Below are 211307 nucleotides of genomic sequence, written 5' to 3'. Positions count from 1 at the left end.
GAGGATATCACGCAGTACCCGAGCCGAATAGAGAAAACGATTAACTTCGAAATTAATAATACGAGGAGAATATAATATGGACTTGAGAAGAGTGGCCGTTCCTGTAGCCACTGTCTGGACGGATCCTGCTTCGGTACGGCCGGTGGATGCCCAGGCGGTGTCTGAAACACCGGACATTTTAGGCTGGCTGGCCGCGATGACCCGTGAAGAAAATATTGCCTTGTGTGAGGAGAAGAGGCTTCAGACCCAGGTCTTATTCGGAGAGGAAGTCCTCATTGACGAAATACAGGGGGGATGGGCGAAAGTTGTTGTCCCCTCACAGGCATCGGCCAAAGATACACGCGGTTATCCGGGTTGGATGCCGCTCGGCCAGCTTGCCTCTGGCAGGGCTTTCGGCAATAACCGTGAAAGAGTTATGGTAGAAAGCAGGACAACTCCATTTATCCGAAGCGATGGACATCCGTTATTTGACTTAAGCTTCGGTACGTTCCTCCCGTTTCTGGGTGAGGATGAATCTGCGGTCGAAGTGGACAGTCCGATTGGAAAAGGCTTTCTTCGCCGCGAAGCCGTTATTTTTCCATCCCGGCAGCGCCCTGCTTCAGGTGATCAAATCGTGAAAAACGCGCAGCGCTTTATTGAGCTCCCTTACCTCTGGTCAGGCATGAGTGCCTATGGTTATGATTGTTCAGGTTTCAGCTTTTCAATGCTGCGGGCGGGGGGATACCTGATTCCTCGGGATGCGGATGATCAGTCGGCCAGTGGCAAAGAAGTCGATCCGCAATCGATGGAGCCAGGTGATTTACTCTTTTTCGCCTATGATGAAGGGAAAGGCTATGTCCATCATGTCGGTATCTGCGCGGGTGACGGGCAGATGATCCATTCTCCGACGCCGGGCAAAAAAGTCAGTCTTACTGCGCTTGCCGGAACTGTTTTTGAAAGAGAACTCTGTGCGGTCAGACGCTATTGGAGGGAGTGATGAATATGGCCGAAAATCCGCTTCTCGAAATCAAGCATGTCAAAAAGTATTTTGAAGTCGATCGTCATCGTTCTCTGAAAGCAGTCGATGATATCAGTTTTGCAATCCGTCCCGGAGAGACGTTGGGTATTGTCGGTGAATCCGGATGCGGAAAGTCGACACTCGGACGTACGATCATGGGTCTTTATGAAAAAACGGATGGTGAAATTTTTTTTGATGGAGAAAATGTGGATCAGATGGATCGCGATCAGCGTTTTCAGCTTCACCGCAAAATGCAGATGATTTTCCAGGACCCGTATGCATCGCTGAATCCCCGTTCGACTGTTCTGGATCTGATAGCTGAACCGATGGATATTCACCGGACATATAACAATCAGTATGAGCGCAGGGAAAGAGTTGAGGTTCTGCTGGAGAAAGTCGGTCTCAGCAGGACCTACCTGAACCGTTATCCTCACGAGTTCAGCGGCGGTCAGCGCCAGCGTATCGGCATCGCCAGAGCGCTTGCACTTGATCCGGATTTTATCATTGCCGACGAACCGATCTCTGCGCTCGACGTTTCTGTCCAGGCGCAGGTTGTGGTTCTGCTTAAAAAACTTCAAGAAGAAAAAGGCCTGACCATGATGTTTATCGCGCACGATCTGTCGATGGTTAAATACATCAGCAACAGAGTCGGTGTGATGTATCTCGGGCACCTTATCGAGCTGACCTCAAGCGAAGTGCTTTATGAACATCCGCTTCATCCTTACACAGAGGCGCTTCTTTCGGCTATTCCGATCCCAGACCCGGATATTGAGGAAACCCGAGAAAGAATTTTGCTGAAGGGAGACCCTCCGAGTCCGGTCAATCCGCCGAGCGGCTGTGTGTTTCGAACGCGCTGTCCTTTTGCAATGGAGATTTGTGCAAAAGAAACCCCCATGTTTCAAGAAGTGGAGCGGGGACATTTTGCCGCGTGCCATCTCCATCAGCCGAAGACGGAAGGTCCTAAAGTACATAACAGAAATAGGGGCGAGTGAGTGTGTCGGAATTAAATGAAAAACTGTCGGAGAAGATTGACGCTCTTTCCGCACCGTTCAGAAGCCATATTGGGATTAAGGCAGAGGGATCGGATGGTTTCCATTTCTCGCTGAATGAATCCATTCCGATGCTGTCGGCAAGTTTGATCAAGCTGCCGATTCTGTTGTATGTCTGCGATCAGGCTTCTTCAGAACCATCGATTATTGACCGTAAGGTCTCGCTCAGGAACAGTGAAATCGTCGGAGGGTCTGGCGTCCTGCAGGTATTAAGCGGTCGCGAATGGTCGGTTCGCGACCTTCTGGCATTGATGATCAGTGTCTCCGATAATACGGCGACCAATCTGATTATTGACACATTTGGATCTGAACGTATTCAGAAGTGGATTCACGATCACGGATACTCTGAAACGATCCTTGGACGTAAGCTGATGGATGAGGCGGCGGAGTCGGCCGGATTCAGGAATATAATCAGCGCTCGCGATGCCTGCCGAAGCATTCAGCGGATTTTTACCGGCGAATCCCCTTACCCGGAAGAGGTAAAAAGATGGTTTTTATGTCAGCAGTTCCGCTATAAATTGCCTGGGCTATTCGATGAAATGCCGAATCCGGTTTCCGTTTATAATAAAACCGGGGAGATAGAAAAAATGGACCACGATGCTGCCTTTTTCTCATATCGCGGTCATTACCTTGCTATAGCTGTTCTCACCCGTGATTTTGCAAACAGGCAGACGGCGCTGGCCGTTATTCAGAACATCGGGAAAAGCATCTCGGATTATTTGATTAAAGCCGCGGAATCCGATCATTCATCAAGTTCTTTATAAACGGCGCCATTCGCAAAAATAGATCGCCGGACAGCCGAAAATATCATCGCTGCAGATAATGCTTCCTGTCGTTGACAAACAAATTTGCCCGTTTTAGAATGAACATAATCAATTGTCACGCTCCCAGGGCGGTTTATGCGCCTGACACTTCAATAAACGGGTTCAAGCCTCTCTGAGTCTCGGGAGGCATTTTTTGTGAAGGATCCACACTTTGATCATTTATAAAAGGCAGGAAAATACGAAAAAAATTTTTCTGTATCGCTATTTCAGGAGGTTTCACCATGCTATCCAATCATTTCATTAGAGTAGCGGCGGCCTGTCCAGTGACGCAAGTGGCTGATGTCGACTATAACGTGCTTCATATTAAGGCGTGTATCGACCGGGCCATTCAGGAAAAGGCAAAGTTCATTGTATTTCCTGAACTTTGCGTGACATCTTATACGTGTGGCGATCTTTTTTTGCAGCAGCTGCTTCTTGATCAAGCTGAGCGGGGACTGCAGGAAATTTGCGCTTATTCATTAAATAAAGATGCCCTGATCGCGGTTGGTGCCCCGCTTAATCTGCATACCGCCGTTTATAACTGCGCCTATCTCATTTTTGATGGCAGGATTCTTGGTATTGTTCCGAAAAGCTACATTCCGAACTATGAGGAGTATTATGAGCGCCGCTGGTTTACGTCAGGAAGAGACATCGTTGATAAGACGGTGGACTTGTTCTTTCAGAAAGACATCCCATTCGGAGTCAATCTGCTGTTCGGAAGCGGGCTGTTTCAATTCGGTCTGGAGATCTGCGAGGACTTATGGAGTGTCGTGCCGCCAAGCAGTTATCTGAGCCTCGGAGGGGCCAACATTATCGGCAATCTGTCCGCCTCGAACGAAGTGGTCAGCAAATCGGATTATCGAAAACAGCTGGTTGTTTCTCAGAGCGCCAAGTGCATGTCTTCCTATATTTACGCAGGAACCGGAATTTACGAATCTTCAACGGATGTCGTCTTTGGAGGAGAACTGCTCATTTCCGAGAATGGTAATATGCTCCAGGCGAATGCTCGTTTTCAGCGCGATGACGAAGTAATCACGTCGATCATTGATATTGAGCGGCTGAATCTACAAAGACTGAAAAACATCAGTTTCCGCGAGGCTGTATCGGCCGTCCCGTGGAAGATGCGTCACATTCCTTTTTCATTCAATGACACGGATTTTGGCCGTTTTGATCGGAAAGTGGAAAAGCATCCGTTTGTTCCCACAGATGAAAAACAGAGAGAACAGAGATGTAAAGAAATATTTAATATTCAAACAGCGGCCCTGGCTAAACGTATCGAACATACCGGTCTTAAGCGGGTGGTGCTGGGTATATCCGGCGGACTGGATTCAACCCTGGCTCTTCTTGTCGCTGTCAAAACATTCGATTTACTGAAACTGCCCCGGAAGAATATCATCACAGTGACTCTGCCGGGATTTGGCACGACGGACAGGACGTATCATAACGCTGTTGAACTTTGCAAAAAACTGGAGACCGATTTTCGTGAGATTAACATTGTGGCCGCTTGCCTGCAGCATTTCAAGGATATCGGACATGATCCCGCTGTTCACGATGTAACCTATGAAAATGTTCAGGCTCGTGAACGCACACAGATTCTGATGGATATCGCCAACAAAGAAGGCGGACTTGTGGTCGGCACAGGCGATCTGTCTGAGCTCGCTCTCGGATGGAGCACATATAACGGCGATCACATGTCGATGTATGCAGTCAACTGTTCCGTACCGAAAACGCTGGTCCGCTATCTGGTCGATTATGTCGCCCATGACGAGACGACAGCAGAGATTGCGAAGATTCTTATGGACATTCTCGATACACCGGTCACTCCGGAACTGCTCCCGAAAGGCAGTGAGGGACAGATCACACAGAAGACCGAGGACATTGTCGGACCTTATGAGCTTCATGATTTCTTCCTCTATTATTTTGTCAGAAGCGAGTTTGCCCCGGATCGGATCCTGTTCCTTGCTAAAGCAGCCTTTGCGGACAGCTACGATGAAGAAGCCATCAGGAAATGGCTAAAGGTTTTTATTAAACGCTTTTTCACTCAGCAATTCAAACGCTCGGCGATTCCCGATGGCCCGAAAGTGGGCACGGTCAGCCTGTCGCCGCGCGGAGACTGGCGGATGCCCTCGGACGCGAGCTACAATCTTTGGATGAATCAACTGTAAAAAGGGCAAAACTGCCGGCAATTACTGTTTTCCTCAATGGAATTGGGTTTTGAGCCGAAAAAAGCCCAGCCTTATCCATTTGGACAAGGCTGAGCAAAAGGAAACAGGCTTTTTTACACTATAGGAAAGTATAAAAATTTTAAGGATTATAGTGTAAGCGACCGAACAGATCGCCGCGTCCTGCGGCATGTTCGGCATTAGGCCGTCCTGGCCCCCGCAACTAAGGCTCAGCCGGCCTTCTCACTATGCCGGGCCTGACAAGCTTTTTACAGGCGCATCATAATCTGTTCGGTGTTAACGAACCATCCCCGCTTGTGTCCATTGAGGCTGCCCTTGAGCGGGTGCATACATGTTGAGCATTTGCTGCATATCCTGCTGAGCCAGCAGGGGCACTTGATAATACTGATGTTTGTTCTGGTAAAGCGAAATCTCGTAGGCCATTTCAATGCAGTTTGGAACGGACGCTGCGAGCACGCGGCGAACAACCGGATTCGTCGATTCCAGCGCCGCTATGGTTTTCATCGATGCGGCGGATTTTGCGGCGCCCAGCAGAGAACCTGCAATGAATTCATCTGAAATTTCCGATGGGGATTGCCAGGGCTTTTTGGGCTGAGAAGCTTTCAGGCCGTATGTGAACTGGTTATCCTGTTTCATCATATAGCTTTCTGTCCGCTTCGATGGTTTCTGCCCTGTCTTAAAGCATTCACACGTCAGGTTGTATTCATCAAGAATAAACTGATAGTGACGATCCATCATATCCCGCAGTTCCGGATCCTTTACATGCTGGCGCAGCAGCATGTATAAGTTCAATGTGCCGATGGTTCCTGACAATACTTCATGAACATCGAAAACTTCGTGTCCGCCATGGTTCATCTGGCCGTGTACTTGTCCTGTGCTTAAATTCGGGTTTACTTGTGTGCCTTGCATCATTTACAATGCCTCCTGATTGTTGTAAATAGATTTTTAACATACGTTAGTATGCATTAAGGAAAATGAATGATGCATCATTGACGGACAATTTGTCCGTATTTCGTGAAAGATTTTATTGCACTCTCTGATGACAAGATCCAGTAAAAGAGACACTGACGATTACCTTTTATTTTTGTGATCATTTGAATCTTCTCCTTGCATTCGGTCTATCGAATCGCTTACACTAAAATTGTTTGGTGATTATTGGATGGAATAAGGACATGCGCAAAAACGTGTTTCTAATGACTGGACAACCAAAATAACAGGCTTGTGCTTTACTTTAGAAAGGAACGTGACAAAATGTCAAAACAGCAAATAGGACTGATCGGACTGGCGGTTATGGGCAAGAATCTGGCGCTGAACATTGAAAGCCGCGGTTATTCCGTAGCCGTGTTTAATCGGACGGCGAAACGCACGGAAGATTTTATGGAAGATGAAGCAAAGGGGAAGAATATCACTGCCGCGTACAGTCTTCAGGAACTCGTGGATTCTCTGGAATCGCCAAAGAAAATATGGTTGATGGTTAAGGCGGGAGCTCCGACTGATGCGACAATTGCTCAGCTCAAGCCTCTTTTGAAGAAAGGCGATATATTGATCGACGGCGGCAACACTTTTTTCAAAGATACGATTCGCCGTAATAAAGAGCTGAGCGAAGCCGGCATTCATTTTATCGGAACCGGGGTTTCCGGCGGTGAAGAGGGCGCACTCAAGGGACCGGCTATTATGCCCGGCGGACAGAAAGAAGCCTATGATCTCGTTGAACCGATTCTGACGGCCATTTCAGCGAAAGTGAACGGTGATCCATGCTGTACATATATTGGCGAAAACGGCGCGGGCCATTACGTCAAAATGGTGCACAACGGCATTGAATACGGCGATATGCAGCTGATTTCCGAAGCCTACTTTATTTTAAAACACGTGCTTAATCTCGATGCCGGAGAACTGCACAAAGTATTCTCCGAATGGAACAAAGGCGAACTTGATAGTTACCTGATCGATATTACGAAAGACATTTTTACAAAAACGGATGAAAAAACCGGTAAACCGCTTGTTGATGTGATTTTGGATACGGCAGGTCAAAAAGGGACGGGAAAATGGACGAGCGAAAATGCGCTTGATCTCGGTGTGCCACTGCCCCTGATTACCGAGTCGGTTTTCGCGCGTTTTATTTCGGCAATGAAAGAAGAGCGTGTGCACGCAAGCGAAGTGCTTAAGGGACCCGAGCTGAATCCATTTGACGGAGATAAAGAGAAATACATTGAAAGTGTCCGTCAGGCGCTCTACTTAAGCAAAATTATTTCATACGCTCAAGGATTTGCACAAATGCGCGCTGCGTCCCTTGAATACGGATGGGATCTCCAATATGGCAAGATCGCAAGTATTTTCCGTGGCGGCTGTATCATCCGCGCGCAATTTCTTCAGAAAATAACCGATGCCTTCAGCAGAAATGGCGAACTGACGAATCTGCTGCTGGATCCTTATTTCCGCAAGATCGCCGATGAGTATCAGCACGCACTGCGGAGAGTTGTCTCGATTGCCGTGACGGACGGCATTCCGGTTCCGGCATTCTCATCTGCGATTGCTTACTATGACAGCTATCGCCGCGCACAGCTGCCGGCAAACCTGATTCAGGCGCAGCGGGATTATTTTGGTGCTCATACCTATCAGCGTGTCGATGAGGAAGGCATTTTCCACACAGAGTGGCTCGAAAAATAATAAGTTTGGATAGGCAGTTCCGGTTGTTCTCATTGAGAGAGCAGCCGGGATTTTTTTTATTATTTGCCTATGTTCACAGTATTTTCAAAAAATCGTCACTAAAATTGCAAAATATAACAGTTCCCTGTAAAATTTTATAGTGAAAGCGCTTTAATTCATTTTTATTTTCTACCGGGAGGGATGTTTATTATGCATTGGATTCAAAACTACAATCCGTTTGGAAACATGCTTGTTTCGTTTGTCGTTGCCTGCGTTCCGATCATTTTTTTCTTTTGGAGCCTGGCAGTGAGAAAAATGAAGGGATACAAAGCGGGGCTCCTGACCGTTCTTGTTGCCGTTCTGGAAGCGGTTATCATCTATAGGATGCCGGTTTCTCTTGCACTTGAATCCACAATTTTCGGGGGATTGCAAGGTCTTTGGCCGATCGGCTGGATCATCATTACCGCTGTTTTTCTTTATAAATTGACGGTAGTTTCCGGCAAATTCAATATTATCCAGAGTTCTATTGCTTCCATTACGGAAGACAGGAGGCTGCAGGCTCTTCTGATTGCCTTTTCATTTGGCGCGTTTCTTGAAGGAACAGCAGGCTATGGAACACCCGTGGCCATCGCCGGCGCGCTTTTAGCCGGTCTGGGATTCAATCCTTTTTACGCGGCCGGCCTATGCCTGATTGCGAATACCGCACCCGTTGCCTTCGGCGGAGTCGGTATCCCGATCTTGACTGCCGGCCAGGTTTCAGGGATCGACGTTCATGCGCTAAGTCAGATGGTCGGCCGTCAGGTTCCGATTTTATCGATATTTGTTCCGTTCTGGCTTGTTTTTATAATGGCAGGCTGGAAGAAAACGATCGAAGTGCTGCCAGCCATTCTTGTTTGCGGCGTTTCTTTCGCACTGACTCAGTTTTTCACATCTAATTTTCTCGGACCGGAACTTCCCGATGTCACTTCTGCGCTTGTCAGCATGGTTGCATTAGCGGTTCTTTTGAGATTTTGGCAGCCAAAATCTGTTTTTCGTTTTAAGAGTGAGAAAGAGTGGAACGGCAGGGTTTCCGGAGCGGGCATTACCGAGCAGGCAGCGGCACTTTCTGAAAATCAAAACCGCTATTCGCTCCTTCAAATCACGAGAGCGTGGTCGCCTTTTATTTTACTGGTCGCTATTATTTGTCTCTGGGGCGCCTCAGCCAATATAAAAGATCTTCTCGGGAAAGCGACGATGTTAATTCCGATACCCGGTCTTCATCTTGCTATCGAAAAAATCCAGCCCATCGTCAGTCTGGCAACACCTTATCCGGCGATCTTTAAGTTTGATATTTTGGCTGCGACAGGGACCGCAATCCTGCTCGCCTGCGTGCTCAGCAAATTTCTGATCGGCATCAGCTGGAAGACTTGGATCCAAACGTTCGGGGATACATTAAAAGAATTGACTTTCCCGCTTATCATGGTCGTATCCGTCCTTGGTTTTGCCTATATTGAAAATTACTCGGGAATGAGCGCGACGCTCGGTCTGGGCCTTGCGTCAACGGGATCTGTTTTCCCTTTTGTATCGCCAATCATAGGTTGGTTGGGTGTCTTTCTTACCGGCTCGGATACCTCCTCAAATGCGCTCTTTTCAAATCTGCAAAAAGTTTCGGCCCATCAGATTGGCGTCGATCCGACATTGCTTATTGCGGCAAACTCGACCGGTGGGGTCGCTGCTAAAATGATTTCGCCGCAATCGATAGCCGTCGCAACGGCGGCGACAGGCCAAGTTGGCAAAGAAGGCAGCCTGTTCATGTTTACAATTAAACACAGCCTGCTGCTTGTTGCGATCATTGGGATTATAACTTTGCTTCAAGCCTACGTTTTCCACTGGATGATTCCATAAAGCTCTTTAGAATAAAGAATTTTTTTTCAAAATACGATTTTAATACGATAAAACCATCGCCCCTATCCTTACCTGGAGGGGGTTTTTTTTATAGGTATCCGGTTAAACTGTATTCATAACTTGGCGGGATAAAAAGTGATCATTTCCGGGCCAACTGAGGATGTATAAGTCATTCAATTGACAATGCCGGTGGCTCTGCCTGGGAGGAAGAACAGTTTGAAGCGCAAAAGGAAAAAAATTGTTATGATCATAGCCGGTTTCACGCTAAGTTCCTTGCTTGCTGGAATTGGGGCGGTCAATGCCGCTTCGTCGTTGATCGTCGGTCCGCAAGCCGATGGAACAGGTGTGACGCCCCACGGCTGGACGCTGACACCTGCCGGGAAGGGAGTGACTCTGAACCCGTTCCCCATTGGCGGCGCCATAAGTCCTGACCGCCGGTATCTTGTCGTATCGACCAGCGGATGGGGTACCCAATCGCTCCAGGTCGTCGGCCTTCCCAGTCAAAAAGTGATCCAGACTATTTCCTACAAGAGTCCGGAGTCCCTTTATCTCGGTCTTGTGTTCAGCCCGGATGGGCGGAAGCTATACGCCTCAGCTGCCGGAAATAATAAAATCCGAGTCTTTAATTTTAATCAGGGAATTTTGTCTGAACAGCAGTCTGTTAACATGAGTGATCCGAATCACTCCAATTTCTATCCACAGGGAATCTCCTTGTCTCCGGATGGAAAATATCTGTATACGGCCAACAATCTGGATAACACCGTCTCCTGTCTCGATTTGACAAACGGGAAAATAGTCGCGTCCGTGCCGGTTGGGAGATACCCCTATATGACCCTTCTTAGTCCGGACGGAAAAATGCTGTATGTCAGCAATTGGGAGGATCATTCCATTTCGGCTTTACGTACAGGGGATATGGCGGTGACGAAAGTCATTCCAGTCGGCATGCACCCGAACGCGCTGGCTTTAAATCCTAGAGACGGGAATCTATACGTTGCCGACTCGGACAGCGACAAGATTTCGGTTATCGATGGGAACAAGCTTTACGTCACTCAGAATATTTCACTGGCCCCATACGTTGATGCCCCTGCAGGCAGCATTCCGGACGCGCTGACGTTCAGTCGCGACGGAAACACGCTTTATGTAGCGAATGCGGGAAATAATGACATTGCTGTCATTGATCTGAGAGGGCGTTACGGCAAGGGGACCGTAAAAGGTCTTATCCCGACTGCTTGGTATCCGACAGGCGTGTTCCTGTCCGATGACGATAAACAGATTATGGTTCTCAGCGCAAAGGGGCTCGGTGCGGGCCCTGAATCCTCAAGGCAGAATATCGGCGATATGATGATGGGGACCCTGTCCTTTATCAATGCCCCCGATCAAGTGCAGCTGGAAGCATACACCCGGCAGGTTAAAGGCAACAATCAACTTTATGCGGCAGCCTCCGGAGGCTGGATCAACCGGATATTTGGCCGGACGAATGGAAAGGGCTCCCCGATTCCGCGTTTTTCCGGTGAACGTTCCCCGATTAAACATGTTATTTATGTGATTAAGGAGAATCAGACGTACGATCAAATCTTTGGCGATATCAAAAAAGGAAACGGGGACCCAAACTTGGCGATTTTCGGAGGCAAGATCACACCCAATCTTCATAAGCTGGCCAATCAGTTTGTACTTCTGGACAATTACTATTCAAATGCGGAAGTCAGCGAACAGGGACATGTCTGGGTCAGTCAGGCGGAAGCGAACGATTTTACAGAGAAAAGTTGGATGCAGCACTACTCGGGCCGCAGAAACGGCGGGGACTGGCATTATGGAGAAGCGACACGAGTCAGTCAGGGCTATATTTGGGATAACGCTTTGAGGTCCGGAGTGTCGATCCGCAATTATGGTGAATCCGTCAACTTTCACGCCGGTACCGGTCTTTCTTCGACCAATGTGCCGGGTCTTGGTCAATATACAGATGCACGCTATCCGGGATGGTCATTTAATGCTTCCGATATTGAACGGGTAAACGAGTGGGCAAGAGAGTACAGCCAATTTGAACAAAAAGGAAATCTTCCACAGTTTGAAACGGTTTATTTACCAAATGACCACACGGAAGGAACGCGTTCGGGACGTCCAACACCGCAGGCTTATCTTGCCCAGAACGATTACGCACTCGGGAAGCTGGTCGAAATCGTCAGCCATTCGAAAAACTGGAAGGATACCGCCATTTTTGTGACCGAGGATGATTCGGGCAACGGCGCCGATCATGTGGATTCGCACAGGGAGGAGGGTCTCGTAATCAGTCCGTATACCCAGGCACATCAGGTGGACAGCACGTTCTATGATCAGATGTCCATGTATCGCTCAATCGAGATGATCCTCGGGCTGAAACCGATGACGCAATATGATGCTTCAGCGATTCCCATGCTGAACGCATTCACAAATCAGCCGAATTTTTCGCCCTATACTGCCGAGAAACCGACTTATCCGCTTAATGCCACCAATGGAAAAAATGCCCCGATGAGCAGCAGTTCCGCAAAACTGGACTTTTCGCGGCCGGATGCAGCAGACGAGGAAACACTGAGCCACGCGCTCTGGGAGTCCGCCAAGAAAAATCAGCCTTACCCTTCTTTAAACCGGTGAAATTAAGCCGATTCTGCAAAGAAATACGCGAATGTGGAAAAACGCTCCTGTGCAACGGACAGGGGCGTTTCTTCATACTCTCTATATCGAATCACAGGTTTCAGGCGTGGCTGACACTTGCCAGCAAGTCTCTTGCATCTTTATAGTCAAGACCATGCGCTTCCGCAACAGCTTTGAAGGTTACATAACCGTCCAAAGTGTTCAAACCTTTCAAGAGCGCTTCATCTTCCAGGCAGGCCTTGACGTAGCCTTTGCTTGCGATCTTGGCAGCGTAAGGAATCGTGACATTGGTCAGGGCGAGGGTTGACGTTCTCGGAACGGCACCGGGCATGTTCGCAACTGCATAATGGATGACACCGTGCTTGATATAGGTCGGATCATCATGTGTGGTGCTGTGGTCGGAAGTTTCAACGATACCGCCCTGGTCGATAGCAACATCGACAATCACCGAATTCTCAGGCATCGAGGCAACCATTTCTTCGGTTACGAGTTTCGGAGCTTTTGCCCCGGGTATGAGCACACAGCCAACAACAAGATCGGCGTCTTTAACGGCTTCAGCAATGTTGTAAGGATTCGACATCATCGTGTTCAGCGAAGTGCCAAAGATGTCATCCAGTTCGCGAAGTCTGTCGGCACTGATGTCAAGAATGGTTACATCCGCGCCGAGACCGACGGCAATTTTAGCGGCGTTGGTTCCGACAATGCCGCCGCCGACAATCGTCACTTTGCCTCTCGAAACGCCGGGTACGCCGCCAAGTAAAATGCCTTTTCCTGCTCCGTCACTGAATTTTTCGAGATATTGGGCCCCGATCTGCACAGCCATTCTTCCGGCTACTTCACTCATTGGCTGAAGCAGCGGAAGTACGCGGTCCGCACGCTGAACGGTTTCATAGGCGATGGAAACCACTTTGCTGGCAACCAGCGCTTTGGTCAGTTCGGCGCCGGCAGCCGGTGCCAGATGAAGATAAGTAAACAGAATCAAACCTTCGTGGAAGAAATGATATTCCTCGGGTTCCGGTTCCTTAACCTTAATCACCATTTCCGCTGACCATGCCTTTTCGGCAGTGGTGATTGCGGCGCCCGCTTCTTCATATTCCTTATCAGTAAATCCCGCACCCGCACCGGACAGTGTTTCAACATACACCTGATGGCCTTCCTGGACTAAATGATACGTTCCCGCAGGGGTAATCGCCACACGACGCTCGTTGTTTTTCAATTCTTTTGGAATACCGATGATCATTTTCCATTCCTCCTAAAAATTTTATAAAATCCCTAATCATACCGAATAATCAAACACCACGGATTCGGTTCTGTCCGCGATCTGAGTGCCGTTTTAATGAATTCATCCACCTTATTCCGGAATTCACGCGGTCTTCATATCGTCCTATCATGACGCAGTGTATGTTATCCTTTATTAAGAATAGTACAAATAAAACGTCTTTATTTCATCATACGTTTTGTCTACTCTTTCTGGTAGTTTGCTTGACAAAACAAACGAATGTAACATAACATTACATTCGATGATATATGATGTGACTTTACGAGGTGACGGCTATGGTTGAGGAAATGTCATTTTGCATCAAAGACGTTCTAGAAAGACCACTTTTTCATCGTGCAAAACTGATTGCCGGCGGAAAAGGGATCTATCGGGAAGTTCGGTGGGTTCATATATTGGAAATTACACATGCTGCTCCTTATGTCAGTAAAAATGATCTGATTCTGACCACCGGCCTTTGGTTGAAACGGTCTGTGGAATCCGGACTTGATTACATGCTCCAGATCATTGACCATGAGACCGCCGGCCTCTGTATCGAGTTTGGAACGACAATTGATGAAATACCTGAAGAAATCATTAAGCTTTGCAATGAATATGACTTTCCGCTGATACTATTCAGACAACCGGTCCGTTTCGAGGAGATTACACAGGACATTCATTCCTTCCTGATCAATCAGCATTTTGAAGTCATGAAAAATCTTGAGCAGTTTTCACAGAAACAGCAGCAGATTATCCTGCGAAGCACGGATATTCCGGCTGTTCTTCGTCTGCTCCATAAATATACATCCGGTCAGATTGTTTATCTTTCTTCAACTGAGACGAACAAATTCTATCCTGAAATAGATAAGGAGACGGCCGAACAGTTCAGCGCCTTTTACAAGGAAAAAAAAGGGGACTTGATTTCCGTGCAGGAGGCAAATGTATTGAAGATGGACGAGCATCATTTTTTCCTGATCCAGCCCGTTATCTGTTTCGGACAGGTTTTTTCCCATGTCGGCATGATTCTTCATCAAAGCCATCCGACGGAATATATGATGCTGCTGACCGATTATACAGCAAAAGCCGTTGCGACCCTTTTGCTTCGAACGCAGTTCCTGGAAGAAAAAATATTAAGAAATCAGAATGAACTGATACAGGATATTTTAAGCAGGCAAATAGAAAGCGAAGAACAGGCGCAGATGCGCATGGGACTTCCCGCACCCAATGAAGGAAACTATCTCTTCATCGGAGGAGTCATTGAATTCGAACACAATGTGATCGAAGCGGGACCGGAACGCATGGAAGCGATGAATCAGGACATTCTGGTTCTCATCAGGTCTCTCCTGAAAAAGTACCAAATGCATCATCTGATCATGATGAAAGGCAACCAAATCTATCTCTTATGCGCTAAAGAAAAGGTAAACGATGCATCCGTGATTTTATTAAAGGACAACATTCAGGCACTGATCGAAGGCCTGAAAAAGTTTATCGAACAGGCACTAGGCGGTTTAGTTTTTCATGCCGGCTTTGGAAAAGCGAGGAATGAACTCCTTGAAACTTGGAGAAGTTTTAACGAAGCCTATCAGGTTATTGAGCTCTCGAAAACCGTTCCGTCCATGAAACGGTACTGTTTTTATGATAATATAGGTATCTATCAATTGCTGAAAGCCATTCCGCAGCAGGTTTTGACTACCTTTGTCAGCGATGAATTAGGCGATTTAATCACCTATGACAGCAAGCATCACTTAAATCTGATCGCAACGCTTGACGTTTACTTCAAAAACATGGGCTCAAAAGGTGAAACCGCTAAACAACTGTTTATACACAGACAAACTCTATACAACCGTCTGGAAAAACTGACCGATCTTTTGGGAGAAGATTTTTTTGAGCCGCAAAGGCGCTATTGTCTTGAAATGGCTTTGCTTGGCTATGAAATGCTGGGTTCCGGTCATTCGTAAAAAATACATGATCATGCCTCGGAAAAAAACTCAGCGTTATGCTATTCAGGATTGGAATCGTAAGGAGGGCATGAATGGACTATTTGAAAATCTATTGGAAAAGGTATCGTTTGAAATTTATGATCGCTATTGCTTTTCTGACAGGTGAGGCTTTGGCTGATCTGATGCAGCCTGCCATGATGTCCCGGATTGTCGACCAGGGTGTGGCCCGTTCGGATGTTTCATTCATTATCCATTACGGGATGCTGATGCTTCTGATTACTCTTGTCGGCGCCATCTGTGCCTGTGTGCGTAATGTCCTTTCAGTCGACGTTTCACAGAACTTTGCCATGGATTTGAGACAGGATTTGTACATGAAAATTCAGGGCTTTTCTCAGAACAACATTGACCGGTTCGGCAGCGCCACATTGATCACCCGGCTGACAAACGATGTAACCCGGGTGCAGACTTTTGCCAATGGGCTGATGCGGGTGATGATGAAGGCGCCGATTGTCGGCATCGGCAGCCTGCTGATGGCGATCCGGCTGAATCCGAGACTATCCGTCACTTTGATTGCGATCGCCCCGATCATCGCTCTCTTGATCTATCTGAACATGAAAATCAGCTACCCTTATTATCGAAAGGTGCAGTCCGCATTGGATCGTGTCAATATGTCCATGCAGGAGTATCTTTCCGGTATCCGGGTTGTCAAAGTGTTCAGCCGTTTTTCATATGAAGAGGAACGCTTCCGGAAAAACAATCGAAACCTCGGCAATCTGTCGACTTCGGCAGCCAAAGTCGGCAGTCTTTTCGGCCCGCTGGTCAACCTGTCTATTAATTCGGGAATCATTGCCATTATCTGGTTCGGCGGGATCGGCGTGAACAACGGAACGATGCAGGTCGGCTCAATCATCGCGTTTATCAGCTACATGATGCAGATCCTGTTCGCCGTCATGGTAGTCAACGGCGCTTTTAACATGTTTGTCAGAGCGAGGGCTTCTGCTGAGCGGATCGGCGAGGTGATACGGGAGGAAAATGACATGTTTTTTCCCGATTCGGATGACGAAGAACAGAGCAGATCAGTCGTTAAAGCGCAGAAAGGCAGGCTGACTTTCCGTCACGTCTCTTTTTCGTATGTTAAAAACGCAGAACATACGGAACCGTTCATCAAAGACATCAGTTTTGATGTCAATCCGGGAGAAACCGTGGGGATCATCGGTCCGATCGCATCAGGAAAAACAACGCTTGTGAACCTGCTCCTGCGTTTCTATGACCCGGACAAAGGCGAGATCATACTTGACGGAAGAAATATCAAAACGTTTAGCGAAGATCACCTGAGGAGAAAGCTGGCCGTTGTTCCGCAAAAATCCCTACTTTTTTCAGGATCCGTCAGGGAAAATATACGCTGGGGCGATGAAAAAGCAAGTGATGAAGCTATTCTGAAAGCTGCGGTTACTGCAGAAGCGGATGGTTTTATCCGAAGTACGCCGCATGGATTTGATGCGATGATCGGTCAGGGCGGTGTTAATTTTTCCGGCGGCCAGAAGCAGCGCATCGCGATCGCGCGGGCATTGATCCGCCGACCCGAGGTGCTTATTCTTGACGACGCCACCAGTGCGGTAGACGCACGCACGGACGGGAGAATCAGAAAAAAGCTGAAGAACCTTGATGACCGACTCACGTGCATCATCATCTCGCAAAGAATTTCCTCAATTATCGACGCAGATAAAATTATCGTGATGGACAACGGAAAGATTGAAGCCATAGGCACCCATGACCATCTTTTTAAAACCTCTTCTCTTTACCGGGAAATCTGCAGGACACAGTTTGAAGAAGAAGGTGATGAAAATGGCTGAAAATCGGCGGGACACGCCGGATCTGCGGCAGACGCTGTCAGGCAGAGACCGGCGAAGACGGGGGGCTGCGCGTTTTGCCCCCGTAGAAAAACCGAAAAATATGAGAAAGACTCTGAGCAGACTCTGGACCTATTTTGCCGCAGAAAAGAAGACACTGATTTTCGTTTTTATTTTGATCATTGCAGATACTCTGGTCACACTCATTGCCCCGTATGTCGTCGGTCTGGCCGTCAATCAAATCGGATTGCGTAACCATTCCGCTAATTTTACGATGCTGTTCATAATTCTGCTGGTCTTAGGATTGTCTTATCTTCTGGATGGTCTGCTGACCTTTTTTCAAGGATGGATTATGGCCTCCGCAGGACAGAACATTGTTATCATCCTGAGAAACGGCTTATTTCATAAACTGCAAAAACTGCCGATTGCCTTTTTCGATCGGAACCATAACGGCGAAATTATGAGCCGGCTGACCAATGATATTGAAAATGTGGACGTGACGATTTCGCAATCGACCGTCCAGCTGATGAACGATGTCATTACGATTGCCGGTTCGTTTATCCTGATGGTCTGGATCAGTCCGGTTCTGACGCTGGCAAGCCTCATTTCAGTGCCCCTGGTCTTTCTTCTGACCCGGACGATCGCATCGAGGACTTCCCGGCTGTTTGTAGGGCAGCAAAAGGAACTGGGTAAGCTGAACGGTCATATTGAAGAATCGATTTCGGGACTAAGCATTGTTAAAGCGTTCAGCCATGAAAAGGAGGAAACTCAAAAATTTACGGAGATTAACCGGCGGCTCACAGATGTCGGGATGAAGGCACAGGTCTGGTCGGGTTTTCTGATGCCGATGATGAATGTCATCAACAACCTGAGTTTTACCGCGGTCGCCTTCGTCGGCGGTCTCCTGGCAGTCAAAGGCATGATTACGGTCGGCATGATTGCCAGCTTTCTCACCTATTCCAGACAATTTTCCAGGCCGCTCAACGATATCGCCAGTATCTTCAATACGCTGCAATCCGCAGTTGCGGGCGCAGAGCGCGTATTTGACATTCTGGACGAGAAAGAGGAAAAACCGGATCGTGAAAACGCGAGGAAAATTGAGAATTTCAAAGGGGATATCGTATTCGATGATGTCTCTTTCCACTATGAACAAGATCACCCGATTCTGAAACAGGTGGATTTTCATGTCTTTCCCGGTGAAATGATTGCACTCGTCGGACCGACCGGGGCAGGGAAAACAACGATTATTAACCTGCTGACCCGATTCTATGACGTCAGCGATGGTGCAGTCCGGATCGATGGCGTGGATATCCGCGATTACAGGAGGTCGGAGTTCCGCCGATTGTTCGGCATCGTGCTTCAGGATACGTATCTGTTTAGGGGGAGCATCCTTGCAAACCTGCGCTACGGGAAACCTGATGCGACTTATGAGGAGGTCAGGCGGGCGGCGCGGACGGCAAATGCAGACAGCTTCATTATGAAAATGGAAAAGGGCTATGAAACCGTTCTTCAGGAAAACGGCGAGGAACTGAGCGAGGGGCAGAAACAATTGCTGACAGTTGCCCGGGCGATTCTGACAGATCCTGCGATACTGGTCATGGATGAGGCAACGAGTCATGTCGATACGCAGACCGAAAGGCGGATTCGGACGGCGATGTCGCGGTTGATGCGAGGGCGGACCAGTTTTATTATCGCCCACAGGCTGTCAACAATACGCAACGCCGATAAAATCCTTGTTGTCGATAACGGGCAAATCGTGGAACAGGGGACTCATCAGGAACTTTTGCGGAAACGGGGACTTTATCACGCTCTCTACACCGATCAGTTCCCTTTTGCGGCGGAATTATCTGAAAGACAGCCTAAGACGGATTTTTGATTACGATTCTGTATCTACGGGCGAGGCGATCCCGTCTTTAAAAAGATCAAAATATAATTGTCCGTTCGTTCCCCGTACACAATAGGAAACATTCACCGGATTCAAGCCGCGGTTATTCATTTCTGCATGCAACCAGCTTTTTGTCAGCTGGTTTTGTTTTAAATTTTTTTCCATAATCCTTCCGTCCATGATCAGTTCGACCGGAAAGGATGCGCGGACGGGAGCGAGGATTCCCAGATCTTTTCTTGTTACATTCCGATGCTGCGGTTTCTTCAGCACCGAAAGATGCCCGTCCGCTTCAATAATCGCGTGGTCAACTTGATCAATATCAAATGCATCCTTCTCTCTCAAGGCCTGATTCAAAGAATCCATAGTCATTTTTAATTTTTTTAAGTTGTTTTCGAGAATTTTTCCGTTTTGAATGACGACAGTAGGCTCCCCGTTGAAAATCGCTCTGGCGTATCTGTTTTTCAGCGACATAAGCGTTGTAAAGAAAATGATGGCGCTGAACAGGACTGCAGCAATAATGAAATTGCTGAAATGAATCGACGTATTGAACGTCAGATTTCCCGCAATCGACCCGAGTGTAATGGAAGCGATAAAATCGTGATAGGTCATTTGCGAGATAGCCTGTTTTCCCAGCAGGTGGGCGATACAGATAAAAAGAACGAATGCGGCAATTGTCCGGATAACAACTTCATACACGCTTCCCATTTCTCAAACCTGCTCCTTCTTCATAGATGCTTTCTATCTTTTTTTCCATATCCGCCCCGAGCTATACACTCATTCCTGTGAGAGCGGGTCTTTTATTCGCTCAAGAAGGAAAATCAAACGATACATTTCCATAAAATAGAAGGCCGCCGTCTGCGGGGGAGCCGGTTACCGCGTGGAGCGTCCGGAAGATCTTCTGCCCGCTTTCGAAGAGACCGCGGTACAAAAATGTCCGTGTATTATTGACATTGTTGTTGATGCGGATGAAGCTCCGATGCCGTCGAATATCACCTTTTCGCAGGCCTCAGGCTATGCGAGACACATGATTAAGGCATTATTCGAAGAAGGAAAAGTTGATCTGCCACCATTGTGAGTAAAGGAAGGGATGGGCGACAGGCAAATTACAGGTTGAAGACCCGGTCAGTCTTTTCTTTTCAAAAAATCTTCGACCTGTTTCACAAACTTGGTCCGGTCGTAATCTCGGTAAAGCGTGCCCGCCAGCCGGACCGGATCACCAAAGAAAAACCGTTCGTACAGCGTCTGCCTGCCGGCGAACGCACTCAAAGACAAATCCCAGGCGAGGCGGAACAGTCTTACTTTTTCGTATCCGTCACGGTCGGATGACTGCAGGTAGTTTTTTATATCAGCTCCTGACGCCGATTGAAAATCTTTTTCCATCGGAATGGAGACGAGCCCGCTGGCACCGATCAACTGCATGATCTCAATAAACCGCGGATAGATTCTCGGATACAGGTTCATGGCGGCCATCAGCGGCTTGCGATCCGGTGTCATCGTTCCCCATTGATCGATCGACGCGTGGACTTCTGAAGCCGTCAGCAGCGCCTTGAGCGTTTCGAGTCCGAGGATAACCTCCGTGATTTTTTCCTGAATATGCTGGTATTCTCCAATATTGATCGCATCGACCAGAGACTGCAGAACACCGAGGACAAACTCGGTTTTGACGACATTTTTCGATGTGACCTGGTGCACCTGCTGAGGCAGAAATCCGCTTTCCGTATAGAGTTTGCCTGCGATTTCCGTATTTCCATGCAGAAAGACTCTGTCCCACGGAACCGTGACATGATCGAAAATAACGATGGAGTCGATCTCTTCAAATCGCGCACTCAACGGATGATCGAAGATATTTTCTCCGTTATTAAAAGGCTCTCTGCAGAGAAACTTCAGGCCCGGTGTATTCGAAGGAATGGAAAAGGCATAGGCATAGTCCTCGTCAAAGTGAAAGGAGCCGGTGGGAAAAACAAGAATCTCATCCGTCATGCCGCCTTGTGTTGCAAGCAGCCGGGCGCCATGAATCATAATTCCCTGATCATTCTTCTCGATCACACGCGCGGCAATCGCGTCAGATGGGTTTTCAAAGTAGAGGGACGACCGGTTCACCTGCGGCTGAATGAACGTATGCGTCAGCGAAATATCGTTCTCCCGGCAGTATTCATAGAAACGGCGCATATTCCCGCTGCATTGTTCATCATTGAAAAGATCGGCGCAGGCGGCAAACGTCATGACGACGGTATTCATATAATCGGGAGACCGGCCCATCATTCCGGCGTTCTGCCTGGCCCATAGCTGAACAGCTCTTCTTCTTTTCGCCAGATCCTTTTTGTTTTTCGGTTCGAGATAAGTCGCTCCGACTCTTTGTCCGCTGCTCGGAGATCTATAAGTCAATATATTAGTGCACGTTTTCTCGTACTGCATATCATATAACTTGGCCTGGCTTTTCATCGCACCCTTAAATGCCGGATGTTCGGATATTTTCCCTGTTACTTTCGAACCGTTGATCCAGACATCTGATTGAAGCCGGTCGATTCGGTCGAGATATGTCTTTCCGTCGATGCAAGGCATAAACTCCGCTCCCATCCCTATAAATTGTTCTGTTTTACAAAATATGAGAGGGCGGCTCAGGTCATGCCAAGAGAAATTCTGGCGGAAGATGCCCTGTTCTTCAGCATATTTTTACCCCTGTTTTTTTGCGGATCCGGCGTCCGCCTCAGCATTCTGAGGCAGAGCCTGAAAGTGGATTTTTATTTGTATGGCACAGGGAGATAATCGAGTTTATGTGCATTCCACGGACTCGATTGGAGCATCTTATATCTGAGTCCCTGTTTAAGGATCAATTGGAGGAGACACGATGCCGTATATTGACACACCCAAGGGAGTCAGACTTTATTATGAGACATATGGGCAAGGACGTCCGATCGTTTTTATTCATCCGCCTTTGACGGGGCATGTTATTTTCAAATATCAAAAAAAGCTGGACAAGAACTTTCAGATCATCCTATACGATCTGAGAGGACATGGGAAGAGCGGCTATCTGCCCTCGCAGTCGGAAGACCGTGTATTTCCGGATCACTTAGATGACTTAAAAGCACTGATTGAGGGCCTGAAACTCGAAAATCCGGTCGTTGCCGGCTATTCTGCCGGGGGGCAGCTCGCACTGTCTTACGCGCTCGCTTACACAGAGAGAGTGAGCGCCCTTGTTTTATCGGGAGGCTATCCGGCGATCGATTCGCAGCTGCTGGCCTGGGAATATCAGATTGGCATAATCCTGATCCGTACGAAGAAAAAAAACGTACTGAGCAATATTTTGGCAAAAAGCCATAAAGTTACGGAAGCCGACATAAAAATGCTGTATACATATGCCATGAAAGCGAATGACGATGCCGTTCTGGATCTTTATGTGACAGGAAAGCGCTATAATGCGGTTGAGCAGCTCCCGAGGCTAAACCGTCTGCCGACGCTGATCCTTTACGGAACCCGGGACAAGTTTATCAGCAAGCATAAAAAGTATTTTGAAATATTGACAAAAACGAAAATCATTTTTATTGACCGGGCTTTTCATCAGCTGCCCACACATCAGCATGAAGAATTCAATCAGGCGCTCACTCAGTTTTTAAAGGAAATTTAAACAGTTGCTATGTACAAAAATTTTGGTAAATATTGCATGAGTCTATCTGCTCCTGTTTTTCTTGAGATAATGACATTAACATGAGTGCATGTTATAATAAGCATGTAAATCAAGTCTGTTCGCAATAAAAGGGTCCGTGGTGATGACACGGACCCTTTTGATACGTGAAGATATGTGCATCCATTCCTTCACGGTCGCCTAGAATAAACTGAGAAGCCATTTAAGAAGCACAGGCAGAACAACGATTAATAAAGGAATGATAACTTCCTTTAAAAGAAATCGCTGCCGTGCTTCTTTTTTCTTCTCGCGACGATCAAGTCTGTTACGCAACGTGTCTCACCTCCTCCACGATTAAACGCGCAAGGAAGTTTGATAGTTATCATAGACGACACTATCATTATAGCAAACATATGTTCGATTTGATAGTGATATCTCGAAGCATACCCATTTTTCTTAATGCAAAAGAAGATGTACGTTATCATGAATCTTGGGACCAATAAAAAAACTGAGATATCCTATCGTTGCAGGTCCTTTTAATGCCTTATTCTCGATATTTTGTCGAAATCATCGAACATGAACAGGAAAACATGGGAAATCATGACAATGACAACGAAGTCCGCAACGATTATATTAGTTATAGCGGACCTTCAACAATGCTTGAACACAAAAACAGAGCCGGGCAAAAGAACTTTGAAAGGAAACCTGAAGGTTGTGAAATTCTCTTTTGCCGTCAAACGGTGTTTATCCATCGTTTTTTTTGATTTGACTGTAAACGGCCGGTTTTATTCGAGCGGACAGGCCGTGTGGAAATTTTCGTGATTATGTCTCCTTGAAAAATAAATGTATAAATAGTTTCTGACAGGGAAAAGGATTTTCACTACCTTTTCCTATGTTTTTGCGTGAATTAAAAATAGCGAGGCCAATCCACATGCACGAGAAAGGTACGGTAGGCACATGAAGCAGGTTTTTGCCGAATCAGAAGAGAATGGCAGTCTGAATACATACGAAGTTGAAACGGGTAAGAAAAGGGACGGGCTGCCAGCGACGAGCAGGTTCAAAGCCCTGAATGAGAGACGAAGACGGCGGCGCTATATGCCGGGACTGGACGGACTGAGGGCTGTCGCCGTTCTGGCCGTGATTTTCTATCACCTTGGTATTCCATGGGTCAGCGGGGGACTGCTCGGTGTCAGTGCTTTTTTTGTTCTCTCAGGCTACCTGATTACCGATCTGCTTATTTCCGAATGGGAAAGATCGCAGACGATCAATCTTAAGAATTTCTGGCTGAGGCGGGCGAAACGCCTGCTTCCGGGGATGATTTCGACGGTTGTCCTGCTGCTCATCTGGACTTCGCTATTCAGGCCTCAGCTCCTCGGCACCTTAAAAGGGGACGCCTTTGCGGCTCTTTTCTACGTGAGTAACTGGTGGTACATTTTTCACCAACTTTCCTATTTTCAGAGCTATGAAAATCCATCGCTTCTGACCCACTTCTGGTCGCTTGCCGTCGAAGAACAGTTCTACCTGATCTGGCCGTTATTCATCTTTTTCGGTATCAGGCATAGGAAGACACGCAGACATTTGTTTTTCATTTCAATAGTCGGTGCTGCACTATCGGCAATGCTGATGGCCGTTCTGTATCATCCCGATACGGATCCGAGCAGAGTATACTATGGCACGGATACGCGGGCGTTCTCCATTTTGCTTGGTGCGGCACTTGCCTTTATATGGCCAAGTCAGAGACTTTCTGCCAGCCTTACAAGGTGGTCGCGAGTCTTTCTCGACTTAATGGGCGCTCTCGCCCTGGTGATGATTTTCATCATGATTACGATGGCTAATGAGTATGACCCGTTTCTTTATCGGGGCGGGCTCCTCGTGCTCTCCGTTGCGACCGTCATTGTCATCGCCGCCGTGTCCCATCCGTCAACCTGGCTGGGAAAGTTCTTTGGACTGGCTCCGTTTCGCTGGATCGGCGCCCGTTCATATGGAATGTACCTTTGGCACTATCCGGTTATCATGTTGATGAGCAGCAGCTTTGATTCGGGCGGAATGCAGATCGTTCATGATTTACTGGAGGTTGCCCTGGTTTTTCTGATTTCGTCGCTGTCTCTCAGGTATCTTGAAAACCCGATCAGACATGGCTCGTTCGCTCAGCTGCAGGAAAAAATACATAGAATAAGCAATCTGGAGTCGCGACGGAAAGTCATTGGAGGCGGTCTGCTCGGTATCATTTTATGTTTGGCAGTCATTGGCACCTTTGCCATCTTTAACGAGTCGAATGCAAATGATCGAAAGACGGCAATGACACGGAATGCCTCTGCCGTACAGCAGGTGAAAAAAGCAGCGCACGGCAGCAGCGAAAATGCTCAGTCAGGGGAAAAATCGGGTAAACGTGCAGATACTAATGAGGCGGCAAAGGCAACACCTGTCAAAAGTGAACCGGCAAAGACTGCTGCAGCAGTCAGCGATCAGCCCGTCACGGCAATCGGCGATTCGGTCATGGCCGATGTTGAACCGTTTCTGATGAAAAAATTTCCCAATGCGGCTGTAGACGCAAAAGTGGGGAGGCAATTTTACGAGGCCATGGGCATTATTCAACAGCTTAAAAACCAGGGAAAACTTGCTGACACGGTGATCATCGAACTCGGAACCAACGGTCCGTTCTCTATGGACCAGCTGGCGTCGATGATCCAGGAAATCGGTTCCACCCGTCGTGTGATTTTGGTGAATACGCGTGTGCCCAGACCTTGGCAGGCCATTGTCAACCAATCATTGCAAAATGCGGTATCCATGTATTCCAATGTAAGCCTTGTAAACTGGTATGCGGCGAGCGCGGGTCACGCCGATTATTTCGAGCCTGACGCCGTGCACTTGAACACTAGCGGTTCGCAGGCATACGCCGACTTGCTGGCGAAATCGGTTGAGACATGGAAGAAATAGATCGATTAACATTTCGTAAACGTCGGGTCGTTCTACCATTTATGTGTCTCAATTTTACCTTATCATGTCTTAAACCGATAAAGAAAACTTGGCGAAGCGGGGCCTTTGGCGCAGGCAGAGCCTTAGTTGCGGGGGCCAGGACGGCCTAATGCCGAACATGCCGCAGGACGCGGCGATCTGTTCGGTCCCTTATAGTTCTTAAAATTTTTTACTTATAGTAGAACAAAACATTGACATTTTTAAAAACATCGTATAAAGTATGAAATGTAAGTGATCACTTGCATTTTGATTGAAGGTTAAAATGGATGACTGAGCAAAAGAGTACGCAGGAACGCATTATTGAAGCATTTATCGAGCTGTTCCGCGATTACGGCTATAAAGGGACGACGACCCGGGCAATTGCTGAAAGGGCCGGTGTGAATGAAGTGACCGTCTTTCGCCATTTTGGCAACAAGAGAGCCATTATGGATGCAGCGATTCAATCCGTGTCCTACAGTCCTCGGTTGGAAAAACTGATACAGGAAAAAGTGACGTGGGATCTTGAAAAGGATCTCCGGATGATTGCGTCAGGCTATCTCGGATATATGGAAAACACGAGGGACTTACTGATGATCGGTTTTCGGGAGGCCGGGAACTTCCCGGAACTCAACAAAATGATTGTGAAAATACCGCTTGAACTGAAAAGAGTGCTGGTTAGGTATTTTTCAGAAATGCGGCAAAAGGGGAAGATCATTGACGCGGATATCGACTACCAGGCAATGAATTTTCTTTTGCTGAATTTCGGATACTTTTTGTCAAAGTCCCGTTTTGCTGATCAAGTCATTCCTGATTCACTCGATGACTTTCTCAACAGTAGTATTCAGCTTTTCGTAAGGGGATTGACCCCCTGATTTTTTTGGAAAATATGTAAGCAAGTACTTACTTAAATTGGAGGCTTACTATGAAAACATTAAAAGAGTTTTTAAAGTATTCGGAGACTTATCTAGGTATTGCCACTGCTCTCGTATTTATGCTCATTTTCTTTTGTGTCTGGATGACAGCCTATAATGGTGTAACCGATCGCACCAATCACCTGAAGATCGGTTTAGTCAATGAAGATAAACAGATAGGAGCAACCCTGGAAGAAAATCTTAAGAAAAATCTGCCTTTTGATGTAAAAACCTATCAGTCGATCCATGCGGCAAAACAAGAGATGAATCAGCGGAAGCTGGATATGGTCATGGAAATTCCCGAAAGTTTTTCAAAAGATCTGCAAAGTAAAGGAACCACAGATGTAAAATATTTTATTAATCAGGCGAACTCTTCGTTAGCGAAGCAGATTATGAATGGCACGGCCGGTAACATCACTCAGGCAATCAACGGCAATGTTTACAACTATAAACAGAACTTCATACTTTCACATTTATCCGGTCAAATGAACGCGGTCATTCCTTCTAAAAATCTATCACAGGCTATTTCGAATAATATCGCGCAAGCCTTAAAGTCATTAACGATCGATTCTGTTCACTCGTCGATTGTCAAAACCAATAACACAGATGGTTTTCCCGCGACGATGGTGCCGCTATTGGTTGTGCTCGCCTCATTTGTCGGATCGATGATTATGAGCCTGAATTTAAACGGTGCCGCGATAAAGATGAGGCAGACTTTTGACAAGTGGTCCATCTTCCTGGCAAGACAAATCATCAATATCGGCGCGTCGGTTCTTCTCGCCGCGGTGACGTTAACGTTTATGGCCATTTTCAACATCGATTTGAAGACATCGCTGCTTGAGACGGGGATGTTCCAGATGCTCGTCTATTTCTCTTTCTTAAGCCTGACACAGATGTTTGTGGTTCTGTTCGGTCCCGCCGGAATGCTGTTCAATATTCTGACCATGGCGCTTCAACTCGTCACATCCGGCGTCATTGTGCCGAAAGCGATGCTGTCCGATTTTTATCAGACCATCGCGGCTTATTTTCCAGCCACCTATGTTGCGGATGGCTATTATACGGTGATCTTTGGCGGTGTGCGTCTGTCCGGCGATCTGCTGCCGCTAGCGGCTATTTCAGGAGCGGCACTTCTTGTCGCGATGATCCGGGTCCTATTCCAGAAAAATAAATCGTTGGTAACGAATCCAATAGAGCAGAAAAAAGTTCAAACCGTACAATAAGATAAGTTGTGCGAACACCTGGATTCAGAACCTCTGAAGCTCTTCCTGCGATTGACAAAAAATCCGGAAGGAAGCATCGAACTGTCACGAAGTGCGGCTTAAGATGAATTTTACAACGATTCCGCAAACGACACCTATAAACATGGAGGCGAGGGTGCCTAATAGAAAATATTCCGCGAAATCGCGGTCATCCATCTGCTTGAACCGTGCGATCGATTTGGCCGCCGCGATGAAGGCGATGCCTGAATAGGCTCCTATGACAATCAGGACCATGACCAGCAGCCTCTCAAAATAACCGATAATAACGCCTCGCGTGCGATCGCTCTTTTTATTGATTAAATAAGTGTATTTTTCCTGTATAGAAGGCATGTTCCGAGTCGCGTCCGGTCCTGTTTTCTCGTTTGTCAGAACATATTTTCCTTCGGACAGGGATAAGCGGTCGGGAATCATGCCGACAAGAAATCTGATGAAATGACCGCTGACCGTTGTTGCAACGATCAGCATAATAATTAGAAAGAGAAGAACACTGACCGGCGATGCCTGAAGAGGGATTCCCTTCTCAACAACTGCAGTCAGCCGATTGAAATATGCCGGAAAGTCTACGTTCAGAAAAAACGCACAGACGAGCATGATTGTAGCAAGGTGCAGAAGCTGGTCGATCACAAACAAATAAAGCGAATATAAAGGTTGACCGGATTGTTTTTTAGAAACGATCATTTTTCCCTGATCGATGCCATAATGGAAAAGAACGATCGTGAGCGATGCGCAGGCGATTTGAAAGAATGAAAGATGCAGTTGATTGTTTCCGATCAACAGGAGCGTCAAAACGAAAAAGGTGAGGATCAGATGATGCGTTAAATGCCTGACAAGGTATTTGGATTTATGTGTGACCATTGTATTGGTTTGCAGATAAAAATCGACCGCTAAATGGGCCAGAATCAGGCCAGAAGAATCATTTCATTTTCCCTTCTTAATCTGTTCTTTATTATTAAAGAGAGGAAGCAAAGGCATCGATTTTTTCAATTGCACGCGGATGGCATCATTCAGGTCGTGAATCAGCAGCGGGATTCGATTATAATCCTGTACCCCGGCTCCTTCTTCAAGACCAAGCAGTTTCTGAACCTGAAGAAAATTTTTCTGCAGGAGTTCGCTTCGTCCTCTGGTAAAATGCGAAGATATCGTGGATGGCGTCTTGTTCAGGAGTCTGGCAATTATTTTTTGTTCATTAAAAATCGAATAGAGAGCATAAACCAGTCTTTGATTTTCCGATTGACTTTGCTGCAGAACGAGCTGATTTTCGATAAACGGATTCAGGACGTCCGCGGTTGAAGCCAAGAAGTGTAAATCGGATTCACCGGCAAAACGCATCGTTATTTTTCGGTCCCTATCCCGTTTAATTTTTTCATTCTGGGCCCTTGCCTGTTTAATCAGCGGATGATTCCAGACCTCGATATCAAGCCGGTCGATGTTTTCTGACACGGCACCATACGACAGTCCGAAATAAGGCCTCTGTTCCGCAAACTTCCAGAACAGGCTTATGTAATGGGCAATCGTGTAAGCGGAAAAGCAGTGATCGCCGACAAACAGGATTTCGTCGCCGCGGCGGTGCGACACCCTGGCCGTAATAATATGGTCGCACCAACTATTTATAACGTGCTCCCATTCCTGCAGATAATCGGTAATCTGGTTCCAATTGTCCTTAGAAGAAGAGCTGCTGACATCCATAATAAAGACTGAAATATATCGTTTCATCTGCTACCTCCATTTTACCATTAAAAACATTTGTTCGCATGTGTTTTTCAACTTTTTAATTATATTAATAAGGGCGCTGCTATTAGTATAAATTTATTCGACAAAATAGTCTAACTGATGTTTGATTAGATGTATTTATCGAATTTATAATGAGTTTGATAAACCAGTCTACATCAGTTAAATTATGATGTGCTGCGACAGCAGGTAATTCCTTTGATTGACAGTACTCCGGCTGAAGCAGTATCTTATAGTGAAGACATCATTTGTTCACAATATAACGAGGCTTAGGGTGATTGTTTTGACTGTCTCTTATGAAACAGAAGAGTATGACGAGCTGCTGGCTGCCGTTCAGAAGGCCAATAAACTGAGACGGAATATCTTATTCAGTCTGACGGAAAGAGTCGGCCGGACCGATCCGCTGTCGTTCTATTACAGGGGTCAGGCCCAATTTTCCGGAGCGCGGTTCTTTTGGCAGAACGAGACAGGGAATCAGATCATTGCCGGATTGGGACAAGCGGTTAAGATAGATGCAGATAAAGAAGGTTCACGCGTAAAAAACGTCAGGAACAGATGGCGGGAAATTCTGGATACGGCTGTCCTGTCCGGAGTTTCCGGCGGGGAAGGCACCGGACCGCTTCTCCTTGGCGGTTTCTCCTTTGATCCGAAAACAAAACCTTCAGGACTTTGGCACCGCTTTGGGGCCGGCTTGTTTTATATTCCAGCTTTATCGTTGACTGATTTTCACGGACAGACTTATCTGACGATAAATTTAGCCTGTTCAGCCGGCGATGATCCTGAGAAACTGATGGATCGGCTGCAGGAAATGAAAAAAAATATTCCCGGAAAACTCGGCACGATCCCGATTTCAAGAGAACGATTGATAGAAAAGAAAGAAAAAGAGCCGGATGAATGGAAGAGAACAGTTCAGAGGGCTGTTTATAGGATGACTGCGTCTGATCTCGACAAAATTGTTTTAGCGAGAGCATTGGAATTGGTTTTTGATGATCCGATCAATTCTGAGTCCGTCATGGGAAGGCTGCGTGAGCAGCAGAAAGGGAATTTCATTTTCAGTCTGGAATCATCCGGTGACTGCTTCCTTGGAGCGACTCCTGAACGTCTTGTCCGGAAAAGAGGCAACGAGTTGTTTTCAACATGTCTTGCCGGATCGATTATCCGGGGAAAAGACGAGGCAAGCGATAAACTGCTGGGGGACGAATTATTAAAGGATCCTAAAAACCGGCTTGAACATCAGTACGTTGTATCAGCGATTAAGGAGGCGCTCGAAAGGCTTTGCAAAAGTCTAAGCGTGCCCGATGAACCGATAGTGATGAAGAACAAACATATTCAGCATTTGTATACCCCTGTACAAGGAACCTGTGATCCGGACGTTTCTGTTTTCGATGTGATCGACAGGCTTCATCCCACACCGGCTCTCGGAGGGGTTCCGACAGACAAAGCCGTGATCTGGATACGCGAAAATGAGAAACTTGAACGGGGGCTGTATGCCTCTCCGATCGGCTGGGCGGACGCGTTCGGAAACGGCGAATTCGCGGTTGGGATTCGCTCGGCGCTCATCCATGGAAAAAAGGCGACACTTTTTGCCGGATGCGGCGTGCTTCAGGACTCTATACCGGAGAAAGAATATGAAGAAACAGCGGTCAAGTTCCGCCCAATGCTGAGCGCTTTCGGGGTGAAGTTATGAATCATATTGAATCGCTTACCGCCTATTTATCGTCTTTTGTTGATGAACTTGTTATTAATGGGGTCCGCGATGTCGTTGTGAGTCCCGGCTCAAGATCCACACCGCTCGCATTGCTTTTTGCGGAAAATCCGGAAATGCGAATTTATCTCGACATCGACGAGCGTTCCGCGGGCTTCTTGGCGCTTGGTCTTGCCAAAGCAAAGAAAAAACCGGTCGCTCTGCTTTGTACATCAGGCACGGCGACGGCAAACTATTACCCGGCTGTCGTTGAAGCGTTCTGTGCCCGGATTCCGCTTCTCGTGCTGACGGCGGATCGGCCACGCGAGCTCCAGAGTGTCGGTGCGCCGCAGACGATCGGCCAGTCGGAACTGTATGGCAGCCATGTCAAGCGTTTCATCGAAATGGAGATTCCGGAAAACAACACCTTCATGCTCCGGTACACCCGGACTGTCTGTGCCCGGGCCGTCTTCGCAGCTACTACCCGTCCTTTTGGTCCGGTACATCTTAATTTCCCGTTAAGAGAGCCCCTTCTGCCTGATATGAAGGAGGCCGTCAACTACCGTGCGCAGGAAAAAAAGGCCGTTTCCATAACAAGCGGGACGCTGGCCCTGTCTTCTTCAGCGAATCATTCGATTGCTGAAACGATTCGAAGAGCGCAAAAAGGTATCATCGTCTGCGGGCAGCTGGAATTCTCAGGAATGAAAGAAGCCATAACAACTTTTGCAGAGCGCCTTGGTTTTCCGGTACTCGCCGATCCTCTTTCTCAGCTCCGGCGCGGATCGTACACATTCTCAAATATTATCGAGTGCTACGATTCTTTTTTACGGGATGAACAGACGGCTTTGCTTCTTCAGCCGGATTTGGTCATCCGCTTCGGCCCGATGCCCGTTTCCAAAGCACTGATGCTTTGGCTGAAACAGCAAAAATCGCCTCACCTTGTGGTTGACGGCGGCCAGGGCTGGCGCGATCCTTCGGCAGCGGCAACGGAAATGGTTTATTGTGATGAAGAACGGTTTTGCTATGATCTGATTGATCTTCTTCCGGAGAATAAGCACCGGGACTGGCTGGCGCTTTGGAGAAAAATCAATGAAGCCGCCAAAACTGCGCTGCTCAGTATCCGTGATGAACAAGTCCTTAGCGAGGAGAAAGCAGTGGTTCTGACCAGTGATTTAATGCCTGATCACTCCTGCCTGTTTGTCGGAAACAGCATGCCGATCAGGGAACTGGATACGTTTCTCTTTACCGGCAGCCGGGATATAGCAGTCTATGCCAATCGGGGGGCAAATGGAATCGACGGGGTGGTTTCGACAGCTGTCGGCGTCAGTCTTGTCAGCAAGCACACCGTGCTTGTGATCGGTGATCTGAGCTTTTTCCATGATATGAACGGCCTCCTGGCGGCGAAACAGTATCAGGCTAATCTGACAATCGTTCTGATTAATAATGACGGAGGCGGAATCTTTTCCTTCCTCCCGCAGGCTTCGGAAAAAGAAAACTTTGAGACGCTGTTTGGCACACCGCACGGACTGGATTTTTCAAATACGGCAAGGCTCTATGGAGCCGATTATAAAAATGTCGGGAGTTGGAGCGAATTTGCGTCAGCTTTCACTCATTCATTTTCAAAACCGGGACTGAAAATCATTGAAATTAGGACAAACCGTGAGGAAAATGTCCGGAAGCGTCGTCAATTGAGACTTCTTGTTAACGAACAGATATCCGAGGTTTTGGGCAGGGACAGACAATGATTTTAACGATTCGCGGAATCACCTACCATATTGAAGTGCTTGGCAAAGGCGAACCGGTGCTGCTTCTTCATGGATTTACGGGCAGTCTCGGAACGTGGCAGTTTCTTGATAAAACACTAGGTGAATATTTCCAGCTGATAAAGGTCGATTTAATCGGACACGGCCGGACGGCGTGTCCGGCAGATCCGCGGCGATACGCAATGGGTGAAGCGCTGAATGACCTGGCAGCCTTGATGGATACGCTGAAGCTTGAGAAAGTACATATTTTGGGCTATTCGATGGGCGGCCGACTCGCACTCGGTTTTGCCTGTACACACCCTAACCGTGTTCAGAGCCTGATACTTGAAAGTACTTCCCCTGGACTTTCGGATGAAGAAAGCAGAAGGGCGCGCAGGAATCATGACCGGAAGCTTGCAGAACGGATCAGGAACTCGGGCCTTCAACGGTTTGTTGATTATTGGGAGAATATTCCTCTCTTTGAATCTCAAAAGAAGATGCCGCAAAATAAACGAGACACACTGAGGAACGAACGCCTTGCGGGCAGCGAAAACGGACTGGCAGGCAGCCTGCTTGGCATGGGCACCGGTTCCCAGCCGTCGTTTTGGAACGATCTCGAGTCGTTTTCTTTTCCGGTTTTTCTGATTACAGGTCAGCTTGATGAGAAATTTTGCAGAATTGCTGATCGGATGCGAAAACATTTTAAAAAAGCGGACTGGCAGGTTATTCACTCGGTTGGTCATGCGGTCCATCTTGAAAATAATTTAGTTTTTTCTCAGATAGTCATAAAGTTTCTGATGGCGCACGCCGAAGCAAAATAGGCCTTTTGCTGTGCCGATATATTTTTATTCAACTTAATTGGGGTGATGACATGAAGATTGATTCGATTACACTTCGATTAATTTCATCACCGCTGAAAACGCCTTTCATCACTCATCTTGAAACAGTTACAAAGCGGGAAGCCATTATTATTGAAGTAAAAGATCGAGAGGGAAGAATCGGCTACGGAGAAGCCGATCCCTTTTCAAGTCCCTGGTATACGGAGGAAACAATCGCCACGTGCTGGCTTATGCTTCGCGACTATTTAATTCCCATTACTCTTCAAAAGGAATTTTCCGAGCCTCAAGAGCTGGATTCACGATGGTCCGGAATCCGAAGGAACAACATGGCCAAATCAGGCTTAAGTCAGGCTATATGGGATTTGTACGCAAAGGAAAAAAATGTGTATATCGGCCGGTTATTTGGCGCGGTGAGAAAAAAAGTTGCCGCAGGTGCCGTGATCGCTGCGAGAAATAGCGAAGAGGCAGTGCGGCAGATTGAACATTATTCAGCATCTGGTTATCAGCGTTACAAAATAAAGATTTCCCGTGCGACAGACGTAGCATTGATCTCTTTGATCAGAAGCCGATTCCCAGATATATCATTGATGGCTGACGCCAATTCAGCCTATTCTTTGCAGGATTTGGAACATTTGAAAGAGTTAGACGCATTTAAGCTGCAAATGATTGAGCAACCGTTTTCATACAACGACCTGGCGGAGCATGCGATTTTACAGAATCAAATCAAAACACCGATCTGCCTGGATGAAAGTATATGCTCGATTAATGACGCACGTTCAGCTTTAAAACTCAGAAGTTGCAAGGTCGTTAATTTGAAAATGGCCCGAGTGGGCGGCTGGACCGAGGCCATTAAAATCCACAGTCTCTGCCTGAAGGAACAAGTCCCTCTTTGGTGCGGAGGAATGATTGAATTCGGTGTGGCCAAAGCTCACAATATTGCACTTTCGGCGCTTAAAGGCTTCACACTTCCTGGAGACTTGTTCGCTTCCTCGCGTTACTGGCCGCACGATATAATCGAACCTGAAATTAATGTCGAAAATGGTTTTATCCATGTTCCGAACGGTGCGGGGATTGGATTTAAGATTAATCAAAAACAGCTTGAATTAATGACACTCAATCACATAATGTTCAAAAAGTAATTTTTCTTCGATTTCATACCTCTACTTCCTAAAATGTTCAAACAAGAAAACGAACACGCTCATTTGTTTTGTCCCAATCATTCTATTATTTATGCTCAGGTAGAATGCCCCACATCCCGGTCTTCAGCCAACTTATATGTTTTCCCCTTTAGGCTTTCTCTCGTCAAACCCATCGAAACCGGCTCTAATCGGGCAGCTTATGTCAGCTGCGAAAAAGCGCTGCGTCTCAGCGGACTATTCAGAGATTCTATCTGAAGAATTGATTTGCCAGAATCAGCCTTATCTTTGATTCACAAATAGACTGGAAAAATAGATTATCGGAAAATTCCATTGAAGCATTTCGTGAGGAAGTGTTGCTTTTAGCCAGGCAATCCGTCAACTTTTCGATAAATAGGTGCTAGTACAATCAAAAATGCCTAAAAATTAATAACGTATAAAGTAATTGAGATATGAGGTGTTGAACTAATGAAAAAAGCCATAATTACCGGTATTACTGGGCAGGACGGATCCTATTTAGCCGAGCTTCTTCTCAGGAAGGGCTATGAAGTTCATGGCATTGTTCGACGAAGCAGTTCCCCGAACACTGAAAGAATCGATCACTTATTGAAAAACCAATCCAACGATCAACAAAGATTATTTCTCCACTATGGAGATTTAAGTGATTCAAATAGTTTAAGTAAATTAATTTACACGATTCAACCAGCTGAATTTTATAATCTGGGAGCCCAGAGCCATGTAAGGGTTTCATTTGATATTCCGGAATTCACATCGGACGTTAATGCATTAGGTACTTTGCGTATACTGGAATGCATTAAAGAAATAAATCCAAATATTAGATTTTATCAAGCTTCATCGAGTGAATTATATGGCATGGTTAGAGAGATCCCTCAGAACGAAAACACCCCCTTTTATCCGAGAAGCCCCTATGCAGCAGCGAAGCTCTATGCCTACTGGATAACGGTGAACTATAGGGAAGCGTATGGTTTGTTCGCCTGCAACGGAATCCTTTTTAATCACGAATCGCCAAGACGAGGCAAAACCTTCGTGACCAGAAAAATTACAACAGGGATCGCCAATATATTGAACGGAAAACAGGAAAAGCTCGTTTTAGGAAATTTAAATGCAAAAAGGGACTGGGGGTTTGCCGGTGATTATGTGGAAGCGATGTGGTTAATGCTTCAGCAGGATCGGCCTGACGACTATGTGATTGCTACGGGAGAGACACATACTGTGAGGGAATTTTGCGAACTTGCCTTTAGATTTGCCGGCATTAAATTGATTTGGACAGGTGAAGGTTTAGATGAGAAAGGTATCGATGCGGACACCGGCAAAGAATTGATATCGGTCAACAGCAAGTACTTCAGACCAAGTGAGGTTTATTTACTCTTAGGGGATCCTTCTAAAGCGAAGAACAAACTTGGCTGGGGGGAAAAAGTTTCCTTTGAACAACTCGTCGAAATGATGGTTAAAAGCGATCAAAATGGTTATTCAACAAATTATGAATAGCAAAAGGTGTTGACTGCGATGGAAAAAAACGGCCGAATATTTGTGGCAGGACATCAAGGACTTGTCGGTTCCGCTCTGGTAAGAAGTCTTAACAGAAAGGGTTATAAGACTATAATCGGAAGAACCCATGAAGAGCTTGATCTAACGAATCAGGCAGCAGTTGAAAATTTTTTTGCAGAAGAGAAAATTGACTATGTATTTTTGGCAGCAGCCAAAGTTGGGGGAATAGGAGCAAACCGGACTTTGCCATGGATAATCTGCTCATAGAGTGTAATGTGATAAAAAGCGCATTTAACTATAAAGTCAAGAAGCTTCTGTTTTTAGGCAGCTCTTGTATTTATCCCAAGCTGTGTCCTCAGCCGATTAAAGAAGAATATTTATTGACAGGACCGCTCGAGGCGACAAATGAAGCCTACGCTCTGGCAAAAATATCAGGACTCAAAATGTGCAGATATTATAGAGAACAGTATGGCATGAATTTTATCAGTGCGATGCCTACAAACCTTTACGGCCCAAATGACAAATTCAATCTTGATGATTCTCATGTGATTCCTGCCCTAATATCGAAAATGGAAGTTGCTAAAAGATTAAATAAACCGACTGTGGAATTGTGGGGTACGGGAACCCCTCTAAGAGAGTTTTTATTTGCAGAGGATTTGGCAGACGCATGCGTCTATCTGATGGAAAATTATGATGGCAGTGAACACATTAATATTGGCACAGGTCAAGAAATAAGCATTCAAGATCTTGCATCGCTTATTAAGAGAATAGTTGGTTACAAAGGCGGCATCATGTTTGATTCGAGTATGCCGGATGGAACACCCAGAAAATTATTAGATAATTCCAAAATAGAAAAATTAGGGTGGAAACCAAAGATCGGCTTAGAAGAAGGACTCAAAATGACTTATGATTCTTACATTCAAAGTCAGAAATCATAGTCTGTTTGAATTCTTAAATTCTGAGCAATCTACATTAAACCAACAGGAGTGCATGATATGGAAAAATACGCTGTCATTCTGGCAGGAGGTTCTGGGACAAGGCTGTGGCCTCTCTCCAGGGAAAGTAAACCTAAGCAGTTTATTAGTGTTGATGGCAACAAGTCATTTCTCGTTCAAACCATTGAACGTATATGTGAAGTGATTCCAGCAGAAAATTGCTTTGTCATTACAAGCAAAGTTTATCTTGATATGACAAAAGAAGCCGTTAAGGATTTAATTCCTATTTCAAATATAATCTCGGATCCCCTAAAAAAAAATACGGCAGCGTCCATCGCCTACGCAACCTTATATTTAGAAAAAATGTTTGGCCGCGGAGTGGTCTGTTTTATTCCGGCAGATAGTTATGTCAAGAATAAGACTGATTATCAAAATACCGTTAGACAGGCTTATCAGGCGGCTGAAAGCAGTGGAAAAATAATGATCATCGGTGTTAAACCGACTTATCCGTCCACAGGGTTCGGATATATTCAAATAGATTCCGAGGATCAAAAAGGGATATCAAAAGTCGTTCAATTTAAGGAGAAACCGAATAGAGAAACTGCAGAAGACTATGTCAAAGCGGATAAATATTTATGGAATAGCGGTATGGTTGCTGGGCAATTACACGTATTAGCAGTTGGGATCCGGCATCTCATGCCCGAACATTATGCAAGATTATCTGAGGCCTTAACTTATAAAGGGACTTCTGATTTTCTCTCCAGTATTGAAACCGCCTACAGCAGTCTGGAAGATATATCCTTTGACTATGCATTCCTTGAAAAAAGTCATAACTTGCTTGCGATAAAAGGCGATTTCGATTGGTACGACATAGGAAGCCTGGACGCTGTTTCCATCTTACTCGCCACAGACGATCATAATAATTCTATCTTTGGAAAACATTTGGGCATAGATACTGAGAATTCCACGATCTACAGTCTTGATAGTCTAATAACTACGATAGGACTTAGTGACATGATCATCATGGAAATCGATGGTATGGTTATTGTGTGTCCGAAAACAAGGGCACAGGACGTGAAAGCTCTTGTTAGAATGCTAAAGAAAAATGGATATGAAAAATATTTATAAACCGGGCCGCTCAGGTAAGATAACCATGATTCTTTTAGAATGGATTTCGTCAATAAATGGCATTCGATGATTAAAGAATAGAAGACTTTTAGAAGACGGCATATTTTGTTTTTGGAAGAAAATTTATAGGGAGAGGTGTTTTATGCAGTCGGATCAATTGAGTATCTTTCAAAAACATGAAAATTTCAGCTTTAGAGCCCTTCAGGATAGAGTGGAAAAAATTACAGAAAGCAAAACCGAACGAATCGATCAAGAGAATAATGAATTAAAAGATAGTGAAGGATCAAAGAACACGGAAAGTACAAAAAGTATATTGATCGCAACCTCTGTTACACCCAGCAGAATTGAAACACAGATCACAGCAATTGACACATGGTTGAAACTAGGTTTTAAAGTCGTTTCCTTAAATACTAAAGAAGAAGCTGATCGGCTTCAACACCATTTCCCTAATATGCAGTTCCATATCGTTGAAAGAAGCGCTAAAGAAAGATACGGGAAACCCTATGTTTATATTTATGATTTTATGCGCTATCTGGACAGCACGGATTATAACATTGTTGGCATTGTCAATTCCGATATCCACTTTAAAGGTGTTCAGGATGATTTTCTGGATTTTATTTGCCAAGAAGCAGCGGACAGTCTTGTTTACGGACATCGGCTTGATGTAAAGAATCTTAATGATTCCTACGGCACCCTTAGAAATGGAGTTGATTATTTCTTTTTTGATAAAAACGTCATTTCTATTTATCCGGATGATGGACTTTGTATAGGACAGCCCGCTTGGGACTGGTGGATGGTCTGTGTTGCGGCTTCAAAAAATATACCTACGAAGCGGGTGTTAAGCAAAATCGCCCTGCATCAAATCCACCCCAAGGAGTGGTATGAATCGCTTAACCAGTATCTCATCGAAAGTATCGTTTTCAAAAATTATCTTCAAAAATTGTATCCCGATGCAACAAAAGATGAACTAAATAGTAAAATGTGGGACATCGTTATTTCAAAAAGCGGGATTGAATATAAGATGGAAGATGCGGAATATGCTCTCGAAGATGATTCAAATGCGGGACTTGAAACGCAGAATAAAGAAACAGAAATTCCTGTCATTTCAAATCGAGAAAACCTTAAACCCATTTTAGTTGCCACTTCTATTGGACCTGATCGGATAGAGACACAAAAAAGGGCCATACAATCATGGTTATATGCGGGTTTTGACGTCGTTTCTTTGAATACCAAAGAAGAAGCAGACAATCTTCAATCGTATTTCCCTGATATCGAGTTCCATGTTGTAGAAAGAAGTGCTAAAGAAAAATACGGAAAACCCTATATTTACATCTATGATTTTATGCGTTACCTGGATAGCACGGATTATGATGTTGTCGGAATCATCAATTCTGATATCCAATTTAAAGATGTAAAGCAGGATTTCGTTAACGGTATTTACGAAGAAGCATTAGACAGTCTTGTTTATGGACATCGAATTGATGTCAACCATATTAGTGATTCCCATGGCACGCTCAGCAATGGCGTTGATTATTTCTTTTTTGATAAAAACTTAATTTCAATTTATCCAGATGACGGACTCTGTATGGGACAGCCCGCCTGGGACTGGTGGATGGTCTGTGTTCCGGCTTCAATAAATAAAACCACGAAACGACTATTAAATCCAATTGGATATCATGAAATTCATCCTCAGCAATGGGATCAAGGGCTTAATAATTATTTGATTGACAGCATTGTTATGGGAAAGTATCTGAGAAAATTGTATCCTGATGCGAGTTATTACGAATTAAACAGTAAAATGTGGGACATCGTCATTTCAAAAAGCGGTATTGAAATTAGATGATACATTTCATTTTTGCCCTAAAAGAGAAGAGTTGTAATAAGGATGATAAACTATTCCACCTTCCTTTCAATCCTTTAATCATTTCTCAGTGAGTGATGATCCTTTCCATTCAGAAAAGAGAGGTTTTACAAAGAGAAAAAGTTCGCAGTCATAAAATAAAGTCTTCCTTAAGAACCGATCGATGATTTATTCAAACGTACGGTTTTTATTTTTTTTTTTAAGGACCGCAAAAGATTAGTGTTTCCTGTATTCTTTAGGGTAAGATAAAAAAGAAATCCCGAAAAGAAAGAAGGTGGTTCTATGCCGACCAATAAGAAACCCAATCGATTAATCGCTGAAAAATCCCCATATCTGCTTCAACATGCATATAACCCGGTTGACTGGTATCCATGGGGAGAAGATGCATTTGACAAAGCGAAACGCGAAAATAAACCTGTTTTCGTATCTATTGGGTATTCCTGAGTTGGTATCGTAAAGCTACATGTCACTGGTGCCATGTCATGGCGCACGAGTCATTTGAAGATGAGGAGACAGCAAGGATATTAAATAAGTATTATGTATCCATCAAGGTGGACCGCGAGGAACGTCCGGATATTGACGCGGTGTACATGAAAGTATGTCAGGCACTCACCGGACAAGGCGGATGGCCTTTGAACGTGTTTCTGACACCGGATCAGAAACCCTTCTATGCAGGAACCTATTTCCCGAGACAAAGCATCTATGGGCGCCCGGGATTTAAAGATGTCCTCATTTCACTAAAACAGCAGTATGACGAGAACCCCGATAAAATTGAACGTTTAGGGAATCAGATTGTCGAAACACTTTCCGAGAAAACGAGGAGGCGTTTGCCCCTTGCCAAAGATATTGCGGACACGGCTTTCTCGCAGCTTTTACAAAACTTTGATCCGCAGCATGGCGGTTTTGGTCACGCGCCTAAGTTCCCGGCGCCGCATCAGCTGATGTTTTTACTCCGCTATGCCCGGTCGAGAAAAAATGGGCAGGCAACCGAAATAGTCAGAAAGACGCTTGATGCGATAAGGGCGGGCGGCATCCATGACCATATCGGCGGCGGATTTGCCCGCTATTCAACAGATGAAAAGTGGCTTGTTCCGCATTTTGAGAAAATGCTCTATGATCAGGCGCTCTTAGCGATGGCCTATACGGAAGCTTTTCAGGTCACCGGAAATTCATCTTATAAAAAAACCGTTGATGATATTTTCACTTACTGTGAACGGGAACTGCGTGATCCCGAGGGCGGGTTCTACTCTGCGGAGGACGCGGATTCAGAAGGGGTCGAAGGCAAGTACTATGTTTGGTCTCAGGATGAAGTGCGTAAAGTTCTTGGAGAAAAGCAGGCGGAGCTTTTCTGTGCCGCCTACCATGTGACTCCCGATGGAAATTTTGAAGGGAAGAGTATACCGAACTTGATTGGGACTGATCCGGCCGACCTGGCTAAGAAATTCTCCGTCAATGAACAGGAGCTCACGACAGCTTTAGATCAGGGGAGGAAGAAGTTACTTAAAGCACGAGACGACCGTATACATCCTCACAAAGACGATAAGATTCTGACTTCTTGGAACGCGCTCATGATCATTGCGCTGGCAAAAGCAGGTGCAGCGATACATAAAAAAAATTATGTAAACTTGGCGGAATCTGCTTTTACGTTTATTGAAACCTATTTGATCCGGGATGGAAAATTAATGGCGCGTTTTCGCGATGGTGAAGCGAAGTACTCCGCTTATCTGGATGACTATGCTTTTCTGTCGCTCGCCTGTGAGGCCCTCTATGAAGCAACGTTCAATCCCGCTTACCTGGAAAAAATGAAACGTTACGCTGATGAAATGATCGCACAGTTCAGGGATAAACAGGACGGGGCGTTCAGTTTTTACAGCAATGAGCAGAAAAAACTGATCATACGGCCAAAGGAAGCCTATGATGGTGCGATCCCCTCAGGAAACAGCACGGCTGCCTATCTGCTGCTCCGTCTCTCGGAGAGAACAGGAGACAGCCACTATGCGGAAGATGCAGAAAATGTACTTTCCGCTTTTGCGGAAGAAGTTTCGGCTTATCCGTCCGGCTACACGTTTATGCTGACGGCCTTGCTTTTCCACGCTTCCGTTCCGAAAGAACTGATTGTTTTGGAAGGCCTGACAGGGGATAACTTTGAAGAGGCGGTACGGACGCTTCGATCACTGTTTCTTCCGGAAGTGATTCTTTTTGCCGGTGATCAGGAAAATATGAAAACAATGAATGAAGGTTTAACGATCTACTCACCGATCGGCGGCCGGACGACTTATTTCCTATGCGAAGGTTTTGTCTGCCATCTGCCGGTGATTCATCTGAAACAGTTGCTCGGGCAGTTGAATGCGGGGGATCCTTCATAGAGGCTTCACCTTGTCTTTACAATGAACACTAAGACATTATGATATTACTATAGAGAGAAGTAAAGAGATCAGATATGGGGAGGAGATAAAATGAAATTCAGAACCGTACTTTTTGATTTTGACGGGACACTTGCGAATACGCTTCCTTTGACGATTTACGGTATGCAAGAAGCCTTTCAGAAATTCGACGGCCGGTTGTTTGATAAGGAAGGCATCGTTATGATGTTCGGTCCGACCGAAGACGGCATGATCGCCAAGAACTTCCGGCACAGGGAAAACATTCAGGAGGCCATCGACTTTTATTATCAGTTCTATGAAAATCGGCATCACGATTATGTTGAAGACAACGCGGATATTTTGAAACTGCTGCGGGAATTGAAAGAATACGATGTGAAGATCGGCGTGATTACGGGAAAAAGCCGCCGCGCCTACTTGTTGTCTGAAAAAGCACTCGGCTTTGAAGGCCTCTTCGAAAGTGTGATCACAGGTGACGATGTCAGCCGCCCGAAACCGGATCCGGAAGGCATAATAAAAACCTTGAAAAAGTTCGGCGCTGCGCCGGAGTCATCCATCTATATAGGGGACAGCAACAACGACATTCTGGCGGGAAAAGCCGCCGGAATTCAAACTGCAGCCGTTCAGTGGCTGCCCGTTTCACAGTCCAATTCTTTCCCGGCAAAACCTGATTATTATTGGACAAAAGTGCATGAGTTTATGGATTGGCTTAAAGCCGAGAAAGCCTTGTAAAAAGTGATCATTATATTTTGATTAAGCCTGAAATTAAAAATTTCTTTTGTCACTCGGCTGAAGAGAATCAGGATCAAAATGATTAAAATCCGCTTTGATAAAGTGGTCGATGCTTTCCGTTTGTTCGGCGGGCCGGTCGTTGACAAGCAAAACCGGAACGCCGTTCATAGCCGCGTAAACAGGAAGCAGGCTGGCAGGCGCCACGGTCAGCGATGTGCCGAGAATTAGCAGCCTGTCGGCAGTCCGGACGGCATTTTCGGCCCGATCAAAATCACGGACAGCTTCACCGAACAGTACAATATCGGGTTTCAGAATGGTTCCGCAAATGCCGCCTTTTAAATCTTTGGCCGTGCAATGCGGAACCTTTTTGTGCCGTATTGAATCGGTCGGGTAGACGGAACCGCATGTCGGACATACGGTGCGGTCGAAAGCGCCGTGTACCTCGATCACATGCCGGTTACCGGCTTTCGAATGCAAGCCGTCAATGTTTTGCGTGATCACAGTAACCTCTTTATTCCGCTCAAGGCTGCTCAGCCAGCGATGTACCGGATTGGGCCTCGCGCCAAGCAGGAGATCGGCGTCAAACAACGACCAGTAGAACGCCCAGAAGGCTTCCGGCCGGCTCTCGAAATAGTCAATTGAAAGATAGCGCTCAACATCAGCATGCCGATAGAGTCCGTTTATTCCCCGGAAAGGGGGAATTCCGGAGGGAACGCTGACACCTGCGCCTGTCAGAACGGCGATCCGCTTATCGCCTGCGATGATTTGATTTAAAGTTTTCATATGCCGAACACCCCTTTATGATATTAACATGCATGGCCGGCTCTCTCTTTTTATAGTAAAATAAATCATCCGCTTTATATAGCGAACACTCATTCGTTATGCTATAATTTAAGGCAAAAGTCGTTCTGGTAATCCAAATGGAACCTTGTGAAATAAGGAAAAGGAAGGTGTCTCAGGATGAAAGTACGTCAGTCGATGGCGGATCTGCTGGCTATGCTGAAAAAGGATCCGAATATTGTTCATTGGCACACCATTCCCGGAAGAGAGGCAGCCTCGGTCTCCTTTCCTGAAAAACTGGACTGGCGGCTGAGAAGGGCCTTAGTCGAGCGCGGCATAGAATCGCTTTATGTACATCAGGCGGAGGCTTTTCAGACCGTACTGGAGGGAAAAAATCTCGTTCTTGTCACACCGACGGCGTCCGGGAAGACACTTTGCTACAATCTTCCGGTGCTGCAAACTGTTCTTTCCGATCCCTCTTCTCGGGCACTTTATCTTTTTCCGACTAAAGCACTCGCCCAGGATCAGAAAAATGAGATGGAGGAACTGATCAACGAGATCGGGGTCCCTCTGAAAAGTTATACATACGATGGCGACACGGCGGGGGACATCAGGCAGAAGATCCGTCGGGCCGGACAGATCGTGATGACCAATCCGGACATGCTCCATTCGTCCATCCTGCCTCACCATACAAAATGGGTCTCACTGTTTGAAAATCTAAAATATATCGTCATTGATGAACTGCATACGTACCGGGGGGTTTTCGGAAGCCATGTGGCTAACGTGATCCGGCGTCTGGAGCGGATCTGCAGCTATTATGGCAGTCATCCTCAGTTCATCTGTACGTCGGCGACGATTGCCAACCCAAGGGCACATGCGGAGGCACTTACCGGACGGAAAATGTTTCTGATCGATCGCAACGGCGCGCCGAGTGTGCGAAAACACTTTTTGTTTTACAATCCGCCTGTTGTCAATAAACAATTGAATGTTCGCGAAGATGAAATGCTTGCTGTAAAGAATCTTGCGGCCCGGTTTTTAAAGAATGGCATACAGACCATTGTTTTCGCAAGAAGCCGTCTGAAAGTGGAGCTTCTTGTTAGCCACCTTCAGGAGATCAACAGCGGACGCGAGGAACGGGCGAAAATCTGCGCTTATCGGGGCGGGTACCTTCCGCTTGAAAGAAGAAGAATTGAAAAAGGTCTGAGAAACGGCGAGATTATGGGCGTGGTCAGCACGAATGCTCTGGAGCTCGGCGTCGACATCGGCCAGCTGCAGGTCTGTATCATGACCGGCTATCCAGGCAATATGGCCAGTGTCTGGCAGCAGGCCGGCCGCGCAGGAAGACGTAAGGAGGATGCGGTGATTATCATGGTGGCATCCTCCAATCCTCTTGATCAGTACATGGCCGGCAATCCGGACTATTTCTTCTCCAGAAAACCGGAGGAGGTGCGGATTAATCCCGATAATCTGATGATTCTTATCGATCATGTCAAATGTTCCGCCTATGAACTGCCCTTTAAAAAGGGTGACACTTTCGGCGGTCAGCAAGCAGATGAGCTGTGCGAATTTTTATCGGATGAAGACGTTCTCCATTATCAGGCCGGCAAATGGTATTGGATGAATGACGCGTTTCCGGCTAATGAGATTAGTCTCCGTTCGGCTGTCCAGGATTCTTTTGCTATTGTCGATATCACGGACAGGGGTCATGTCAAAGTGATTGGAGAGATGGACCGGTTCGGAGCTATGACCATGCTCTATGAGGATGCGATTTATATCCATCAGGGTAGGCAATATCATGTGGACGAGCTGGACCTGAAAGAACGGAAGGCGTATATCCGGCGTGTGAATGTCAATTATTACACGGATTCGGATCTCGCCGTTCAGCTCGATGTTCTGGAAACGGATGATCACGGACTCCTTCCTTTAGCTCATTCAGAGAAGGGCTACGGTGACGTTTCCGTGCGCGCCCTGCCGACCGTTTTCAAGAAAATACGGTTTGAAACACTTGAAAATATCGGATGGGGGCGAATCCACCTGCCCGAATTGGAAATGCATACCAACGCCGCGTGGATCAGTTTTTCCACGGACTGGCTCGATCGTTTCGGAAAGGACGTTTTCCAGGGAGCACTCGTCGGACTGAGTCATCTGCTTCGTCACGCCGCTCCGCTCTATGTCATGTGCGACCAGGCTGATCTTTCCGTTGTGCCGAAAATCAAGGCGCCGCACAATGAGCTGCCGACCGTGTTTGTTTATGACAAGTATCCGGGAGGAATCGGCCTCAGTAAAAAACTCTATGAAGCAATGCCTGAGCTGCTTGAAAGGGCGAAAGAGATGGCCGAGGGATGCGGATGTGAATCAGGCTGCCCTTCCTGCATCGGGTTCGTAAATGAAGGGAAAGCGGCCAAACAGGCATTGCTGCATCTGTTAAGGGAAAGATGAATGTGTCGTTAAAGCAAAAACTTCAGCTCTACAAAAAACAGCTCCATCAGGCGCAGGAGACAGAAAATCAAAATCGCCAAGAGAAATCCGAGCGCATGGATTCGGATGTTTATGAACGTGAAATTCGGCAGGCCGCACGAGACATGAGTGCAGAGATACGTCATTTTGACAATGAGTCTGTTTTTGTTCATACCGAGAAACTGGAACTGGAAACGCGGATCGGCCCCTATTCGGCTGGCGATCTTTTTGAGACTGTTTCAGACTGGCAGAAGGGATCGCAGGTTCATCCGCTTTCCGCATACGGACTGGACGCAGATGAACTGCTCTTTTTTGATACGGAGACTACCGGGCTGGCGTCCGGTACCGGGCAGATGATTTTTCTGATCGGCTTGGCACATGTGACTTCGGGCGGTGTGGAAATGAAACAATATTTTCTTCCGGGCCCTGGGCATGAGGCGGCATTTTTTAACGCTTTTCTGAGTGACAGTCACTCACTGAAGAACCTGGTGACGTTTAACGGTAAAGCATTTGATTGGCCGAGAGTGAGGACACGGCATCAGTTCGTCCGCGATCAGGTGCCCCGCCTTCCGGCCTTTGGCCATTTTGACTTGCTGCATGCATCACGACGCCTGTGGAAGAACCGTCTGGAATCCGTACGTTTACAGACGGTAGAAAGGGAAATCCTCGGCCTGGGGCGTGAGGAAGATGTTCCGGGCAAGATGGCCCCTTTTCTCTACTTTCAGTTTCTTAAACAACCGAACGCACAGCTTGTTAAAGGGATCATCGAACACAATCGGGAGGACGTGCTGTCTCTCATCGCTTTATATATTCATCTTTCAAATAAAGTTCTTGGAAAGGTCTCCAGTGATGAAGAAGAACGCTATGAGATCGCCAGATGGTATCTTCAGATCGGCGATGACGAAAGGGCACTCCCGCTCTTCAGGAGACTCGCCGTTCGCGATTCGATAACAGGCATTCGGTCCAGAGCCCAGATGGCTGCTTTATACAAACGGGAAGGCCATTACGAACATGCTTTGACCATGCTGCAGTCGGTCATTCGCGAAGACAAAAGTCCGAACGATCATATATACATCGAAGCTGCGAAACTGATGGAGCACCAGTTCAAAAAATATGAAAGCGCCATTAGCTATACGGAAAGCGCGCTTGAGTATCTCAGGAAGAAGCTGAAAGAATCAGCGGATGAGGCAGCAGGAAGAAAAGAGTCGGCGTACATCAAACGTATTAATCGGCTGGATGAAAAGTGGGAAAGAGAAAAAGAACGATCCCGCAATCGTGAATAACGGAAATATTGCGGAAATTTTATTACCCGGGTAAGCGCAAATAGCGCCCGCAATCGGCAATTCTCGAACATTTGCGAATACTTTTTCGGTAAATTCGACATGATTTGCAATTTGAGACCTCGAAGGAACCTGTTCCGTCGTTAATTTCCCAGGATCTTTCGATGGAAAAGCAAAGGGGGAAAATCATGGATTCTCCGGAAGCTATACTTGTAACAGGATACAAGCCCCATGAACTTGGTATTTTTACAGCTGATCACGATGGAATCACTGTTATACGCCATTGCCTGAAAAGGCAGATCCGGGAACTAGCCGTTCAAGGGACAAAATGGTTTGTGATCAGCGGGCAGGCAGGGATCGAACTTTGGGCAGGCGACGCATGTCTCGAAGTGAAAAAAGAAGACGGTCTCGATATTAACCTTGCCGTTCTGGTTCCTTTTCTCAATCAGGAAGAACGCTATAAGGACTGGCTTAAGGAGCAGTATCATCAAATTCTTGAAGCAGCAGATTTTACAGGAGCGATCAGCAAACGCCCATATGAAAGTCCGGTGCAGCTGAGGCAGAAGAACGATTATCTGGTCGCAAAAACCGATGGAGCCCTGATCCTTTATGATGAGGAGACTCCGGGTTCACCGAAATACTGTTTGGCTGCGGCTAAAAGAAAAGCCCGGTGCCAGGATTATCCGATCCGGATGATCGATCGTTACGATCTTTCATTTGCGGCAGAGGAGCTGCAGGAACAAAATCCGGATTATTGGTCTCAGATGTAATTGACATTGCAAGGCAAATTTGAAAAAATATAATGTAATCAGATTCGAACTTTGGGGTGATGATTCAGAATGGCAGATCAAAAAACGATCAGACTGACAAAGAATGATATTTTACACAAGGAATTCAAAACGGTATTTCATGGCTATCAGGCAGATGAGGTTGATCAATTCCTCGATATTGTAATCAATGACTATGATACATTTAATGGAGAAATTTTGCGCCTTCGCGAAGAAAACAAACGGCTGAAAAGCGAACTTCTTTCGGGAGGGGAATCACGGAGAGCCCCGTCGGCTCCGGAAAACCAGGGGCAGACCAACTACGATATCTTAAAGCGGCTTTCTAATCTAGAGAAGCATGTTTTCGGCAGTCGTCTTGATGAATAAAGTACGGAGACTGTCGAACAAGGGTTGACTCTTTTATAAAAATGAATTATAATGTGTATCTGTGACATTGTTTGTGTTCGGGTGATCGCTGTATTCCTTGAGAATATAGAGGAAAGTCCATGCTCGCACGATCTGTGATGATCGTAGTGTTCGTGCCTGGCGAAGTCATAAGCCAGGGTAGTCCGGAGCTATCTGGACTAACGGCAGATGAACCGGCCTGTGTCCCTTTCAGGGATATGGCTCAGTAATCTTGAAAGTGCCATAGTGACGATCTCTTTCGGAAACGAAAGAAGTGGAACGCGGTAAACCCCTCGAGCGGGAAACTCAAACTTGGTAGAGGAACCCTTTGGAAGGAATCAAACGGAAAAAGGGACAGATGATTCTGTAGATAGATGATTGCCGCTTTTGTACGAGGAGCGACTGCTCCGTTTGAGTGCGAAAGTACAGAACATGGCTTACAGAACATGAATAATGCATTTTTAAAAAGAAAAGCCCTTTACGGGCTTTTTTTGTTGGTGAAAAAATGTGTTAGGGCCAAGAGCACGCCAAAAATTTCAAGACAGAAAACCGCTTAGGAGGGCAAAGCGATGGCAAAAAGTTTGTCTCTGATCGCGACGACGGCTATGGGCCTCGAATCAATCGCCGCCGATGAGCTCAGAAAACTTGGCTATGAGGATCTGACTGTTGAGAACGGCAGGATTACTTTTTCGGCAGATCCGATTGATATTTGCAGAACAAACCTCTGGCTGAGAACCGCTGATCGGGTGAGAGTGAAAATAGGAGAATTTGAGGCGCTGACCTTCGACAGCCTCTTTGAACAGACGAAAGCTTTGCCGTGGGCAGATTTTCTTCCCAAAAATGCTGAATTTCCGGTAACCGGAAAATCGTATAAATCCCGGCTTCACAGCGTTCCCGATTGCCAGTCGATCGTGAAGAAAGCAGTTGTCGAGAACATGAAGGCACGTTACCACGAAGATTGGTTTACGGAAGACGGCCCGATTTATAAAATACAAGTCGCCATTAATAAGGATTGCGTCACTCTGTCCATTGACACGAGTGGTGAAGGTCTTCATAAGCGGGGTTATCGCCGGCTTCACAGCGCCGCCCCTTTAAAAGAAACGCTGGCAAGTGCGATGATTTATTTGAGCCGCTGGACGCCTGACCGTCCGTTTGCCGATCCTTTTTGCGGTTCCGGCACCCTTCCGATCGAGGCGGCCATGATCGGGCAGAATATTGCGCCCGGGTTTAACCGCTCGTTTGTTTCTGAAAGCTGGCCGATGTTCCGGGAAAACGAGTGGAAGGCTGTCCGTGATGAAGCCGAAGAGCTGGCAAATTATAATCAACCGCTGAATATATTGGGAAGCGATATTGACCATAATATGGTCGAGCTTTCGGAACATAATGCTTTGGAGGCAGGTTTTGGCGGTTTAATCACGTTTAAACAGATGCAGGTCGCCGATTTTACAGCAAAACAGGATTACGGATGCATGATCGGCAACCCTCCCTACGGAGAACGATTGGGCGATCAGGAACAAATTGAACAGATCTGCCGCGATCTCGGCCGGCTTTTCCAGAAAAATGAGACATGGTCTTTTTACCTCATTTCATCGTTTGAAGCGTTTGAAACGTTCTTCGGCCGGAAGGCAACAAAGAAACGAAAGTTGTATAATGGCCGTATCCGAACGGATTATTTTCAGTATTTCGGGCGTAAAAAGCCGAAAGAAAGTTGAAGATCCGTTCGATTAGGCGAATCCCTTAAAGTGCTTTTACGATGTTCATGCAGGACATTATCTTTTGGAAAGAGAAATAGACAACAGAGTTCTTCTCAATGAGCGAAGAGAAAAAGGTGGGGTTATGATGCCGGTTGAAGAAACAGTGAAGGCTTATTATCAATACGTTAAAAAAATTATGGATTTCAATGAGGCCATTGCTCTGGCGGAATGGGACATGCGTACAGGTGCTCCGAAAAAAGGCATTTCGCAACGTTCTGAGGTTGTCGGAACGCTCGCAGATGAAGTGTTCAAACGGTCTGTATCTGATGAGATGAAGCATTATATTGATGTGCTGACCGATCCGTCGGTACAGGATGAACTGAGTGAAGTGACCCAGCGGATGATTGAAAAATCAAAAAAAACATACGATCATTACGTGAAAATCCCTGCGGAAGAACATAAGGCGTATATCATTCTGCAGTCTGAAGCACAGAGTGTCTGGCAGGACGCCAAATCAAAGAGCGATTTTTCGCTGCTTCGTCCTTATCTTGAAAAAATAGTGGATTTTAAGCGGAATTTTATCAGATACTGGGGAGTTGGGACAAATAAATATGATGCGCTTCTGGATCTTTATGAACCGGGTCTGACTGTCGAAACGATCGACCGGGTATTTGGAAAACTGCGTCAGGGAATTATTCCGCTTGTACAGGTGGTCGGGGCTTCTGAGGAACAACCGGAGAGCAGTTTCCTATCTGTCCACTTTCCTGCCGAGAAACAGAAGGCGTTTTGCCTACATATTCTGCGTGAAAATGGTTATGACTTTGCGGCGGGCAGGCTTGACGAAACAGAGCATCCCTTTGAGACGACACTCAATCCAGGCGATGTGCGTGTCACAACAAATTATCGTGAAAACGATTTTATCGCTGCTGTGCTCGGAACGGTTCACGAAGGCGGACACGCCATCTATGAACAGCATATTTCCCGCGATCTGGTTGGAACGCCGCTGTGCGAGGGCACGTCAATGGGCATCCATGAATCGCAGTCGCTGTTCTTTGAGAATTTTATAGGCCGCAGCAAGGCTTTCTGGGAATATCATTATGACGAGCTGAAACGTTATGCTAGCGGACAGTTTGACCATGTACCGCTCGATGACTTCTACAGGGCGATTAATAAGTCCCATCCTTCTTTCATCCGCACACAGGCGGACGAGCTGACCTATCCGCTGCACGTCATGGTGCGCTATGATATTGAGAAGGCACTGTTCGACGGTAATCTGGAAGTCAGGGACCTTCCGGGGGTATGGAACGAAAAAATGAAAGAATATCTCGGCATTGAGCCGGGAACTGACCGCGAAGGCGTACTTCAGGATATCCACTGGCCGGCCGGTGATTTCGGCTATTTTCCGTCATATGCCCTTGGATATGTGTACGCGGCTCAGTTCAAGCATGCCATGCTTCGCGACCTTCCGGATTTTGACGGACACGTGCGCAGCGGGGATATTGCGGCCATTACGCAGTGGCTGAGCGAGCATATTCACCGGTTCGGAAGCCTGAAGAAACCGCTCGAAATCCTGAACGACACGACAGGCGAGGGACCTAATCCCGACTATCTGATCCGTTATTTAACAGAAAAATATAGCGAAATTTACAGGCTCAATTGTTAAAACGAGAAATACGTTATTAAGGAAGACTGGTCAGCCTTTTTACAAAGACAGAAATATACCGCCTATTTACGAAGCTAAGTCAGTCAGGCGGTGAAAGGGGTTTTTTATTTGGCAAGACAAGTATCGGCCTATGATGATGACACCATTCAAATTTTGGAAGGTCTGGAAGCGGTCAGAAAACGTCCCGGTATGTACATCGGATCAACAGATTCGAGGGGCCTGCATCATTTGGTCTACGAAATTGTCGACAATGCCGTTGACGAAGCTCTGGCCGGTTTTGGCAACGAAATCCTGGTCAGAATCCATAAGGACGGAAGTATCAGTGTCCGTGATTTCGGACGGGGCATGCCTACAGGTATCCACCGAACGGGTAAGCCGACAGTCGAAGTCATATTTACTGTCCTCCATGCCGGCGGAAAATTCGGACAGACCGGCGGCTATAAAACAAGCGGTGGTCTTCACGGGGTCGGATCGTCTGTAGTAAACGCTTTGTCCGAATGGCTTGAAGTCACGATCTGGCGGGACGGTTCCATTTTCAGACAGCGTTTTGAACAGGGCGGCCATCCGGTGTCGACACTTGAAAAAATAGGCACATCCAGAGAAAGCGGTTCGCTGATTCATTTTAAACCGGACGCCTCTGTTTTCAGCACGACAACTTTTCAGTTTGATGTCCTGAGCGAGCGGCTGCGCGAATCTGCTTTCCTGCAAAAAGGAATGAAGATTGTCCTCTCCGATGAACGTTCCGGAAAAGAGGAAGTTTATCAGTATGAGGAGGGATTAAAGGCTTTTGTTTCCTATCTGAATGAAGATAAGGACACCCTGCATCCCGTTGTTTCGTTTGAAGGAAAAGCAAACGATATGGAAGTCGACGTCGCTTTCCAGTTTAACGACGGTTATTCGGAGAACCTGATGTCGTTTGTCAACAACGTCCGGACGAAAGACGGCGGAACACATGAGTCCGGATTCCGCACGGCTTTGACACGCGTATTCAATGATTACGCAAGAAAGTCGGGACTGCTGAAAGAAAAGGATAAGAATCTTGACGGCAGCGATATCCGCGAGGGATTTATGGGTATTGTTTCCTTACGGATACCGGAACAGTTGCTTCAGTTCGAAGGCCAGACGAAGGAGAAGCTAGGGACGAACGAAGCTCGGTCGGCAGTCGATACCGTTGTTTCCGAGCAGTTGTCCTACTTTCTAGAAGAAAATCCACAGACGAGCGAAATGCTGATCAGGAAAGCGATCCGGGCCCAGCAGGCGCGCTTCGCCGCCCGCAAGGCGCGCGAAGAAGCCCGGAACGGCAAAAAGGCACGGCGGAAAGAGTCCCTTCTGAGCGGAAAACTTACACCCGCCTCATCAAAGAACGCGGACCGCAACGAGCTCTACCTGGTTGAGGGCGATTCGGCCGGCGGTTCTGCCAAGCAGGGCCGGGACCGGAAATTTCAGGCTGTTCTTCCGTTACGCGGAAAAGTCATCAATACACAAAAAGCGCGGCTCGAAGATATTTTAAAAAATGAAGAAATCAATACCATCATCTATGCGATCGGTGCAGGCGTCGGGGCTGATTTTTCGATCAAGGACAGCAATTACGATAAAATTGTCATCATGACCGATGCGGACAATGACGGGGCTCATATCCAGGTGCTGCTGCTGACCTTTTTCTACCGATACATGAGACCGCTGATTGATGCGGGTAAGGTTTATATTGCCCTGCCCCCTCTTTACAAGGTAAGTCGCGGGACGGGGGCAAAAGAAGTTCTTGAATATGCCTGGGACGAGAAAGGCCTGAAAGAAGCGATAAAAAAGATCGGCAAGGGGTACACCATCCAGCGGTACAAAGGTCTGGGCGAAATGAATGCGGATCAACTATGGGAGACAACGATGAACCCGGATTCCCGGACGCTGATCCGGGTAAAAATTGATGATCTTGCCTACGCTGAACGGCGAGTGACGACCCTGATGGGCGATAAGGTTGAACCGCGCCGCAAGTGGATCGAATCTCATGTCGCGTTCGGTCTTGACGAAGAAACAAACATCCTTGAAAATGAGAACCTGACAGTTGTGAAAGGTGTTGAATAAAGATGGTGAGCCGAGAGAAACTGCTCGATCTGCCGCTTGAAGAAGTCATCGGCGACCGTTTCGGCATATACAGCAAATATATTATTCAAGAGCGCGCGCTTCCGGATGTCCGGGATGGATTAAAGCCGGTACAGCGCCGTATTTTGTTTGCGATGCTCCGTGACGGAAACACGAGCGACAAACCCTTCCGTAAATCGGCGAAAACGGTGGGCAACGTTATAGGCAACTATCATCCGCATGGCGACGCGTCTGTCTACGAAGCTATGGTCCGTATGAGTCAGGACTGGAAGCTGCGAATGCCCCTTATTGAAATGCACGGAAACAACGGAAGCCTGGACGGCGACCCGCCGGCGGCCATGCGTTACACGGAGGCGCGCCTGTCCCGGATCTCTGAAGAACTGCTCCGCGACATTGACGCAAAGACCGTTGACTATGTCCCGAACTTCGATGATACACTGGAAGAACCGATTGTCTTTCCTTCGAAGTTTCCTAACTTGCTTGTGAATGGATCGACCGGAATTTCGTCAGGGTATGCGACAGAGATTCCGCCGCATTCTCTTGCCGAAATTATCGATGCGACCGTGATGCTGATGGAACATCCGAACTGTACGGTCGACGATCTGATGACCGTCGTGAAAGGGCCGGATTTTCCGAGCGGCGGCATTGTTCAGGGCATTGACGGAATTAAGAAGGCTTATCGAGCGGGTAAGGGCAAGATCGTGATCCGCGCGCGTGCGGAATTTGAAACTTTGCGTACCGGCAGGCAGCAGATTATCATCTCTGAGCTTCCCTATGAAGTCAATAAGGCGCAGCTCGTCAAAAAGATGGATGAGCTGCGATTGGATCACAAAGTGGAGGGCGTTACGGAAGTCCGCGATGAAACAGACCGCAGCGGAATGCGTGTCATTATCGAACTGAAAAAAGATGCGGATGCCCGCGGCGTGCTGAATTACTATTTTAAAAATACCGATCTTCAGATTGCCTATAATTTCAATATGGTCGCCATCGATCATAAGGCTCCGCGTCAACTGGGGCTCAAAGAGATTCTTGAGGCGTACATCGAACATCAGAAAGAAGTCGTTACACGACGCTCACAGTATGAACTGGATAAAAGCAAAGATCGCCAGCATATTGTCAGAGGCCTGATCAAAGCCGTTTCCATTCTTGATGATGTCATCCGCGTCATTCGCGCGTCCAAGGACAAAAAGAATGCGAAGCAGAATCTGTCGGAAGCGTTCGGTTTCAGCGAGGCTCAGGCTGAAGCGATTGTCAATCTGCAGCTCTATCGGTTGACGAACACCGATATTGTGACGTTGCAGAAAGAAGAAGGAGAACTCGCCAGGACGATTGAACGGCTGGAAAGCATTCTCGCATCTGAAAAAAAATTGATCGCGGTGATCAAAAAAGAACTGAATGAGGTCAGAAAAAAGTACGCCGACGCGAGGCGGACAACCATCGAGAATGAAATCGAGGAAATAAAAATCGATCTTGAAGTCATGGTCGCTGCCGAGGATGTCATTGTTTCCCTGACGAAGCATGGATACATTAAGCGGTCCAGTCTGCGGTCCTATTCCGCAAGCGGAGAGGATGCCGCGGCCATGAAAGACACGGACCGGGTTCTCTTTCAGCGTGAAATGAATACGACCGATACACTGCTCGTCTTTACCAACATGGGACGCTATCTCTACCTCCCGGTTCACGAAATTCCGGATAGGCGCTGGAAGGAATTGGGTCAGCACGTGGCCAGCCTGGTGGCCGTCGAAACGGATGAGCAAGTTATCGCGGCCGTTCCTGTTGCAGATTTTCAGACGAAAACCCTTTACATGACTTTTATAACAAAGCTTGGCATGGTGAAACGTACGGAACTGGCAGAATATCAGGCTCAGCGCTATTCCAAACCGCTGACTGCGCTAAAATTGAAAAAAGGGGATGAATGTCTTCATGCGTTCCTGACAAACGGAAAGATGGAGATCATTGTCGCTACTTGGCTCGGCTTTGGCCTGCGCTTTATTGAAGATGAAGCGGGTACCGTTGGTCTGAGGGCTGCCGGAGTCAAAGCGATCCAGCTTAAACCGGGGGACAGGGTCGTCGGCAGTGTTATATTTTCAGAGGGCTCGGAAGACGACCTGTTTATAGCCACCGATCGGGGCGCAATTAAAAAAATGCGGGTAGCCGGGCAGTTGGAAAAAAGTGCTCGTGCACGACGCGGTCTTGTGATGCTTCGTGAACTGAAAACGAAGCCTCATCATATTGCCGGCATTGAACTTGTATCTGCCAAAGACACGATTCAGCTGTTAACGGAAAAAGGTCAAACCGTTACCGTGGATAGTTCAGAAATACGTCCATCCGACCGTTACAGCAACGGTTCCTTTATCGTCGACCAGGATGAAGACGGTAATGTTTCTGAGATATGGAAAAATGTTTCAAATGAGAGTCAGGATGATATCGTTTAACTGTGACAGAGAAATTGAACGGTGAAGGAAGAAAGAAAGTGAACACACTTTTTGTTGGCGTGGGCGGTGCTTTGGGCGCCGTCATGCGTTATCTCATTGATTTAGCGGGAAACTGGATTTGGCCATTTTCCTTTCCGCTGGCAACGCTCGTGATCAATCTTTCCGGATGCTTCGCCCTGGGCTGGCTGAACGGTTATGTTTTCAAACACTTGCCGGTAAAATTTCAAGCCGGGATCGGCGCAGGGATCATTGGCGCCCTGACTACTTTTTCAACACTGAGCGTTGATGTGGTGCGGATGATTGAGAGCGGCGACCTGGGCGCTGCGCTGATTGATTTTTTGATCAGCAGTATCGGGGGTCTGATCTGTTCGGCATTAGGCTATCAATTCGGCAGTGGTATTGAAGAAAGGAAGAGAATGAGAAAATGACATTTCTGCTGGTAGCATCCGGAGGGTTTGCGGGGGCTGTTTCAAGGTATGCGATCAGTATCGTGCTGAACGGACGCACGGCTTCAGGATTTCCCCTGGGTACATTTTTTATAAATCTGACGGGAACTTTTCTTCTCGGCTGCCTGATCGGATCAGCAGCGGGCGTGACGTGGCAGCTTTTACTTGGAGTCGGCTTTGCCGGTGCATTTACAACGTTTTCAACGTTCAATTTCGAAGCCGTGCAGCTCTTTATCAACCGTAAGGGAACGACCGCCCTTTATTATTTGCTCGCAAGTTACGGCGCCGGGCTGATTTTAGCAAGCGTAGGGTATTGGCTTGGACATTTTTTTGCTTCAGCCTGATTCTTTAATAAACAGACGGTAATAGATCATCGTCACAGTCAATGCCAGAAGGTAGAACGGCAGCGAATAATACTGGCGGTAGCCGTTCAGATAATGGTAAACTCCGGCATGCCAGGCAAGAGCCTCGAGAAGAATCGCGCCCAAAGCCCAGACTGAAATGTAAAAAAAATAAGCTGTTCTGCTTTTTTTGACATTCGAGTATCCATATACAAAAAAATAAGCAAAAGGGCTAAACATGACATAAGTCAGCACATCCCATAGTTCCATGAACGAGGTATTGTTAATATCGTAATAGTTGAATGGACCGATTCCGAACGTTTCATCGAACGTGCAACCGAGATAGAAGCCGATCAGGAGCATAGTCAATGTCTGTACCCGGGTGAATCGCTTCGGCATGAGATACACTAACAGAAATACGACCGTTCCGGTGAGCAGGATAAACCATTCATTCAGATTAAAAGCAGTATGATAAAATTTCACCGTCATCCCCCTTTTCAATGCAGACGCGGCATTTCATCTTAAAGGTTCTGTTTCCGCTAAAAGTCGAAATCCTTTTAGAAGAAGAAGAATGAGTGCGAAATAAAGGAAAAAGAAAGAAATCCGGGATGGCAGAGAGACGTGGGATACAACAGTGTATCTTTCTTCAATATAGCTATAGAGAATAAACGTCAAGAATGAAATAAGTACTGTCACACCTTTTTGCCACTGTATACCATATTGCATCAGGTTAACAGCAATGATGGTCAGAAAAGGGAAGATAAGATTTCGGTTAACTAAAAAAGCGATGCCTTGTTCGGCGCTGTAGTGCAATCCAGGATCTCCGATGTACAGTCGTTTTGCGGGATTGATCAGCGCAAACATAATGAGGAGCGAACTTGTGAGAAAGAGAAACAGCGTTTCGTCTCTCGTAATTTTCTTAGGCAGCATGACAAAAAGATTGACCACGATCCAGAACAGGCACAAATTCGATGCAAGTACCATAATGTTTACCTACCCTGTTAGAATGGTTTATTATTTAGGATGAGCTGTTTCAGAGAAAATAATCCGCTCTTGCAGGAAAAACCTTCATACTTTCAGATTTTTTTCAGATAATGATGATACCTTATTTTTTAGAGGTGAGAACTTGCAAGTGAGAGGCTCGAAAAGAAGGAAGGAAAATTGTTCCAGTATAAGGTTGTGGCTAAATTTTTTAATCCTGCCAAAAACGGTATCTTCTTTTGATTGACGATAGAGTCGGCCGAATGAAAAACAGACATCGTTTTTTCATTCACGGCACGATTCAAAATTTTTCCAAAATGAATTCTGGAGGGATTGTTTTGACGGAAGATCAAGCTCTGTATGACGTAACGATTATTGGCGGAGGTCCGACAGGACTGTTTACCGCTTTTTACGCAGGACTGCGCCAAATGAAGGTAAAAATAATTGAAAGTCTCCCACAGCTGGGCGGTCAGCTGGGAACACTTTATCCGGAAAAAGACATCTTTGATGTTGCTGGTTTTCCGCGAGTGAAAGCGAAAGATCTCGTAAAGCGTCTTGTGGAACAGGCAGGGCAGTTTCATCCGACTATGCTGCTTGATGAAAGTGTCGCAGCACTGCAAAGACTGGAAGATGGCACGATTGTCCTGAATACAGAATCTGGTGCCAGCCACCGGACAAAAACGGTAATTATCACTGCGGGAGTCGGCGCTTTTTCACCCAGGCCATTGAAAGTAGAAGGCGCAGAGACATATGAGCGGACGAATCTTCATTACTATGTTGACGACGTGCAGAAATTCAAAGGCAGAAGGGTTGTTATATTGGGTGGCGGTGACTCGGCCGTCGACTGGGCCAATACGCTGGAACCGATAGCGGAAGAAGTAACGATCGTCCATCGCCGCAATGAATTCCGTGCGCATGAAACAACTGTTCAACAGATGAAGAACTCTTCGATTAACATATTGACTCCTTTCACTGCAAAAGCAATTGAAGGATCAGATGGGGTCATTGAACAGCTTATAGTATCAGAAGTCAAAGGAACCCGCGAGGAGAATCTGCCTCTCGATGATTTAATCGTTAATTATGGTTTCGTATCCGCCCTCGGGCCGATTAAGGACTGGGGTTTTGAACTGGACAAAAACTCGATCGTTGTCAATTCAAAAATGGAAACCGGCATTCCTGGTGTTTATGCGGCCGGCGATATAGCCACTTATCCCGGAAAAGTAAAACTGATTGCGACAGGATTCGGCGAAGCCCCGACTGCTGTCAACAACGCAAAACACTACATTGATCCGGATTCGCGGACACAGCCGATGCACAGCTCAAGTGCCGAAGAACTTTTTTCAAAATAAAATGCCCGTCGACTCTTTGCGAAAGAAAAAAACAAATGATTTGTTGATAAACCAGTCACTGAGCGGGAAGCGGTGACTGGTTTTATGCTAAAATTCAGCAAAACTGATCGTTTTTTCGCGGACATTACCCTTATAATAATGATAAGGTGCTAAGATCCGGATGAATATTAAGCTTTACAGTCCATTTGGGAGCACACGGTTCAAGCATCCATCGGCACGAATCCTGGGGTTCAAACAATACGAGGAGACATATGAATGAAAGATCATACATCAAAAGAAGAATGGATAAACGCCGTGATCACTGCGGTCAGTCTGATCGAACAGGCCGGCGTGCCTTATACGCTTGAAGGGCAGGGAGCACTCGCCGTTCAAGGTGTCGTGCCTGATCCGCCGGAAAAATCAGATACACGGATGTCCGTACAGTGGGATGCGATGGATGACATCCGCCTCCTGTTCCAATCCTATGGGGCGGGCGCCATGGAAAAACAGGGAAAAGAGGTCTCATTTCTCTTTCGGATTGACCGTTTTTCCTTCAAGATTGTCTGCAGGCACGGCGAAGTTATCCGGACGGATCCCGAACGTCTCATCGCAAATTGCGGCGGCTATTCGTTTTATGCGAAGTCCGTCGATTCCTTCTTGAACGTATTAAAAAAAGATGATCCACTTTATCTTGCGATAAAAAAATATCTGTACAGGCTGCAGGAGTCTGCCGCTAGTCAAAATGGCCGGGCCTGGAACGATGATGCGTACGAAGCGTGGATCAAGCGGTTCGGCACACCGAAGCAGGCCGCCGAAAAAATCAGAAACGATCCGGAAGGCAGACTTGCGCAGCTTGCTTCGTATATCGGTGATCCCAAAGGCAAAAAAGTCATCAATTTACTCGGTTCACACGGCGGCAAGGCGCTGGCTCTCGAAATGCTTGGAGCCCATGTTACAGTTGTTGATATCTCAGAGGAGAATGCGGCCTATGCAAGACAGACAGCAGCCGCACTCAATGTTGACTTGAACTTTGTCGTTTCCGATGTCTTACACCTTCCGGAAGAAATTAAAGTACCAGAAAACGACATTGTCCTGATGGAGCTTGGCGTGCTGCATTATTTCGTCGATCTCGAGCCCCTGGCCGCTCTGATTTATCAGTTGCTGAAACAGGGAGGGAAATTGGTGCTCCAGGAGTTTCATCCGGTATCGATGAAGCTTGTAACGACCCGGGGAAAGAAGCAGGTCGTTTTCGGCAACTATTTTGACAAGACACTGAAGGAACGGAATGTGGCCTACAGCAAACATCTGACGTCAGGAAGTGAGGATCTGCAGAATAAAGTTTATCTCAGAGAGTGGACACTCGGTGAAATTATAACGGCGTTTGCTCAAACCGGTTTACGTGTCGAGCGTCTGGATGAAACGCCAAATATGAAAATCAGCGACATAGGTATTCCCAAAATATTCACACTTATCTGTTCCAAATGAGCGGAACGGAGTCTTTGGAAGACCCAAGGAGTTGATCCGCTGTTTTGAGTAGATCTGCTATCCGCCTCCCTTTGTTAACCTGACTCTTGCTAAGCAGTCGCCGATCACCTCTATCTTAAAATCATTTGAATAGTTGGTTATCCGCCCCCCTAAAGTTAGATATTTTGTTGTCCAACTTCAGGGGGGTTAGTTTATCTTGAAACATATCCATTAATTAAACGTTTGTTTAGTGAATATATTCGTTTTAACAAGTAGCTCTGACAGATCTCCAGCATTGTTGAAATATTATAAACTTCATTTTGATGGCAAATGAAAATGGCGGTCCACATTTAGTTTACATAATTTCTATATCTTAAACTAGAAATTATCGATTTCAATGGAAGCTGGTATGGGTTTAAAAATTCGGCCCTATCAAGCACCTATGCCCATTAACCGTTAATGTACGCTAAGCATCAATAGATCATAGAGTAATTTTTGCAAATTGTTCAATATGCACACGTTATACATATAAACTGTGCATATATACGCATATAATGTACGTATGTTCTACTTTCATTATACGTATAAATCGTGTATATTTATATTTATAATCTGAATAGTCTCAATCCATATCCTAAATGAGAGGAAGTTGCTCCATGCCGAATAAAACGATTTACGTTCCGGATGCCGATCTCCAGGTTTTTGATCAGGCTCAGAAAGTCTCGGGGAATAATTTATCGGCAACTATTGTTCAGGCTCTGCGTTTCTTTATCAAAATTGGAGAGGGAAAGGGATTTGAACAAGTAGACGTCTCTGAAGGAGAAAGCGGTTTTTATAGAAGAAAGCGGTTCATTGGCCGGGAACTTGCATCGGCCGGCGTCTATGACGATGCTGCCGAACGCTCGACAAATTTTGTTGTTTACGAGACGGTGCATGGACGTTATGCTGTATTGATAACAGAGGAAAAAAAGATCCCTTTAGAGCAGTCAATTGAACGTGAACTCGAAAAAAGGATTATAGAGAGGCTCGCAGGCGAAGATAAGAGAAGCATTCAGATTTCTAAAGAAGAGGAAGTTCCGGATGTGCGCAGGCTGGAAGTTTATGACTCCATTGACATGCTTGCCGGACGTGTGCCGGACGATCTTTACCGCGCACTTCATGAGATAAAGGACAGTGAGTTTCTTGATATTTGATCCGTTGCTGCGGTATTGAAGGCCATTAAATTCACTTTATTAGAACAAATACTTGGTGCACACTCATAATTCAGATACAACTTTCGAGTAAATTGTTACAGGCAAAAAAAGGAATAAGCGTCTTTTGAGAAGCCTGAAAAAAGCTTTTCATTGAATACTGGAAAGCGTTATTATTAGTGTAGCGGCGGAAGTATGTGTCATTTTATCTGTATTTAGAAAAACGTGATTTATATTAACTTAATCGGAGGTTAATTGAATGTCTATTTTTAAAAGATTGCGGGATTTAGCAGTATCCAATGTGTATGCGTTAATCGAAAAGGCAGAAGATCCGGTCAAGATGACGGATCAGTATCTCCGTGACATGCAGGAAGACGTTCAGGACGCGGAAAAAAGCGTTGCAGCGCAAATTGCCCTCGAAAAAAAATTCAAAGCACTCTATGAAGAACAGTCCGAGCTCGTTGCCAAGCGTGAGAAACAGGCGCACCTTGCTGTTGAAGAGGGCAATCTTGATCTTGCGAAAAGAGTCATTGAAGACAAACAGAATGCAGAACAGAAAATGAATGAGTACAAAGAACGCTATGAGCAAAACAAGGCGGCTTCTGAAAACCTTCGCTCAAAACTTGATGAGATGCGCAAACAGGTCGCTGCACTAAAAGATAAAAGAGAAACACTTGTTGCGAGGGTTAATGCGGCAAAAGCGCAGAAAGATATTAATGAGAAAATGTCCGGTTTTGATTCGAATACGGCCATGGCCGGTCTGAAGCGTATGGAAGAAAAAACATTGCAGATGGAAGCCGAGGCGGAGGCGAGCGGCGAAGTCTACAAAAAAGAAAAATCCATTGATGAAGAGTTTGAGAACCTGGGCAAAGACAAGAAAGTGGAGGATGAGCTTGCCCGGCTTATCGAGCAGCACAAAAAGTAAGGATGTTTAAAGGGCAATAAAAAAAAGGGCAGTAGGCCGGCATGCCGAAAGATTTCAATAGACGGCTGCCGGCTTTATTATTGCTATAAAGTTTAAAATTTTTAAGAATTATAGTGTAAGTGTAACTAAGGCTTCATCTGCGCTAAAGGCTTGGCGGAACCAAGTTTTCTAATGCGGATTGAGAGGAGACAAAATATGTCAGTGTTTCGCCGAATCATCAACTTAGTCAAAAAACCGGAACCAGCTATCGTGGAAAAGACGCCTTACACGTTATCGGTGGGCGATATTGTCGATATCTCCTTTTCAAGCTATACAGTATCAGGCAGAACGTTTTTCCCGCAGCGCCAGGAGGTTTTTTTAACTTTAAAGGATGGAAGCACGATCAAATATATGCAGGTAGCCAAGAGAGAAAAACTGAATCTGGCACTCTATGAGGCCATTGACGGACGCCTGGAAGATATCAGTGAAGTTCCGACGACGATTGAAATGGACGGAACTCTGTACCACATGGGAGAACAAGCGATCGGCACGGCCCACTCGTCGGGGGACACTCCTTTTTCATCTTCAGACGAACGATACCTATGGGACTTTGAATCTGATGATCGAAAGCTGCTGCGTATTGAATGGCAGTCCGGTCAGATGATGTTGTATGAAGGGGAAGCTGTCCTGCCCATGGAAGTCAGAATCATTCAGTCATGAGAAGGAAGCGTTGAACATGTTCAAACAATTGTCGAACGCCTTGAAAATTGTTCTGGCCGCGGTGCTTAGTGTTTCCGTCTTAGCTGGATGTTCCGGACAATCCGCAGTAAGTGCAGACTATCCGCTGATTTCCGTTTCAAAAAATGGTAATCAGGAGTCGTACATCTATCAGGCCGACAAACAAACCGTTCCGGAAGTAGCAAAAAAACTAAGCGATCAGAGGAAACCGGAACAGATGTCTAAAACAGACAGTCAGCAAATGTTCCTGGTCTATCCTGATGAGCTTTATGATATTCAAAGGGATAGCAAAAACCCCGAAAACACTGTGATTGAAGTAAGCAATAAGGCATTCGTGGACAACAACTACAGTTCTTCATTCCTCAAGGGGTATCTGTCGGCTGTTCTGCTTGATCAGATATTCCAACTGGGTAAGCATGCTTTAGGGAATTACCGTGGTTATACGAATAGCAAAACTTACCCGTCCGCATCAAAGTACCGTTTGCCGACTGCGCAAGAAAAAAAGGTTATCCCGCCGATAACAAAGCAGACGACGGGGTCGATTATCCGGCGGAGTCATTCGGGTAATACCTCGAGCTCTCCTTCGAGTACTTTATCGAAAATAGAAAATAGCTTTTCAAAAGATGTGGGTCAGGCGATCAGTTCCGTTGAGAAGAGTACAGGGAAAATTTTCAAATCAGATAGTAGTTCCGGTTCAAATAGAGTGACTCCAAAGAATTCAACCATTTCAATACCGCGGAATAATTCTCCCCCAAAAGTGAATTCAGGCGGTTTTGGAAAGGTCATAAAAAGAAGCAAATAACTTTACTCATCGGTGATCGTTCCCGAAAATTCCCCTGTCCCGGTCATTTGAGCACTCCTCAACTGCCGGTTCAGGATCTACGTTTAATGTCTCCGCATAAACAAAATGGGGAATATGGACTTATTGCGAAACAGGAGCTGCATCATACCGGCTCCTTTTTTTCGCGAAATTCCACCCGTGTCCTCGAATTAACGTGAAAAGGAAAAATATGTCAAAAACTAGTCACTCAACAAAGACAAGTGTATACTTTTTTAAAAAGCAGTTTATTTTTGGGAATGTTGTTCTAGGAGGGATGGGGAACGAATGGAAGAGTTAAAGAAGCGGATACGTGAAGAGGGCAAGGTGATCGACGGCGATATTTTAAAGGTGGACCAATTCTTGAATCATCAGATTGATCCGATGCTGATGAAAAAAATAGGCGATCAATTTGCGGCTGTTTTCCGCCCGGCAGGTGTCAGCAAAGTTGTTACTATTGAATCGTCAGGTATTGCCCCGGCGCTAATGACAGGACTTGCTATCGGAGTACCTGTGATTTTTGCGCGTAAAAAGAAGCCTTTAACTCTGAACGGAGGAGCGTTGGTCACCGATATCTACTCATATACGAAAGAAGTCAGGAATCCTGTTTATCTTGAGAAGGACATGCTGTCACCGGAAGACCGGGTGCTCATCATTGATGACTTTCTTGCCAATGGTGAGGCTTCACTTGGGTTAACACGGCTGATCGAGATGGCCGGCGCTACAGTGGCCGGAATCGGCATTGTCATCGAGAAAGCTTTCCAGGATGGGCGGAAGAGGCTTGATCGATCCGGTTATTCTGTTTTTTCTCTGGCCCGAATTGCCTCGCTGGATCACAACCGTGTGAGTTTCCTGGATGATTAATCGGTAAAGCTGTTAGCATTCCCGCAAAATGATAAACGGGGAGGAGGATTCGTCATGGATTATGTTAAAGAACTGCGACAATTAATCGGACACCGTCCGCTAATTGTTGCGGGCTCAACGATTCTTGTTTCTAATGGCAAGAAAGAAATATTGCTTCAACTGCGGTCGGATACAAAAGAATGGGGGCTGCCTGGGGGTGCCATGGAACTCGGTGAATCATTTGAAAAAGCCGCGAAACGTGAACTATTTGAAGAGACCGGGCTGAAGGCAGAAAAGCTCGGATTTATCGATGTGTTTTCCGGGAATAAATTTTATTTTAAATATCCGAATGGTGATGAAGTCTTTAATGTGATTGCCATATATAAAACGGACAAAGTGACAGGTGAACTGGCAATGAACGACGGGGAGAGCCAGGAACTGAAGTTTTTTGATTATCGGCGTTTACCGGAAAATCTTGATGAAAGAACGAGAATTATTTTTGAGCGCGTTATTGTTCAAGAATTGAAATTAGAATGAGCGTAGAAACAACAAGTAAGTTGATACATAAATTTTATTATGTAAACTAAAAGGGGAGAGCTGCTGTATACATGGGGTCAGGTTAATACTATTCTTCAGGAAGCCGCTCCTGATCGTCAAAGTGATCATCCATCTGATCAACGGCTTTTTTCAGTTCGTCATTAGACAAATGTGTATAGATCATCGTCGTCTGAATGGATGAATGGCCCAATTGACGGCGCAGCTTCGGAATGTCATTATTCTCGGCCTGATAGCGTGTCGCAAAGGAATGGCGCAGTTTATGAACCGATAGCGACGGTTTGCCAAAAGCTGCCGCGTATTTTTTTACAAGGTTTTCAATGGCGCGCGGGCTGAGCCGCCGTGTCGTGTCTTTCGGTCCCATCGGCGCGGACACAAATAAGGCTTTATTTGATGGCGGCAAATTGTATTTTTTTGCGCGGACACCAAGGTAATCCTCAAGATCGAGGCCAGCCTGTTCGCTGAAAAAAACATACTGTTCCTTGTTTCCTTTGCGAATGACACGAACCATCCGCTTTTTAAAGTCAACGTCGCCGACATCAAGACCGACCACTTCGGAAAGGCGGAGTCCGGATCCCAGTATCAGGGAAACGATGGCCGTGTCGCGTTCAGCATTCTGGCTGTGGAAATGAAGCAGTTTCCGGTTATCCTTTACAACATCGCGATAGTCGTGTGCGACAAATCGGCGGAATTGTTCATATTCATCATTCCAAAGAATTTTTCCGGCCATTTTCTGGGCGACTGTTTCCTGATCCTCTTTTATTTTGTTAAAGGCAATTTTAGCCATGACATTGCGCAGCAGGTAGGGCTTGAGATCAGAAGTTTCGGCGACGTTCTGCAGATAGTTGAATAATGATTTCAGCGCGGAAAGTTTGCGATTGATTGTAAATTTGTCATTGTGCAGCCGGAATTGCAAGTAAGACAGGAAATTTTCCACAGATTGAGGCGTCAGCGACTCAAGACAGTCCAAAGGAATATCTGTGCGTTTGCCGGCGAATAAACCTTCGGCAAGCAGCCAGTCAAAGAAGATTAAAAAATCATGGCAGTAATTAAGCAGCGACTTTGGCGACATCGTCCGCATTTTCTTGTCGACATATTCACGGACATACCAAGGCAATTCAGCCGTTTTTTCATCAATTCGGTCATAAAGATGGTGGTCGCGTTCATCGGCCATTGAAAAAACCTCCAGAGATAGATGATACGTAAAAATGTAAATCTGCTGATCATGTATGAAAAACAAAAGAAAGGATGATTTTATTTTAACACCTGGACATTACTTCGTCAAAATTATATTTTACGTAGTAATCTTAAGCGATTAAAAGAACCCCTTTATTCTATTTTTGTCTTGTTGTCGGGCAACACAAACTTGGGGATTTTTGACACAAAGATTTTCAATTGCACATCTTAAAAGAAAAATGATAATCATCATTTGCTCTTTAAGTCACTTGGTTTCGTGCTGCTGCTTATAAATAACTTTAGAAAAATCATACACAGATCTTTGACGAGCGAAACTTGCTTCAAATTCCAAATGCTTTGCTGTGTGTTCTCTTTTCTTATCAAAATCTCTATTTGATGTTCTGATGATCATGCATTTGAATATTTAATTTCAATAATACTCTCCTCTTTGTTTTTATAAAGAACCCACATTTCAGGAATTGAATGCATCCCTTCCCTATTGATTGTTTCTTCAATAATGATTATATGAATTATAGTCAATATTTTCGGCTAAAAAATTCAATTTCCTCTCGTATCATGCACATTAATTGCACTTCATAGACAAAATCTAAAATACAATCAAATTACCTTTTTAGCTTTGCGTTGCAAAATAGTTTTTGTTTCCACCCTCTCCTTTTGAGGCTGCTTAAGCGTCCGTCAAGCTGAATCATGCGGTTCAAGTTTTGTCCGATCTGCTGAATGCGGTCAAACAGATTCGGCGATAAATTGGCGAAGACCGATAAACTTGAGCTGACGACCGATAAATCTCAGCTGATGACCGATAAATCGAGCCAAACGACTGATAAACTCGTATCAACGACTGATAAACCGAGCATAACGACCGATAAACTGCGCTGAAGTATCAAACATGTAAAATCACTGAGCTTGAAATTTGAACTATATATAATCTAATGTTAATATTTGTTTGTGATTATATAAGGGAGAGATTATATGAATGATATTAATCTGGAAGACATGTCCTTTTTGTTGAAGATTATCAGCGACAAAACAAGATTAACAATGCTGGCTTATTTAAAGAATGGTGAGATGTGTGTTTGTGAATTTGTTGATATGTTTGATCTGTCTCAACCAGCAATTAGCCAGCATTTAAAGAAATTACGTACTGCAGGTGTCATTCGTGAACGTAAACAGGGGACGTGGGTATATTATTGCTTAAGCCCGGATCTTCCAGTCTACATTTCAGATCTTATTCAGACACTCCCCACGTTAAAAACTAAGAAATGTAATTGTCAAACAAGCGAAAATCTAGTTCAGTTGGAGTCATCGAAATGAAAAAGTTGTCTTTTCTCGATCGTTATTTAACATTGTGGATCTTTTCAGCGATGGTTATCGGTATCTTGCTTGGCCGTCTCATCCCGTCTTTTGTTCATGCTCTGAATGCCTTTCAGGTAGGAACAACGTCCATTCCGATCGCCATTGGATTAATCATTATGTTATATCCACCTTTGGCTAAGGTACGCTATGAGGAGCTGGGAAAAGTTTTTAAGGATGTTAAAGTTCTCGGCTTATCCCTTGTGCAAAACTGGATTATTGGACCGGTTTTAATGTTTTTACTGGCGATTATTTTTTTACATGGGTATCCGGCTTACATGACAGGATTGATTATGATTGGCTTGGCACGGTGCATTGCTATGGTGATCATCTGGAATGATCTGGCTCAAGGAAACCGTGAATATACGGCAGGACTGGTGGCCTTTAATTCGATTTTTCAGATCCTCTTTTATTCTGTTTTGGCCTATTTCTTTGTGACCGTGCTGCCCGGATGGCTGGGTTTGGAAGGCCTTCAGATCCGTGTCACCATGTTGGAAATCGCCCAAAGCGTCTTCATTTACTTAGGGATACCCTTTTTGGCAGGCATCCTAACCCGTTTCATATTAGTTTCTGTGAAGGGAAAAGAGTGGTACGAAAAGGCCTTTTGTCCTCTGATTAGTCCCCTAGCCTTAATCGCACTCCTTTTCACCATTATTGTGATGTTTTCGATTAAAGGAGATATGATTATTCAGCTGCCTCTTGATGTAGTCCGAGTAGCCATACCGCTCATGATTTATTTCATCATCATGTTTTTTGTCTCCTTTTTTCTCTCTCGGAGAATTGGAGCCGATTATGGTAAGACATCGGCTCTGAGCTTTACGGCAGCCAGCAATAACTTTGAACTTGCCATCGCAACAGCCGTAGGGATATTCGGAATTCAATCCGGAGAAGCCTTCGCTGCCGTCATTGGTCCACTTGTGGAAGTCCCGGTTATGATCGGCTTGGTCAACGTCGCACTATTCTTCAGAAAAAAATTTAGCTATAAAACACCAACCACAAGCGTAAAGGATGGAATTTAACATGAATAAAAAAATCATTTACTTTCTCTGCACAGGGAATTCCTGCCGCAGTCAAATGGCTGAAGGCTTTGGGAAAAAATATTTGGGGGACAAATTTGATGTGCATTCGGCCGGCGTTGAAGCTCATGGATTAAACCCGAATGCAGTTAAAGTCATGAAAGAAGCCGGCGTTGATATTTCACAGCAAAAATCCAAGCTAATCGACATGAGTTTGTTGAATCAGGCTTACCTGGTCGTCACCCTTTGTGGGGATGCCGAAGAACGGTGCCCGATGACACCTCCAAAGGTTAGACGAGAACACTGGGGCTTCGATGATCCAGCAAAGGCACAAGGTACAGAAGCTGAAAAATGGGCCGTATTCCAACGTGTCCGTGATGGCATTGAAAAGCGGATGAAACAGTTTGCAGAGGAAGAACAAAGGACTAAATAAAAAGGAGTCGTTAATATGGCAATTTCGAATGACCAAATTAGACAAAACGTTCGGAACCGATATAAAAAGATCGCTCTTCAGGATGTTTCTACCCCATCCTGTGGCTGTTCCTCTGAAGTGGGATGCTGTGATACTCAAGCTGATCGTAACAGTGTGTCCGAAAAAATCGGCTACTCTGCAGAAGAATTAAATGCAGTTCCTGAAGGAGCCAATTTGGGTTTAGGATGTGGCAATCCACAGGCCATTGCCTCTTTAAAGTCTGGTGAAAGTGTCTTGGACCTTGGGAGTGGCGGAGGATTTGACTGCTTTCTTGCCGCTCGTCAGGTGGGTGAAACGGGTCAGGTTGTTGGCGTTGATATGACTCCCGAAATGATTAGCAGGGCACGTCAAAACGCTGTTAAGGGGCAAATCGACAATGTTGATTTTCGCTTGGGAGAAATTGAACATTTGCCGGTAGCCGATCGGTCCATTGATGTCATCCTGTCGAATTGCGTGATCAATCTTTCACCGGATAAACCTCAAGTATTTAAAGAGGCTTTTCGTGTACTGAAGAAAGGCGGACGGCTTGCGATTTCAGATGTTGTACTCACTGCTGAATTGCCTGCCGAAATAAAGAGTGACTTGGACGTTTCCTACTCAGGTTGTATTTCAGGAGCTTCTTCGATCGCTGATCTCCAAAACATGCTCGAACAAAATGGATTTTCGCAAATTGAGATCAGACCAAAAGACGAATCCAAAAAATTCATCAAGGAATGGATTCCAGGAGCAAATATCGAAAGGTATATTGTATCGTCGACAATTCAAGCCATTAAACCCTAATTTAATAGATAAAAAAACCGACTTAAAAAAGTCGGCTTTTTTATCTATATATTACTGTATCCGTATATTGCTTTTTAAAAAATCATCCGGTTTGTGTAAATAAACGATCATTTCATTGACCTGTCCTCTTCCCCCTGATGAGATCCTTCCGGAGATGTTCCATCTTAAACCCGTTTTATGTTACATTATAGTTACTGACACCATTGAAGATTAAACCAGGAGGAAGATTGGATTCATGCGCATCTCTGATATTAAGAAAAAAGCCAGAAAATCATTGAAAGATTATTGGGCGGTTGCCGCACTGCTTACTTTTCTATCGGCACTTATTGTTGTCGGTGCCCCTTATTTTTTTGAAATCACGCTCTGCGGCGGAGTGAGCAATTGGCTAAATAATTGGTTCCTGCCGAACCAGACACCTTCATCCGTTCAATTCATAGAATTGGTGTATTCCATCGTGCTTACTCCCTTAACATTCAGCATCTATTGGTTCTACCTCTCGCTCTCGAGATCTGAGAATCCGCAGTTATACGGCGTGTTTGCGGTCTACACCGATATGGATAAATCGCTGAAATTAATCTGGGCTTCTATTCTCGTGGAAATATATGTGATTCTGTGGTCCTTATTGCTTATTGTTCCCGGCATCATCAAAAGTTTAGCCTATTCTCAAACCATTTTTATTCTAAGAGACCACCCCGAATATTCCGTCTCAGAAGCGATTACGGAGAGCAGAAAAATGATGGACGGTTATAAATGGAAGTATTTTTTATTAAATTTAAGCTTTATCGGCTGGATTTTTCTTTCCGTATTCTTTACGGCGTTTATTGGTCTATTGTGGGTTATTCCCTATATTATCGCTTCCTTTGCCGAATTTTATAATGAACTGAACCAAAAGAAAGATAGTGCTTCAGACTTCTGAGTCAGAGGTTTCAGCAATAGAATTATTACCATAGATTGTTCGTAAATAAGAAACATCCGTCCGGCATGAAAAAACCAGGCGGATGTTTTTGTCAACCTTATTTTCACAAGTTCAACGGTGCGACAACTGCTAACAGCTTCCCTCTCACCCTCAATTCAGCGGATTTTCATCTCTACAAAGATAACGATTCTCGGAATCTGAATGCGGAAATGCCGGCGTTCGGGAATTAGACCGTTTTTCGTCTCACATGATGAATCACCATTCTGTCTTTAGGCAAAGTCGGGATTCGCGACAAGCTAATGCTCAAGTCCTGGACGGGTACGTCATAATCGATCTCGTTTGTTAGAAAATGCAGGCTGGCCTCCATCACATTGATGGTCAGCCACTCACCGGCACAGCGATGCCCACGGGCACGGTCTCCGCCTCCCTGCGGAATAAAGTCAAAGGGACTGCCTTCCCAATGATCAAATCGCTCCGGACGGAATTCATCAGGCTGATCCCAAATACGGGGATCATGATTCATTCCATAGACATCAAGCAATACCAATGTTCCATTTTCAAATTGATAATTTTTCCATGTAAAATCACGGCGTACCCTTGCGCCGACAAACGGAGTAAACGGGTAGAAACGCCGGATTTCCTGAACAAATTGCTGAACATACTGACCTTCGCCGGATTGCATCTTTTTTCGACATTCGGGATGTTCATGAAGGGCGTGAACGCCAAAGGCGACATACGTTGCAATGGCTACAATGGGTCTCAGAATATTCAGCAGCTCAACAGCGGCAACTTTGGTTTCCAGAAGCTTGTTATTCAAATCACGGTGCCGGGCGGTCATGCTGGCCGCAGTGCCCTCCGGAGGGTTCAGCTCTCCTTTTCGGATTTGTTCGATAACTGTTTCAATCCACTGCTCGGCTCTTTTGCGTGCCCCCTTTCCTTGCCAGTGTCGCGGCCCTACTGCTCCAAAGCCATCCACCATTTCACCAAAATCGTCGGCTCTTTTCCTGACTTCGGTTTCTTCCAATGGAACACCCGCCCACTCGCAGGCGACCCGGCACAGGATTTCCTGAACGTCATCAAACAGGATGATTCGATCCTTGCTTTCCCATTTTTTAATTGTTTTCTCCCATTGAGCACGGGTCAGATCAACGATGCCCTTTAACCGTTCGGGGGTCATTAAAGACATAAACAGGAGCTTGCGATGCTTATGCGCCGCTCCGTCAAGACCCTGGACACCATTTTGGCCGAACAACGTTTTCTGGACCCTTTTCGGTGCCGCCCCCTTCCTTATAAACCGTTCTTCATCGTAAAAAAGTTCGGCCGCCTCGGTTCCGGTCATGCAGATCACGTTTTGAGCAAGTAAACGTGTCTGGAAAACGTCGGTCTGCAGACGCCTGCATCGGTTCAGGATAAACAAATAGCCTTCTGACAGCAAGTCGAGACTGTTATCCAAGCCTTCGGAACGGGGAATCTGCACTTTCATGTTCATGTGGACCTTCTCCTTAATCGGGATGTGAAACATTATCTGTTTTTACCTGACCAGGAAAATCTATTCATAAAAAAAGAAAAATCTTCTGAGAAGCAAGGAGAATTGGATAAGAACGAATTTCAATACGGCAATGAAGCGCGTAATGATCAATGACAATAAAAAGTTTGTTCCTGAACAATATAGTTGTTTACGGGACAAAAACGTTGTTTCCTGAAGAGGCGTTTGCTGGGCATTAGGATACGTACCGCGAAGCGACTTTGACTTGATTCAACTTTTCGTAATTTTGGTTCGACTTTTTGGTGTTTCGGTTTGACTTTTACCGGATTCGGTTTAACTTTTCATTATTTCGGTTCGACGTTCTCCTGATTTGGTTCAGCTTTCTAAATTCGATCGGACTGTTGCGCATTGTCCGTCAATTGCGAAGTCGTTCATTTCTTTAATTACTTCTTATTTCAACGGAGAATGCGACTGGCCTTGATGTGAGTAAACAACTTTGTTTGTATTTCTCACGTAAAACAAAAAAGGACTGTTTGTCCTTTTTTGTTTAATCGCGGGCGGCAAATTTGCCGGTGTTTATGTTGGTTTGTTCACTTAAGTACGTCAATACTTCATTCCGGACCGGACAGATCCGGCCGCCTCCCCTTCTGTCCTTCTGAACAGAAGGGAATTCTACTCGCCTTCCGGAAACCAGCGGTAGAAGTGATGCGTCGGTCCGTGCCCGTGTCCCAGGGGCAAACTGTGTTCGATTGCCCCCTGAATATAAGTTTTGGCTTCTTGAATGGCGTCCGCGAGGCTCAGTCCTTTCGCAAGATAAGCGGCAATCGCCGACGACAAGGTACAGCCGGTTCCGTGTGTGTTGTTCGTATCGATCCGCTTGCCCGCAAACTGATGAAACTGAGTGCCGTCATAAAAAATATCAATCGGACCTTCCTCCAAGTGCCCGCCCTTGACGAGGACGCTTTCGGGTCCCATGTCGAAGATCTCTTTTGCAGCCTGGCGCATGGCTTCAAGTGTTTCCACTTTGCGGCCGACAAGCCGCTCCGTTTCAAAAAGATTCGGAGTCACGACCGTCGCAAGCGGCAGGAGTTCACGAATCAGCGTTTCCCTCGCTTCCGGTTTTAATAAGTCAAATCCGCTTTTGGACACCATGACTGGATCGAGTACAACATATTTCGGACGAAACTCCTTAAGTTTTTCAGCAATCGTCCGAATCGCGGCGCTATTAGAAACCATGCCGATTTTAACGGCACCGACCGGAATATCACGGAATATGGCGTTAATCTGCCCGCCGATAATTTTTGGCGAAAGATCCTCGACATCATCTACTCCCTGAGTATTCTGGGCGGTGACACTGACAATCGCGCTCATTCCATAAACGCCAAGAGCGGAAAAAGTTTTCAGATCCGCCTGAATACCTGCTCCTCCGCTTGAGTCCGATCCGGCAATCGTTAAAGCCGTTTTCATTTTCGATCACCCCTAAGAAGCCGGGCCATTTCCGGGTGAACGGCCATCATTTTCAGTAAAAGGTAAGCAATGAGACTGCCGCAAGTCGTCGCGAGCAGAAAAGGCACGACAAAAAAAGTGGCCGCCACGTTCTGACCGAGAATGAATTTCGCGATCGGGAACGAGATAAACGAACCGATCAATCCTGTTCCAACGATTTCACCAGCGACGGCAAAAACAGGCTTCTTAAGCCAAAGGTAGAGAACTCCGGCCAGGAAGGCGCCGATCATGCTTCCGGGAAAAGCAAAAACGGATCCTGTTCCAAACAGATTACGGACCAGCGAAATGGCAAAAGCCGTGCCAACAGCATATCCAGGACCGAAAAGGACAGCCGACAGAACATTGATGATATGCTGAACAGGAAAAATTTTTGTCACGCCCATAGGGATATACAATAAATTGCCGGCAATCACCCCGCTTGCAACGAACAAAGCTGAACAAGTGAGCTTGTACAGCGGTTTCATATTAAAACCTCCTCGTATGGAATAAATAAAAGATCGGAAAATCTCTTTTACCTGATCAGAGCATGCTGAATTCCGGCAAAGCGCCTTGTTTTTTTTTCTCATTAAAAAGCGCAGGCCCTGAGAATGCCTGCGCTTGAAAATAATCTTCGCTAGAACGCAACTTCCCTACGCTGGCATCATCCAGATCAGGTAAAAAGGGTCAAAGACAGTGAGTCTTACTCTCAGCCGGCCGCTCCGGCTCCCCCAGTGCTTTAATGTAATTGTCTTTTTATACTACATTTCTAAACTACCATAAGTTCAGCGGTGATTCAATTCATTCTTCTTTTTTGACTTCGAAAAAGCACCGAAGTGAAACAAAAATGTTTGCTTCATTTTTTTTGTTCGAGCACAATTTTAATATTTGACGGATCGCTGACAACAACCCGGCCGTTTTGCTCGCTGACCGGCGCTCCCATCGCCTTCAATCGTTCAATCGCGGCATCCCTATTGTCAGGACCTGTAAACACGAGAGTAAAATCTCTCATGCCTGCTTTTTCACCTTCCGTCACCGGAACACCCTTGCTTCTCCATGTATTAAGGCCGATGTGGTGATGGTAACCCCCCGTAGAAATAAAATCCGCCTGATCGCCAAAGTTTGCGACAAGATCAAAACCCAGTCCTTTGCAGTAAAAGCGTTCGGATGCCTTCAGATCGGCCACCTGCAAGTGGATATGCCCCATGATTGTTTGTTCGGGCATCCCTCTCCACTCTCGGCCGTCCAATTCATCCAGAATGTGATCATCGAGTGCTTCGGTGGTCATAAAGACTTTTCCATTGCTCCATTTCCACTGCTCGGATGGCCGGTCGTGATAGAGTTCGATTCCGTTCCCATCCGGATCGGCCAAGTATACTGCCTCACTGACTGCATGATCGGCTCCTCCCTGCAGCGGATATCCTTCCTTGAGCAGATGGGCCAGAATGAGTGCCAAATCGGTTCGGGAAGGAAGTAAAAGGGCGATGTGATAAAGTCCCGCGGTTCTGGGGCGCCTGGGGATGATCGAATCAGGCTGCTCAATTGTAACCAGAGGATCAGCGCCGTTTGCGGTAAAGACAATTATATTCTGCTCTTTTTTAAGAACACGCAATCCAAGTGTCTGCCTGTAGAAATCAAGAGATCGTTGCAAATTACTCACGTATAAAAAAACTTCGCTTGCGAAGGTGTTGGGATAATTGTGGAATGCCATAAGAAAAGCGCCTCTTTTTCTAAATAAAATTTATCTAATTACATTATGTAAGTAAAAGCGGCTGCTGTCCACAAATTGTTCTCGCTTCTTCACGATTTAAACTTGGCTATGAATGTCTTCTCTTAACGTTCGGGCGACATCTGAAAAAAACGGCATGATTACGCCGACATACATCATTGCTCATCCGCTGATTTGTAGTTAACGGACGCTGGTCGCGTCCGCTGAATGATTTATGGATTACGATACGGCTATTGATATGAAGTCAGGCCGTCATCAATGAGAAAGTCTGCCTCCGTTTTGTTCTGCACTTCATGAAGCGTGGCGCCCGGCTGAATTTCGACGAGCCTCATTTCATCATCCTTAAATTGAAAAACAGCAAGATCAGTGATCAGGCAATCGACAACTCCCTGTCCTGTCAGGGGAAGGGAACAGCGTTTTTTAACCTTGGATTCTCCATGCTTATTCACGTGGTCCATGATGACGATCGTCCGCCCGGCACCTTGCACAAGGTCCATAGCGCCGCCCATGCCTTTAATCATTTTCCCGGGGATCATCCAGTTTGCAAGATCCCCCTCTTCGGAAACTTCCATACCGCCCAGAATGGCAAGATCAATATGGCCTCCGCGGATCATAGCGAAAGATTCGGCACTGTCAAAATAGGACGCGCCGGGCACAACCGTTACCGTTTCTTTTCCAGCGTTGATCAAATCCGGGTCCGCCTCTCCCTCTTTTGGATAGGCACCAATACCAAGCAGACCGTTTTCAGATTGAAGCATCACGTGAACATCTTCCGGAATCCGGTCGGCGATTAATGTTGGCATACCGATGCCGAGATTGACATTCATCCCGTCCTTTATTTCCTTTAAGGCGCGTTCCAGAATAAAATGACGTTTTCCCGCCATTTAAGCCTCTCTCCTTTCTTATGCCTTTACGGTAGTCAGCTTTTCAATCCGTTTTTCATAATTTTTCCCTTCAAAAACGTACCGTACATAGACGCCCGGCGTGTGAATTCGATCCGGGTCCAGCTCGCCGATACCAACCAGCTGCTCAACTTCCGCGATGGTTGTTTTTCCTGCTCTTGCAGCCACAGGATTAAAATTACGGGCTGTTTTTCTATAGATCAGGTTACCATAAGGATCCGCCTTCCACGCCTTGACGAAAGCGAAATCTCCTGTAATCCCTTTCTCCATAATGTAGGTTCGCCCATTGAATACTTTATGCTCTTTGCCTCTGGCGATATCCGTTCCGACACCGGTTGCCGTGTAAAAGGCAGGTATTCCGGCCCCGCCTGCTCTTAAGCGTTCGGCAAGCGTTCCCTGAGGGACGAGCTCCACCTCCAGTTCCCCATTTAGGTACTGCTGCTCGAACAGCTTGTTCTCGCCGACATAAGAAGCGATCATTTTTTTTATCTGTTTTGTTTTGAGAAGCAGTCCGAGCCCCCAGTCGTCCACTCCGCAGTTGTTGCTGACGACGGTCAGATTTTTCACGCCGCTTTCGCGAAGAGCGAGAATCAGTTTTTCAGGAATACCGCATAGGCCGAACCCGCCGGCAATCAGTGTGGCGCCGTCATGGATTTCACTGACGGCATCCTCGACCGAAGAGATGACTTTGCTCATTTTTCCGTCTCCTTTTTCCATTAAATAAACAGCGAACTGCAGACAGCGATCAGAAACACAGTAACCGTTTTCAGAATCGTAATCATAAAAATGTCTTTATAGGACTGACGATGCGTCAGCCCGGTGATCGCCAGCAGCGTGATAACCGCCCCATTATGCGGCAGTGTGTCCATACCGCCCGATGCCATTGAGGCAATCCTGTGCAAGAGCTCCGGACTGATGCCCATGCTTGCGGCCGTGTGCAGATATTGTTTGCTCATGACTTCAAGAGCGATGGACAGCCCTCCTGAAGCGGATCCGGTAATACCGGAAAGCACGTTCACGGATACTGCCTCAGAAATAAGCGGGTTGCTGCTGGCGTTGAAAACATGATGCTGGATCGCGGAGAAACCGGGCAGTGTTTTGACAACATTGCCGAAACCGACTTCGGAAGCGGTGTTGAATATAGCGAGCAGCGCCCCGGAGGCTGCGAGGGTCAGACTGGCGGTCAGTTTCGTTCTTACCTGCTTCACATTCAGCAGCATCGCCGTCAGAATCCCAAGAGCAAGCGCAACAATCAGCGACCATGATGAAACCAGAGTGGCGATATTCACGATATTAAAGCTGTTCTTCAAGGTTGCGGGATCGTACCAGTTCTTGGCAGAAATCGCGGTGCGGCTGAACAGAAAGTTGCAGGTGATGACGACGATCAGCGGCAAGATGGCCAGCCAGAAATTCATCATCTTGGTTTTGTCGACTGCTTCGGGTTCATTGATATGGCCCTCTCCGTATCCTTCCCCGCTGGCAACCGCCTGCCGGCGCCGATGTTCCAGCCAGAGCATGCCACCGATAAAAACGATCAGCGCACCGATAATGCCGACAACAGGTGCCGCATAGGTGTCCGTCCCGAAATAATTGGTCGGAATAATATTCTGAATCTGAGGCGTTCCCGGCAGCGCGTCCATGGTGAATGTGAAAGCGCCAAGTGCGATCGTTCCGGGAATGAGGCGCTTCGGGATGTCCGCTTCTTTGAAAACGGCAGCGGCGAACGGATAGACGGCAAAAGCGACGACGAACAGGGAAACGCCCCCGTAAGTCAGAATGGCACAGGCCAGGACAACAGAAAGCATCGCGCGCTTTGAGCCGAGCGACCCGACAATCTTATGGGCTATGGAGGCCGCCGCTCCAGTCATTTCCATCACTTTTCCGAAGATAGCCCCGAGCAGGAAAATCGGGAAAAAGGATTTAACGTAATTGGCGGCGTTTGTCATATAAACTTCTGTGTAGCTGGGAAGCAGATGCCCACCCGACATAAGCACGGCAAGCAAGGTCACCGCTGGGGCAACAATGATAACCGGGAAGCCGCGATAAGCCAGAAAAATTAATAAACCAAGAGCAAATACGATAGCAAAGATCTGAAAAGCCATGATCATCTCCCCATTTCCGCAATTTTATAAGAGACAAAGAAAAGGAAACCGCTTACAATGTTGCGCATTCATTTTCAATGACCACTGCGAAGTGCTTGCGCAGCGACAACGCCTCTTTCTTATACAAACCTCCTCCTTATTCAAGTTTTTTTGTGAGACATTGGGACGATTTCATTTTATTTTTTTGATTTGACGATTATGTGACAATCTTGAAGGCATAATTCTTTTTATTTTTCTTATAAATTTATTAAACCGATCCGTACGTATGGATCGTTCACTGATTTCTTGACCATTAACATTTTGAGTCACATCTCTCATTTGTGCCGGGAGTGACCGATAAGGAGGATCCGGAGAGTGAAAAACAAAGTAGTGATGATTACGGGATCGGCCAGAGGAATTGGCTTTGAGATTGGCAAAGCTTTTGCGGAAAAAGGCGCGACGGTTGTTTTATCCGATATCAACGGTCCGGCAGCGGAAGAGGCGGCCCAGTCTTTACGCAGAAGAGGCTTATCCGTCAGCGCGCTAAAAGCTGATGTCACAAAAGAAGAAGATATCAGAGCCTTAATTGAACATTCGGAAAAAGCATACGGACACGTAGACACTTTCGTCAATAACGCTGGCCTTCAGCATGTTTCACCGATAGAGGAATTTCCTGTTGAAAAATTCGAACAGATGATCAAAATTATGCTGACTGCACCCTTCATTGCCATGAAATATCTCCTGCCTATCATGAAGGAGCAAAAATTCGGGAGAATCATTAATATCGCTTCGATCAACGGTTTGATCGGTTTTGCGAATAAAGCCGCTTACAATAGTGCCAAGCATGGAGTGATTGGACTTACAAAAGTGGCCGCTCTGGAAAGTGCCGCTTATGGCGTTACGGTTAACGCGCTCTGTCCGGGTTACGTTGATACAAAGCTTGTGCGCGGCCAGCTTGAAGATCTGGCAAAAATGAGAAATGTGCCGCTTGAAAGCGTCCTGGAGGAAGTCATTTATCCCCTCGTTCCGCAAAAAAGGCTTCTCGACGTAAAGGAAATTGCAAATTATGCGCTTTTTCTTGCCAGTGAAAGCGCCCGCGGTGTGACCGGACAGGCGGTTGTTTTAGACGGCGGTTATACAGCACAATAAATACGGCCCGAACCAAGTAGGTTCGGGCCGTATTTTCAAAAGTCGGACGATTGCTGTTCTTTACATTTTAAAACGTTTAATCAATTTATCCAGCTGTTGCGCGGCTTCACCCATCAATTCCGCGTCCTTGCGGAAGCTTGTCATGGTTTCGTTAACACCGTCCATTGATAGAGAAACCTCGCCGACACTCGCTGCCGATTCTTCGGAAACGGCAGCGATCGCCTCAATGGATTGCCTCATGTTCACTCCGATTTCGCTGACTTTCCGGAGACGTGTGGACATGATTTGCATTTTTTCACCGATTGTCTGCATCTGCTCGTCAATCTGGGTGAACTGACGGCCGGTCATGTCGATCTGTTCCGAGCCCTTTTCTACTTTTTCATAACTTATATTGAGCGCTTTATTGACTTCTGAAGAATCCGCCCGAATGCCGCTCATCATTCCCGAGATTTCTTTGGCCGATGCGGAAGTCTGATTGGAAAGTCGGCGAATCGATTCGGCAATCACCGAAAAGCCTTTCCCATCTTTCCCCGCTCTAACCGACTCAATTGAAGCATTAAGGGCAAGCAGGTTGGTTTGCCCCGCAATCTCTTCAATTAAACCGATCAATTTGGAGATGTTTTTCATCCGTTCTTCCAGGTGATTCATTTTTGCTAAACAATTTTGAACACTGCTATCTATAATCTTCATATTTTTGATCGATCCGTCAATCGATACTTTTCCTTTTTTTGTCACTTCAATTGCTGAGAGAGACAGATCATATATGGACACTGCCCGCGATACTTCAGCTGCCAGATCTTTCATGAAATCGCGTGTCATGTCCGAGATCCGGGAAGTATTCTCAGCCTGGCCTTCTATGCCGGCGGACAATTCCGACATCGTATGTTTGACATCCTTGCTGCTCTGTGAAACTTTGTAAGCTGAATGAATCAATTTATTGCTGTTATTTTTCGTAGTTTCAGAGAGTTTCGCCATTGACTCTGTCATCGTCAGCAGATTCGTTTTCATTTTAGTGATGGACCCGGCAATTAAGCCGAGCTCATCTCTTCCGGAAATAACCTCATCAGATTGTCTTAAATCACCTGAAGCAATCCGTTCAGTCATGTCCACGACGTGATCGAATGATTGCCTGAGCCTGCGTTGAATCAGAAAAGTTACTGTTCCGCCAAGCACAATGGAAAGGACGAGACTTGAGACAAGGAATCCGATGGCCCATTTAATCTGTGCCTGTGCATTCTCCACTGCGGTCTGCTCTTGTTTCACAACGGAGGCCCGCAGTTTCTGAAGAAGGTTCATGGTATTATCCTGAATCTTGTTTTGTTCGCTGCGGAGTTGCTTCGCTTTATTCATATCTTGCATAAGTACGGCAGGAACAAACTCATTTTGAAAATTATTATAAGTCATCGAATCGTTTCTCATAATCTGTGAAAAGATCTTCACTTGCTCCGGTGTCTTCATATAAGGTTCAATCTTCTTTTCTGCCTGAGTCAGTTTCTGCTGATCTTGTGAGTAGGCACTGACCGCCGCATCGCCGGGGTTCAGAAGATAGTCAACGACCCGAGTGTCTTTTGAAAGAAATAAAGAGCCGATCTCTGTAATCTGCACTACACGATTTCCCTGAGCCCCAGCGCTGTCCACTTTATATAGCGATAAGATAAGCAGTGCAGCCGAAGCGACGACTGAGGCAAACGTCAAAACGAGTACAACGCCAAGATTCACAAGATACTTCTGTCCGATCCTTAAATTACGCCACCGCAAGTTTTCCAATCGTTCATGATCCATGTCGATCCTCCCGTAATTCCAACAAATATCCAAAAATACATTAACAAGTATCAAACGAAACAATCACTCAATCAAGTCTAATCATGTAAAGTTATTGTAAATTCTTCTTAATTAATGATTGGGAAGAGCATTTTGATTTTGCGGATGTTCTTTTTTCCTGATCTCTCTCAAACTTTTTCGGAGAGTAAAAGTGTAAATGAAGTCTATCTTTCTCCTTTCCGATCATAGATTGTTAAAGACGGCACGTACACGCCTGATGATTGGAGGGACAAGCTTGAAACAAATCACACAGCAAAAATATCCATCACTCTTTCACGAAATCTTCTCTCGCTATCTCTTTCTCCTTGTCTTAGTTTATGGGCTCGCGGTTCTGATTGTTGCCGGACAAGTAAAAATCGGTTTTATTGATGATACGCTTCAGAAGGTCGATTTGCCTGCAGAAATTCTGCTTCCTGAGACATTCGGCAATGAAAATGCTTTATTCAGTCACGCCATCCTGCCCAAGGATCGCCCGAGAAGTATCTATCCTCTCATGCTGGAAGCCATGACAAACCTTCGTTTCGACGACATTCGCAGTCTTTTCGGTTCGGAACTGCCGGGGTTCACGATCTATAACGCAAAGATATTCAGCGCCGGAAAAGGGCTTAATTATATGAATCTGCCTCAGGATTCTCCTCCCCCTCCGCAAATGAATCTGCCAGCGCCGAAACCGGCTGCTCCGGCAAAAAAACAGGCGAATCCGAATCCTCAGACCAATCCGATGAAAAAAATGGTATTCCTTTATCATACGCACAGCTGGGAATCCTACAAACCGGCACTTGCCGGCCAGAGCAATGCGTCCGGCGCCGTCAGTGCCGATCCAGGCCTGGACGTTATCCATGACGGTACGGTGATCGGACAGGAACTTGCTGCGAACGGTATCGGATATGTCCATGACATGAGCAACAAAAATGTGATGCTTCAGCAGCGGGGCTGGAATTACAATGAGGCTTACCAATACTCGAGGATCATCACTCAGGCTGCCATGAAACAGAATCCGGGCATGACCTATCTAATCGATATTCACCGCGATTCATCCGCCGGGTCAATCACTACCTTGTCGTTGAACCATGTCTCCTATGCAAGAATCAGTTTCATCATTGGTGAAGACAATCCGAACTATTCCGCGAACCTGTATCTGGCGAAACAGATCAAATCTTTGCTGGACCAGCGTTACCCGGGCCTCGTCCTCGGTATTATCGGCAAGACCAAGTATTCCGGGGACGGTGTATACAATCAGGATCTGTCGAAAAATGCCCTGCTGATCGAAGTGGGCGGCGTCGATAATACACTTGCTGAAGTGGACTGCAGTTCAAAAGCGTTTGCTGACGCATTGAGCGCCTATATTAAAAAATCAAATCATTAAAAATGTAAAAAAAGTTGCTTTTTTTAGCACCTGGTATTAATATTTGGTTATATAAAACAACCTGTGCCTTCCGACCGGATTCGTCCGTTTGCCGAAAAACAGGCCATTGAACTAAGGAGAGGTGTGAGCCGTCTATGGAACTGAATGATTTGATTGCTCCGGAATTTTATAATCTGACAAGCGAAATTGATCGTTACGATTCTGATAAAATCGCCTTGCGCTGGGAAAACGAAACAGGTGAAAAGAAATCGGTGACTTATCACGAATTGATTGAGAAAGGAAAACGTTTTGCCAACGTTCTGACCGGCCTGGGCATCAACAAGGGAGACCGGGTGATGGCCATCGTCCCCCGGATCATCGATGCCTATGTGATCTATCTGGGTGCGCTCCGGGCCGGAATCGCCGTTATTCCCGGTTCGGAAATGCTGCGCGCGGCAGATATTGCCTACCGAATCAATCAGGGTGAGGCGAAAGCAATCATCGCCTACCGTGATTACACTGCTCAGGTTGAACAGATAAAGGAACCCATGCCGTCCCTTCAGCATAAAATTTGTGTCGGAGGCGCGGCTGAAGGCTGGCTGTCGATGAATGAACTGATTCGCGGAGCTTCTGAGGATTTTACAACTGTTGAAACGCGCAGAGACGACATCGCTTTTCTGACCTATACATCCGGAACAGCAGGCACGCCGAAAGGTGTCGTACACAATCACGGCTGGGCTTTCGCGCATCTGAGAATCGCACCCCATCGCTGGCTGGATATTCAAGAAGGGGATACCGTCTGGGCAACGGCGGGACCGGGGTGGCAAAAGTGGATCTGGAGCCCCTTCCTCTCCATTCTCGGGCTGGGTGTTACGGGAATTGTGTATCAGGGGCGCTTCCATCCCGCGAAACAGCTTCAGCTGCTTCAGGACTATAAGGTAAACGTACTCTGCTGCACGCCGACGGAATACCGCCTGATGGCAAAGGTGGATCATCTTGATCGTTACGATCTTTCCCATCTCCATACAGCTTGTTCGGCCGGTGAAGCGCTGAACAGCGGTGTCATCGACATTTTTAAAAAGACGTTCGGCATTGAGCTTAAAGACGGCTACGGACAGACAGAGAGCACACTTCTGATCGGGACAATGGTTGATACCGAAGTCCGCCAGGGCTCCATGGGCCAGCCGATTCTTGCCGATTTTATCACGATTGTGGATGAGGAAGGCCATCCGGTTCCTGAAGGGGTTGTCGGCAACATTGCCGTACGCCGGGATTTTCCGGCGCTGCTGCGGACCTACTACCATCAGCCGGATCGTTACAAGGCCGCTGTGATCGGCGATTATTTTCTGACCGGAGACCGGGCATCCAGAGACAAGGACAACTATTTCTGGTTCCATGGCCGGCGCGATGATGTCATTATCAGTTCCGGGTATACGATCGGACCGGTGGAAGTCGAAGACACGCTGCTTAAGCATGCCGCCGTCAAGGACTGTGCCGTCGTCGCAAGCCCTCATCCGATCCGCGGCAATATCGTTAAAGCGTTTGTCGTTCTGAAGGACGGATACACCGGAAGCCAATCTCTAGCCAAAGAACTTCAGGCCTTTGTCAAAAACGAAACAGCCCCTTACAAATATCCAAGGGAACTTGAATTCGTCACGGATCTTCCGAAAACCGTATCTGGCAAAATAAAGAGAGCCGCCCTCAGGGATCTTGAAATTCGCAGAGCACGCGAAAAAGGAATCAGAGTCTGAATCTCTGAAAGATGATTAAGCCGCCTCTTCACTTTTTGAAGAAGCGGCTTATTTGCGTCTTAAAAGGCAAAAAAGAATCTGTTATGGTGTTGGCTCTAATACATTTTTGCCAGTCGCCAGCAGGTTAAGGTGAACACTCGCGTTCAACGACCATGATCAGTTTTTTTAATTGGTCAATACTTTGAGTTAGGGACAGTGAATAATAACGCTGCGTTCCCTTCTGTTCGATCTTCACCAGCCGATGATCCGACAGGATTTTTAAATGATGGGATATGGCCGGCCGGGACAGAGACGACTGCCCCGCGATTTCATTGACGCTGAGCGGCTCTCTCTCAGCGAGCAGAATAATAATATCCTGCCGGACCGGGTCGCCCAAGGCTTGAAACAGCGGAATGCACTTTCGAAACACATTAATCGCGTGGTCGGACATGTCTTTCTTAATCCCCCTCTTCTGAAAAAGGAATTGGGAACGATCACTTTTCTTCTGTTACATATTTTGCCGCTTTTGCCGCCCAGCTGCTTGGTAAAAGTTTGGCTGCGATCGTACCAAAACGGTTCATTCCTCCGGCGACGACGATGCGCTTCCCGTTCATCAATGCCCTATATCCCATTCCGGCAACAACCCCGGGGTCCATAGTCCGGCTGAACATTCTTGTGCCTTCCGCTTTAGCAACCGCTCCGAAACGGGTTTGTGTCGGTCCCGGGCAAAGCGCTGTAACGGTCACTTCAGTCCCCCCCAGTTCTTCTGCGAGCGCTTCTGAAAGGGAAAGAACATAGGCCTTGGTGGCAAAATAAACGGCCATACACGGACCGGGCTGAAAAGCGGCTGTGCTGGCCACATTCAGAATCCGGCCGCCCTTTTGCCTCATTCCGGGCAGAACGTAATAGGTCAGTTCCGTCAGTGCGGCGACGTTCAATTGAATCATCTGCAATTGCTGCTGAATGTCCAATTTGTCGAAAGCGCCCAGCAAACCGAATCCCGCATTATTGACGAGAACATCGATATGAAGACCCTCTCTGCCGATTTCTTCAAAAATGTCTTTCGCCGCACCCGGAACACTAAGATCCTTTGCAATATAGTGAACGTCTGTACTTGTAAATGTTTCTTTTATTTCGTCAAGCTTCTTCGCATTTCTTGCAACGAGTACGAGGTTGTAGCCATCCGCTGCAAACAGTTTGACAAATTCATAGCCCAAACCGCTTGTAGCCCCGGTGATCAATGCTGTTTTTGTCATATGTATCCCCACTCTTTGTTTAAATGTTTAAACATATAATAATTAATGTTTCATCACCTGTCAATTTTTAAGGAAAAACTTGACGAAGCCAAGTTTCAGAAGCAGGCTGAGACTTATACTAAATTCCGCTAATCTGTTTATGCTTTCATATTTGTAAAATAGAGGCTGTCCGTAAAGATTATCCGCAAGTAACTTTCGATGCGATCCGGTTGCTCGCTTTCCGCGGGCGATCCGGGAGCCTTCTCGCTTGACACACATGCGCTGCGGGGTCTCCTCTGGCTGTTCCTGCAGGAGCCCGCGCACCTGCGCGCTTCATTCATAACTTACGCTTCAGATGCTTTATTAGTTTATTAAAAGGGTGTCTCACGTCAAATTGACTTTTGAGACACCCTCGGGAACTCAGGTTATTCATCCTGCACCTGCACTTAGAAGCAAGGCATTTTCCGTTAATTGTCGATTACATTTGTAAACGGGGTCAGCGGCATCCAGTTGGAAAGAAGAAAGCCAAAGGCGACCGTGCACAGGATCAGAGCCAGGAAATACAGATCATAACGGCTCCAGCCGATCTCGTAATAGTAGGTCCGAGTTTCGGTCATGGAGAAGCGTTTGGCCTCCATGGCAACAGCCGTCCGCTGAGCGCGGCGGATCGACTGAGCAAGCATCGTCAAGGCATAACGTTTTGTCCGATCGTACAGGGCGCGTACACCCTTTTTCCGGGTCATGCCGCGGACGACCATCGCCTGCCTGACATGTACGAACTCTTCCGACATCATCGGAAGCATCCGGAACGCCGCCAGACAGCCGTAAGCATATCTGACCGGAACCTTGAGCTGCTGCATGAGTGAATAGAAAAACGGAACAGGCAGAGTTGTTGAAGCCATGATCATTCCGATGATGCTGAAGATAAATGTTCTCAGACCAATCAGAATGCCCCGGGCAAGACCTTCCTCAGTAATCTCAATCAAATACCAGTGGAACAGGACATGCGTGCCCTGCCCGAACAGGATCATCGCTCCCGCGCTGAACATCGATACGATCAGGGTGAGCAGCACAATCCAGAAGGAAAACCGTCCCGAGAAACCATTCACGAGTAAAAAGAGGACGATGAAAAGAACAGTGGCCCAAATCATGCTGTTTAAGTTATGCACAACCAGGTAAACAACGAAAAGAGAAACACTGATTAAGAATTTAAAGGAAGGATTGATTTTGAAAAACAGCCTGTCCGTGTTCGTCCAAAGCGTGACCATTCACTCCCCCCTTTCCGTCATTGTCCGGCACCTGCAGGAAGTCCTCGACAAGCCGCCCTTTTTCGATTCGCAGAACACGCGTCGCAAAATGGCGGACAACTTCCATTTCATGGGTAATCATCAGTACGGTGGTCCCCTTCTGTCTCAGCTTCTGGAATAAATCCAACAAGGCAAATGTGTTGCGAGCATCCTGCCCGAAGGTCGGTTCGTCCAGAATAACTGCTTTTGGATTATCAATCAAAGAGGAGGCGACACTCAGTCTCCTTTTCTGACCGACGGAGAGCTGAAAAGGGTGCTGCAGCCGCTGGTTCGAAAGCGAAAACTGGGTAAGCGTCTGATCCACGCGTTCGTTGATTTCGTCCCTGTTTCTTTTTTTCAGAACGAGATTGAACCCCAGTTCATCATCCACCCGGTCGGTCACAAATTGATATTCCGGATTTTGGAACACAAAAGCGACCTCATCGGCAGGATTTTTGAGATGCCAGTGTACTTTTCCGCGATGGCGGACCAGTCCCATGATGCCTTCGACCATTGTACTTTTTCCTGCGCCGTTTTCTCCGATAATCGCGACCCACTCGCCCTCGTGAATGATCAGGTGGGAAAGTGAAAATTTAACTTGCCTGTCGCGGAAGACATGAAAATCGTCCAATTCAAGCAGCGGTTTTGCGGCCATGGAATTTTTCGAATGATTGCCGGGATTTTTTTTTTCGAAAGCGTGCCAGACCCCCGGATACCAAATGCCATAATCATCCAGTTCCTTTTTGTGATGATGAAGCACGTCGGATTTTGGCCCGTCCGCAATGATCCGTCCGCTGTCATCAAAAAGCACGATCCGTTCAACAAAGTCAAGCACCTGATCGATCTTGTGTTCAACAATCAGAACCGTACGGTCCTTGCCGATGCGCTGCACCGTCTGCCAAAGCTGCTCAGTTCCCGCTGGATCCAGCAATGCCGTCGGTTCGTCAAGAAAAAGGATATCAGGCTCTAGGGCCAGTATACTGGCTGTCGCAAGCCGCTGTTTCATCCCTCCAGAGAGCGAGCTGATCAGCTGATGGGGATTTGCGAACGAGAGACCGGCCATTTGCAGATAATGACGAATCAGTCGGGCCATGTCTTCTCTTGGAATACGCCTGTTCTCAAGAACGAATGCGATTTCCTCATCGGCATAGGGCATACAGAACTGCGTATCCGGATCCTGAAAAATAAACCCCCAGCTTTCCGGAACGGACAGCTTGTCAGTTTTCATCGGCAGCTCAATACTTTTCGGAACGAGTCCCGACAATACCTGAAGAAGCGTTGATTTCCCGCTTCCGGACGGACCAAGCAGTAAAATTTTTTCTCCTTTTTGATAGTGAAACGTCAAATCCTTGAAAAACATGTTTTGTTTTTTGGGGAAAGCCAGACGCAGGTTCGTGACCCCCCACCGATCCGGATTACTTTTTAAGGACATCATAGTCATCCTTCGTTACCGGACGAACGAGATTGGTCACACCCATCTTCTCCAGGGCCTTAACGAGCACATCGGAAAATGCTCCGCCCAGCAAGGCGCCCCCAATGAGACGGAAAATGATGCTCAAAGTCAGGTTCCATCCGGCAAGATCCGCCAGATAGCCATAGAACAGATCGATAATAAATGAACCGAGTGCTGCCGCGACGCCGGAAAGCACCGAAACAGTGATTGTGAATTTCTGGTAGCGCCAGGCGGCAAAAATGGCTTCAGAGAACAGTCCCTGAACGATTCCATAATAAAAATTAATGATTCCGCCGCTTCCTCCGAAAAGCACTTCGGCCATTGAGGCGGCAACTTCGGCAAGCAGTGCCACACCTGGTTTCCGTATCAGCAGGGCTGCAAAAGGACCGGCGATAAACCAGATGCCGTAAAGGAGTGCGTCGAGATGCAGACCGAGCGGCTGCAATACATTATACACAGGCTCCAAGACCCGGAAAACCAGTCCGAATACCAAGGCAACTACAATCGTGACCAGAATATCCGTCAAATTCAGTTTGCTATTCTTACTTTTTTTCATGTAACTCTCCCCTGTCTGCGTTCATCCCCTATTTTCTAAAAGAGCGTATCCTCGGGCCGGAAGAATTCAAAAGCACAAAAAACCGCTTTCTCGTATACAAAAGAAAGCGGCAGCTGCCTGAAGAACTTCAAAACCACTTTCCTACGCTGGTATTATCCAGATCAGGTCCAAGGGTCAGGGCCATGCCCTTCTCAGCGAAATGCTCCCCTAGTGGACAAACGCTATTCATTTAACACTTTAACCATACTACGCCTCCAAATAATGGTCAAGATAGAACGTTCAATTAATCGTCATAAAGTGTTGTTTCATGAGCGGGAATGAAAATATTTTTCACTATTTTAGAAAAACAGGTTTAGCGGCCATACAAATCGGGAATAGAAAACCATACCGTCATTGACATAAAGCAGTGAAAGGAGGGAAAAAATTTTTCGAATGCCGCGAACCGTCCTTCGTTTAAGTCGAAAAACCAGAAAATAAAATTTGAGGTGATGTGAGTGAAAACGATTCGATTAAATGAAACGATCCGTTTCGGAGAAAATGAGCCTTTCGTTCTGATTGCCGGTCCCTGCGTGATCGAAAGCGAAGATCTCGTCCTGAAAACAGCGGACGCAATCAAAAAAGTTACCGATCATCTCGGTATCCCCTTCGTATTTAAAGCCTCATATGACAAAGCCAACCGTTCGTCGATCTATTCCAGGCGCGGTCCGGGTCTGGAAAAGGGACTCGAAATTCTGAGCAAAGTCAAAGAAAAAATCGGAGTTCCTCTTACATCGGATATTCATGAAGCCAATCAGGCGTCTCCCGCAGGTGACGTGCTCGATATATTACAAATTCCCGCGTTTCTCTGTCGCCAGACCGATTTACTGGTCGCTGCAGCGCAAACCGGGAAAATCATCAATGTAAAAAAAGGCCAGTTCCTCGCGCCATGGGACATGAAAAATGTCATTACAAAACTTGAGGAAGCCGGTAATACGAACATCATGCTGACCGAGCGCGGTGCATCGTTCGGTTACAATAATCTCGTCGTCGATATGCGCTCGCTTCCGACGATGCGTTCGTATGGTTACCCGGTGATCTTTGACGCCACGCATAGTGTTCAGATTCCCGGCGGAAACGGCACATCGACGGGTGGAAAACGCGAATTTGTCCCCTATCTATCACGTGCCGCCGTGGCGGCTGGAGTGGATGCCGTTTTTATGGAAGTGCATCCGGATCCGGATCAGGCATGGTCTGACGGACCGAACATGGTGAAACTTGAAAATCTGGAAGAAACGTTGAAACCGCTCCGGGAAATCGATGCCATCGTCCGCAACCTTAACGCAGTGGAACACGTTTAATACAAGGGGAGGTTTGTCTATGAACCCGAACACTGAGAGAGGCAGAATCAACTATGTCATTGAAACGCGTCTGAAAAATACCGAAGCGTACATGGATTCGTTCAAGAGGACATTTGATACGGAAATCCGCGAAGTGCTGAAACTGAAAAAAAGGATTGACCCGAAGACGATTCAGGAAGTGATCAGTCTGATCCTGAATTGCAGAGGCCGCGTTGTGATTACCGGGATGGGCAAGTCCGGAATCATCGGGAGGAAAATATCTTCGACGCTTGCCAGCACGGGCACACCTTCGTTCTTTCTTCATCCCGCGGAAGGACTGCACGGAGATCTGGGCAGGATTACGAGAAACGATATCGTTTTTGCGATTTCCAACAGCGGTGAGACGCAGGAAGTGCTGCGGATTCTTCCATCGGTCCGGCGCATCGGTGCAAAACTCATCTCTATTACAGGGAATGCCCGCTCCACTCTTGCCAGGCTTTCCAATGTGTCCATTGATACCGGAGCTATTGAAGAAGCATGTCCGCTCGGTCTCGCACCGACATCGACAACAACGGCGACGCTCATACTGGGTGATGCCCTAGCTGTCGCTTTGCTGGACGTCCGCGATTTCAAGCCTGAAGATTTTGCCGTTTTCCATCCTGGAGGCTCTCTTGGCCAAAAGCTGCTGTTGACGGTCAAGGGCGTCATTCGCACCATCAGCAGAACACATCCGGTCGCTCATCAAAACGCCAAGGTAAAGGAAGTGCTGTTCCGAATGACCGACAGCGGGATCGGCGCGGTCTCCATTGTTGATGAAGAAAATCGGCTGATCGGCATCCTGACCGATGGCGACATTCGGAAAGCCTTGTCGAACGGCAACATTTCATGGGATCAGACCATCAGTGAGATTTACACAACCGATCCGTATTATGTGACGACAGACCAGTTGGCCGCTGAAGCCCTGCATTTAATGGAAGAAAAGGATATCAACGTCCTTCCTGTCGTGAGCTCCGGAGAGAGCGAGCCGATCGCCATCATCCGAATTCAGGATCTGACACGGATCGGCCTTTAATCGTCAAGCATCTTAGTCGATCATTTCGCAGAATGAATCGAAGAGAGGTTCGGTCCGCGAGACAATCGACACAGCCGTCTTAAGGCTATGGATTAAAAGTCAGTGCCGCTGCATGCATTCCGGTATTCAGATTGCCCCGGGCGAAAGCCGCGGGGTTATTTTGCGTCCTGAATGACGGATAATATTTGCGACTCCCGCCAATTCTAATAGAAAGCCACTTCATGGAAACGGAGAATCACCAATGACTGTTTCTTCGCGCTTGTTGCAAATCTCTATTCTGACCGGATTAGTCCTGGTTTCCTGTCTCTCGATATCAAACGAGGTTACGGCCCAACCCTTTCCAACGAAAATCATCGTAACGGAGCGGAATCCGGACTTCCGATCACTGGTCGCAACCTCGGATCTTATTGTTTATGCGCACCTTGATGTCAGGATCAACAAATGGGAGACGGGAAGAACCCTGCCTCCAAACCGGAGACTGGTCAATTCGAGACAGGAGATTCACATTCTGAACACGTACAGAGGAACGGCTCCCTCTCCCGCCTATCTTCTGACAACGGGTGTCGAGCCGCTTCCACGGCCCGACGATCCAATGAATGCGCTCTATACAGGTCCTCTTGCAGACGGGGACTACGTCCTCTTTCTGAAAGAATACGGTGATAAGCGCTATTATACACTGAATGGCGGATTCAGCGCCGTCTACCCCGTCTATGGCGGGAAAATCATCGCTCTTTATGAAGGGTTTAAAGAACTGGATGGTCAATCGCTTGAGGAACTGAAAAGTACTATCCGTCGCTAGCGTCGATGGCCGCAGGCCGCACTTTACTTTTTGGTCGTTATATTGTCTCCCCCGTCCTTCACTAGGAAGGAATAAAAAAGAGAGACAAGCCATAAATTGATAGAAAACAAAGCCGCGAGGAGGGCAAATTATGGAGAAGATGACCACAACACCGATTCATGAAAAACAGAGGGAATGGTCCGGACGCTTAAAACAGTTTGCCGGAAGGATGGAATGGCTGCCTGCAGAAAGATCTTTTGAAACGATTGCTTCTATTATGTACTGGATCATGATCCTTTTTGGTGTTCCCTATTTCTTGTTCGTGCTGGGGTCTTTCATTCATATGAATGGCTGATCAGAATCCGGAAAAATCCCTGTCTTGCTCAATTTGTCCGAGGATATTTTCCAAAACGTAATCAACAGCTTTAATCGTTTCAATAAAGCGGCGCCTGCGTGTATCTGTCTGAAATGCAGTAACGCAGACAATCGCCAGGTTATCGTACGTATCTTTTATTTGTATTGGAAAGACGTATTTCGGTTTTTTGCTGCTCACCCAGTCCTCAGCAAGAGGCCGCCAAGCATCGATCAGCAGCTGTACACGGTCGGCGAACGGCTTCACTTCGCCGTAGAAATCGTTTTTGTAACCCGGCCGGCTCGTCCGACTCACAAATTGCTCATACGCTTCCCGGTTTTTTTCTTTCAATTCGGCGGTCAGCTGCTTCAGCCGGCTGCTCTCTTCTTCTCTCATTTTACGTCACCTCTAAAAAAATCCGCCCCTATCAGTGTACCATGGGTTCTGAAGAAAAACATTTCCCGTGCATCATTAACCTTGGCTGCCGTTTATTCTCTTTAAGGAGCTGCCATTTGCGACTCCGGCAGCGCCGTCTTGGCTGTTGCTTTAAAGAAGGCATCCAAATTTTTTTCGAGACTTTCAACCGAACGATTCATACACGCCATTTCACTGCCGATCCGGAGCAGTTTCCCGCGGCAATTGCTGAACTGTTCTCCGATCATTTCCTCGGTTTTTCGAACCAATTTATTGTCCAACTGCTCCAGTTCCATTAACAGGAAGTCCATTTTATAATCAAACACCTGTGCCGACAACCCTTTTCGTGTATCAACCACTCTAAACCTGCTCATTGGTTAACCTTCTTTCCCGCTGTATTGCTTAGATTTTCTAGAGGAGATTATGGAAACCCTGCTTGTCCGACAGAACTCGAACAACTCCGGCAAAACTAGTGAAGATCTGTCCGGATATTATAAATTTGTCAAAATATCCGGCCAATCATGGGGAATACATGTTTGTTTGTGCACAAATCATCACACGACCGGCGTTCATTTTGGTATACTGTGGTAAAGATATTACAATTTGTTATCAAGAAATATTGGAAAAGTTTCACGAGTTTTTGGAAAGGAGTCTTTATCATTTGACATTATTTTATCCGAACGGACAGCCATATAGAGAATCGGGGAACCGTGCGGAGCATATGCCGCCGGGATCAGTCGTCTATGGCCATCGCGGTATGACCCTTGAAGAGGATCTGAATGCGACCAATCAGTACTACAGAGACGCAGACCGGGCCATCATCTATAAAAAACCGACACCTGTTCAGATCGTTCATGTCGACTATCCCAAACGCAGCGCCGCAAAAATAACCGAAGCCTATTTTCGCAAAGCCTCGACAACGGACTATAATGGAGTCTACAAAGGAAAATACATCGATTTTGAAGCAAAAGAAACCACACACGCCAATTATATTCCTTTAAAGAACTTTCACAGCCATCAGGTCGAGCATATGGAGCGGATCAAGCGGCACGGAGGAATCGGTTTTATTATCGTCAGGTTCACTCAGACCGATGAAGTATACTTATTGGACGCGGGAAATCTGGCTGAAAGCTGGAACGCCTCGCAGCGTAAAGGCGGCCGCAAGTCGATGCCGAAAACGCTGTTTCAAAAAAAAGGATTTCTCATTCCGCAAAATTATTTGCCGCGAATTGATTACCTTCGCGTCGTTAATGATGTATACTTTTAAGCTGGTCATAATCTCCCGGTTCGCTCGAATAATATGAAGCGTAATACCCATGGGACAGGCTTTCCGGAAAGGTAGGATTTTTAACATGGTTGAATATCACTCGCGCATGGAGAGACGGCGGTCAGCTGAAATGGAAAAGCTGAAGGCAAATGAGTCTCAAACACAAAATAGGAAAAAATCTTCGAAGGGAGGAGGCAAAAAAAGACGATGGTTTAAGCGCATCCTGCTCATTTTGTCTCTTGTTTTCTTATTTTTACTTTTGGCCGGTGCGGTTACCGTGCTTGCGGTAATCAAAAATGCTCCGCCGCTGAATGCAGATGCACTCCGCAATCAGGTATCATCCGTCATTTATGATCAGAACGGCAATAAAGCAACAAATGTGGATACCGGCCAGAACAGGATGTACACGAGTATCAATTCGATTCCGCTTGTGGTACAGGATGCCTTTATCTCTACAGAAGATGTCCGCTTCTACCAGCATTTCGGGATCGATCCGATCCGTATTCTTGGGGCGACTGTTGCCCAGTTTACCAACGGCTATAAATCGGAGGGCGGAAGCACAATCACGCAACAAGTTGTGCGCAATGCCCTGCTCACTCAGAATAAAACATTTACAAGAAAGATTCAGGAAGCTTATCTGGCGGTTCAGCTGGAAAAAAAATATACTAAAAAGCAAATTCTTGAAATGTACTTGAACAACATTTATTTGGGCGAGGGCCCTACTTACGGTGTGGCGGCTGCATCAGAAAGATTCTTCGGGCGCCCCATTCAGAATGTCACCCTGGAGCAGGCCGCAATGCTCGCAGGAATGACGCAGAATCCGGGCTACTATGATCCGATTCTTCATCCTGTTCAGGCAAAAGCGCGACGCGACCTGGTTCTCGACCTCATGGCCAAGTACAACGCCATTACACCGGCTCAGGCCGCAAAAGCCAAGAGCGTTCCAATGAAAGAAATGACTAAAGATCATCATGACATTCCGGTCAGCAACAGACAATACAGTTCTTTTGTGGACTATGTCCGTAAAGCGCTTGTCAACGACCAAAAGATCGTCACCGATAAACAATTTGATTCGGGCGGTCTTAAAATTTACACGACACTCGATCCCGCCATTCAGCAGCAGACGGAAGATATCCTAAACAACAGCAATAACTTTCCCAATGTCCAGAAAAATTTTCAAGCCGGTGTGGCCGTGATCGATACTCAGACGGGGGCAATCCGTGCGCTCGGCGGCGGGCGAAACTATCAATATCTCAATACAAACTGGTCATATATTAATACTGGCAGTATCGGCTCAACCGCTAAACCCATTATGGATTATGGCCCCGCGATTGAATATCTGAACTGGGCGACCGATCATCAGGTGGATGATACAAAAACCTATTACACACAAGCAGGCTCGCAGGGAGTCTCCGTCTCCGACTGGGACGGACAATACATGGGCAAAATGACAATGCGCCGGGCGCTGGCTTTATCCCGGAATGCTCCTGCAGTTCAGACGATGCAGACTTTGCTCAACATGCCAAACGGTGTTTCGAATGTCCGCTCGTTTGCGAACAATCTGGGATTTAATTTTAAAAGTATTTATCAATCTTACGCGATCGGGCCGTTCTTCTCCTCGCCTCTGCAGATGTCGGGAGCTTACGCTGCGTTTGGAAACAGCGGTGTCTATAACCAGCCCTACGCCGTAACAAAAGTTGTCTTTCCGGACGGTGAAGTCATTAATCTTGATCATACACGGCATGTGGCGATGCACGATTATACAGCTTATATGGTTACCGATATGCTGAAGAGCGTTATGACTTCCGGAACCGGAACAACTGCGAATATACCGGGCGTTCCGCTCGCAGGTAAGACAGGGACACAAAACATCGACGACAAATACGCACAGCAGTACCAGATTTCACCGTATAACCAGAGTCACGGCGCGCTTGATGCGTGGTTTGTCGGCTATACAAGCAGGCTGACTGCGGCCGTCTGGACCGGATACGACGTCAATCAGAACAAGCCAAGCGATCCAAATTACGGAACTTATCTTGGTCCCAATGAACAACGGTACGCTCAGATTATTTTCCGTGACATTATGAGCGGCTTTATGCCGGGAACGCCGGACTTTACACGGCCGAGTTCCGTTGTTAATATCGGTGGCGAACTTGCGATCAAAAATTCAAGCGAGGCTTTGAACTATCTGACACGGCAGCAGCAGAATCAGCCGCCCCAAAATACAAATAATAATAGTTCGAGCAGCTCAAGCAGTTCATCCAGCTCAAGCAGCTCGGTAAGTTCGAGCAGTTCCAGCAGCTCGAACAGTTCAAGCAGCCAGGGCGGATCGGACGGGTCTTCCCCTTCAGGTTCTCAAGGCGGAGCTCCGATCACTCCGGTACCCGGGAATCCGAATCAAGGAAATCCACCAAAAACTAATCAAAATCAGAACAATGGTCCTTCTCAGAACGGACAATAAAACCGCAGAGGCTGTCCAAGAGTTGTTATTCAAGGATCAGCTGGATTCTCAAATTTTAATTGATCATTGTTGATGAAATAAAAAGAAGGCGTCTCATAGTCGAAATATCTATGAGACGCCTTCTTTATTCTTTTTTCTTAGAAAAATAAACGGCAAGTTTTTTCTTCAGCTCTTCTTCCAACTGATTCAGCTGTATGAACGAAAGATAATGATCGGGCTGTTTTATGATATAGGAAAGCCTTCCCTCAATGTTAAGCGGGGCATACGGCAGGCTTTTTATTTTTGCCATCAGATGACTCGGCGACAAGGTCTCCACCGGTTTCCCGGATGACCAAATGGCCAGATCGATAAAAAGTGCCAGCGACTGAATCATCGGTTTCCCGGCCCGTTTTCGGTCGCGCTTTCGGAACGCCTCGGCGATTTCACTGCGCCTGTCGGAACAGTTATTATTGAATTCCTGAGGGGATTGCTCCCACGGCCATGAAGAAAGTGCTGAAGGCTTTTCGATAAACAAGATGTCATAAAAGAAAGGCAGCTCCGTTCCGGCCATAACGATGTCGGAGAATGTGATTTGATCCTGTTTTCTATAAAACGGAGGAAAGCAAAAAGCTGCGGGTACTTCAAGCATCGTTTCGCTCCTGTGCAACAGCAAGATCTCCTCCCTTCATTCGCTTCCGTCCTTCCCTGCAGAGATCAAGCAGTGGACATTCCGGACATTTAGGAGCCTGTGCTTTACAGTGATAACGGCCGAAAAAGATCAGGCGATGATGCGTTTCCGACCACTTCTCACGCGGTACCCGTCGCATCAGCGTTTTTTCAACTTCAAGAACGCTGTCTTTCCAGCGGCAGATGCCAAGCCGTTTCGTCACGCGTTCGACGTGCGTATCGACGGCAAGCGCCGGCTCTCCAAACGCGACGGACACAATCACATTGGCCGTCTTGCGGCCGATTCCGGGAAGCTTGATCAGTTCCTCACGATTTCGGGGAAGCTCCCCGTCATAATCCTCAATCAACCGTTCGCACATCTGCCGGATGTGTTTCGCTTTATTGCGATAAAGCCCGATCGACCGTATATCATTTTGCAGTTCTTCCAACGGGACGGAAAGATAGTCTTCCGGTGTATGATACTTCTCAAAAAGACCCGGCGTGACACGATTGACCAAGGCGTCGGTGCACTGGGCCGACAGCATGACGGCGATCGCCAGTTCAAAGGGATTCCGGTGATTCAACTCGCAATGCGCATTCGGGAACATCTCCCCGATGGTCTCAAGCGCGAAGTCAATCTGGCTCTGATTCAGAATGGACTCCACCCCCTCTCAGCCTTTATCCAGCCAGTCATAGGCAGGCATTTTCGGTTTTTTTGGATTCTCATTTCCTCTTCCTTGCCTCGGCAGCTGTTGATGGCGTCTGATATTCTCGCCATGCTCCTTCGCCTGAGTCAGCGTTTTTATTCCATTCTTCTTCCAGTCAAACAGGATCCGATCGATATAACGGAAATTCAGTTTGCCTGAAACAACGGCTTCACGGAGCGCGGCTTTGATCAGCTGCGGTGAATGGTGATCTTCATCCATCCACATGGCCAGAGATTCACACTCAATCGGCGAGAGCGGACGGCCGAATTCATGTTCAAAAATTGTATAAAGCGCTTTTTCACTCTCCTTTTCTGAAGCCTCGCTCTCCTTTCCATAGGCATAGTTCAGCAGCTTGTCCCAGAGCGGCAGAAGAGAATAGGCTTCAGAGTAAATCTGATTTTCCGTTTTCTGAACAATGGACAGGAACCCATGCTGGATTAGCCGGCGAAGCATGTCGGCACACGCCGTCTCATCAAGAGTCATCCTTTGGGCCAAGTCATCAAAAGTGGGAAAATCATCACCTTTTATAATAAAAGAATGAACCTGAATCAGTATCATGCATTCCTGTTCATCCAGTCCGATCGCGTGATAATGCTCAATAAGCAAAGCCGGAATATTGATATCGCCTTTCATCAGAAGATTCAGCATGAACTTTTTATCCATATTCGACACCTCACGGACCATTATATCATGATTAAAATGAAAAAAAATGAATCCGGCACAGCTTTGACAGGACAATGGTAAGTCCGCCCGGTGTTAGAGACTCATCTTAGCAAAAAAAAAAACGGTGAAAAAATCGTCTGTGATTTTTCCACCGGTCCGTCTGTCATTAGGCTGTCTGATCACGGGTAAATTCGGTTAAGCAATCTCGGGAACGGGATCGCCTCGCGGATGTGTTCAAGTCCGCAAATCCAGGCAATCGCCCGCTCCAATCCCAACCCGAAACCTGAATGCGGTACGGAGCCGTATTTACGAAGTTCCAGATACCATTCATAGGACGGATCCGTCAGATGGAACTGTCTGTAACGCTCCTCCATCAGTTCGAGGTCGTCGATACGCTGGCTGCCTCCGATGATTTCCCCGTAGCCTTCCGGAGCGAGAAGATCGGCACACAGAACGACTTCCTCGCGGCCGGGGACAGGCTTCATATAAAACGCTTTAACCTCTGTCGGATATTCCGTAACGAAAACCGGAACTTCAAAACGCTCGGCAATCGCCGTTTCATGCGGAGAGCCGAAGTCATCGCCCCATTCGATATCGTCAAAACCTTGTTCTTTTAAAAATTCAATCGCCTGATCATACGTGATTCTCGGGAATGGCGCCTTGATTTTTTCGAGTTTCGATGTGTCTCGGCCGATTGTCTTTAGTTCGGGCTGACAATTTTTCAGCACTTCCTGAACAATGTATGCGACGTAATTTTCCTGAACCTTCAGATTTTCTTCATGATCAACGAAGGCCATTTCCGGTTCAATCATCCAGAATTCGATCAGATGGCGTCGTGTCTTGGATTTTTCCGCCCGGAAAGCCGGTCCGAAAGAAAACACTTTTCCGAAGGCCATCGCCGCGGCTTCCATATAAAGCTGGCCGCTCTGCGACAGATAGGCATCACGGTCAAAATATTTCGTATGGAACAGATCGGTTGTCCCCTCAGCAGAGCTGCCGGTCAATATTGGCGGATCAACTTTGATAAAGCCGTGATCATTAAAAAAGTCATACGTCGCTTTAATGACCATGTTGCGGATTCTTAGAATCGCATGCTGGCGGCTTGATCTTAGCCAAAGATGGCGATGATCCATCAGAAATTCGACACCATGTTCCTTCGGCGTAATCGGGTAATCATTCGCAATCTGAATGGGTTCAACAGAGGAGACGGTGAGCTCAAATCCTGAAGGAGCGCGCTTGTCTTCGCGAACCGTTCCTGTGACGTACAATGAACTTTCCTGGGTCAGCTCTCTGGCTTCTTCCCAATCTTTTTCACTCACCTCATTTTTCAGGATGACACCCTGAATGTACCCAGTTCCGTCCCGAAGTTCGAGAAATTGAATTTTCCCGCTGGACCGTTTATTTGCAAGCCATGCTCCGATTGTAACCTCCCGGCCAACATAATTTTTTACTTCAGCAATCGTTGCTTTCATTTTCTTAAAGACCCCCATGGTTTAACCTTGTACAAATACAAATAAGAAAGTATAAAGAAGATTAGCGGAATTTAGCATAAGAAAAACTAAGGCTCAGCTGTCTTCTGAACCTTGACTTCCCCAAGTTTTCCTTTACCTGATTTATTTCTGATGCGTTTTAATAAAATGTTCTATTCTGTCCAAGGCTTTTTCGAATTTTTCGAGCGAGGTCGCATAGGACAGGCGGATGTGTTCCGGTGCGCCAAATCCTTCGCCGGGTACGACCGCCACCTTTTCTTCCTCGAGCAGGGCCGAGACCCAGTCCGAAACCCGATCGAAACCGCAGGCATGGCTTGCTTCCTGAATATTCGGGAACAGATAAAAGGCTCCCTGCGGTTTGACGCAAGTGACTCCCGGCATAGAAGTCAATCGGTCGTAAACCGCGTTCAGGCGCTTCTCAAATGCTTGACGCATCTCCTCAACGCTCTCCTGAGAACCATTATATGCCGCAATCGCCGCATACTGAGACACGGATGCGGGATTGGACGTACTGTGGCTCGCAATATTCGTCATCGCCTTTATCAGTCTTGAGTCTCCGGCGGCATAACCGATCCGCCAGCCCGTCATCGCATGCGATTTGGAGACGCCGTTGATGACGATCGTCTGCGCCTTGACCTGATCGGAAATTTGCGCAATAGAGTTGAAGGAATTTCCGTTATAGATCAGTTTTTCATAGATTTCGTCCGAAATGATCAGGATGTCGTGATCCAGGCAATATCCGGCGATCGGCTCAAGTTCGTCACGTGTATAAATCATCCCTGTCGGATTGCTCGGCGAATTGATGATGACCGCTTTCGTTCTCTCCGTGACGGCTTTCTCAAGATCGTCAACCGTTATTTTAAAGTGCTGCTCCTGGGTTGCGGGAATGGACACCGGCACGCCGCCTGCCAGCTTCACCTGTTCGGGATAGCTCACCCAGTAAGGGGCGGGGATGATGACCTCATCACCGGGATTAAGAAGCGCCTGAAACAGCAGGTAAAGGACATGCTTCGCGCCATTTCCGACAATGATCTCAGTAGGTTGGTAGTCAAATCCCTGATCGCGTTTCAGTTTACCGATGATCGCTTCTTTAAGCGCAGGCAGGCCTGCCGTTGGTGTATATTTCGTGTGTCCGGCTTTCACCGCGTCCATGGCTGCGTCGATGATAAAATTCGGCGTGTTGAAATCAGGCTGACCGGCCCCGAGACCGATCACGTCATAGCCCCTGGCGGCGAGTTCGCCCGCTTTCGCCGTTATCGCCAGCGTACTCGAAGGCGTGATGGTCTCCACCCTTTTTGCCAGCTGCATCGTTTATTCCTCCCTTTTTGCTGTTATATTTCTTCCTATTTTGCATGAATATCAAAAGTTAAATATTCAGGATACGCTGTGCCTCTTTGCCGTTGTCAAAATTGATTGAAACATAATTGTAATTACCGCGGCTGTTCAGGAATGTAATTTCCCAGATCGGAGTGGTCTGAATCGCACCTAGCCGAACAGCGAGGACTGTTTTAACATCCAGATGCATCCCTGCCAGAATCTGAAGAGCCTGACGGCTCGTGATCCCGTTTTTTACAACTCGCGTAAAATAGACGCCTTTCTTGCTGTCCGGCACCCAGAAATACATCTGTACGCCATTTCTCTTTCCCTTAATGACCTGATAAGATTCCGTGCCATTATAATAGGTGACCGATTCAATCTTATCCGGGTGCGACTGTTGATCCGCTTTGGCAACGGCTTTACCGGACAGCCCGTTTTTATAGTTCATATTGCTGTTGTATAACTGCAGGGAGCCCCAGCCAGCGAACAATACCACGGCAGGAAGGCCAATGATTATCCAATTTTTCATCTGATCACCTTTATTTATGTATCTGCGGAACCGCTCTTTGTTGTTCAAACAAAGAACGGAAATCCCGCAAATGAGGGAAATAAGAATTCTAAACCTTTGATTCAGTCTGTTAGACTAAACCAAATTAATCGTAAACATTATAAATAAGAAATGCAAGACGGGCAATGTAAATTCCATTTCCGGGATCATAGTTTAAAGGATCTGCATGGGTTTCTCGCCTTTAAGAAGCTGCTTCACTTGGTTATGCTCATCCAAAAGAACGACGACCGGATCATTTTCTGACAGCTCTTCTTCATTCATCAGAGCGTACGCCATTATAATGACAATATCACCCTTTTGTGCGAGTCTTGCAGCCGCACCGTTCAGGCAGACGACTCCTGATCCGGGCTGCCCGGAAATGATATAGGTTTCAAGCCGTGCGCCGTTATTATTGTTGACCACCTGAACTTTCTCATTGGGGAGAAGACCTGCGGCTTTCAGAATCGTTTCATCGATCGTAATACTGCCGGTATAATTCAGATCCGCGTCAGTCACCGTCGCACGGTGAATCTTGCATCTCAGAAAAGGTCTCAGCATCAGTCAGACCTCCCCTTCTTTTTCTGAAAAAAGTGCCGCAGTACTGCCGGTTATGTTGTCAATAAGTCGCGCGCGCCCGTAGCGGACGGCGCAGGCAATGATAAAGCGTCCCGACAGCACGGTACCGTTTCTTTTCAGGTCCGGATAATTCAGGACGTCGACGTAATCGATTTTACCGAGTTTCAGATGGCCGCGATAGTACGACCGGACGGCGTCCGCTATTTTTTCAAAATCCCGTTCTCCCTGTTTCAAAGTCTTCATGCCTTGCTCAAGCCCCTTGCGGAGTTCCGCGGCTTCCTTTCTTTCATCGGCATTGAGCCGGACGTTGCGCGAACTCCTGGCGAGGCCGTCCGGTTCGCGGACAATCGGACACGGGATCATTTTTACCGGGAAATGAAATGCCTGTATCAAGCTGCTGACGACCGCCACTTGCTGCGCGTCCTTCATCCCGAAATAAACGTGATCCGGTTGCACGATCGTGAATAATTTGGTCAAAACGGTTGCCACACCATCGAAATGTCCCGGCCGGCTCCTGCCGCATAGCACATCGGTTTTTTCATTGACTTTCACGGTCACTGCCGTGCCGTTTGGATAGACCGCGGACTCATCAGGAAGAAAGAGTGCATCTACGCCAGCCTCTTCCGCAAGCCGGGCATCACGCTCCGTATCTTGCGGATAGTTGATATAATCCTCACGTTCGCCAAATTGTGTCGGGTTGACAAAGACACTGGCTATGACACAATCTGATGTTTCCACCGCTTTTTGAAAAAGTGACAGGTGTCCTTCATGCAGAAACCCCATGGTCGGAACAAAGCCAACGGTCCTGCCTGCTTTTTTCTGTTCCTTTACAAATCGCGCCATGTCTTCAGGCGATTTGATGCGGAGCATCCTTTTTTTCTGAACTGATTCCATCGTTCTGTTTTCCTCCTCTTGTCCTGAGGAGGTCCGGTCCGGCGCACAGCCTCAACCTAAAATCAGGCGGCAAAGGCATTACCCGGCTTCGCCGGCCCTCCGTCCACGTCCGTAACCGGATCATGGCAGACTTTATTCTGTTTTTGCATCAAGTCCTCCCCCCAAGTACCGCTATCCTACGGACATGCAGCCCTAAAATAAAGGGTTCGGGTTGTTGACACAATCTCATTATAGCAAAACCGCCGTTTTTTTTCGCCGGCAGTGCCTTCCTGTTCCCGAACACTTTAGATCAGACGGGCGGAATCGTCATGACCATTCAATATCGGCGGAATAGACACGGGTGATCTCTTTATCCGCATCTTCAAGAAGCAGCACACCCTCGTCGTTGATCCCGAGAGCGACGCCTTCGATCGTTGTTCCGCCTGGCTGCCTGACCTTGATTTTCTTTCCAAGACTTATGGCCCGCTTTTCCCACTTCGGCTTGATCGCCGAAAAACCTTCCCGAAGAAAAAGCCGATAGAGTTCCTCAAATTTTTGCAAGAAGGCCTGGACAAAGGCGACAAGATCATAGCTCTTGCCAGTGATCGCTTTAAGAGATGCCGCCTGCCGCCTGACATCGCCCGGCAAAGCACTAGGATCTGTATTGACATTGATGCCGATGCCGATCACCACCGCTTTGACAAATGTCGCTTCCGCCTGCAGTTCGGTCAGAATGCCGACCAGCTTCCTGCCCTCATAAATGATATCGTTCGGCCACTTGATTCCGCATGAGACACCGGTTTGCTCTTCGATCACCTCCACCGCCGCAACAGCGGTTACGAGGGTCAGCTGGGGGGTACGATCAATTGGAAGATCCGGCCGGAGAATCAGGCTCATGGCGATGTTCGTTCCCCGTGAAGACTGCCATGTATGCCCGAGACGCCCGCGTCCCGCCGACTGTTCATTGGTAATCACCACGGTGCCGTCCGCGGCGCCTTCATCGGCAAGCGCCAGAGCTTCCTTCTGCGTCGACCCGATTGTTTCAAAGAAACAAATCGAGCGTCCGATCGTTTCTGTTTTCAGTCCAGCCGACAAGGCGGCTTCATTTAATCCCTCGGGAGCCGCGACCAGCTTATAGCCGCTTTTCTGAATGGCCTGAATCCGGTATCCGTCATTTTCGAGTTCTTTTATATGTTTCCAGACTGCTGTACGTGAACAGCCGATAGACTCAGATATCTTCTGCCCCGACAGAAACCGGTCCTGATTTTCATAAAGCATTTTCAGGACGGCTTTCTTTGTTTTTGCCATGCTTTGAACCACGATTCGATCTCCTCCATTTCGTTCGCAACGGATCCTGTAATCACCTGTTTTTCAAGCATTGCCAGTGCCTCGGACAGCCAGGGTCCGGGATGCTCGGAAGACCATTTTAGAAGATCGTTCCCGGTCACTGCCAGTTCCCCGCGCTGGTGTATCCGGCAGGTTTTCCAGAGACTGTCGATGTCCCGCTCCATTCCTGCGAGAGAGGCGGTATCCGCTCTACCAAAGGCTACCTGGAGCCGCTCAACCGATTTGGCAAGTTCAGTGCCGGCATAATAGACACGTACCGGATTCCAGCCGTCTCTTTTTCTGACCGCGTCGTATTTCTGCAGCGCGGACACAGTCTTCTCTCTTGACCGCGACCAGTTCCACACCCGGGCAAAAGCGTGTAAATCAAAAATTCGAAGGGCTGTCAGAAAAGCCGTCCAGCGCTCGGCGTCCGTCTTCAGAATCGAAAAACGCACCCTCTCAAGAGCCCTCCTGTCTGCAGCTTGTTCAGGAAACGGCAGCGCATCGAAACACTTTGTCTCAAAAAGCAGCCCGATGGCCTTGTTCACCGAGCGGCCGGCCAGGAGTTTCGTCATTTCCTGATCAATCCGTTCCACGGAAATCTTTTTCAGAAGCAGCGAACGGTCCTTGAAGGCAGCCAGTTCCGCTTGTCCAAGTGTGAAACTAAGTTCAGAAGTGAAACGTATCCCGCGCATCATTCGCAGCGGATCTTCGGAGATCCGCTCTTCAGGCCTGCCCACTGTTCGGATCAGTCCGCGCGCCAGATCATCCCGGCCTCCGAAGAGATCAATGACCCTTCCAGAACGGTCCATCGCTAAAGCATTGATCGTAAAATCGCGCCGCATCAGATCTTTTTCCAGTGTCGTTTCAAAAACAACCTGATTTGGGTGGCGATAATCGTCATATCCGCTCTCTGAACGGTATGTCGTCACCTCAAAGTTAGTTCCGCTGCTGAGAACGACGACCGTCCCGTGTTCAATGCCTACAGGAATGGTCCGTTTAAATAAAGCGACAACGTCAGCAGGATGCGCCGACGTTGCAATATCAATATCATGTACCGGCCGGTCAAGCAGATAATCGCGGACTGCACCGCCGACGACATAGGCTTCGAAGCCGTGCGCCGTCAGCGTATCCAGAATACCGGCCGCTTTTGCAAAGGGAAATGACAAGGAAGACACCTCATTTTTCTGTTCTCTGCAGGCCGTAAAGTGCCGGCAAAGCCAATCATTTCTGTTTATTTTTCAAGTGTTCCAGTTCACGCCAGTGAAATTCACCACGCGTCAGTGCGTGCATCAGAATTTCAGCGGAGGCCATATTTGTTGCGAGCGGAATCCTGTACACATCGCTTAGTCGAAGAAGCGCATTAACATCCGGTTCATGGGGCTGGGCCGTCAGCGGATCCCGCATAAAGATCACCATGTCCATTTCATTTGAAGCGATCATCGCGCCGATCTGCTGATCGCCGCCGAGCGGCCCGGACTGGAACCGGTGCACTTTCAGACCCGTCGCCTCCATGACTTTTTGACCGGTTGTCCCGGTCGCATAAAGTTCATGCTTTTCCAGAATGTACTTGTAAGCAATCGCAAACTCGATCATTTCAGGCTTTTTCTTGTCATGAGCAATGAGCGCTATTTTCATCACGCAATCCCTCTCCTCTTTTTGCGGATGTTCGAAAAGTCAAAGAAAAATTGCATTCTCAGCTTTTTTGGTCCTCCTTTTCGAACAGACTCTTTATGAATGATCTAGAACTGCAGACTTATGTTTATTCTGTAGCGGAGCAGCTTAATTCAGTATATTTTCCAGCCCGTAAACCAGCGAATCCAGAGACATGACCTCTTTAATCGCGAAGCCAACGCCGGTCATGAAGGACGCCCGGTCCATCGAGTCATGGCGCAGCGTCAGCAGCTCGCCTTTTCCGCCGAACAGCACTTCCTGATGAGCGATCAGTCCGGGAAGGCGGACACTGTGGATCCTCATGCCATCAATATCCGCACCGCGTGCGCCTTTTAATGTCTCTCTCTCATCAGGAGCACCCTGTTTTTTCGGCTGCCTTGTTTTTTCAATCAGTTCAGCTGTCTTGACAGCCGTCCCGGACGGAGCGTCTTTCTTTTTGTCGTGATGCAGCTCGATAATTTCAACATCCGGAAAATACTTTGCGGCCATTTGGCTGAACTTCATGACCAGAACGGCCCCGATCGCAAAATTGGGCGCGATGATCCCGCCGAGTTTCTTATCAGCCATCTGTTTCTGATAATCGGCAACATCCTCATTGGAAAAACCCGATGTCCCGATTACGGGGCGCACACCGAACTCAATGGCCGACTGCAGATTCCGCTTTCCTGCCTCCGGATTGGTAAAATCAATCAGCACGTCCGGCTCTTCCACTGAAAAACAGTCTGCAATATCGGCATAAATACGCGCATCAAGCTCCGGAAGTCCCGGAAGGCTGCCGACCCGCTCCCCGTCATGGCCGTGATCAACTGCCGCAGCCAATATAAACTCCGGTGCCGAAGCAATCATTCGGATCGTCTCCGAACCCATTCTTCCCCTTGGACCGGCAACGGCCACACGGATTGGTCTTTCTTCCGCCATCTTCATTTCGCCCCTTCGTCTGTTTTCTTTGTCCAGCGACCTTTGTCGCGCGTCCGGAACTTGTCCAGATCTTTTTCAAGTGCGGCGCCAAGATCGATATGTAAACTGTTCGCCATGCAGATCACAACGAACAGCAGATCACCCAGTTCTTCTTCAACCGTTCTTTCAGCCTCAGTCGTTTTCTTCTTTTTCTCCCCATAATAATGATTGACTTCCCGGGCGAGTTCGCCCAGTTCTTCCGTAAGACGGGCCATGAGCGCGAGCGGGGAAAAATAGCCTTCCTTAAACTGGCTGATGTAACCATCAACTTCTTGCTGAAGTGCCTCAATCGTTTTTTTCTCCAAGTCCGATTCCTCCAGATTTTTCTCTCTTCTATTGTAGCGAAAAAGAGGAGCGTTGCCAAAAACGCGGCAATAAAGCCGCTGCCCCTTCTTGTATCGAACACAATCCGGCATTTGCAAAAAGATTCGGCAAAGCTATCATACCACTGTTTTCAATTGATGAAAACGGTGTTATTGCTTCTCAATTTCCGTCTGAATAATGATGCGTGTTGAACGTTTTAGCACGAACGCTTATGATTAGAGTTGCGAACTTGTCTTGAAGGGTTGTGCACGCATGAAACTGAATCTGAAAACGAAGGATATCCTTTTTATTTTGCTGGGCGCTGCAATCTACGCCTTCGGACTCATCAACTTCAATCTGAAAAATCAGCTGGCCGAAGGAGGCGTGACCGGACTGGCTCTGATTTTTTATAATCTCTTTTCTATTGATCCGGCATGGAGCAATATTGTATTGAACATTCCGCTCTTTTTCGCTGGCTGGAAATTTTTCAGAAGAAACGAATTCATTTACACACTGATTGGCACTTTTTCCCTATCCTTTTTCCTTTTTATCTTTCAGCACGTGATTACATTCAACTTTCTGCTGAATCGCGATCTGCTGCTCGCCGCTCTGTTCGCGGGCGTCTTTATAGGGGGAGGCCTCGGGATTATCTTTCGCTACGGCGGAACAACAGGCGGTTCGGATATTGTCGCACGCATTACGCACAAAAAATTCGGCTGGGCAATGAGCAAGACCATGCTGGTTACCGATGCGTCCGTCATCGTTCTCTCGATTGTCTACCTGGATTACCGGCAGATGATGTATACGCTCGTCGGTGTCTTTGTCGGTTCAAGAATGATCGATGTCATTCAGAAAGGCGCTTATGCTGGGAAAGCCGTGATGATCTTTTCCAAAAAAAGCGACGAGATCGCCCGAAGCATTATTGCTTCGCTTGACCGGAGCGTGACACTGATCGACGGAAAAGGGGGTTATACACGCCGCGAGATGAATGTGCTCTATTGTGTCGTCAGCATGAATGAAGTCTTCCGTCTGAAGAATCTGATCCAGGAAATCGATCCGGACGCTTTTGTCACCGTCAATGATGTTCATGAAGTCTTTGGCGAGGGCTTTACCTATGACAAAGCAAAAACAGAATAGTATCAAGCTTATCCAAGATTAAAACGGAGGACACAGGTACCCATTTTCCCCTCCAATTCTTTCGGTCCCGATTGACTTGCACCCCTCGGAAGTTCATACTTTTCATCTTTAACCGGATCATCTACAATGCTGCTGTCGCTGCGTTTTTCACATTGAAAAAGATCGGCGGCAAAAAAAGAAAGGATGTAACGATTTGGCAAACGAACCGCATTTGAGGGGCGAAAATGCTGCAAAGGCCAAAAAAAAACAAAGAGCCGGAGCTGCTTATGCCATTCTCGCGTATTTACTTTGGGGCCTTTTCCCCCTGTACTGGAAACTGATCAGTCAGGTACCGGCATTTGAAATTCTCGCGCACCGTATTTTCTGGGCTTTTATCTTTATGATCGCACTCTTAATTTTTCTCGGAAGGCTCGGCGAATTTTTCCGCAATTTCAGGACTCTTCTTTCTCATCCGACAAGCTTTCTGCTGATTGTTTCCGCCTCAATGCTGATCAGCATAAACTGGCTCGTCTACATATGGGCTGTAAATAACGGACATATCGTCGAGTCGAGCATGGGATACTATATCAATCCACTCATCAGCATCCTCTTGGGCATCATCTTTTTAAAAGAGAAATTGAACCTCTGGCAGGTCGTTGCTTTCGTGCTGGCGGTTGCCGGAGTTCTTATTCAAACCATCGAGTTCGGACAAGTCCCGTGGATCGCGATTTCACTTGCCCTGTCGTTCGGATTCTATGGCCTGACAAAAAAGTTCATCAGGCTGGATACAGTACTCGGGTTGACTTTTGAAACACTGATGGTCACACCGATCGCGTTCATTTATCTGATTTATGTACAGATTCAGGGGACGGCAGCTTTTGGCAGCAGCTCATTTTTGACCACGGTTCTTCTGATCGGGACGGGCATTGTAACGGCCCTGCCGCTGCTCTGTTTTGCTGAAGGCGCGCGGAACATATCATTGACCATGATCGGTTTTTTTCAGTATATTTCACCGACACTGACACTGATTCTTGGTATCACGCTTTACAGGGAGGCATTCTCGCAAACTCAGCTGATCTCATTTTCCTTCATCTGGCTTGGACTCCTTGTCTTCTCTGTATCCGGAACGCCATTCATGAAGCGCCTGCTTCCGGTCCACCGCCGTTCTTTTGAGACACACCAGCATTAACGACAATAAAGGGACACGTTCGCAATGAGCGATGTCCCTTTATTGTTCTTAAATTTGGTTCACAGTCAGAACTTGTTCAGTGTATAAAAGTAAAGAAACCAGACCGCATGCTGCTGCTCGTCTTTCGCAATTCTGTAATAAATCGACCGTACATGCGGATTATGTGCTTCATCCCCAGATTCAAGGTAAAAATCCACCGCGTTTTGTTCACTTTCGATGGCATGACGCAATCCTTCGGGATACGTATTCGGACACATTTCCGTCTGATGCGCTGAATACGTCCGACCGGTCAGCTGATGATACAAAGCTGAAAAAGTGTGGTAATGGCGGACCTCATCGTTCCGAATCTCTGCAATCTGTCTCTTTTCCGTTTCAGTTCTTGCCTCATTCATCAAAACCTCATAGCAATGAATCGCATTATACTCACTGGTGATTGATGTGCCGAGCCGCTCAATCATCTGTCCTTCCGCACTTTGTTCAGGTGTCTGCCTGAATTCCGCCTGTCCGAAATCCATCATATTCTGTGCCTCCTAAGTCATTCTGCCTTAGCAGTCTATTCGAATATGCAGATAATTGTGCCTAGTCAGGCCGGCGGCGTGCATGGACACCGAGGCACATGCGAGTTCATGACAATTCCGGTGCCTTGCGGTTTTTCGTCACCTGTTCATAGCTGTATGCCAGCTCGATCAGTTTCGGTTCACTGAAGGCCATTCCTGTAAACGTCACCCCGACCGGTTCACCTTCATTTGTATAACCAGCAGGGACGGTAATTGAGGGATAACCCGCTTTTGCCGCAATATCGCAGCCCGCCGAATTCGCAAAAATCAGTGCGTCGAGACGATAATTCTTCATTACCGCATCAATGCCTTCTTTTCGTGATAGTCGGATGTCGTCCGCCCTGTCGACCAGATATTGCTGTTCGCCAAGATCGCCGCTCATGCTCTCCGACTTTTCCAGAACGGTTTGTCCATATTTTAAAGCGGCATCGGCGTGATCCTTGTTGTAGGCAATCACTTCTTTGAGACTATGGACCGGAACACGAGCAGGCAGCTGTTCAAGGTACCGGTTGAGGTCCCATTTGAATTCCTGATACATCACGCAGGACTCCCTGCCCTCCAGCGCATCGGAAGAAGGAATAGCCACGGGATCGATCACAACGGCGCCTTTCGATTTCATCACCTCAAGCGCCCGGTTAATGATTTTCACCTTGTTATCGCCCAGTGATTCCATATAGTGCCGGTCAATACCGATCCGCGCACCTTTCAGGCCGCCGTGCTTAAGAAAAACCGAGTAATCTTTCGGGATGTCTCCCCGGCTCCAGACGGTTTCCTCGTCTTCTTCATCCACTCCTGTGATTGCATTCAGCAGCAGAACCGCGTCCCGGACTGTTCTGGCCATGGGACCCGCAGTATCCTGGCTGTGCGCGATCGGGATGATGCCGCTGCGGCTGACGACACCGATCGTCGGCTTGATTCCGACAAGCGAATTGGAAGAAGCCGGGCTCAGGATGGAACCGGACGTCTCCGTTCCGATTGCAGCCGCTGCGAAATTTGCGGCGATGGCCGCGCCCGGACCGGAACTTGAACCGCCGACATCGAAGGAAGCGCCATAAGGATTCATAACCTGGCCGCCGAGCGAACTGTATCCGTTCGGCATTTTGTCTGTCATAAAATTAGCAAACTCCGTCAGATTCGCCTTACCAAGAATAATCGCTCCCGCTTTCCGAAGCTGCCGCACGACAAAGGAATCCTCTTGGGCGATATGATCGGCGAGAGCTACCGAACCGGCAGTCGTGTGCATTTTGCCTGCCGTGTTCAGATTGTCTTTAACAAGAACGGGAATTCCGAATAGGGGACCGACATTTGCCGTCACTGTTCGTTTCACATCGCACGCCTCTGCATCGTGCAGCGCATCCGGATTCAATTCAAGGATCGAGTTCAGCTTCAGGCCATCCCGGTCAAAACGTTCAATCCGGTCCAGATACATCTGAACCAGATCCTTAGACGTTGTCTGACCGAGCTTCAGCGCTCTCTGCATGTCGCTGATCGTGGCTTCCTCGATCTCGAACGGCCTCCGTTTAACAACTTCCCTGCGGACAAACATGCCCGCCGTCAATACGGCTGCTGTCGCACCGGTCAGTGCGGCGGCGAGCGCAAATTGTTTCTTTTTAGACATCGTGCTTCACTCCATTAATCAAAAAGTCTCTACCTTATAAATTTTACAATCAGTCCATAAAATTAACTATAATCTTACAATTATCCCTGAAAACATGCAAATACGAATTTCACATCCGAAACTGTTTTTATATGTAGCAGTCGCCACGTTTTCAACAAAAAAAGAACCTAAGGGGAGTCCCTTAAGTTCCTGAAAAGTGCATGAGGTAAGCGGCGTAACAGTATCGGCTTTGAATTTGAATCACTAAATGGGTTTTTACAGAACATTCATGGCTTGGTTTCCAGGCCTGAGCCTATTGGATTCCGTCAGTCATTATCGTCCATTTTGAAACCAAATGATTTGATCGCTACGATGTCATCCAGACAAATATCTGTGGTCGATACTCTATGCGACAAGTCTTCACAGTCGAACAGAACCAGCACATTCCCCGACACTCCGGCAAAAAAGCCTTTAACCGGTCTTGAGCTTTTCAGAAAAACCTTAATAAAGTCGTTTTTCTTGATGCCCCTTAACAAATCACGACCGTCGCATTTTCTGCGGAAATGGAGGTCATGCACCAGCAACCGCCGCATGCTCCATTTCCGCCAAAGAGGGATGTAAAATCGTCCCATCGCTCTTTATCCAGCGAATAAGCCGTGAGGCCCATCTCTCTGTTTTCATAAACGAGCAAGTTTTTTCTCCCCTTCAGCATATCTCATACCTGCCGGTTCTTTTTCAAAGAATAAGGTTATTATAGACACCGATCTTCCGGTAGGCAAGTTACCGAGTTTCATGAATAGAAAGCCGCCGGCAAAAAGCAAAAAACCGCACAAGAAAAGCGGGGAAGCCGGTTCTCCCAGCCAATGACTATTCGTTTTCAAAGGCGCAGTAAGTATGTTTATTTTACGATGGCCGTTCTGTTCAGTTTTCTTCTCGCACTCTTCCCGACCATCCATTTTCTGAATTCCTCAAGAACCATGATCACCGCCGGACACAGGGGGAGCAGCAATAAGTGGCTGAACTGCGGCGTTGCTGTACCGAACAACAGTTGTAAAAAGGGAACATAGGCGATCAGCAGGTAAAGGGTGATTTCAATCAGAATCCCCAGAGCCATTAATCTGTTTCTCTTGTGAAGCATGGAAAAGAACGATAGATGCGGAGAACGGCATTCCAGAAGATTGCCGATCTGACAGAAAATCACAGCTCCGAAGGCCATCGTTACTGCGTACTGGTAGACGTACCCGATATGCGCGCTCGCCGTATTATTTGCGAGCACTGATGTGAAGGACCGCACATCGGCCGGTGAATAGCCGAACTGGCTCCAAGCCAGGAAAAACATGACGAACAGTACGCCTGATTCAGCCAGTCCGATAAAAGCGTAAGAGCGAAGCAGAACGCTTTTATTCAGAATGTTTTCACTCGGTCTTCTTGGCGGATAGTCCAGTACATCCTCGTCAGGCAGTTCTTCCCCGAGAGAGATAGCCGGAACGAGGTCGGTGCCGATGGAAATAGCCAGCACCATCAGCACAGTCAGCGCCAGAGGAATATGGAAAACAGCCATGACGATGAAGGGAACGACTTCCGGCACGTTGGAAGCCAGTATATAAGTGATAAATTTTCTTATATTGTCATAGATTGCGCGGCCCTCCTTGACCGCTTCCACAATCGTCGCGAAGTGATCATCCAGAAGGACGACATCCGATGATTCAATGGCGGCATCCGATCCGTTTTTCCCCATTGAAATCCCGATATCCGCTTTCCGCAGCGCGAGAACGTCGTTCAGACCGTCACCGGTTGAGGCGACCACATGCCCGAGACTCTGATAGGTTTCGACAATCTTCAGTTTGTCTTTCGGCGTGGTGCGGGCGAAGATCACCGGCAGATCCGTGTCAATTTTCTCAGCCAGTTCCCGCTTGCTCATATGTTCAAGTTCCGCCCCCGTGATGGCCACGTACCGGTCTTTGACGATGCCGATCTGTCTGGCGATCGCGGCGGCTGTCAGAATGTAATCTCCGGTTACCACCGTGACCTTGATACCCGCTTTGTAGCAATCGGCAATCGCCTCCCGGACGCCGTCCTTCGGCGGATCGTACATGATCGTCAGACCGAGCAGAATCAGGCTGTTATCCGCCTTCTCTCCCTGTTCCGACGGATCCGAATAAGCAACAGCCAGAACGCGAAACCCATCATTAGCCATCTGATCGTTGACCGCACGAACCTTGTTTTTTTCTTCGGCCGTAGCCTTGATAATTCCCCCCTTTTTGTAAAGAAATTTACAGTGGTCAAGAACTTTGGAGGGATCTCCTTTTGTGAACTGAATCACATGATGCAGTGGAAACAGCGGATTGTCCTGATTGACGGCCGACACAGTCATCGTTTTCGTATTTGAACTGAACGGGATCACGTTCATACGTGAAAATTGTTTTTTGAGCTTTTCAGAGTCCAGCCCGTATTTTTGCGAAGCGATCAAAATAGCGGCTTCAGTTGGGCTGCCGATAATCTTCCATGTATCCTTCTGATCCTTATCGCTGCGCAGCACCGTATCCGAGCAAATCGTCGAAGCGGTAAAAAGCCGTTCAAGCGCAGGTCGGTTTTTTTCGGTGACTCCGATGAGTGCCCCCTTCTTTCCGTAGCCTTCCCCACTGATGTCCACGACCCCGTCGGGTGTCCAGATCTTCCGGGTAAAAATCGCATTCTGTGTCAGCGTCCCCGTTTTATCCGTACAGATGACCGATGTCGTGCTCAAAGTTTCCACGGCGGACTGCTTCCGGACGAGCGCATTCTTCTTTGCCATTCTCTGGACACCGAGCGCCAGCGACAGACTGACGGTCGGCATCAGGCCTTCCGGTATGTTCGCCACAAGGATACCGATCGCGAAAATCAGCGCCGCGTTTCCTGACAAGCCCGAGACGAGCGTCGCCGCAAGATAGGCCATGATACCGATAACGACAGCAAGAACAGCCAGTGTTTTGGTAATCTTTTGAATCTGGGTATCAAGCGTGCTTTTCTGCCGGACGATCTGAGCGGTTGTCTGCGTGATGTTGCCGATCTGGGTATTTTTCCCTGTCGCATAAACCACCCCAGACCCGTGTCCGTCGGTGACCGATGTTCCTGCGAACAGAACGTTGCGGCTGTTGACCAGCGACTGCCCGTCAAGCGGATCAGCCGCCGCATCACGATCCACTGGTACAGACTCTCCCGTCAGCATTGAATTATCGACGAACAGTCCTTCCGAGACAACGAGCCGTATATCCGCGGGCACGTGGTCGCCCGCGGATAAAGATACGACATCCCCGGGCACCAGCTTCTCGGCGGGAAGCACGATCATGCCACCGCACCTGTAAACCTTTACATTGTTGGGCATCATCCTTGCCAATGCCTGAAGTGCATGGTCCGCTTTTCGCTCCTGCACTAATGAGAAAAATGCATTCAGAATAATAATCGACCATATGGCAACAGCAATTACCGGGGTCCCTGAGAAAAAAGCCAGAGCCCCCGCTGCCCAGAGCATAAGAGCCAGCAAGTTGACCAGCTGCATGGCAATACGGCGCAACGGATGAAAGGAACGCTTGCTTTTAATTGAATTCTCGCCGCAGATTTCGGCACGCTGCTGCGCGATATCTTCAGACAAACCGCTTTCCGCAGTACCAAGATAGTCATACACAAGACTTGGCTCGAGTGCGGATATTCTTTGTAGATTAATGTTGATCCACGTATCCTTGTCTCTATTGTTTTTTACCGTGTCAGGCATGTCCGACATCCCCTTTACGTAAAAAAAACATTTTCATCCTTAGCTTCATCTTAGCACAATCTGTTTCTCATGCGTATAAACGAGCTGAAAAAAGCTACCGACTCAGACGGAATCCAATCAAAAATAGTGGATCATTTTAAAATGAATGATTCAAGAGGATCTGCAAAGATAATAATAGCGTTTTCATTACAAATTCTGTTCTTTCATGTAAAATAATAAGTGGTGAGTTTCTGCGCGAAACAGGATAAAGCCGGCCCCTTTCACGTAAAATTACAGATTATTGACGAGTGAAATTCTGATCGTTGAAACGGGTTATGAATCGCTTGCGTAGGCTGCTTCCTATCATGTCGCTCGACGATTAATCAGGAAATGGAGATGAAAGCATGGAGATTAAAGAGGGTAAAAACAGATTTTATGTAACGGACGCAACAGGAAATGAGATCGGCGAAGTCACCTACTCTGACGTCAGAGATTCGATTCTGAGCATCGATCATACCTTTGTGGACCCGCAATATCGCGGGCAGAAAATCGCTCAGCAGCTGATTAAGGCGGTTGTTGATAAGGCCGTCATCGACCACAAAAAAATCATTCCGGCCTGCTCCTATGCCAAAGCCCAGTTCGCCAGAGTCAAAGACTATCAGCAGGTTGAGTTTAAAGGCTGAAAGATAGATTGATGCATGGATTAATGGATACTTTTACCGTGAACCTGGTACTTGCTTATCATCGAAACACAGGCCAGCTTCTTGTAGAATTCTTAAAAAAACCTGTTGCCAAAACGAATCCAATTGATGATCACACCTCTGCCCCTTCCGGATAAGATTCTTATGAAGAACAAACATAAAAAAGAAAGCGAGGGAAAAAGTTGAAAATCAGAGCAGCCGTTATTACAGAAATGGGAAAGATTCGCCCTTATAGAGAAAGCCGCCCTTTGATCATCCGAGAACTGGAACTCGAAGAGCCTCAGCTGGGGGAAGTTCTTGTCCGTATCAAGGCCGCCGGGCTCTGTCATTCCGATTTGTCGGTCATTAACGGCAGCCGGCCGTGGCCGATGCCGATGGTTCTCGGTCACGAAGCGGCAGGAGTGGTTGAAAAGGTCGGTGAAGGTGTCGATGATCTCGCGCCAGGCGATCACGTCGCCTGCGTCTTCAAGCCCAGCTGCGGGCGCTGCCTGCCCTGCCGTGAAGGCAGGCCCGGGCTCTGCGTGGAGGGCACAAAAGCCAACAACGCCGGGACGCTGCTCAGCGGAGCAATCCGTCTGCACGACGGAGACGATAAGATTTTTCACCATCTGGGCGTTTCCGCATTTTCCGATCATATCGTTGCATCAAGACGTTCACTGGTTAAAATCGATCCAAGCGTTCCCTTCGACAAAGCGGCGCTTTTCGGATGCGCCATTCTTACCGGTGTCGGGGAAGTCGTGAACACGGCGCACATTGAAATGGGCGCGAGTGCAGCTGTTATCGGACTTGGCGGCGTCGGGCTCAGCGCGTTGATGGCTCTGGTCGCATCCGGTGCAGGTGAAATCCTGGCCCTGGACATTAACGACGCTAAACTGGAATTTGCCAGAAAGCTGGGCGCCACACACGTATTCAACACCAGAAAAACCGGCATAACCGAGGAAGTGAAACAGCTGACCGGCGGCGGTGTCGACTACGCCTTCGAAACGGCTGGCGCCGTCCCGGCCATGAAAATCGCCTATCAGCTCACCCGCCCCGGCGGCGAAACGATCACCTCCGGTCTTCCCCGCCCGGAAGCAGCCTTCTCATTCCCGCAAGTCACACTGGCCGCCGAAGAACGGACAATCAAGGGCTCCTATATGGGCAGCTGTGTGCCGGATCGCGACATCCCGCGCTACATTAATCTGTTCAAACAGGACCGGCTGCCCGTCGATCAGCTGCTCAGCAAGATCATCCCGCTTGAGGACATCAACGAAGGCTTTGACCAGCTCGCATCCGGTGAGGTCAACCGTATTGTCGTTATCCCGTGACAGGCGGTTGTCACTTTATGTGAAAGCGATTTAATCAAGGATTTTCTAAAGAACTGTAAATTTAGAATGAGAAATTCGTTAAAACAGAACGCCGATTCCGTGGTTTTCGGAACCGGCGTTTTTTCAGTTCAATCCTTATCGGCCAAGTTGGGAGTTCTACCGGTCTAAATCAGACGTCTACCAGAGTTAGTCTAAATGCGTTCACATCCGGACTCTAGCAAAAAAAACGACTCCTTTTGTCGGCTTTTTCAAATTCATTTCCATGATAATTCTGGACCTTAACGCCAGCCAAACAGCCGGGATACCAATCCTTTTTTATTTCTTCCTCTTGCCCCATCCCCGACTTCTCTCAGACGGCTGACCAGTTCCTTATCTCTCAGCTCAATTCTGCGCTGCATACTTCGGTCATATTTCTCAATGACTTTGTTGGCCGTTTTCTCCGCTGTCGTCACGGCCACCTGTTCCACCATCAGGCGAAGCTGGTCGGCTGTGAGATGCAGTCTGACATCCGGGCTCACCTGAGTACTTGTCGAACGCTGGTTTACACTGCCCACGTCGGTCGGTTCCCTAGTCGCGCCGATGCTTAATTCTCCGCATACCTCTTCTGCCGCATCCTCGATTTTCCTGCCAGCCCTCATTTTTCTCAATAATCGGTGAATGGCCTCAATATCCTTATCAAAATAGATGCGCTGTTCCCTGTCGTTCCGTGTCATCTCGTAGCCATGCTTTTCCAATGCCGTCGTCAATCGTCTGAGCTTACTCCGGGTCACATCCAGCTTTTCAGAGACACTCTGCGTAAAGTAACCGATCTCTCCGTTTTCCGGCGCCATGTGATCACGCTCCGTTCAGATGGTGTTTACTAATACTAATTAGACATCGGATCTCTCAAATCCTACCTGAATGAGTTTGAAGAATATTAAATTGTCTTAACAAGTTCTGAAGTTAGGTCATTCATTACCAACCATACTTCTTGAAAAAAAGATTGGTTTTCTTAATCATGGGCAATGAATACCCGCGCATAAACGCATTTGTGAACGTACACAACATTCGATCTTTAATGATCCCGCTGGCCGGTCACCAGACGTTATATACCCTTTTTCACAAAATCAGATATTGTACGGCAAGCGAAGTGACCGATAAAACGCCCCAGCAGATCAATCCGAGAAAAATCGGTTTCCCGCCGTTTTTTACAAGTTTTACTACATTTGTATTCAGTCCGATTGAGACCATAGCCATAACAATCATAAACTTCCCAAGCTGCACAAGAAAATTAACGATGTCGACCGGTATCGGCAAAAATGTGCTTAATACTGAGGTCGCGACAAAGCCAACGACAAACCAAGGAAAGACTTTCGAAAAGTGATACCCGTTTTCGCTTTTTTGAACCGTCTTCCTGGAAAAATAAAAGGACAGTGCCAGCGTCACGGGCACGATCATCAATGTCCGAGTCAGCTTGACGATAACCGCCAGATTTCCGGCGGCGTTACTGTACGTATAACCCGCAGCCACAACCGACGAGGTATCGTTGACAGCGCTGCCCGTCCACAGTCCGAAATTGTGATCGCTCATTCCTAGGACATGCCCGAAAAAAGGAAACAGAAACGCGGCAAGAACATTAAAAAGGAAAATGGTGGAAATAGAGTGCGCCACTTCTTTTTCATCGGCTTGAATGACCGGCGCAGCCGCGGCGATCGCCGACCCTCCGCAAATTGCGGTCCCCACTCCGATCAGTGTCAGCGTTTTACCTTCAATTTTCAAAAGTCTTCCAGCAATAAATGCGGTCAGAAACGCTGCCGTCAATGTAAAAACCATGAGTTCCACTGTCTGGCCGCCGACTTTGACGATATTGAACAGATTCAGTCCGAAGCCCATCAGTATAATCGAATATTGCAGCATTTTCTTCGAAGTCCATTTGATTCCGTTATTCAGCAGGGCCGGCCTCTTACAAAAGGACAGTACCATCCCTAAAAGGATGCCCAGGACCGGACTGCCGACAATGGGAAAAAAAGTTCCAAGCAGCCAGGCCGGGACTGCTGCCAAGCCTGAGACAGCAATACCCGGCATTATATTTGTGATTTTTTTCACGTTATCCCCCCTCATGTCGTTCATTATATAACTTGCCTATCGATAATCAAAATATTATTATTTAATTATAATCATAATCAAACAGTTATAGTTGGAGGAAATGAACATGACATTCAGGCATCTTCGGATATTCGTTACAGTCTGCGATACGCTGAACATGACCGCGGCGGCCGAAATTCTTTTTATGTCCCAACCCGCGGTCAGCCAGGCCATTTCAGAACTTGAAAAACATTACGGAGTCCGGCTTTTTGAAAGGCTGTCAAAGAAGCTCTACCTGACCCGTGCCGGAGAAAAACTGCTCGGCTATGGGCGCCACATCATCCGAATGAGCGGTGATGCTGAGAAAGCATTGCGGATGTTGAATAACCAAGGGTTTATCCGTATCGGCGCGAGCGTTACGGTCGGTGCGCACGTGCTTCCTAAATTTGTCTGCAGCTTCAGAAAATCAAACCCTGAAATCAATGTGGAAGTTATTGAAGAAAATACAGCGCAAATTGAAAGATTCCTGTTGATGGATGAAATTGACCTAGCGCTTGTCGAGGGAGAGACAACATCCGCGGATCTTATTCAGCGACCTTTTATGGAAGACGAACTCGTACTGATCTGCGGCAGCCGCCACCGCTTTGCTCCTCTCTCCGAAGTCGATCCTCAGGAGCTTGAAAAGGAAGCTTTTATAATCCGGGAGAAAGGAAGCGGAACCCGAAAAACATTTGAAGCGGTGATGGCTGCTGGAAAAATACCTTGGAAAGCGAGCTGGACGTGCAATAACGCCGATACGATTAAAATGGCCGTCGCTGAAGGGCTCGGCGTTTCCGTAATTTCGAAACGCTCCGTAGAAAATGAGGCAGCAGCCGGTCTGTTACTTGTCAAAAAAATAGCCGGCCTGCATTTCCATCGTCAATTCAAACTCATTTATCACAAAGATAAATACTTGACCGAACCGATGAAACAGTTCATCGAACAGTGCTTTTCGTGAAACATTCGACTTCAATGACCTGTTTAAATTAATGACCTGTTTAAATTGCCGGGTTTATGCGGTTCGCGAAGTAATTCCGCCGATTTTCTACTGGTTTGTTTAAAAATGTGCAGCCGCCAGTCCGTTCTTCTGTATGTGTTCATCTGCGTACCACGGCTTGCGCTTTATGGCATTTCATTTTGAAAAAAATTTTTTTACTCGTCCTTTTTTTCCATGTTCTCTTTTTCATTGAGGAGCTTTTTAATCGCTGCGATTTCCCTTTCCAAACGATGCAGGTGCCCTTGTATGTCGTCGACTTCCTGCCCGGCCTTATAGTTAATCGCAAAATCTATAATCGACTCGTGTTTGTCCCGGGCCGCGGACCGGTTCTGGCTCATCATAATGAACGGCGCCTGAAAGGCAGCGATGAACGAAAGGCAAAGATTGAGCAGAATGAAAGGCGGTTTATCAAACTGCAGGCTACTGGTCAGGACAATTGTGTTCCAGATAATCCACACGGTTAAAAAGGCGGCAAACATAATAATAAAGCTCCAACTGCCGCCGAACCGGGCAATAAAGTCGGCAATGCGGTCACTGCGCTTCGTCTTTTTCACATATTCCGAATTCAGCTGCCTGACAATTTCCGATTCATAACGGTCGACAAGCCGGTCAATCCGCTTCAAATTTTCATTATTCAGATCGATGTCAAACCCTTCAATCGTCTTTTCCTGATCGTCTATTTTCGCTTTGTCATTATCTTTGGACTTCCAAATCATCATTCTACCTCCCGAAGGTTTCTTAAGATCAAGAATAAGTACAAACTATTTTAACGTAACTGAAAATCTAAAGGATGGTTCTATAAACCGATTAGCTGAATCCTACTTCATCAATGTTTTCCTGATAAAAGGCGTTTTTTTTTTTAAATCCCGGCTTCCTCTGCGGATTGATGAAGTACGCGGCGACACCGGCCAGGGTGATGAAGCCGCCGATCATCTGCCACAAGTCAATCGATTCGCCCAGCAGAAAGAGAGCCGATCATCGTAAATACAGGCTGCAGCGTTAAAATGACTGTAGAACTAGCGACCGACGTTAATTTCAGGGATTCCATCCAAAATAAAAAATGGAGTGCAAGAAACAGTCCCGAAGAAACCAGACGGATCAAGTCTCTCCTGTTCAACTTTACAGATCCGAAAAGATGGGCACTCATCCCTGCCTGGTCTCGTATACTGTAACGGTCTGTAAAATACGGAAGGGATTGGGAACTGCGATGAGTCTGATTTATCCTTATTATGGTACAAAAATGGAGTGCAAGGAAATTCCGCTGACTTTTCCGCCACATCGATATTCTGATCAACAATGCTGGCGTCCAGTTCCCATGTGCCTCGCTTCTTGATATCTCCGAAGAACAGCTTCATACGACTTTTGAAATCAATATAAAATCATTCATCCGATTAACCAAGGCCGTCCTTAAAAGAGATTGCCTAATAATCTAACTTAACGCTCTAGGCAAATGAACCGTAAAGGTACTGCCTTCTCCCAACCTGCTTTGAACCGTTATGTTTCCGCCAAGTGTTTTGGCAATTTCCTGTGAAATATAAAGTCCCAGGCCATTGCCGCCAAATTTTTGATTGCGCGATTTCTCCACTCGATAAAGACGTTCAAAGATGTGCTTCTGCTCTTCTTCTGGAATACCCATTCCTGAGTCCCGGATGGACATCTGAATCGCATCATCTTTTGCGGTTCCCTTAATCTCTATCGGTGTCCCCGGAGGAGAGTACTTCAGGGCATTCGCAATCAGATTGTGCAGGATTCGATTAACTCCTTCTTCGTCAGAGTAGATAAAAGACATTTTCTCATCCAGATCGATGGTGATACCCCGATTTTCCGCCTTCAATTGAACCTGAAAACTATTCAATGCGGCGACTAATAGTTTATCAATCCAGACCTTTTTTATTGTCGGTTTCTGTTTTTTATTCTCCTGCGTAATAGTGAGCTCGAATAATTTATCAGTCAGCTCGCTTAAACGCATGGCCTGATTTTGAATGGATTCTAAATAAAGAGGCCTTTCTTCTTCACTGACCATTTGATCCAAAATCGCTTCGATTTGAGAACGAATGGATGTCACCGGTGTCTTAATATCATGGGATAATTGAGAAATCATCGTCCTTTTTTCATCTTCAGATTTTTTTATCTGATTGAAGGATTCTTCCAATTGTCCGGTCATATAATTAAAGTCTTCCGAGAGCTCAGCTAATTCCTTTGGCGACCGGATGTCTGTTATTTTTTCAAACCGGCCTTCAGCCAGCTTATGGCTGTGGCTGCTTAGTTTTCTGATTGAGCGAAAAGTCGGCAGAAACAGTAAGTAACTTAATATAAAGCCAAATGTGCAGGCCGTCACCATAATCACTGTGACGATATAAGCGATATCAGTCTGAAAGATCATATATTTTACGCTGAAAAAAACGATGATCATGACGAATAACAAGGCTGATCCATAAGATAAGAGGATTAAATGGCGTAATTTCAAATTCAGTCTCCCTCCAACTTATAACCAAGACCCCAAATGGTTTTAATAATAGGATGCGGCCTGCCGCCCGATGCACGTTCAAGCTTTTCTCGCAGATGATGAATATGAACGTTCATCGTATTGGCGTCTTCAAAGTAATCCGAGCCCCAGACTTTTTCAAAGAGCTCCGATTTTGAATAGACTCTTTCCTTATCGAGAGCAAGCACCCATAGCAAATCAAATTCCTTGATTTTTAAATCAAGCGGGATATCATAAAGCGTAGCTACCCGCTTCTCATAGTCGATTTTTAGAACACTCCTTTCGATCGTCGTTCTCTTATTTTTGTTAACGCGCCGTAAAATGTTTTTCACTCTCAGGACGAGTTCGCGCGGACTGAAAGGCTTGGTGATATAATCGTCGGCACCGAGCGTTAATGAGTATAACCGATCTTGTTCCTGTGTCTTAGCACTGATGAACAGGAACGGAATCTCTTTATCTAAGTCAAGCATTTGCAGGATAAAATCGTATCCATCGACTTCAGGCATCATGATATCGGTCACAATTAAGCTCATTTGATTGTGCTGGCAGATTTCCAGAGCTTCTTTACCGTCTGAGGCGGTGAGCACTTTAAAGTTTTCTCTTTCAAGATAACGCTTGGAAATATCTAAAATGGTCGGCTCGTCATCGACGATGAGAATCGTTTCATCCATCTCGCTTTCACCTCTTTTTTATAACATAATAACATACTCGTGATGATTCTTTGATTCAAGTCAGAACAGACCCATTCTGAAAAATGGGCCTGTTCGATCATTTCTATCGCTGCTGGATGGATCGGATACTTTCTTTTTTTCTTTTCATCCGATCCGATAAGTAAAAATACAGGTTCGTTAAACTGAAAGAGGAGGCGTATTTCATCGTCATCAGCAGGATAACCGCGATCAGCAGCTGCAACGGATAAATATAGATCATATTGGAGAGCCAATAATTTATGTTCATGAAGAGAGCGCCTGAAAGAGCCGGCAAAGTCAGAATACCTGTTATTAATCCTATTCCCGCAAGGATCTCTCCCCAAGGAATCAAAATATTGAACAAGGCTGTATTGGGCTGGACAAAGTATACCATAAACGTTTTATACCAATCCGGAGTCACGGTGTTGCTCGCGATGGCTTCGGTAAGACCGGACATGGTAAAATTCGCCTGCAGTTTGAAAATGCCTTGTTCCAGCCAGCTGATCCCAAGCCCTATTCGGATCAGTGAAAAGAGAACGTTGCCCACCTGAGTCAAAATTTTCATGACCTCTCTCCTTCCTGAAAATTTACATGAGATTTGCTTCTCCGAATTTGACATGAGCTTTGTTGCAGTAAATGACCACAGTATTGTAATCTTTTGGATTAACCCCGTTTAAAGAGAAAGTTTGTTCCGGGTTCTTCAAATCAATTTTTGCAATCGACTTGCCGGTCGCAACGTCTCCATCCTTAGTGAAATAAACATAAAGATCTGGACCCTCATCCGTTTTAAAGCTGCTTAACATCAATTTGCCGTCACTGATCTTAACCATACCTGAAACCATTTTTCCATTTTTACCCCTGAAGTTTCCTGTTGAAGAAGCCATGGATTCACTCTTTGGCATACTCATGGACGAGCCCGTTGAAGAACTGGCAGTTGAACTATATCCTGAACTTTGGCTGCTGCTATAACCTTTCCCACAAGCCGCCAGGACAAGCATCATCATGAGCAAGAGTAAAAAAGAAGCAAAACCGGCTTTTTTCTTCATAAAAAAATCACTCCCAAAGTTTATTTATTACAGACATAACTGTAACAAACAGAAGTGATCGGATACTTGCCTGATTCTTAACTGTTTATTAATCGTTGAGTAACTCTTTACGACTGAAAATCCCGAAAACCGATTTCTGATATTTGGTGACTTTTTGAGTTGAAAACGCCTTTATAAGCTGTCAGATGGCGGCAAACAAAAAGAATAACTCCAACTTGTAAGAAGCAAAAAGACATTCGCTCACTGCTGATTGGACAACTGAATCCAAGGACGTTCGATTCTCCTAACTATGATCAAGTAGGCCGCAGCCCCGGAAAACATTGTTAATGAGAATCATTCTTTACATATCTTTTGATTTGATTTTACATTGGCTAAAACAAATTTGAAAACTTCTTATATAAAATAAAGATGTCAAACAAATTTATTTTCAATATAGGGGTTGCAGATGTTGTCAAGATCAGAAAATGAGCTTAGCCGGTTTGAGTACGATTTCAAGAGACTTACCCGTTTGATTACTAATTCTGAACGAGCGCCATTTTAATAATCGGAGGGACTTCCATGAGAATTGCTATTTTTACAGACACCTTTACACCCCAGGTAAATGGCGTAGCGAAAACCCTGGAACGTCTGACTCGGTACTTGAACAGAAAAGGAATCGAGTATACTTTATTCGCCCCGCAAAATATCAAAGAAGAAAATGAACGCATGAATATCCAAAAAGTCAAAAGTATTCCCTTTGCTGTTTATCCGGAATGCCGACTTGCCGTACCCAATCCCTATTTGCTCAGGAAAAAGCTCCTCAATTTTCAACCGGATCTGATCCACGTTGCCACACCTTTCAATATGGGATTATTAGGGAAATATTATGCCAGAAAATTCGGTATCCCCTTGGTCGGTTCGTACCATACGGATTTTGACGCTTACCTGGCTTATTATAAAATGGAAATTATTTCCCCCATTCTATGGAATTATCTGCGTTGGTTTCACAATTCCCTCAAAAAAACATTCGTGCCATCACACGAAACCTTACAACAACTGAAGAACAAAGGATTTCACAACCTGGGTATTTGGAGCCGGGGCGTTGACTGCAGCCTGTTTCATCCTGATGATGCCGATAACGCGATCCGGCGGAAATACGCGATCAAAGCGAAACACATCCTTTCCTTTGCAGGGCGGCTCGCGCCGGAAAAAGACATTGAAACTTTGCAAAAAGTGATGAAAAATGTGAATGAAAAGATGGGAGACGACGTTCACTGGCTGATCGTCGGGGACGGGCCGCTTTCTTCAGATTTCAAGGCGAATTTCGGCGAGCACGTCACGTTCACCGGTTATTTAAATGCTCCAAAAGTGGCACAGGTCTTCGCCGCTTCAGACCTGATGGTGTTCCCTTCTTCAACAGAAACTTTCGGCAATGTTGTGCTCGAATCATTGGCGTGCGGAACGCCGGTCATCGGCGCGAACGCGGGAGGAGTCAAAAACATTATCGTCAATGACAAAACAGGCATACTCTGCACACCGAAATGCGTAGACGAATTTACTTCGGCTATTTTTAAGTTACTGGATAATGAATCAAAGTGGCGGGAAATGAGCACCGCCGCCCGTCGCTATGCGCTGACACAGAGCTGGGATCAGATATTCGGGAAATTGCTTGACGATTACGCGGATGTCTTGAACATTCCGAGCGGGGCTCTGCTGAAAGACGGGCTGCCCTCTTGAACAACTGGCGCAAGCTGCCGGAATGCAGTATAGTTAGTCATTAGGAACGCCGATATAACCCATTCATGATGTTCCTAAACTTTTTATGGTAAAATATTGTCATGCAGGTATTCAGCGTGGGAGAACGAAAAAACGGGCGAACGATCCATTTACGGAAAAGTAAGCTTTGTAACGGTTTCTCTGGAAGCAGCGATTCCATACAATATGACAGCTTGAACGTTTTGTCCCTTACGAGATCATCGATTGGCTGAACCTGTCTTGACCGTTTCAATCTTATTCTTTGATATGCTCTTCATTTCCCTTGTGGATTTAAAGAAATCTTATTATGTAATATAATGGTTGTGCCGATTAAATTCATTATTGAGGTGTAACATGTTTTCTAAATCAGTAGATGAACTCTACCAGATTGAATGTCGAATATTCAAACGAATTAACAATAGTTATGAAAAAAGAATGCTGAATTTCTATTTCCGCTGGATAACCAACGTAGGGGGTGCAGTCGCCGAGATCCTGGCCGTTCTGATACTCCTTCTCCGTTCTCACGGCCGCCTGCATCAGACAGCATTCGCCAGCGCGATTTCGCTGACCGTCAGTCACATCATCGTCCAGCTCCTTAAGCGATACGTACCCAGACAGCGGCCTTATCTGACGCTGGAAGGCACAAAGTTTCCGGAGAACCCGATCGCCGACCAATCCTTCCCGTCCGGGCATTCGACGGCTGTTTTTTCAGTCATTGTTCCATTAATTTTGTTTAAGCCGTCGCTGGCCATCCTGCTTATCCCCGTTGGATTAAGTGTCGCGGTATCCAGGATCTTTCTCGGACTCCATTATCCAAGTGACGTACTCGCAGGGATATGCTTAGGTTCTCTCACCGGTCTGATCACTTACGTTCAGCTGTCTCCGTTTTAATACTGGAAAATTTTGAGCATCCCTATGCGTCAGGTGGCGATGGACATCTGGACGGAAGGGGCACAATTGCTGTAGCTGATGTCCAGAGCCCCCCCATTGCTGTCGGAAATTTTTTTCTGACCCAAGCAATTTCGTGTAATACGTATCCATTCCAATCTTTCCGAGAAACTGATAAAAACGCTGGCCCAAAACAACGCATCTCAAGGATTAGCGTGATTTGTCCCATCATATTAAAAATAAATAGCTTAAGAAAACGAGGCTGTCCCAAACCTTCCGGGACAGCCTGTGTTTATTTCAACTGATATGCGGCAATGGGTTGGCCGGACTCCGCATATCTTATTTTTCCTTATGATCATTATCGTTCGTTTTGCCGGATTGCTTAAAGAAGATGTTATTTAAGAAAAATTTACTTTGCTTAATGGGTATCTCATACATTTCTTCCCATTTTTTGGCCACTTCTTCTGGGCTGCTATCCATCAAACTCTTCTTCTCTTTCTCGCTTAGCTGACTGATGATTTCTCTGAATTCATTATTCTTATCCATTATTCTTCATCGTCCTTATTGAGAATTCACAAGTAAATGGGAAATGAACAGCATCCTATTCGAACGCAAATATGGTTATCTTTGTTTCATCTGATTCCTGACTTTTTATGCAAGGTCCCCCATGCCTTAATTTAAATATATCACGCAACCGCATTCAAGTATATTGCCACTGCTCAGTCTTTCATTAACAAAATGCTGTTCATCAGTAACTTTTTATATTTCCGCTTTTTATTTCCTAAGCTTGCTCGAGCATGCACTCATCAAAGATGCACTTTCTTTGCAGATTTTGTTTCTGATCACTACACTTAAGATAAGTCAAAATCAGAAAGAAGGGTGAACGGTGTCAGTCTATGATTTCTCTTTCCCGAAGTTGACGGGCAGTGATAACACTTCTCTTGCCGATTACAAAAATCAGGTGCTGTTGATCGTGAACACCGCCAGCAAATGCGGTTTCACGCCGCAATATGAAGGACTGCAGAAGCTCTATGAAACGTACCGGGATCAAGGCTTCTCGGTGCTCGGTTTTCCAAGCGACAGCTTTCTGAAACAGGAATTTGCAGATAGCGAAAAGACGGCTGAATTCTGTAAGCTGAATTACGGTGTCACCTTCCCCCTCTTCAAGAAATCCAAAATGAAGGGAAGCGACATCAATCCGCTCTTCCAATACTTGGTGAACGAGACAGGCACGAAAAAGATCACCTGGAACTTCAATAAATTCCTGGTCAACCGTGACGGAAAAGTCATTCAATACTACGGATCACGAACCAAACCTGAAGAAATTGAAAGTGATATTCAAACGCTGTTGAAAGAAGAAGTAAACGCATAACATCTTTAGCCTGCGGTTTCCACAATGCTTAGGTCTATCGATCACTCCCTCGGTTTTTTTCGCAATTTTTTTAGTCAGTTTAATCAAAATCCGCTCATTCATGTAAAATTCGCCTATTCAGACAAAAACAAACTTATCTCCCATTTCGGAGATAAGCCTTTTTCATTTTATTATGTATTTGAAAACCCTAGGCTATGCCTAGGGTTCCGGAAAGCTTTTAGCGATGTATCAAAAAAGCCTCTCTTCAGCTAAGATAAATTTTGGTTCGCCAACCAAATTAATAAGCCAAGGAGAGACTTTTTTATGCCATCGGATGTAAATAGTTTAGCCTCACACTTGCCCGCAGGGGGCGCTGTTCTTTAGAACGGCGTTCCCTGCCACACGGCGAGTGGGGAGAGTTCCAGAGGGGGAACGCCTCTAAAAAGCCCGTGGACAAAAATGAGCCGGTAACTGTGAGTAATCTCACATGTTATCGGCTCTGCGTCTTAGCGTCTGGCTCTTTGATAACTGATATATTCAGTTGTTTTGCATTGATTAGCGTTTCATGTTTACACTTAGGACAAAATAGCGGGAAGTTTACAAGCAGTGTATCACCGCATATCTTAACCCGTGTTTTGGTGCCGTAAACAGGGCATAATATCCACTTATATTTACACACGGTACATCCCTTTTCTTTTGTTTTTGATACATACCAGACTAATGCCTGCAAACATTAAACTGCTTTACGTTTATAGGCCAGCATGGCGAAAATATACGCGACAATAAGAATGCCAAGGCACCATGCGAGCGAAATCCAAATGTCGTTGCCGACAGGCTTCCGCGCGAGCAGGGAGCGGATCGCATTAACGATCGAGGTCACTGGCTGGTTTTCGGCAAAGGCGCGCACAGGCCCAGGCATAGAAGTTGTCGGTACGAACGCCGAGCTGATAAATGGAAGGAAGATAAGCGGGTAGGAAAAGGTGCTTGCGCCGTCCACCGACCTTGCGGTCAGTCCAGGAATCACCGCGATCCAGGTCAGGGCCAGCGTAAACAATGCGAGTATTCCGGCCACGGCAAGCCATGATAAAACTCCTGCCGATGAGCGAAAGCCCATAATCAGCGCTACGAGAATGATGACGACAACCGAAATCGCATTGGATACCAGCGAGGTCAGTACGTGCCCCCACAACGTAGCCGAACGCGCAATCGGCATGGAATGGAACCGCTCGAATATGCCCTTTTGCACATCGTAGAAAAGGCGGACAGCCGTATAGGCTATACCACTTGCAATAGCCATCAGCAGGATACCGGGCAATAGGTAATTCACATAGTTATCCGTGCCGACTTGAATGGCACCGCCAAGTACATAGACGAACAACAGCATCATCGCGATCGGCGTGAGGGTGACCGTGATGATGGTGTCCATGCTGCGGAAAATATGACGCATGGAACGTCCAAGCATCACGCCCATGTCGCTGAAAAAGTAGCTCTTTGTCGTTTTCATTTACTTTTCCTCCTTCTTGCCGACGATTGCGAGGAATATCTCCTCCAGTGTCGGCTGTTTTTCAACATACTCCACCTTTGCTGGCGGAAACAGATTTTTCAGCTCTGCGAGCGTGCCACTTACGATAATCCTGCCCTCATGTAGAATGGCAATCCGGTCGGCGAGCTGCTCGGCTTCATCCAGCATCTGTGTGGTCAAGAATACCGTTGTTCCGCCGTCGGCAAGCTCTTTGACCGTCTTCCAAACCTCGATGCGCGCCTCGGGATCAAGCCCGGTGGTCGGTTCGTCGAGAAAAATAACCTGCGGCTTTCCGATCAGGCTCATGGCGATGTCGAGCCTGCGGCGCATCCCGCCCGAATAAGTCGAAACCCTGCGGTCGGCGGCCTCCGTCAGGCCGAAACGTTTCAGTAAATCGTCAGCGACCTGACGCGGATTTTGGAGGTGACGCAGCTTGGCGATCATGATAAGGTTTTCCCGCCCGGTCAATATCTCATCCACGGCGGCGAACTGCCCGGTCAGGCTGATCGACTGCCTTACAAAGTCGGGCTTTGATGTAACATCAAAGCCGTTTACGGCGGCGGTTCCGCCGTCCTGTTTCAGCAGTGTGGTTAGGATTTTAACGATTGTCGTCTTGCCCGCGCCGTTGGAACCGAGCAGGGCGAAGATACTGCCTTTTTCCACCTCGAAATCCACGCCCTTCAGGACTTCCGTGGTCTTGAAAGACTTGCGCAGACCTTTCACTTCAATGGCTTTTTCCATCCCGCTCCCCTCCTTTACTTTGTTTTTCCGTAACCTTTTTCATGGCCTTGTTCATTTCTTGGCCAACAGATTCCTGATAGATGTCAGCGTAAGTTTTTGAATCTTTGATTAAATCGTCACAGAAAGCCGCTACATCACGGCCCGTCACTTCGAGTACGCCTTTCCCCGAGGCCGCGCCCTCTTCAAAAAGATCGACAATCCCCGAGAGCAGACCCATCCCTTCGGTCAGCTCAACAGGGCCGACCTTAAAGAGATATTTTTGCATCTCTTTATAAACGATCTGATAATCTTGCGGGAGTGCTTTGACACGCGCCATGTGCAACCGCCACTCTTTTTTGCCTTCGATGATATCTTGTATGCTCATTTTATCCTCCTATTTACCTAATTTTTTAGCAATATTCTTGTTGAGTTGCTCGCGCCACTTATCGCGATAAGACTTTGCCCCTTCTTCACCCGCCAGCGCTGAACAGAAGCCTTTGATATCGTCACCCAAAACCTCCCCGACACTCTGACCGTCCGCCGCCGATTCTTCAAGCAGGCCAAGCACACCGTCAAGAATTGGCATGAGGTTGCGACCGGTGAAATCCGAGTGCGTCCAAAGATTGGCATTGATTTTTTCCCATGCCGCTTGATAATCAGACGGCAGCTTTTTGACTCGCGAATTAAAAGCTTTAAATTCTTTAGTCATGTCGCTGCCCGTAATTTTTTCCCAAAAATTCATTGCTTTTTCTCCTTTAGCTCACTAATTTTTGATGATACGAACTCCCATTTTTCCCAGAACTTCCTCAGTTCCTCGCGCCCCGCATCGTTGAGCGCGAAAAATTTTCGCGGCGGCCCCATGTCGGAGGGCTTTTTGGTGACCTCTACCAGCTTACTTTTTTCAAGTCGGATCAGAATGGTGTACACCGTCCCATCCACAACATCTGTGAAGCCGAGGGCATTTAGCCGCCGCGTAATTTCGTAGCCATAGGTTTCTTTGCGGCTTATAATTTCAAGGACGCAGCCCTCAAGCACGCCTTTGAGCATTTCCGTTAGGTTTTCCAGCATAACTCCTCCTTTGCTATTTTGTATGACTTGTATGATGTATAACTTACTACCGCTATATAGTAACACATAATAGATGGTTTATCAATAGAGATTAAGTTTCCTATCAAGTTCCAAACTCGTGCAACATCGGGCCAAGCCGCCCCGATGTTGGGGCGGAATAAAACACGATAAGCGATCTAATGGAAACCTTCTCTCGTATTATCATAGAAAACATCATCAACTTTGTTTAAGACATTCGCATATCTGGCAGCCGCAAAAAAATAATCCGATAATCGATTAACATATTTTAAAACAACCTCATTTATTGATGAATACTTTTGTAAAGCGACAATTTGACGCTCCAGCCGTCTGGTAACCGTTCGTGCAACATGTAATACCGCAGCTGTCCGGCTTCCGCCCGGAAGAATAAATTGTTTGATTTGAGGGGAGTGGTCACTATAGAAATCAATCCTCTTTTCGAGCCAGTCAATGTTCTTTTCATGAAATATATAGACCGGATGATCAGAAACGGTTGCCAAGTCACGCCCGGCGTCAAATAAACATTGCTGAATCTCCTGCAATTCCTCGACAAAAACAACCGCCGGACCCTCGCAAAAAGTGATCGAATACCCAAGCCATGAATTCAATTCGTCCATCGTTCCATAGGCTCTGACCCGTTCACTATCTTTGGAGACCTTGGTACCGCCGATGAGCTGAGTCATCCCCAGGTCGCCTTTTTTCGTATACAATTTCATAATCCTGCACCCTCTTGCTTTTATCAGACATCCGGCATCTTGTATTCCATCGATTGATTAAAAATTTTCATTTTCTATGGCTTTCAGATCAAGCCCGGACTTTTTATATTTCAGCATTTTATAGAGCAGTTTACTAATATACGCCCCTGCTTCTACGGCAGGAATATCTTGCGAATGGATGTTCTCCGCGTGGCGAAGGTCCTGAAGTAAGGAAAGCTTAAAAAAGGATTTTAAATGCAGGTTAAAATTTTGAATAGTACCAGATGACCGTGTCATGAGGTTTGACGGGCGTAGCGCCCGCACCGACGTTCGGCACTTTTCCGTTCACTGAAAACATCCAACCGCTCTTGCCGCCGGCCTTAACATTTTCAAGACTGACAACATAGGCCATATTCCCTGATCCGGTAATCGCAATCTCAATATGATGAGCGGAAGTATACGATTTCAGCTGCTGCAGGGCCGTCTCCCCTTTCGTTACCGGTATCTGATCTTTAACGACTTTGTTTCCATTCTTTAATTCAATAGTGGCGGATGCGGCCACTATTTTGCTTGTCTGCTCTTTATGAGAGACAGGGTGGGAGGAAACGATTCGATAAAAAAACATGCCATTCACAACAATCAGTGCAGCAACAACAAAATAAATTAACTTCTTATTATTCAACGCAACAGCCTCCTTTTAAAATAGTATAAGAAAATCCCGCATCCCAAAGTGATGCAGGAATAGATCACCAGTTGTCGACCGCAAGAGGGGAATGTTTAAAGAAACCAAGAAAAAAAGATCGGACTTTAACCGTTACGGGATAGCTCAGAAGTTCCACCTGATTCCATTTTTCAAGGCCATTATTTAATTTTTAGTGCTTGTTGTTCTTTCTGAAACACTTTAAACAGCAAAGGAGACAATAGCCCGAACATTAAATTTCCAACCGCATGATATGTGTCAAAAATCAAGCCGCTCAGGTACATCGCCATTACTGTCCAGACATTTGACGACATCAAAAAATACGAAAAAGCCATAATGAACCCAAAAACATAACCGGAAACGGCCAGCCAGCCGATATAAAGAGCCCTTTTTTTCGGAATGAAATGGGAGATCAGCCCAATTAACCCCCACGCTGCCATTTGAAAAGGTGTCCAGTAGCCCAGGCCCAAAATCAGATCGGTGACAAGACCGACCATGATCCCTTCTGCCAGACCCGCTTTCCAGCCCAAAAACCAGCCCGTCAGAATAATGATCAGTGTTGCGGGCTGGATGTTCACACCATGAATGAGCAGCCGGCCGACAACAGCGATTGCAGTCAGCAATGAAACAACGGCTAATTTGCGAAGCTTTAACAAGGAAACCCCTTCTTGCTAAAAAACGTTTGCCATGCTACAGCAAGAGTCATAAAAAACATAGATATATTGTACATTTGAAAAGTACTTAGCTCAATAGATTGAAATCAAAAATAAAATTCTTCTCCGTTGACACAACAGCAAGGTTATGTTTTAAATAAGCGGTCTTACTTAAAGTAATTTGAAAATGATTTAAATAATCAAAGCTTCCTAAGTGTCTGCCTTGATACTCCGTCAGTAAATCTTACACATCCAATTAGTGCTTGAATATTCTTCGTACCTGCGTAGGTCTCGAAAACCATTTCGGTTTTCCTTTGCCAAATGGTACAGGCTTAAAGCATTCATGCCGATTTTGTTTAATCTTTTAATGAATCGAAGACCTTTACACTTTTTATTGAAGTCAGCATTATAGCTGTAAAACCCACAATAAGCACGATAAGCATGGAATAAAGGAGCCGTTCATCTCTCAGGATGAAAGCACCTGATAAAATAATGGCGGAATCCATGATCAGCAATGAAATACCCACATTAATGGAGAACATTTTGGAAATCATCAGAGCCAGTAAATCAATTCCGCCCGGACTGATGCGCTGTCTTAACAATAAACCGACGCCCAGCCCAATGGCCGCACCCCCAAGGACGGCACTGGAGAGCGTCGATAAGTGCATCATGTGCTGAATCGGGCTTAACAGGGCAACCACGCTGCTGGAAATCATGATGCCTATGACCCCATTCACAAAATAATCCCTGTCGTACATACCCGCGAAGAGAAAAACAGGAAGATTTAAAAAGGCAAAGGTCAGGGCAATTTTGAAACCCAGTAGATAATGGAGGATGAGACTTACACCCCATAAGCCGCCGTTTATCAGATGGATGGGAATAATAAATCCATTGATTCCTACACCGATCAGTGTGCTTGCGAACAGTATTGTCCCTATTTTCCTAACCATTCCATCATTCCTGTCCGAACTTATTTGTCTATGTATATGGTTTAGAGTAATTTATAGACCCGTAACGGTGTCCTTCAGAACAGTCTCTGAGAAATGCGTGCTGTTCAAAGTCTCAAGGCCATGAGTTCTGTATTTCTCTGGAAAAACGAGATGAGTGAAATCTTTTAGCGGAATGAAAAAGATTCCCGTATTCAGGAATCTTCGTTCGTCGCTTTTTTTAAAGGATTTCATCAAAATCATTCCAGCTGCCAACTATTTCTTCAGGTTTTCTCTATTCAGCTTTATTTTTCAATCAAAAAGGGAATTTCCTGTGCATCGAAACACCGCATCATCCGTTCCTTAAAAGATTCTAACGTGATCTTTCGTTTGGCTTCATCAATCGTAAAGTAACCGGCGTCCTTCGTTTCGCTGGAAATGGACAGCTTTCCGCTCACCGGGTTTGCTTTTAATAAGAATACGATCGTTGATTTCATAACGATTTGTTCAACTCCCAGTAGGTGAAGATGATCAATGTTGATTCCTGATTCTTCCTTTACTTCCCGGATCCCTGCGGCTTTAATGGATTCATCTTTTCGGACAAATCCTCCGGGAAACTCCCAGCCCCTCGTATAGCCATTCACTAAAAGAATTTTATTTCCATGATTGACCACCATCACCGCAACGGCTAATTTAGGACTTGAAATTTGATTCCCCTCCTTTTAATCCCTTAAGATACTGCTCTAAGAGATAAACAAATTGTTCCATATCTTTATAGGTTATAGCCCCCATGTTCGCTACACGAAAGGTTTTTTTGTCGTCAAGTTTCCCGGGGTAAATGGTAAAGCCTTTAGAGTAAAAAAAGTCATGCATTTTTGTAAAGTCATAGTTTGGGTCAGAGGGTTCCACTACCGAAGTTATGAGTCTGGAATGGTTGTTTTTATGAACTAAATAGTTTAAACCAAGATGTGTTAATCCTTGAATCAATGTCTCCCACGATCGCGTATAACGACTGTACCTGTTTTGAATGCCTTCCCATTGCGTTTCGATAATGGCCTGCTTCAAGGCATACAGAGTCTGAACGGGTGGTGTAAACCGCATTTGTTTTGTGCTTTTAAAATGATGGTATTGATCATAGAGATGGAGGTAAAGATTCCGCGGTTTAATGGCCCGCAATTTTTCGAGCTGCTCAATGTCCGCAATCACAAACGACACGCCTGCCATCCCTTGAAGGTTTTTATTTGAGCTGGCCGCAAGATAACAAATATTCATTTCCTTCATCCGAATAGGAACCGCAGCATAGGAACTCATCGCGTCGACAATCATTAAGATGCGATACTTTTTACATAACTGCCCGATCGCTTCGATGTTGTTCAGAAGGCCAGTCGTTGTTTCACTATGGACAACGGAAAGAAAACGAATCTTGTCGGAAGCATTTTGAATATAGGTTTCAAGATCATCGAGATTAATGGCTTCATCAGGTTCGCTTTTGTATTCGAGAAAATGTAATCGATACACTTCCGCGATTTGAACCATTCGTTTTCCATAGGCGCCATTGTTGATGATTAAGACAGTTTCCTGATCGATGACTGAACTCAATACGGACTCTACCGCAGCGGTTCCGGATCCGCCAAATAAGACCGTTGTATAGTCTTTTGGATTTCCGACAAACTTTGTGAGTTCCGTTGCAATAAATTCCATGACCTGACCAAATTCTTTTTCTCTCGGACAGATATCAGGTACAACCTGGGCGTATTTCACCGAATCCGTCGTCGCCGCCGGTCCTGGATTCAATAAGATGCTGCGTTTGATTGGAACGGGGGCATTTTCCCTAGCCAGGATCATTGGATAAACGGTACTCATCGCCCGCGTCCAATGCTGCTCGTTATCCACCTCGCACCATACCAAATCATCCTGTTTATCCACGTAAAAATCTATCCGCTCAGCAATCCCAACGAGACCGTCCTCGTAATCCAGACCCAGTCCTGCAGGGAAGAGCTTTTCTGCGTATGCACATAGCTTTTTATAGGTTTGAAAGGACAATTTCGTGATCCCGACCAGTTCGGCATCAATACGATTCAGTTTTTCTTGTTTTTTTGACATCGTGACAAGAAAATGGTTTTTGTCAGTCTCTATATAAACCTCGTCTCCAGTATCCGTTAGCCTGCTTGCCAATATCACATCCGGTCTCTCAGACGCTTTGATGATCTTCACAGCAGCCTTTTCATAGATTAAATCAGATTCTAGTAATAAGAAGTCCTCTTTTATTATGTCCTTAAACTGGAAGAGGGTGAACAGACTCCCTGTTGATTCATAGTTTGGATTATAGACGCAAGTAATCTGTGAATAGTTTTCCGTTAATTTTTCATAGACTTCTTTCTTGTATCCCGTCCCTATATAAATGTTAGTAAAGCCTTCTTCAATTAAAATGGAGAGGGATCTTTCAATCATAGTCATTTCATTCATTGCTAAAAAGCCTTTCGGCAGCTTTCCTGTTCGTTCCCGAATGCGGCTTCCAAGACCTGCCGCCAGGATAACGGCTGTGTTAACCATTGATAAACACCTGCAATCTTTGTTTAACCTGGTAAGGCTTTGTTTTCGGACGGCCCAGCTCTTTTTTAGAACCTTTGGCGATCTTCATATATAAAAATGTCAGTTTGGGTTCCAGTTTCCATCTTTTGATTGCGTTCTCTAATTCTTCAAGTGTATGAATATAGACGGCATTGACGTAGCCGCACGCGGCAGCTACCTCTACGAAACGCACATTATGTGAAACTGTTTGTTGTCCTCCGGTAGAATCATGTGTGTTATTATCGAGAAGAATGTGAAGTAAATTCGGCGGAGAATAGGTTCCGTTCGTCGCCAGATTTCCCATCCGCATGAGTAAAGCTCCGTCTCCGTCCAAAGCGATAATCGACTTTTCCGGCCGGGTTAAAGCAAGACCTAAACCGAGCGAACTCACACACCCCATCGATCCAACCATGTACAAATTATTTTCCGCATCTTCCAGTTCATAGAGTTCCCGGCCTGTTTTTCCTGTTGTCGCCAGCTGCACAGTCTGTCTGTCTTTCAGTGAATTAATGATTTCAAGCGCCCGGTATCTTGCCGGCAGCTGATCAGCCCTCTCTTTTTCACAAATAAACGCGTTTTGAGCAGGCTGCAGCTTTTGTTTCCGAAGGACAACCGGTTCGAATGTCCCTCTTTTTACAATAAAAAAGTAAGGCTCATTTTTCTCAATGCACTGATTAGCCTGCTGAAGCTGTTTTCTGACTTCTTCGATATCAGAGGATAAATAGCCCCATTTTATATTCATGATGCTTAGCATTTCCGCTGTAATTCGCCCCATTAATTCATGTTGAGGTTCATCGGGCCGACCCGGTTCGCCCCGAAGGCTAACAAAGCCTAAAACAGGAATTTGAAAAGGATGAATCAGGGAAACCAAAGGAGAAACCGCATTGGTTAACCCCGAATTCTGCATCAATACAACAGATTTCCTGCCTCCAATAAAGGCACCGGCTGCGATGGCAACTGCCTCTCCCTCATTTGCGGCCATCACAAATTCAGATTCATTAATCGCATAATTAATTAAATCCTTGAGATAGGAACAGGGGACTCCGCTGTAAAAGGTAAATCCCAAGCCTTTTAGTTCATCTCCAAATAACGAAGTGTTAATCATTGATGTCACCGTCTTTTTGGATTTTAGTGAACGTCTTCCTGTCGAGCCATGATCCGTTCGTATATTTTATGGAAATGGGATGGACAGACTGGATCGCGGTAAAAAGATCAATCAAAGAAAGCTGTTTAAAATCTTTTCTACGCGCAAGTTTCTCTAAAACATTTTTAAAAACTCCGGCTCCTTTGCCGGAAACGCTCCATAATCCGATAAATTCTCCGTGAGTTTGGTCCCTTACCGGTTTATCCGTCATTTCAATAAAATCGGACGTCTGGTCATACAGCCATTTTGAATAAGGAATCTTTCCTTTAACAAAGTATTGGGGGCTGTCCTTCCATTCATAATCCGGGTCGACAAGGATCGTGATCTTGTTATTTTCCTTTGTTAATTCTTCGATAATATACTCCTTGTAGGTTATCTCACTATTACTGATTATCGTATTTTCCCCGATTTGATCTCTGGCCGAATAAAGGGCATAAACATCACCATTCTTCGGATTTTGCCGGTTTCCCTCTGAAACTTCAATCTTATGAATCTCTCTGATTCCGAAGGTGTTCAGTTGATGGATCTGGTCTTTTAAAATGGGATGATAACCTGATTTTGTAACAAGAATAATAGCATTCATGTTCTTTTCTGAAGCAGCCAGATAGGTTTTTTCGGCTGCCGCGAGTTCTTCCATCCCTTGAAGACGAAACACGTCTTCCAATGGCGTAACCGTACGCTCAACGTTGATCAGACTTTCTTCCAAGTAAATTTGATTGGATGTCTCCCGCATGGCTTTGATGGATGACCGTAAATTATGATTCGCCCATATGGCCAGACTGATGGACAGTTTACGAAAACGTTCGGTTGGAACGGAATAATATTTTGTCGGAACAATCACTAACGGATGCCTTCCGCCCCATTCTTTGACGAACGCTTCAATTTCTGATATATCTGATCGCTTGCTGTGGATGAGAATGGCATCTGCGCCCGCTTTTCTATACGCTTCCGCCCGCTGCAGCGCCTCCTTCAAACCCCTGCCGGCGATAAGAGCCTCAACTCGGGCGATAACGACAAAGTCTTCATCGCTCTGACTGTCCTTCATCGCTTTTATTTTCCCGCAAAATTCATCAATATTGGCTAACGGCTGTTCTTCGCCTTTTATAAATGAATTCGATTTTGGAAAGACTTTGTCTTCGATACAAACCCCGGCGATACTGCGCTGTTCCAGCTTTTTCACTAATCTTCTTGCATTGTTAAAATTGCCGTAGCCCGTATCACCGTCCACGAGTATGGGTATTGATGTCGCGTCGCTCATAAACTCCAGGACTTCGAGTACCTGCGTCCATGAAGCCTCATTGTTATCCCGGACACCCAGTGCGGCCGAGATGGATAAACCGCTTGCCCAAATCCCTTTAAAACCGGCCTCCTCCACAATTTTTGCAGACAAGGCATTATGAGCTTCCATAATGAATTCCAGCTGCTTACTCGCAATTAAGTTTCTGAATTGTGTCGTTTTCTTCACTGCAATTCTCCTTGTCTATTACTCATGATCTTTTACAATCATTTTCTTTCTTAACGCTTTAAAAGTCGGTTTTTTCATCACGCGGTGTGTAACCTTCAAGAGAATGATCGTCTGATCATTTAAATAGGGATGCAGAACCTCATAGACTTCATCACCCGTCTGACAGAAATGTACGCGGTTCGGATCCATTCCTATCTTCAAGGCGGCTTTTCCTATACCCTCTGCTTCTTCTCCTACTGCAACAAGCACGTCAACACCCGTTTCCGCTGCCTTTTTCCCCATTTCTTCATATTGCTGAGAGGCGTGAGGCCCTTCTCCTAATTGGGGCATATAACCTAATAAAGCAATTGTTGTTTTTCCATTGGAAAGTTCTTTAAGAACCTGAAGAGCCGCAGCCATAGAGAGCGGAGAAGAATTCCATGAATCATCGAGCACGATGCATCCGTTCGTTCCCTGCTTCATTTCTAGATGTTCTTCCACCTGTTCAAATAAAGCGAGCCGCTGGATTGAAGTCGGAATATCAATACCCAGTAACGATACTGCAGCGATGGCTGCCAGCGCATTGTAGATATTGTGCGCACCATAGCCCGGGACAAAGGCCCCGTAAGATTCCCCTTTATACTCTAAGGTAAAATTCATGCCCCCCTCCGTATACCGGGAATTCTTTGCCCGAAAATGAGAACGTTCGCTCATGCCAAAATAGACAACATTTTGGTATTTCCTTTCATCAATCACTTTTTTTATATTTTCATCATCTGCATTTAAAATGAGGGTTCCGTTAATGGGATCTAATCCCTCGACAATTTCTCCCTTTGCTTTCATATACTCCTCGGGAGATTCACAATCCGCCAGATGATGGACTCCGATATTGAGCAAAAGTCGAATTTGGGGTTGAAAACACCTGCAAGCGACTCTTAAATAGCCCGGATAAGCGACCGGCATTTCAAAAACGGCTACTTCTGTTTGATCATCAATACCGGTTAAATAATGCAAATTTACAGACATCGAGTTCATGCTCATCCAAGTCGCCTTCACTTTGTAATCCTTTCGGAGAATTTGGCGGATCATTTCTTTTGTTGTTGTTTTTCCGCAAGTCCCTATAATACCAATAATTGGGATGTCGAAAAGTTTCCGGTAGTAGCCAATAAACTTCCAATAGGCGTCTTCTAAATCGTCAGTTCTGATTAAAATAACTTGATCGCCGAGCCCGGTACAGAGATCAGGACGATCGGTTATGATAACAATCGATTTATTGTATTTCCAATATTTACCTCTAATTCGTTCTCGATCCATGTGAATGACCAGAGTATGATCCTCAATATCCTTTGCGGAATAATCCATCACATGCTTGATGATCGGGTTGCCTGATCCGTGAAGGACATCACCGCCGGTTTGGGTCAGGATTTCCTCTAACGCTAAATCTCTCATATTGAATCACCTCCAATTAAATTTGATGATCCTCGTAGTCATAACCAGCAAGTGAAGCCGCGTAATTGAGTAATCGAATACCGGCCAAATTCCGAAGCCGGTACGCCCTGATCTGCGCAAATAAGTTATCCGGCTTTGAATTGATTTCCAAGAGTTTGATCGCATTGTACTGGTCGATGCACAAGTCAACGGCCAGCTCGCCAAATGGACCGACTTCGTTTTCGATCGTCGTGACGATATTTCTTGAGATTACGGCCAATTGAGTCAGGATGTAGTGGCGTTCGGCCGGATCGGCATACAAGTGTTTCAAAACCTTGCTTATACGAAGGTTCGTTTCTGTTTCTTCTGTAAGCACATCCTCGCTTGTCAGCCGGGTGACCATTCCGGTTCTGAACCATTTTTGCTGACCACTTTTTTGCATATAGACGCGTATTTCTAAATTCATTCCGTTGAACTGTTTCCTTCTGATTCCTTCCTGAATAAGATAAGTATTTTTACTCAGCAAAGGAGTTACGATGGTAAACAATTCATCCATATTCGTCAGCTGCCGAAGAAATTTTTGTTTCATGTCCATTAAAAAGATTCCTGTCGGTCGGCGTATGACCCGAATAACACCTGTGCCTAAGGCACCGCCAACCGGTTTTAAAAAGATTTCTCCATAGCGATCGAGCATTTCAGTAATGTCTGAAGCGTTTTGCAGCAACCGGGTTTCAGGGAGAATTTCTTCATGGTTTTTTAATAGAACCTGATGGCAATCCCACTTGTTTCCTGTCAAATAAAATAAGGTCATCGAATTGATAAAGGGGATATGGTAAACGGATTGAAGCTTTGCGCGGACCTGATCGATGTCTGCTTTTTTCTCTCCGCCGAGAAAAAATCGATCATAAATAACGGCTGGGAAAGGGAACAATCCGTCCCCATTTATCGCTGTTCCTTTTATGACCTGTTGATCCCAGTCAATGTCATGAGGTTCGAATATATAGACGAGCATTTGCTTTTCATTGGCAAGCCTGCATAGATGCTGAAAATATGTTTTTTGCCTGTCAAAAGGCCGGGCGGCAAGGATGCCGATAATGGGTCCGAGCGTGATCACCCCTTTTTCAGCCGTTACCTTTGGATTCCACTCCTTCGGCAGCACGAGTTTCTCGCGCAAAGCTTTCGAGAGCTGAACCATGTTTGAATAACGAAATGAAAAGGGATACGCACGGACAACGGCAGGTGAAATTCGTTTCCCTGCACAAACATAGGTTGTCACTCCATCTTTAAGTTTGTATCTTTCCCGTGTTTTTTTCGGAATTTGGATCGTCAATCCGGGTTCATATAATTGTTTTGTTGGCGTAATCCCCCAATTCCAACGAATATCACTCGACTCAGGATATGAATATCCTTTTTCAATGGCTTCAAAAAGATAAGAAAGTTCACTTTTGTAAAGGGGATAACTTGCGGTTTTTATAAGCGTTGCTTTTATTTCGCTCCATAGCTGTTTGAGTAAAATATGGTTCCCTTGGTAGTAAGCCCGCTGAACAAGAGGATGAAATAAAACTTGACTTTCTAATTCAACGTGATGGGTTGCAACAAGGGAGGCGAGACATAATATGGCGAGGGTCAGTTCTGGATCAATGACCCAAGAGCTCAAGGATATATATTCAAACCCATATGGCTTTTTGCGGAAACGTCCCAATCCTCCGTGCTTTGTTTTCCGTCTAAGTCGTGCCGTTCGCGGGTTCTCGATCATCGCGACAGGAATAGCAAGAAAATAGTCAAGCGCTCTTAGAAGCGATAATGAAATGGGAATTCCAAAATGGATGTGTCCCCCGCATTGATAACCTGAAAAAGGCATACTGCCGGCCAATAATTCCACATTTTCATAAGGCGCCAGTTCTGATGCTTCTATGATTAACGCTTTAATATGCTTAAACAACTCTTGAGGTGTTTTTGCCTCTTTCGGTCTTATTTCGGCAAGCGCATATTCGCCGCTGTCTTGTTCGATTTGCCTTTCATCACATCCCACGCTTCCTTTAAGCGGAAAAAACGTTGATGCTGGTAAAAGCTCATGATCACAACTGAGCATCAACTCAACATCGGCCCCCATGGTAAAAGGAACATTGGGTTTCGTGACCGAATCTTTATAAAGAGTGTTTGCGTCGTTTATATCTGTTACAATAACGGATTCACCCGACAACATGCCCATTTTTACAAAGCCATTCGCAAGCCCTGTAACATAAAGTGCTCGAATCGCAATATCCAACCAATCCGTTGGTATACTGCTCACCTCTATTTTCTGCCAGTTCCAGCCGAATACTTCCGTTCGAATCGGAACTTCATAGAATATCACCTGTTGACCTGCAGCGATTCGAACACTTTTTACAGCTAATCCTTCAACTTCTAAACAGTATTCTTTTTCAAATGCGTATAATTTGGTAAAAAAATCAAATTCTTCATCAATTGCCTGCTCCTCTGTATGGACAATGCTAAGGTCTTTCCCGCTATGATGACCGTATTTTCTTCCTATGATAGGATATGTGCTTGTTTTAGGATCGACCAGTTCAACAGATGGAACATGATTCAATTGAAGGGTTTGCAGCGTTTGTTCTTTGTCTGAAACCATACAGAATTGCTTTCCCGACAGTTCCACAGAAAAACCTCCAGTTAAAATGATCTCAAAAAGACTTGTATTCCTCTGGCTGCAATAGCTTTAGTCCTTGCATTTCCTGAGATTGCGAGTATTGAATTTTTTAAAACAAAAGGCTATGTTCAAAATCTAATGTTGTTATTTCGACGAAAATGCAATGCGCGAGACGCCTGCGGGAACAGCGTGCCGGCGAGACTCCGCAGCCCCCAGCCTGTTCGAGGAGGTTCGCGATGCGCCCGCGGCAAGCGAGCGCATGAAGCATATTTATAAAAATGAAACACTACTTTTAAAAGGAGCAGATCTATGCCACTACCATTTATTCAGCAGAATTTCTTAAAATATAATAAGGGTAAAGGATTCATATCCGGTCATGTCGAAGCCTTACATGCGATGCCGCCTTCCGCAGATAAATTTACTGATAAAATTGTGGAACAATTAATTGTAAAAACCGGATGTGCAGGAATCGTCAGTATCGTTTCGAGAACAGAATGTGACTTAAATAGAAGCCCTAATAAACACCCTAATAAACACAATGATGAAGGGATAAAAGAATATAGAAAAACCATCCAGGATATTCTTGATTTCTTACATCTCCTGGATCCTTCCAAAACCCGGTTAATGAAACCTTATCTCCATTTATCTTTTCACGGCATGAAGGATATTCATTACGGTCCGTTTGCGATGGAGATCGGAACGCTCAAAGGAGATTCGTGTTCACCTGCAGTCAAAATGTGGCTTGCTAACCTATTATCGAAGAAAGCGAAACAAATTTCGCCTGAAATAAAAGTTGTATGGGATCAAAAATTTATTGGCGACAAATCGATTGGTTATCATAGACTCGGGGATGAAAATGGCTATCCAGGCTACGGAAATCACTTTCATACTTTTCAGATTGAGTTATCTCAGACGATGCGCAGAAAGCATTTACTCCAAATGATCGATTTATTTTCGGAAGTCATTTCAGATTTTCAAACCAGGTTTGTCGCGTTTGAACCGTAGAATGAGTTTCTCTTTAGCTCGCTCATCGACGAGACATCTTTCATCGAAAAATCCGGATGATGTCATGGTGTCTCTTCTTCAAGAATTTCTTTAACATATTTTGGTAAAACAAACGAGGCTGAAATCACTTCCGGTGTAATGTATTTGGTATCGTCCTGTTTTAATCTGCTGAAGTCTGCCTGAAGCGGATCCCACTTCTTTGAGGCAAGGGTAAAGCTCCAAATACCGCATGGAAAAACCGGAATAGAAACCAAATAAGTGCGTACAATCGGAAACAGCTTCTGCAAGTTGTGTACAGTCCGTCTTAGAATTGAGGTATTATAATAAGGTGATCCTGACTGAAAGGCAACGACTCCTTCTTCCGTAAGGCAATCATAGACATACTGGTAGAATTCCTGCTGGTATAATTTTTTCCCGGGTCCGATTGGGTCGGGCCGGTCAATCATCAGGACATCATAATTTCCTTTATTTTCCCGAATCCAATCCAAGCCATCACGATGGATTATTTGCACTCTTTTATCTGTTTCAAGGGCAGATCCGGGTGTTAACCATTTTCGGCATACTGCCGTGACCCGTTTATCAATTTCCACCACATCTATTTGTTCTATTCCCGCATATTTTATGGCTTCTCGTGCATGACCGCAGTCCCCCCCTCCAATCATCGCTACTTTCTTCGGATTCGGATGGGTAACAATCGGAACGTGGCTAATCATTTCATTATAGATAAAACCATCCAATGTTGATACTTGCGGGAATCCATCAAGAACAAGCATTCTCCCAAAGCCTTTGGTATCGACGATTCCGATTTGCTGGTACTCTGATTCTTCATAATGCAATAAAGACTGGACTTTATATCCGACTTTTAACTTGGCATTGACTACATAATTCCATATCCACAGACCGTCATCATCTTTTCTATAACAAAAAAGCGAATTACGATCCCCCATCTTCTCACCCTCTTTACAGAACATAATATTAACGTATGAAAAAAGTTAGTTCATTGTACTGCTTAAAAAAAACAAATTCTCTGCAGAACAAGGCCTCATCTGCCCGATTGGCAAAAAGCTGCTATTTTATTGAAGCTGTTTTGGTTTTAGCGATCGAGCAGAGATTATTTCAGAAAATTTTTGCTATTGTGCAGAGGGGCAGAAGATTAAAACGAATCGGCGGCGCTGACGGTAAATTCAGGCTGGAGAGATATATGAAGACGCACGCCGGTTACCTTGAAACCTCAAAAATGACTTCTTATTTTAGTGATGTATATAAAAAATACAAAATCCCGGAACGGCAAAACAACCGTTTCGGGATTTTTATGTGCATCTGTAATAAATGGGAACAACCAAATAATTTCATCTGAACGATATGATTCACTATAGCCTGAATGTCGACGATAAGGTCCTATTATTGCGGTCCAAAGAATAACGCATTTAAGAAGACCTAATTCCTGATTTTTGAAAAGCATCCATAGGCATATGCCTGTAATGTTTTAATGAGTTCCTTACACACTCGCTTTTGGATAAGGGCCATAAACGTTCTCTTTGTCCTGGCTATCTGTGCAATCATAAATCAGCAGAACAATCCATCCGAGGATAGGAATCAGTGCGAGAAGTATCCACCACCCCGTCCGGCCGATATCGTGAAGCCGCCGTATTGACACCGCGAGAGAAGGCAGAAAAACAGCTAACGTATACAAATAATAGATCAGCTTCCCGCTCCCGAGCAAATAATCAAGCTGTATTGCAACATATGACACAATAACATTAATCAGTGTGAACACCCAGAATTCAGTCCGTGTCGCCCTACCGCTAAAGCCGACATAGTTCTTGATAACATCAAGATACCAATGCATGGAATACCCCTCCTTTAGATGATTATGGCATGATACAATATTTAGTCTATTATTCTTACAAAATTAATCAATAAATAATTGGCAATTTTCCCAAAAAATAAATCGACATAATATGCTAATGCAGCCTTCCCAAACATCAGGTTTTGTCAGATTAACCCTATTCCTCAATCAACACAAAATTGACAAGCAATTTTTCAAAAGCTTTTATCTTTTCTGCGCCCACCTGCCAAGCTGGCGATAAAACTTGGTGCGTATATTCAACTGATTTTGACAAAAACAAGCACGAAAAAGAAGGGACTTTTATCCTAAATATGATCCATGTGTATTCCTCGAATGGAGGGTTAAATAAGCTATCTGAACGCTCATTCAGTTTCTGAATCAATTGTTTTAGAAGTATTACTGACCTATTTTTCTAAAAGAACTGCAATTATATTACTCGATTTCAACATCGTCACCGAGTATTGTTTTGATGTGATCTGCAAAATTTCTGTGTATCTTCTTAAACTTTTCATCAAACTCTTCCTGACTGATTATTCCTTTATCCATCAATAAATAGAACAACGCGGTAATCCGTTCATAATTCAGCACAGCCTCAGTGCCTAATTCAGTAATGATCTCATCGTTTGTCTTTGACATCGAAGTCAGCTCCTTCACGGTTATAATGACCAACTCCAGTCATAAATATCAAAATACCGCCAATTTAAGACATTGACGGGTTCGATTTTTAATCTCAGTATTCTTTTACAACAGTTTCCCTCTTGACTGCTTTCAGCTATGATAAAAGTAATTAATCGTTCTCCGTACACGTGAGAACCCGGAGAAATATGCTGCAGGAGGCAAATCGTCCATTGAGCGATCTGAATAAGATTATTCAAAAGCGTTATGATCGGGTGTCAGGAATCTATAATTTGATGGATCGAATGATTAAAAGTGAATGGCGTAAGGATCTGCTGTCTTCTTTGAGCGGAAATGTGCTGGAAGTCGGCGTGGGAACGGGTGCCAACCTGCCGTTTTATTCGAATGACGTGCAGGTGACCGGCATCGATTTCAGCCGAGGCATGCTTGAAAAAGCGCGGACGAGATTGCACCAACTGCATGCCGAGAGCCATATCCGCCTGATGGAAATGGATGCACAGGATCTGAATTTTCCAGATCACTCCTTCGACTTCATTGTGTCGACCTGTGTGTTCTGCTCTGTCCCTGATCCTGTTAGAGGGTTTCACGAACTCGGCCGTGTCTGTAAACCGGACGGCAAAATCCTGATGCTGGAACATATGCGCAGCGAAAACCGGATTGCCGGTTCGATTATGGACATCCTAAATCCACTGGCGGTCAAACTATGGGGTGCCAATATTAACCGGAGAACACTGGACAATATTCAACTCGCGGGATTGAGAATCGAAGAAAACGATTTGCTGTTTGGAACCGTTTTAAGAAAATTAGCTGTCAGACCTGTAAAATAAACTGTTGAACTGAATCACTGCTCCTTTACAAAATCCGATACAGTTCATCAAGCTGACGTATTTGGTGAGTTGGAACAAATTCAGTGTTATTGGGGATCATTCCGGGGTTGAACCAGCATGTGTCCAGTCCAGCGAGCTGCCCGCCTTTAATATCCGAACTGATAGAGTCCCCGATAACCAGTCCTTGATCAGCAGAAAAACCAGGGATTCGTGCAAAAACATAATCGAAATATTCCTTCATCGGCTTTTGAAAGCCAGTGGCCTCTGAAACAAAAATATCCTTAAATAGTGGAAATAAACCCGAATCACGCAAGCGTCTCTCCTGAGTTTCAGAAACACCATTCGTGACGATATATAAGTCATAATGATTTTGCAGATTTGTAATCAATTCGAGGGCCCCTTGAATGAGCTGGTGTCCCTTTTCTAAATAGCGGCGATAGTTCTTTTCCATTAAAACCCCGTCAACCTCTTGACCGTATGCGTTGAACAAACGTGAAAAGCGTGTATAGACGACCTCATCCCGATCCATTTTCCCTTCTTCATAGGATCTCCAGAGATCTTGATTTAATTTTTTGTATCGAGCTTCGATATCTGAAGTTAAGGGGATTTTTTGACTCGCGAAAAGCAGCTTCAACGCTTGGTTTTCTGCTGCCCCGAAGTCTAACAGGGTATCATCGACATCAAATAATAAGGTTTGGTATTTTTTCAACTCGTGTCTCTCCGTTTATTCTGTTCTGTTTTATGCCGTTTCTTTTTAATTTCTGGGCGTTACCATTTAATTCCAGGCAAGCGTTTTATTGTTGAAAACAGGTTAACTATCAGTCAATGAGACGGGGATAAGCGCAAGACATCACTCCGAATCCGGTTGCTTCCTCTCTCATTAACCGTTTTTTTTCGGGCTATGTCAAGTCATGCAAAGTTTCACCGTGCTCGTGTTGTCAATCGACCTTACCGGTCTAACCGAAGTTGAAAAAAAGGAGGAACTCCGGTGATGGATTCCTCCTTTTTTTAAAGCAAAGACCCCGCCCCTTTGTAAATGGGCGGGGTCTTTGCTTTAATGATTTAAGCCATCAGTTTGCAGATGTCATTTGTGAAGGCCACCGGATCCTGAACCGGCAGGCCTTCAACAAGAAGCGCCTGATTGTACAGCAGATTTGTGTACAGATTGAATTTTTCTTTGTCATCCAATGTATAGGCCGCTTTAAGGGCTTTGAAAACGTCATGATGTGTGTTGATTTCAAGAATCTTGTCCGCTTTCACATTTTCGTTGTTCGGCATGGCATTGAGCACTTTTTCCATCTCAATGGAGACTTCGCCTTCGGTCGCGAAGCAGACCGGATGGGTTTTCAGACGTTTGGAAGCGCGGACACCTTTCACCTGATCCGACAGCACGTCTTTCATCTTATCGAACAGTGCTCTATCTTCTTTCTCTTCCGCTTCATCCTGCTTTTTGTCTTTATCGTCCTCGATACCGAGATCGCTGCTGGATACGGATTTGAATGATTTTTCTTTGTAGGAGATCAGCATCTTGATTGAGAATTCATCGACATCATCAGTGAAGTAGAGAATTTCGTAACCTTTGTCCGCTACTAGCTCCGTCTGCGGCAGCCTCGCGATTTTCTCGTTCGACTCGCCCACAGCATAGTAAATATATTTCTGTTCCTCAGGCATGCGCGACACATATTCGTTCAGAGTGACCATTTTCTTTTCCTTTGACGAATAGAACATCAGCAGATCCTGCAGGTCTTCTTTGTTGCTGCCGTAATCCATATACACACCGTACTTCAGCTGACGGCCGAAAGATTTATAGAAGGTTTCATACTTCTCGCGATCTTCTTTCAGCAGCTTTTCCAGCTCTTTCTGGATTTTATGCTTGATGTTTTTAGCGATCAGCTGCAGCTGCTTATCCTGCTGAAGGATTTCTCTTGAAATGTTCAGAGACAGGTCTTCCGAATCAACCAGCCCTTTCACAAAGCTGAAATAGTCGGGCAGGAGATCCGCGCATTTCTCCATGATCAGCACACCGTTCGAATACAACTCCAGACCCTTTTCATATTCCTTTGAATAATAATCGAACGGAATATTTTCGGGAATATAGAGAATTGCATGATAACGGACAACTCCGTCAGCCTGAATATTGATATATTTAAGCGGCTTGTCATAACCGTAATGCTTTTCGTTATAGAAATTCTCGTAATCTTCATCTTTAAGTTCATTTTTATTCTTGCGCCAGATCGGCACCATGCTGTTGATCGTTTGTTCTTCTTTAACTTCCTCGAATTCCTTGTCGTTGTCTTTCTTCGGCCTGCTCTCCGTAACTTCCATCTTGATCGGATAGCGGATAAAATCGGAATATTTCTTGATAATGGACCTCAGGCGATATTCCTCAAGGAACTCGTCATAATTTTCGTCTTCGGTATTTTCTTTTAACTTCAGGATGATGTCCGTTCCAACAGTATCTTTTTCACAAGGTTCAATGGAATAGCCATCCGCGCCTTTGGATTCCCACTTATACGCCTGATCGCTGCCGAGCGCTTTAGTGATCACGGTCACGACGTCAGCTACCATAAATGATGAGTAGAATCCGACACCAAACTGGCCGATAATATCATGCCCGTCTTTTGCTTCATTATCATTCTTGAAAGTTAATGAACCGCTCTGTGCAATAGTCCCGAGATTGTTCTCCAATTCTTCCTCAGTCATGCCGATCCCGGTATCGGAAACCGTTAGCGTCCGATTATCTTTATCCGGTGTAATGTGGATATAATAGCTGTCTTTTTCAAAGTTCAGTGAATCATCAGTCAGCGCCTTGTAATAGATTTTATCGATCGCGTCACTTGCGTTCGAGATGATTTCTCTTAAAAAAATCTCTTTCTGCGAATAAATCGAATGAATCATCATATCCAGCAGCTTTTTCGATTCCGCTTTAAATGCCTTCGTTGCCAAGAAAATCTCCTCCTTCAATAATATCTTATCTTTTATGTAACTTTTGTACAATTCGCAGACTAAGATTAGCACTCGAACAATGTGAGTGCTAACAATATTTTTATATCTCATTACAACGGATTTGTCAAATCAGTGAAGACACGAATCTCATCAGGCGATTGCATAGATTAGCAAAAATGCGTGTAATATTGTAAAAAAGGATTAAATTTATAAGATGATTAAGAAGAAAAAATCGGAAGCAGCCTGGTCTTTTTTGATGATGAAAGGGTTAGCACAAAAGAGCTGAAAACTCTTTATCCAGCGTGGCTATTCTTTTAAAAAGCAGTTAAGTAGGTAAAAAAAAGCACTCCGAAGAATACTGAAATCGCTCCAAAGTGTATCCATAATGGTGGCTTTCCGATATCCAGACTCTAAATAGTCGCGTGCTTAAGGTTTCACTTTTTTATTGATTGTTCGTTCAAACGCTCAACTTCTTCTTCAATTTGCTTAGCGTCTATTGGGTCGAATAGCGGCGCCATCGTCTCCGGAAGACTTGCGGGACAGACCACTGGCTTCCAATTAAATGGTCCCATATGAAGACTTTTACCCAGCTTTTTGCTGGAAAAAGGGAGAAATGGCGACAGCAGTTGTGCCAGATTGGCCAGACTGTACAGGCAAGTATTTAATGTTCCGTAGGCGGAGGATTTATCCTCACGTACGGCACGCCAAGGCTGCTTTTCATCAAAAAATTTATTCATCCGGCGAATAAATGCAAAAAGATTTGTGAGGGCAGTTTTCATATGCGCCGCTTCAATTAAACGTCCGGTTTCATTGTACAAATCATCAATTCTCTGACGAATGCCGGGATCGATGCCGCTGTCATCCACTTGAAAGTCGGAGAGTTTCTCAATAAATTTCAATGTTCGGTTAACAAAGTTTCCATACGCTCCAAGTAGTTCACCATTGTGGCTTTCGATGAATGAACGCCATGAAAAGTCCGCATCACGTGATTCCGGAGCGTTAATCAGCATAAAGTAGCGAATGCTGTCCGGATCGTAACGGGCGAGAATATCGGGAACCCAGACCGCCCAGTTGCGGCTTGTCGACAGCTTCTTTCGCTCCAGCGTCACATATTCATTAGAGACAAGATGTGTCGGGAGTGCTTTTTTCCCAATGCCCAGAAGTATGGCCGGCCAGATGATCGTGTGAAACGGCACGTTATCCTTTCCTTGAACATAGTAAGACACGGTTTGTTCATTCCAAAATATAGACGCATCACGGCCCGTCTCCTGCTCCCACTGTTTGCTCGCTGAATAATAACCGGACACCGCTTCGATCCAGACATATACTTTTTTATCTTCAAATCCCTTGATCGGGACAGGTACCCCGATGGGCAAGTCCCTTGTCACCGCCCGATCTTGCAGACCCTCGTCCAAATAACGTCTGGTCAGTTGGATGGCGTTGTCACGCCAAGCCCGGGTGTTCTCCGCTCTGGTGAGCAGCCGACTGATTTCGTATTGAAACCGGCTGAGAGCAAAATACAAATGGTCCACATTGCGCAGCCCAGGCGTGCGGCCGCACAGTTTACAGGAAGGATTCAGAAGATCGGCGGGATCCAGTATGGTCGAGCACGCATCACACTGATCGCCGCGGGCATGCGCGCCGCAATGAGGGCATTCGCCTTCAACGTAACGATCAGGTAAAAACTGGCGGCAGTGCGCACAATACATTTGTTTCGACTCACGATGGTAAATGAATTGATGATCATACAGTGTTTTAAAAATCTGCTGCACAACCTGGTGATGCAAAGATGTGTCTGTACGTGTATAACAATCGTAAGTAAATCCAAGTCTTTCAAAACACGCTTTGAATGATTTGTGGTAACGATCAGCAATCGTCCTGGGTGAAACGTTTTCCTGCTTCGCCCGAATCGTAATGGGTGTTCCATTGCAGTCGCTGCCTGACACATACAGAACCTGCTCCCCTTTCAGTCGAAAATAGCGAGCAAGACAATCTCCAGGAAGCAAGCTCGACAAATGTCCTAAATGGAGCTCTCCGTTTGCGTACGGCCAGGCTCCTGCAATTAATACTGCCATTTTCATTCCTCCTGTCTATCATATAAAAAGCAAAAAGCCCCCGTCCCTGTGCATGATGTATGCATAAGGACGGGGGCATTGCCTGCGTGGTACCACCTTGTGTTTACCGACGATTCACATCATCGGCCTCTATAGGTACAGAGCTAAATCGCTCGATACTTTGGTTTTGATAACAAGAATCCATCTTGTCACAGCCTAAACGCAACTCGTTTGCGGCGCGCATCGGTGTAAACGCTTGGAGGCCATTTTTCAGCAGCAAACCGTTGCTTCTCTCACCTGCTCGCGAAGCTCTCTGTGGAACGCCTTGCTGCTTACTTCTTCTCTTCATCGCGTGTCTTTTTTAAAGTTGTATTTATTATAATATTCCGGAAACCCGTTGACAAGAAAATGGCCGTTTTTATCTTTATTCCTATAAAGAAAGCCTCGCAAAAACAAATCCGTTTTTGCGAGGGCTGGATCAGTCTATTCATTTTAATTCGATACCGCTAAAGATTTTCCATGAATCGGCGTATCCGCGTCATCGCTTCCTGGAGCTGCGCCATAGACGTAGCGTATGAACATCGGACATAGCCTTCACCGACGGAGCCGAATGCATCTCCAGGTACAACGACAACTCTTTCAGCCTGGAGCAGTTTTTTCGCAAACTGTTCGGAGTTGAGGCCGGTAGACTCGATCGAAGGAAAAGTATAAAACGCCCCTTCAGGATTGTGACAAGCGAGGCCCATTTCGTTCAGTGACCGGACAATAAAATTACGGCGCTGCCTGTAGCTCTTTCTCATCTCGGCAACATCTGTTCTGCCGTTTTTCAATCCTTCAATGCCGGCATGCTGCGCCATGGTGGAAGCACACATGATGGCATACTGATGGATTTTCAGCATGCCTTCCGTAATCTCCGCCGGTGCGCAGACAAAGCCGAGCCGCCATCCTGTCATGGCCAAATCTTTGGAGAAACCGCTAACCAGAATCGTGTGTTCGCGCATCCCTTCGATTGCAGCAAAACTTGTGTAGAGTTCGTCATAAACCAGTTCGGCATAGATTTCGTCGGAAAGGACCAGCAAATCGTGCTTTTTGACGACATCTGCGATCTTCCCCATTTCCGCTTTACTAAGCATGGCCCCGGTTGGATTGTTCGGAGAACAGATCATGATCGCTTTCGTTCTCTCCGTGACGGCGTTCTCCAACTGCCAGGCACGGACTTTAAAATCGTTCTCCTTTAGAGCCTGCACGATGACCGGAACACCTCCGGCAAGAGTCACGAGGGGCGCATAGGATACAAAGCAAGGTTCAACGACCAGCACCTCATCGCCAGGATCCAGAATCGCTCTCAGTGCGATGTCGATCGCTTCACTGGCACCGACCGTAACAGTAATCTCGGACTCAGGATGATAAGTCACACAGAAATCTCTTTCCATGTATTTCGCAATTTCTTCCCGTAGCTCCGGCAATCCGGCGTTAGCCGTGTAAGAAGTATAACCGTCTTCAAGCGATAGAATAGCCGCTTCCCTGACATTCCAAGGTGTCACAAAATCGGGCTCGCCGACACCAAGCGAAATGACGTCCTTCATACCCGCTGTGGCATCAAAAAACTTGCGGATACCGGAAGGTTTCAAGTCTCTTACATGCTTAGCCAGATAAGTGGTTTTCAGTTCCATTACGGTGACACCACAATTCTATTATCTTTATCATCCTGATTGTAGACCGTACCGTCATGTTTGTATTTTTTCAGGACAAAATGCGTCGTTGTTGAAATGACACCATCAATCGTTGAGAGCTTCTGAGAGACAAAATGAGCCACTTCATTCACCGATTGCCCCTCGACAACGACGGAGAGATCATAGGTTCCAGACATGAGATAGACCGATTTGACTTCTCTATGCCGATAGATCCTTTCTGCTACGTTGTTGAATCCGACATCCCGTTTTGGCGTCACCTTGACATCAATCATTGCGGTAACCCCCTGATGGCCGTCAATCTTCGTCCAGTCCACAAGCGATACATAGCGGACGATGACGTTCTCTTCTTCGAGTTTTTTTACGATGGCACTGGTTTGATCTATACTCAGATTGGTCATTTTAGCAAGATCTTCATTAGTCAGACGGGCATCTTTTTCCAGAATTTCTGCAATCTCGATCTCGGTTGCCGTCAGTTTCATTCGAATCTCTCCTCTCGCTTCACATCTTTAATTTACAGGAACATCACAATTATTATATAACTTCGGGCTTTCAGTGAAAACTGTAACCGGAGAAATTTAATCTTCAATCAACATTGCCCGATGAGCATAAAATCCAGTTGCTCCGTACGGTTCAACAGCGTGCCTACTTTCGTTCGCCGTGACGTCAATCATTGGAAAAAATTTTTCAATGAAGTATGCTTGACAGCATAAAGTTTTTTTAATTTGCTGGATGCTGCGTTTCAAAAATGTCGGCAGACACATGCATGCGGAGGGATCACATGATGAAACTTGTCGTCGTCAGACATGGTGAAAGCGAATATAATGAATCCAATCTGTTCTCCGGCTGGGAGGACGTTGCGCTGACTGAGAAGGGTATACGCGAGGCTAAGGCTGCCGGCCGGATTATAAAAAAAATGGATATTTCTTTCGATGTCGCATACACATCGGTTTTAAAACGTTCGATCAAATCACTCCAGTATATTCTGGATGAGATCGGACAGGAATGGCTTCCTATCCATAAGACATGGCGTCTGAATGAGCGCAGCTACGGAGCACTCCAGCGACTGAACAAAGCGGAGACTGCGGAGCGGTGCGGTAAAGAACTGGTCGACGGCTGGCGCAAAAGTTACGCTATCCTGCCTCCATTACTCGACGTCAGCGATCCTCGCCATCCGTGCCATGACCCCCGTTACCGTCACGTCGACCCGCATCTTCTTCCTGCCGGCGAGAGTTTAAAAACAACCCTCGATCGTGTGCTTCCCTGTTGGACAGATCGGATTGCTCCGCATCTGATAAACGGTGAGAACGTTCTGATCGTCAGCCACAGGAATACATTACGTGCACTCCTCAAATATCTGGATCATCTTTCTGATGAAGCCATCGTTCATGTAGACGTCCCAACCGGAACGCCAATTATTTACGAATTCGATCATGAACTGAATATCCTCTCAAAGAAAGAACTGGCAAAAGAACCGTCAGCCGGTGAGTGAGAAGGATTCTGTCCGTGCGGTTAAGATGCGCGACTACAAATGATTGAAACCTCTTGAGGAGAGAAAAGCCGGGTTGTAATAACCCCGGCTTTTCCTGTTCTTCGACGAGTCCCCCATCGTCCGACGATCCTTTCAGTCGTTTTTAATAACCTTTTCGTGCTAAAACCAGACCACTGAGACCGCCGATCAATGCAAAAATGATCAAATAGGAAAATCCGACAGTGAACGATATCCCCAAAATAAATGTCCCAACGGCTGAAATAATGTTTTCGAGTCCGTTCAGCATGCCCGCTCCCGCTCCGACACTTTTGCTTGGGAACATGCGCTGCAGTGAGCTCCAGACCGTCGGAAGAATGACGCCGTTCATCGCGCTCGATATCGAAATCAGCGTCATCGCCAGGACAATATTGCCAACGTGCGTGCCGATCAAAAGGCCAAGTCCCGCGATCAGCGTTCCGATCGCTGAAAAAATGGCGCGCTTCATGATTTTATCGCTGAGAAAAGATGTGGCGATAATACAGAGCGTCATCAGAATATAGGGCATCATATACCAGAATCCGGTCATGCTTACAGATAAATGGCGTACGTTAATCAAATACGAAGGCAGCCAGAACAGGATGCCGTAAAAGATAGTTGCCATGCCGGACCAGTTGATCAGCAGGAGCCAAAAATCCGATTTCCGGAACACCTGAGACATTTTCACCGTTTCGGCAACCTCCTCCGTTTTATCCGACTGGATATAAGTCAGCTCATCCTTGGATACAAACCTGCTTTCTTCCGGTCGGTCCTTAGCAACGATCAAGATCAGTGGAACCATAATAATGAGCCCAAGAAGTGCAAAAACGATAAAAGGTGTGCTCCACGTTCCGGACGCGAGAATCATCCAGGTCACGAGCGGACCTGTAATAATCGGTCCCATTGACAATCCGAAGTTCCAAAACATGTTGGCGCGGGCACGTTCATGGGCCGGGAACCACGCCTTCACCCATTTCGAATTGAGCGGCCAGTGCATTCCTTCACCCAGACCGAGAAGGACGCGGGAGAATACGAGAGACAGTGAGCTCCAGACAAATCCGCAGAACAACGTCATCAAGGACCACCAGGTCAGTGCGATAAGAGCAATTTTCTGCGGTCCGTATTTGTCACTCAGATAGCCGCCGAAAATATTGGACAAGCCGTACATGATCAGAAAAAGGCTGTTCCCCAGAGCAAGTGCAGCAACCGTTACAACCCCGTGGCTGACCATGACCGGACCGGCAATTGAAATATTCGTCCGGTCAATATAGGAGATCAGAAGCAAAAACCAGAGAGCAACCGCAAACCACCAGCGAAAATTTGTTGAAGAAGCGATTGTTTTCAGACGGTTGTCATAGACGGACCCTGATTTTTCAATCTTGGACACTCTTCATTCCCTCTTTCCTTTTCAAATAATTGCAAACGCTTACACTAAAATACACAAAATGTTCACAGATCGTACTCCTTTATCATAAAATAATCATTTTCAATGATCAATTTTTTCGTAATGTTTTTTTTGTTGATTTTTTCTTTTGCCAATTTTATAATTTATCGTACAAATTAAACGTTGTAATCGTTCCCAAATTTATAAAGAAAGAGATGAAAGGTCTATGTTTGATTACTTGATTATCGGCGGCGGCATAGTCGGCCTTTCCACCGCCTACGCCCTCAGTATAAACTATCCGCATGCCAGAATTGCCATTCTCGAAAAAGAAAAGACGCTCGCTTACCATCAGACCGGCCACAACAGCGGGGTCATCCACTCAGGAATTTATTACCGTCCGGGCAGTCAGAAAGCGCGGTTTGCCAAGGAAGGAGGAGCAAAGCTGCGTGCTTTTTGCGACGCCCAGGGCATTCCTTATGAAAACTGCGGCAAAGTCATTGTTGCGGTTACAGCTGAAGAACTGCCGCTGCTGGACAATCTTTATCATCGCGGTCTGGAAAATGGGCTTGACCTCGCTTTGCTTGATCCTGAACAGCTTCACGAAATTGAACCGCACGCTCAATGCTTAAAAGCGATTCAAGTAAAAGCCACGGGCATCGTCGACTACAGGAAAGTTGCAGAGGGGCTGGCGAACGTGATCAGGCAGCGGGGAGGCGAGATTCTTCTGAATTGTGAAGCGCTAACCATTCATGAGCAAAAAGACGGCGTTATCGTTGAATGTGCCCGGAGCACCTATTCCTCTCATTTTCTCGTAAACTGTGCAGGATTGTATTGCGACCGGGTTGCAGTTAAAGAGGGCGTCAAACCGGAAATGCGCATCGTTCCGTTCCGCGGTGAATACTACGAATTGAAACCTGAAAAACGCAACCTCGTGAAAAATCTGATCTATCCCGTTCCCAATCCGAAATTCCCGTTTCTCGGTGTTCATTTCACGAGAATGATCGATGGCCGCGTCCTCGCCGGACCCAATGCTGTTCTTGGTTTCAAAAGAGAAGGCTATCGAAAGCGCGATTTTAATCTCGGCGAATTCTTTGATGCCGTCGCATACCCCGCTTTCTGGAAAATTGCGGCAAAAAACATGGGCTACGGAATCGGGGAAATGGTGCGTTCATTCAGCAAGAAGCGGTTCGTTGCCGGCATGAGACAAATGATTCCGGAAATCCAGGAAGAGGACGTTTTTCGTTCTCAGGCGGGCGTCCGTGCCCAGGCTTTAACCCGTGACGGAGAACTTGCCGATGACTTTATTATGATCGGCCACCGCCATTCGCTGCACATTCTGAACGCCCCCTCTCCGGCCGCCACTGCTTCTCTGTCAATCGGAGAAGCAATTTGTAAAAAAATTCCTGAGCCGGAGCGCTTCATCCAATTTTCATAAGTTTCCGGCTGTCGTCAGCATTTTGAAGGACAGACACAAACAGCGAAAGAAAATTTAAAACTAATTGTTGCAAGCGCTTTGCTTTGGCAGTACAATCTTTAGTGTAAGCGTATACATTATGTTGTCTTAAACTGGGTTCACTGTCATACACTCTTAATAAATCTCTTATCAGAACAACAGCACGCAAAAGAAATTCAGAAAACCTCGGGAGGGGTGATGCCGAACGGGTTGTAGTTACTGCTTTTGAGCTTTCAAAATTAAGATTGGATGAGGCGCAAAAACCCGTTTCAATTTTCCGGATCAACCAATCACAGACTTACTCCATCCATTACCAAGCAATCAGTAAACAAACAGGCGATTCGAGAAAGTCATTCTTTTGGCGAACTGTTTTGTAAGCGTTTAAAAAAAAGATTGTTTTGCCCGGTTGGTTGATGTCATCTACCAAACTGCCGGTTTATCCTTCGTAATGATAACTTATGTGTTCTTAAAAAAGCGCTGTCAAACTTGTATTCAAGTCGACATGTAATCAGGAGGGGAATAAAATGCCAATATTTATTGTCGCACTAGGTGTACTGCTTCTTTTGCTGCTGATCGTTAAGTTTAAAGTGAATACCTTTATTTCACTCATTATTGTTTCGGCCCTCGTTGCCATGGGACTGGGAATGAACATCACAAAGATCTTCACTTCGATTGAAAATGGTGTTGGTGGTCAGCTCGGCCACTTAGCTCTCGTTTTCGGATTTGGTGCAATGCTGGGTAAACTTGTCTCCGATGCTGGAGGCGCGCACCGCATCGCGATTACACTGATCAATAAATTTGGAAAGAAAAAAATTCAGATTGCCGTTGTTATTGCGTCTTTTATCATCGGTATCGCCCTCTTTTTTGAGGTCGGGCTCGTCCTGTTGATTCCAATCATTTTCGCGATCGCTTCCGAGCTCGGTATTTCTATACTTTATCTGGGTATTCCAATGGCCGCAGCGCTGTCTGTCACTCATGGGTTTCTGCCGCCTCACCCGGCGCCTACGGCCATCAGCGCGGCTTATAATGCCAATATCGGCCAGGTACTGCTGATCGGCTTCATCATCGCCATTCCGACAGTCATTGTAGCGGGTCCTCTCTTCAGTAAGTTTGCCAAAAAAATTATGCCGGACGCCTTTAACCGCGTTGGAAATATCAAAGCTTTGGGTGAACAGAAGACATTCAAACTTGAGGAGACTCCGGGATTCGGCATCAGCACGCTGACCTCGCTCTTCCCGGTTATTCTGATGGCTCTGGCAACCATTTTCTCACTGGCAATAAAAGGAAGTTCGCCGCTAAAGAATGTCATCGAATTTATCGGCGCTCCCGACACGGCTATGCTCATTTCACTGCTTCTCGCAATCTATACAATGGGCATTGCACGGAAAATTCCAATGAAATCGATCATGCAGTCGGTTGAAACCTCGGTCACGCAGATCGCAATGATGCTCCTCATTATCGGCGGCGGCGGGGCGTTCAAGCAAGTACTGATTGACGGCGGTGTTGGCAGTTACGTCGCAAAACTGTTTGCTGGCTCGCATATGTCGCCACTCTTGCTCGCCTGGCTGATCGCTGCTATCCTGCGTGTTTGTCTCGGCTCGGCAACTGTTGCCGCGCTCACGACGGCTGGACTCGTCACTCCGCTGATGACAGCCGGGGCCGTTAGTCCCGCCTTAATGGTACTTGCCACAGGTTCTGGGAGCCTGATCGCTTCCCACGTAAACGACGCGGGGTTCTGGATGTTCAAAGAATATTTCAATCTGAGCCTGAAAGAAACATTCGGCACGTGGACGCTGCTGGAAACAGTTATATCGATTATGGGCCTGATCTGTGTGCTCGTTCTCGGATTGTTCATTTAAGTAAGGTGAAGCAATTGCCTGTCATAAAACAGTGACCCGCAATCGATCTTGAACACTATTCAAAGGGTTGATAAAAGTCCCGATAGCAGCCGAAATATGGCTCTATCAGGACTTTTTTGTATGGCTTATTCCCTGTTTGTCCCAATGTTCAAGGGTTCTTTCAGAAAGGACCTTCCGATATTGATGCAAAATGGCCAATAGTATTACTTATTTCAATTTATGAAATAAATTTCAAAAATGTATGCAATTCGTTCAAATAATAGTTATAATGTATTTATAATTTTTTGTTATGGTATTCATTAATAGTGGTAATGAATTTCGAACAAGAGGGGGATTCTATGAATCAGCCGAGTAAGTTCACGACTCCGCTCAATTCTAATGTAGCAAACCGTTTGGACCGACTGCCGATTTCACGCCTGCACATTTATGTCCTCGCAGCCTTAGGCGTTGTTTATTTCTTTGATCTTGCCGATTTGTTTACATTAAGCAATGTGGCTCCGGCTCTTATCGAGCACTGGGGTATCAGTCTGAAGACGGTCGGCAACATCACGGCCTTCTCATTTCTCGGCATGTTTATCGGTGCCACGGCAGGAGGCTGGCTTTCCGACCGAATCGGACGAAAAAAAGCATTATCCTGGTATGTCCTGCTCTTTTCACTGGCATCCATATTAAACGGGTTTTCATGGGACGTTCAGTCTTTGATTGTTTTCCGCTTTTTCACCGGACTCGGGCTTGCAGCGGCAATGATCGTTACGAACAGCTATCTGGCGGAATTTTTCCCATCGAAAGTGCGCGGAAAATATACGACGCTTTGCGCGATGATCGGACTGATCGGCGTGCCGATCACTAATCTCGTTTCAGCATTTGTTATTCCGCTCGGCTCGTGGGGCTGGCGCCTTGTCTTTGTCTGGGGAGCGGTCGGCATCGTTTTTTTCTTTTTATCGCATAAAATTGAAGAATCCCCGCGCTGGTATGAAAATCGCGGCGACCATGATCAGGCCGACGCAATCATGAACCGTATTGAGGCGCGTATCGAGCAGGAGAAAGGTCCGCTTCCTAAGCCTGACAAACCGGTCCATATACATACTGTAAAACATGCCGGATATTCGGGGTTATTTAAAGGGAAAAATCTGAAGATTACGCTAGTGTTGTCCGGGGTCTGGATCTGCGAAACATTCGGGTTCTACGGTTTTGCATCCTGGGTCCCAAGTCTTCTGAAAAACAGCGGAATCAACATTGAGCAAGCACTCTGGTACAACGTTTTACAATCTATCGGCGCTCCGCTGGGCGCCTTTATCGGCTCCATCGTTTCCGAGCGTTTTCAAAGAAGATCCATTTTGGCTGTCAGTGCTCTGTTCACTGCTTTTGCCGGTTTGCTTTATGGGATGACGCTGATTCCACTCATGATTATTAGCTTCGGCCTGATTGTGAATATGACCGAACGTGTCTTTACCTCGAATCTTTACGCCTATACGTCCGAACCTTACCCGACGGAATACCGTTCCTCCGGCAGCGGGCTTGCTTACGGTCTCGGACGCTTTTCCAATATTTTCGGTTCGCTGATTATCGGATTTATCGCCGTCAACCTTGGTTACGTCAGCGTGTTTCTCTTTATAGGCGGGTGTTGGCTGATTTGTACTGTTCTGCTTCTCTTTTTTGGTCCGAAAACCAATCAGCAACAGATTTAGTATGCAAGGTGCCGCGCCGGTCTGCTGATTAAGAGCAAGTCATTCTGATATAGCTGAACGCTGTTAACGATTTATGATACACGACAGAAGTCACTATTTGGTCGCTTCAGGACAAAAATTGCGCTTTTTTCCTCTTTCACGCGCTATCCATCGTCCTATACTGGAGTTAAACAATTAACTTGAGGCGAGCGCTTATGCAGATAAATCCTGTTATCCGTACCGTGATTACAACCGGACAATTTTCAGATACGTATACCCAATTAAGAGCGCTTCTGCAGGAAAAACATTCACTCCAAGACAATTTACAGCAACTTCAGTCGGCAGACAAAACAAAATCGGTTGCGGACGCACTTTTTCAAACTCAGACAAATATTAACCGCATTGACCAGCAAATTCGCCAAATTCAGTCTGAAGAGGATTATAAACAGAAACCGGCGAGCATCAGGCTTCAGACGGAGATTATTTAACGATAGTAAAAAAAGCTTACTTGTACAATAAAGTAAAAGCCGGCTCATCCTCAGTCGAGTGATGAGCCGGCTTTTTTCAGACCTTACTTTGGAAAATAACCAATCATCTTATTTACAAAATTATCGAGCCAGCGATAGTCATCGTCTGTTCCGTGAAAATTTGTGCTGAAAGTCATGGCCTTCCGGAAGGTCGTCACGGCAATTTGAAAATAGGGAGCATATTTGATCGATCCGGAAATCAATGCATCCTCAACACGAAGGCCGTTAAAATACAATTGCTTATCGTCCAGTATACCAATGTTGGTCATTCCATTAAAGGGTATGCTGTAGATTTGCGGAAAGCGTTTCTTGGCTTCTGACAAAGGCAGCGTCTGATAAACCTCCTCCAGATCCCAGTAAACTTTGAGCGGCTCCAGATTGCCTTTTTGCTGATCCATTACTTTTTTGACACTCATTAAGGCTTCATCAAATGATTCACCGGCGTGACTTGGAACAGCACAAATGATATTCGAGGTCAGGTTGCAGATGCCTGGCTGATGGCCTTTTGGAAGATAAGCACGAATGTTGACGGGACAGTCAAGCACAATCCAATCGGTTTTGAGAGCGTCGGAGAGAGCGCAGACGTAAGCCGCAAACAGTGCATCGTTAACGGTTGCCCCCCTCGTTTTTGCATAATCTTTGATCAGGTCGAATTGCGCAGCCGGAACTTGATGCGTAATAATGAAAGGGTGCTGTGCGTCTCCCGTCAGCGGCAGATGATCCTTTTCCGACTGGGGGTACGATTGAAGTTCGGCATTACGGATCCTGCCCATCTGCTCGGGGCTCATGCTGCCGAAAACCTGATGAATACTGCGCAATCCCGGATCGGGCATGTCAACAATCGCATGATCCGGATCGACTGCAAATGCGGAGTAGCACTTACTCAGCAAATACAGATAGTCCCTTATTCCTCCCCCATCGCAAATCATATGGTTCAGAATGATTGCGAGTGTGTCCGCTTCTTCATCCCTGATCACCGTGATGCGCAGCTGCGGACCGACCTTCTCATCCGGTTTGATCACCAGATTGTCCTGTACGTCCCTTTCACGGTCTGGCGATTTAATAAGAAAGACCATGTCATCGGCTGTCCATCCTGCCTCCTCCCAGAAAGCTTTCCTGTCACTTTCAACAAACCGGCATGTCAGCAGAGGAACAGCTTTAAACGTTGCTTGAACCGCCTTTTTAAGCAGGTCGATATCAACATTCCAGTCAAATCGAATGACGGCATGCAGATAATGATCGTTTCTTTTTTTTTCTCCTGAAATGAAATGTTTGACATCAGCACTTTCGGCAGGATAAATATTCTTTTGACACGTCGTCATTCTACCCATCTCCCTTTTCTGTTGTGTCGTAACGCTCAGCCGTTAATTGGTTTACATAATATATTTATTGTGTTTTTTATGCTTTTCGAAACGCTCTCCGTTCGGCATAATCCAAGCACTGGGGGCAAACGTAAATGACTTCGTCCTCGTCACTTTTATATTTTCTCATACCTGCCTTTTTCCGATGGCAGAAATAGCATCTTTTTTGAAAAGGCAAAGACTTGAATCTGCCTCCTGCCAGTTTCCTGAACCAATTCACTCAATGTCACCATCCTTGCCGGTAAAGTTGGTTTTTATGAGTTCATTATAATTGTTTCGAAAGCCTCTGGGCAAATGATCCATCCGGAAGACAGTCTCTGTTCAGATAAACGGTCAATTTAAGCCGAATCTTAAGAAACCAGAGACATTATAAAAAAAACGGCAAAGTGTCTTTTCTGCAAAGATTCCTTGCCGCTCATTAGTATGATTATTTTGGGTGAGACTCTGAACTTAATTGATATTTCTCCTAATAACTCTATAAATCAGGCGAGATAAGCTTCCCTGACCTGCTCGTTGGTCATTAATTCACTGCCTTTTCCTTCGAGCACGATGCTGCCGGTCTGAATAACGTACCCTCGATTTGCAATTTGAAGGGCCTGAAACGCGTTTTGTTCAACAAGGAGAATGGTCATGCCTTCTTTATTCATTTCCTTGACAATATCAAATATCTGTTCGACGATAATCGGAGCAAGACCCATTGACGGTTCATCGAGCATCAGAAGTTTAGGCTTCATCATCAGCGCGCGGCCAATAGCAAGCATCTGTTGTTCGCCGCCGCTCATCGTTCCGCCTTTTTGTTCCAGCCGCTCTTTCAGCCTTGGAAAATAACCGAAAACACGTTCCATTCTTTCTGAAACGACTTTTTTGTCTTTTACCGAAAAAGCACCTATCTGAAGATTCTCCCTGACCGTCAGTCTTGGAAAAATACGCCGTCCTTCGGGAACCTGAGCAATACCTGATAGGGCCGTTTGGTGCGGTGCATTTTTGGTGATATCCGTTCCATCAAACAGGATCGTTCCGGTTTTGGGTTGAACCTGGCCGCTGATCGATTTAAGTGTCGTCGATTTACCGGCTCCGTTGCTGCCAATTAGCGTGACGATCTCGCCTTCATTAATATAAAGGTCAATTCCGTTTAACGCCTGAATTTTGCCATAAAAGGACTCAACCTGTTTTAATTCTAGAAAATGCGTACCGTTTTCGTTAGCCATTCAACACCGCCCCTTTGCCGAGGTATGCTTCAATTACGCGCTTGTTATTTCTGATCTCCTCAGGTACTCCGGAAGCGATAAGTTCTCCATGATCAAGAACATAAATAAAATCCGAAATTTTCATAACCAATTTCATATCGTGTTCAATGAGTATAATCGTCACGTCCAGTCTTGTCCGCATATCATGAATGAGATCGGTAAGCTTCTGCGTTTCCTTTGGATTCATTCCGGCCGCCGGTTCATCAAGAAGCAGCACTTTTGGCTTTGCCGCAATGGCACGGGCAATTTCAAGGCGCCTCTGCGCACCGTAAGCCAGGTTCCCTGCATTTTCATTCACATATTCTTCGAGACCGACATATTCCAGTATTTTGTAAGCTTCGATTTTAGCGTTCTCTTCTTCCCTTTTCACATTGGGGAAATGAAGCAAAGTACCGACCCAGTGACCTTTCAGGCGCTGATGCATGCCGACGAGAACATTGTCGAGCACCGTCTGTTCATTGAAAAGCCTGATGTTCTGAAATGTTCTTGTAATACCGAACTTCGATACTTGGTGCGGTTTAAGCCCCACCAAAGACTTTCCGTTCAGCAAAATATCGCCGGATGTCGGTCTATAAACCGCGGTGATCATGTTGAAAAATGTCGTCTTGCCAGCTCCGTTAGGACCGATTACGGCGGTTATTGAATTCTTTTCGACACCCATGCTGATGTCAGAAGTGGCTGTCAGCCCGCCGAATTGTTTTGTCAGATTCTTCACTTCAAGGATACTCATCAGTCCGTACCTCCTGTTTCAGCTCTCTCTTTCGACAGCAGAGCTCCCCCGGGTGCCTCAGATGCTTCCTTTTTCAGCTTTTCCACATTTATTTTTCTATTCTTATGCGGAATCAGCCCCTGCGTTCGGTACAAGGCGAATACGACCAAAAGGATTCCAAAAATCAAGCGCTGCATTTTCGCCGGTGAGAGTGCGTCCGGTATGGATATCACGCCGTTTGTGCTTAATTGGGTCAGCCAGTTGGATAAATCGGTCAGAACCTGCGTATTGAGAATGGTCACTACCGCGGCGCCTAAAATGACACCGGGAACGCTTCCCATTCCACCCAAGATGACCATAACCAGAATCATTGTCGATTCAAGGTAGGTAAAACTCGTAGCGTCTACATACATCTGTTTTGCGGCAAAAACGGCACCCATCATACCAGAGAACGAAGCCCCGATGGCGAAAGCCGCCAGTTTCGTTTTTACAAGCGGAATACCACTCGCCTGCGCAGCAATTTCATTATCCCTGACGGCCTTCCAGGCACGCCCGAGTTTTGAGTGTTCCAGTCTGGTAACAATGTAAATGACGACCAAAAAAATCCCTAGAACAATAAAATAAAACTGACTGGAGTTTCCGATTGGAATTCCCAAAAAATTTGGAGGTGTAATAGAAGAAATCCCTAGCGCTCCATTTGTAATATTGATCGGATGATCCATATTGTTGAGAACGATACGAATGATTTCCCCGAATCCTAAAGTCACAATGGCCAGATAGTCACCCCTGACTCTGAGAACAGGAATACCGAGCAAAATGCCAAATATCGATGCAATGATTGCTCCAATTAAGATAAACAGCCAGAAGGTGTCTCCTGGTAACGGATAATGACCGAACGGCATAAAGTGGGAAGCTTGTGTACTGGCAAATATGGCATATGTATATGCACCTACCGCAAAAAATGCGATAAAGCCAAGATCAAGCAGGCCGGCAAAACCGACAACGACGTTCAGTCCTAGTGACATCGCCGCATAAATACCGACAAGCGTCCCAACTTCCATGTATGATTGAAACGATGGACCCTGGCTTGCAACAAGAGGTACCACAACCGCTATAATAAAGAGCCCGATCAGCCATTTAGTTCTCGTTTTCAATTTCAAATAGTACAATATCAGAATTGAAAACAACAGCAGCAGAAAAGCAATGACCGAAGTTTGCATTAAATATAATCCAAGAGCAGTCACAATGACATAGGCCGCAAAAAAAATGGCTTGAGCTTTCGGGCTTTGTGAAAACTTACTTATCTGTTCTCTCATCTTAATCACCTACACTTTCTCAACAACGGCTTTGCCAAATAAGCCTTCCGGTTTGAAGATCAGAACCAGAATTAGGATAATAAAGGCAAAAACGTCTTTATATTCGGCACCCATTGCACCGTGAGTAATTGTCGAGAGATTGGCCGCCGCAAACATTTCCATCAGACCTAGCAAAATACCGCCCAACATAGCACCGCGGATGTTTCCGATTCCTCCGAGGACCGCAGCTGTGAATGCTTTAATCCCCAAAATAAATCCGATATAAGGATCAATCGTTCCGTACTGGATCATAAACAGTACACCTGTTGCCCCGCCCAGAGCTGAACCGATGAAGAAAGTCACTGAAATGACACGGTTCACATTGATCGACATCAGAGATGCTGTTTCACGGTCCTGGGCGACAGCTCGCATGGCCATCCCCCATTTAGTTCGATTAACAAAAATGTCCAGAGAGATCAGCATGACAACCGTCACAACAAGCACGACGAGAAAAGAGGCCTGGAAAGTCACGTTATGAAAGAACGGCATGATAGAGTGAATGTTTAGATGATACTGAGTCTTGAATAGCGAAGGTGCCGTTATAATATAGTTTCCGGTCTTTAATTCAGCAATAAAACGGACCACGTCTTCCAAAATAAAAGATATGCCAATTGACGTAATTAAAGCAATCAATTTCGGAGCATTACGCCTCCGCAATGGCCGATAAGCAACGCGTTCAATGCCCACCCCAAGAAATCCTGTCGCTAACGCTGCGATGAGAATGACGATAATAAATACGATAAGGGAAGGTACAGAGGATAAGAAGCCTATGCTCATCAAAAAGAAAAGCACACCTGCCCCAATAAAAGAACCGGTCATAAATACATCGCCGTGGGCAAAGTTGATTAACTCAAGAATACCGTATACTAGTGTGTAGCCAATGGCAACAACAGCATAGATAAAACCCAGAGTCAACCCATCAACGAGAACCTGAGGTAGAATCTGAATAATTTGCTGGAGCATCTTTTCACCACTTTCCACTGGATTAAAACGTAATTTTCAATTAGCAAGGGCAAGACTTTACTTGTACTTTGTTATACAAAATTTCTAAAAGGGTATAGTTCGACGTCCATACCCTTTTAGATTTTGCCAAAATACTGAGAGCTGAACACAAGAACATTTCCTGTACTTTTCTTTAATTTTGAGCTCAGTCAGATTTTGAATAATTTAGTTGTACCATTATTTTTTTGTGATTTCAGATACCTGTGTTGCCGGATAAGCGGCTTTGTTGAATTTATAGATGTAAATCTTTGCAAAGTTGTTATCGCCCTTTGAATCAAAACCTACTTTAGTTGCAATTCCATCAAAGTTCGTGATTGCGCGGACAGCTTGGGCGACTGCCTGGCGAGTCGGAAGTTTTCCGCCGTTCTTGTCGATGGCATTCATCAAACCTTGGAGGAGAACAGATGCACTGTCATAACCGTATGCAGAGTAAGACTCAATGTTCTTTCCAAACTTCGCCTTGTAATCATCAGCAAACTTCTTGCCTTTTGCTGTTTTTGTTACATCGCCGACAACGGTTGAAAAATAAAAGTTCTTAACAGAATCTCCGGCAATCTGAACCGTCGCGGAAGAATCCATACCGTCGCCGCCCATAATCGGAATATTCAATCCCTGCTGGCGTGCTTGTTTGATAATCAGCCCGCCTTCAGCATAAACACCACCGAAATAGATCAGATCAGGTTTCTGTGCCACTGCCTGACTGATAACACCACTGAAGTCTTTTTCACCAACAGTAATGCCTTCATAGCCGACGATCTGGGCACCAAGTTTCGCCGCCTGGTCTCTGAAAGCCTGAGCCAAACCTGAACCGTAAGCTGTTTTATCCTGTATAACGAAAATTTTCTTAGCTTTCAGAGTATTTACAGCGTAGTTTGCACCAGCCGGACCTTGAAAATCGTCACGAGCGCAAATACGATTGACTGTTTTCAGTCCTCTGTCCGTCACTGCGGTAGCCGTGTTGGCAGGCGACACCATAACGATATTGTTTTTGTCATATACTTCAGAAGATGGGATTGCAACACCTGAGTTCAAGTGGCCGACAACGCCGAGAATCGAACTGTCCGAAGCAATCAATTGAGCATTGGCAACACCTTTTTTAGGATCGGCCTGGTCGTCATAGGGTGCGATCTGTAGATCAAAACCCTTCTTTGCAAAAGCAGCTTTCTGATCATCAATAGCGAGTTCAGCTCCTAACTTAAGCGCATCGCCGATTGTAGCTTCAGGACCGGAGAGAGGTGTCTGAGTAGCGATTTTGATTACTGTCTTCGCTTTTGATCCCCCTCCCGCTGAACCTGAAGCGCACCCGCTGATAACTCCTAAAATAAGTACGATAATTGAAAATAGTGGAATGAGTCTTTTAATATTCATTTTAAGCCTCCTTTTTTTAAAAAACGGTATAACTCATAATAATCTGATAATTTTATGTATACCTCACCCCCTGCTCTCTGCTCTTTTTAAAGTAAGGCTGAACAACTATTTAAAATCATGTCCTTAAAAAACATAATAACGGCTTATGCTTCTAAAGTCATTATGAATGTCAGATATTCTTACATAAAAAATGTAACAATTTTATAATTTTTGCGCATAGTTGTTGCAAATTCTGTATTTATCATGCTTTCAAATCCATGCGTAGTACTTTCGAATGATTTATTTCATCCGATGAAACATGCCATCGCCAAGCAAAATTTTCATCAGCCCTGTTGGGGAGCCGGATAGGTGATTCCAGTCATTTGTTCGGCGATAGTCCATAATTTCTGTGCAACGGCTGCATCATAAAGACGCTCAATCAGCGGTTCTTTAAACGGATAACCCTTCCGGCCGCCCTTTCCATCCGGTCCGATGTACTCTCCTCCCGATATCTTGCCTGATGTCGCAGCAAATAATGTGGGAAGAGCGCCCATCGATGCCGGCTGGCTGATCAATTTTGAAATAAGAAGGAACAAGCGATTGGCTTTCTTTCCCGAGTTTCGCGAAGATAAGTTGGTATGCGAAATACCGGGATGAGCAGCCACGCTCAGGGAAGAAATTTTTAATTCGTCAAATTTATACTGAAGCTGCCGCGCGAAAAGCAAATCGGCCAATTTACTCTGGCTGTAAAATTTCATGGGTCTGTATCCTTTCGACCCGTCTAGATTGTCAAAATCGATGGATGCATGATGCGCCGCAAGACTGCTCAGCGTGACCACCCTCGAATTGGCCGCAGACGTCAGTTTGTGAAAAAGCAGACCTGTTAACGCAAAGTGGCCCAAAAAATTGATACCGAACTGCAGTTCAAAACCATCTTCCGTTTTTCCGTACGGAGGCATCATGACGCCTGCATTGTTTATCAGAAGAGACAATGAGCGATGAATCTGCGAAAAAGAGTCTGCAAACTGATGAATGCTGTTCAGGTCGCCAAGATCAAGTTTTCCCAGGCTCACCTTCGCATCGGGGGCGATCTTTTTAATTTGTTCTTCGGCCTGCCTCCCCTTTTCCAAATTGCGGACAGCCAAGACCACTTCCGCTCCATGGATCGCCAGAGCGCGGGCCGTTTCGTACCCCAGTCCGCTGCTTGCGCCTGTAACAATTGCCGTTTTCCGTGTCAAATCAGGTATCTCTTGTTCTGTCCACGGTTTGTCCATTTAACTTTCTCCTCTTCTTCAGTTTTTACCCGCTGTATTTCCTGAACCCCATAAACGGTCCAGAAAAGTGAGAGGCAGAGTTCCATTCAATCGAGAGTCACACCTAATAAAAGGCAATCTTCACCTGTAATTCTTTGATCGGCCCTCAGGTATAAGCCGCTCGGTCTTCCCCCCAGCAAATACGATCCGTACATTACCTTCCCATTTACCGTCCCACCCCACGTTTTAACTTGATGGGACGGCAGTTCCTGAAATTGCTGAATAATGCACGGCTGATTTATATACCATTTATCCGCCTTAACCGGATATTCTTCCACTTTGTCACTGATAATTTTTACACCCTTGCCTTCCCTACCGAAGACAGGTTTCAAAACAACCGTACTTCCCATCTTTTTTTGATAATCTGAAATACTTTTTCGACTATCAAAAGCGTAAGCAGGCAAAAAGTAGCGATCAATATCCTCGTGCTCCTGCGCTGTAAACACATCTGAATGTGTTTCATGCAGCCTCCATATCATGGCTAAAATCATTTTTGATTGCATAATCGTCGCCGATAGCGGATTGATCAAATGAATCCGATTATTTGCTATATGATCGAGCAACAAAATCCCGATCTCTTTTCCGTGACTATCTTTATCAAAAGGTAAAAATTCTAAGGGATACAGCATATACAGCAAATGAATGGGATTCTTATCTTCGTCATATACCCCTGTTTCGCCGACCCTGATCTTTTCAAGCGGAATAAATCGGATTTCTCTGCCATCTCTGCAGCAGCCGCCGATAAAAGTAGCGGTATTATAATCTTCTGAAAACCATTTGTATGTTGTGCAATACAAAGGTTCCGAATCTGAAATCCCCTGATGTTCAGATAAGTAATCACTCCACATGAGCTCCAAGTGTTCTTTAATTTGATTTGGAGAAGTAAATCCATAATGCTCACATAGTATGTTATTTGCTATATGTGATTCGGGAAGTCCCTGGGGCGTCGCCGTATTTGCTTCACACAATTTAATCTGCTGGTCATTGACTATAAAATCAAAGCGCGTAATCAAACTGAAATAACCTGGATCTGCAGATTGAGCACAAGCCCGGCTTAAAACAGCCGGCATACCCAATAAGCCGATCAGCTTGCGATGCTTGCAAATATGGTGATAAAACTTGTTGAACAGATGTCCCGTCCTTACGGTGGCCCGATTGATGGCTTTCCATTGCTTCCTGTTCAAACGAACAATGGAAGTGGTCATGTATTGCTTGAAACAGTCTTTTTCAGGAACCATACCCCAGCTAAACCCCATACGGGCCATTCGGTAATGCAGTTTGTACCACTCGCCAAGATATTTATCAGATTCTGTCGTCATTTCGATAAATTAACCACCCACAGCCCCATCGGCGTGTCCCGCGCCGATGCCTGTCGTTCCCCGGTCTCCTCCGCCTGGATGAGCCGTCGGAATGAATGTTGAATGATATCCCGATGATTGTTCGCACTGTTTTTTGTTTTTCGAATTCTGCGTACACTTTTGATTACCTTGATCCGTACTACCTGGTGTGCATCCCCCAACAACCAGTACTAATCCTAACGACGCGGCAACCATACTCATCTTATTTCTGGATATTTTCATTCTTTATCCTCTTTATCCCTTAATTATTTTCATCATAGCACCACCGACCCTCTTAAGCTACTTTATCAAAGAAAAATTCTACAATTAACCATTTGTTTCGGCGATCATTAAAATGTATCTTCCGTCAGTCGAAAAAATCCGACGAATTCGACATTCGCATATGGATTTTCAGAAAACAAACCGTTAATCATTCAACTCAGGTGCTTGAAACGATACTTCCCGAAGAGGATTCAACAACGAAAAAGCCCCTGCCTTTGAGAAAAAAAACAAGGAAGGGCGTTGTATAAAAGAGCTTGTTGTATAAAAGAGTTTATTGGAACACTTAATTTGGAATCATACAATGAGCGGCCAAGAGGGCTCATTCGGCCAGGCTCTGCCGGATAAAAGCATCCACATCCGCCAGCACGCTCTGCTGCCGCAGGCCGTCACGGTACATTGGGTCAAGCAGCTTTCTCAAGCACGCCGCTCTTTCACTCTGACTGAGTGATTTCTTTTTAAGCCCTTCTCGCAGCCTGGACAAAAAGTCGAGGTAATCTTCAATTCCATCATCAAGCCGGTCCGCGATTTTATCACGTAGTCTGACCGAAAACAAAGGGCTTGCGCCGCCCGTGGATACGGCGATTGTCAGTCTTCCGCGGTGCAGCACTGCCGGCAAATAGAAATTACCGAGTTCAGGCTGACCGGCAACATTCACGAGCTGATTTGCATCGGCATTTTCGGCAATTTCACGATTTATTTTAGGATTATTTGTTGCGGCAACGATTAAAAAAGCTTTTCCTGTGTCCTTTTTTCTCCATAACCGTTGGTTCCAGGTGATCTGTCCCGCTTCCGCCCATTTTTTCACAGGTTCCGATGCTTGATCAGTGATGACGGTTATTGAGGCACCTGCTGCTAAAAGCGAACGGATTTTTCGAACTGCGACTTTACCGCCGCCAATGACAATTACCTTTCTTCCTTTAATCTCAAGCGTAATTGGGTAGCACATTTTTGAGCGACTCCCTGATACGTTTTTTCATCAGCTGCACCAAAAAAGGATGGTAGCCGAGAGGCCTGCATAAAACAAATGAGGCGCCTGAATCATTTCTAGTATCTACTGATTTTTTTATTGTCTCCATTAAAATACCTGTAAACAGCAGATAAGGAATGACAAAGGTCTGTTCCCAGCCTTTTTTTAATGCAAGATCAAGACCTTCATTAAATGAGGGAGAAGCAGCTGCCATATAGCAGGATTCAACACGATTCACCCCTTTCTTATTCAAAAAGCGGCAAATTGAAGCGAAATCGCGTTTCGTATCCGGATCACTCGAACCTCTTCCGACAAGCAGGATACCGGAATGCTCAGAAATGGTTTTCTGCTTTTCATAGACTCTCTCGATCAAGATATCGACAATTTTTTGATCAACACCAAACGGTCGGCCATATACGAAATTGACTTCAGGGTAAAGCGGCTTTGCTTTTTCGATTTCCCTGGGGATGTCACGTTTGTCATGTCCTGCGGATAACAGAAGAAGCGGCTGGATGAGAATGAAGCTCGCCCCTTTCTCAACGCAGCGGCGGATTCCTTCCTGAATGTCGGGCTGTATAAGTTCAAGATAACAGATTTGCTGAATCGGGGCCGAAATACTTTTCATGCATGAGTAAAGAAATTGGTTGGCCTGCCTGACGCCATCGATCACACGCGTTCCGTGACTGACATAAAGAACGGCGAACACGTCAGAATGCCTCCCTTACAACGCTGAACGGACCTTCCATGTTCTCAAACCATTTCAGTTCCTGTCTCAGCCGCACAACCTCGCCGACAATAATCATTGCCGGACTCTGAATGTGATGCTTCGCTGCTTCTTCAACGATGCCGCTGAGGGTGGACGCAACGGTCCGTTGATGAACAGTCGTTCCCCACTCTATGAGCGCGACGGGCGTTGAAGGAGTGCGGCCATGACTGACGAGTTCAGATACAATATTCGGAAGACCGGCGACACCCATATAGATGGCCAGGGTGTCAACCCCTGTAGCGAGTTTGTCCCATTGTATTTTTTCGGCTCCCCCCGATTTCGGGTGTCCTGCGACAAAAGCGATCGAACTTGCGAATTTGCGATGCGTCGCCGGAATACCTGCATAAGCCGGAGCCGCAATACCCGCTGTAATGCCCGGTACAATTTCAAAGGCGATGCCCTCCTTTGCTAAGAAAGCAGCTTCTTCACCCCCGCGTCCGAAAATGAACGGATCTCCTCCCTTCAACCGTACAACTGTCCGGTTTTTACGTGCGTTTAGCACTAACAGATGGTTGATGGCTTCCTGTTTCAGGGGATGCGAATGAGGCAATTTTCCACAATAAATCAGTTCGGCAGAATGTTTCGCTTCACTCAGCAGTGCTTCATTGACGAGCCTGTCATAGAGAATAACGTCAGCAGAACGGATCAGCCGCAGCCCTTTAACCGTGATCAGGCCGGGATCGCCGGGACCCGCCCCTACGAGGTATACTTTTCCCATCTTATGTTCCCCTTTACTCATACGCTTTTCGCGTCTGGATTACGAAACCCGCACCGTTTTTGTGTATCTTTTTCTTTTCCACCAGAGCGATACCGTCGACTTTTAATCGCTTCAGAAAGGTTCGCTGCACTTCTGCGTCGACGACCCGGAAAGCTGTCTCCTCATCTTCCGCAACAGCCACAACTGGAATTTCATTTTCGCCGGACGCCACGATAAAACGGAATAGTTCCATTTTCTCACCTCATCCGACACTTTCCACACGATTTTTCAAAATGTCATCCAGCACCTCTTGCAGTACATCTGTCCCAACCCGACTCTTAAATGCAAAGAATGTCTCACCTTTTCTCTTGTTTTCCTTGAAATATAATAAAAAATATTTAAGAACTTCGGGTAAGATAAAGTCTGCGATTCTTCCTTTTAGGCGTTCATTAAAATGTCCGCTGTTCAAAAGTGTACCGCCGACAAAGATTTCATAGGCATCGACTAATTGCTTATCTTTGGTTCGCAGTTTCAGCCCCTGGATGCCAATGTCGGCAATGTGACGCTGCCCGCACGAATTTGTACAACCGACCATATTAATCCGGACCGGTACGTCGATGTCTACTTCTTGATCAAGGTAGGCAGCGATCTCCCTCATCCTGTCCTTAGTATTCGTAAGCGCCAGATTGCAAAATTCGTTCCCGGTGCATGCCATCGCGTAACCCGTGAAAAAGGTCGGGTGGATCGGAAATTTCCTGAACAGGTCGTTTTCCAGCAATTCACCGGTTTTTTCAGTCGGGATATACGGAATGATTAAATTTTGAGAATTAACTGTCCGCAATTCACCTGTTCCATATACTTTTGCGAGCCGGGCAAATTCGTAGAAATCAGACGCCTTCATCCGGCCCACGGGTACACTGACACCTACATAACTGTACCCAAGCTGCTTTTGCAGGTGCGCCCCGTAGAAATAGCCCCCGTTCCAGCCCGAGGTTTCATCATGGCCGGCCGTCAGCAAGGGTCCAGTTAGTTCCAGCACCTTTTCCTGGAATTTTTCAATTCCCCAATCTGCGACAAGGTACTTGAGACGGGCTCTTGCGCGACTTTTTCTGTAGCCGTAATCCCGGTATATGGCTGTCACAGCCGCAGCCACATCCTTCGTCTGTTCCGGACGAACAAATATGTCCAGCTGCTCTGCAAGATACGGCTTCGCCGCCAGGCCGCCGCCCACTTTGACATGGAACCCTTTCACCTCTTCGCCGTCAATGACTTTCGTCGCCGGAGTAAAAGCGAGATCATTAATTTCCGCATGACCCGCATTATGAATATTGGCGTTGATCGAGATCTTGAATTTGCGCGGGAGGTTTGAAAAGTCAGGGTTATCCTGAAAAAAATGAAAAACTTCATCCACGACCGGACGCGTGTCAAAAAGTTCGTCGGGATCGATTCCGGCAAGCGGATTGCCCATTATATTCCTCGGCGCGTCGCCTTCTGCCTCGCTCGTTGTCAGCCCCGCCTGTTTCAGCCGTCCGAAAATTTCCGGCAGTTTCTCAAGCGGTACCCAGTGATACTGGATCGCCTGCCGAGTCGTGATGTCAAGCACATTCCGCGCATAAATCCTGCCAACATCGGCGAGAGTCACCGCCTGCTCGTTCGTCATGACCCCGGACGGCACTTTCACCCGCATCATAAAGAGCCCTTTATCCTGCGGCTGCTGAACTGTCAGCCCGGCATATTTAAAATACATGTATTGATCTTTCGGGATGGATTCAAATCCGTTTTTCGCATACTTCGGAATGTCATCAAAAATGGACAAACCGTCTTTTGTCAGTTTATTGATTTCATTTTTATTGAGCCTTTCGTCCTTTGCCCAAACTTTTTCATAAGCCATTTCCGCCGTTTCCTCCTTTTGCCGGATCCTGCTGTCCGATGTTCTCTTTGATAATGCCGGATTTTTCGAGCAAACGAATCACTTTTTGCGCGCTTTCTTCAACCGTTTCTTCAGACGTATCAATAACAAGCTCGGGCGACTCAGGCGCTTCATATGCTGATCCGATTCCTGTAAAATTCTTTATTTCTCCTTTGCGTGCCTTCTTATACAGCCCCTTTGGGTCGCGCGACTCACACACACTGAGTGGACACTTTACATATATTTCAAAAAATTCGTGGTTTCCAACCCGAGTCCTTGCCGCTGCACGATCCTCTTTAAAGGGCGAAATAAAGGCGGTCAGAACAATAGCGTTGCTGTCGACGAACAATCCGGCGACCTCGCTGATTCTGCGGATATTCTCTTTCCGATCCGCCTCGGAAAATCCAAGATCACGATTCAGGCCGCTCCGAATGTTGTCACCGTCAAGCAGATAGGTACGTATCCCGCTGGCAAACAGGAGGGACTCCACTCGGTTGGCCAAGGTGGATTTCCCCGAACCAGATAAGCCGGTGAACCAGATAACGGCGCCTTTATGACCGTTTCTCGCTTCCCTGTCCGCTTTTGTAATCGTCGTTTTATGCCAAACAATGTTGGCCGGATCTGCCATTTGATTACCCCCCTTTATTCCGCCAGATGCGCTTCTTGTTCGCTCTTTGTTCCATCAATTAATACCTGGACGACTTCAGGCCGGCTGAATGTCTCGGGGGGACGAATGCCGTCGCGCAGCATGCCCCTTACTTTCGTGCCGGATAAAGACACATGGAAAGATGAATCATGCGGGCACGTTTTATTGGAAGCCATACTCCCGCATTTCGTGCAATAATAACTGTTTTCAAAAAACATCGTTTCAATATCGAGCTCTTCACGGGTAAAATTGGAAAATATCTTTTGCGCATCATAGGGGCCATAATAATCTTTGACCCCGGCGTGATCCCGGCCGACGATAAAATGCGTGCAGCCGAAATTTTTACGACAGATCGCATGGAATACCGCCTCCCGCGGTCCGGCATAACGCATCGCCGCCGGAAAAACAGCCAGCGCCGTCCTTTCTTTCACATAGTAATGGTCAATCAGAACATGATAGCTGCGCATCCTTATATCAGCGGGAATATCGTCCTTCTTTGTTTCTCCGACAAGGGGATTGATGAAAAGTCCGTCAACCGTTTCAAGTGCAGTCTTTTGAATATGTTCGTGTGCCCGGTGGATCGGATTCCGCGTCTGGAAACCGACAATCGTTCGCCAGCCGCGTTCTTCAAACAGTCTTCGCGTCTCCGCCGGATCGAGGAAATCATTCACATATTCAGCCGGACGTGCCGATCGCCTGAGAAGTTCGATCGGTCCCGAAAGATACACGTCGCCGCGCTCAGTAAGCCGCCGGACGCCGGGATGCGCCCGGTCCGTCGTCAAATAAACTTTTTCCGCTTCTATCCTTTTATCCGGCCGAAACTTGCCGGTCACCTCAAGCGTTCCGTACACATCGCCTTCATAGATCAGTTTAACTTTGTCACCGACCGATACACTGTCAGCGGTACGTTCCGTTACAGGAAGTGTAATCGGTATGGTCCAGGCCAATCCATTCACGAGACGCATTTTTTCAACGACAGAGTAATAATTCTCTTCGTCGAGAAATCCGGTCAGCGGGCTGTAAGTCCCGTTGGCAATGAGTTCTAGATCACTCAGCGCCACCCGGTCGATCATTATTCCGTGCTTCAGATCACTTGCATTTTCATTGAAATGCTGGCGGTTAATCAGTACCCCGCCATGCGGCCGACTTGTCATTTCATATCCGCTCCTTTTTTTGGCCGACTTCCGCTTCTATACATCTCGAAACATCTGAACGCCAATCCTGCTCAAAAAGATAAACTTTTTCCTTTTCTATCCGCCTCAGTCTTTCACGTGAAGACCGCATTCTGTCTTATCAAAAGCGCTCCATCTTCCCGCTCTCATGTCTTCCCCGTCCCTGACCGGAAGCGTGCAATATTCGCAGCCGATACTTGGGTAGTGGCGGTCATGAAGCGGGTTGTACGGCAAGTCGTGCTCACGTACATAAGTCCATACTTCCTGCCACGTCCAATGAATGAGCGGGCAGATTTTGATCGACCTGAACTTCTCATCCTTGTTGACAAATTCGACAAAGCGCCGTGTCGCCGACTGATCGCGCCTCAGTCCGGAGATCCATGCGTCGTATTGTTTCAGCCGACCGGCGAGCGGGTTGATTTTTCGTAGTTTACAGCACAAATCGGGACGTTTGGCCCAAAGCGACTCCCCGTATTTTTCTGCCTGCTCTTCAGGCGATAATTCCGGTTTCAGTCGGATAATCTTCAATTTCGGATAGTTTACCTGCACCCGGTCGATCAGTTCATAAGTTTCTTTGAAATGAAAATCAGTGTCCAGAAAAATCACTGCGGCGTCGCTCTTTATGTGACCGATCAGATCGATCAGCACCATTCCCTCGACGCCGAAGCTGCAGGAATAAGCAACTTTATCGCCATATGCGCCATACGCCCAGCGAAGCACCTCTTCCGCCCCTTTCAGCGGATCCCCTGATTGAAACTTCGGCAGACCTTCTCTCGCCCAGTTGCTGTAGGTCAATGTATCCCCCATGATTCACACCTCTTTTCTACTCCTGCCGGAAGAATCTTACTTTCAGCCGCACACCCTTGAGACTTTCCCGTCATTTTTGCCTGAAAAAATCTCTGTTCAGCTGAATATACGTTCGTTCGCTCCCCGGCACCTCATCCTCCGGATAAATTGCTTCAACCGGACAAACGGCTTCGCAGGCGCCGCAGTCGATACAAATATCCGGATCAATAAAGAACATTTCATTGCCTTCCGAGATACAATCCACCGGGCAGGTTTCCACGCATTCCCCGGACTTTTCACCGATACAGGCAGATGTAATCACAAAAGCCATCTTTTCACCTCCTTAAATCTTCTGACCGCTTATGACGAAGTCTCTGTTTTCTCTAAACTCACATATAATTCAAACAATAAAAAAGACCTCTCCACTCTGAAAGAAGGGAAAGGTTTCACTGAAAAACGCTGCCTATCTTCCAAAATGGAACACCATTTTGCTGGAATTGGCACCTTGGAGGACATATGTCCTGCAGGTTGCCGGATGTCATCGGGCCAGTCCCTCAATCGCTCTGGATAGATTTTGTAGTGTTCATTCTAGTCTGAATAAAAATCATTGTCAATAATTCAGATGTTTTTTATCAGGAATCAATTTCGCTCGTCATTACTGAGTCATGATCATTAAGTCGCTGTAAAGCGAACAGTCAAAAAAATAATATTTTTTTTAATATTTGTGTTGCACAAATCATACTGACATGGTAGGATTAACCCAACTTAATTGACTCTTATCAAGAGAGACGGAGGGAATTGGCCCGATGAAGTCCGGCAACCACTTTTCATAAAGTAAAGGTGCCAAGTCCAACAGGTTTTCCTGAAAGATAAGGATGTGCGGAGACACTCTGTACGTATCGACAGTCCTCATTCTTTCAGAATGGGGATTTTATTTTGAAAAAGGCGAGGTGGAATTCATGTTGAACATACAAAATTGTTGCAGTCAAATGTAAAGTAATCTTATGTGAATAATTATTTTATGAGAGTCCTATAGTTGCTGTTGATCTAATAACCGCTGTCAAAGCTTGAGAATGCTTATATCAGCATGGTGGGATTAATTTATGTCTGTCGATTTAACATCATCCGGAAATTCGGAAACAATCAAAAAGAGCGGCTGGTTTGAACTCGTTCGAAAAGAAGATTGGCGGGCGGTCTGGATTGGTCTTTTCCTTGTTTTTCTGGGCGTCTTCTTCTGGCTGTCAGGGAGTTCGATTAAAGTTCTTACCGCTCAGATTCCTAAATGGAATGATCTTCCAACTTTGGCCGGTGCATTATCGGCACGCCTTGGTTCCATTTTTCTTTTGTATTTAACCTTTTTAATCTTCAGGGGGAACCTATCTTGAAAAAAATCAATCTGTTTATTGTATCCATTCTGATTGTCGGCCTCCTCAGCGCGTGCGGGAGCAGCAGCGCGGCATCGGGTTCCGGAAACAGCAGCAAGTCCGTCCATTTATTAAATGTTTCCTATGATCCGACCCGAGAGCTCTACAAAGAGTTCAACCAGGCGTTCGCCACCTATTGGAAAGGAAAAACCGGGCAAACCGTGACCGTTCAGCAATCGCACGGCGGTTCAGGGGCACAGTCCCGTTCCGTGATTGACGGCCTTAAAGCGGATGTTGTGACTTTGGCGCTGTCCGGTGATATCGACGCCATTGCGAACAAGACAGGACGCCTCCCGAAAAACTGGCAGCAAAAGCTGCCTGATCATTCAACGCCTTACACATCAACCATCGTCTTTCTTGTTCGGGCGGGTAACCCGAAACACATCAACGATTGGAGCGATCTGACAAGAAAAGATGTCTCCATCGTGACCCCTAATCCGAAAACATCCGGAGGCGCAAGATGGAATTACCTGGCGGCATGGGCCTACGCCGATCAGAAGTATCATCATAACCAAACACAAATCAAAGCTTTTATGAAGCAGCTCTATTCAAACGTAAAAGTGCTTGATTCCGGAGCACGCGGGGCAACCACGACCTTCACGCAAAGAGGAATCGGCGACGTCCTGATTGCCTGGGAAAATGAAGCCTATTTGAGCCTCAATGAGCTGGGCAAGAACAAGTTCCAGATCGTCTATCCTTCAATAAGCATCCTGACTGAACCGCCCGTTGCCGTCGTCGATCAGAATGCGAAGAGCAACGGAACGGAAAAAGTGGCTAATGCCTATTTGAACTACCTTTATACGGATCAGGGCCAGGAAATTATCGCGAAGAATTACTACCGGCCGCGTAACAAATCCATTTTACAAAAATACGGCAAGCAATTTCCAAATATTAAACTTGTGACGATTGACGGCTATTTTGGCGGCTGGGCAAAAGCTCAGAAAGAACATTTTGATGACGGCGGTACTTTCGATCAGATTTATCAGCCGAAAAACTGATCGCTGTCCGTCTCAGTTTTCCTGTATTAATTTTATGGAGATGATCAGAACTTGAATGTGATCAAGAAATCGCGGAGAAAGAGAGTCATTCCGGGATTTGGTCTGACTCTGGGCCTGTCTACACTTTACCTGTCATTAATTGTTCTCATCCCGCTTTCCATGCTGTTTGTGTATTCAGCGAGAATGGGCTGGCATGCTTTCTGGTCAGATGTCCTCGATCCAAGGGTGGTTGCTTCGTATATGCTCAGCTTCAGAACATCGCTCCTGGCGGGCCTTGTCAATCTTATTTTCGGGGTACTGATTGCCTGGGTGCTGACCCGCTATACATTCCCGTGGAAAAGGCTGATCGACGGCTTCGTCGATCTTCCTTTTGCGTTGCCCACATCCGTCGCCGGAATTACGCTTACAACGCTCTATTCCGCGAATGGATGGATCGGCCGCTTGCTCCCTTTTCAGGTGTCCTTTACTCCTTTAGGTATCACAGTCGCTTTAATCTTTGTCGGGCTCCCTTTTGTTGTGCGGATGGTCCAGCCTGTCCTCCAAGACTTTGAACACGAAGTGGAAGAGGCGTCGGTATCCCTTGGCGCCTCCCCTTTTCAAACGTTTCGAAAAGTGATTTTTCCGCAATTGCTGCCTGCCGCATTGTCGGGATTCGCGCTTGCGTTCGCCCGTTCGCTTGGCGAGTATGGATCCGTCGTTTTTATTTCCGGAAATATGCCGTTCAAAACGGAGATCGCCCCTCTGATGATTGTTACAAAGCTTGAACAATTTGACTATTCGGCGGCGACGGCCATTGCTGTGGTCATGCTTCTTTTATCATTTGCTTTGCTTCTCGTCATCAATGTCTTGCAATGGTGGTACGGTCGCCGCTTTGCAAATAATTAATCCTGTAAAAAAAGGTGTTTTAAATGGAGAACATGATACAATCCGATGTTTCAAAACAAACTTTGTCCGTCCGATCGTCTTTGAAATCAGCAATCGTTCGCCGGCTGTTCATTTCGCTTGTTTTCCTGTTTCTTTTTTGTTTTCTGGTCGTTCCTCTGATTTCGATCTTTTTTGAAGCCTTGAGGCAGGGAGCAGGAGTCTATTTCTCGTCCTTTGCGGATCCAAACACATTGTCTTCTATTCGCCTGACACTGATCGTTACGCTCGCTGTTGTTCCAATAAATACCGTATTTGGCATTCTGATCGCCTGGACGGTTACGAAATATGCTTTTAAAGGAAAAAACATGCTGGTCACATTAGTGGATCTCCCCTTTTCCGTTTCCCCGGTCATTGGCGGCCTGATTTTTGTCCTGTTGTTCGGGGAGCACAGCGAACTCGGACGCTGGCTGATTGCGCATAATATCAATATTGTCTTTAACGTGCCGGGCATTGTTATTGCCACCCTTTTTGTCACTTTTCCTTTTGTCGCTCGCGAGCTGATTTCATTGATGAACCATCAGGGAACGGCGTTGGAGGAGGCTTCGCTTGTTCTTGGGGCCGGCGCCTGGCAGACCTTTTTTCGGGTCACGCTTCCCAATATCAAGTGGGGGCTCCTGTATGGCATTATTTTGTGTAACGCGCGCGCCATCGGCGAATTCGGAGCGGTTTCGGTCGTTTCCGGACATATCAGCGGAATGACGAACACCATGCCGCTGCAAATTGAAAATCTGTATAACGAATATCAGCTTGACCCCGCTTTCGCACTGGCTTCGATTATGTCGCTGTTTGCGATTATCACGATGATCCTTAAAATGATTCTGGAAAAAAATGTTCAAAAGGCAGCGAACGGCAGACCCTGATCACATGCCCGAAGTGGATTTATTATGGGGAGGAATTGTTCATGAGCATCGAGATAAATCATGTCTCTAAATCATATGGCTCTTTTCAAATTCTGAAAAATATTAATTTTACGATTCAGACGGGTGAACTTATCGCTTTATTGGGTCCTTCAGGATCGGGAAAAACATCATTGCTTCGAATCGTGGCCGGTCTGGAACAGGCGGATGAAGGACAAATCGTCTTTAATGGTCAGGATTTGACCAACGCTCGCATCAAGGACCGGAAGGTAGGCTTTGTTTTTCAGCACTATGCCTTATTTCAAAATATGACTGTGTTTCATAATATCGCTTACGGTCTTAATGTACTGCCAAGAAAATACAGACCCAGTAAAAAAGAAATCAAAGAGAAAGTAGAAAAATTACTCTCACTTATCCGCCTTGAACCCTACGGGAAACGCTATCCTTCACAGTTATCCGGGGGTCAAAGACAGCGGGTGGCCCTCGCCCGTGCTCTGGCCATCGAACCCAAAATTCTTCTGCTAGATGAACCATTTGGCGCTCTCGATGCTAAAGTCCGGAAGGAACTGAGGGATTGGCTGAGGCATCTGCACGAATCAGTCGGAATAACCAGTATTTTTGTCACCCATGATCAGGAAGAAGCTTTTGAAGTGGCTGATCGGGTCGTGATTATGCACGATGGGAAAATTGAACAAATCGGTACACCGGAACACGTTTATGATCATCCGGCTAATCCATTTATTTACGATTTTATCGGAAGTGCCAATCGATTCGAAGGAAAGATCGCCGGGGGAAAATTTGTTGACGGCGACTTTGAAACCGATGCTCCGGAGTATCCGGGCGAAGTCACGCAAGGCCTGGGATTTGTCAGGCCTTATCACTTTATCATTGAAAAACAGAAATCCGGAAATCAATCCCTGAAGGCAAAGATTAAACATGTCCAACCCGTTGGCCCAATAGTCCGTCTGAATCTCGAACGTTCAGATACACATGATTTGCTTCATGTCGAAATGAATAGAGAGGAATTCAGCCGCCTTGATTTACACGCTGACGAACTCGTTCATCTTAAAGTCAAAAAAGTGCAGATTTTTTCTACTGGCCAATAACAGCTAAACTTACTGAAAGATTAAAGACACCCCTTTTTATTTAAAAGAGGTGTCTTATTGATATTGCTGTAGTTTTTAAAAAAGTTTGATCAAAACTCACATCGAAGTTTTAAATCGAAAAGGGAGAAAATGGTACAACAATCTTTACTTCACTTTTTAATACAACCATTCGTTAGTTTATATACTAATAATATAATATTTTAACCCAATAATCCGAATATCTAAAACTCTATTTCAGTATTCTATGCACATAGGATGTTCTTTTCCTCAGACAGTTTTAAAAGAAGAAACCATGTTCTGCATGTTGGACGATACATAGTCAAGACTGTCGGTAATCTGTTTCAGGCGCGCGATTTCCTCCAATACCGATTTCAGTAAATCAATTGAGGCTTCGCTGCTGCTCGCATCCTGTGCCGTCCTCTCATTGATTTCGTCCGCCGACTGGTTGATGCTGATAACGACTTCATTCAAATCTTTGCTTTCTTTATTTGTGATGTCGAGGAGGGCCTCCATCTTTTCCGCGATTTCACGGACGTTAGCGGAAATATAATTAAATGTGCTGATCGTATCCTTGATTTTCGATGTCGAATCATTGACTTTTTCACCGGTTTTCTGAATTTCTTCAAGTGTCCGGTTCGTTTCACTCTGAATATTGTCAACGAGTTTTCCGACCGATCGTGTGGCCTCTTCTGTCCGTTCAGCAAGTTTCGAGACTTCTTTTGCCACGACGGCAAATCCCTTTCCGGCGTCTCCTGCCCGCGCTGCTTCGATCGTCGCGTTTAGCGCAAGCATTTGTGTCTGCTCGCTGATCGCAGAAATCGTCGTCACGGCCTTGGTTATGGCTCCTGAATGCTGATGAAGGGATTCAATTCTGTTCAGCGTCGCCTTCATTGTTTTTTCAAGATCGCTAATCAAAGTGAGTACAACAGATGAAGTTTCATTCGCCCGGGTTGTCCGGCTGCTCGTGTCCTCCGTTTTACCGGTCACCTGATGAATCAGCGCCCCCATCTCCTGTATCGCTGCTGACAGGTTGTTGAAATGTTCGCGGGCATTTTGGAAAACTTCATTCTGCTTTTTTGCGGTCTCTACAAGATCTTCTACAGTCCCGGCAACTGTTTTCATACTTCCGGAAATGTTGTTCGTCATGCCCGACACTGTTGTAGCAGCACTTTGGGATGCCTTTGCCGAAGAACCGACCCGTTTAATCATCGTCATCTGATTATTAATAAATTTATTAAACCATCTGGAGAGTTCACCGATCTCGTCATTGGACTTTTTGTCTACTCTTGTCGTCAGATCCCCCTCTCCTTCGGCGATCTGATGGAGAATACCGACCGTTCGATTGAGTGGGCGAACAACCATGCCTTTTGCGGCAAAGTAAACAGAGAACGTCAGAAACAGCCAAGTGGCGGCTGAACACCAGATCCCGGCAGCAGCCGATACATGAAAGGCGAATCCGTTAGCGGTTCCGGCAATAGCCGTCCAGATTGAAAAATAGAGCGGGAGACGCAGATTAAGACTTTTAAAATTATAGATTTCATCTATATCCCCTTCGCACATCATGCCCCAGACCTCGTCAGAGTATGGCGGCCGGATCAATGTTCCTTTCCCGCCGACCATGATATGCCTGTAATCAGGATAGCCGGGCCAAACGTCCAGATTACTGCTCTTGTCAATCGTGTTCTGAACGCCCTGGTGCAAATTTCCGGTTTTCGGATCGGTGAAGCGGATTTCAAACTCAGTATGTTTCTGAATTTTGACCATACCCCATTTTGCCGTCCGGACCCCGTCCTTTAAGTTGTCCCCCAGTGTAAAGGCATCGTCCTCAAACCGGCTTCGGGAAATCGCCGTACCGGGGAGGATCGGGCGGTCTGTTTTGACCATGAACAAATAATTATCGCCCGATTCTTTGTAGACATGCGTATCCTCGTCCTGTATCACATTGCTCATATCGTCATTAAGGACACGTCCCAAGAGTACCCTTCTCATTCCCGCAGCGTTTTCCAACGGAATGGAAAACATCAGCGTGACCTCATCCGCAAACTTTTTCCTTGTCAAGTCGAGATCCAGCGTCTTCGGATCTTCGTAAGGTCCGTACATCAGACGCTCGTTAGTCAGTGCCTTTTTAAAGTTGGGACAGTCGGCTATCGACAGACCAAAGTGATTTTCGAAGGTAGTGGCGATAATGGTGCCTCGCTCGTCAAGAAGCATGAACTCAATAAAGTCCTGGCTCTGGTTCAGCCGACCGGCCATTGCGCTGACGATTTCCGTTTCCCGTCCATCAGAACTGAGAACCATTTGACTCACATTTTCAAGTTCCACCCAGCGATCCCGGAACCAGTTGTCCAGCGCTTTCTTTCTTCCCTTCGAAATGCCGTCGAAGACTTGCTCCGACTGTTTTTTTATTTTTCTGTTTAATGTGTACATGAATGTTGATTTCAGCATTGTCGCCTCTCCCCAGACTCCCAAAAAGTGAAAAATGTAAAAAAGTATGTAAATTTCAAATCTATATTTAAGTTTTATTATAATCTATATTTCTTTAAAGTGTCCCATTTTTCTACAAACCATCAATAAAAATGAATCGAAACGCATCAAATGTTCTTTCCTGTTCAAGTGATTGAAGTTTGTTAAATTCCGTTCAGCTGCTCAGAATTAATGCTGGCTGTAAGGTAAAAACTGAGCTATAATTGAAATAATCCAGCTCAAAGCAGTTAAAACAAGCTATCGTTTTATAAAGCAGAATTTTATAAAGGCTATTAAACCAAGTTAACCGTGAGGAGAACTGATATTATGCCGATTAAAATACCTGAATTGCTTCCCGCAAGAGAAGTCCTTGAAAAAGAAAATATTTTTGTGATGAACGAAGACCGGGCGGCAAGTCAGGACATCCGTCCGCTTAATATATTGATTCTCAACCTGATGCCTGAAAAGCAGAAGGAAGAAGCCCAGCTTCTTCGTCTGCTTGGCAACACTCCACTTCAGGTGAATGTCTCTTTCATGAGGACGGCCACTCATGAATCAAAGCATACAAGTCATTTGCATCTGGAGCAATTTTATACGGTTTTCAGTAAAATCAGACATAAAAAGTATGACGGATTGATTATTACCGGGGCACCTGTTGAGCAGCTCCCGTTTGAAGAGGTTGATTATTGGAATGAACTGAAGGAGATTATGGAGTGGTCCAAGACCTCCGTAACCTCGACAATGCATATTTGCTGGGGTGCCCAGGCAGCACTTTACTACCACTTCGGCATTAATAAGGTACTGCTTCCGCATAAGCTTTCCGGCATATTCGGCCACACGCTGGGTGATCGGACGGAAAAACTGTTGCGCGGATTTGACGATGTCTATTTTGCGCCCCATTCCCGTTACACGGATATTGACCGGGCTGAACTCGCGCACCATCCGGAAATCAAGCTTCTCTCTTCGTCCGAAGAAGCAGGACCGTTTATCATGCTTGCAAACAACGGAAGACAAATTATGGTCACCGGTCATCTCGAATATGATACCGGGACACTTGCGTTGGAATATGAGCGGGATACAAAGAAAAACATTGATCCGGATATACCGGAACACTATTTTCCCGCTGACGATCCTGAACGGCCACCGGTTAACCGGTGGCGCTCGCACGCCCATCTCCTCTTCTCAAACTGGCTGAACTATTATGTCTATCAGGAAACACCGTATCGCTGGGAATGAAGCGGGGCTCTGCGGTTCACGCGCATTTCCCAGGACATTCAAATTAATCACACTCTTATCTTTACCGCTAAAAAACCTCGGGTAAAAAAACATACCCGAGGTTTTCTTCAATTTATGTTATTCTTTTCAGGCTTTGCTGTTCAGCCACGTGTGCTGGCTGTCGTTGATCGTCTCGCCAATGATCTCAACCACATGTTCTTCCACAACCGCTTTGGCCTGTTTGATCGCGGTGAACACCGCATCGCTTTTTGCCGCGCCGTGGACTTTGATAATCGGAGCGGACAAGCCGAACAGCAAGGCTCCGCCGTATGCCGAATAGTCCATGCGCTGTTTGATCCCCTTCAGCTTTCCATACATAAGCCCTGTCAGAACTTTGGTATACAGCGAACCGCCCAATGTTTCTTTCAGCAGCCCAATGAGCGACATGGCCGTTCCCTCAATACTTTTCAAGACCAGATTACCGGAAAAACCGTCCGCAACAATGACATCGGCCGGGCCCTGAAGCAGTTCGCGCGGCTCCACGTTGCCAATGAAGTTGATTGGCGCTTCACTCAGAAGCTGATAGGCTTTTTTCGTCAACTCATTCCCTTTGCCCGGCTCTTCGCCAATATTCAGCAAACCGATACGCGGGTTGGAGCGATGCAACACTTTTTCAGCGTAAATGGAACCCATCGTTGCATACTGAAGCATATTTTCGGGTTTTGTTTCGGCATTGGCACCGACATCAAGAAAGAGAAAGCCTTTATTTTCATGAATGGTTGGCAGAGTCGGAGCGAGTGCCGGGCGATCGATTCCTTTAATTCGGCCGACTCCGAAAAGGCCGGATGCCATCAGGGCACCGGTGTTTCCCGCAGAGATAGCAGCCTCACAGCGTCCTTCTCGGACTTCCTGCACGGCGAGAACCATTGATGCCTGTTTCTTGCGGCGTACGGCCTGCACCGGGGCGTCTGTTCCCTCAATTTTTTCAGTCGTATGCAGGATTTCTATTTTGCTTTGTTGACCGACCAGCGGTTCCAGCTTTTCTCTGTCACCAATGAGAACGAAGTGCAAATCCGGGAATGTCTGCGCCGCTCTGATTGTTCCTTCAACAATTGCTTCCGGTGCGTGATCTCCGCCCATTGCATCAATTGCTAATCTCATTCTTGTAGTCTCTCCTTTTTTAATGACGAACCAGCTTGTTCCGTCATCGGACCGTCCGGCCCTTTTTCACCGCATACCCTCTGCAGGTGTGCCCAACAATTTGTACAAGCGGAGACATTACCGCCTTGCTTCAATACTTTAACACTAAATACGTTTACTGTTCAAGGTAGGTTTCAGGACTTTTTCATATTCATTGTTCCGACTGCCCTTTTTCCCGGACAATAAACAAAATAGAAGATAGAAAGAGGCCACCAGGCAACGAGAAAAACCGGGTAGATCGCCCAGATTGTTTCCGGGGTCGTCATTTCGTTCAGCACGCTGAAAAACAGAATGATAAGTCCCGATCCGACCGACGCAAACGTCAGCGGTTTTCTAGCCAGAAACAGGCTGAGCGGCCACCACAAAAAAGCAAAGGTTGTAAAAATAGCCCAGGGATATCCGGATTCAAAGAAAATGTTGAGAGCCAGGTAATAACTTATCAATCCTGATGCGGCGGCTGATGCAAACTTTCTTGTCAGACTGCGTCTCCCGAGAAACACCATCAGGGGGCCAAGTACGGCCGGTGCTAGAACATAAAGTATCCAGGGATATCCGGGCGTTTCCATAAAATTTTGAAATGCACACAATCCGGTAAAAACCAGACTGATTATCAAAGAAAAAAACTTTAGACCCTTGTCATGATAAAACAGCAGAACAAAAGGACACATAAGAAAAGCAGAAGGGTAAATCGCCCAAAAGTGAGAAAATCCGGTAACCAGATTAACAGCGATCAGGAATACTGCCGTCATCATTGAGCCAAGGGCAATAAAACCAAGAAGACCGTTATTCTTCACTTGTCGTCCACCTTTTTTCTATACCAGTTATAGAACATCGAGAGCGGCCACCAGGCAATAGCAAAAGTCGGATAGATAAACCAGATGATACCGGGTGTGTAATAAAAGTTAATGAAGATTAATAACGCAATGATTAATCCGCTCCCCCACAGAGAGAACCCGAGATTAAGCCGGGCCATTTCACGTCCCCTCCTGGCCGAGTTATCCGGGAGATCCAGTTCCCTTTTGATTTCATCAATATCGCCAAACTCAACGATCACTTTATTAACCGCATCTTCCTCCGATTTTCCTTCGTCCATAAGATCGGCTACTTTCTCCTCCAGGTCTCTAATGATTTCTTCTTTCACGCGATCCTTCTGCTCACCCGCAGGTATCCCGTCAAAAAGATGATTAATGTATGCGTTCAGCCGTTTCAATCGTCCATCCCCTCCATAAAGCGATCCATGATTTCTTTGATTTCCAGCCATTCCCTGACCATTTCGTGCAGATAGGCTCTTCCCAATGAAGTGATCGTATAGTATTTTCGTTTTCCCCCATGGGAACGTTCCCCGTAATAGGACTCAATCAACTGTTTTTTCTCTAACCGCTGAAACACGGCATAGAGCGTCGCTTCTTTAATCTCAAAACGCCCGTTCGTCCAATTGCTGATGGTTTTCGAGAGTTCATAGCCATAAGAATCGCCATCACGCAGCAGGCGCAATATAATCGAATCCAGATGGCCTCTCAGAATATCGCTGCGTATAATAAAACCACCTCCAAGGCTCCTATTGTCTCCTTTTTTCCTTAAGCACTTGCAGACACAAAGCTGTTACTTTTGCATGAAAACTTGAGCGTCCATTTGGCCAAACAGAAATCAAACAAATAAGTACTCTATCTGTTAAAGTAATATTAACATGTATTGCTCTATCTGTCAAAGTACTTTCATTCATTTTTTCCGCTTGTACTCAAGCAGAAATTAAGGGAAGCCGTTTTCGGCTTCCCTCAGCATTTGCGTTGTCGTGTATTGCCACCGTGTTCTTTTCTAAATCGGGATTTTTAAAATCACCGTTTTTCGTTTCATTTACGGTTGGACCGATTCTCCGTTCCACTTGATTATCCCGCTCGTCGGAATAAGCAGATTCAGAATCATGCGAAGGGTTGTCGTCTTCCTCGCCCCATTCTGCCCGATCAGTCCGAAAATTTCACCGCTTTCGGCTTTAAAACTGAGATTGTCTACTGCAATGAAGTCTTGAAATCTTTTTGTCAGATGATCAGCCTCAAGTGTCATTTTCTTCCTCTCTTCCTATAAGCTGATTATTAATATAAACTCATGCCGGCTGCTAAAGATTTCCAAATGAGCGCTAATAAAATTTTATCATAGTTTTTTCAATTTTTAGGTTAATGTTTCGTGAAAAGAGCTGAACAGTCTCTTTTGACACCTTCTTGTTTGCAGCGGTACGCCCTTCAATAAAGTCACCCTTATCGTGCAGCACTTTTTTTAGGACGATTGAAGCGCAAAAAAGACCGGAACGAAGGTATTGCGCCCCTCCGTCCCGGTCTTTCTGCAACCAGTAAATTTATTTTTCGTAAACCGGTGTGCAGGATTCGGTATATTTCGGATTCCGGCCGGTTGTCAGTCCAAAGAAAAGTTTTTTGATCTGTTTGCAGACTTCGCCTTCGTGACCGTTCCCGATCGTTCTGTGATCCACTTCGACGATCGGAGTCACTTCCATTGCAGTCCCGCTGAAGAAAACCTCATCTGCGACATAGAGTTCAGATCTTGAAATGCTCCGTTCAAGTACTTCCAGTCCCATTTCTTCTCTGGCCAGTTTCATAACCAGCTCACGTGTAATGCCTTCAAGGATGTTGTCGGACGGCGGAGGGGTGATCAGCTTGCCCTTTTTAAAGATGAAGATGTTTTCACCGGATCCTTCACAGACATTGTCGCCATTCGTCAGAAAAATAGCTTCATCAAATCCGGCGCGCTTTGTTTCAAGAGCTGCGAGCGCGGAATTCATATACGCTGCAGTTGCCTTTGTACGCGGAGGCAGCTGGTTGTTCGAGAGACGCCGCCACGAGGTGACCCCGACGCTGAGTTCAGGTTTGCCGGCATACTTATTCAGCGGCTGGGTATAAATAACGACTTTGACGTCCTTGACGTCCAGTGTTGGTCCGATGTCCTGGGCATCGTTGTAGACAATCGGCCGGATGTAGGTCGTCTGGCGACAGTTATTCTTTTTCAGCAGTTCAACCGTGCCGCGACAGAGATCGTCGACTGTAAGATCAAAGTTCAGATTGACGGTCTTTGCCGATTGTTTCAGCCTTTCATAATGTTCCTTAAGTTTAAAGCCGTACAGCTGTTCTTCCTCGTCATCCCAGTACGCCCGAATGCCTTCAAAAACGCCCAGGCCATAGTTGAATGCTTTGCTGCGGACGCTGATTTTCACATCGTCCTCTTTAACTAACTCGCCTTGATAGTAAACATAGTTCTCTGACATGTAAACTCCTCCTCGTTTTCTGATTATTGCAGATGAGCCCGGCCGGTCTTAGGGAATAGAAACCTCATTTGGACCATTCACAGAAAAAAGGTTCATTCTATCGTGTCTTTCGGTTTTTATGTAGTCACCATTCTAGGCGCATCTGCTTCTTTTTTTTGTAATTCCTATAATAGCATAAAATTACAGTTTATTTCCTGAAATTCAAAAATTAACAGATAATCTGATTGAGAGATCCGAATCGGACCCTCGTAAAACCCAATTAATCGTTTGGGTGGGACGCGCCTTCATCATGATTCACGGGGTCAACGGGTCATTCAGGATTTAATCAGTCCGCCAATTTTCATCGTCCCTCTAATGCTGTCAGCCGTGGCACGCAGTTTACCAAGTTCATCCTCATCAAGCGGAACCGCAAGACGTTTCTCGACACCTTGACGCCCGATGACACACGGAAGGCTTAGCGCTACTTCGCTGAGCCCATACTCGCCATTCAGAGTTGTTGATACGGGAAAAATGCTGTGTTCATCGAGCATGACGGCTTTTGCGAGCGTGCAAGCGGCCATGGCAACGCCTGAATTGGTCCATCCTTTTAGGTGAAGAATGTCGAACCCGGTTTCAACAACATTTTGCGCAATCTGTTCTTTGTCAAGCGGTGTATCGAGAGAAAAATAGTCGTCCAGCCGGTTGATGCCGATTCCTTCGATGTTCAGCAGACTCCAGACTGGAAAAGCTGTACTCCCGTGTTCACCAAGCATATAGCCGTGAACGCTTTTCGGATCGACACCGTATTTATTAGCAACAATTTTTCTGAAGCGTGCTGAATCCAGGCATGTTCCGGTACCGAAAATACGGTTTTTCGGATAATCAAAAAAGTTTCCGGCGAGGTAGACCATTGAATCAAGCGGATTCGTGATAAAAATGATGATGGCATCCTTTGTATAGTTGCTGATGCCCGCCATCACTTCGCGGATAACGGAAACATTTTTTCCAATCAGAGTGCCCCGGTCCTGAAATTGTGCATCTTTTTGTACGCTGGGTCCGGCCGCGACGATAATCACATCGGCATCCTTGCACGTATCGTAATCAGCCGCATACAATTCCGTGTTCGGACAGTATGTAAATGGCGTAATATGACTTCCGTCCAGGGCCTCTCCTTCCGCTTTTTCTCTGTCCTGATCAATGACGGCAATCTCGGCAAAGAGATTAAGTGCCAGCGCATCGGTAAGAACTTGTGAACCCACGTGCCCCACACCGACAATGACCAACTTATTGTTCTTCATCTTTTTTCGCCTCTAATCTCTATTATTAGATTAATCATAACATAAAAAATGGAAGGGTTTCACACTAGTTCAGCAATTTATTATAGTCAAACAATGCGATAAAAAATTTTGCTTCACAGATTGATCACCTGGATCCCGTTCGTTTTTTTCTTATCCACCCGTTTGTGATAAAATGAGGGAATGATAGAAAGAGATAGCGAATTTTCTTGAATCAAAGTTGTGCATAGAAAGGATTTATCAACGATGCTGATTGATTACCGAACAGATTCCGGCACCCTGCCGACGGAAGAAATGAGACGGGCGATGAGCGAAGCCAAATTGGGAGACGACTATTACGGAGAGGATCCGAGTGTCAATCTGCTTGAAAAAACGGCTTCGGAAATGCTTGGAAAAGAGGCCGCCATTCTGACAACAACGGCGACACTTGGCAACCAGCTGGCGCTGCTGAGTCTGAGTCACAAAGGATCAGAAATCTGGGTTGAAAAATTTTCGCACATTGCGGCGCATGACTATACCGCGTTTCTATTGCCAGATAGAAAGTTTCGCGTTTATGAAGCCATTAAAGGCCGCGAGATCGCCGATGATGATCTCGCGGAGGCTGGGGAGGGCGCGCATTCTGTATTCTGCATTGAGAATACCCATAATCGGCACGGTGGTACGATTCTTCCAATTTCCGAGATGAAGAGAGTTTATCGTCAGATCAGGCAGGCGGGCGGCTATGTACATCTCGACGGTTCACGGCTGTTCAATGCATCCGTCGCTTCCGGCGTCCCCCTGAATGAATTTGCCGCTTGCGCCGATACAGTGGTCCTCTGTCTCTGCAAAGGGCTCTGCGCCCCAGCTGGTGCGATACTTGCGGGTTCGCGCGAAACGATACGCCGCGCACGGAAATGGCGTACAAAAATGGGTTCAGCCATGCCACAGGCCGGCGTTATTGCGGCACCCGCATATATCGGTTTGAAAAAAATGATTCCAAGACTCGCGCAGGATCACCTGCTTGCCCAAAAACTGGCTTCCGGACTCGCCGTACTCACGGGTCTGTCCGTGGACCTGTCCCTGGTCGAAACCAATATTGTTCTTGTTCATCCGAAACACCCCTTAAAAACGGCAGAACAAATCCAGAACGAGCTCAGACAGGCCGGAATTCTCGTTTTGCTGCTTGACAGCAAAACCATTCGATTTGTTGTCGACAGGAATATTCATCCTGAAGATATACCGGCAACAGTAGGGATCATGCAATCGATTTTATAAAATACGCGCTGTGATTGATACGTTTATCAGGAGCCATCCTTCGGGTACCCCTGAACGTACTGTCACAGTGCTTTTTCCTGTCTGAACATTGGAAAATTATGTCAGGGCTGTTTTTCTTTTAACAGGAAATTGTACGGAGAGAGAGTCATACCGTTTTCAAACAAGCTGCCGACAAGCGCCGCCATTTTACCTTCACCAGTCTGATCATTGAACGCCTCAAGATCGATCGCCTGCTGGTCAGGAGTGACATTGAAAACAATCGCGGTATAAGCATTTTCCGAACGGAAACGAACGAAGCCGAATAACTCTCCGATTGAAAAAGGGAGATAGTCGCCCGACTGAAGATTCTCATCATTCCTGCGGCACCGGATGGCTGATCGGAATATTTCCTGAATTTTCACGTTTTCCCGTCCCCACGGAAAAAAACGCCGGTTATTGGGATCCTTTCCCCCATATAGGCCCGCTTCATCTCCATAGTAAACACAAGGAACACCGGGAAGGGTCATAAGCAGCTGAACCGCAACCCGCAATTTATTTTCATCACCGCCCAGCGTGGTAAGAATGCGCTCCGTGTCGTGCGTACCAATATTGTTCATATTGGCGTTAAAAGCATACGTTGGGTAATTCGACTTCAATGTGAAGCTGGCACGAACCGCCTGAGCTGCCGTCATCCGCTGGTTCAGAAGACCGATAATCAATGAACGGAACGGATAATTCATAACCCCATGCAGCATGCCTCCTTCAAGATAGTGATGCCTTTTGCCGTAAGCAATCTTGTTCGAAGCATCTTCCCAGACTTCGCCAATCAGAACTTTACGCTCTGTTTTATTCGAGTGGCTATCCAGCGCCCTCCGGATCCCGGCAATGAAATCGTCAGGCAGTTCATCGGCAACATCCAGCCTCCAGCCGCCAATTCCCATATTTGTCCACAAGTGAATGATGCTTTGATCGGATTGATAGATATAATCCCGATAATGCGTGTTATTTTTATCTACAGTAGGCAGGTCTTCAATGTTCCACCAGCTGGTATAATTATCCGGAAAAGAGTGAAACGTAAACCAGTCGAAATAAGGAGAGCGGGTATTATTGTAAGCCCCCCCTTCTCCATAGGTTTTAAATCGATTGAAGTAGATACTGTCGGCACCGACATGATTAAAAACGCCGTCGAGAAGGATATGCATACCCAATTTTCGTGTTTTCACAATCAATTTCTGAAGCGTTTGTTTGTTCCCGAACATTGGATCGATTTTCTCATAATTAGCTGTATCATATTTGTGGTTGCTTCTCGCCTCAAAGATCGGGCTCAGATAAAGTACGGTGACACCAAGCGAACGCAGGTATGGAAGTTTGTCAATAATCCCCTGCAAATTGCCGCCGAAAAAATCCCATCGTGCGATGTTCCCTTTTTGATCGTGGATATAATAGGGATCATCCTCCTCCGTCGCATAGAGAAATGAATTTTTTTTTGGAGAATAGACCGCATGATGGCGGTTGCCATTGTTGAAACGATCGACAAAAATTTGATAAACGACCCCGTGCAGATACCATTGAGGTGCCTGATCCGGATGATCGTAGCAAGTGATCTGATATTGCTCGACAGCGGCCGGATCGTAAATAATCTGCCCCTCTCCACCATAATTATCACCGGCCTTGGCATAAAATATAGTTCTCCTGCCCGTCTGGCCATCTTCACAATCAAGTTTAAAATGGTAAAAATAGAGGCCGCTTTTTCCTTCCGTCACAAATTTCAGTTTATAAATATGGGCATCTTCACCGTTTGGAAACATTTCAAGTTCCTGAGAGGAATCCCCGTCCTTCTGAATGACCAGATCAACACGCCATATTTTTGTCAGATTGACGGCAATTGAAAAATAGACACTTTTTCCGGCTTGAATGGCTCCAAAAGGCCGTCGGTATTTTTCAGACCATGAATTGAAATAAATTGACGGCAGATTCATATGTGCGTTTCCTTCTTCCTATCAAAAGGTGACTCATTCTTTTTTCGGCAGGCCTGATTTTCATTGCAGAAGATTTCATCCTGTGTGCCTGGCCTATGAACGGTCAGACTCGCCTTGCCTTTGCCGCGACATCCCATATGTCGGTTGCATATTGCAGCACCGTATAATCCGATGAAAAGACACCGGCGTCCGCAATATTAATCAGAGCCATTCTCTGCCATTTCAGCGGATCACGGTAAAGACGGTCTATATTCTCCTGCGCCAGAACATAGGCGTCAAAATCTTTCAAAACAAAATATTCATCCCCATACAGAACAAGAGAATTAAAGATGTCTTTTCCTTCCGCTTCAATGCCAGGAATCGTTCCGTCAATCAGTGCGTCAAGTACTCGACGAAGGACAGGATTGTTATCATAATAGCTCTTCGAGTGATAAGATCGATTATGATAGTACTCGTAGACCTCCTCCTCCTTCAGCCCGAAAATAATAATATTTTCATCTCCTACACGGTCACGGATCTCAACATTGGCTCCATCCAGAGTCGCGAGTGTCACGGCACCGTTCAGCATCAGTTTCATGTTGCTCGTTCCCGAGGCTTCCTTTGAAGCAAGTGAAATCTGCTCGCTGACGTCTGCCGCAGGAATGATCCGTTCAGCAAGCGAAACGCCGTAGTTTTCCACAAAGACAATTTTCAATTTATCATGGATGTCTGGATCCTTGTTGATCAGGGACGCAACGGAGTTTACTAATTTAATGATTTCCTTTGCATAAGTGTAGCTTGGTGCCGCCTTTGCTCCAAAGATAAAGACGCGCGGGTAAATGTCTGCTGCCGGATTATCTTTCAGTTTAAAGTAGAGACTTAGTATATGAAGAAGATTCAACAGCTGTCTTTTATAAGCGTGGAGACGTTTAATCTGCACATCAAAAATCGCGTCCGGGTTAATCGTCAGGCCCATGTCCTGCTGCACGTAGGCTGCAAACCGTTCCTTATTAATTCGTTTGATTTCCGCTAGATCCCGCAGCGTCGCCTCATCGTTACGGAAAGCCTTGAGCATTTTCAGTTCGGTAGGCATCGATTCCCAATCACTGCCGATTTTGCTGTCGATCATTCGGCGGAGCGGTTCATTGGCAAGCATCAGCCAGCGGCGCTGGGCGATGCCGTTCGTTTTATTGTTGAAACGCGACGGATACATGAGGAAAAAATCATGCAGTACCTTTTCTTTGAGTATGGCCGTATGCAGCTTGGCAACGCCGTTGATACTATGGCTTCCGATGATGGCAAGATGGGCCATCTTCACGTGCCCGCCTTCAATGATTCGTGTTCGCTCAATAATTTCTCTCTCATACAAGGCACCCATCTTCACGGCATAGCGCCGGTCAATTTCACAAATGATCTGATAAATTCTTGGAAGCAGGGTGCTGATCATGTCGGTTGGCCATTTTTCAAGAGCCTCCGACATGATTGTATGATTGGTATAACTCATCACATTGACTGTCACATTCCATGCGTGTTCCCAGTCCATATGCTCCTCGTCAAGCAGAATCCTCATCAGTTCGGGGACGCACAGTGCGGGGTGGGTATCATTGATGTGAATGGATACTTTCTCTGCAAGACGGTTCATTCTTACATTCATTTTCCGGAAATGGCGGATAATGCTCTGAACGCCGGCAGATACGAAAAAGTACTCCTGTTTCAGGCGCAGAAGACGCCCTTCAAAGTTAGAATCATCCGGATAGAGTACTTCCGATATGCTTTCGATCCTGTTTCTCTGCTGAATGTAGGACCAATAATCGGTGCTCTCATCCTGAGGCGGCATCTCGGCCGACCAGAGTCTTAATGTATTAACCGTTTCATTTCTATAACCGATAACGGGGGAGTCGTAGGGAACAGCAAGCACTTTGCTATCATTCTCATAGTGCGGAATAAGATAGCCTTCGGGGCACTTTTCGAGCCAGACTTTGCCGTAAAAATTAACCGTGACCGCCATGTTCGTTCTGCGTATTTCCCATACGTTTCCATTTTGCAGCCAATTTTCCGGCAGCTCAACTTGATAACCATTGACAAATTTTTGTTTGAAAAGGCCGTACTTGAAGCGGATACCGTTGCCGTGGCCCGGTATTTCACAGGTCGCCATCGAATCAATGAAGCAGGCGGCAAGACGTCCCAGACCGCCGTTGCCCAGACCGGGATCCAGTTCCACTTTAGCAACTGTTTCCAGATCAATGCCCAGTTCTTTTAAACCGGAACGTACTGTATCAAGAATACCGAGATTCAATAAATTACTCTTCAGCATCCGGCCGAGCAAAAACTCCATTGAAAAATAATAGACTTGCTTTTGTTTGCGATCCAGGTAATGCTGATTGGTCCGGCTCCAGTTTCTGGCCGAATACGAGCGAACCAGATTTCCTAAAGTAAAATACTGTTCGGCCGGATCCGACCGAGGAACATCCATAGAATATAGTTCTGTAAGCATCCGCTTGAAATCTTCTTTGAATCTTCTTTTTGACAGTTCCATTCGTCTACCATCCTTAATTCTCAATTCCTTCTGAACAGGTAAAATTGGCTATGATAAACTTGCGAATCGCGAGGCTTTGACTTGTCATCTGATATCCGATGCAAAAAAAGGTTTTATCTGCGATATCTTCATCTTCCGTGCAGCCGGTCAATGGTGGCCAGTATTTCCAGAACCGTGAAGAATTATAAGCGTTGCTGTCAGATCGATATTAAACTTCGAGTTCGTTCCTATGAAACTGGGAAACTCCTTTTAATACTTGTTCTCCTTCTTCAAAAATACGGCTGATCACCGAATTTTTCTCAATGACGATCGGCTTATCTTTCGTTCCGATCAGTTTCGTGTTAGGTTCAATCCGCACCTGTTTATCCAGGATCACGTAACGCAGCTCCGCGCCGCTGCCAATGTAACTGCCCTGAAGTATTATCGAACTGTTGACCACCGCGTTTTTTTCAATCGTCACATTTCGAAAAATAACAGAATGAGTCACTTCCCCATTCATAATGCATCCATTGGCAACGAGCGAATCGCTGACATCCGATGTGCGGGCATAAAATGTCGGCACCTCATTCTTCACTTTTGTATGGATGCTTTGACTTCCCTTCAGAAGAGCAGTCATATTCGCTTCCTGAAGCATGTCAATATTCGCATCAAAATAGGATTTTACTGAATTGATGCTTTTAAGATATCCTGTATATTCGAAACCATTTGTCGGCAGTTTAATCATTGCCTGGTGCAAAACGTCATTTAAATTGCAATGTTCATTCTCGGCAACAACATTTCGGATCAGTCTCATCAACAATGAGCTTTTCATCAAATAGATTTCCATATTGACAAGCGCCTTATTTTCTTTCATCTGAAGGGAGCAGGATTTCAGCCCCTTGACCAATCCGTCATCCCCAATCGTCATGCAGGATACATGTTCATCCTCTTTGGAAAGATAGTCGACAGACTTATAGACAACCGTGATGTCTGCCCCCTGCTCAATATGGCTTCGCAAGACCGCCTTGACATCGACATTGCAAAGCATCCTCGTGCCCATCACGACAACATAGTCCGCTCCGGATTTCTCTATAAACTCGATGTTCTTAAAATAGTTGTAGATATCCCCGTCCGTTCCCCTCAAACCTGTTCCGCGGTCCGCGGAAAGCGCCGAGAAGAAGAAAAGTCCGCCGTCAACACTGTCAAGGCCCCATTCCTTCCCGCTTCGCACATGATCATAAATGGAACGCAGACTGTCGTTAAGAAATACACCGACAGTCTCGACACCCGCTGTTGTCAGATTGGTCAGCGGAAAATCGATCAGACGATATCTGCAACCAAAGGGAAGCGCCGCCACGGGACGAAAAAGTGTCAGAGGATTGGTCGCCAGTCTGGATTCTGTTAAATTAAGAATACCGCAAATTTTATTTTTCCTCATCATCATTCAGCCCCCCTATTACTTCGTTATAACCGACCACCTCAATTTCCTGATCACCAATGATCTGAGCATTATCTGCAAACACGGCATGCTCGCCCACAATCGCCCGTTCGATTGTCACATTTTTTCCGATCACTGTGTTTGCCATAACAATAGAATCTCTCACCACACTGTTCGCTCCGATTTTCACATTCTGCGCAATAATTGAGTGATCCACGTCACCTGCAATATAGCATCCGTCGACGACCAGCGATTCTCTGACTGTCGCATTGCCGGTGAGATAATGGGGCGGGGCAACCGGATTTTTGGAATAAATGCGCCACGATTTATCCCGGATATGCAGTTCATGATCAGGGTCGATGAAAGCCATGTTCGCTTCCCAAAGACTCTCAATGGTGCCGACGTCTTTCCAGTAGCCCTCAAAAGCATAGGCGAAAACATTCTCTCCGTTCGCCAGAAAAGAAGGAATCACATTTTTTCCGAAATCGTCCATATTCTGCCCGGTTGCATGGCTTTCCATCAAATAACGGCGAAGCACTTCCCACGTAAAAATATAAATGCCCATTGATGCCAGGTTGCTCTTCGGTTTTGCCGGTTTTTCTTCGAAATCAATTATCCTGTCGGTGTTATCCGTATTCATGATGCCGAACCGTGATGCCTCTTCAAAAGGAACATGAATTACGGCGACTGTTGCCGTCGCTTTCTTCTTTTTATGAAAATTAAGCATATGTTCGTAATCCATCTTGTAAATATGATCTCCTGACAGGATAAGCAGGTAGGTTGGATTGTTGCTGTCAATGTAACTGATGTTCTGGTAAATGGCATGAGCGGTCCCCTCGAACCACTTTTCACCGTCAAGGCTCGAATGGGGCTGTAAAATGGTTACCCCGCCATCCTTGTGATCCAAGCCCCAGTGTGAACCATTGCCTATATGGCTGTTCAGTTCCAGTGGCTGATATTGCGTGACAACACCAACTGTACGGATACCTGAATTTGAGCAATTGCTCAGAGAAAAATCAATGATCCGGTATTTCCCGCCGAACGGAACAGCCGGTTTCGCTATGGTTCTCGTCAGTTTGCCGAGCCTTGAACCCTGTCCTCCAGCCAAAATCATCGCAATAATCTCATTTTTCATTGTTTTTTTGGAAAAAGAATGGAGGACCATTCCTTTCCATCCACCTCCTTTGCTTGCGGAAAATTACCTATGGACTTTTCATTTTTAACTACTATAATGTTTATTAATTTACAAACCTCCCAATACGGAAAAGATATGTTATTATCGGTAACTAGCTGTACAGCCGCTTGAATAGACACTGACAATGAAAATTTTCGATGACGCAATTACAATCTATCAATCCAACAGCTCGTACGTAACCGCTTTCACCTGGATATTACCTCCATTCTTTTTATTATGGAAAAACCGCCATGAGCTTGGGCTAAGGCGGTTCAAAAAGACCTCATTAAAAATTAATCATTCAAGAACAGCCATTTATCATGAACTTATAATACTAGCAAGAATCATAGCTTCAAATTATTGGTAAAGTCGAAAATTATTTTTCTTACGTTTCTATTATATAACAAATTATCTGTTTTTCGGCTGTTTTTCATTAAATATTTCTGAAAATTAATTTATAATAAATGGAAATTCGATTGTCCTGAATGAAGTCCATAACCTATTCAATCAAAGAATAGTACAGATCCCGATAAGCCGCTGCAGACGTTTCCCATCCGAAATTGAGCTGAAGTGCGCGATCAGTCAGTTGTTTCCATTTATCCTGTTGATTACGATAAAAGTTCAGAGCCCTTTGAACTGTAAAAAGCATATCGTGGGCATTGTAATTCGTAAAACTGAAACCATACCCCTTACCTGTAAATTCATTGTATGAAACGACTGTGTCTTTCAACCCGCCCGTCTCTCTTACGACTGGCAGACTTCCATATCTGAGGGCAAGCAGCTGACCAATTCCGCAAGGTTCAAACTTTGAAGGCATCAGAAAAAGATCACTTGCCGCGTAAATTTTTCTTGCCAGCCCGTCGTCAAAAAAGATATTAGCCGAAACCTGTTCCGGAAAACGGGAAGCCAGTTCCCTGAACGCGGACTCATAGTGCTGTTCTCCTGTTCCGAGAAGGACGAGCTGAATATTAAGGCTGATCAGTTCGTGAGAGACACGTAAAACCAGGTCGATCCCCTTTTGTTCAGTGAGACGGGTAATCATCGCGACCATGGGTATATCTTCATCTCTGCTAAGATTAAGCTGTTCCTGCAGACGGCTTTTATTTTTCTTTTTGCCATCAGCAGTATGGTATTGAAAATAAAGCTGACGATCCGTTTGTGGATCATAGATTTCCCGATCGATGCCGTTGACAATGCCATGGAGATCATGGCTCCTCCATCTGAGGAATCCATCAAGATTCTCACCGTAAAAGGGCATTTGAATTTCTTCCGCATAAGTCCTGCTCACCGTTGTCAGAACATCCGCGTATGCAAGTCCCGCCTTCATATAACTGACTCCGCCATAGAATTCAAGACTGTCAGGGTTGAAATACCGGTCATCAAGATCAAGAAGATCAGAGAGAACAGATCTCGGGAAAATGCCTTGATATTTTAAGTTATGGATGGTAAAAACCGTGCGGATCTGCTGATAGAACGGCCGTCCGGCGTAATGGCTTTTCAGCAGGAGACTGACCGGTCCGGTCTGCCAGTCATGGCAGTGTATGACATCAGGCCTCTCAGCCAGAAAAGGAAGAACTTCAAGTACGGCCCTGGAGAAAAAGGCAAAGCGTTCCCCGTCATCGAAGTAACCGTAGCAACCATGCCTTTTAAAATAATATTCATTATCGAGGAAATAATAACGAATTCCGTCTTCTTCAAAATATTCGATACCGCAGTACTGTCTTCTCCAGCCGACAGGAACGTCTATATACCGGATAAGTGTCAGCCTGTTTTGAAACTCGGCAGCCATATCTTCGTATTTTGGAAGAATGACGCCGACGTGAATGCCGCCCCTCTTCAGGGCTTTCGGCAGCGCACCGACCACGTCTCCCAGTCCGCCGGTTTTGATAAAAGGAACACACTCAGAAGCAGCAAACAGAACATTCATCTCTCTATCCCCTTCCCCATTCCCGACAACTCTGTCTCGTTAACTCTTTAAACGTCATTTAATGTGGCGAACCACTGCGCTCCGTTTTTTCGTTTCCTTCATGAAAATGGTTATTCCTAAAGGCGGAACCGTGATTTCCATGCTGAACTTCTGGTTATGGTAGGGCTCCGGAACTGACTGAACCGGTTTTCTGTTCAGCTGCCCTGATCCGCCAAACTCTTTTGCATCGCTGTTCAGCATTTCAAGATAGTTTCCTTCAGCAGGCATGCCGATTCTGAAATGATGATAGACAGCTGGGGTGAAATTGCAGACAATGACACAATAATCCCCTTTCCGTTTTCCCTTGCGGATAAAACTGATAATGCTTTGTTGCGCATCGTTCGGATCGATCCACTCAAATCCTTCACCTTCATGATCAAGACGCCAGAGGCACGATGTATTCTGGTAGAAATGATTAAGTTCGGAAGAATAGTGAAGGAACGACCGGTGTGTTTTAAACCCGAACAGATTCCAGTCCAGTTGTTCCAAATCCTTCCATTCATCAAATTGCGCAAATTCCGATCCCATGAAAAGAAGCTTCTTCCCAGGGTGCGTCATGAAGTAGCCATAGAGCACACGCAGGTTTGCAAATCTCTGCCATTCGTCGCCGGGCATTTTATTCAGCAGCGAGCGTTTTCCATACACGAGTTCATCATGAGAAAATGGCAGGACAAAATTTTCGGAAAAAGCATAGAGCATTGAAAATGTGATCAACTGGTGATGGTTGCGCCGTTCCGAAGGATCAAGTTTCATGTAGCGCAAGATGTCATGTACCCAGCCCATGTTCCATTTATAATTAAAACCGAGGCCGCCGTCTTCAACTGGTGAGGATACAAGCGGATAATCAGTTGCCTCTTCGGCCATCATCAGCGCCTTTGGAAACTTACTGAAAACAGCTGTGTTGAGCTTCTTTAAAAAGGCAATCGCTTCAAGATTTTCATCACCGCCGTTCTTATTTTTCAGCTCAAAGGGCAAATCATTATTATGGTTCAAATAAATCATTGACGAAACGGCATCAATCCTGAATCCTTCAACATGATAAACATCCATCCAGAATCGGGCGTTGGAAATCAGAAAGCTGATGACTTCGTTTTTGCTGAAATCAAAATTGTAAGTTCCCCACTGCGGACGATCAGTTAGTTTCGGATCGGTAGGTTCATAAAGAGGCGTGCCGTCGAAACGTCCGAGCCCGTGTGTGTCTCTGCAGAAATGAGCTGGTGTCCAGTCGAGAATGACACTGATATCGTGCTCATGGCACGTGTCGACAAAATACATAAAATCTTTCGGGGTACCGAAACGGCTTGTCGGTGCATAATAGCCGGTAATTTGATAGCCCCACGAACGGTCATAGGGATGCTCCATAATCGGCATCAATTCAATATGAGTGAAACCGTTTTCCCTGATGTATGGAATAAGCTCGTCCGCCAGTTCGCGGTATGTGAGAAGCCGGCCATCTTCTTTCTTTTTCCACGAACCGAGATGGCATTCATAAACGAGCATCGGACGATGGTAAATATCCTCTTTGTCTCGTTTTCTTATCCACTTGCTGTCCTGCCATTCATACCCGTCCAGCCTGCAGGTCAGCGAAGCCGTGGACGGCCTTGTTTCTGCATAAAATGCGTAGGGATCCGCTTTTAATATAATTGAGCCTTCCGGCGTCTGAATGGCATATTTATACCGTTCTCCCTCGCGAATATCTTTGATAAAGGCCGTCCAGACGCCGGACTTGCTGACACGGGCTAACGGGTTTTTTCCTGCTTCCCAATTATTGAAATCTCCGACGACGGATACCTTTCCGGCATTGGGCGCCCAAACGGTGAAACGGAAACCTTCGCGATCCTCCGATCTTTCAAAGTGAGCGCCGAACATCTTATAACCTTCGTACAATGTGCCTTCATGAAATAGATACAGATCAATATCACTTGGATAATGTTGCGGAACGTTTTCGATAGTTATCATGAATTCACGCCCTTTATCACTTATTAAATATTATTTCTACGAAATCAGCACAAGTCCTTCAGAATAATCAGTCAAAATATGTCAAATTTAAAAATATTTTTTGGGAAAAAGGTGTCCTTTGATCCTCTATCGCAGAATGACACTTAATGTATTCATCTTTCAACTTAAATAGATACCTTTATTTTAGTTCCTGTCCGAAACATACTCAATAGAAAAAAGATTTCCAATTCATAAAATCAGGAAATCTTTTTTCTATTTATTTCTTTTTTAATGCAGTCCTGTTTATCCTCTGATCAGTTTTCCGAAGTGACCCGGGAAGGCTCCGGAGTTTGTTCTTCGGCGCTGCCAAGTAAACTGTGCCGGTAACCATAAGTAAAATAAATGATCAGACCGATTGCAAACCAAATCAGAAATCCGATCCAGGTAATTTTGGAAAGGTTCACCATCAAGTATCCGCAGGCAAGAACGGCGAGTACGGGGATGAACGGAACAAAAGGCACTCTGAAATTCCGCTTGATATCCGGGCGGGTGTGCCTCAAAACGATGACGCCCAGTGAGACAACAATAAAGGCAAACAAGGTTCCGATATTGGTCAGCTCCGCAAGTTGATTGAGCGGAATGACCGCTGAGAATACGGTCGCCATCAGCCAAGTTAAAATAATGCTCCGGGTCGGTGTTTTCGTTTTGTGTGTCAGTTTTGAAATCCCCTTTGGCAGCAGCCCGTCGCGGCTGATGGCAAAAAACAAGCGGGTCTGTCCGTACATCATGACAAAGAGTACGGTTGTTATGCCGAGAATAGCTCCAAGAGAAACAAAACCCGCAACCCAGTTCTGGTGGACGAAGCGCAGAGCGAATGCCACAGGATCGCCGACATTCAGTTTTGTATAAGGGATCATGCCGGTTAGAACCGCCGATACAGCAATGTAAAGAATCATACAGATGGCAAGAGAGGAAAGAATCCCGATCGGCATGTCGCGCTGCGGGTTTTTGACTTCTTCTGAAGCGGATGACACAGCGTCAAAACCGATATAAGCAAGAAAAGCGGTTGCCGCTCCCTGCATAACACCGCTGAAGCCGAACGGCATAAACGGCGACCAGTTTGACGGCCTGACATAAAATATGCCGACGACAATGAACAGCAGAACCACTCCGATTTTAATGATGACCATGATGTCATTAATGCGGCTTGATTCCTTGACGCCTGTCATTAAAACGGCTGAAAGTAAGAAAACGATCGCAACCGCCATAATGTCGACATAGGATCCTTTAGATGGATCGAAAGCACCGCTGAGCAAAGCCGGCAAATGTATGCCGAATCCTCCGACCAGTTCCTGAAAATAGGCTGACCAGCCGCTCGCCACGACTGAACAAGCGAGCCCGTATTCCAAAATCAGATCCCATCCGAGAATCCAGGCAAAGAGTTCTCCAAAAGTTGTATAACTGTAAGTATACGCGCTCCCGGAAGCGGGAATCATTGAAGCAAATTCCGCGTAGCACAGTGCGGCAAAAGCACAGGCAAGTCCCGAAAAGACAAAAGATAAAATAATCGCCGGA

At 46.1% G+C, this 211307-nt stretch carries 192 protein-coding genes, 1 other RNA gene, 3 pseudogenes and 4 riboswitches (1 of these 200 running past the window's edge); of the genes and pseudogenes, 84 read left to right on the top strand and 112 right to left on the bottom strand.

The annotated features are described in order from the left end of the window. Positions 1-76: 76 nt before the first annotated feature. The 4 genes from IEX81_RS05660 (at position 77) to IEX81_RS05645 (ending at position 5014) form a co-directional block, all read left to right on the top strand. Complete coding sequence (locus tag IEX81_RS05660; protein WP_188802085.1) at positions 77-976, top strand: C40 family peptidase; 900 nt, start codon at positions 77-79, stop codon at positions 974-976. A gap of 5 nt (positions 977-981) precedes the next feature. Further along, positions 982-1989, top strand: coding sequence for an ABC transporter ATP-binding protein (locus IEX81_RS05655; RefSeq protein ID WP_308424065.1), 1008 nt, complete (start codon positions 982-984; stop codon positions 1987-1989). 2 nt (positions 1990-1991) lie between these two features. Then, positions 1992-2810: a serine hydrolase gene (locus IEX81_RS05650; protein WP_229727487.1), complete on the top strand. Its 819-nt coding sequence runs from the start codon at positions 1992-1994 to the stop codon at positions 2808-2810. Positions 2811-3091: 281 nt separating this feature from the next. Next, positions 3092-5014: an NAD(+) synthase gene (locus IEX81_RS05645; RefSeq protein WP_188802082.1), complete on the top strand. Its 1923-nt coding sequence runs from the start codon at positions 3092-3094 to the stop codon at positions 5012-5014. Positions 5015-5308: 294 nt separating this feature from the next. Here the strand turns inward: IEX81_RS05645 and IEX81_RS05640 are convergent, their stop codons facing one another. Next, complete coding sequence (locus IEX81_RS05640) at positions 5309-5944, bottom strand: spore coat protein (protein ID WP_373292334.1); 636 nt, start codon at positions 5942-5944, stop codon at positions 5309-5311. Between the two features lie 339 nt (positions 5945-6283). Between IEX81_RS05640 and gnd the strand changes: the two genes are divergently transcribed. The 3 genes from gnd (at position 6284) to IEX81_RS05625 (ending at position 12190) form a co-directional block, all read left to right on the top strand. After that, positions 6284-7699 carry an NADP-dependent phosphogluconate dehydrogenase gene (gene gnd, locus IEX81_RS05635; RefSeq protein ID WP_188802081.1) on the top strand — a complete coding sequence of 472 codons (1416 nt, stop codon included), beginning with the start codon at positions 6284-6286 and terminating at the stop codon, positions 7697-7699. Positions 7700-7888: 189 nt separating this feature from the next. Further along, positions 7889-9562, top strand: a complete 1674-nt coding sequence (locus IEX81_RS05630; RefSeq protein ID WP_229727486.1) for an L-lactate permease — start codon at positions 7889-7891, stop codon at positions 9560-9562. 216 nt (positions 9563-9778) lie between these two features. Continuing rightward, positions 9779-12190, top strand: coding sequence for a bifunctional YncE family protein/alkaline phosphatase family protein (locus IEX81_RS05625; RefSeq protein WP_229727485.1), 2412 nt, complete (start codon positions 9779-9781; stop codon positions 12188-12190). Positions 12191-12290: 100 nt separating this feature from the next. Here IEX81_RS05625 and ald read toward each other — a convergent pair whose 3' ends face one another. After that, entirely contained in the window at positions 12291-13430 is a 1140-nt protein-coding gene (gene ald, locus IEX81_RS05620) for an alanine dehydrogenase (RefSeq protein ID WP_188802080.1), read from the bottom strand. A gap of 314 nt (positions 13431-13744) precedes the next feature. On the opposite strand from ald, the gene IEX81_RS05615 reads away from it, so the two are divergent. The 3 genes from IEX81_RS05615 to IEX81_RS05605 all read left to right on the top strand — a co-directional run bounded on the left by IEX81_RS05615 (position 13745) and on the right by IEX81_RS05605 (position 19111). Further along, positions 13745-15403, top strand: a complete 1659-nt coding sequence (locus IEX81_RS05615) for a PucR family transcriptional regulator (protein ID WP_188802079.1) — start codon at positions 13745-13747, stop codon at positions 15401-15403. A gap of 74 nt (positions 15404-15477) precedes the next feature. Beyond that, positions 15478-17238 carry an ABC transporter ATP-binding protein gene (locus IEX81_RS05610; protein WP_188802078.1) on the top strand — a complete coding sequence of 587 codons (1761 nt, stop codon included), beginning with the start codon at positions 15478-15480 and terminating at the stop codon, positions 17236-17238. Continuing rightward, complete coding sequence (locus IEX81_RS05605) at positions 17231-19111, top strand: ABC transporter ATP-binding protein (protein WP_188802077.1); 1881 nt, start codon at positions 17231-17233, stop codon at positions 19109-19111. The genes IEX81_RS05610 and IEX81_RS05605 overlap by 8 nt, the downstream gene beginning before the upstream one ends. Here IEX81_RS05605 and IEX81_RS05600 read toward each other — a convergent pair whose 3' ends face one another. Further along, positions 19112-19825, bottom strand: coding sequence for a DUF421 domain-containing protein (locus tag IEX81_RS05600; protein ID WP_188802076.1), 714 nt, complete (start codon positions 19823-19825; stop codon positions 19112-19114). Between the two features lie 142 nt (positions 19826-19967). Between IEX81_RS05600 and IEX81_RS05595 the strand changes: the two are divergent. After that, positions 19968-20195, top strand: a pseudogene (locus IEX81_RS05595) (pyruvate oxidase); the annotation flags it as partial. Between the two features lie 47 nt (positions 20196-20242). Here the strand turns inward: IEX81_RS05595 and hpaB are convergent. Continuing rightward, positions 20243-21682 (bottom strand): 4-hydroxyphenylacetate 3-monooxygenase, oxygenase component, encoded by a 1440-nt coding sequence (hpaB, locus tag IEX81_RS05590; RefSeq protein WP_188802075.1) that lies wholly within the window; start codon positions 21680-21682, stop codon positions 20243-20245. A 63-nt stretch (positions 21683-21745) separates the two neighbouring features. Here hpaB and IEX81_RS05585 point away from each other — a divergent pair, with 63 nt between their 5' ends. Together IEX81_RS05585 and IEX81_RS05580 are read left to right on the top strand one after the other, a co-directional pair. Then, positions 21746-21886 carry a hypothetical protein gene (locus IEX81_RS05585; RefSeq protein ID WP_188802074.1) on the top strand — a complete coding sequence of 47 codons (141 nt, stop codon included), beginning with the start codon at positions 21746-21748 and terminating at the stop codon, positions 21884-21886. Positions 21887-21968: 82 nt separating this feature from the next. Then, positions 21969-22745, top strand: coding sequence for an alpha/beta fold hydrolase (locus IEX81_RS05580; protein WP_188802073.1), 777 nt, complete (start codon positions 21969-21971; stop codon positions 22743-22745). 198 nt (positions 22746-22943) lie between these two features. Here the strand turns inward: IEX81_RS05580 and IEX81_RS16680 are convergent, their stop codons facing one another. Beyond that, positions 22944-23075: a hypothetical protein gene (locus tag IEX81_RS16680; protein ID WP_268239307.1), complete on the bottom strand. Its 132-nt coding sequence runs from the start codon at positions 23073-23075 to the stop codon at positions 22944-22946. 624 nt (positions 23076-23699) lie between these two features. Here IEX81_RS16680 and IEX81_RS05575 point away from each other — a divergent pair. From IEX81_RS05575 to IEX81_RS05565, 3 genes are all read left to right on the top strand, one after another. After that, entirely contained in the window at positions 23700-25679 is a 1980-nt protein-coding gene (locus IEX81_RS05575; RefSeq protein WP_188802072.1) for an acyltransferase family protein, read from the top strand. Positions 25680-25984: 305 nt separating this feature from the next. Next, positions 25985-26569: a TetR/AcrR family transcriptional regulator gene (locus IEX81_RS05570; protein ID WP_188802071.1), complete on the top strand. Its 585-nt coding sequence runs from the start codon at positions 25985-25987 to the stop codon at positions 26567-26569. Between the two features lie 50 nt (positions 26570-26619). Beyond that, the gene (locus IEX81_RS05565) at positions 26620-27828 is read left to right on the top strand and encodes a YhgE/Pip domain-containing protein (RefSeq protein WP_188802070.1); all 1209 of its coding nucleotides are present in this window, start codon (positions 26620-26622) and stop codon (positions 27826-27828) included. Between the two features lie 84 nt (positions 27829-27912). Here the strand turns inward: IEX81_RS05565 and IEX81_RS05560 are convergent, their stop codons facing one another. Then, a complete protein-coding gene (locus IEX81_RS05560; protein ID WP_268239309.1) occupies positions 27913-28764 on the bottom strand; it encodes a DUF3307 domain-containing protein in 852 nt (283 codons plus the stop codon). A 21-nt stretch (positions 28765-28785) separates the two neighbouring features. Further along, positions 28786-29580, bottom strand: a complete 795-nt coding sequence (locus tag IEX81_RS05555; protein WP_188802069.1) for a hypothetical protein — start codon at positions 29578-29580, stop codon at positions 28786-28788. A 289-nt stretch (positions 29581-29869) separates the two neighbouring features. Here IEX81_RS05555 and IEX81_RS05550 point away from each other — a divergent pair, with 289 nt between their 5' ends. The 11 genes and pseudogenes from IEX81_RS05550 (at position 29870) to IEX81_RS05500 (ending at position 43542) form a co-directional block, all read left to right on the top strand. Beyond that, positions 29870-31282: an isochorismate synthase gene (locus tag IEX81_RS05550; protein ID WP_188802068.1), complete on the top strand. Its 1413-nt coding sequence runs from the start codon at positions 29870-29872 to the stop codon at positions 31280-31282. Next, positions 31279-33024, top strand: a complete 1746-nt coding sequence (menD, locus tag IEX81_RS05545; RefSeq protein WP_188802067.1) for a 2-succinyl-5-enolpyruvyl-6-hydroxy-3-cyclohexene-1-carboxylic-acid synthase — start codon at positions 31279-31281, stop codon at positions 33022-33024. Before IEX81_RS05550 ends, menD begins: the two co-directional genes overlap by 4 nt. Then, positions 33021-33842, top strand: coding sequence for a 2-succinyl-6-hydroxy-2,4-cyclohexadiene-1-carboxylate synthase (menH, locus tag IEX81_RS05540; protein WP_188802066.1), 822 nt, complete (start codon positions 33021-33023; stop codon positions 33840-33842). Before menD ends, menH begins: the two co-directional genes overlap by 4 nt. A gap of 50 nt (positions 33843-33892) precedes the next feature. Next, positions 33893-34999, top strand: a complete 1107-nt coding sequence (gene menC / locus IEX81_RS05535) for an o-succinylbenzoate synthase (protein WP_188802065.1) — start codon at positions 33893-33895, stop codon at positions 34997-34999. 465 nt (positions 35000-35464) lie between these two features. Continuing rightward, positions 35465-36505, top strand: coding sequence for a GDP-mannose 4,6-dehydratase (gmd, locus tag IEX81_RS05530; protein ID WP_188802064.1), 1041 nt, complete (start codon positions 35465-35467; stop codon positions 36503-36505). Positions 36506-36523: 18 nt separating this feature from the next. Beyond that, positions 36524-37443, top strand: a pseudogene (locus IEX81_RS05525) (GDP-L-fucose synthase family protein). A gap of 57 nt (positions 37444-37500) precedes the next feature. Then, positions 37501-38568, top strand: coding sequence for a mannose-1-phosphate guanylyltransferase (locus tag IEX81_RS05520; protein WP_188802063.1), 1068 nt, complete (start codon positions 37501-37503; stop codon positions 38566-38568). Positions 38569-38710: 142 nt separating this feature from the next. Next, complete coding sequence (locus tag IEX81_RS05515; protein ID WP_188802062.1) at positions 38711-40411, top strand: hypothetical protein; 1701 nt, start codon at positions 38711-38713, stop codon at positions 40409-40411. 300 nt (positions 40412-40711) lie between these two features. Beyond that, complete coding sequence (locus IEX81_RS05510; RefSeq protein ID WP_188802061.1) at positions 40712-40873, top strand: DUF255 domain-containing protein; 162 nt, start codon at positions 40712-40714, stop codon at positions 40871-40873. A 38-nt stretch (positions 40874-40911) separates the two neighbouring features. Next, positions 40912-42795, top strand: a complete 1884-nt coding sequence (locus tag IEX81_RS05505; protein WP_188802060.1) for a thioredoxin domain-containing protein — start codon at positions 40912-40914, stop codon at positions 42793-42795. Positions 42796-42885: 90 nt separating this feature from the next. After that, positions 42886-43542: an HAD family hydrolase gene (locus IEX81_RS05500; protein WP_188802059.1), complete on the top strand. Its 657-nt coding sequence runs from the start codon at positions 42886-42888 to the stop codon at positions 43540-43542. A 33-nt stretch (positions 43543-43575) separates the two neighbouring features. On the opposite strand, the gene IEX81_RS05495 is transcribed toward IEX81_RS05500, so the two are convergent. Continuing rightward, positions 43576-44325, bottom strand: a complete 750-nt coding sequence (locus IEX81_RS05495; protein WP_188802058.1) for an SIR2 family NAD-dependent protein deacylase — start codon at positions 44323-44325, stop codon at positions 43576-43578. Between the two features lie 177 nt (positions 44326-44502). Here IEX81_RS05495 and IEX81_RS05490 point away from each other — a divergent pair, with 177 nt between their 5' ends. The 11 genes from IEX81_RS05490 to IEX81_RS05440 all read left to right on the top strand — a co-directional run bounded on the left by IEX81_RS05490 (position 44503) and on the right by IEX81_RS05440 (position 57910). After that, a complete protein-coding gene (locus IEX81_RS05490; protein WP_188802057.1) occupies positions 44503-46761 on the top strand; it encodes a DEAD/DEAH box helicase in 2259 nt (752 codons plus the stop codon). A gap of 2 nt (positions 46762-46763) precedes the next feature. Next, positions 46764-48062: a ribonuclease H-like domain-containing protein gene (locus IEX81_RS05485; protein WP_188802056.1), complete on the top strand. Its 1299-nt coding sequence runs from the start codon at positions 46764-46766 to the stop codon at positions 48060-48062. A 185-nt stretch (positions 48063-48247) separates the two neighbouring features. After that, complete coding sequence (locus IEX81_RS05480; protein WP_229727483.1) at positions 48248-48829, top strand: SLOG family protein; 582 nt, start codon at positions 48248-48250, stop codon at positions 48827-48829. A gap of 69 nt (positions 48830-48898) precedes the next feature. Then, entirely contained in the window at positions 48899-49213 is a 315-nt protein-coding gene (gene gpsB / locus IEX81_RS05475; RefSeq protein WP_188802054.1) for a cell division regulator GpsB, read from the top strand. Positions 49214-49286: 73 nt separating this feature from the next. Further along, positions 49287-49676, top strand: an RNA gene (rnpB, locus tag IEX81_RS05470) — RNase P RNA component class B. A 124-nt stretch (positions 49677-49800) separates the two neighbouring features. Further along, complete coding sequence (locus IEX81_RS05465) at positions 49801-50943, top strand: THUMP domain-containing class I SAM-dependent RNA methyltransferase (RefSeq protein ID WP_188802053.1); 1143 nt, start codon at positions 49801-49803, stop codon at positions 50941-50943. Between the two features lie 127 nt (positions 50944-51070). Continuing rightward, positions 51071-52588, top strand: coding sequence for a carboxypeptidase M32 (locus tag IEX81_RS05460; protein ID WP_188802052.1), 1518 nt, complete (start codon positions 51071-51073; stop codon positions 52586-52588). A gap of 108 nt (positions 52589-52696) precedes the next feature. After that, positions 52697-54667, top strand: a complete 1971-nt coding sequence (gene parE, locus IEX81_RS05455; protein ID WP_188802051.1) for a DNA topoisomerase IV subunit B — start codon at positions 52697-52699, stop codon at positions 54665-54667. 2 nt (positions 54668-54669) lie between these two features. Continuing rightward, the gene (gene parC / locus IEX81_RS05450) at positions 54670-57120 is read left to right on the top strand and encodes a DNA topoisomerase IV subunit A (protein ID WP_188802050.1); all 2451 of its coding nucleotides are present in this window, start codon (positions 54670-54672) and stop codon (positions 57118-57120) included. Between the two features lie 2 nt (positions 57121-57122). Next, positions 57123-57548 carry a fluoride efflux transporter FluC gene (locus tag IEX81_RS05445; protein WP_188802049.1) on the top strand — a complete coding sequence of 142 codons (426 nt, stop codon included), beginning with the start codon at positions 57123-57125 and terminating at the stop codon, positions 57546-57548. After that, complete coding sequence (locus IEX81_RS05440; protein ID WP_188802048.1) at positions 57545-57910, top strand: fluoride efflux transporter FluC; 366 nt, start codon at positions 57545-57547, stop codon at positions 57908-57910. Before IEX81_RS05445 ends, IEX81_RS05440 begins: the two co-directional genes overlap by 4 nt. Here the strand turns inward: IEX81_RS05440 and IEX81_RS05435 are convergent. Together IEX81_RS05435 and IEX81_RS05430 are read right to left on the bottom strand one after the other, a co-directional pair. Continuing rightward, the gene (locus IEX81_RS05435; protein ID WP_188802047.1) at positions 57902-58390 is read right to left on the bottom strand and encodes a hypothetical protein; all 489 of its coding nucleotides are present in this window, start codon (positions 58388-58390) and stop codon (positions 57902-57904) included. The two genes, IEX81_RS05440 and IEX81_RS05435, sit on opposite strands and share 9 nt — an antisense overlap. 33 nt (positions 58391-58423) lie before the next feature. Continuing rightward, complete coding sequence (locus IEX81_RS05430) at positions 58424-58891, bottom strand: hypothetical protein (RefSeq protein WP_188802046.1); 468 nt, start codon at positions 58889-58891, stop codon at positions 58424-58426. A gap of 335 nt (positions 58892-59226) precedes the next feature. Here IEX81_RS05430 and IEX81_RS05425 point away from each other — a divergent pair, with 335 nt between their 5' ends. From IEX81_RS05425 to IEX81_RS05390, 8 genes are all read left to right on the top strand, one after another. Then, positions 59227-60237: an NAD(P)/FAD-dependent oxidoreductase gene (locus IEX81_RS05425; RefSeq protein ID WP_188802045.1), complete on the top strand. Its 1011-nt coding sequence runs from the start codon at positions 59227-59229 to the stop codon at positions 60235-60237. A gap of 255 nt (positions 60238-60492) precedes the next feature. Then, on the top strand, positions 60493-61701 hold the full coding sequence (locus tag IEX81_RS05420) for a class I SAM-dependent methyltransferase (protein ID WP_188802044.1): 1209 nt from the start codon (positions 60493-60495) through the stop codon (positions 61699-61701). A gap of 635 nt (positions 61702-62336) precedes the next feature. Then, entirely contained in the window at positions 62337-62873 is a 537-nt protein-coding gene (locus IEX81_RS05415; RefSeq protein ID WP_188802043.1) for an EXLDI protein, read from the top strand. A 256-nt stretch (positions 62874-63129) separates the two neighbouring features. Then, positions 63130-63795 (top strand): PspA/IM30 family protein, encoded by a 666-nt coding sequence (locus IEX81_RS05410; protein WP_188802042.1) that lies wholly within the window; start codon positions 63130-63132, stop codon positions 63793-63795. 195 nt (positions 63796-63990) lie between these two features. Beyond that, on the top strand, positions 63991-64494 hold the full coding sequence (locus IEX81_RS05405; RefSeq protein WP_188802041.1) for a DUF4178 domain-containing protein: 504 nt from the start codon (positions 63991-63993) through the stop codon (positions 64492-64494). A 16-nt stretch (positions 64495-64510) separates the two neighbouring features. Continuing rightward, on the top strand, positions 64511-65314 hold the full coding sequence (locus tag IEX81_RS05400; RefSeq protein WP_188802040.1) for a DUF4247 domain-containing protein: 804 nt from the start codon (positions 64511-64513) through the stop codon (positions 65312-65314). Positions 65315-65617: 303 nt separating this feature from the next. Beyond that, positions 65618-66193 carry a xanthine phosphoribosyltransferase gene (locus IEX81_RS05395; protein WP_188802039.1) on the top strand — a complete coding sequence of 192 codons (576 nt, stop codon included), beginning with the start codon at positions 65618-65620 and terminating at the stop codon, positions 66191-66193. A gap of 54 nt (positions 66194-66247) precedes the next feature. After that, positions 66248-66709, top strand: a complete 462-nt coding sequence (locus IEX81_RS05390; RefSeq protein ID WP_188802038.1) for an NUDIX hydrolase — start codon at positions 66248-66250, stop codon at positions 66707-66709. 88 nt (positions 66710-66797) lie between these two features. On the opposite strand, the gene xerS is transcribed toward IEX81_RS05390, so the two are convergent. Beyond that, on the bottom strand, positions 66798-67901 hold the full coding sequence (gene xerS, locus IEX81_RS05385) for a tyrosine recombinase XerS (RefSeq protein ID WP_188802037.1): 1104 nt from the start codon (positions 67899-67901) through the stop codon (positions 66798-66800). Between the two features lie 992 nt (positions 67902-68893). Here xerS and IEX81_RS05380 point away from each other — a divergent pair. The 5 genes from IEX81_RS05380 (at position 68894) to IEX81_RS05360 (ending at position 72458) form a co-directional block, all read left to right on the top strand. After that, complete coding sequence (locus IEX81_RS05380) at positions 68894-69235, top strand: ArsR/SmtB family transcription factor (RefSeq protein ID WP_188802036.1); 342 nt, start codon at positions 68894-68896, stop codon at positions 69233-69235. Then, positions 69232-70293, top strand: a complete 1062-nt coding sequence (gene arsB, locus IEX81_RS05375) for an ACR3 family arsenite efflux transporter (protein WP_188802035.1) — start codon at positions 69232-69234, stop codon at positions 70291-70293. Before IEX81_RS05380 ends, arsB begins: the two co-directional genes overlap by 4 nt. Position 70294: 1 nt before the next feature. Further along, positions 70295-70723: an arsenate reductase (thioredoxin) gene (gene arsC / locus IEX81_RS05370; RefSeq protein WP_188802034.1), complete on the top strand. Its 429-nt coding sequence runs from the start codon at positions 70295-70297 to the stop codon at positions 70721-70723. 15 nt (positions 70724-70738) lie between these two features. Next, positions 70739-71542 carry an arsenite methyltransferase gene (locus tag IEX81_RS05365; RefSeq protein WP_188802033.1) on the top strand — a complete coding sequence of 268 codons (804 nt, stop codon included), beginning with the start codon at positions 70739-70741 and terminating at the stop codon, positions 71540-71542. A gap of 235 nt (positions 71543-71777) precedes the next feature. Continuing rightward, positions 71778-72458 carry a DUF975 family protein gene (locus IEX81_RS05360; protein ID WP_188802032.1) on the top strand — a complete coding sequence of 227 codons (681 nt, stop codon included), beginning with the start codon at positions 71778-71780 and terminating at the stop codon, positions 72456-72458. Positions 72459-72684: 226 nt separating this feature from the next. On the opposite strand, the gene cypC is transcribed toward IEX81_RS05360, so the two are convergent. From cypC to IEX81_RS05325, 7 genes are all read right to left on the bottom strand, one after another. Then, positions 72685-73941, bottom strand: a complete 1257-nt coding sequence (cypC, locus tag IEX81_RS05355; RefSeq protein WP_188802107.1) for a CYP152 family fatty-acid peroxygenase CypC — start codon at positions 73939-73941, stop codon at positions 72685-72687. Positions 73942-74616: 675 nt separating this feature from the next. Next, complete coding sequence (gene thiD / locus IEX81_RS05350) at positions 74617-75411, bottom strand: bifunctional hydroxymethylpyrimidine kinase/phosphomethylpyrimidine kinase (protein WP_188802031.1); 795 nt, start codon at positions 75409-75411, stop codon at positions 74617-74619. After that, a complete protein-coding gene (gene thiW / locus IEX81_RS05345) occupies positions 75408-75914 on the bottom strand; it encodes an energy coupling factor transporter S component ThiW (protein WP_188802030.1) in 507 nt (168 codons plus the stop codon). Before thiW ends, thiD begins: the two co-directional genes overlap by 4 nt. A gap of 145 nt (positions 75915-76059) precedes the next feature. Then, a riboswitch (TPP riboswitch) is annotated at positions 76060-76169 on the bottom strand. 113 nt (positions 76170-76282) lie between these two features. Then, complete coding sequence (locus IEX81_RS05340; RefSeq protein WP_188802029.1) at positions 76283-77137, bottom strand: VOC family protein; 855 nt, start codon at positions 77135-77137, stop codon at positions 76283-76285. A 248-nt stretch (positions 77138-77385) separates the two neighbouring features. Then, complete coding sequence (locus IEX81_RS05335) at positions 77386-78039, bottom strand: 3-oxoacid CoA-transferase subunit B (RefSeq protein WP_188802028.1); 654 nt, start codon at positions 78037-78039, stop codon at positions 77386-77388. An 18-nt stretch (positions 78040-78057) separates the two neighbouring features. Next, the gene (locus IEX81_RS05330; protein ID WP_188802027.1) at positions 78058-78753 is read right to left on the bottom strand and encodes a CoA transferase subunit A; all 696 of its coding nucleotides are present in this window, start codon (positions 78751-78753) and stop codon (positions 78058-78060) included. Between the two features lie 20 nt (positions 78754-78773). Beyond that, complete coding sequence (locus IEX81_RS05325) at positions 78774-80159, bottom strand: GntP family permease (protein WP_188802026.1); 1386 nt, start codon at positions 80157-80159, stop codon at positions 78774-78776. Between the two features lie 354 nt (positions 80160-80513). Between IEX81_RS05325 and IEX81_RS05320 the strand changes: the two genes are divergently transcribed. Beyond that, positions 80514-81287 (top strand): 3-hydroxybutyrate dehydrogenase, encoded by a 774-nt coding sequence (locus IEX81_RS05320; RefSeq protein ID WP_188802025.1) that lies wholly within the window; start codon positions 80514-80516, stop codon positions 81285-81287. Positions 81288-81347: 60 nt separating this feature from the next. Here IEX81_RS05320 and IEX81_RS05315 read toward each other — a convergent pair whose 3' ends face one another. Further along, the gene (locus IEX81_RS05315) at positions 81348-83069 is read right to left on the bottom strand and encodes a methyl-accepting chemotaxis protein (protein ID WP_188802024.1); all 1722 of its coding nucleotides are present in this window, start codon (positions 83067-83069) and stop codon (positions 81348-81350) included. A 274-nt stretch (positions 83070-83343) separates the two neighbouring features. Here IEX81_RS05315 and spoIIP point away from each other — a divergent pair, with 274 nt between their 5' ends. Continuing rightward, on the top strand, positions 83344-84474 hold the full coding sequence (gene spoIIP / locus IEX81_RS05310) for a stage II sporulation protein P (protein WP_229727482.1): 1131 nt from the start codon (positions 83344-83346) through the stop codon (positions 84472-84474). A gap of 134 nt (positions 84475-84608) precedes the next feature. Next, positions 84609-86204: an acyl-CoA synthetase MbcS gene (mbcS, locus tag IEX81_RS05305; RefSeq protein WP_188802023.1), complete on the top strand. Its 1596-nt coding sequence runs from the start codon at positions 84609-84611 to the stop codon at positions 86202-86204. A gap of 124 nt (positions 86205-86328) precedes the next feature. Here the strand turns inward: mbcS and IEX81_RS05300 are convergent, their stop codons facing one another. The 5 genes from IEX81_RS05300 to IEX81_RS05280 form a co-directional block, all read right to left on the bottom strand. Then, a complete protein-coding gene (locus IEX81_RS05300) occupies positions 86329-86634 on the bottom strand; it encodes an ArsR/SmtB family transcription factor (protein WP_188802022.1) in 306 nt (101 codons plus the stop codon). A gap of 43 nt (positions 86635-86677) precedes the next feature. Continuing rightward, a complete protein-coding gene (locus tag IEX81_RS05295) occupies positions 86678-87439 on the bottom strand; it encodes an SDR family NAD(P)-dependent oxidoreductase (protein ID WP_188802021.1) in 762 nt (253 codons plus the stop codon). Positions 87440-87885: 446 nt separating this feature from the next. Continuing rightward, complete coding sequence (locus IEX81_RS05290) at positions 87886-88686, bottom strand: energy-coupling factor transporter transmembrane component T family protein (protein ID WP_188802020.1); 801 nt, start codon at positions 88684-88686, stop codon at positions 87886-87888. Continuing rightward, a complete protein-coding gene (locus IEX81_RS05285) occupies positions 88628-90136 on the bottom strand; it encodes an ABC transporter ATP-binding protein (protein ID WP_188802019.1) in 1509 nt (502 codons plus the stop codon). The genes IEX81_RS05290 and IEX81_RS05285 overlap by 59 nt, the downstream gene beginning before the upstream one ends. Then, entirely contained in the window at positions 90120-90713 is a 594-nt protein-coding gene (locus IEX81_RS05280) for an ECF transporter S component (protein ID WP_188802018.1), read from the bottom strand. Before IEX81_RS05280 ends, IEX81_RS05285 begins: the two co-directional genes overlap by 17 nt. Before the next feature lie 121 nt (positions 90714-90834). Continuing rightward, a riboswitch (TPP riboswitch) is annotated at positions 90835-90932 on the bottom strand. 275 nt (positions 90933-91207) lie between these two features. Here IEX81_RS05280 and kdsA point away from each other — a divergent pair. From kdsA to IEX81_RS05260, 4 genes are all read left to right on the top strand, one after another. Beyond that, a complete protein-coding gene (kdsA, locus tag IEX81_RS05275) occupies positions 91208-92050 on the top strand; it encodes a 3-deoxy-8-phosphooctulonate synthase (RefSeq protein ID WP_188802017.1) in 843 nt (280 codons plus the stop codon). 19 nt (positions 92051-92069) lie between these two features. Next, a complete protein-coding gene (locus tag IEX81_RS05270) occupies positions 92070-93101 on the top strand; it encodes a KpsF/GutQ family sugar-phosphate isomerase (RefSeq protein ID WP_188802016.1) in 1032 nt (343 codons plus the stop codon). 241 nt (positions 93102-93342) lie between these two features. Further along, positions 93343-93900, top strand: a complete 558-nt coding sequence (locus IEX81_RS05265) for a hypothetical protein (protein ID WP_188802015.1) — start codon at positions 93343-93345, stop codon at positions 93898-93900. A gap of 130 nt (positions 93901-94030) precedes the next feature. Continuing rightward, positions 94031-94234 carry a hypothetical protein gene (locus IEX81_RS05260; RefSeq protein WP_188802014.1) on the top strand — a complete coding sequence of 68 codons (204 nt, stop codon included), beginning with the start codon at positions 94031-94033 and terminating at the stop codon, positions 94232-94234. Here IEX81_RS05260 and IEX81_RS05255 read toward each other — a convergent pair whose 3' ends face one another. Both IEX81_RS05255 and IEX81_RS05250 read right to left on the bottom strand, forming a co-directional pair. Beyond that, positions 94235-94627 (bottom strand): YppE family protein, encoded by a 393-nt coding sequence (locus IEX81_RS05255; RefSeq protein ID WP_188802013.1) that lies wholly within the window; start codon positions 94625-94627, stop codon positions 94235-94237. Positions 94628-94728: 101 nt separating this feature from the next. Further along, on the bottom strand, positions 94729-95019 hold the full coding sequence (locus tag IEX81_RS05250; RefSeq protein WP_188802012.1) for a hypothetical protein: 291 nt from the start codon (positions 95017-95019) through the stop codon (positions 94729-94731). A gap of 287 nt (positions 95020-95306) precedes the next feature. Here IEX81_RS05250 and recU point away from each other — a divergent pair, with 287 nt between their 5' ends. Then, positions 95307-95912: a Holliday junction resolvase RecU gene (recU, locus tag IEX81_RS05245; RefSeq protein ID WP_188802011.1), complete on the top strand. Its 606-nt coding sequence runs from the start codon at positions 95307-95309 to the stop codon at positions 95910-95912. A gap of 130 nt (positions 95913-96042) precedes the next feature. Next, entirely contained in the window at positions 96043-98373 is a 2331-nt protein-coding gene (locus tag IEX81_RS05240) for a transglycosylase domain-containing protein (RefSeq protein ID WP_229727481.1), read from the top strand. A 124-nt stretch (positions 98374-98497) separates the two neighbouring features. Here IEX81_RS05240 and IEX81_RS05235 read toward each other — a convergent pair whose 3' ends face one another. From IEX81_RS05235 to IEX81_RS05175, 13 genes are all read right to left on the bottom strand, one after another. After that, positions 98498-99019: a YpoC family protein gene (locus IEX81_RS05235; protein WP_188802009.1), complete on the bottom strand. Its 522-nt coding sequence runs from the start codon at positions 99017-99019 to the stop codon at positions 98498-98500. Continuing rightward, positions 98994-99674: an endonuclease III gene (gene nth / locus IEX81_RS05230; RefSeq protein ID WP_188802105.1), complete on the bottom strand. Its 681-nt coding sequence runs from the start codon at positions 99672-99674 to the stop codon at positions 98994-98996. The genes IEX81_RS05235 and nth overlap by 26 nt, the downstream gene beginning before the upstream one ends. Positions 99675-99689: 15 nt before the next feature. Beyond that, positions 99690-100388 carry a DnaD domain-containing protein gene (locus IEX81_RS05225; protein ID WP_188802008.1) on the bottom strand — a complete coding sequence of 233 codons (699 nt, stop codon included), beginning with the start codon at positions 100386-100388 and terminating at the stop codon, positions 99690-99692. Between the two features lie 179 nt (positions 100389-100567). Further along, complete coding sequence (gene asnS, locus IEX81_RS05220; protein WP_188802007.1) at positions 100568-101860, bottom strand: asparagine--tRNA ligase; 1293 nt, start codon at positions 101858-101860, stop codon at positions 100568-100570. Positions 101861-102001: 141 nt separating this feature from the next. Continuing rightward, positions 102002-103186 (bottom strand): pyridoxal phosphate-dependent aminotransferase, encoded by a 1185-nt coding sequence (locus IEX81_RS05215; protein WP_188802006.1) that lies wholly within the window; start codon positions 103184-103186, stop codon positions 102002-102004. Positions 103187-103244: 58 nt separating this feature from the next. Further along, positions 103245-103724, bottom strand: coding sequence for a cell wall elongation regulator TseB-like domain-containing protein (locus tag IEX81_RS05210; RefSeq protein ID WP_188802005.1), 480 nt, complete (start codon positions 103722-103724; stop codon positions 103245-103247). 192 nt (positions 103725-103916) lie between these two features. Further along, positions 103917-104300 (bottom strand): aspartate 1-decarboxylase, encoded by a 384-nt coding sequence (gene panD, locus IEX81_RS05205; protein WP_188802004.1) that lies wholly within the window; start codon positions 104298-104300, stop codon positions 103917-103919. 3 nt (positions 104301-104303) lie between these two features. Further along, entirely contained in the window at positions 104304-105188 is an 885-nt protein-coding gene (gene panC / locus IEX81_RS05200; RefSeq protein ID WP_188802104.1) for a pantoate--beta-alanine ligase, read from the bottom strand. Between the two features lie 330 nt (positions 105189-105518). Continuing rightward, positions 105519-106511, bottom strand: a complete 993-nt coding sequence (locus tag IEX81_RS05195) for a biotin--[acetyl-CoA-carboxylase] ligase (protein ID WP_229727480.1) — start codon at positions 106509-106511, stop codon at positions 105519-105521. Then, a complete protein-coding gene (locus tag IEX81_RS05190) occupies positions 106472-107686 on the bottom strand; it encodes a CCA tRNA nucleotidyltransferase (protein ID WP_188802003.1) in 1215 nt (404 codons plus the stop codon). The genes IEX81_RS05195 and IEX81_RS05190 overlap by 40 nt, the downstream gene beginning before the upstream one ends. A 55-nt stretch (positions 107687-107741) precedes the next feature. After that, positions 107742-108155, bottom strand: a complete 414-nt coding sequence (locus IEX81_RS05185; RefSeq protein ID WP_188802002.1) for a methylglyoxal synthase — start codon at positions 108153-108155, stop codon at positions 107742-107744. A gap of 144 nt (positions 108156-108299) precedes the next feature. After that, on the bottom strand, positions 108300-109109 hold the full coding sequence (gene dapB / locus IEX81_RS05180; RefSeq protein ID WP_188802001.1) for a 4-hydroxy-tetrahydrodipicolinate reductase: 810 nt from the start codon (positions 109107-109109) through the stop codon (positions 108300-108302). A 2-nt stretch (positions 109110-109111) separates the two neighbouring features. Beyond that, on the bottom strand, positions 109112-109453 hold the full coding sequence (locus tag IEX81_RS05175; protein WP_229727479.1) for a nucleotide pyrophosphohydrolase: 342 nt from the start codon (positions 109451-109453) through the stop codon (positions 109112-109114). Positions 109454-109724: 271 nt separating this feature from the next. Here IEX81_RS05175 and IEX81_RS05170 point away from each other — a divergent pair, with 271 nt between their 5' ends. Next, entirely contained in the window at positions 109725-110588 is an 864-nt protein-coding gene (locus IEX81_RS05170) for a YitT family protein (protein WP_188801999.1), read from the top strand. Between the two features lie 8 nt (positions 110589-110596). Here IEX81_RS05170 and IEX81_RS05165 read toward each other — a convergent pair whose 3' ends face one another. Next, positions 110597-110788, bottom strand: coding sequence for a hypothetical protein (locus IEX81_RS05165; protein ID WP_188801998.1), 192 nt, complete (start codon positions 110786-110788; stop codon positions 110597-110599). Between IEX81_RS05165 and rarD the strand changes: the two genes are divergently transcribed. After that, positions 110782-111756: an EamA family transporter RarD gene (gene rarD / locus IEX81_RS05160; protein ID WP_188801997.1), complete on the top strand. Its 975-nt coding sequence runs from the start codon at positions 110782-110784 to the stop codon at positions 111754-111756. The genes IEX81_RS05165 and rarD overlap by 7 nt on opposite strands. A gap of 65 nt (positions 111757-111821) precedes the next feature. On the opposite strand, the gene IEX81_RS05155 is transcribed toward rarD, so the two are convergent. From IEX81_RS05155 to IEX81_RS05140, 4 genes are all read right to left on the bottom strand, one after another. Beyond that, the gene (locus IEX81_RS05155) at positions 111822-112274 is read right to left on the bottom strand and encodes a ferritin family protein (protein ID WP_229727478.1); all 453 of its coding nucleotides are present in this window, start codon (positions 112272-112274) and stop codon (positions 111822-111824) included. Positions 112275-112380: 106 nt separating this feature from the next. Then, positions 112381-113931: an amidase family protein gene (locus IEX81_RS05150; RefSeq protein ID WP_188801996.1), complete on the bottom strand. Its 1551-nt coding sequence runs from the start codon at positions 113929-113931 to the stop codon at positions 112381-112383. 508 nt (positions 113932-114439) lie between these two features. Further along, positions 114440-114622 carry a hypothetical protein gene (locus IEX81_RS05145; protein WP_188801995.1) on the bottom strand — a complete coding sequence of 61 codons (183 nt, stop codon included), beginning with the start codon at positions 114620-114622 and terminating at the stop codon, positions 114440-114442. A gap of 186 nt (positions 114623-114808) precedes the next feature. Beyond that, complete coding sequence (locus tag IEX81_RS05140; protein WP_188801994.1) at positions 114809-117661, bottom strand: cation-translocating P-type ATPase; 2853 nt, start codon at positions 117659-117661, stop codon at positions 114809-114811. Between the two features lie 383 nt (positions 117662-118044). On the opposite strand from IEX81_RS05140, the gene IEX81_RS05135 reads away from it, so the two are divergent. Together IEX81_RS05135 and IEX81_RS05130 are read left to right on the top strand one after the other, a co-directional pair. Further along, positions 118045-118323, top strand: coding sequence for a GNAT family N-acetyltransferase (locus IEX81_RS05135; protein WP_188801993.1), 279 nt, complete (start codon positions 118045-118047; stop codon positions 118321-118323). A 200-nt stretch (positions 118324-118523) separates the two neighbouring features. After that, positions 118524-119648, top strand: coding sequence for a zinc-dependent alcohol dehydrogenase family protein (locus IEX81_RS05130; RefSeq protein WP_188801992.1), 1125 nt, complete (start codon positions 118524-118526; stop codon positions 119646-119648). A gap of 278 nt (positions 119649-119926) precedes the next feature. On the opposite strand, the gene IEX81_RS05125 is transcribed toward IEX81_RS05130, so the two are convergent. Beyond that, positions 119927-120478 (bottom strand): hypothetical protein, encoded by a 552-nt coding sequence (locus IEX81_RS05125; protein WP_188801991.1) that lies wholly within the window; start codon positions 120476-120478, stop codon positions 119927-119929. Positions 120479-120746: 268 nt separating this feature from the next. Next, complete coding sequence (locus IEX81_RS05120) at positions 120747-121733, bottom strand: YeiH family protein (protein ID WP_188801990.1); 987 nt, start codon at positions 121731-121733, stop codon at positions 120747-120749. 106 nt (positions 121734-121839) lie between these two features. On the opposite strand from IEX81_RS05120, the gene IEX81_RS05115 reads away from it, so the two are divergent. Next, positions 121840-122709 (top strand): LysR family transcriptional regulator, encoded by an 870-nt coding sequence (locus tag IEX81_RS05115; protein ID WP_188801989.1) that lies wholly within the window; start codon positions 121840-121842, stop codon positions 122707-122709. Positions 122710-122903: 194 nt separating this feature from the next. Here IEX81_RS05115 and IEX81_RS05110 read toward each other — a convergent pair whose 3' ends face one another. The 3 genes and pseudogenes from IEX81_RS05110 to IEX81_RS16820 all read right to left on the bottom strand — a co-directional run. Beyond that, entirely contained in the window at positions 122904-123464 is a 561-nt protein-coding gene (locus IEX81_RS05110; RefSeq protein ID WP_188801988.1) for a DUF1003 domain-containing protein, read from the bottom strand. A gap of 91 nt (positions 123465-123555) precedes the next feature. Continuing rightward, entirely contained in the window at positions 123556-123690 is a 135-nt protein-coding gene (locus IEX81_RS16675; RefSeq protein WP_268239301.1) for a hypothetical protein, read from the bottom strand. A 25-nt stretch (positions 123691-123715) separates the two neighbouring features. Continuing rightward, positions 123716-123832, bottom strand: a pseudogene (locus IEX81_RS16820) (DMT family transporter); the annotation flags it as partial. A gap of 193 nt (positions 123833-124025) precedes the next feature. Here IEX81_RS16820 and IEX81_RS05105 point away from each other — a divergent pair. Beyond that, on the top strand, positions 124026-124181 hold the full coding sequence (locus IEX81_RS05105) for an SDR family NAD(P)-dependent oxidoreductase (RefSeq protein WP_188802101.1): 156 nt from the start codon (positions 124026-124028) through the stop codon (positions 124179-124181). On the opposite strand, the gene IEX81_RS05100 is transcribed toward IEX81_RS05105, so the two are convergent. The 4 genes from IEX81_RS05100 to IEX81_RS05085 all read right to left on the bottom strand — a co-directional run bounded on the left by IEX81_RS05100 (position 124178) and on the right by IEX81_RS05085 (position 126968). Next, positions 124178-125215 (bottom strand): sensor histidine kinase, encoded by a 1038-nt coding sequence (locus tag IEX81_RS05100; RefSeq protein ID WP_188801987.1) that lies wholly within the window; start codon positions 125213-125215, stop codon positions 124178-124180. The two genes, IEX81_RS05105 and IEX81_RS05100, sit on opposite strands and share 4 nt — an antisense overlap. Before the next feature lie 2 nt (positions 125216-125217). Then, positions 125218-125904 (bottom strand): response regulator transcription factor, encoded by a 687-nt coding sequence (locus tag IEX81_RS05095; RefSeq protein WP_188801986.1) that lies wholly within the window; start codon positions 125902-125904, stop codon positions 125218-125220. A 103-nt stretch (positions 125905-126007) separates the two neighbouring features. Continuing rightward, the gene (locus tag IEX81_RS05090; protein WP_188801985.1) at positions 126008-126487 is read right to left on the bottom strand and encodes a DoxX family protein; all 480 of its coding nucleotides are present in this window, start codon (positions 126485-126487) and stop codon (positions 126008-126010) included. Between the two features lie 22 nt (positions 126488-126509). Then, the gene (locus tag IEX81_RS05085) at positions 126510-126968 is read right to left on the bottom strand and encodes a DM13 domain-containing protein (RefSeq protein ID WP_188801984.1); all 459 of its coding nucleotides are present in this window, start codon (positions 126966-126968) and stop codon (positions 126510-126512) included. A 558-nt stretch (positions 126969-127526) separates the two neighbouring features. On the opposite strand from IEX81_RS05085, the gene IEX81_RS05080 reads away from it, so the two are divergent. Together IEX81_RS05080 and IEX81_RS05075 are read left to right on the top strand one after the other, a co-directional pair. Further along, positions 127527-128684, top strand: a complete 1158-nt coding sequence (locus IEX81_RS05080) for a glycosyltransferase family 4 protein (RefSeq protein ID WP_188801983.1) — start codon at positions 127527-127529, stop codon at positions 128682-128684. A gap of 372 nt (positions 128685-129056) precedes the next feature. Continuing rightward, positions 129057-129593, top strand: a complete 537-nt coding sequence (locus IEX81_RS05075) for a phosphatase PAP2 family protein (protein ID WP_188801982.1) — start codon at positions 129057-129059, stop codon at positions 129591-129593. Between the two features lie 336 nt (positions 129594-129929). Here IEX81_RS05075 and IEX81_RS05070 read toward each other — a convergent pair whose 3' ends face one another. Continuing rightward, positions 129930-130136, bottom strand: coding sequence for a hypothetical protein (locus tag IEX81_RS05070; protein WP_188801981.1), 207 nt, complete (start codon positions 130134-130136; stop codon positions 129930-129932). Positions 130137-130476: 340 nt separating this feature from the next. On the opposite strand from IEX81_RS05070, the gene IEX81_RS05065 reads away from it, so the two are divergent. Then, positions 130477-130962: a glutathione peroxidase gene (locus tag IEX81_RS05065; protein WP_188801980.1), complete on the top strand. Its 486-nt coding sequence runs from the start codon at positions 130477-130479 to the stop codon at positions 130960-130962. Positions 130963-131431: 469 nt separating this feature from the next. Here the strand turns inward: IEX81_RS05065 and IEX81_RS05060 are convergent, their stop codons facing one another. The 16 genes from IEX81_RS05060 to IEX81_RS04985 form a co-directional block, all read right to left on the bottom strand. Continuing rightward, positions 131432-131620 carry a cysteine-rich KTR domain-containing protein gene (locus tag IEX81_RS05060; RefSeq protein ID WP_188802100.1) on the bottom strand — a complete coding sequence of 63 codons (189 nt, stop codon included), beginning with the start codon at positions 131618-131620 and terminating at the stop codon, positions 131432-131434. Positions 131621-131674: 54 nt separating this feature from the next. Then, entirely contained in the window at positions 131675-132445 is a 771-nt protein-coding gene (locus IEX81_RS05055; protein ID WP_188801979.1) for an ABC transporter permease, read from the bottom strand. Next, a complete protein-coding gene (locus IEX81_RS05050) occupies positions 132446-133204 on the bottom strand; it encodes an ABC transporter ATP-binding protein (RefSeq protein ID WP_188801978.1) in 759 nt (252 codons plus the stop codon). Next, complete coding sequence (locus IEX81_RS05045) at positions 133188-133568, bottom strand: DUF1048 domain-containing protein (RefSeq protein ID WP_188801977.1); 381 nt, start codon at positions 133566-133568, stop codon at positions 133188-133190. Before IEX81_RS05045 ends, IEX81_RS05050 begins: the two co-directional genes overlap by 17 nt. Positions 133569-133577: 9 nt before the next feature. Beyond that, positions 133578-133925 carry a DUF1048 domain-containing protein gene (locus tag IEX81_RS05040; protein ID WP_188801976.1) on the bottom strand — a complete coding sequence of 116 codons (348 nt, stop codon included), beginning with the start codon at positions 133923-133925 and terminating at the stop codon, positions 133578-133580. Further along, positions 133922-134251: a PadR family transcriptional regulator gene (locus tag IEX81_RS05035; RefSeq protein WP_308424063.1), complete on the bottom strand. Its 330-nt coding sequence runs from the start codon at positions 134249-134251 to the stop codon at positions 133922-133924. Before IEX81_RS05035 ends, IEX81_RS05040 begins: the two co-directional genes overlap by 4 nt. Positions 134252-134427: 176 nt before the next feature. After that, the gene (locus tag IEX81_RS05030; protein ID WP_188801975.1) at positions 134428-134985 is read right to left on the bottom strand and encodes a cob(I)yrinic acid a,c-diamide adenosyltransferase; all 558 of its coding nucleotides are present in this window, start codon (positions 134983-134985) and stop codon (positions 134428-134430) included. Between the two features lie 241 nt (positions 134986-135226). Further along, positions 135227-135646 (bottom strand): DUF4430 domain-containing protein, encoded by a 420-nt coding sequence (locus IEX81_RS05025; protein ID WP_188801974.1) that lies wholly within the window; start codon positions 135644-135646, stop codon positions 135227-135229. Positions 135647-135825: 179 nt separating this feature from the next. Continuing rightward, positions 135826-136320, bottom strand: a complete 495-nt coding sequence (locus IEX81_RS05020; RefSeq protein WP_188801973.1) for an ECF transporter S component — start codon at positions 136318-136320, stop codon at positions 135826-135828. A gap of 353 nt (positions 136321-136673) precedes the next feature. Further along, complete coding sequence (locus tag IEX81_RS05015) at positions 136674-137267, bottom strand: YitT family protein (RefSeq protein WP_188801972.1); 594 nt, start codon at positions 137265-137267, stop codon at positions 136674-136676. A gap of 281 nt (positions 137268-137548) precedes the next feature. Further along, positions 137549-137950: an NUDIX hydrolase gene (locus IEX81_RS05010; RefSeq protein ID WP_268239308.1), complete on the bottom strand. Its 402-nt coding sequence runs from the start codon at positions 137948-137950 to the stop codon at positions 137549-137551. Continuing rightward, the gene (locus IEX81_RS16950; RefSeq protein WP_188801970.1) at positions 137937-139796 is read right to left on the bottom strand and encodes a 2-aminoethylphosphonate aminotransferase; all 1860 of its coding nucleotides are present in this window, start codon (positions 139794-139796) and stop codon (positions 137937-137939) included. The genes IEX81_RS05010 and IEX81_RS16950 overlap by 14 nt, the downstream gene beginning before the upstream one ends. Then, positions 139789-140919 (bottom strand): phosphonopyruvate decarboxylase, encoded by a 1131-nt coding sequence (gene aepY, locus IEX81_RS05000; RefSeq protein WP_188801969.1) that lies wholly within the window; start codon positions 140917-140919, stop codon positions 139789-139791. Before aepY ends, IEX81_RS16950 begins: the two co-directional genes overlap by 8 nt. Then, positions 140912-142423, bottom strand: coding sequence for a phosphoenolpyruvate mutase (gene aepX, locus IEX81_RS04995; protein WP_188801968.1), 1512 nt, complete (start codon positions 142421-142423; stop codon positions 140912-140914). Before aepX ends, aepY begins: the two co-directional genes overlap by 8 nt. Before the next feature lie 18 nt (positions 142424-142441). Next, on the bottom strand, positions 142442-143851 hold the full coding sequence (locus IEX81_RS04990) for a UDP-N-acetylmuramoyl-tripeptide--D-alanyl-D-alanine ligase (protein ID WP_188801967.1): 1410 nt from the start codon (positions 143849-143851) through the stop codon (positions 142442-142444). Positions 143852-143867: 16 nt separating this feature from the next. Beyond that, positions 143868-146486: a putative amidoligase domain-containing protein gene (locus tag IEX81_RS04985; protein WP_229727477.1), complete on the bottom strand. Its 2619-nt coding sequence runs from the start codon at positions 146484-146486 to the stop codon at positions 143868-143870. Between the two features lie 300 nt (positions 146487-146786). Between IEX81_RS04985 and IEX81_RS04980 the strand changes: the two genes are divergently transcribed. Then, entirely contained in the window at positions 146787-147482 is a 696-nt protein-coding gene (locus tag IEX81_RS04980; protein WP_188801966.1) for an N-formylglutamate amidohydrolase, read from the top strand. A gap of 62 nt (positions 147483-147544) precedes the next feature. On the opposite strand, the gene speE is transcribed toward IEX81_RS04980, so the two are convergent. Continuing rightward, positions 147545-148429, bottom strand: coding sequence for a polyamine aminopropyltransferase (speE, locus tag IEX81_RS04975; protein WP_188801965.1), 885 nt, complete (start codon positions 148427-148429; stop codon positions 147545-147547). A 35-nt stretch (positions 148430-148464) separates the two neighbouring features. Here speE and IEX81_RS04970 point away from each other — a divergent pair, with 35 nt between their 5' ends. Beyond that, complete coding sequence (locus tag IEX81_RS04970; RefSeq protein WP_188801964.1) at positions 148465-148839, top strand: hypothetical protein; 375 nt, start codon at positions 148465-148467, stop codon at positions 148837-148839. A gap of 141 nt (positions 148840-148980) precedes the next feature. Here IEX81_RS04970 and IEX81_RS04965 read toward each other — a convergent pair whose 3' ends face one another. Both IEX81_RS04965 and IEX81_RS04960 read right to left on the bottom strand, forming a co-directional pair. Next, positions 148981-149331, bottom strand: coding sequence for a DUF805 domain-containing protein (locus IEX81_RS04965; protein WP_188801963.1), 351 nt, complete (start codon positions 149329-149331; stop codon positions 148981-148983). Between the two features lie 432 nt (positions 149332-149763). Beyond that, positions 149764-149967 (bottom strand): hypothetical protein, encoded by a 204-nt coding sequence (locus IEX81_RS04960; RefSeq protein ID WP_188801962.1) that lies wholly within the window; start codon positions 149965-149967, stop codon positions 149764-149766. 212 nt (positions 149968-150179) lie between these two features. Here IEX81_RS04960 and IEX81_RS04955 point away from each other — a divergent pair, with 212 nt between their 5' ends. Then, positions 150180-150794, top strand: a complete 615-nt coding sequence (locus tag IEX81_RS04955; RefSeq protein WP_229727476.1) for a class I SAM-dependent methyltransferase — start codon at positions 150180-150182, stop codon at positions 150792-150794. Positions 150795-150819: 25 nt separating this feature from the next. Here IEX81_RS04955 and IEX81_RS04950 read toward each other — a convergent pair whose 3' ends face one another. From IEX81_RS04950 to IEX81_RS04930, 5 genes are all read right to left on the bottom strand, one after another. After that, on the bottom strand, positions 150820-151503 hold the full coding sequence (locus tag IEX81_RS04950) for a YjjG family noncanonical pyrimidine nucleotidase (protein ID WP_188801960.1): 684 nt from the start codon (positions 151501-151503) through the stop codon (positions 150820-150822). 353 nt (positions 151504-151856) lie between these two features. Continuing rightward, on the bottom strand, positions 151857-153740 hold the full coding sequence (gene htpG / locus IEX81_RS04945; RefSeq protein WP_188801959.1) for a molecular chaperone HtpG: 1884 nt from the start codon (positions 153738-153740) through the stop codon (positions 151857-151859). Positions 153741-154174: 434 nt separating this feature from the next. Continuing rightward, positions 154175-155815: a methionine--tRNA ligase gene (gene metG, locus IEX81_RS04940; protein ID WP_188801958.1), complete on the bottom strand. Its 1641-nt coding sequence runs from the start codon at positions 155813-155815 to the stop codon at positions 154175-154177. Between the two features lie 485 nt (positions 155816-156300). Beyond that, positions 156301-157467, bottom strand: coding sequence for an aminotransferase (locus IEX81_RS04935; protein WP_188801957.1), 1167 nt, complete (start codon positions 157465-157467; stop codon positions 156301-156303). Beyond that, positions 157467-157967 carry an Lrp/AsnC family transcriptional regulator gene (locus tag IEX81_RS04930; protein ID WP_188801956.1) on the bottom strand — a complete coding sequence of 167 codons (501 nt, stop codon included), beginning with the start codon at positions 157965-157967 and terminating at the stop codon, positions 157467-157469. Before IEX81_RS04930 ends, IEX81_RS04935 begins: the two co-directional genes overlap by 1 nt. Before the next feature lie 302 nt (positions 157968-158269). On the opposite strand from IEX81_RS04930, the gene gpmA reads away from it, so the two are divergent. Next, a complete protein-coding gene (gene gpmA / locus IEX81_RS04925; RefSeq protein WP_229727475.1) occupies positions 158270-158977 on the top strand; it encodes a 2,3-diphosphoglycerate-dependent phosphoglycerate mutase in 708 nt (235 codons plus the stop codon). A 142-nt stretch (positions 158978-159119) separates the two neighbouring features. On the opposite strand, the gene IEX81_RS04920 is transcribed toward gpmA, so the two are convergent. Beyond that, complete coding sequence (locus tag IEX81_RS04920) at positions 159120-160379, bottom strand: MFS transporter (protein ID WP_188801954.1); 1260 nt, start codon at positions 160377-160379, stop codon at positions 159120-159122. 223 nt (positions 160380-160602) lie between these two features. Between IEX81_RS04920 and lhgD the strand changes: the two genes are divergently transcribed. From lhgD to IEX81_RS04900, 4 genes are all read left to right on the top strand, one after another. Beyond that, on the top strand, positions 160603-161811 hold the full coding sequence (gene lhgD / locus IEX81_RS04915) for an L-2-hydroxyglutarate dehydrogenase (protein WP_188801953.1): 1209 nt from the start codon (positions 160603-160605) through the stop codon (positions 161809-161811). A gap of 542 nt (positions 161812-162353) precedes the next feature. Continuing rightward, on the top strand, positions 162354-163688 hold the full coding sequence (locus tag IEX81_RS04910; RefSeq protein ID WP_188801952.1) for a gluconate:H+ symporter: 1335 nt from the start codon (positions 162354-162356) through the stop codon (positions 163686-163688). A gap of 338 nt (positions 163689-164026) precedes the next feature. Then, entirely contained in the window at positions 164027-165376 is a 1350-nt protein-coding gene (locus IEX81_RS04905; RefSeq protein ID WP_188801951.1) for an MFS transporter, read from the top strand. 194 nt (positions 165377-165570) lie between these two features. Continuing rightward, the gene (locus IEX81_RS04900; protein ID WP_188801950.1) at positions 165571-165843 is read left to right on the top strand and encodes a hypothetical protein; all 273 of its coding nucleotides are present in this window, start codon (positions 165571-165573) and stop codon (positions 165841-165843) included. A gap of 83 nt (positions 165844-165926) precedes the next feature. On the opposite strand, the gene IEX81_RS04895 is transcribed toward IEX81_RS04900, so the two are convergent. The 18 genes from IEX81_RS04895 to fdxA form a co-directional block, all read right to left on the bottom strand. Beyond that, positions 165927-167204: a hypothetical protein gene (locus IEX81_RS04895; RefSeq protein WP_188801949.1), complete on the bottom strand. Its 1278-nt coding sequence runs from the start codon at positions 167202-167204 to the stop codon at positions 165927-165929. A 521-nt stretch (positions 167205-167725) separates the two neighbouring features. Continuing rightward, a complete protein-coding gene (locus IEX81_RS04890) occupies positions 167726-168451 on the bottom strand; it encodes an ABC transporter ATP-binding protein (protein WP_188801948.1) in 726 nt (241 codons plus the stop codon). Beyond that, on the bottom strand, positions 168444-169220 hold the full coding sequence (locus tag IEX81_RS04885; RefSeq protein WP_188801947.1) for an ABC transporter ATP-binding protein: 777 nt from the start codon (positions 169218-169220) through the stop codon (positions 168444-168446). Before IEX81_RS04885 ends, IEX81_RS04890 begins: the two co-directional genes overlap by 8 nt. Further along, the gene (locus IEX81_RS04880) at positions 169220-170515 is read right to left on the bottom strand and encodes a branched-chain amino acid ABC transporter permease (protein WP_188801946.1); all 1296 of its coding nucleotides are present in this window, start codon (positions 170513-170515) and stop codon (positions 169220-169222) included. The genes IEX81_RS04885 and IEX81_RS04880 overlap by 1 nt, the downstream gene beginning before the upstream one ends. A 9-nt stretch (positions 170516-170524) precedes the next feature. After that, positions 170525-171517, bottom strand: a complete 993-nt coding sequence (locus tag IEX81_RS04875) for a branched-chain amino acid ABC transporter permease (RefSeq protein ID WP_188801945.1) — start codon at positions 171515-171517, stop codon at positions 170525-170527. 216 nt (positions 171518-171733) lie between these two features. Beyond that, positions 171734-172924, bottom strand: a complete 1191-nt coding sequence (locus IEX81_RS04870) for a branched-chain amino acid ABC transporter substrate-binding protein (protein WP_188801944.1) — start codon at positions 172922-172924, stop codon at positions 171734-171736. A 323-nt stretch (positions 172925-173247) separates the two neighbouring features. Further along, positions 173248-174177 (bottom strand): oxidoreductase, encoded by a 930-nt coding sequence (locus IEX81_RS04865; protein WP_188801943.1) that lies wholly within the window; start codon positions 174175-174177, stop codon positions 173248-173250. Between the two features lie 86 nt (positions 174178-174263). Next, on the bottom strand, positions 174264-175535 hold the full coding sequence (locus IEX81_RS04860) for a glutathionylspermidine synthase family protein (protein WP_188801942.1): 1272 nt from the start codon (positions 175533-175535) through the stop codon (positions 174264-174266). 9 nt (positions 175536-175544) lie between these two features. Continuing rightward, the gene (locus tag IEX81_RS04855; protein ID WP_188801941.1) at positions 175545-175796 is read right to left on the bottom strand and encodes a hypothetical protein; all 252 of its coding nucleotides are present in this window, start codon (positions 175794-175796) and stop codon (positions 175545-175547) included. A 358-nt stretch (positions 175797-176154) separates the two neighbouring features. Then, the gene (locus IEX81_RS04850) at positions 176155-176781 is read right to left on the bottom strand and encodes a precorrin-2 dehydrogenase/sirohydrochlorin ferrochelatase family protein (protein WP_188801940.1); all 627 of its coding nucleotides are present in this window, start codon (positions 176779-176781) and stop codon (positions 176155-176157) included. After that, positions 176759-177508, bottom strand: coding sequence for a sirohydrochlorin chelatase (locus tag IEX81_RS04845; RefSeq protein WP_188801939.1), 750 nt, complete (start codon positions 177506-177508; stop codon positions 176759-176761). Before IEX81_RS04845 ends, IEX81_RS04850 begins: the two co-directional genes overlap by 23 nt. A gap of 1 nt (position 177509) precedes the next feature. Then, positions 177510-178286 carry a uroporphyrinogen-III C-methyltransferase gene (gene cobA / locus IEX81_RS04840; protein WP_188801938.1) on the bottom strand — a complete coding sequence of 259 codons (777 nt, stop codon included), beginning with the start codon at positions 178284-178286 and terminating at the stop codon, positions 177510-177512. Positions 178287-178299: 13 nt separating this feature from the next. Next, positions 178300-178518 carry a DUF3906 family protein gene (locus tag IEX81_RS04835; protein ID WP_188801937.1) on the bottom strand — a complete coding sequence of 73 codons (219 nt, stop codon included), beginning with the start codon at positions 178516-178518 and terminating at the stop codon, positions 178300-178302. A gap of 9 nt (positions 178519-178527) precedes the next feature. Beyond that, a complete protein-coding gene (locus IEX81_RS04830) occupies positions 178528-180156 on the bottom strand; it encodes a nitrite/sulfite reductase (RefSeq protein WP_188801936.1) in 1629 nt (542 codons plus the stop codon). After that, on the bottom strand, positions 180146-180802 hold the full coding sequence (gene cysC / locus IEX81_RS04825; protein ID WP_188801935.1) for an adenylyl-sulfate kinase: 657 nt from the start codon (positions 180800-180802) through the stop codon (positions 180146-180148). Before cysC ends, IEX81_RS04830 begins: the two co-directional genes overlap by 11 nt. A gap of 14 nt (positions 180803-180816) precedes the next feature. Then, positions 180817-181974 carry a sulfate adenylyltransferase gene (gene sat / locus IEX81_RS04820; protein ID WP_188801934.1) on the bottom strand — a complete coding sequence of 386 codons (1158 nt, stop codon included), beginning with the start codon at positions 181972-181974 and terminating at the stop codon, positions 180817-180819. Between the two features lie 105 nt (positions 181975-182079). After that, a complete protein-coding gene (locus tag IEX81_RS04815; protein ID WP_188801933.1) occupies positions 182080-182799 on the bottom strand; it encodes a phosphoadenylyl-sulfate reductase in 720 nt (239 codons plus the stop codon). A gap of 70 nt (positions 182800-182869) precedes the next feature. After that, the gene (gene fdxA / locus IEX81_RS04810) at positions 182870-183109 is read right to left on the bottom strand and encodes a 4Fe-4S ferredoxin (RefSeq protein WP_188801932.1); all 240 of its coding nucleotides are present in this window, start codon (positions 183107-183109) and stop codon (positions 182870-182872) included. Between the two features lie 129 nt (positions 183110-183238). Then, a riboswitch (SAM riboswitch) is annotated at positions 183239-183352 on the bottom strand. Positions 183353-183551: 199 nt separating this feature from the next. Further along, positions 183552-183654: riboswitch (SAM riboswitch) on the top strand. Between the two features lie 227 nt (positions 183655-183881). Between fdxA and IEX81_RS04805 the strand changes: the two genes are divergently transcribed. The 5 genes from IEX81_RS04805 to IEX81_RS04785 are packed head-to-tail and all read left to right on the top strand — an operon-like array spanning position 183882 to position 188087. After that, positions 183882-184163, top strand: a complete 282-nt coding sequence (locus IEX81_RS04805) for a hypothetical protein (RefSeq protein ID WP_188801931.1) — start codon at positions 183882-183884, stop codon at positions 184161-184163. Then, entirely contained in the window at positions 184160-185200 is a 1041-nt protein-coding gene (locus IEX81_RS04800; RefSeq protein ID WP_188801930.1) for a sulfate ABC transporter substrate-binding protein, read from the top strand. The genes IEX81_RS04805 and IEX81_RS04800 overlap by 4 nt, the downstream gene beginning before the upstream one ends. A 57-nt stretch (positions 185201-185257) precedes the next feature. Beyond that, positions 185258-186085, top strand: coding sequence for a sulfate ABC transporter permease subunit CysT (gene cysT / locus IEX81_RS04795; protein ID WP_373292337.1), 828 nt, complete (start codon positions 185258-185260; stop codon positions 186083-186085). 23 nt (positions 186086-186108) lie between these two features. After that, entirely contained in the window at positions 186109-186984 is an 876-nt protein-coding gene (gene cysW, locus IEX81_RS04790) for a sulfate ABC transporter permease subunit CysW (RefSeq protein ID WP_188801928.1), read from the top strand. Positions 186985-187025: 41 nt separating this feature from the next. After that, a complete protein-coding gene (locus tag IEX81_RS04785) occupies positions 187026-188087 on the top strand; it encodes a sulfate/molybdate ABC transporter ATP-binding protein (protein ID WP_188801927.1) in 1062 nt (353 codons plus the stop codon). A 267-nt stretch (positions 188088-188354) separates the two neighbouring features. On the opposite strand, the gene IEX81_RS04780 is transcribed toward IEX81_RS04785, so the two are convergent. Then, positions 188355-190532: a methyl-accepting chemotaxis protein gene (locus IEX81_RS04780; RefSeq protein ID WP_188801926.1), complete on the bottom strand. Its 2178-nt coding sequence runs from the start codon at positions 190530-190532 to the stop codon at positions 188355-188357. Between the two features lie 345 nt (positions 190533-190877). Between IEX81_RS04780 and metA the strand changes: the two genes are divergently transcribed. Beyond that, positions 190878-191786: a homoserine O-acetyltransferase MetA gene (gene metA, locus IEX81_RS04775; protein ID WP_188801925.1), complete on the top strand. Its 909-nt coding sequence runs from the start codon at positions 190878-190880 to the stop codon at positions 191784-191786. 126 nt (positions 191787-191912) lie between these two features. On the opposite strand, the gene plsX is transcribed toward metA, so the two are convergent. The 7 genes from plsX to IEX81_RS04740 all read right to left on the bottom strand — a co-directional run bounded on the left by plsX (position 191913) and on the right by IEX81_RS04740 (position 197513). Further along, complete coding sequence (plsX, locus tag IEX81_RS04770; RefSeq protein ID WP_188801924.1) at positions 191913-192926, bottom strand: phosphate acyltransferase PlsX; 1014 nt, start codon at positions 192924-192926, stop codon at positions 191913-191915. Positions 192927-193099: 173 nt separating this feature from the next. Next, positions 193100-193759, bottom strand: coding sequence for a hypothetical protein (locus IEX81_RS04765; RefSeq protein ID WP_188801923.1), 660 nt, complete (start codon positions 193757-193759; stop codon positions 193100-193102). Beyond that, positions 193756-194175, bottom strand: coding sequence for a permease prefix domain 1-containing protein (locus IEX81_RS04760; protein ID WP_188801922.1), 420 nt, complete (start codon positions 194173-194175; stop codon positions 193756-193758). Before IEX81_RS04760 ends, IEX81_RS04765 begins: the two co-directional genes overlap by 4 nt. Then, positions 194172-194504 (bottom strand): PadR family transcriptional regulator, encoded by a 333-nt coding sequence (locus tag IEX81_RS04755; RefSeq protein WP_188802097.1) that lies wholly within the window; start codon positions 194502-194504, stop codon positions 194172-194174. The genes IEX81_RS04760 and IEX81_RS04755 overlap by 4 nt, the downstream gene beginning before the upstream one ends. Before the next feature lie 315 nt (positions 194505-194819). Next, positions 194820-195026 carry an ATP-binding cassette domain-containing protein gene (locus IEX81_RS04750; RefSeq protein ID WP_229727474.1) on the bottom strand — a complete coding sequence of 69 codons (207 nt, stop codon included), beginning with the start codon at positions 195024-195026 and terminating at the stop codon, positions 194820-194822. Between the two features lie 289 nt (positions 195027-195315). Further along, on the bottom strand, positions 195316-196236 hold the full coding sequence (locus tag IEX81_RS04745) for a branched-chain amino acid transaminase (RefSeq protein ID WP_188801921.1): 921 nt from the start codon (positions 196234-196236) through the stop codon (positions 195316-195318). A 314-nt stretch (positions 196237-196550) separates the two neighbouring features. Continuing rightward, positions 196551-197513, bottom strand: a complete 963-nt coding sequence (locus IEX81_RS04740) for a lactate/malate family dehydrogenase (RefSeq protein ID WP_188801920.1) — start codon at positions 197511-197513, stop codon at positions 196551-196553. 243 nt (positions 197514-197756) lie between these two features. Between IEX81_RS04740 and IEX81_RS04735 the strand changes: the two genes are divergently transcribed. Beyond that, positions 197757-198764, top strand: a complete 1008-nt coding sequence (locus IEX81_RS04735; protein ID WP_188801919.1) for a threonine aldolase family protein — start codon at positions 197757-197759, stop codon at positions 198762-198764. 101 nt (positions 198765-198865) lie between these two features. Here IEX81_RS04735 and IEX81_RS04730 read toward each other — a convergent pair whose 3' ends face one another. The 7 genes from IEX81_RS04730 to bcaP all read right to left on the bottom strand — a co-directional run. Continuing rightward, a complete protein-coding gene (locus IEX81_RS04730; RefSeq protein ID WP_188801918.1) occupies positions 198866-200722 on the bottom strand; it encodes a glycoside hydrolase family 13 protein in 1857 nt (618 codons plus the stop codon). Positions 200723-200825: 103 nt separating this feature from the next. Beyond that, entirely contained in the window at positions 200826-203237 is a 2412-nt protein-coding gene (locus tag IEX81_RS04725; protein WP_188801917.1) for a glycogen/starch/alpha-glucan phosphorylase, read from the bottom strand. A gap of 208 nt (positions 203238-203445) precedes the next feature. Further along, the gene (gene glgD, locus IEX81_RS04720) at positions 203446-204657 is read right to left on the bottom strand and encodes a glucose-1-phosphate adenylyltransferase subunit GlgD (protein ID WP_229727473.1); all 1212 of its coding nucleotides are present in this window, start codon (positions 204655-204657) and stop codon (positions 203446-203448) included. Then, positions 204641-205789 carry a glucose-1-phosphate adenylyltransferase gene (locus tag IEX81_RS04715; RefSeq protein WP_188802095.1) on the bottom strand — a complete coding sequence of 383 codons (1149 nt, stop codon included), beginning with the start codon at positions 205787-205789 and terminating at the stop codon, positions 204641-204643. Before IEX81_RS04715 ends, glgD begins: the two co-directional genes overlap by 17 nt. Before the next feature lie 538 nt (positions 205790-206327). After that, positions 206328-207755: a glycogen synthase GlgA gene (glgA, locus tag IEX81_RS04710; protein WP_188801916.1), complete on the bottom strand. Its 1428-nt coding sequence runs from the start codon at positions 207753-207755 to the stop codon at positions 206328-206330. Positions 207756-207809: 54 nt separating this feature from the next. Next, a complete protein-coding gene (gene glgB / locus IEX81_RS04705) occupies positions 207810-209753 on the bottom strand; it encodes a 1,4-alpha-glucan branching protein GlgB (RefSeq protein ID WP_188801915.1) in 1944 nt (647 codons plus the stop codon). Between the two features lie 293 nt (positions 209754-210046). Continuing rightward, positions 210047-211307 carry the 3' portion of a branched-chain amino acid transporter BcaP gene (gene bcaP / locus IEX81_RS04700; protein ID WP_188801914.1) on the bottom strand. The gene runs 170 nt beyond the window's last position, so 1261 of the gene's 1431 nt are visible here — the last part of the coding sequence; its start codon lies beyond the right edge, outside the window; its stop codon occupies positions 210047-210049.

Origin of the sequence: Sporolactobacillus putidus, from assembly GCF_014647035.1 — a bacterium.
Classification (GTDB): domain Bacteria; phylum Bacillota; class Bacilli; order Bacillales; family Sporolactobacillaceae; genus Sporolactobacillus; species Sporolactobacillus putidus.
This window is presented reverse-complemented; position numbering and strand designations above follow the sequence as displayed.

What these genes read in the sequence shown, in the direction of transcription:
- IEX81_RS05660 (WP_188802085.1), top strand. Translation starts at nt 77, where the DNA reads ATGGACTTGAGAAGAGTGGCCGTTCCTGTAGCCACTGTCTGGACGGAT.
- IEX81_RS05655 (WP_308424065.1), top strand. Translation starts at nt 982, where the DNA reads ATGGCCGAAAATCCGCTTCTCGAAATCAAGCATGTCAAAAAGTATTTT.
- IEX81_RS05645 (WP_188802082.1), top strand. Translation starts at nt 3,092, where the DNA reads ATGCTATCCAATCATTTCATTAGAGTAGCGGCGGCCTGTCCAGTGACG.
- IEX81_RS05640 (WP_373292334.1), bottom strand. Translation starts at nt 5,944, where the DNA reads ATGATGCAAGGCACACAAGTAAACCCGAATTTAAGCACAGGACAAGTA.
- gnd (WP_188802081.1), top strand. Translation starts at nt 6,284, where the DNA reads ATGTCAAAACAGCAAATAGGACTGATCGGACTGGCGGTTATGGGCAAG.
- IEX81_RS05630 (WP_229727486.1), top strand. Translation starts at nt 7,889, where the DNA reads ATGCATTGGATTCAAAACTACAATCCGTTTGGAAACATGCTTGTTTCG.
- ald (WP_188802080.1), bottom strand. Translation starts at nt 13,430, where the DNA reads ATGATCATCGGTATTCCAAAAGAATTGAAAAACAACGAGCGTCGTGTG.
- IEX81_RS05615 (WP_188802079.1), top strand. Translation starts at nt 13,745, where the DNA reads ATGGTTGAGGAAATGTCATTTTGCATCAAAGACGTTCTAGAAAGACCA.
- IEX81_RS05610 (WP_188802078.1), top strand. Translation starts at nt 15,478, where the DNA reads ATGGACTATTTGAAAATCTATTGGAAAAGGTATCGTTTGAAATTTATG.
- IEX81_RS05605 (WP_188802077.1), top strand. Translation starts at nt 17,231, where the DNA reads ATGGCTGAAAATCGGCGGGACACGCCGGATCTGCGGCAGACGCTGTCA.
- IEX81_RS05600 (WP_188802076.1), bottom strand. Translation starts at nt 19,825, where the DNA reads ATGGGAAGCGTGTATGAAGTTGTTATCCGGACAATTGCCGCATTCGTT.
- hpaB (WP_188802075.1), bottom strand. Translation starts at nt 21,682, where the DNA reads ATGCCTTGCATCGACGGAAAGACATATCTCGACCGAATCGACCGGCTT.
- IEX81_RS05585 (WP_188802074.1), top strand. Translation starts at nt 21,746, where the DNA reads ATGCCAAGAGAAATTCTGGCGGAAGATGCCCTGTTCTTCAGCATATTT.
- IEX81_RS05580 (WP_188802073.1), top strand. Translation starts at nt 21,969, where the DNA reads ATGCCGTATATTGACACACCCAAGGGAGTCAGACTTTATTATGAGACA.
- IEX81_RS05575 (WP_188802072.1), top strand. Translation starts at nt 23,700, where the DNA reads ATGAAGCAGGTTTTTGCCGAATCAGAAGAGAATGGCAGTCTGAATACA.
- IEX81_RS05570 (WP_188802071.1), top strand. Translation starts at nt 25,985, where the DNA reads ATGACTGAGCAAAAGAGTACGCAGGAACGCATTATTGAAGCATTTATC.
- IEX81_RS05565 (WP_188802070.1), top strand. Translation starts at nt 26,620, where the DNA reads ATGAAAACATTAAAAGAGTTTTTAAAGTATTCGGAGACTTATCTAGGT.
- IEX81_RS05555 (WP_188802069.1), bottom strand. Translation starts at nt 29,580, where the DNA reads ATGAAACGATATATTTCAGTCTTTATTATGGATGTCAGCAGCTCTTCT.
- menD (WP_188802067.1), top strand. Translation starts at nt 31,279, where the DNA reads ATGAATCATATTGAATCGCTTACCGCCTATTTATCGTCTTTTGTTGAT.
- menH (WP_188802066.1), top strand. Translation starts at nt 33,021, where the DNA reads ATGATTTTAACGATTCGCGGAATCACCTACCATATTGAAGTGCTTGGC.
- menC (WP_188802065.1), top strand. Translation starts at nt 33,893, where the DNA reads ATGAAGATTGATTCGATTACACTTCGATTAATTTCATCACCGCTGAAA.
- gmd (WP_188802064.1), top strand. Translation starts at nt 35,465, where the DNA reads ATGAAAAAAGCCATAATTACCGGTATTACTGGGCAGGACGGATCCTAT.
- IEX81_RS05520 (WP_188802063.1), top strand. Translation starts at nt 37,501, where the DNA reads ATGGAAAAATACGCTGTCATTCTGGCAGGAGGTTCTGGGACAAGGCTG.
- IEX81_RS05515 (WP_188802062.1), top strand. Translation starts at nt 38,711, where the DNA reads ATGCAGTCGGATCAATTGAGTATCTTTCAAAAACATGAAAATTTCAGC.
- IEX81_RS05510 (WP_188802061.1), top strand. Translation starts at nt 40,712, where the DNA reads ATGCCGACCAATAAGAAACCCAATCGATTAATCGCTGAAAAATCCCCA.
- IEX81_RS05505 (WP_188802060.1), top strand. Translation starts at nt 40,912, where the DNA reads ATGGCGCACGAGTCATTTGAAGATGAGGAGACAGCAAGGATATTAAAT.
- IEX81_RS05500 (WP_188802059.1), top strand. Translation starts at nt 42,886, where the DNA reads ATGAAATTCAGAACCGTACTTTTTGATTTTGACGGGACACTTGCGAAT.
- IEX81_RS05495 (WP_188802058.1), bottom strand. Translation starts at nt 44,325, where the DNA reads ATGAAAACTTTAAATCAAATCATCGCAGGCGATAAGCGGATCGCCGTT.
- IEX81_RS05490 (WP_188802057.1), top strand. Translation starts at nt 44,503, where the DNA reads ATGAAAGTACGTCAGTCGATGGCGGATCTGCTGGCTATGCTGAAAAAG.
- IEX81_RS05480 (WP_229727483.1), top strand. Translation starts at nt 48,248, where the DNA reads ATGGATTCTCCGGAAGCTATACTTGTAACAGGATACAAGCCCCATGAA.
- gpsB (WP_188802054.1), top strand. Translation starts at nt 48,899, where the DNA reads ATGGCAGATCAAAAAACGATCAGACTGACAAAGAATGATATTTTACAC.
- IEX81_RS05465 (WP_188802053.1), top strand. Translation starts at nt 49,801, where the DNA reads ATGGCAAAAAGTTTGTCTCTGATCGCGACGACGGCTATGGGCCTCGAA.
- IEX81_RS05460 (WP_188802052.1), top strand. Translation starts at nt 51,071, where the DNA reads ATGCCGGTTGAAGAAACAGTGAAGGCTTATTATCAATACGTTAAAAAA.
- parC (WP_188802050.1), top strand. Translation starts at nt 54,670, where the DNA reads ATGGTGAGCCGAGAGAAACTGCTCGATCTGCCGCTTGAAGAAGTCATC.
- IEX81_RS05440 (WP_188802048.1), top strand. Translation starts at nt 57,545, where the DNA reads ATGACATTTCTGCTGGTAGCATCCGGAGGGTTTGCGGGGGCTGTTTCA.
- IEX81_RS05430 (WP_188802046.1), bottom strand. Translation starts at nt 58,891, where the DNA reads ATGGTACTTGCATCGAATTTGTGCCTGTTCTGGATCGTGGTCAATCTT.
- IEX81_RS05420 (WP_188802044.1), top strand. Translation starts at nt 60,493, where the DNA reads ATGAAAGATCATACATCAAAAGAAGAATGGATAAACGCCGTGATCACT.
- IEX81_RS05415 (WP_188802043.1), top strand. Translation starts at nt 62,337, where the DNA reads ATGCCGAATAAAACGATTTACGTTCCGGATGCCGATCTCCAGGTTTTT.
- IEX81_RS05410 (WP_188802042.1), top strand. Translation starts at nt 63,130, where the DNA reads ATGTCTATTTTTAAAAGATTGCGGGATTTAGCAGTATCCAATGTGTAT.
- IEX81_RS05405 (WP_188802041.1), top strand. Translation starts at nt 63,991, where the DNA reads ATGTCAGTGTTTCGCCGAATCATCAACTTAGTCAAAAAACCGGAACCA.
- IEX81_RS05400 (WP_188802040.1), top strand. Translation starts at nt 64,511, where the DNA reads ATGTTCAAACAATTGTCGAACGCCTTGAAAATTGTTCTGGCCGCGGTG.
- IEX81_RS05395 (WP_188802039.1), top strand. Translation starts at nt 65,618, where the DNA reads ATGGAAGAGTTAAAGAAGCGGATACGTGAAGAGGGCAAGGTGATCGAC.
- IEX81_RS05390 (WP_188802038.1), top strand. Translation starts at nt 66,248, where the DNA reads ATGGATTATGTTAAAGAACTGCGACAATTAATCGGACACCGTCCGCTA.
- xerS (WP_188802037.1), bottom strand. Translation starts at nt 67,901, where the DNA reads ATGGCCGATGAACGCGACCACCATCTTTATGACCGAATTGATGAAAAA.
- IEX81_RS05380 (WP_188802036.1), top strand. Translation starts at nt 68,894, where the DNA reads ATGAATGATATTAATCTGGAAGACATGTCCTTTTTGTTGAAGATTATC.
- arsB (WP_188802035.1), top strand. Translation starts at nt 69,232, where the DNA reads ATGAAAAAGTTGTCTTTTCTCGATCGTTATTTAACATTGTGGATCTTT.
- arsC (WP_188802034.1), top strand. Translation starts at nt 70,295, where the DNA reads ATGAATAAAAAAATCATTTACTTTCTCTGCACAGGGAATTCCTGCCGC.
- IEX81_RS05365 (WP_188802033.1), top strand. Translation starts at nt 70,739, where the DNA reads ATGGCAATTTCGAATGACCAAATTAGACAAAACGTTCGGAACCGATAT.
- IEX81_RS05360 (WP_188802032.1), top strand. Translation starts at nt 71,778, where the DNA reads ATGCGCATCTCTGATATTAAGAAAAAAGCCAGAAAATCATTGAAAGAT.
- cypC (WP_188802107.1), bottom strand. Translation starts at nt 73,941, where the DNA reads ATGAAAGTGCAGATTCCCCGTTCCGAAGGCTTGGATAACAGTCTCGAC.
- thiD (WP_188802031.1), bottom strand. Translation starts at nt 75,411, where the DNA reads ATGAAAACGGCTTTAACGATTGCCGGATCGGACTCAAGCGGAGGAGCA.
- thiW (WP_188802030.1), bottom strand. Translation starts at nt 75,914, where the DNA reads ATGAAACCGCTGTACAAGCTCACTTGTTCAGCTTTGTTCGTTGCAAGC.
- IEX81_RS05340 (WP_188802029.1), bottom strand. Translation starts at nt 77,137, where the DNA reads ATGGCATTCCACAATTATCCCAACACCTTCGCAAGCGAAGTTTTTTTA.
- IEX81_RS05335 (WP_188802028.1), bottom strand. Translation starts at nt 78,039, where the DNA reads ATGGCGGGAAAACGTCATTTTATTCTGGAACGCGCCTTAAAGGAAATA.
- IEX81_RS05330 (WP_188802027.1), bottom strand. Translation starts at nt 78,753, where the DNA reads ATGAGCAAAGTCATCTCTTCGGTCGAGGATGCCGTCAGTGAAATCCAT.
- IEX81_RS05325 (WP_188802026.1), bottom strand. Translation starts at nt 80,159, where the DNA reads ATGGCTTTTCAGATCTTTGCTATCGTATTTGCTCTTGGTTTATTAATT.
- IEX81_RS05315 (WP_188802024.1), bottom strand. Translation starts at nt 83,069, where the DNA reads ATGGATCATGAACGATTGGAAAACTTGCGGTGGCGTAATTTAAGGATC.
- mbcS (WP_188802023.1), top strand. Translation starts at nt 84,609, where the DNA reads ATGGAACTGAATGATTTGATTGCTCCGGAATTTTATAATCTGACAAGC.
- IEX81_RS05300 (WP_188802022.1), bottom strand. Translation starts at nt 86,634, where the DNA reads ATGTCCGACCACGCGATTAATGTGTTTCGAAAGTGCATTCCGCTGTTT.
- IEX81_RS05295 (WP_188802021.1), bottom strand. Translation starts at nt 87,439, where the DNA reads ATGACAAAAACAGCATTGATCACCGGGGCTACAAGCGGTTTGGGCTAT.
- IEX81_RS05290 (WP_188802020.1), bottom strand. Translation starts at nt 88,686, where the DNA reads ATGGTCACGCTTTGGACGAACACGGACAGGCTGTTTTTCAAAATCAAT.
- IEX81_RS05285 (WP_188802019.1), bottom strand. Translation starts at nt 90,136, where the DNA reads ATGTCCTTAAAAAGTAATCCGGATCGGTGGGGGGTCACGAACCTGCGT.
- IEX81_RS05280 (WP_188802018.1), bottom strand. Translation starts at nt 90,713, where the DNA reads ATGAAAAAAAGTAAGAATAGCAAACTGAATTTGACGGATATTCTGGTC.
- IEX81_RS05270 (WP_188802016.1), top strand. Translation starts at nt 92,070, where the DNA reads ATGAACCCGAACACTGAGAGAGGCAGAATCAACTATGTCATTGAAACG.
- IEX81_RS05265 (WP_188802015.1), top strand. Translation starts at nt 93,343, where the DNA reads ATGACTGTTTCTTCGCGCTTGTTGCAAATCTCTATTCTGACCGGATTA.
- IEX81_RS05260 (WP_188802014.1), top strand. Translation starts at nt 94,031, where the DNA reads ATGGAGAAGATGACCACAACACCGATTCATGAAAAACAGAGGGAATGG.
- IEX81_RS05255 (WP_188802013.1), bottom strand. Translation starts at nt 94,627, where the DNA reads ATGAGAGAAGAAGAGAGCAGCCGGCTGAAGCAGCTGACCGCCGAATTG.
- IEX81_RS05250 (WP_188802012.1), bottom strand. Translation starts at nt 95,019, where the DNA reads ATGAGCAGGTTTAGAGTGGTTGATACACGAAAAGGGTTGTCGGCACAG.
- IEX81_RS05240 (WP_229727481.1), top strand. Translation starts at nt 96,043, where the DNA reads ATGGAAAAGCTGAAGGCAAATGAGTCTCAAACACAAAATAGGAAAAAA.
- IEX81_RS05225 (WP_188802008.1), bottom strand. Translation starts at nt 100,388, where the DNA reads ATGGATAAAAAGTTCATGCTGAATCTTCTGATGAAAGGCGATATCAAT.
- asnS (WP_188802007.1), bottom strand. Translation starts at nt 101,860, where the DNA reads ATGAAAGCAACGATTGCTGAAGTAAAAAATTATGTTGGCCGGGAGGTT.
- IEX81_RS05215 (WP_188802006.1), bottom strand. Translation starts at nt 103,186, where the DNA reads ATGCAGCTGGCAAAAAGGGTGGAGACCATCACGCCTTCGAGTACGCTG.
- IEX81_RS05210 (WP_188802005.1), bottom strand. Translation starts at nt 103,724, where the DNA reads ATGAAAAATTGGATAATCATTGGCCTTCCTGCCGTGGTATTGTTCGCT.
- panD (WP_188802004.1), bottom strand. Translation starts at nt 104,300, where the DNA reads ATGCTGAGACCTTTTCTGAGATGCAAGATTCACCGTGCGACGGTGACT.
- panC (WP_188802104.1), bottom strand. Translation starts at nt 105,188, where the DNA reads ATGCTCCGCATCAAATCGCCTGAAGACATGGCGCGATTTGTAAAGGAA.
- IEX81_RS05185 (WP_188802002.1), bottom strand. Translation starts at nt 108,155, where the DNA reads ATGAAAATAGCGCTCATTGCTCATGACAAGAAAAAGCCTGAAATGATC.
- dapB (WP_188802001.1), bottom strand. Translation starts at nt 109,109, where the DNA reads ATGGCGGAAGAAAGACCAATCCGTGTGGCCGTTGCCGGTCCAAGGGGA.
- IEX81_RS05170 (WP_188801999.1), top strand. Translation starts at nt 109,725, where the DNA reads ATGAAACTGAATCTGAAAACGAAGGATATCCTTTTTATTTTGCTGGGC.
- IEX81_RS05155 (WP_229727478.1), bottom strand. Translation starts at nt 112,274, where the DNA reads ATGATGGATTTCGGACAGGCGGAATTCAGGCAGACACCTGAACAAAGT.
- IEX81_RS05150 (WP_188801996.1), bottom strand. Translation starts at nt 113,931, where the DNA reads ATGTCTAAAAAGAAACAATTTGCGCTCGCCGCCGCACTGACCGGTGCG.
- IEX81_RS05145 (WP_188801995.1), bottom strand. Translation starts at nt 114,622, where the DNA reads ATGCTGAAGGGGAGAAAAAACTTGCTCGTTTATGAAAACAGAGAGATG.
- IEX81_RS05140 (WP_188801994.1), bottom strand. Translation starts at nt 117,661, where the DNA reads ATGCCTGACACGGTAAAAAACAATAGAGACAAGGATACGTGGATCAAC.
- IEX81_RS05135 (WP_188801993.1), top strand. Translation starts at nt 118,045, where the DNA reads ATGGAGATTAAAGAGGGTAAAAACAGATTTTATGTAACGGACGCAACA.
- IEX81_RS05125 (WP_188801991.1), bottom strand. Translation starts at nt 120,478, where the DNA reads ATGGCGCCGGAAAACGGAGAGATCGGTTACTTTACGCAGAGTGTCTCT.
- IEX81_RS05115 (WP_188801989.1), top strand. Translation starts at nt 121,840, where the DNA reads ATGACATTCAGGCATCTTCGGATATTCGTTACAGTCTGCGATACGCTG.
- IEX81_RS05110 (WP_188801988.1), bottom strand. Translation starts at nt 123,464, where the DNA reads ATGATTTGGAAGTCCAAAGATAATGACAAAGCGAAAATAGACGATCAG.
- IEX81_RS05095 (WP_188801986.1), bottom strand. Translation starts at nt 125,904, where the DNA reads ATGGATGAAACGATTCTCATCGTCGATGACGAGCCGACCATTTTAGAT.
- IEX81_RS05090 (WP_188801985.1), bottom strand. Translation starts at nt 126,487, where the DNA reads ATGAAAATTTTGACTCAGGTGGGCAACGTTCTCTTTTCACTGATCCGA.
- IEX81_RS05085 (WP_188801984.1), bottom strand. Translation starts at nt 126,968, where the DNA reads ATGAAGAAAAAAGCCGGTTTTGCTTCTTTTTTACTCTTGCTCATGATG.
- IEX81_RS05080 (WP_188801983.1), top strand. Translation starts at nt 127,527, where the DNA reads ATGAGAATTGCTATTTTTACAGACACCTTTACACCCCAGGTAAATGGC.
- IEX81_RS05075 (WP_188801982.1), top strand. Translation starts at nt 129,057, where the DNA reads ATGTTTTCTAAATCAGTAGATGAACTCTACCAGATTGAATGTCGAATA.
- IEX81_RS05070 (WP_188801981.1), bottom strand. Translation starts at nt 130,136, where the DNA reads ATGGATAAGAATAATGAATTCAGAGAAATCATCAGTCAGCTAAGCGAG.
- IEX81_RS05055 (WP_188801979.1), bottom strand. Translation starts at nt 132,445, where the DNA reads ATGAAAACGACAAAGAGCTACTTTTTCAGCGACATGGGCGTGATGCTT.
- IEX81_RS05050 (WP_188801978.1), bottom strand. Translation starts at nt 133,204, where the DNA reads ATGGAAAAAGCCATTGAAGTGAAAGGTCTGCGCAAGTCTTTCAAGACC.
- IEX81_RS05045 (WP_188801977.1), bottom strand. Translation starts at nt 133,568, where the DNA reads ATGAGCATACAAGATATCATCGAAGGCAAAAAAGAGTGGCGGTTGCAC.
- IEX81_RS05040 (WP_188801976.1), bottom strand. Translation starts at nt 133,925, where the DNA reads ATGAATTTTTGGGAAAAAATTACGGGCAGCGACATGACTAAAGAATTT.
- IEX81_RS05035 (WP_308424063.1), bottom strand. Translation starts at nt 134,251, where the DNA reads ATGCTGGAAAACCTAACGGAAATGCTCAAAGGCGTGCTTGAGGGCTGC.
- IEX81_RS05030 (WP_188801975.1), bottom strand. Translation starts at nt 134,985, where the DNA reads ATGAAATTGTATACGAAAAAAGGCGACCTGGGGATGACTCAGCTCATC.
- IEX81_RS05015 (WP_188801972.1), bottom strand. Translation starts at nt 137,267, where the DNA reads ATGGTTAGGAAAATAGGGACAATACTGTTCGCAAGCACACTGATCGGT.
- IEX81_RS16950 (WP_188801970.1), bottom strand. Translation starts at nt 139,796, where the DNA reads ATGGTTAACACAGCCGTTATCCTGGCGGCAGGTCTTGGAAGCCGCATT.
- aepY (WP_188801969.1), bottom strand. Translation starts at nt 140,919, where the DNA reads ATGATTAACACTTCGTTATTTGGAGATGAACTAAAAGGCTTGGGATTT.
- IEX81_RS04990 (WP_188801967.1), bottom strand. Translation starts at nt 143,851, where the DNA reads ATGAGAGATTTAGCGTTAGAGGAAATCCTGACCCAAACCGGCGGTGAT.
- IEX81_RS04980 (WP_188801966.1), top strand. Translation starts at nt 146,787, where the DNA reads ATGCCACTACCATTTATTCAGCAGAATTTCTTAAAATATAATAAGGGT.
- speE (WP_188801965.1), bottom strand. Translation starts at nt 148,429, where the DNA reads ATGGGGGATCGTAATTCGCTTTTTTGTTATAGAAAAGATGATGACGGT.
- IEX81_RS04970 (WP_188801964.1), top strand. Translation starts at nt 148,465, where the DNA reads ATGAAAAAAGTTAGTTCATTGTACTGCTTAAAAAAAACAAATTCTCTG.
- IEX81_RS04965 (WP_188801963.1), bottom strand. Translation starts at nt 149,331, where the DNA reads ATGCATTGGTATCTTGATGTTATCAAGAACTATGTCGGCTTTAGCGGT.
- IEX81_RS04960 (WP_188801962.1), bottom strand. Translation starts at nt 149,967, where the DNA reads ATGTCAAAGACAAACGATGAGATCATTACTGAATTAGGCACTGAGGCT.
- metG (WP_188801958.1), bottom strand. Translation starts at nt 155,815, where the DNA reads ATGGCAGTATTAATTGCAGGAGCCTGGCCGTACGCAAACGGAGAGCTC.
- IEX81_RS04935 (WP_188801957.1), bottom strand. Translation starts at nt 157,467, where the DNA reads ATGGAACTGAAAACCACTTATCTGGCTAAGCATGTAAGAGACTTGAAA.
- IEX81_RS04930 (WP_188801956.1), bottom strand. Translation starts at nt 157,967, where the DNA reads ATGAAACTGACGGCAACCGAGATCGAGATTGCAGAAATTCTGGAAAAA.
- gpmA (WP_229727475.1), top strand. Translation starts at nt 158,270, where the DNA reads ATGAAACTTGTCGTCGTCAGACATGGTGAAAGCGAATATAATGAATCC.
- lhgD (WP_188801953.1), top strand. Translation starts at nt 160,603, where the DNA reads ATGTTTGATTACTTGATTATCGGCGGCGGCATAGTCGGCCTTTCCACC.
- IEX81_RS04910 (WP_188801952.1), top strand. Translation starts at nt 162,354, where the DNA reads ATGCCAATATTTATTGTCGCACTAGGTGTACTGCTTCTTTTGCTGCTG.
- IEX81_RS04905 (WP_188801951.1), top strand. Translation starts at nt 164,027, where the DNA reads ATGAATCAGCCGAGTAAGTTCACGACTCCGCTCAATTCTAATGTAGCA.
- IEX81_RS04900 (WP_188801950.1), top strand. Translation starts at nt 165,571, where the DNA reads ATGCAGATAAATCCTGTTATCCGTACCGTGATTACAACCGGACAATTT.
- IEX81_RS04895 (WP_188801949.1), bottom strand. Translation starts at nt 167,204, where the DNA reads ATGACGACGTGTCAAAAGAATATTTATCCTGCCGAAAGTGCTGATGTC.
- IEX81_RS04890 (WP_188801948.1), bottom strand. Translation starts at nt 168,451, where the DNA reads ATGGCTAACGAAAACGGTACGCATTTTCTAGAATTAAAACAGGTTGAG.
- IEX81_RS04885 (WP_188801947.1), bottom strand. Translation starts at nt 169,220, where the DNA reads ATGAGTATCCTTGAAGTGAAGAATCTGACAAAACAATTCGGCGGGCTG.
- IEX81_RS04880 (WP_188801946.1), bottom strand. Translation starts at nt 170,515, where the DNA reads ATGAGAGAACAGATAAGTAAGTTTTCACAAAGCCCGAAAGCTCAAGCC.
- IEX81_RS04875 (WP_188801945.1), bottom strand. Translation starts at nt 171,517, where the DNA reads ATGCTCCAGCAAATTATTCAGATTCTACCTCAGGTTCTCGTTGATGGG.
- IEX81_RS04870 (WP_188801944.1), bottom strand. Translation starts at nt 172,924, where the DNA reads ATGAATATTAAAAGACTCATTCCACTATTTTCAATTATCGTACTTATT.
- IEX81_RS04865 (WP_188801943.1), bottom strand. Translation starts at nt 174,177, where the DNA reads ATGGACAAACCGTGGACAGAACAAGAGATACCTGATTTGACACGGAAA.
- IEX81_RS04860 (WP_188801942.1), bottom strand. Translation starts at nt 175,535, where the DNA reads ATGACGACAGAATCTGATAAATATCTTGGCGAGTGGTACAAACTGCAT.
- IEX81_RS04855 (WP_188801941.1), bottom strand. Translation starts at nt 175,796, where the DNA reads ATGAAAATATCCAGAAATAAGATGAGTATGGTTGCCGCGTCGTTAGGA.
- IEX81_RS04850 (WP_188801940.1), bottom strand. Translation starts at nt 176,781, where the DNA reads ATGTGCTACCCAATTACGCTTGAGATTAAAGGAAGAAAGGTAATTGTC.
- cobA (WP_188801938.1), bottom strand. Translation starts at nt 178,286, where the DNA reads ATGGGAAAAGTATACCTCGTAGGGGCGGGTCCCGGCGATCCCGGCCTG.
- IEX81_RS04835 (WP_188801937.1), bottom strand. Translation starts at nt 178,518, where the DNA reads ATGGAACTATTCCGTTTTATCGTGGCGTCCGGCGAAAATGAAATTCCA.
- IEX81_RS04830 (WP_188801936.1), bottom strand. Translation starts at nt 180,156, where the DNA reads ATGGCTTATGAAAAAGTTTGGGCAAAGGACGAAAGGCTCAATAAAAAT.
- cysC (WP_188801935.1), bottom strand. Translation starts at nt 180,802, where the DNA reads ATGGCAGATCCGGCCAACATTGTTTGGCATAAAACGACGATTACAAAA.
- sat (WP_188801934.1), bottom strand. Translation starts at nt 181,974, where the DNA reads ATGACAAGTCGGCCGCATGGCGGGGTACTGATTAACCGCCAGCATTTC.
- IEX81_RS04815 (WP_188801933.1), bottom strand. Translation starts at nt 182,799, where the DNA reads ATGGGGGATACATTGACCTACAGCAACTGGGCGAGAGAAGGTCTGCCG.
- fdxA (WP_188801932.1), bottom strand. Translation starts at nt 183,109, where the DNA reads ATGGCTTTTGTGATTACATCTGCCTGTATCGGTGAAAAGTCCGGGGAA.
- IEX81_RS04805 (WP_188801931.1), top strand. Translation starts at nt 183,882, where the DNA reads ATGTCTGTCGATTTAACATCATCCGGAAATTCGGAAACAATCAAAAAG.
- cysW (WP_188801928.1), top strand. Translation starts at nt 186,109, where the DNA reads ATGGAGAACATGATACAATCCGATGTTTCAAAACAAACTTTGTCCGTC.
- IEX81_RS04785 (WP_188801927.1), top strand. Translation starts at nt 187,026, where the DNA reads ATGAGCATCGAGATAAATCATGTCTCTAAATCATATGGCTCTTTTCAA.
- IEX81_RS04780 (WP_188801926.1), bottom strand. Translation starts at nt 190,532, where the DNA reads ATGCTGAAATCAACATTCATGTACACATTAAACAGAAAAATAAAAAAA.
- metA (WP_188801925.1), top strand. Translation starts at nt 190,878, where the DNA reads ATGCCGATTAAAATACCTGAATTGCTTCCCGCAAGAGAAGTCCTTGAA.
- plsX (WP_188801924.1), bottom strand. Translation starts at nt 192,926, where the DNA reads ATGAGATTAGCAATTGATGCAATGGGCGGAGATCACGCACCGGAAGCA.
- IEX81_RS04750 (WP_229727474.1), bottom strand. Translation starts at nt 195,026, where the DNA reads ATGACACTTGAGGCTGATCATCTGACAAAAAGATTTCAAGACTTCATT.
- IEX81_RS04745 (WP_188801921.1), bottom strand. Translation starts at nt 196,236, where the DNA reads ATGTCAGAGAACTATGTTTACTATCAAGGCGAGTTAGTTAAAGAGGAC.
- IEX81_RS04740 (WP_188801920.1), bottom strand. Translation starts at nt 197,513, where the DNA reads ATGAAGAACAATAAGTTGGTCATTGTCGGTGTGGGGCACGTGGGTTCA.
- IEX81_RS04735 (WP_188801919.1), top strand. Translation starts at nt 197,757, where the DNA reads ATGCTGATTGATTACCGAACAGATTCCGGCACCCTGCCGACGGAAGAA.
- IEX81_RS04730 (WP_188801918.1), bottom strand. Translation starts at nt 200,722, where the DNA reads ATGAATCTGCCGTCAATTTATTTCAATTCATGGTCTGAAAAATACCGA.
- IEX81_RS04725 (WP_188801917.1), bottom strand. Translation starts at nt 203,237, where the DNA reads ATGGAACTGTCAAAAAGAAGATTCAAAGAAGATTTCAAGCGGATGCTT.
- glgD (WP_229727473.1), bottom strand. Translation starts at nt 204,657, where the DNA reads ATGATGAGGAAAAATAAAATTTGCGGTATTCTTAATTTAACAGAATCC.
- IEX81_RS04715 (WP_188802095.1), bottom strand. Translation starts at nt 205,789, where the DNA reads ATGAAAAATGAGATTATTGCGATGATTTTGGCTGGAGGACAGGGTTCA.
- glgA (WP_188801916.1), bottom strand. Translation starts at nt 207,755, where the DNA reads ATGAATGTTCTGTTTGCTGCTTCTGAGTGTGTTCCTTTTATCAAAACC.
- glgB (WP_188801915.1), bottom strand. Translation starts at nt 209,753, where the DNA reads ATGATAACTATCGAAAACGTTCCGCAACATTATCCAAGTGATATTGAT.